This window comes from Pseudomonas sp. H1_G08, from assembly GCF_054681355.1.
Window position 1 is genome coordinate 2285251 of the sequence record NZ_CP162822.1, and the last position, 225390, is coordinate 2510640.

General features: G+C 60.2%; 212 protein-coding genes, 4 pseudogenes and 1 riboswitch (2 of these 217 cut by a window edge). Of the genes and pseudogenes, 115 read left to right on the plus strand and 101 right to left on the minus strand.

Features of this window, described 5'->3' with window-relative positions:
• The 5 genes from AB4N85_RS10270 to AB4N85_RS10290 form a co-directional block, all read left to right on the plus strand.
• Positions 1–60: the end of an aldehyde dehydrogenase gene (locus AB4N85_RS10270; RefSeq protein WP_252867748.1), read on the plus strand. 1422 nt of this gene lie to the left of the window's left edge; 60 of the gene's 1482 nt are visible here — the last part of the coding sequence; the start codon falls outside the window, past its left edge; its stop codon occupies positions 58–60.
• 12 nt (positions 61–72) lie between these two features.
• Positions 73–558 carry a flavin reductase family protein gene (locus AB4N85_RS10275; RefSeq protein ID WP_071172702.1) on the plus strand — a complete coding sequence of 162 codons (486 nt, stop codon included), beginning with the start codon at positions 73–75 and terminating at the stop codon, positions 556–558.
• Positions 559–689: 131 nt separating this feature from the next.
• Entirely contained in the window at positions 690–1079 is a 390-nt protein-coding gene (locus AB4N85_RS10280; RefSeq protein WP_027613073.1) for a carboxymuconolactone decarboxylase family protein, read from the plus strand.
• A gap of 57 nt (positions 1080–1136) precedes the next feature.
• A complete protein-coding gene (locus AB4N85_RS10285; protein ID WP_042606770.1) occupies positions 1137–1901 on the plus strand; it encodes a GntR family transcriptional regulator in 765 nt (254 codons plus the stop codon).
• Between the two features lies 1 nt (position 1902).
• Positions 1903–2466, plus strand: a complete 564-nt coding sequence (locus tag AB4N85_RS10290) for an NUDIX hydrolase (RefSeq protein WP_150635080.1) — start codon at positions 1903–1905, stop codon at positions 2464–2466.
• Between the two features lie 123 nt (positions 2467–2589).
• Here AB4N85_RS10290 and AB4N85_RS10295 read toward each other — a convergent pair whose 3' ends face one another.
• A complete protein-coding gene (locus tag AB4N85_RS10295; RefSeq protein WP_095180201.1) occupies positions 2590–2886 on the minus strand; it encodes a DUF1330 domain-containing protein in 297 nt (98 codons plus the stop codon).
• Positions 2887–2954: 68 nt separating this feature from the next.
• Here AB4N85_RS10295 and ribBA point away from each other — a divergent pair, with 68 nt between their 5' ends.
• The 5 genes from ribBA (at position 2955) to AB4N85_RS10320 (ending at position 8409) form a co-directional block, all read left to right on the plus strand.
• A complete protein-coding gene (ribBA, locus tag AB4N85_RS10300) occupies positions 2955–4064 on the plus strand; it encodes a bifunctional 3,4-dihydroxy-2-butanone-4-phosphate synthase/GTP cyclohydrolase II (RefSeq protein ID WP_016775017.1) in 1110 nt (369 codons plus the stop codon).
• 426 nt (positions 4065–4490) lie between these two features.
• A complete protein-coding gene (locus tag AB4N85_RS10305; RefSeq protein ID WP_252867749.1) occupies positions 4491–5516 on the plus strand; it encodes an ABC transporter substrate-binding protein in 1026 nt (341 codons plus the stop codon).
• The gene (locus tag AB4N85_RS10310; RefSeq protein ID WP_056789380.1) at positions 5513–6421 is read left to right on the plus strand and encodes an ABC transporter permease; all 909 of its coding nucleotides are present in this window, start codon (positions 5513–5515) and stop codon (positions 6419–6421) included. The genes AB4N85_RS10305 and AB4N85_RS10310 overlap by 4 nt, the downstream gene beginning before the upstream one ends.
• A 6-nt stretch (positions 6422–6427) precedes the next feature.
• Positions 6428–7237 (plus strand): ABC transporter permease, encoded by an 810-nt coding sequence (locus tag AB4N85_RS10315; protein WP_252867750.1) that lies wholly within the window; start codon positions 6428–6430, stop codon positions 7235–7237.
• A gap of 17 nt (positions 7238–7254) precedes the next feature.
• Positions 7255–8409 (plus strand): ABC transporter ATP-binding protein, encoded by a 1155-nt coding sequence (locus tag AB4N85_RS10320; protein ID WP_016775021.1) that lies wholly within the window; start codon positions 7255–7257, stop codon positions 8407–8409.
• A gap of 203 nt (positions 8410–8612) precedes the next feature.
• Here the strand turns inward: AB4N85_RS10320 and map are convergent, their stop codons facing one another.
• Both map and AB4N85_RS10330 read right to left on the minus strand, forming a co-directional pair.
• Positions 8613–9404 carry a type I methionyl aminopeptidase gene (gene map / locus AB4N85_RS10325; RefSeq protein WP_024013195.1) on the minus strand — a complete coding sequence of 264 codons (792 nt, stop codon included), beginning with the start codon at positions 9402–9404 and terminating at the stop codon, positions 8613–8615.
• On the minus strand, positions 9401–9628 hold the full coding sequence (locus tag AB4N85_RS10330) for a ParD-like family protein (RefSeq protein ID WP_007918027.1): 228 nt from the start codon (positions 9626–9628) through the stop codon (positions 9401–9403). Before AB4N85_RS10330 ends, map begins: the two co-directional genes overlap by 4 nt.
• Before the next feature lie 137 nt (positions 9629–9765).
• A riboswitch (cobalamin riboswitch) is annotated at positions 9766–9957 on the plus strand.
• Between the two features lie 140 nt (positions 9958–10097).
• Here AB4N85_RS10330 and AB4N85_RS10335 point away from each other — a divergent pair.
• Genes AB4N85_RS10335 through AB4N85_RS10345 form a run of 3 tightly spaced genes read left to right on the plus strand, consistent with a single transcriptional unit; the run spans position 10098 to position 12885 of the window.
• Positions 10098–11111, plus strand: a complete 1014-nt coding sequence (locus AB4N85_RS10335; protein ID WP_252867751.1) for an ABC transporter substrate-binding protein — start codon at positions 10098–10100, stop codon at positions 11109–11111.
• Positions 11108–12124 carry a FecCD family ABC transporter permease gene (locus tag AB4N85_RS10340; protein WP_460067946.1) on the plus strand — a complete coding sequence of 339 codons (1017 nt, stop codon included), beginning with the start codon at positions 11108–11110 and terminating at the stop codon, positions 12122–12124. The genes AB4N85_RS10335 and AB4N85_RS10340 overlap by 4 nt, the downstream gene beginning before the upstream one ends.
• Positions 12121–12885: an ABC transporter ATP-binding protein gene (locus tag AB4N85_RS10345; RefSeq protein WP_252867753.1), complete on the plus strand. Its 765-nt coding sequence runs from the start codon at positions 12121–12123 to the stop codon at positions 12883–12885. The genes AB4N85_RS10340 and AB4N85_RS10345 overlap by 4 nt, the downstream gene beginning before the upstream one ends.
• Before the next feature lie 210 nt (positions 12886–13095).
• Here AB4N85_RS10345 and metE read toward each other — a convergent pair whose 3' ends face one another.
• Positions 13096–15384, minus strand: coding sequence for a 5-methyltetrahydropteroyltriglutamate--homocysteine S-methyltransferase (metE, locus tag AB4N85_RS10350; protein ID WP_252867754.1), 2289 nt, complete (start codon positions 15382–15384; stop codon positions 13096–13098).
• A gap of 364 nt (positions 15385–15748) precedes the next feature.
• Between metE and AB4N85_RS10355 the strand changes: the two genes are divergently transcribed.
• From AB4N85_RS10355 to AB4N85_RS10365, 3 genes are all read left to right on the plus strand, one after another.
• Complete coding sequence (locus AB4N85_RS10355; protein WP_095180209.1) at positions 15749–17125, plus strand: pyridoxal-phosphate dependent enzyme; 1377 nt, start codon at positions 15749–15751, stop codon at positions 17123–17125.
• Positions 17122–18294 (plus strand): cystathionine gamma-synthase, encoded by a 1173-nt coding sequence (locus AB4N85_RS10360; RefSeq protein ID WP_076562462.1) that lies wholly within the window; start codon positions 17122–17124, stop codon positions 18292–18294. The genes AB4N85_RS10355 and AB4N85_RS10360 overlap by 4 nt, the downstream gene beginning before the upstream one ends.
• A 250-nt stretch (positions 18295–18544) precedes the next feature.
• On the plus strand, positions 18545–19231 hold the full coding sequence (locus tag AB4N85_RS10365; RefSeq protein WP_252867755.1) for a hypothetical protein: 687 nt from the start codon (positions 18545–18547) through the stop codon (positions 19229–19231).
• A gap of 50 nt (positions 19232–19281) precedes the next feature.
• Here the strand turns inward: AB4N85_RS10365 and AB4N85_RS10370 are convergent, their stop codons facing one another.
• Positions 19282–20910 (minus strand): ATP-binding response regulator, encoded by a 1629-nt coding sequence (locus AB4N85_RS10370; protein ID WP_460067951.1) that lies wholly within the window; start codon positions 20908–20910, stop codon positions 19282–19284.
• Between the two features lie 114 nt (positions 20911–21024).
• Here AB4N85_RS10370 and AB4N85_RS10375 point away from each other — a divergent pair, with 114 nt between their 5' ends.
• Positions 21025–21627: a response regulator transcription factor gene (locus AB4N85_RS10375; protein ID WP_315434748.1), complete on the plus strand. Its 603-nt coding sequence runs from the start codon at positions 21025–21027 to the stop codon at positions 21625–21627.
• Between the two features lie 6 nt (positions 21628–21633).
• Here AB4N85_RS10375 and AB4N85_RS10380 read toward each other — a convergent pair whose 3' ends face one another.
• Positions 21634–22632: a bile acid:sodium symporter family protein gene (locus AB4N85_RS10380; RefSeq protein ID WP_041480047.1), complete on the minus strand. Its 999-nt coding sequence runs from the start codon at positions 22630–22632 to the stop codon at positions 21634–21636.
• A gap of 82 nt (positions 22633–22714) precedes the next feature.
• Between AB4N85_RS10380 and AB4N85_RS10385 the strand changes: the two genes are divergently transcribed.
• Together AB4N85_RS10385 and AB4N85_RS10390 are read left to right on the plus strand one after the other, a co-directional pair.
• The gene (locus AB4N85_RS10385) at positions 22715–23503 is read left to right on the plus strand and encodes an AraC family transcriptional regulator (RefSeq protein ID WP_460068341.1); all 789 of its coding nucleotides are present in this window, start codon (positions 22715–22717) and stop codon (positions 23501–23503) included.
• A gap of 238 nt (positions 23504–23741) precedes the next feature.
• Positions 23742–24716, plus strand: coding sequence for a TerC family protein (locus AB4N85_RS10390; protein WP_258706820.1), 975 nt, complete (start codon positions 23742–23744; stop codon positions 24714–24716).
• Positions 24717–24839: 123 nt separating this feature from the next.
• Here the strand turns inward: AB4N85_RS10390 and AB4N85_RS10395 are convergent, their stop codons facing one another.
• Both AB4N85_RS10395 and AB4N85_RS10400 read right to left on the minus strand, forming a co-directional pair.
• Positions 24840–25940 (minus strand): polyamine ABC transporter substrate-binding protein, encoded by a 1101-nt coding sequence (locus AB4N85_RS10395; RefSeq protein ID WP_016775035.1) that lies wholly within the window; start codon positions 25938–25940, stop codon positions 24840–24842.
• A 249-nt stretch (positions 25941–26189) separates the two neighbouring features.
• Positions 26190–27596 (minus strand): purine-cytosine permease family protein, encoded by a 1407-nt coding sequence (locus tag AB4N85_RS10400; protein WP_016775036.1) that lies wholly within the window; start codon positions 27594–27596, stop codon positions 26190–26192.
• 323 nt (positions 27597–27919) lie between these two features.
• On the opposite strand from AB4N85_RS10400, the gene AB4N85_RS10405 reads away from it, so the two are divergent.
• Positions 27920–28405, plus strand: coding sequence for a flavin reductase family protein (locus AB4N85_RS10405; RefSeq protein ID WP_016775037.1), 486 nt, complete (start codon positions 27920–27922; stop codon positions 28403–28405).
• A gap of 140 nt (positions 28406–28545) precedes the next feature.
• On the opposite strand, the gene AB4N85_RS10410 is transcribed toward AB4N85_RS10405, so the two are convergent.
• Positions 28546–29313 (minus strand): methyl-accepting chemotaxis protein, encoded by a 768-nt coding sequence (locus tag AB4N85_RS10410; RefSeq protein ID WP_370593578.1) that lies wholly within the window; start codon positions 29311–29313, stop codon positions 28546–28548.
• Positions 29314–29451: 138 nt separating this feature from the next.
• Positions 29452–30492: pseudogene (locus AB4N85_RS10415) on the minus strand (cache domain-containing protein); the annotation flags it as partial.
• A 203-nt stretch (positions 30493–30695) separates the two neighbouring features.
• Here AB4N85_RS10415 and AB4N85_RS10420 point away from each other — a divergent pair.
• Positions 30696–31739 (plus strand): LLM class flavin-dependent oxidoreductase, encoded by a 1044-nt coding sequence (locus AB4N85_RS10420; RefSeq protein ID WP_101155121.1) that lies wholly within the window; start codon positions 30696–30698, stop codon positions 31737–31739.
• Between the two features lie 54 nt (positions 31740–31793).
• Here AB4N85_RS10420 and AB4N85_RS10425 read toward each other — a convergent pair whose 3' ends face one another.
• From AB4N85_RS10425 to AB4N85_RS10455, 7 genes and pseudogenes are all read right to left on the minus strand, one after another.
• On the minus strand, positions 31794–32306 hold the full coding sequence (locus AB4N85_RS10425; RefSeq protein WP_371857529.1) for a hypothetical protein: 513 nt from the start codon (positions 32304–32306) through the stop codon (positions 31794–31796).
• Between the two features lie 143 nt (positions 32307–32449).
• Positions 32450–32881 carry an Imm42 family immunity protein gene (locus tag AB4N85_RS10430; RefSeq protein ID WP_460067957.1) on the minus strand — a complete coding sequence of 144 codons (432 nt, stop codon included), beginning with the start codon at positions 32879–32881 and terminating at the stop codon, positions 32450–32452.
• 554 nt (positions 32882–33435) lie between these two features.
• A pseudogene (locus AB4N85_RS10435) lies at positions 33436–33711 on the minus strand (hypothetical protein); the annotation flags it as partial.
• Between the two features lie 478 nt (positions 33712–34189).
• Positions 34190–36460, minus strand: a pseudogene (locus AB4N85_RS10440) (DUF637 domain-containing protein); the annotation flags it as partial.
• A 127-nt stretch (positions 36461–36587) separates the two neighbouring features.
• Positions 36588–37070 carry a hypothetical protein gene (locus AB4N85_RS10445; RefSeq protein WP_252867762.1) on the minus strand — a complete coding sequence of 161 codons (483 nt, stop codon included), beginning with the start codon at positions 37068–37070 and terminating at the stop codon, positions 36588–36590.
• A gap of 133 nt (positions 37071–37203) precedes the next feature.
• Complete coding sequence (locus AB4N85_RS10450; RefSeq protein WP_224787207.1) at positions 37204–37821, minus strand: SMI1/KNR4 family protein; 618 nt, start codon at positions 37819–37821, stop codon at positions 37204–37206.
• 237 nt (positions 37822–38058) lie between these two features.
• Positions 38059–38328, minus strand: a complete 270-nt coding sequence (locus tag AB4N85_RS10455; protein ID WP_016775048.1) for a hypothetical protein — start codon at positions 38326–38328, stop codon at positions 38059–38061.
• 218 nt (positions 38329–38546) lie between these two features.
• On the opposite strand from AB4N85_RS10455, the gene AB4N85_RS10460 reads away from it, so the two are divergent.
• A complete protein-coding gene (locus tag AB4N85_RS10460) occupies positions 38547–38846 on the plus strand; it encodes a hypothetical protein (RefSeq protein ID WP_130927882.1) in 300 nt (99 codons plus the stop codon).
• Here AB4N85_RS10460 and AB4N85_RS10465 read toward each other — a convergent pair.
• From AB4N85_RS10465 to AB4N85_RS10475, 3 genes are read right to left on the minus strand one after another with little or no spacing between them, the layout of a single operon-like run.
• Positions 38827–39261 (minus strand): hypothetical protein, encoded by a 435-nt coding sequence (locus tag AB4N85_RS10465; protein WP_016775049.1) that lies wholly within the window; start codon positions 39259–39261, stop codon positions 38827–38829. The genes AB4N85_RS10460 and AB4N85_RS10465 overlap by 20 nt on opposite strands.
• The gene (locus tag AB4N85_RS10470) at positions 39261–47912 is read right to left on the minus strand and encodes a two-partner secretion domain-containing protein (protein WP_460067961.1); all 8652 of its coding nucleotides are present in this window, start codon (positions 47910–47912) and stop codon (positions 39261–39263) included. The genes AB4N85_RS10465 and AB4N85_RS10470 overlap by 1 nt, the downstream gene beginning before the upstream one ends.
• 25 nt (positions 47913–47937) lie before the next feature.
• A complete protein-coding gene (locus AB4N85_RS10475) occupies positions 47938–49644 on the minus strand; it encodes a ShlB/FhaC/HecB family hemolysin secretion/activation protein (protein ID WP_252867764.1) in 1707 nt (568 codons plus the stop codon).
• Between the two features lie 223 nt (positions 49645–49867).
• Here AB4N85_RS10475 and AB4N85_RS10480 point away from each other — a divergent pair, with 223 nt between their 5' ends.
• Together AB4N85_RS10480 and AB4N85_RS10485 are read left to right on the plus strand one after the other, a co-directional pair.
• Entirely contained in the window at positions 49868–50686 is an 819-nt protein-coding gene (locus AB4N85_RS10480) for an alpha/beta fold hydrolase (RefSeq protein WP_252867765.1), read from the plus strand.
• Positions 50687–50802: 116 nt separating this feature from the next.
• Positions 50803–51426: a glutathione S-transferase family protein gene (locus AB4N85_RS10485; RefSeq protein ID WP_122602723.1), complete on the plus strand. Its 624-nt coding sequence runs from the start codon at positions 50803–50805 to the stop codon at positions 51424–51426.
• Positions 51427–51438: 12 nt separating this feature from the next.
• On the opposite strand, the gene ptrR is transcribed toward AB4N85_RS10485, so the two are convergent.
• Complete coding sequence (gene ptrR, locus AB4N85_RS10490) at positions 51439–52317, minus strand: putrescine utilization regulator PtrR (protein ID WP_038862196.1); 879 nt, start codon at positions 52315–52317, stop codon at positions 51439–51441.
• 104 nt (positions 52318–52421) lie between these two features.
• Between ptrR and AB4N85_RS10495 the strand changes: the two genes are divergently transcribed.
• Complete coding sequence (locus AB4N85_RS10495; protein ID WP_252867766.1) at positions 52422–53813, plus strand: aldehyde dehydrogenase family protein; 1392 nt, start codon at positions 52422–52424, stop codon at positions 53811–53813.
• Positions 53814–54065: 252 nt separating this feature from the next.
• Here the strand turns inward: AB4N85_RS10495 and AB4N85_RS10500 are convergent, their stop codons facing one another.
• Positions 54066–55235, minus strand: coding sequence for a DUF1624 domain-containing protein (locus tag AB4N85_RS10500; protein ID WP_252867767.1), 1170 nt, complete (start codon positions 55233–55235; stop codon positions 54066–54068).
• Between the two features lie 182 nt (positions 55236–55417).
• Here AB4N85_RS10500 and AB4N85_RS10505 point away from each other — a divergent pair, with 182 nt between their 5' ends.
• Together AB4N85_RS10505 and AB4N85_RS10510 are read left to right on the plus strand one after the other, a co-directional pair.
• Entirely contained in the window at positions 55418–56014 is a 597-nt protein-coding gene (locus AB4N85_RS10505; RefSeq protein WP_041480769.1) for a paraquat-inducible protein A, read from the plus strand.
• Positions 56011–56697, plus strand: coding sequence for a paraquat-inducible protein A (locus AB4N85_RS10510; protein ID WP_252867768.1), 687 nt, complete (start codon positions 56011–56013; stop codon positions 56695–56697). The genes AB4N85_RS10505 and AB4N85_RS10510 overlap by 4 nt, the downstream gene beginning before the upstream one ends.
• Here the strand turns inward: AB4N85_RS10510 and ydiJ are convergent.
• Positions 56630–59656, minus strand: coding sequence for a D-2-hydroxyglutarate dehydrogenase YdiJ (gene ydiJ, locus AB4N85_RS10515; protein ID WP_252869557.1), 3027 nt, complete (start codon positions 59654–59656; stop codon positions 56630–56632). The genes AB4N85_RS10510 and ydiJ overlap by 68 nt on opposite strands.
• A gap of 157 nt (positions 59657–59813) precedes the next feature.
• Between ydiJ and AB4N85_RS10520 the strand changes: the two genes are divergently transcribed.
• A complete protein-coding gene (locus tag AB4N85_RS10520) occupies positions 59814–60698 on the plus strand; it encodes a LysR substrate-binding domain-containing protein (protein WP_150635058.1) in 885 nt (294 codons plus the stop codon).
• A gap of 102 nt (positions 60699–60800) precedes the next feature.
• Here the strand turns inward: AB4N85_RS10520 and AB4N85_RS10525 are convergent, their stop codons facing one another.
• The gene (locus tag AB4N85_RS10525) at positions 60801–62075 is read right to left on the minus strand and encodes a glucarate dehydratase family protein (protein WP_252867769.1); all 1275 of its coding nucleotides are present in this window, start codon (positions 62073–62075) and stop codon (positions 60801–60803) included.
• Positions 62076–62105: 30 nt separating this feature from the next.
• Positions 62106–63473 (minus strand): MFS transporter, encoded by a 1368-nt coding sequence (locus AB4N85_RS10530; RefSeq protein WP_252867770.1) that lies wholly within the window; start codon positions 63471–63473, stop codon positions 62106–62108.
• Positions 63474–63592: 119 nt separating this feature from the next.
• On the opposite strand from AB4N85_RS10530, the gene AB4N85_RS10535 reads away from it, so the two are divergent.
• Complete coding sequence (locus tag AB4N85_RS10535) at positions 63593–64492, plus strand: LysR family transcriptional regulator (protein WP_056789291.1); 900 nt, start codon at positions 63593–63595, stop codon at positions 64490–64492.
• A 140-nt stretch (positions 64493–64632) separates the two neighbouring features.
• Here AB4N85_RS10535 and AB4N85_RS10540 read toward each other — a convergent pair whose 3' ends face one another.
• Both AB4N85_RS10540 and AB4N85_RS10545 read right to left on the minus strand, forming a co-directional pair.
• Positions 64633–65238 carry a DUF6338 family protein gene (locus AB4N85_RS10540; protein WP_016775068.1) on the minus strand — a complete coding sequence of 202 codons (606 nt, stop codon included), beginning with the start codon at positions 65236–65238 and terminating at the stop codon, positions 64633–64635.
• A 186-nt stretch (positions 65239–65424) separates the two neighbouring features.
• Positions 65425–65760: a hypothetical protein gene (locus AB4N85_RS10545; protein ID WP_041480781.1), complete on the minus strand. Its 336-nt coding sequence runs from the start codon at positions 65758–65760 to the stop codon at positions 65425–65427.
• A gap of 184 nt (positions 65761–65944) precedes the next feature.
• Between AB4N85_RS10545 and AB4N85_RS10550 the strand changes: the two genes are divergently transcribed.
• Complete coding sequence (locus tag AB4N85_RS10550) at positions 65945–66184, plus strand: hypothetical protein (protein WP_041480783.1); 240 nt, start codon at positions 65945–65947, stop codon at positions 66182–66184.
• Positions 66185–66248: 64 nt separating this feature from the next.
• Here the strand turns inward: AB4N85_RS10550 and AB4N85_RS10555 are convergent, their stop codons facing one another.
• Positions 66249–66446, minus strand: a complete 198-nt coding sequence (locus AB4N85_RS10555; protein WP_252867771.1) for a DUF2188 domain-containing protein — start codon at positions 66444–66446, stop codon at positions 66249–66251.
• 218 nt (positions 66447–66664) lie between these two features.
• Here AB4N85_RS10555 and AB4N85_RS10560 point away from each other — a divergent pair, with 218 nt between their 5' ends.
• Positions 66665–67027, plus strand: a complete 363-nt coding sequence (locus AB4N85_RS10560) for an NUDIX hydrolase (protein ID WP_252869558.1) — start codon at positions 66665–66667, stop codon at positions 67025–67027.
• A gap of 3 nt (positions 67028–67030) precedes the next feature.
• Here the strand turns inward: AB4N85_RS10560 and AB4N85_RS10565 are convergent, their stop codons facing one another.
• Positions 67031–67273: a DUF1652 domain-containing protein gene (locus tag AB4N85_RS10565; RefSeq protein ID WP_016775073.1), complete on the minus strand. Its 243-nt coding sequence runs from the start codon at positions 67271–67273 to the stop codon at positions 67031–67033.
• 105 nt (positions 67274–67378) lie between these two features.
• Positions 67379–68278: a polysaccharide deacetylase family protein gene (locus AB4N85_RS10570; RefSeq protein WP_252867772.1), complete on the minus strand. Its 900-nt coding sequence runs from the start codon at positions 68276–68278 to the stop codon at positions 67379–67381.
• A 198-nt stretch (positions 68279–68476) separates the two neighbouring features.
• Between AB4N85_RS10570 and AB4N85_RS10575 the strand changes: the two genes are divergently transcribed.
• Positions 68477–69157: an SOS response-associated peptidase gene (locus tag AB4N85_RS10575; RefSeq protein WP_252867773.1), complete on the plus strand. Its 681-nt coding sequence runs from the start codon at positions 68477–68479 to the stop codon at positions 69155–69157.
• A gap of 263 nt (positions 69158–69420) precedes the next feature.
• Positions 69421–69693 (plus strand): hypothetical protein, encoded by a 273-nt coding sequence (locus tag AB4N85_RS10580; RefSeq protein ID WP_016775076.1) that lies wholly within the window; start codon positions 69421–69423, stop codon positions 69691–69693.
• Positions 69694–69737: 44 nt separating this feature from the next.
• Here the strand turns inward: AB4N85_RS10580 and AB4N85_RS10585 are convergent, their stop codons facing one another.
• The gene (locus tag AB4N85_RS10585; protein ID WP_164488351.1) at positions 69738–69881 is read right to left on the minus strand and encodes a hypothetical protein; all 144 of its coding nucleotides are present in this window, start codon (positions 69879–69881) and stop codon (positions 69738–69740) included.
• 129 nt (positions 69882–70010) lie between these two features.
• Here AB4N85_RS10585 and AB4N85_RS10590 point away from each other — a divergent pair, with 129 nt between their 5' ends.
• On the plus strand, positions 70011–70397 hold the full coding sequence (locus AB4N85_RS10590) for a DUF2784 domain-containing protein (protein ID WP_041480792.1): 387 nt from the start codon (positions 70011–70013) through the stop codon (positions 70395–70397).
• On the opposite strand, the gene AB4N85_RS10595 is transcribed toward AB4N85_RS10590, so the two are convergent.
• On the minus strand, positions 70394–70921 hold the full coding sequence (locus tag AB4N85_RS10595; protein WP_095180232.1) for a DUF3087 domain-containing protein: 528 nt from the start codon (positions 70919–70921) through the stop codon (positions 70394–70396). The two genes, AB4N85_RS10590 and AB4N85_RS10595, sit on opposite strands and share 4 nt — an antisense overlap.
• Positions 70922–71144: 223 nt before the next feature.
• Between AB4N85_RS10595 and ppnN the strand changes: the two genes are divergently transcribed.
• Positions 71145–72518 carry a nucleotide 5'-monophosphate nucleosidase PpnN gene (gene ppnN, locus AB4N85_RS10600; RefSeq protein ID WP_056789275.1) on the plus strand — a complete coding sequence of 458 codons (1374 nt, stop codon included), beginning with the start codon at positions 71145–71147 and terminating at the stop codon, positions 72516–72518.
• 202 nt (positions 72519–72720) lie between these two features.
• Here the strand turns inward: ppnN and AB4N85_RS10605 are convergent, their stop codons facing one another.
• Together AB4N85_RS10605 and AB4N85_RS10610 are read right to left on the minus strand one after the other, a co-directional pair.
• Positions 72721–74124 (minus strand): FAD/NAD(P)-binding protein, encoded by a 1404-nt coding sequence (locus tag AB4N85_RS10605; protein ID WP_252867774.1) that lies wholly within the window; start codon positions 74122–74124, stop codon positions 72721–72723.
• Positions 74125–74688, minus strand: a complete 564-nt coding sequence (locus AB4N85_RS10610) for a helix-turn-helix domain-containing protein (RefSeq protein WP_076562418.1) — start codon at positions 74686–74688, stop codon at positions 74125–74127.
• 85 nt (positions 74689–74773) lie between these two features.
• On the opposite strand from AB4N85_RS10610, the gene AB4N85_RS10615 reads away from it, so the two are divergent.
• From AB4N85_RS10615 to AB4N85_RS10645, 7 genes are all read left to right on the plus strand, one after another.
• Positions 74774–75709, plus strand: coding sequence for a DMT family transporter (locus tag AB4N85_RS10615; protein ID WP_252867775.1), 936 nt, complete (start codon positions 74774–74776; stop codon positions 75707–75709).
• Between the two features lie 170 nt (positions 75710–75879).
• On the plus strand, positions 75880–78798 hold the full coding sequence (locus AB4N85_RS10620; protein ID WP_305380967.1) for a monovalent cation/H+ antiporter subunit A: 2919 nt from the start codon (positions 75880–75882) through the stop codon (positions 78796–78798).
• On the plus strand, positions 78798–79142 hold the full coding sequence (locus AB4N85_RS10625; RefSeq protein WP_252867777.1) for a Na+/H+ antiporter subunit C: 345 nt from the start codon (positions 78798–78800) through the stop codon (positions 79140–79142). Before AB4N85_RS10620 ends, AB4N85_RS10625 begins: the two co-directional genes overlap by 1 nt.
• The gene (locus AB4N85_RS10630) at positions 79139–80818 is read left to right on the plus strand and encodes a monovalent cation/H+ antiporter subunit D (RefSeq protein WP_095180236.1); all 1680 of its coding nucleotides are present in this window, start codon (positions 79139–79141) and stop codon (positions 80816–80818) included. The genes AB4N85_RS10625 and AB4N85_RS10630 overlap by 4 nt, the downstream gene beginning before the upstream one ends.
• The gene (locus AB4N85_RS10635; RefSeq protein WP_252867778.1) at positions 80815–81303 is read left to right on the plus strand and encodes a Na+/H+ antiporter subunit E; all 489 of its coding nucleotides are present in this window, start codon (positions 80815–80817) and stop codon (positions 81301–81303) included. Before AB4N85_RS10630 ends, AB4N85_RS10635 begins: the two co-directional genes overlap by 4 nt.
• A complete protein-coding gene (locus tag AB4N85_RS10640) occupies positions 81300–81578 on the plus strand; it encodes a K+/H+ antiporter subunit F (RefSeq protein ID WP_041480807.1) in 279 nt (92 codons plus the stop codon). Before AB4N85_RS10635 ends, AB4N85_RS10640 begins: the two co-directional genes overlap by 4 nt.
• Positions 81575–81937 (plus strand): Na+/H+ antiporter subunit G, encoded by a 363-nt coding sequence (locus AB4N85_RS10645; protein ID WP_041480808.1) that lies wholly within the window; start codon positions 81575–81577, stop codon positions 81935–81937. The genes AB4N85_RS10640 and AB4N85_RS10645 overlap by 4 nt, the downstream gene beginning before the upstream one ends.
• Before the next feature lie 116 nt (positions 81938–82053).
• Here the strand turns inward: AB4N85_RS10645 and AB4N85_RS10650 are convergent, their stop codons facing one another.
• From AB4N85_RS10650 to AB4N85_RS10665, 4 genes are all read right to left on the minus strand, one after another.
• Entirely contained in the window at positions 82054–82494 is a 441-nt protein-coding gene (locus AB4N85_RS10650; RefSeq protein ID WP_150635046.1) for a DUF3995 domain-containing protein, read from the minus strand.
• A gap of 92 nt (positions 82495–82586) precedes the next feature.
• The gene (locus AB4N85_RS10655) at positions 82587–83603 is read right to left on the minus strand and encodes an ABC transporter substrate-binding protein (protein ID WP_252867779.1); all 1017 of its coding nucleotides are present in this window, start codon (positions 83601–83603) and stop codon (positions 82587–82589) included.
• Positions 83604–83728: 125 nt separating this feature from the next.
• A complete protein-coding gene (locus tag AB4N85_RS10660) occupies positions 83729–83926 on the minus strand; it encodes a hypothetical protein (RefSeq protein ID WP_076562405.1) in 198 nt (65 codons plus the stop codon).
• Positions 83923–84393 (minus strand): hypothetical protein, encoded by a 471-nt coding sequence (locus AB4N85_RS10665; protein ID WP_039763128.1) that lies wholly within the window; start codon positions 84391–84393, stop codon positions 83923–83925. The genes AB4N85_RS10660 and AB4N85_RS10665 overlap by 4 nt, the downstream gene beginning before the upstream one ends.
• Before the next feature lie 459 nt (positions 84394–84852).
• Between AB4N85_RS10665 and AB4N85_RS10670 the strand changes: the two genes are divergently transcribed.
• Together AB4N85_RS10670 and AB4N85_RS10675 are read left to right on the plus strand one after the other, a co-directional pair.
• On the plus strand, positions 84853–85065 hold the full coding sequence (locus AB4N85_RS10670; RefSeq protein ID WP_252869559.1) for a hypothetical protein: 213 nt from the start codon (positions 84853–84855) through the stop codon (positions 85063–85065).
• Between the two features lie 49 nt (positions 85066–85114).
• Positions 85115–85354, plus strand: coding sequence for a DUF2789 family protein (locus tag AB4N85_RS10675; RefSeq protein ID WP_252867780.1), 240 nt, complete (start codon positions 85115–85117; stop codon positions 85352–85354).
• A gap of 6 nt (positions 85355–85360) precedes the next feature.
• Here the strand turns inward: AB4N85_RS10675 and AB4N85_RS10680 are convergent, their stop codons facing one another.
• The 3 genes from AB4N85_RS10680 to AB4N85_RS10690 all read right to left on the minus strand — a co-directional run bounded on the left by AB4N85_RS10680 (position 85361) and on the right by AB4N85_RS10690 (position 87910).
• Complete coding sequence (locus AB4N85_RS10680; RefSeq protein WP_016775093.1) at positions 85361–85564, minus strand: hypothetical protein; 204 nt, start codon at positions 85562–85564, stop codon at positions 85361–85363.
• A 109-nt stretch (positions 85565–85673) separates the two neighbouring features.
• Positions 85674–87278 carry a methyl-accepting chemotaxis protein gene (locus AB4N85_RS10685; RefSeq protein WP_252867781.1) on the minus strand — a complete coding sequence of 535 codons (1605 nt, stop codon included), beginning with the start codon at positions 87276–87278 and terminating at the stop codon, positions 85674–85676.
• A gap of 227 nt (positions 87279–87505) precedes the next feature.
• Positions 87506–87910 carry a TraR/DksA family transcriptional regulator gene (locus tag AB4N85_RS10690; protein ID WP_016775095.1) on the minus strand — a complete coding sequence of 135 codons (405 nt, stop codon included), beginning with the start codon at positions 87908–87910 and terminating at the stop codon, positions 87506–87508.
• Between the two features lie 403 nt (positions 87911–88313).
• On the opposite strand from AB4N85_RS10690, the gene AB4N85_RS10695 reads away from it, so the two are divergent.
• The 3 genes from AB4N85_RS10695 (at position 88314) to AB4N85_RS10705 (ending at position 90995) form a co-directional block, all read left to right on the plus strand.
• Complete coding sequence (locus tag AB4N85_RS10695) at positions 88314–89222, plus strand: MurR/RpiR family transcriptional regulator (protein ID WP_236168658.1); 909 nt, start codon at positions 88314–88316, stop codon at positions 89220–89222.
• A gap of 61 nt (positions 89223–89283) precedes the next feature.
• The gene (locus AB4N85_RS10700) at positions 89284–89889 is read left to right on the plus strand and encodes a glutathione S-transferase (protein WP_252867782.1); all 606 of its coding nucleotides are present in this window, start codon (positions 89284–89286) and stop codon (positions 89887–89889) included.
• A gap of 2 nt (positions 89890–89891) precedes the next feature.
• Positions 89892–90995, plus strand: a complete 1104-nt coding sequence (locus AB4N85_RS10705; RefSeq protein ID WP_252867783.1) for a DNA alkylation repair protein — start codon at positions 89892–89894, stop codon at positions 90993–90995.
• 101 nt (positions 90996–91096) lie between these two features.
• On the opposite strand, the gene AB4N85_RS10710 is transcribed toward AB4N85_RS10705, so the two are convergent.
• On the minus strand, positions 91097–91576 hold the full coding sequence (locus AB4N85_RS10710) for a GNAT family N-acetyltransferase (protein WP_150635037.1): 480 nt from the start codon (positions 91574–91576) through the stop codon (positions 91097–91099).
• Positions 91577–91610: 34 nt separating this feature from the next.
• Complete coding sequence (locus tag AB4N85_RS10715; protein ID WP_252867784.1) at positions 91611–92522, minus strand: LysR family transcriptional regulator; 912 nt, start codon at positions 92520–92522, stop codon at positions 91611–91613.
• Between the two features lie 133 nt (positions 92523–92655).
• Between AB4N85_RS10715 and AB4N85_RS10720 the strand changes: the two genes are divergently transcribed.
• Together AB4N85_RS10720 and AB4N85_RS10725 are read left to right on the plus strand one after the other, a co-directional pair.
• A complete protein-coding gene (locus AB4N85_RS10720; protein WP_252876482.1) occupies positions 92656–94317 on the plus strand; it encodes a GMC family oxidoreductase in 1662 nt (553 codons plus the stop codon).
• 132 nt (positions 94318–94449) lie between these two features.
• On the plus strand, positions 94450–96072 hold the full coding sequence (locus AB4N85_RS10725; protein ID WP_024013261.1) for an MFS transporter: 1623 nt from the start codon (positions 94450–94452) through the stop codon (positions 96070–96072).
• Positions 96073–96125: 53 nt separating this feature from the next.
• Here AB4N85_RS10725 and AB4N85_RS10730 read toward each other — a convergent pair whose 3' ends face one another.
• Positions 96126–96488, minus strand: a complete 363-nt coding sequence (locus AB4N85_RS10730) for a DUF427 domain-containing protein (RefSeq protein ID WP_056789235.1) — start codon at positions 96486–96488, stop codon at positions 96126–96128.
• Between the two features lie 192 nt (positions 96489–96680).
• On the opposite strand from AB4N85_RS10730, the gene AB4N85_RS10735 reads away from it, so the two are divergent.
• Positions 96681–98624 carry a DNA topoisomerase III gene (locus tag AB4N85_RS10735; protein WP_460067991.1) on the plus strand — a complete coding sequence of 648 codons (1944 nt, stop codon included), beginning with the start codon at positions 96681–96683 and terminating at the stop codon, positions 98622–98624.
• Between the two features lie 542 nt (positions 98625–99166).
• Entirely contained in the window at positions 99167–99496 is a 330-nt protein-coding gene (locus tag AB4N85_RS10740) for a hypothetical protein (protein WP_252867787.1), read from the plus strand.
• Between the two features lie 253 nt (positions 99497–99749).
• Here the strand turns inward: AB4N85_RS10740 and cynR are convergent, their stop codons facing one another.
• The gene (gene cynR / locus AB4N85_RS10745; protein WP_252867788.1) at positions 99750–100637 is read right to left on the minus strand and encodes a transcriptional regulator CynR; all 888 of its coding nucleotides are present in this window, start codon (positions 100635–100637) and stop codon (positions 99750–99752) included.
• Positions 100638–100758: 121 nt separating this feature from the next.
• On the opposite strand from cynR, the gene cynS reads away from it, so the two are divergent.
• Together cynS and AB4N85_RS10755 are read left to right on the plus strand one after the other, a co-directional pair.
• Complete coding sequence (gene cynS, locus AB4N85_RS10750) at positions 100759–101226, plus strand: cyanase (protein ID WP_252867789.1); 468 nt, start codon at positions 100759–100761, stop codon at positions 101224–101226.
• A 58-nt stretch (positions 101227–101284) separates the two neighbouring features.
• Complete coding sequence (locus AB4N85_RS10755) at positions 101285–101944, plus strand: carbonic anhydrase (RefSeq protein WP_071172780.1); 660 nt, start codon at positions 101285–101287, stop codon at positions 101942–101944.
• Between the two features lie 48 nt (positions 101945–101992).
• Here the strand turns inward: AB4N85_RS10755 and AB4N85_RS10760 are convergent, their stop codons facing one another.
• Complete coding sequence (locus AB4N85_RS10760) at positions 101993–103495, minus strand: aldehyde dehydrogenase family protein (RefSeq protein WP_252867790.1); 1503 nt, start codon at positions 103493–103495, stop codon at positions 101993–101995.
• Between the two features lie 182 nt (positions 103496–103677).
• Positions 103678–104586: a glutaminase B gene (gene glsB / locus AB4N85_RS10765; protein WP_024013269.1), complete on the minus strand. Its 909-nt coding sequence runs from the start codon at positions 104584–104586 to the stop codon at positions 103678–103680.
• 139 nt (positions 104587–104725) lie between these two features.
• Here glsB and AB4N85_RS10770 point away from each other — a divergent pair, with 139 nt between their 5' ends.
• Positions 104726–105214: a GFA family protein gene (locus tag AB4N85_RS10770; RefSeq protein WP_095180247.1), complete on the plus strand. Its 489-nt coding sequence runs from the start codon at positions 104726–104728 to the stop codon at positions 105212–105214.
• A gap of 99 nt (positions 105215–105313) precedes the next feature.
• Here AB4N85_RS10770 and AB4N85_RS10775 read toward each other — a convergent pair whose 3' ends face one another.
• From AB4N85_RS10775 to AB4N85_RS10785, 3 genes are all read right to left on the minus strand, one after another.
• The gene (locus tag AB4N85_RS10775; RefSeq protein WP_252867791.1) at positions 105314–106600 is read right to left on the minus strand and encodes an ATP-binding protein; all 1287 of its coding nucleotides are present in this window, start codon (positions 106598–106600) and stop codon (positions 105314–105316) included.
• Positions 106601–107308 carry a winged helix-turn-helix domain-containing protein gene (locus AB4N85_RS10780; RefSeq protein ID WP_252867792.1) on the minus strand — a complete coding sequence of 236 codons (708 nt, stop codon included), beginning with the start codon at positions 107306–107308 and terminating at the stop codon, positions 106601–106603.
• 262 nt (positions 107309–107570) lie between these two features.
• Positions 107571–108179, minus strand: a complete 609-nt coding sequence (locus AB4N85_RS10785; RefSeq protein WP_056789213.1) for a MiaE family protein — start codon at positions 108177–108179, stop codon at positions 107571–107573.
• 160 nt (positions 108180–108339) lie between these two features.
• On the opposite strand from AB4N85_RS10785, the gene AB4N85_RS10790 reads away from it, so the two are divergent.
• The gene (locus tag AB4N85_RS10790; RefSeq protein ID WP_041480840.1) at positions 108340–109203 is read left to right on the plus strand and encodes a universal stress protein; all 864 of its coding nucleotides are present in this window, start codon (positions 108340–108342) and stop codon (positions 109201–109203) included.
• 86 nt (positions 109204–109289) lie between these two features.
• On the opposite strand, the gene AB4N85_RS10795 is transcribed toward AB4N85_RS10790, so the two are convergent.
• The gene (locus AB4N85_RS10795; protein WP_024013275.1) at positions 109290–109760 is read right to left on the minus strand and encodes a DUF1289 domain-containing protein; all 471 of its coding nucleotides are present in this window, start codon (positions 109758–109760) and stop codon (positions 109290–109292) included.
• 467 nt (positions 109761–110227) lie between these two features.
• On the opposite strand from AB4N85_RS10795, the gene acnB reads away from it, so the two are divergent.
• Positions 110228–112837, plus strand: coding sequence for a bifunctional aconitate hydratase 2/2-methylisocitrate dehydratase (gene acnB, locus AB4N85_RS10800; protein ID WP_150635890.1), 2610 nt, complete (start codon positions 110228–110230; stop codon positions 112835–112837).
• A 198-nt stretch (positions 112838–113035) separates the two neighbouring features.
• Here acnB and AB4N85_RS10805 read toward each other — a convergent pair whose 3' ends face one another.
• The 3 genes from AB4N85_RS10805 to AB4N85_RS10815 all read right to left on the minus strand — a co-directional run bounded on the left by AB4N85_RS10805 (position 113036) and on the right by AB4N85_RS10815 (position 114985).
• Positions 113036–114316 (minus strand): serine/threonine transporter, encoded by a 1281-nt coding sequence (locus tag AB4N85_RS10805; RefSeq protein WP_252867793.1) that lies wholly within the window; start codon positions 114314–114316, stop codon positions 113036–113038.
• Positions 114317–114570: 254 nt separating this feature from the next.
• Entirely contained in the window at positions 114571–114741 is a 171-nt protein-coding gene (locus AB4N85_RS10810) for a hypothetical protein (RefSeq protein ID WP_163032915.1), read from the minus strand.
• Positions 114742–114790: 49 nt separating this feature from the next.
• Positions 114791–114985: an FtsB/FtsL family cell division protein gene (locus AB4N85_RS10815; protein ID WP_252867794.1), complete on the minus strand. Its 195-nt coding sequence runs from the start codon at positions 114983–114985 to the stop codon at positions 114791–114793.
• Between the two features lie 248 nt (positions 114986–115233).
• Between AB4N85_RS10815 and AB4N85_RS10820 the strand changes: the two genes are divergently transcribed.
• The 4 genes from AB4N85_RS10820 (at position 115234) to AB4N85_RS10835 (ending at position 118777) form a co-directional block, all read left to right on the plus strand.
• A complete protein-coding gene (locus tag AB4N85_RS10820; RefSeq protein WP_252867795.1) occupies positions 115234–115617 on the plus strand; it encodes a tautomerase family protein in 384 nt (127 codons plus the stop codon).
• 155 nt (positions 115618–115772) lie between these two features.
• Positions 115773–116741, plus strand: a complete 969-nt coding sequence (locus AB4N85_RS10825) for a 2-hydroxyacid dehydrogenase (RefSeq protein ID WP_056789197.1) — start codon at positions 115773–115775, stop codon at positions 116739–116741.
• A gap of 163 nt (positions 116742–116904) precedes the next feature.
• Entirely contained in the window at positions 116905–117972 is a 1068-nt protein-coding gene (locus tag AB4N85_RS10830; RefSeq protein ID WP_252867796.1) for a phosphotransferase family protein, read from the plus strand.
• 37 nt (positions 117973–118009) lie between these two features.
• Positions 118010–118777: an SDR family oxidoreductase gene (locus AB4N85_RS10835; RefSeq protein WP_252867797.1), complete on the plus strand. Its 768-nt coding sequence runs from the start codon at positions 118010–118012 to the stop codon at positions 118775–118777.
• 1008 nt (positions 118778–119785) lie between these two features.
• Here the strand turns inward: AB4N85_RS10835 and AB4N85_RS10840 are convergent.
• From AB4N85_RS10840 to AB4N85_RS10855, 4 genes are all read right to left on the minus strand, one after another.
• Positions 119786–120043 (minus strand): DUF1652 domain-containing protein, encoded by a 258-nt coding sequence (locus AB4N85_RS10840; RefSeq protein ID WP_252867798.1) that lies wholly within the window; start codon positions 120041–120043, stop codon positions 119786–119788.
• Positions 120044–120183: 140 nt separating this feature from the next.
• Positions 120184–121680, minus strand: coding sequence for a helix-turn-helix transcriptional regulator (locus AB4N85_RS10845; protein ID WP_095180256.1), 1497 nt, complete (start codon positions 121678–121680; stop codon positions 120184–120186).
• 201 nt (positions 121681–121881) lie between these two features.
• A complete protein-coding gene (locus tag AB4N85_RS10850; RefSeq protein WP_252867799.1) occupies positions 121882–123165 on the minus strand; it encodes a Zn-dependent hydrolase in 1284 nt (427 codons plus the stop codon).
• A gap of 235 nt (positions 123166–123400) precedes the next feature.
• A complete protein-coding gene (locus AB4N85_RS10855) occupies positions 123401–124885 on the minus strand; it encodes an NCS1 family nucleobase:cation symporter-1 (RefSeq protein ID WP_252867800.1) in 1485 nt (494 codons plus the stop codon).
• A 624-nt stretch (positions 124886–125509) separates the two neighbouring features.
• On the opposite strand from AB4N85_RS10855, the gene hydA reads away from it, so the two are divergent.
• The 3 genes from hydA to preA all read left to right on the plus strand — a co-directional run bounded on the left by hydA (position 125510) and on the right by preA (position 129747).
• On the plus strand, positions 125510–126949 hold the full coding sequence (gene hydA / locus AB4N85_RS10860) for a dihydropyrimidinase (protein WP_252867801.1): 1440 nt from the start codon (positions 125510–125512) through the stop codon (positions 126947–126949).
• A gap of 155 nt (positions 126950–127104) precedes the next feature.
• Positions 127105–128472, plus strand: coding sequence for an NAD(P)-dependent oxidoreductase (locus AB4N85_RS10865; protein ID WP_460068011.1), 1368 nt, complete (start codon positions 127105–127107; stop codon positions 128470–128472).
• The gene (gene preA / locus AB4N85_RS10870) at positions 128473–129747 is read left to right on the plus strand and encodes an NAD-dependent dihydropyrimidine dehydrogenase subunit PreA (RefSeq protein WP_236168642.1); all 1275 of its coding nucleotides are present in this window, start codon (positions 128473–128475) and stop codon (positions 129745–129747) included.
• A 221-nt stretch (positions 129748–129968) separates the two neighbouring features.
• Here the strand turns inward: preA and AB4N85_RS10875 are convergent, their stop codons facing one another.
• A complete protein-coding gene (locus tag AB4N85_RS10875) occupies positions 129969–130589 on the minus strand; it encodes a TetR/AcrR family transcriptional regulator (RefSeq protein WP_130929674.1) in 621 nt (206 codons plus the stop codon).
• Between the two features lie 90 nt (positions 130590–130679).
• On the minus strand, positions 130680–131702 hold the full coding sequence (locus tag AB4N85_RS10880) for a hypothetical protein (RefSeq protein ID WP_130929675.1): 1023 nt from the start codon (positions 131700–131702) through the stop codon (positions 130680–130682).
• 280 nt (positions 131703–131982) lie between these two features.
• Here AB4N85_RS10880 and AB4N85_RS10885 point away from each other — a divergent pair, with 280 nt between their 5' ends.
• A complete protein-coding gene (locus tag AB4N85_RS10885; protein ID WP_236168640.1) occupies positions 131983–132264 on the plus strand; it encodes a hypothetical protein in 282 nt (93 codons plus the stop codon).
• Between the two features lie 51 nt (positions 132265–132315).
• Here AB4N85_RS10885 and AB4N85_RS10890 read toward each other — a convergent pair whose 3' ends face one another.
• Entirely contained in the window at positions 132316–132522 is a 207-nt protein-coding gene (locus AB4N85_RS10890; protein ID WP_016775135.1) for a hypothetical protein, read from the minus strand.
• A 244-nt stretch (positions 132523–132766) separates the two neighbouring features.
• Between AB4N85_RS10890 and AB4N85_RS10895 the strand changes: the two genes are divergently transcribed.
• From AB4N85_RS10895 to paoC, 4 genes are all read left to right on the plus strand, one after another.
• Entirely contained in the window at positions 132767–134521 is a 1755-nt protein-coding gene (locus tag AB4N85_RS10895) for an L-lactate permease (RefSeq protein ID WP_041480863.1), read from the plus strand.
• 270 nt (positions 134522–134791) lie between these two features.
• The gene (paoA, locus tag AB4N85_RS10900; protein WP_041480864.1) at positions 134792–135415 is read left to right on the plus strand and encodes an aldehyde dehydrogenase iron-sulfur subunit PaoA; all 624 of its coding nucleotides are present in this window, start codon (positions 134792–134794) and stop codon (positions 135413–135415) included.
• Positions 135412–136368, plus strand: a complete 957-nt coding sequence (locus tag AB4N85_RS10905; protein ID WP_460068018.1) for an FAD binding domain-containing protein — start codon at positions 135412–135414, stop codon at positions 136366–136368. Before paoA ends, AB4N85_RS10905 begins: the two co-directional genes overlap by 4 nt.
• Entirely contained in the window at positions 136365–138563 is a 2199-nt protein-coding gene (gene paoC, locus AB4N85_RS10910) for an aldehyde oxidoreductase molybdenum-binding subunit PaoC (RefSeq protein ID WP_460068020.1), read from the plus strand. The genes AB4N85_RS10905 and paoC overlap by 4 nt, the downstream gene beginning before the upstream one ends.
• 324 nt (positions 138564–138887) lie before the next feature.
• Here paoC and AB4N85_RS10915 read toward each other — a convergent pair whose 3' ends face one another.
• On the minus strand, positions 138888–139364 hold the full coding sequence (locus AB4N85_RS10915) for a (R)-mandelonitrile lyase (protein WP_150635016.1): 477 nt from the start codon (positions 139362–139364) through the stop codon (positions 138888–138890).
• Positions 139365–139460: 96 nt separating this feature from the next.
• On the opposite strand from AB4N85_RS10915, the gene AB4N85_RS10920 reads away from it, so the two are divergent.
• Positions 139461–140354 (plus strand): LysR family transcriptional regulator, encoded by an 894-nt coding sequence (locus tag AB4N85_RS10920; RefSeq protein WP_056789167.1) that lies wholly within the window; start codon positions 139461–139463, stop codon positions 140352–140354.
• A gap of 6 nt (positions 140355–140360) precedes the next feature.
• Here AB4N85_RS10920 and AB4N85_RS10925 read toward each other — a convergent pair whose 3' ends face one another.
• A complete protein-coding gene (locus tag AB4N85_RS10925; RefSeq protein ID WP_460068024.1) occupies positions 140361–141320 on the minus strand; it encodes an aldo/keto reductase in 960 nt (319 codons plus the stop codon).
• Between the two features lie 111 nt (positions 141321–141431).
• Between AB4N85_RS10925 and AB4N85_RS10930 the strand changes: the two genes are divergently transcribed.
• On the plus strand, positions 141432–142202 hold the full coding sequence (locus tag AB4N85_RS10930; RefSeq protein WP_460068026.1) for an alpha/beta hydrolase: 771 nt from the start codon (positions 141432–141434) through the stop codon (positions 142200–142202).
• Between the two features lie 133 nt (positions 142203–142335).
• On the opposite strand, the gene AB4N85_RS10935 is transcribed toward AB4N85_RS10930, so the two are convergent.
• Positions 142336–143145, minus strand: a complete 810-nt coding sequence (locus AB4N85_RS10935) for an OBAP family protein (RefSeq protein ID WP_435406327.1) — start codon at positions 143143–143145, stop codon at positions 142336–142338.
• 440 nt (positions 143146–143585) lie between these two features.
• On the opposite strand from AB4N85_RS10935, the gene AB4N85_RS10940 reads away from it, so the two are divergent.
• The gene (locus AB4N85_RS10940; protein WP_252867810.1) at positions 143586–144014 is read left to right on the plus strand and encodes a nuclear transport factor 2 family protein; all 429 of its coding nucleotides are present in this window, start codon (positions 143586–143588) and stop codon (positions 144012–144014) included.
• Between the two features lie 97 nt (positions 144015–144111).
• On the opposite strand, the gene mqo is transcribed toward AB4N85_RS10940, so the two are convergent.
• On the minus strand, positions 144112–145758 hold the full coding sequence (mqo, locus tag AB4N85_RS10945; protein WP_041480875.1) for a malate dehydrogenase (quinone): 1647 nt from the start codon (positions 145756–145758) through the stop codon (positions 144112–144114).
• Positions 145759–146287: 529 nt separating this feature from the next.
• Between mqo and AB4N85_RS10950 the strand changes: the two genes are divergently transcribed.
• On the plus strand, positions 146288–146719 hold the full coding sequence (locus tag AB4N85_RS10950; protein WP_071172808.1) for a nuclear transport factor 2 family protein: 432 nt from the start codon (positions 146288–146290) through the stop codon (positions 146717–146719).
• Between the two features lie 167 nt (positions 146720–146886).
• On the opposite strand, the gene AB4N85_RS10955 is transcribed toward AB4N85_RS10950, so the two are convergent.
• The gene (locus AB4N85_RS10955) at positions 146887–147750 is read right to left on the minus strand and encodes a methyl-accepting chemotaxis protein (RefSeq protein WP_435406355.1); all 864 of its coding nucleotides are present in this window, start codon (positions 147748–147750) and stop codon (positions 146887–146889) included.
• Positions 147745–148521, minus strand: a pseudogene (locus AB4N85_RS10960) (MCP four helix bundle domain-containing protein); the annotation flags it as partial. The pseudogene AB4N85_RS10960 and the gene AB4N85_RS10955, both read right to left, overlap by 6 nt.
• A 222-nt stretch (positions 148522–148743) precedes the next feature.
• Here AB4N85_RS10960 and sodC point away from each other — a divergent pair.
• From sodC to AB4N85_RS10975, 3 genes are all read left to right on the plus strand, one after another.
• Entirely contained in the window at positions 148744–149265 is a 522-nt protein-coding gene (gene sodC, locus AB4N85_RS10965; protein WP_042609346.1) for a superoxide dismutase family protein, read from the plus strand.
• A 125-nt stretch (positions 149266–149390) separates the two neighbouring features.
• Positions 149391–149705, plus strand: a complete 315-nt coding sequence (locus AB4N85_RS10970; RefSeq protein WP_024013308.1) for a DUF2388 domain-containing protein — start codon at positions 149391–149393, stop codon at positions 149703–149705.
• An 80-nt stretch (positions 149706–149785) separates the two neighbouring features.
• Complete coding sequence (locus AB4N85_RS10975; protein ID WP_071172813.1) at positions 149786–150187, plus strand: hypothetical protein; 402 nt, start codon at positions 149786–149788, stop codon at positions 150185–150187.
• Here AB4N85_RS10975 and ligD read toward each other — a convergent pair whose 3' ends face one another.
• Both ligD and AB4N85_RS10985 read right to left on the minus strand, forming a co-directional pair.
• On the minus strand, positions 150188–152803 hold the full coding sequence (gene ligD, locus AB4N85_RS10980; RefSeq protein ID WP_252867812.1) for a DNA ligase D: 2616 nt from the start codon (positions 152801–152803) through the stop codon (positions 150188–150190).
• A gap of 132 nt (positions 152804–152935) precedes the next feature.
• Positions 152936–153673, minus strand: coding sequence for a tellurite resistance TerB family protein (locus AB4N85_RS10985; protein ID WP_252867813.1), 738 nt, complete (start codon positions 153671–153673; stop codon positions 152936–152938).
• A 260-nt stretch (positions 153674–153933) separates the two neighbouring features.
• On the opposite strand from AB4N85_RS10985, the gene pcsA reads away from it, so the two are divergent.
• Positions 153934–154656 carry a phosphatidylcholine synthase gene (gene pcsA, locus AB4N85_RS10990; RefSeq protein ID WP_039762346.1) on the plus strand — a complete coding sequence of 241 codons (723 nt, stop codon included), beginning with the start codon at positions 153934–153936 and terminating at the stop codon, positions 154654–154656.
• Positions 154657–154789: 133 nt separating this feature from the next.
• On the opposite strand, the gene AB4N85_RS10995 is transcribed toward pcsA, so the two are convergent.
• Positions 154790–155602, minus strand: coding sequence for a class I SAM-dependent methyltransferase (locus AB4N85_RS10995; protein WP_252867814.1), 813 nt, complete (start codon positions 155600–155602; stop codon positions 154790–154792).
• A 230-nt stretch (positions 155603–155832) separates the two neighbouring features.
• Between AB4N85_RS10995 and AB4N85_RS11000 the strand changes: the two genes are divergently transcribed.
• Positions 155833–156294: a GNAT family N-acetyltransferase gene (locus AB4N85_RS11000; protein WP_150741077.1), complete on the plus strand. Its 462-nt coding sequence runs from the start codon at positions 155833–155835 to the stop codon at positions 156292–156294.
• A 17-nt stretch (positions 156295–156311) separates the two neighbouring features.
• Here the strand turns inward: AB4N85_RS11000 and AB4N85_RS11005 are convergent, their stop codons facing one another.
• From AB4N85_RS11005 to AB4N85_RS11015, 3 genes are all read right to left on the minus strand, one after another.
• On the minus strand, positions 156312–157523 hold the full coding sequence (locus tag AB4N85_RS11005; protein ID WP_258706861.1) for a cytochrome c biogenesis protein DipZ: 1212 nt from the start codon (positions 157521–157523) through the stop codon (positions 156312–156314).
• 90 nt (positions 157524–157613) lie between these two features.
• Positions 157614–157910 carry a hypothetical protein gene (locus AB4N85_RS11010; protein ID WP_252867816.1) on the minus strand — a complete coding sequence of 99 codons (297 nt, stop codon included), beginning with the start codon at positions 157908–157910 and terminating at the stop codon, positions 157614–157616.
• Positions 157911–157943: 33 nt separating this feature from the next.
• Positions 157944–158207 (minus strand): DUF2790 domain-containing protein, encoded by a 264-nt coding sequence (locus tag AB4N85_RS11015; protein WP_016775158.1) that lies wholly within the window; start codon positions 158205–158207, stop codon positions 157944–157946.
• Positions 158208–158504: 297 nt separating this feature from the next.
• Here AB4N85_RS11015 and AB4N85_RS11020 point away from each other — a divergent pair, with 297 nt between their 5' ends.
• From AB4N85_RS11020 to AB4N85_RS11035, 4 genes are all read left to right on the plus strand, one after another.
• Positions 158505–159245 (plus strand): response regulator, encoded by a 741-nt coding sequence (locus AB4N85_RS11020; protein WP_024013314.1) that lies wholly within the window; start codon positions 158505–158507, stop codon positions 159243–159245.
• On the plus strand, positions 159242–160552 hold the full coding sequence (locus AB4N85_RS11025) for an ATP-binding protein (protein WP_056789126.1): 1311 nt from the start codon (positions 159242–159244) through the stop codon (positions 160550–160552). The genes AB4N85_RS11020 and AB4N85_RS11025 overlap by 4 nt, the downstream gene beginning before the upstream one ends.
• Positions 160553–160702: 150 nt before the next feature.
• Entirely contained in the window at positions 160703–161749 is a 1047-nt protein-coding gene (locus tag AB4N85_RS11030) for a class I SAM-dependent methyltransferase (RefSeq protein WP_460068038.1), read from the plus strand.
• Between the two features lie 54 nt (positions 161750–161803).
• A complete protein-coding gene (locus tag AB4N85_RS11035; RefSeq protein ID WP_150741081.1) occupies positions 161804–162646 on the plus strand; it encodes an NAD-dependent protein deacetylase in 843 nt (280 codons plus the stop codon).
• A 150-nt stretch (positions 162647–162796) separates the two neighbouring features.
• Here the strand turns inward: AB4N85_RS11035 and AB4N85_RS11040 are convergent, their stop codons facing one another.
• Complete coding sequence (locus tag AB4N85_RS11040; RefSeq protein ID WP_252867817.1) at positions 162797–164413, minus strand: L,D-transpeptidase family protein; 1617 nt, start codon at positions 164411–164413, stop codon at positions 162797–162799.
• 152 nt (positions 164414–164565) lie between these two features.
• On the opposite strand from AB4N85_RS11040, the gene AB4N85_RS11045 reads away from it, so the two are divergent.
• Positions 164566–165279, plus strand: coding sequence for a murein L,D-transpeptidase catalytic domain family protein (locus AB4N85_RS11045; RefSeq protein WP_016775166.1), 714 nt, complete (start codon positions 164566–164568; stop codon positions 165277–165279).
• Here the strand turns inward: AB4N85_RS11045 and AB4N85_RS11050 are convergent.
• Positions 165276–165896 (minus strand): cell wall hydrolase, encoded by a 621-nt coding sequence (locus tag AB4N85_RS11050; RefSeq protein ID WP_150741083.1) that lies wholly within the window; start codon positions 165894–165896, stop codon positions 165276–165278. The genes AB4N85_RS11045 and AB4N85_RS11050 overlap by 4 nt on opposite strands.
• A gap of 197 nt (positions 165897–166093) precedes the next feature.
• Between AB4N85_RS11050 and AB4N85_RS11055 the strand changes: the two genes are divergently transcribed.
• The 5 genes from AB4N85_RS11055 to AB4N85_RS11075 all read left to right on the plus strand — a co-directional run bounded on the left by AB4N85_RS11055 (position 166094) and on the right by AB4N85_RS11075 (position 172359).
• On the plus strand, positions 166094–166945 hold the full coding sequence (locus tag AB4N85_RS11055; protein WP_016775168.1) for a CAP domain-containing protein: 852 nt from the start codon (positions 166094–166096) through the stop codon (positions 166943–166945).
• 119 nt (positions 166946–167064) lie between these two features.
• Positions 167065–168063, plus strand: a complete 999-nt coding sequence (gene moaA, locus AB4N85_RS11060) for a GTP 3',8-cyclase MoaA (protein ID WP_041480911.1) — start codon at positions 167065–167067, stop codon at positions 168061–168063.
• Positions 168064–168088: 25 nt separating this feature from the next.
• Complete coding sequence (locus AB4N85_RS11065; RefSeq protein ID WP_252867818.1) at positions 168089–168988, plus strand: bestrophin family protein; 900 nt, start codon at positions 168089–168091, stop codon at positions 168986–168988.
• Between the two features lie 574 nt (positions 168989–169562).
• Positions 169563–170927: a glutamine synthetase family protein gene (locus AB4N85_RS11070; RefSeq protein WP_252867819.1), complete on the plus strand. Its 1365-nt coding sequence runs from the start codon at positions 169563–169565 to the stop codon at positions 170925–170927.
• Positions 170928–171075: 148 nt separating this feature from the next.
• Positions 171076–172359 (plus strand): NAD(P)/FAD-dependent oxidoreductase, encoded by a 1284-nt coding sequence (locus AB4N85_RS11075; RefSeq protein WP_122881426.1) that lies wholly within the window; start codon positions 171076–171078, stop codon positions 172357–172359.
• Positions 172360–172471: 112 nt separating this feature from the next.
• On the opposite strand, the gene AB4N85_RS11080 is transcribed toward AB4N85_RS11075, so the two are convergent.
• From AB4N85_RS11080 to AB4N85_RS11090, 3 genes are all read right to left on the minus strand, one after another.
• Positions 172472–173257, minus strand: coding sequence for a DeoR/GlpR family DNA-binding transcription regulator (locus AB4N85_RS11080; protein ID WP_252867820.1), 786 nt, complete (start codon positions 173255–173257; stop codon positions 172472–172474).
• A gap of 186 nt (positions 173258–173443) precedes the next feature.
• Positions 173444–174499 (minus strand): AbrB family transcriptional regulator, encoded by a 1056-nt coding sequence (locus AB4N85_RS11085; protein WP_252867821.1) that lies wholly within the window; start codon positions 174497–174499, stop codon positions 173444–173446.
• Positions 174500–174646: 147 nt separating this feature from the next.
• A complete protein-coding gene (locus AB4N85_RS11090; protein WP_252867822.1) occupies positions 174647–175069 on the minus strand; it encodes an HD domain-containing protein in 423 nt (140 codons plus the stop codon).
• 158 nt (positions 175070–175227) lie between these two features.
• On the opposite strand from AB4N85_RS11090, the gene AB4N85_RS11095 reads away from it, so the two are divergent.
• Positions 175228–175659 (plus strand): hypothetical protein, encoded by a 432-nt coding sequence (locus AB4N85_RS11095; RefSeq protein WP_252867823.1) that lies wholly within the window; start codon positions 175228–175230, stop codon positions 175657–175659.
• A gap of 70 nt (positions 175660–175729) precedes the next feature.
• On the opposite strand, the gene AB4N85_RS11100 is transcribed toward AB4N85_RS11095, so the two are convergent.
• The 5 genes from AB4N85_RS11100 to AB4N85_RS11120 all read right to left on the minus strand — a co-directional run bounded on the left by AB4N85_RS11100 (position 175730) and on the right by AB4N85_RS11120 (position 181509).
• Positions 175730–176014: a hypothetical protein gene (locus tag AB4N85_RS11100; RefSeq protein WP_217849279.1), complete on the minus strand. Its 285-nt coding sequence runs from the start codon at positions 176012–176014 to the stop codon at positions 175730–175732.
• A 142-nt stretch (positions 176015–176156) separates the two neighbouring features.
• Entirely contained in the window at positions 176157–176705 is a 549-nt protein-coding gene (locus AB4N85_RS11105; protein ID WP_011333561.1) for a cupin domain-containing protein, read from the minus strand.
• A gap of 349 nt (positions 176706–177054) precedes the next feature.
• On the minus strand, positions 177055–178338 hold the full coding sequence (locus tag AB4N85_RS11110) for an NAD(P)/FAD-dependent oxidoreductase (protein ID WP_252867824.1): 1284 nt from the start codon (positions 178336–178338) through the stop codon (positions 177055–177057).
• Between the two features lie 49 nt (positions 178339–178387).
• The gene (locus AB4N85_RS11115) at positions 178388–179878 is read right to left on the minus strand and encodes an aldehyde dehydrogenase (protein ID WP_041480929.1); all 1491 of its coding nucleotides are present in this window, start codon (positions 179876–179878) and stop codon (positions 178388–178390) included.
• 254 nt (positions 179879–180132) lie between these two features.
• Positions 180133–181509 carry a glutamine synthetase family protein gene (locus AB4N85_RS11120; RefSeq protein WP_007918694.1) on the minus strand — a complete coding sequence of 459 codons (1377 nt, stop codon included), beginning with the start codon at positions 181507–181509 and terminating at the stop codon, positions 180133–180135.
• 282 nt (positions 181510–181791) lie between these two features.
• Here AB4N85_RS11120 and AB4N85_RS11125 point away from each other — a divergent pair, with 282 nt between their 5' ends.
• From AB4N85_RS11125 to AB4N85_RS11145, 5 genes are all read left to right on the plus strand, one after another.
• The gene (locus AB4N85_RS11125) at positions 181792–182553 is read left to right on the plus strand and encodes a gamma-glutamyl-gamma-aminobutyrate hydrolase family protein (RefSeq protein WP_252867825.1); all 762 of its coding nucleotides are present in this window, start codon (positions 181792–181794) and stop codon (positions 182551–182553) included.
• Between the two features lie 369 nt (positions 182554–182922).
• Positions 182923–184065 (plus strand): polyamine ABC transporter ATP-binding protein, encoded by a 1143-nt coding sequence (gene potA, locus AB4N85_RS11130; protein WP_042609314.1) that lies wholly within the window; start codon positions 182923–182925, stop codon positions 184063–184065.
• The gene (locus AB4N85_RS11135; protein WP_024013334.1) at positions 184062–184976 is read left to right on the plus strand and encodes an ABC transporter permease subunit; all 915 of its coding nucleotides are present in this window, start codon (positions 184062–184064) and stop codon (positions 184974–184976) included. The genes potA and AB4N85_RS11135 overlap by 4 nt, the downstream gene beginning before the upstream one ends.
• A complete protein-coding gene (locus AB4N85_RS11140; protein WP_056789082.1) occupies positions 184973–185845 on the plus strand; it encodes an ABC transporter permease subunit in 873 nt (290 codons plus the stop codon). Before AB4N85_RS11135 ends, AB4N85_RS11140 begins: the two co-directional genes overlap by 4 nt.
• A 195-nt stretch (positions 185846–186040) precedes the next feature.
• Positions 186041–187138 (plus strand): polyamine ABC transporter substrate-binding protein, encoded by a 1098-nt coding sequence (locus AB4N85_RS11145; RefSeq protein WP_095182000.1) that lies wholly within the window; start codon positions 186041–186043, stop codon positions 187136–187138.
• 258 nt (positions 187139–187396) lie between these two features.
• Here AB4N85_RS11145 and thpR read toward each other — a convergent pair whose 3' ends face one another.
• On the minus strand, positions 187397–187936 hold the full coding sequence (gene thpR, locus AB4N85_RS11150) for an RNA 2',3'-cyclic phosphodiesterase (RefSeq protein ID WP_252867826.1): 540 nt from the start codon (positions 187934–187936) through the stop codon (positions 187397–187399).
• Positions 187937–188043: 107 nt separating this feature from the next.
• Between thpR and AB4N85_RS11155 the strand changes: the two genes are divergently transcribed.
• The gene (locus tag AB4N85_RS11155) at positions 188044–188238 is read left to right on the plus strand and encodes a hypothetical protein (protein WP_024013337.1); all 195 of its coding nucleotides are present in this window, start codon (positions 188044–188046) and stop codon (positions 188236–188238) included.
• Positions 188239–188364: 126 nt separating this feature from the next.
• Here the strand turns inward: AB4N85_RS11155 and AB4N85_RS11160 are convergent, their stop codons facing one another.
• Both AB4N85_RS11160 and AB4N85_RS11165 read right to left on the minus strand, forming a co-directional pair.
• Entirely contained in the window at positions 188365–189507 is a 1143-nt protein-coding gene (locus AB4N85_RS11160) for an HlyD family secretion protein (protein WP_041480937.1), read from the minus strand.
• Positions 189504–191159, minus strand: a complete 1656-nt coding sequence (locus AB4N85_RS11165) for an MFS transporter (protein ID WP_056789076.1) — start codon at positions 191157–191159, stop codon at positions 189504–189506. Before AB4N85_RS11165 ends, AB4N85_RS11160 begins: the two co-directional genes overlap by 4 nt.
• 309 nt (positions 191160–191468) lie before the next feature.
• Between AB4N85_RS11165 and AB4N85_RS11170 the strand changes: the two genes are divergently transcribed.
• From AB4N85_RS11170 to AB4N85_RS11195, 6 genes are all read left to right on the plus strand, one after another.
• Complete coding sequence (locus AB4N85_RS11170) at positions 191469–192764, plus strand: OprD family porin (RefSeq protein WP_130899229.1); 1296 nt, start codon at positions 191469–191471, stop codon at positions 192762–192764.
• Between the two features lie 272 nt (positions 192765–193036).
• A complete protein-coding gene (locus AB4N85_RS11175) occupies positions 193037–193861 on the plus strand; it encodes an NAD-dependent epimerase/dehydratase family protein (RefSeq protein WP_252867827.1) in 825 nt (274 codons plus the stop codon).
• 43 nt (positions 193862–193904) lie between these two features.
• Positions 193905–194798: an SMP-30/gluconolactonase/LRE family protein gene (locus tag AB4N85_RS11180; protein WP_252867828.1), complete on the plus strand. Its 894-nt coding sequence runs from the start codon at positions 193905–193907 to the stop codon at positions 194796–194798.
• A 61-nt stretch (positions 194799–194859) separates the two neighbouring features.
• Positions 194860–195834 carry a TRAP transporter substrate-binding protein gene (locus AB4N85_RS11185; RefSeq protein ID WP_150634991.1) on the plus strand — a complete coding sequence of 325 codons (975 nt, stop codon included), beginning with the start codon at positions 194860–194862 and terminating at the stop codon, positions 195832–195834.
• Positions 195835–195909: 75 nt separating this feature from the next.
• Positions 195910–196437 (plus strand): TRAP transporter small permease, encoded by a 528-nt coding sequence (locus tag AB4N85_RS11190; protein WP_056789065.1) that lies wholly within the window; start codon positions 195910–195912, stop codon positions 196435–196437.
• Positions 196437–197717 carry a TRAP transporter large permease gene (locus tag AB4N85_RS11195; RefSeq protein WP_016775191.1) on the plus strand — a complete coding sequence of 427 codons (1281 nt, stop codon included), beginning with the start codon at positions 196437–196439 and terminating at the stop codon, positions 197715–197717. Before AB4N85_RS11190 ends, AB4N85_RS11195 begins: the two co-directional genes overlap by 1 nt.
• An 85-nt stretch (positions 197718–197802) precedes the next feature.
• Here AB4N85_RS11195 and AB4N85_RS11200 read toward each other — a convergent pair whose 3' ends face one another.
• The 3 genes from AB4N85_RS11200 to AB4N85_RS11210 all read right to left on the minus strand — a co-directional run bounded on the left by AB4N85_RS11200 (position 197803) and on the right by AB4N85_RS11210 (position 200368).
• Positions 197803–198603, minus strand: coding sequence for a sulfite exporter TauE/SafE family protein (locus AB4N85_RS11200; protein ID WP_150634990.1), 801 nt, complete (start codon positions 198601–198603; stop codon positions 197803–197805).
• Between the two features lie 10 nt (positions 198604–198613).
• Complete coding sequence (locus tag AB4N85_RS11205) at positions 198614–199858, minus strand: NAD(P)/FAD-dependent oxidoreductase (RefSeq protein WP_252867829.1); 1245 nt, start codon at positions 199856–199858, stop codon at positions 198614–198616.
• Positions 199859–200026: 168 nt separating this feature from the next.
• Positions 200027–200368: an ArsR/SmtB family transcription factor gene (locus tag AB4N85_RS11210; protein WP_016775194.1), complete on the minus strand. Its 342-nt coding sequence runs from the start codon at positions 200366–200368 to the stop codon at positions 200027–200029.
• A gap of 92 nt (positions 200369–200460) precedes the next feature.
• Here AB4N85_RS11210 and AB4N85_RS11215 point away from each other — a divergent pair, with 92 nt between their 5' ends.
• A complete protein-coding gene (locus tag AB4N85_RS11215; RefSeq protein WP_252867830.1) occupies positions 200461–201324 on the plus strand; it encodes an MBL fold metallo-hydrolase in 864 nt (287 codons plus the stop codon).
• Between the two features lie 192 nt (positions 201325–201516).
• Here AB4N85_RS11215 and bkdR read toward each other — a convergent pair whose 3' ends face one another.
• Positions 201517–202005 carry a Bkd operon transcriptional regulator BkdR gene (gene bkdR, locus AB4N85_RS11220; protein WP_041476986.1) on the minus strand — a complete coding sequence of 163 codons (489 nt, stop codon included), beginning with the start codon at positions 202003–202005 and terminating at the stop codon, positions 201517–201519.
• Between the two features lie 185 nt (positions 202006–202190).
• On the opposite strand from bkdR, the gene AB4N85_RS11225 reads away from it, so the two are divergent.
• The 5 genes from AB4N85_RS11225 to AB4N85_RS11245 all read left to right on the plus strand — a co-directional run bounded on the left by AB4N85_RS11225 (position 202191) and on the right by AB4N85_RS11245 (position 208377).
• Positions 202191–203426, plus strand: a complete 1236-nt coding sequence (locus tag AB4N85_RS11225; protein ID WP_095182010.1) for a 3-methyl-2-oxobutanoate dehydrogenase (2-methylpropanoyl-transferring) subunit alpha — start codon at positions 202191–202193, stop codon at positions 203424–203426.
• 1 nt (position 203427) lies between these two features.
• On the plus strand, positions 203428–204486 hold the full coding sequence (locus AB4N85_RS11230; protein ID WP_003224000.1) for an alpha-ketoacid dehydrogenase subunit beta: 1059 nt from the start codon (positions 203428–203430) through the stop codon (positions 204484–204486).
• The gene (locus AB4N85_RS11235) at positions 204487–205761 is read left to right on the plus strand and encodes a dihydrolipoamide acetyltransferase family protein (protein ID WP_056789044.1); all 1275 of its coding nucleotides are present in this window, start codon (positions 204487–204489) and stop codon (positions 205759–205761) included.
• 6 nt (positions 205762–205767) lie between these two features.
• On the plus strand, positions 205768–207141 hold the full coding sequence (lpdA, locus tag AB4N85_RS11240; protein ID WP_252867831.1) for a dihydrolipoyl dehydrogenase: 1374 nt from the start codon (positions 205768–205770) through the stop codon (positions 207139–207141).
• A gap of 216 nt (positions 207142–207357) precedes the next feature.
• Entirely contained in the window at positions 207358–208377 is a 1020-nt protein-coding gene (locus tag AB4N85_RS11245) for a branched-chain amino acid aminotransferase (RefSeq protein ID WP_016775201.1), read from the plus strand.
• Between the two features lie 185 nt (positions 208378–208562).
• Here AB4N85_RS11245 and AB4N85_RS11250 read toward each other — a convergent pair whose 3' ends face one another.
• From AB4N85_RS11250 to AB4N85_RS11265, 4 genes are all read right to left on the minus strand, one after another.
• Positions 208563–209465: a TIGR03915 family putative DNA repair protein gene (locus tag AB4N85_RS11250; protein ID WP_236168606.1), complete on the minus strand. Its 903-nt coding sequence runs from the start codon at positions 209463–209465 to the stop codon at positions 208563–208565.
• Positions 209462–210682: a putative DNA modification/repair radical SAM protein gene (locus AB4N85_RS11255; protein ID WP_024013352.1), complete on the minus strand. Its 1221-nt coding sequence runs from the start codon at positions 210680–210682 to the stop codon at positions 209462–209464. Before AB4N85_RS11255 ends, AB4N85_RS11250 begins: the two co-directional genes overlap by 4 nt.
• Before the next feature lie 167 nt (positions 210683–210849).
• Entirely contained in the window at positions 210850–212169 is a 1320-nt protein-coding gene (locus AB4N85_RS11260) for an Nramp family divalent metal transporter (RefSeq protein ID WP_460068056.1), read from the minus strand.
• Positions 212170–212249: 80 nt separating this feature from the next.
• Entirely contained in the window at positions 212250–212786 is a 537-nt protein-coding gene (locus AB4N85_RS11265; RefSeq protein WP_041476996.1) for a chalcone isomerase family protein, read from the minus strand.
• A 146-nt stretch (positions 212787–212932) separates the two neighbouring features.
• Between AB4N85_RS11265 and AB4N85_RS11270 the strand changes: the two genes are divergently transcribed.
• Positions 212933–213706, plus strand: coding sequence for a hypothetical protein (locus AB4N85_RS11270; RefSeq protein ID WP_252882245.1), 774 nt, complete (start codon positions 212933–212935; stop codon positions 213704–213706).
• A gap of 84 nt (positions 213707–213790) precedes the next feature.
• Positions 213791–214348: a DcrB/PsbP domain-containing protein gene (locus AB4N85_RS11275; RefSeq protein WP_460068059.1), complete on the plus strand. Its 558-nt coding sequence runs from the start codon at positions 213791–213793 to the stop codon at positions 214346–214348.
• Here the strand turns inward: AB4N85_RS11275 and AB4N85_RS11280 are convergent.
• From AB4N85_RS11280 to AB4N85_RS11295, 4 genes are all read right to left on the minus strand, one after another.
• Positions 214338–215054, minus strand: a complete 717-nt coding sequence (locus tag AB4N85_RS11280; protein WP_460068061.1) for an alpha/beta hydrolase — start codon at positions 215052–215054, stop codon at positions 214338–214340. The genes AB4N85_RS11275 and AB4N85_RS11280 overlap by 11 nt on opposite strands.
• Before the next feature lie 205 nt (positions 215055–215259).
• On the minus strand, positions 215260–216372 hold the full coding sequence (locus tag AB4N85_RS11285; RefSeq protein WP_217863078.1) for a succinylglutamate desuccinylase/aspartoacylase family protein: 1113 nt from the start codon (positions 216370–216372) through the stop codon (positions 215260–215262).
• Between the two features lie 199 nt (positions 216373–216571).
• Positions 216572–217351: an ABC transporter substrate-binding protein gene (locus tag AB4N85_RS11290; protein ID WP_095182017.1), complete on the minus strand. Its 780-nt coding sequence runs from the start codon at positions 217349–217351 to the stop codon at positions 216572–216574.
• Positions 217352–217682: 331 nt separating this feature from the next.
• Positions 217683–218111 (minus strand): rhodanese-like domain-containing protein, encoded by a 429-nt coding sequence (locus AB4N85_RS11295; protein ID WP_252867836.1) that lies wholly within the window; start codon positions 218109–218111, stop codon positions 217683–217685.
• Between the two features lie 101 nt (positions 218112–218212).
• Here AB4N85_RS11295 and ftrA point away from each other — a divergent pair, with 101 nt between their 5' ends.
• The 3 genes from ftrA to AB4N85_RS11310 all read left to right on the plus strand — a co-directional run bounded on the left by ftrA (position 218213) and on the right by AB4N85_RS11310 (position 220029).
• Entirely contained in the window at positions 218213–219202 is a 990-nt protein-coding gene (gene ftrA, locus AB4N85_RS11300; RefSeq protein WP_460068064.1) for a transcriptional regulator FtrA, read from the plus strand.
• Positions 219203–219393: 191 nt separating this feature from the next.
• Entirely contained in the window at positions 219394–219717 is a 324-nt protein-coding gene (locus tag AB4N85_RS11305) for a type II toxin-antitoxin system RelE/ParE family toxin (RefSeq protein ID WP_024013362.1), read from the plus strand.
• Positions 219718–219720: 3 nt separating this feature from the next.
• Complete coding sequence (locus tag AB4N85_RS11310) at positions 219721–220029, plus strand: helix-turn-helix domain-containing protein (protein ID WP_016775213.1); 309 nt, start codon at positions 219721–219723, stop codon at positions 220027–220029.
• Between the two features lie 133 nt (positions 220030–220162).
• Here the strand turns inward: AB4N85_RS11310 and AB4N85_RS11315 are convergent, their stop codons facing one another.
• Positions 220163–220501: an FKBP-type peptidyl-prolyl cis-trans isomerase gene (locus AB4N85_RS11315; protein ID WP_041477007.1), complete on the minus strand. Its 339-nt coding sequence runs from the start codon at positions 220499–220501 to the stop codon at positions 220163–220165.
• Between the two features lie 131 nt (positions 220502–220632).
• Here AB4N85_RS11315 and AB4N85_RS11320 point away from each other — a divergent pair, with 131 nt between their 5' ends.
• Positions 220633–221679, plus strand: a complete 1047-nt coding sequence (locus AB4N85_RS11320; protein WP_252884437.1) for a M4 family metallopeptidase — start codon at positions 220633–220635, stop codon at positions 221677–221679.
• A gap of 14 nt (positions 221680–221693) precedes the next feature.
• Complete coding sequence (locus AB4N85_RS11325; protein WP_041477010.1) at positions 221694–222005, plus strand: protealysin inhibitor emfourin; 312 nt, start codon at positions 221694–221696, stop codon at positions 222003–222005.
• Between the two features lie 21 nt (positions 222006–222026).
• Here the strand turns inward: AB4N85_RS11325 and AB4N85_RS11330 are convergent, their stop codons facing one another.
• Positions 222027–222335: an RcnB family protein gene (locus tag AB4N85_RS11330; protein ID WP_056789015.1), complete on the minus strand. Its 309-nt coding sequence runs from the start codon at positions 222333–222335 to the stop codon at positions 222027–222029.
• Positions 222336–223230: 895 nt separating this feature from the next.
• On the opposite strand from AB4N85_RS11330, the gene tcuC reads away from it, so the two are divergent.
• Positions 223231–224523 carry an MFS transporter gene (tcuC, locus tag AB4N85_RS11335; protein ID WP_016775219.1) on the plus strand — a complete coding sequence of 431 codons (1293 nt, stop codon included), beginning with the start codon at positions 223231–223233 and terminating at the stop codon, positions 224521–224523.
• Between the two features lie 12 nt (positions 224524–224535).
• Entirely contained in the window at positions 224536–225306 is a 771-nt protein-coding gene (locus tag AB4N85_RS11340; RefSeq protein ID WP_273528180.1) for a substrate-binding domain-containing protein, read from the plus strand.
• On the opposite strand, the gene AB4N85_RS11345 is transcribed toward AB4N85_RS11340, so the two are convergent.
• Positions 225296–225390, minus strand: partial view of a LysR family transcriptional regulator gene (locus tag AB4N85_RS11345; protein WP_016775221.1) — the end only. It continues 820 nt past the right edge of the window; 95 of the gene's 915 nt are visible here — the last part of the coding sequence; its start codon lies beyond the right edge, outside the window; the stop codon is at positions 225296–225298. The two genes, AB4N85_RS11340 and AB4N85_RS11345, sit on opposite strands and share 11 nt — an antisense overlap.

Below are 225390 nucleotides of genomic sequence, written 5' to 3' on the forward strand. Positions count from 1 at the left end.
AAAACGGTGTGGATCAACCTCTCCCAGGCGCCAATGCCTGATCCGTTTGTGATGCGCTAGGAGTCCTGCGAAATGATCGAACCCGGCATTTACAAAGACGTCATGAGCTCGTTCCCGTCCGGCGTCACGGTGGTCACCACCCTCGACCCGGACGGCGGCATCGTCGGCATCACCGCCAGCGCGTTCAGCGCGCTGTCGATCGACCCGGCGTTGGTGCTGTTCTGCCCCAACTACGCGTCCGACACCTACCCGGTGCTGCGCGACAGCAAGAAATTCGCCATCCATTTGCTCTCCGCCGAGCAGACCGCCGAAGCCTATGCATTCGCCGGCAAGGGCAAGGAAAAGGCCAAGGGCATCGAGTGGCACCTGAGCGACCTGGGCAACCCGATCCTGGCCAAGGCCACGGCGATCATCGAGTGTGAGTTGTGGCGTGAATACGACGGCGGCGATCACGCGATCATTGTCGGCGCAGTGAAGAACCTGATCCTGCCCGAGCAACCGGTGACGCCGATGATTTATCACAAAGGCAAGCTCGGCCCGTTGCCGACTCTGGCCTGAAGCGACAATGCAAAACCCTGTGGGAGCTGGCTTGCCAGCGATGAGGGCTTAACATTCAACATTGATGTTGGCTGATAGTCCGCTATCGCTGGCAAGCCAGCTCCCACAGGGATTGAGGTGAGGCAAAGAATATGAGTAACGAAAAGTACGAAAAGGGTCTGAAAATCCGCACTCAGGTGCTCGGCGAAGCCTACGTGCAACGCTCGATAGACAACGCCGACGATTTCACCCGTCCGCTGCAGGAAATGGTCACCGAATACTGCTGGGGCCATGTCTGGGGGCGTGAGGGTCTGTCGCTCAAGGAGCGCAGCATGATCAACCTGGCGATGATCTCGGCGCTCAACCGCCCGCATGAACTCAAGCTGCATGTGCGTGGCGCCTTGCGTAACGGCCTGAGTCGTGAGCAAATACGCGAAATTCTGCTTCAGGTCGGCATTTATTGCGGCGTTCCGGCGGCCGTGGACAGTTTCCGGCTGGCCCGTGAAGCCTTTGCCGAAGCCGACGCCGAGGCCTCCAGTTAACCCTCGGCTGTTTTGATGCCCGTCTGGCATGGACAGCCAAGCTCAAGAGCGGACCCCATGAAACGCCAGCCACTCGACGACAGCTTCAAGGTCAATCGCAACCCCGTTACCCTGCGCGAAATCGTGCTGGACAAACTGCGTAGCGCGATCATGAATTTCCAGCTCATGCCAGGCGATCGCCTGGTCGAACGCGACCTCTGTGATCGCCTCGGTGTCAGCCGCACTTCGGTGCGCGAAGCCTTGCGTCACCTTGAGTCCGAAGGCCTGGTGGAATTCGCCGACGCCAAAGGCCCGCGCGTGGCCATCATCACCCTCGCCGATGCCGTCGATATCTACGAATTGCGTTGTGTGCTCGAAGGCCTGATCGTCCAGCTGTTCACCCTGCGCGCCAAAGCCAAGGACATCAAAGCCCTGGAAAAAGCCCTTGATGACAACCGCAAAGCGTTGAAGGACGGCGAGCTGCAACAGGTGATCGACTCGGTGCAGGGCTTCTACGACGTGCTGCTCGAAGGCTCGGGCAACCATGTCGCCGCCACGCAATTGCGCCAGTTGCAGGCGCGCATCAGCTATCTGCGCGCGACCTCGGTCTCCCAGGAAAACCGACGCGGCGCGAGTAATCACGAGATGGAAAAAATGGTCGAGGCGATCAAGAGCGGCGATCCGCTGGCGGCGCATCAGGCGTGTGTCGATCACGTCCGCGCGGCGGCTGCCGTCGCTCTCGATTACCTCAAGCGCAAGCAGGAAGAAACCGGCGTCGCCGTCAAAGGCACTCCGGCGATCACCCTGCCGATCGCGCTGAAAGAACCCCGCATAGGTCAATGACATGTTCAGCCCGAGCTTTTGCCCGAAATGCGGTGGCCCTGACCTCGGTCAGCAGACGCCGCCGGGTGATACGCACGAGCGCCTGATGTGCCGCGGCTGCGGTTATATCCACTACGTCAATCCGAAGATCATTGCCGGCTGCATCATTGAGCAGGACGGCAAATACCTCCTGTGCCAACGGGCGATCCCCCCGCGCCCGGGCACCTGGACGCTGCCGGCCGGTTTCATGGAAAGCGGCGAAACCACCGAGCAGGCGGCGCTGCGCGAAGTCTGGGAAGAAAGCGGCGTGCGCGCGGAAATCGTCTCGCCGTATTCGATCTTCAGCGTGCCGAAGATCAGCGAGGTGTACATCATCTTCCGCGCCATCGCCCTGGAGATCACCGGGCAGTACGGACCGGAGACCATGGATTACAAGTTCTTCGCCCCTGAAGACATTCCTTGGGAGCAGATCTATTACCCGGCGATCCGGCAGATTCTCGAGCGCTATATCGAAGAGCGCCAGGCTGGGGTTTACGGGATTTACATGGGTAATGATGACAGCGGCAAGATCCATTTCATGCGCTGATCACCACCTATACCCCTGTGGGAGCGAGCCTGCTCGCGAAGGCGTCGTGTCAGTCGATACAAATGTTGAATGATCGAACGCATTCGCGAGCAGGCTCGCTCCCACATAGTTTGGTGGTGTGGCTCAGTTCGGGGCGATGCCTTCTACGATGATGATCTCCGCCCTCGCCCATTCTTCGCGGTAACTTTTCGCCTCCTGATACGCCGCCGAGCGATAGCACGCCACGGCCTGTTCGTAGCTCGCGAACTCGATGATCACGGTGCGCTGTGGCGTCTGCCGCCCTTCCAGCGCTTCACTGCGCCCGCCTCTGGCGAGAAACTTGCCGCCGAATGCGGCAATCGCCTGCGGGGTGCGCTGGGTGTATTGGCTGTAGTGCTCGGCATCGGCTATATCCACATGTGCAATCCAGTACGCCTTCATAGTGACCTCTTTGTTGATTTTGTATTATGGTATACCAATATATTTCCAACGAACCCTGAGAGTCCAGCATGGCCTTCAACAGCATCGAAGAAATCATCGAAGATTATCGACTCGGCAAAATGGTCCTGCTGGTCGATGACGAAGACCGCGAGAACGAAGGCGACCTGCTGCTGGCCGCCGACCGTTGCACGCCGGAGGCTATCAGCTTCATGGCCCGCGAAGCACGCGGGCTGATCTGCCTGACCCTCACCGACGAACATTGCCAGCGTCTGGGCCTGGAGCAAATGGTACCCGCCAATGGCAGCGTGTTCAGCACTGCATTTACCGTGTCGATCGAAGCGGCGGTCGGCGTGACCACCGGCATCTCCGCGGCGGATCGTGCCTGCACCGTGGCCGCCGCCGTCGCGCCGAATGCCCGTGCCGAAGACCTGGTGCAGCCCGGTCACATCTTCCCGTTGCGCGCCAAGGAAGGTGGCGTGCTGACCCGCGCCGGGCATACCGAGGCCGGTTGTGATCTGGCGCGTCTGGCCGGTTTCACCCCCGCCTCGGTGATTGTCGAAGTGATGAACGACGACGGCACCATGGCCCGCCGCCCGGATCTGGAGCAGTTCGCGCGCAAGCACGGGATCAAGATCGGCACCATCGCCGACCTGATCCACTATCGCCTGAGCACCGAGCACACCATCGAACGCATCGGCGAACGTGAGCTGCCGACGGTGCATGGCACGTTCCGTTTGATCACCTTCGAGGATCGCATCGAAGGCGGTGTGCACATGGCGATGGTCATGGGCGACCTGCGCCGTGAAGAACCGACGCTGGTGCGCGTGCATGTGATCGATCCGCTGCGCGATCTGGTCGGCGCCGAGTACAGCGGGCCGACGAACTGGACCCTCTGGGCAGCGTTGCAACGGGTCGCGGCGGAAGGTCATGGAGTTGTGGTGGTGCTGGCCAATCATGAATCGTCGCAGGCGTTGCTGGAGCGCGTGCCGCAGTTGACCCAGCCGCCACGGCAGTTCAGCCGTTCGCAATCGCGGATTTATTCCGAGGTCGGGACGGGGGCGCAGATTCTGCAGAATCTCGGGGTTGGCAAGCTGCGGCACCTCGGGCCACCGCTGAAGTATGCGGGGTTGACCGGGTATGACCTTGAGGTGGTTGAGAGCATCCCGTTCACTGAATGACGCCGCCCTCACCCCAGCCCTCTCTCAGAGGGAGAGGGAGCCGACCGCGTTGACCGGTCGCTATACATCGACCTGGGATACCGAGTCGAACTCAGCTTTGAGCAGCATACGGATCCACTCCTTTCCCATTACCGAATCGGGCTGGGTTTTGAACAGCATGAAGATCGGCTCCCTTTCCCCCTCTCCCCTTGGGAGAGGGCTGGGGTGAGGGGCTGGATCTCACATTCACAAAATATCTCAGGCCGAACGGCTCAAAAAAACCAACCGGCCAGATAACCGGTAAGGCAAAGTGCTTGCACAAAGTTTGGAATACCATAATATGATATTCCATAGACCGGACGACGTGAAAAAGCGTCCAGCTACTGCTCCCGACAGGCGGGCAACAACGCAAGGCCCGCTCAAAAACACAACAATGAGGGCGTGAACATGGTGTTGAACAAAGCTGCAACCGCGATCTTTTTCGCGGGACTGCTCAGCGTTACCGGCCAGGCTGCAATGGCTGCCGAAAGCGTGAATTTTGTCAGCTGGGGCGGTAGCACCCAGGATGCGCAGAAACAGGCCTGGGCCGATCCGTTCAGCAAGGCCAGCGGCATCACCGTCGTCCAGGACGGCCCCACCGACTACGGCAAACTCAAAGCCATGGTCGAAAGCAGCAACGTGCAGTGGGACGTGGTCGATGTCGAAGCCGATTTCGCCCTGCGCGCCGCTGCCGAAGGCCTGCTCGAACCCCTCGACTTCAAAGTGATCCAGCGCGACAGGATCGACCCGCGCTTCGTCAGCGATCACGGCGTCGGTTCGTTCTTCTTCTCCTTTGTCCTCGGCTACAACGAAGGCAAGCTCGGCGCCAACAAGCCGCAGGACTGGAGCGCGCTGTTCGACACCAAGACCTACCCGGGCAAGCGCGCCCTGTACAAATGGCCAAGCCCCGGCGTGCTCGAACTGGCGCTACTGGCCGACGGCGTTGCGGCTGACAAGCTCTACCCGCTGGATCTGGATCGCGCCTTCAAGAAACTCGACACCATCAAGAAAGACATCGTCTGGTGGGGCGGCGGCGCGCAGTCGCAGCAACTGCTGGCGTCCGGCGAAGCGAGCATGGGCCAGTTCTGGAACGGTCGGGTGCACGCCCTGCAGGAAGACGGCGCACCGGTCGGCGTGAGCTGGAAGCAGAACCTGGTCATGGCCGACATTCTGGTCATTCCCAAAGGCTCGAAAAACAAAGATGCGGCGATGAAGTTCCTCGCCAATGCCAGCAGCGCCAAAGGTCAGGCCGACTTCTCCAACCTGACCGCCTACGCGCCGGTCAACCTCGACAGTGTGGAGCGTCTGGATTCGACGCTGGCCCCCAACCTGCCGACGGCTTACGCCAAGGATCAGATCACCCTTGATTTCGCTTACTGGGCCAAGAACGGTCCGGCTATCGCGACACGGTGGAACGAATGGCTGGTCAAATGAAAATCGCGGCCACTGCGCCCCGTCCTTCCACTGCCACCGGGAGCGCCGCCGGCGCTGCCGGTTCGGCTTTCAAGCAACGCTGGCGCGGCGCCGGCAACCTCGTACCGGCGCTGCTGTTCCTCGGCCTGTTCTTTCTCGCGCCGTTGATTGGCCTGCTGTTGCGCGGTGTGCTGGAACCTGTGCCTGGTCTCGGCAACTACGAACAGTTGTTCGCCAACTCGGCCTATGCGCGAGTGCTGCTCAACACCTTTTCGGTGGCCGGGCTGGTGACGCTGTTCAGCCTGCTCTTGGGCTTTCCGCTGGCCTGGGCGATCACCCTGGTGCCGCGCGGCTGGGGGCGCTGGATCCTCAACATCGTGCTGCTGTCGATGTGGACCAGCCTGCTCGCCCGCACCTATTCGTGGCTGGTGTTGCTGCAAGCCTCGGGCGTAATCAACAAGACCTTGATGGCCATGGGCATCATCGATCAACCGCTGGAGATGGTGCACAACCTCACCGGCGTGGTGATCGGCATGAGCTACATCATGATCCCGTTCATCGTGCTGCCGTTGCAGGCGACCATGCAGGCCATCGACCCGATGATCCTGCAGGCCGGCTCGATCTGTGGCGCCAGTCCGTGGACCAACTTCTTCCGGGTGTTCCTGCCGCTGTGCCGGCCGGGTCTGGCGTCCGGCGGTTTGATGGTGTTCGTAATGTCGCTCGGTTACTACGTCACCCCGGCGCTGCTCGGCGGGGCGCAGAACATGATGCTGCCGGAGTTCATCATTCAGCAGGTGCAATCGTTCCTCAACTGGGGCCTGGCCAGTGCCGGCGCCGCGTTGCTGATCGCAATTACCCTGGTGCTGTTCTACTTCTACCTGAAGCTTCAACCGGAATCCCCGGTTGGCGCCAGTAACGCGAGGTAAGCCGACATGCTCCTGACCCCCAATGCCATGAGCCGGCGCATGCGTTTCGGCCTCTACGCTACGACTGGGCTGATCGGCCTGTTCCTGCTGTTGCCGATCGTGTTCATCGTGCTGCTGTCGTTCGGCTCCTCGCAGTGGCTGGTGTTCCCGCCACCGGGCTGGACGCTGAAATGGTACGGCCAGTTCTTCTCCAATCCCGACTGGGTGAACGCCGCCGCCGCCAGCCTAAAAGTTGCCGTGCTGACCACCATCTGCGCTGTGGCGCTCGGTTTGCCGACCGCGTTTGCGCTGGTGCGCGGACGCTTCCCCGGCCGCGAGATGCTCTACGGCCTGTTCACCCTGCCGATGATCGTGCCGCTGGTGATCATTGCCGTGGCGGTGTACGCGCTGTTTCTCAAGCTCGGCTACACCGGGACCATGTTGGCCTTCGTCGTCAGCCATGTGATCGTCGCGCTGCCATTCACCATCATCTCAATCATCAACTCGCTGAAGCTGTTCGATCAGTCGATTGAAGACGCGGCGGTGATCTGCGGTGCCTCGCGCTTGCAAGCGGTGTTCAAGGTGACGTTCCCGGCGATTCGTCCGGGCATGGTCGCCGGCGCCCTCTTCGCCTTCCTCGTTTCGTGGGACGAAGTGGTGCTCAGCGTGATGATGGCAAGCCCGACTCTGCAAACCCTTCCCGTGAAAATGTGGACCACCCTGCGCCAGGACCTGACCCCGGTGATCGCCGTCGCTTCGACGCTGCTGATCGGCCTGTCGGTATTGGTCATGGTGATCGCCGCCGCCCTGCGCCGGCGCAACGAAATCAGCGCCTGAGCGCCCAGGAGTACGACATGAGTGCCGTGATCAAAGACGCATCCCAGCAGAGCGACAAACCCCTGGTCAGCCTGCGCAACCTGAACAAGCACTACGGCGATTTCGCTGCCGTCGACAATATCTCGCTGGACATCAAGGACGGCGAATTCCTCACCTTCCTCGGCTCCAGCGGCTCGGGCAAAAGCACCACGCTGTCGATGCTCGCCGGTTTTGAAACACCGAGCAGCGGCGAGATCCTCGTCAACGGCCAGTCGCTGGTCAACGTGCCGCCGCACAAGCGCGACATCGGCATGGTCTTTCAGCGTTACTCGCTGTTCCCGCATCTGTCGGTACGCGACAACATCGCCTTCCCTCTGGCCATTCGCAAACTGGCTGCGGCCGAGCGCGAAAAGCGCGTCGATGCGATGCTCAAACTGGTGCAGCTCGAACAGTTCGCCCATCGCCGCCCTTCGCAACTGTCTGGCGGCCAGCAACAACGGGTTGCCATCGCCCGGGCGCTGGTTTACGAGCCGCGCATCCTGCTGATGGACGAACCATTGGGCGCGCTGGACAAGAAGCTGCGCGAGGACTTGCAGGATGAACTGCGCCAGCTGCACCGACGCCTGGGTATCACCATCGTGTACGTGACCCACGACCAGGAAGAAGCCATGCGTCTGTCGCAACGCATCGCGATTTTCAGCCACGGCAAAATCGTTGGTCTGGGCAGTGGTTACGACCTTTACCAGAATCCGCCGAATGCGTTTGTCGCGTCGTTCCTGGGTAATTCGAACTTCCTCAAGCTCAAGGCGCAAGGCAATGCAGCGGCGAGTTTCGAGGGCCAGTCGTTGTCGATTCGGCTGACGTCCGGGTTGCACACTGATCAGGATGTGCTGCTGATGGTGCGTCCGGAAAAGGCCTTGGCGCTGAGCACGCAGCAGGCGCTGGATGAGCCGCTGGCGGCGGGCTGGAATGAGGTGTCGGCGAACGTTGTGGAGGTGCTGTTTCTCGGTGAGAGCCAGACCTGCAGCGTGGTGACTGCGGGCGGGACGTCGATGACGGTGAAAGCGCTGTCGGCAGCGGGCATGCCACTCAAGGCCGGCGATCCGGTACGGGTGCGCTGGGCGACGGCGGATGCTTGTGTTTATACCGAGTGGACCGAGAGCGACTTGAACAAGGCTGCCGGTGCTCACTGATTGCGCTGAGTCAGTTGGATCTACCCCCTCACCCCAGCCCTCTCCCCCACGGGGGGCGAGGGGGAAAGGGAGCCGATCTTCATGCTGTTCAAAATGTAAGTTCGACTCGGTATCGCACGTCGGCGTATCTCGCAACAACACCTCGGTCAGTCCCCTCTCCCATTGGGAGAGGGCTAGGGTGAGGGCAAGCAGGCGACACGGTATTAGCCAATGGCCCGGTACCCTTCAATCTCATCCGGCCACGCCGTCAGCACTTCAAACCCGCTCTCCGTCACCGCGACCATATGCTCCCACTGCGCCGACAACGAGCCATCCTTGGTCAATACGGTCCAGCCATCCGGCATGTTCTTCACATGGCGTTTGCCGGCATTGAGCATCGGTTCCACGGTGAAAATCATCCCGGCCTTGAGCTTCAGCCCTTGATTGGGAAAGCCGTAATGCAGGATCTGCGGTTCGTCGTGATAGACCTTGCCGATACCGTGGCCGCAGTATTCGCGCACCACGCTGAAGCCCTCCGCCTCCGCCAGGCTCTGGATCGCATGACCGATATCGCCCAGCGTTGCGCCCGGCTTCACTGCACGGATGCCTGCGCACATCGCATCGTAAGTGGTCTTGATCAGGTGCTGCGCCTCGGGGCTTGCCTCACCCACGACATACATGCGACTGGTATCGCCGAACCAGCCATCCTTGATCACGGCGATGTCGAGATTGACGATGTCGCCATCCTTCAATGGCGTACCCGATGGAATGCCGTGACACACCACGTCGTTGACCGACGCGCAGACGGTTTTCGGAAAGCCGTGATAACCGACGTTGGCTGGCACCGCCTTCTGCACATTGACGATGTAATCGTTGCACAGTCGATCCAGCTCATCGGTGGTCACGCCAGCCTTCACATGCGGCACCAGCATTGCCAGCACTTCAGCGGCGAGTTTGCCGGCGGCGCGGGATTTTTCGATGTCGGCCGGGGTGTTGATCTTGATCTGGTTTCTCATGCGCTGACGGCTTCCTGAGTCAGTTGTTGCAGATCCAGCCCACCATTCTGTTCGGCGCGGATCAGCAGGCGGCAAATGGCGCTGTGGTCGAGATTGGGATGCAGCTCGGCGAGCATGCCGATGCGCATCCAGTGCTCAGCCTGCGCGTTGATCGAGCGGCTGAGGGCGTTGCTGGAGATACGCAGGTTCTCGTGCATGTCCTCTGAAATCTTTACGATGCCCATGTCTATATCCGATACGAAATGTATATGGATCGTATACTAGCCAAGCTTACCCTCGGATTGCAAACGCTCCGCCACGCAAACACGCACCCGTGCAGGAGCTGCCGAAGCAGATTCGGCTCCCCATCAGCGGCCTGATCGACTACCATGCCCGCGCCGGTTTCCACACGGAATTAATAGGGAATCCGAGGTGCTCCACGCATCAATCGGAACTGCCCCCGCAACTGTAGGTGCCGAGCCTGCTCCTCGACTGCCACTGGGTGAACCCCGGGAAGGCCGGAGCGTGGCGATGACGCATCAGTCAGGAGACCTGCCGGCACAGTGACTGACCAACCGGCGGGGTGTCCGGGAAGGACATCGTGCCGTGCGCATTTTCCCCGTGCCGGCCTTGCGTAGTTTCCACGACCGCGCCCGAGGTGTGTTTCCAAACCGTACCCGCCCGCTCCCGTACGGTTCCCCTGGAGACTGCCCCATGCTGCTGCCCCGCGTTGCCACCCTGCTCACCGCTCTGAGCCTTTGCCCCCTGGCGCAAGCGGCGCCGACTGCGTATCCGCTGACCGTCGAAAACTGTGGCAGCAGCCTGACCTTTCAACACGCGCCTGCGCGCACGGTGACCATTGGCCAGGCCGGCACGGAAATGCTCTACGCCTTGGGCCTGGGCGACAAAGTCGTCGGCACTTCGCTGTGGTTCAACGACGTGCTGGGCACATACAAAGCGCAGAACGACACGATCGAGCGCCTCGCCGACAACGAGCCGAGTTTCGAAGCGGTGATCGCTAAACGCCCGGAGCTGGTTGCCGTCGAGCTGGAATGGATGGTCGGCCCGCAAGGCGCGGTCGGCACTCGCGAGCAGTTCCATGAACTGAAGATTCCCACCTACCTGCTGCCCTCCGATTGCGAAGCCAAGGACAACCTCGTCGGTTCGGACGGGACGCGGCTGGCACCGTTTCGCATCGACAGCATCTACAAAAGCGTGAGCCAACTGGCGGCGATTTTTGACGTGCAGGCGCGTGGCGAACAGCTCAATGAGCAGCTCAAAGCCAGCCTCGCGCAGTCGATCGCCACCGCGAAAAAGCAGCAGCGCAAAGACGTCAGCGCCCTGGTGTGGTTCTCCAGCGCCGAGATGGACATCGAGCCTTTCGTGGCCGGGCACAAAGGCGTTCCCGATTTCATGCTCAGCACCCTCGGCGTGCGCAACGTCGTCGAGTCGGATGAAGAATGGCCAACGGTCGGCTGGGAAACCATCGCCAAGGCCAACCCGACGTTTCTGGTGATCGCGCGCATGGATCGTCGACGTTTCCCGGCGGACGACTATCAGAAGAAACTCGCCTTCCTGCGCAGTGATCCGGTGACGCGCAACATGGACGCGGTCAAGCACAACCGCATCATCATCCTTGACGCCATGGCCATGCAGGCCAGCCTGCGCACCTTCGACGGCCTCGCACAACTGGCCAGCGCGATCAACGGCTACGACCTGTCGCCATGAGCAGACGCCTGATCCGTTTGCTGCTGGTGCTGTTGACGCTGTCGGTCGCGCTGATCGGCGGCGTGGCGATTGGTGAGACTTCAATCGAGCCGAGCGTGGTGTTGCAGGCGCTGGCCAACAAGCTGTGGGGCGCCGGTTATGTGCTCGACCCGATCGACGAAGGTATCGTCTGGAACTATCGCCTGACCCGCGCGCTGGTCGCGGCGGCCTGCGGCGCCGGCCTGGCGACGTGCGGGGTGATCCTGCAATCGCTGCTGCGCAATCCGTTGGCCGATCCGTATCTGCTGGGTATTTCTGCTGGCGCCTCGACTGGCGCGGTGATGGTCGCCCTGCTTGGCGTCGGCGCCGGGGCGATTTCATTGTCGGTCGGTGCCTTTGCCGGCGCGGTGACGGCGTTCGTGCTGGTGATCCTGTTGGCGCGGGTCAGCGGCTCGGCCAGCGGCACCGGGCAGATCATTCTGGCCGGGATCGCCGGTTCGCAATTGTTCAATGCCCTCACCGCGTTTCTGATCACCCGCTCGGCAAGCTCCGAACAAGCGCGCGGGACCATGTTCTGGCTGCTCGGCAATCTCGGCGGCGTGCGCTGGCCGTCGGTGTGGCTGGCGGTGCCGGTGGCGGTGTTGGGGTTGGTTGTTTGTCTGTGGCATCGGCGGGCGCTGGATGCGTTCACCTTTGGTGCGGACTCGGCGGCGTCTCTCGGCATTCCAGTGCGACGTGTGCAGATTCTGTTGATTGGCTGCGCCGCGCTGGTGACGGCGGTGATGGTGTCGATTGTCGGCTCGATCGGCTTTGTCGGTCTGGTGATTCCCCATGCCGCGCGGTTGTTGCTCGGCACCGGCCATGCGCGTCTGTTGCCCGCCAGTGCGCTGGGCGGCGCGGTGTTTCTGATCGCCGCCGATGTGCTGTCGCGCACCCTGATCAAGGGTCAGGTGATCCCGGTCGGCGTGATCACTGCGCTGGTCGGCGCGCCAGTGTTCGCGCTGATTCTGGTGGGCCGGAGATCGGCGCGATGAACACGGTTCTGAGCTGTGCTGGGTTGAGCTTCAAGGTGCGCGGTGCCGAGTTGCTCAACGGTGTCAGCATCGACGTTCAGCGCGGCGAGACCCTGGGCATTGTCGGGCCGAACGGTTCGGGTAAATCCACGCTGCTCAAATTGCTGGCCGGCCTGCGCGAACCGAGCGCGGGCCATGTGCAGCTCGGCGGTCAGGCGCTGGGCAAAATGTCGCGGCGCAGCATCGCGCAGACGCTCGCGGTGGTTGAGCAACAGGCCGATACCGACGATGGCATTCGCGTGTTCGACGCGGTGGCGCTGGGGCGCACGCCGTGGTTGTCGGCGCTGCAACCGTGGTCGCCCGCCGATGACGCCATCGTCGAGCAAGCGCTGATTGACGTCGACGCCGTGCACCTGCGCAACCGCCTCTGGCGCAGCCTCTCCGGCGGGGAACGCCAACGCGTGCACATCGCCCGCGCACTGGCGCAGCGCCCGCAGATCCTGCTGCTCGACGAGCCGGCCAACCACCTCGACATCCAGCATCAGTTGAGCATTCTGCAAGTGGTGCGCGCACTGCCGGTGACCACGCTGATCGCTTTGCACGATCTCAATCAGGCGCTCAAATGTGATCGCCTGGCGGTGCTGGAGCGCGGGCGTCTGGTGGCACTGGGCGAGCCGCTGCAAGTGCTGACGCCGGAGCGGTTACAGACGACTTTCGGGGTCAGGGCGCACTATCTGACAGACCCGTTCGATGGTGCGCCGATATTGCGCTTCCTTGCCTGATGCATGGGTGGCTGACACACCGCTTTCGCGAGCAGGCTCGCTCCCACAAAGGATTTGTGTGTTGCCGTGAATGACGGGGAGAACGCGAATTCTGTGGGAGCGAGCCTGCTCGCGAAGGCGTCAGGTCATCCAACATTGATGTCGATTGACACACCGCTTTCGCGAGCAGGCTCGCTCCCACAGGGTTATGTATTCCCGGGCGGTAAAGGGTCAGGCCCACTCTTTGCGCAGTTGCCGCGCGGCGCTGACCATGTGCACCAGCGCCGCTTCGGTCTCTGGCCAGCCTCGGGTTTTCAACCCGCAATCGGGATTGACCCACAGGCGCTCCACCGGAATACGCTGCGCCGCTTTGCGCAGTAAGCCGACCATTTCCGTCACATCGGGAATCCGTGGCGAGTGAATGTCGTACACGCCGGGGCCGATGTCGTTCGGGTAGGCAAACGCTTCAAACGCTTCGAGCAGTTCCATGTCCGAACGCGAGGTTTCGATGGTGATGACATCGGCGTCCATCGCCGCGATCGACTCGATCACATCGTTGAACTCGCTGTAGCACATGTGCGTGTGGATCTGCGTTTCGTCGCGCACGCCGGAGGCGCACAGGCGGAACGCTTCGCTCGCCCAGTGCAGATACGCCGGCCACTGCGCCCGGCGTAACGGCAAGCCTTCACGGAACGCCGCTTCGTCGATCTGCACGATTTTGATTCCCGCCGCCTCCAGATCATTCACCTCGTCACGAATGGCCAGCGCCAGTTGTTGAGCCTGCACCTCGCGGCTGACGTCTTCGCGCGGGAACGACCACATCAGCATGGTCACCGGGCCGGTCAGCATGCCTTTCAAGACCTTGTCGGTGAGGCCTTGGGCGTAACGGATCCACTCGACCGTCATCGCCTGCGGGCGGCTGAGGTCGCCGAAAATCACCGCTGGCTTGACGCAGCGCGAACCATAGCTCTGCACCCAGCCAAAGCGGGTGAAGGCATAGCCGTCGAGCTGTTCGGCGAAGTATTCGACCATGTCGTTGCGCTCGGCCTCGCCGTGCACCAGCACATCCAGGCCGAGGCGCTCTTGAATTTCCACCGCGTGGCGAATCTCCGTGTGCATCGCATCGGTGTAATCGGCCGCGCTGAGCTTGCCTTGCTTGTAGGCCTGACGCGCCAGACGGATCGCCGCCGTTTGCGGAAACGAACCAATGGTGGTGGTCGGGAATAACGGCAGGTCGAGCTTGCCGCGCTGTTTGGCGATACGCTGGGCAAACGGCGATTGGCGTTGCGCATCCTTGGCAGTGATCGCCGCGACCCGCGCTTGTACCGCCGGTTTGTGAATACGCGGCGAGGCAGCGCGGCTGGTCTGCACCGAACGGCTTTGCGCGAGGGCACGCAGTACCTTCGGCGCTTCCGGTTCGCTGACCGCTTGAGCGAGCACGGCGACCTCTTCGCACTTCTGCACGGCGAACGCCAGCCAGCTTTTCAGTTCGGCATCGAGCTGGTCTTCGCGGCCCAGATCAACCGGGCTGTGCAGCAATGAACAGGACGGTGCTACCCACAAACGATCACCCAGACGCTCATGAGCATGGCGCAGCGTCGCCAGCGCGTTTTGCAGATCGCAGCGCCAGACGTTCCGACCGTTGACCACACCCAGCGACAGCACCTTATAAGCCGGCAGGCGATCCAGAATGGTCGGGTACTGATCCGGCGCGCGCACCAGATCGATGTGCAAGCCATCGACCGGCAGGTTCGCCGCCAGACCGAGATTTTCTTCCAGGCCACCGAAGTACGTGGCGAGCAGTTTTTTCAGCGGATCGCGCTGGATCTGGTTGTAGGCGCGCTCGAAGGCATTCTTCCAGTCCTGCGGCAGATCGAGCACCAGAATCGGCTCGTCGATCTGCACCCACTCCACACCCAACGCCGCCAGCCGCGCGAAGATCTGGCCGTACAGCGGCAGCAGGCGGTCAAGCAAATCGAGCTTGTCGAAGTCGACGCCTTTGGTTTTACCCAGCCACAGATAGGTCAGCGGACCGATGATCACCGGTTTGACGTTGTGCCCCAGCACACGGGCCTCTTCGGTTTCCTCAAACAACTGCTCCCAACCGAGCTGGAATTGCTGATCGGCGCTGAATTCCGGTACCAGGTAGTGATAGTTGGTGTCGAACCACTTGGTCATTTCCTGAGCGTGGCCTTCGCTGCAGCAACTATTGCTGACGCCTCGGGCCATGCTGAACAAGGTTTGCAGCGTAGCTTTGCCGTCATGCGGACGGAAACGTTCGGGGATCACGCCGAACATCAGCGAGTGGGTCAGCACTTGGTCGTACCAGGCGAAATCGCCAACCGGCAGCAAGTCGATGCCGGCGTTTTTCTGCAAGTCCCAATGGACCTTGCGCAGCTCACGCCCGACGTCACGCAGGCCCGCCTCGTTCAGTTCTCCTTTCCAGAACGCCTCTTGCGCTTTCTTCAGTTCGCGGTCGCGACCGATGCGCGGAAATCCCAGGGAATGGGCCAGTGCCATGACAAACAACTCCAGATGCTTATTCGATGGCAGGTATTGTCGGGAACCGGACTTGATGAAACAAACTCAATAAATTCTAGATCATCACAAGTTCTACTCATGCACAGGCACCCCGTAGAAGCTGTCGAAGGCTGGGATCTTCTGGCCGTAGGGACGCAGAGCGTCCAAGGCTGCATTCCCACGCGGAGCGTGGGAACGATCAGAACACGTCAGGGCAACATGCAAGTTTTCGTTCTATCGTTAGATCCAAATGGCTGGATTTTCCAAGGATTAGAGGTTGCGATAGGGGATGTCTGCGCCTAAGTTGCACGCGAGTCTTTTCCCCGCGATTGGAACGCGGTCAACACCATAAAGAGGTGAAGAAATGTCAAAGGAATCACGCCCTGCCGTGCTTGGGCTGATAGGCAATACTCCGCTGGTGCAGGTCACCCGCTTCGATACCGGACCGTGCACGCTGTTTCTCAAACTCGAATCGCAGAACCCTGGCGGCTCAATCAAGGACCGTATCGGTCTGGCGATGATCGACGCTGCGGAACGTGACGGTCGCCTGCAACCGGGCGGCACGATTGTCGAGGCCACTGCCGGCAATACCGGTCTGGGTCTGGCGCTGGTCGGTCGCGCCAAAGGCTATCGCGTAGTGCTGGTGGTACCGGACAAGATGTCCACCGAGAAAGTCCTGCACTTGAAGGCCATGGGCGCCGAAGTGCACATCACTCGTTCTGACGTCGGCAAGGGCCATCCCGAGTATTACCAGGACGTCGCCGCCCGCTTGGCCAAGGACATTCCCGGCGCGTTTTTCGCCGACCAATTCAACAATCCCGCCAACCCGCTGGCCCATGAATGCAGCACCGCGCCGGAAATCTGGGCGCAGACCGAACATGATCTGGACGCCATCGTCGTCGGCGTCGGTTCGGCCGGCACGTTGACCGGGTTGAGTCGCTTCTTCAAGCGCGTGCAGCCGGATCTGGAAATGGTCCTCGCCGATCCGATCGGCTCGGTGATGGCGCAATACAGCCGCGACGGCACCTTGCCGACGCCCGGTTCGTGGGCGGTCGAGGGTATCGGCGAAGACTTCATTCCGTCGATCACCGACCTCTCCAGCGTGCGTCACGCCTACTCGATCAGCGACGCGGAAAGCTTCGATCACGCGCGCCAGTTGCTCAAGGCCGAGGGCATTCTCGGCGGCTCATCGACCGGCACCCTGTTCGCTGCCGCGCTGCGTTATTGCCGCGAACAGACCGAGCCGAAACGCGTGGTCAGCTTCGTCTGCGACACCGGCACGCGGTACCTGTCGAAGGTCTACAACGACCAGTGGATGACCGATCAAGGCCTGTTGCAGCGCAAGGGCTACGGCGATCTGCGCGATTTGATTGCACGGCGTTTCGAAGACGGCCGGGTGATCAGCGTCGGCCCGGACGACACCCTGCTCACTGCGTTTCAGCGCATGCGTCTGGCGGATGTTTCGCAACTGCCGGTGCTGGTCGAAGGCAAGCAACTGGTGGGCGTGATCGACGAGTCCGACATCCTCCTCGGCGTCCACGAAGATGCCGCGCGCTTCAGCCAGTCGGTGTCCAGCGTGATGACCGACAAACTGCAAACCCTCGCCCCGGCTGCGACCCTGGCCGAGCTGGAAGCGGTGCTCAGCCGTGGCCTCGTCGCGATCATCGCCGACGCCTCCGGCTTCCACGGCCTGATCACCCGCACCGACATGCTCAACCAATTACGGAGATCCCTTGCATGAGTCAGCACGACGATAAATCCCAAGGCTTCGCCACCCGGGTGATCCACGCCGGGCAGGAGCCTGACCCGACCACCGGCGCGCTGATGCCGCCGATCTACGCCAACTCCACCTACCTGCAAGACAGCCCCGGCGTGCACAAGGGGTTCGACTACGGCCGCTCGCACAACCCGACGCGTTTCGCGCTGGAGCGCTGCGTTGCGGACCTCGAAGGCGGCACCCGAGCGTTTGCCTTCGCCTCAGGGCTGGCGGCGATTTCCACAGTATTGGAACTGCTCGACGCCGGCTCGCACATCGTCTCAGGCAATGACTTGTACGGCGGCACCTTCCGCCTGTTCGACAAGGTTCGCCAGCGCAGCGCCGGGCACCGTTTCAGCTTCGTCGACCTGACCGATCTGTCGGCGTTCGAAGCCTCGCTGCAGGACGACACGCGCATGGTCATGGTCGAAACCCCGACCAACCCGTTGCTGAGCCTGTCGGACCTGGCCGCCATTGCGCGCATCTGCCGCGCGCGCGGGATCATCTGCGTCGCCGACAACACCTTCGCCAGCCCGTACATCCAGCGCCCGCTGGAGCTGGGCTTCGACATCGTCCTGCACTCGACCACCAAATACCTCAACGGCCACTCCGACGTGATCGGCGGCATTGCCGTGGTCGGACAGAACGCCGAGCTGGCGGAAAAACTCGGTTTCCTGCAAAACGCCGTCGGCGCGATTTCCGGGCCGTTCGATGCATTCCTCACCCTGCGCGGGGTGAAGACTTTGGCGCTGCGCATGGAACGTCATTGCAGCAACGCCCTGGATCTGGCGCAGTGGCTGGAACAGCAACCGCAGGTCAAGCGCGTCTACTATCCGGGCCTTGAGTCGCACCCGCAGCACGAACTGGCCAAGCGGCAGATGCGCGGTTTTGGCGGGATGATTTCTGTTGATCTGAACAGCGACCTGGCCGGTGCGCGGCGCTTTCTGGAAAACGTGAAGATCTTTGCGTTGGCCGAAAGCCTCGGTGGCGTGGAAAGCTTGATCGAGCATCCGGCGATCATGACCCACGCGACGATTCCACCGGAGACGCGCGCCAAGCTTGGTATTGGCGATGGCTTGGTGCGGTTGTCGGTCGGAGTTGAAGACGTTGAAGACCTGCGCGCCGATCTGGCTCAGGCACTGGCAAGAATGTAAACAGCTCCACCCAAAGAAGCCCGCGCAATGCGGGCTTCGTCTTTTTTTGTCCGTCGATCTCCCCGCCGTGGCAGTTCCCGAGGCCGATCCTATACTCAATCGGCTCGATCAAAATTATCTCGACACCCGCACGCCGTTCGGTGTGCCCGTGCCTTTCGCCAACCAGGTAGAACCCAAGCCAGTGAGTCGTGGCGTCTGTATGCATCGCGCGCGATTGATCGCTGTTTGGCAACGGGTCGTGGAGAAAACCATGAAATACAAGTTGTTGTCAGGCGTGCTTCTTGCGGTAGCGGCCAGCGTTGTGGTGCCGAATGTCTTGGCGGCGCAACCGCAGGCGTTGGCTTCGGATGGGGCTGATCATGTTGGCGCCGGCGCAGTGGCTGCCGATGGCGCCGATCGTGTCGGTGCAGGCGCGGTGGCTGCCGATGGCGCTGATCGTGTCGGTGCCGGCGCGGTGGCTGCCGATGGCGCTGATCGTGTCGGTGCCGGCGCGGTGGCCGCCGATGGCGCTGATCGTGTCGGTGCCGGCGCGGTGGCTGCCGATGGCGCTGATCGTGTCGGCGCGGGCGCAGTGGCTGCCGATGGCGCTGATCGTGTCGGTGCCGGCGCGGTGGCTGCCGATGGTGCTGATCGCGTCGGCGCCGGCGCGGTGGCTGCCGATGGTGCTGATCGCGTCGGTGCCGGCGCGGTGGCCGCCGATGGCGCTGATCGTGTCGGTGCCGGCGCGGTGGCTGCCGATGGCGCTGATCGTGTCGGCGCAGGCGCGGTGGCTGCCGATGGCGCTGATCGTGTCGGTGCCGGAGCATTGGCAGCGGATGGGGCCGACCGCACCGGCGTCAACCGAGTGGCCTACTCCCGGGTCGGAGTCGGTTCTGATCGCGTGGCATCGGCGCTGATGACCGGCAGCTATTCCGACCAGTTCAACAGCCCACAATAATCGCCGCGAAATAACGGGCGAGCTCCTGAGCCGCCCGTTTACATTGGCCTTTACAGCATCTGTTCAACCGCTGCGCCTTGTCGATCACGCAGGGCGCGCAACGTCGCGCGTAACTCGGCCGGGCGCACAGGTTTCGACAGAATCGCAATCTGCCGGTCATGCAAGGCTGCCTGAATCTTCTCGACGTCGTGCCCGGTGATGATCATCGCCGGCACGGCCCAGCCGCGCTGCCTGCGCACTTCATCGATGCATTCGATACCCGTGGCATGGGTGCCGAGGTCATAGTCGGCAACGATGATGTCGCAGTCGGTGACCAGGCCTTCAGCCGACCACTCGCCCTGCACCACACAGCCCCAGCGTTCGAGCAACGCCGAAGTAGCCAGCAGCACGTTGCGGTCATCCTCGACCAGACACACCTTCAGCCCGGTCAACAAACCCACCTGCCGCGCTTCACTGCGAACCACCGGTGACTGCGGCGCCGCCACGATCGGCAACCCCGCAAGCGTCACAGCGGTGCCGCGTCCCAACCGTGAACGCAGAGCAACGTGCACATCGATCAGTTCACCCAGACGCTTGATGATCGACAGGCCCAGCCCCACGCCCTCGACATCTTTGTCGCGCACTTGCCGTACCCGATAAAACTCCTCGAAGACCTTGTGCAGATGCTCTTCAGCAATGCCGTTGCCACGGTCATGGATGACGATGGCCAGCCCTGCCCCACGTTTACGCACGCCGATCAGCACGGGACGTTGCGCGCCGTATTTGAAGCAGTTGGAGAGCACGTTCTGCACCATGGTCGCGAGCAGCGCCGGGTCGGTTCTGACCCAGTGGTTGCACGGTCGCAGCCGCAGCTCGACGCCTGCCCAACGGGCCGCTTCCTGGTGTTGGCGTATCAGATCCGCAAGCCATTCACCGAGATTCAGCGTTTGCATTTTCGCTTCGATCCGACCGTTATCGAGGGTGTAGAGGTCGAGAATCGAGCGGAACAATTGCGAGACGTTGAGCAGTGAGCGGTCGATGTTATCGACCAGCCGCCGCTCGTCATCGCCCAGGCGCGACTCTCGCAGACACGCGGTAAACAGTCCGATGGAATGAATTGGCTGACGCAAGTCATGACTGGCCTGCGCCAGAAACCGCGACTTTTCCAGATTAGCCGCCAGCGCTTCTTCCGACGCCTTGCGCGTGCGCTCAAGCAGCAAGTGCGCATAAAACGGAATCACCGTGCTGGTGATCAGCAGCATCAGCACCATGAACGGCTGCGCCTGCCAATACGGCGTCAGGCGATAGACCACCAGCAGCGCCACCAATGCAAGGCCGGTGGCGATTGCCAGATAGCGCGAGCCGTAGCGCATGCCGTTGCCGAGATTGACCCAGACCATCACCGCATACAACGGCAGCGCCGCTTCGCCGCCGATCACCAGTCCAAAACAGGTGCCGGTGTAATCGTGGACCATGGCAAAAATCCGCCGCGCCAGATAATGCCCGGGCCAACGCGCAATGGCTTGGCGGAACGTGATCGAAGCCAGCAGAAACAAGACAATGTAAGTGATGACCGGCAGGTAGGTATCGAAGCGATGGCCCGGCAGAAAACCCAGCACGACCATGTAAACCACCGCAATGGCAGCGATGATAATGCGCAGGTTGGCCTGGTCGAGTTCGGTATTTTTTTCGAACTTCATGGTAAACGTCCTTGTGCAGCAATCGTCAGTTTCGGAAGCAGCCTACAGGCAGCCTTCGCGTCCAGTGCTAAGGTGCAGGCCTTGAATCACGCCTGACCCAGGGAGGGTCGCGTCATGACGTGCCGGATCATCATAGCCGACGATCACCCGCTGTTTCGCGAGGCGATGCTGCGCACCGTGCAGCGCTTGCTGCCCGATGCCGATACCTGCGAGGCCGGCGACTTCGACGCGGTGCTCAAGCTGCTGCCACAGGGCGACGAGCCGGACACGCTGATGCTCGATCTGCGTTTTCCCGGGCTGACCTGCATCACCCAGCTCGCCGACTTGCGAAGACGATTGCCGCGCACCACGCTGATCGTGGTGTCGATGGTTGACGATCAGACGCTGATCAGTGAAGTCATGGCGGCGGGCATTGACGGTTTTATCGGCAAGAACATTGCGCCGGATGAAATTGGCCAGGCGATTCTGGCGATCCGTGAAGGTGAGGTGCTGGTGAAGTCGGCGCCGTCCGGCTTGTTGCCGCTGGAAACCGCGACGACGCTGACGCCGCGTCAGCAGGACGTGCTGCGGTTGATTGCGCAAGGCAAGACCAACAAGGAAATCGCCCGTGAACTGGATATTTCGCCGTTCACGGTGAGGATCCATGTGTCTTCGTTGTTGCGCACGCTGGACGTGCCGACGCGAGCGGCAGCGGCGGTCAAGTATTCGGGGCTGTGAACCCTTTTACGGATCAACCTGCGCCATCAGATCCGGCACCGACTCCGGCCGCTTGGCATAGCGCTGCGCCAGCACCGCGCAGACCATCAGTTGAATCTGATGGAACAGCATCAGCGGTAGAATCAGCACGCCGATGGTGCTGCCGGCAAAGAGTACCTGCGCCATCGGCACGCCGGTGGCCAGGCTCTTTTTCGAGCCGCAGAACAGGATGGTGATGCGGTCTTCCTGATTGAAGCCGAAGGCTTTGCTCAACAGAATTGATGCCACCAGAACCAACGTCAGCAGGATGCAGCAGACCACCACCAGGCCGAGCAACTCGAACAACGGAATCTGCTGCCAGATGCCTTCGTTGACCGCCTCGCTGAATGCGCCGTACACCACCAGCAGAATCGAGCCCTGATCAACGAATTTCAGCCAGTTCTTGTTGCGCCCTACCCACGCGCCGATCCAGCGGCGGGCGATCTGCCCGGCAATGAACGGCAGGAGCAATTGCACGCTGATCTTCACGATCGCATCGAGGGTCGAGCCGCCGTCGCCGTGGACGTTGAGCAGCAAAGTCACCAGCAGCGGCGTAAGAAAAATCCCGAACAGGCTGGACGCCGCCGCGCTGCAGATCGCCGCCGGAATATTGCCTCGCGCCAGCGAAGTGAACGCGATGGCCGACTGCACCGTAGCTGGCAACGCGCAAAGGTAGAGCATGCCCATGTACAGCTGATCGCCGATCAGCGGTGACAACAGCGGTTTCAGCGCCAGACCGAGAATCGGGAAGAGCACGAAGGTCAGGCCGAACACCAACAGATGCAGACGCCAGTGGCCAGCGCCGGCGATGATCGATTCGCGCGACAGCTTGGCGCCATGCAGGAAAAACAGCAGGGCGATGGCGATGTTGGTCAGCCAGCCGAAGCCGACCGCGACCTGGCCGCTGGCGGGCAGGAAGCTGGCCAGCAGAACCACGCCGATCAAAGTCAGGGTGAAGTTATCGGGCAGAAAACGTGGGCGCGTCATGAGATTCATCCGGGGGTTGCCAGTGCGTGCCGACGACTCTAACGTGACTGGCAATTACCGACTAACGCCGAAGAGCCGCAAGATGCCGCCTAAAGGACATAGCAAAAGCGTGCGCCGCAGTGTTCCCGGGTTGCCCAGCCTGCCGCGCCCCGTGTACGGACGCACCGAATCGCTGCCCAATCGCGCCCTCACCCGCCGCCACAGTCATCCGTGGGTGCAGTTGTCCTATGCGATTCAGGGCGTGCTCGAAGTGCAGACCAGCGCTGGCCGTTTCGTCGCGCCGCCGGAGCGTGCTGTATGGATTCCGGCGGGCGTGCCGCACCGGGTATTCAGCGCACCGCATACGGAAATGCGCAGCCTGTACATCGACAGCAGCGTCACCGGTTGGGCGGCCGAGCATTGCCATGTGCTCGGCGTCAGCGCGCTGCTCAGGGAATTGATTCGCGCCTTCAGTCAGGTCCCGGTGGAATACGACGAGAGCGGCCCTGACGGACGCTTGGCCCAGGTGATCCTTGATCAATTGGCCGACGCGCCGACCATCGATTTGATGCTGCCGCTGCCGCAAGACCCGCGCCTGAAGCAGATCTATCAGAGCCTGGAGCAACATCCGGAGCAGCAGACCACGCTGAGCCACTGGAGCGAAAAATTCGGTGTCACCGAAAAGACTCTGACACGGCTGTTTTTGCGCGACACCGGCCTGACCTTCCGCGCCTGGCGCCAGCGCCTGCGCTTGCTTGGTGCCCTGACCCCGCTGGAAAAAGGCGAGCGTGTGACCGACGTTGCACTGGCTTGTGGATACGACTCGACATCGGCGTTTATCGCCGCGTTTCGTCAGCAGTTCGGCGAAACGCCGGGAGAGTTTTTCCGCTGATACTTCGTTTTTGCCGAACTGTCAGTCAGAAATAAACGATTTTTCTTTGCTCCAGATCCGTCGCTAGCATGGCCCCGTCTGACTTTGATCGAGAAGAGAAGATGATCCCTGTGGGAGCGAGCCTGCTCGCGAACGCGGTGGGTCAGCAACCTCAACTTCACTGTTCCATCGTATTCGCGAGCAGGCTCGCTCCCACAGGGGATGTGCTTGCTGCAAATAAAAAGACAGGGAGCGTGCCATGCCTGCCACGAACATCAACATCGGCGAACCCTGGATGTGGGGCGCCTTCATCGTCTTCGTTCTGGCCATGCTGGCCCTGGACTTGTTTGTCTTCGGCGGGCGCAAGGCGCACCGGGTGTCGGTGCGGGAAGCGTCGGCCTGGGTGGTTGCCTGGTGCCTGTTGGCGCTGAGCTTCGCCGGATTGCTCTGGTGGTATCTGCATGGCGAATTCGGCGGTGAGATCGCCAGACAGAAAACCTTGGAATTTTTAACCGGTTATCTGATCGAGCAGTCGCTGTCGATCGACAACATGTTCATCTTCGTGATGATCTTCAGCTACTTCGCGGTGCCACCGGAATTGCAACGACGAGTGCTGCTGTACGGCGTGCTCGGCGCGATTGTCATGCGCGCGATAATGATTTTCGCTGGTGTGTGGCTGGTGTCGCAGTTCGAATGGCTGCTGTATGCCTTCGGTGTGTTCCTGATCATCACCGGGATCAAGATGCTGGTGTTCGCTGATCATCAACCGGATCTGGAAAAGAATCCGATATTGCGCTGGGTTCGCGGGCATATGCGCATCACCAGTGGCTTTCACGGCGAGAAGTTTTTCATCCTGCAGAACGGCGTGCGCTGGGCAACACCGATGTTCCTGGTGCTGGTGCTGATCGAGGCCAGCGACTTGATGTTCGCGGTCGACAGCATCCCGGCGATCTTCGCCGTCACCACCGACCCGTTCATTGTCTTCACTTCAAACATCTTCGCAATCATGGGCCTGCGCGCGCTGTACTTCCTGCTGGCGGACATGGCTGACCGTTTTCACCTGCTCAAGTATGGCTTGGCGATCGTGCTGGTGTTCATCGGCGGCAAGATGGTGCTGATGCCGTGGTTCCATATGCCGGTGGAATGGTCGCTGGCAATCGTCGGGTCGGTGATTCTGGGGTCGGTGCTGTTGAGTCTGGCGACCAGCCGCGAGGCAGAACGCCGCACCGAATGACACAACACAACCCACCTGTGGGAGCGAGCCTGCTCGCGAATACGCCGGATCATTCAACATAGGAGTTGAATGACACACCGCTTTCGCGAGCAGGCTCGCTCCCACATTTGAAGTGCGATGCTCTTATTTATCGGATTTGATACTGGTCCACACCCGCGTGCGCACCCGTTCCATTTTCTGCGGCAACGGTTGCACCACATACAGGGTTTTCAGCGCTTCGCTGGTCGGGGTCAGATTGGGGTTGTCGGTGATGTCCTTGTTGACCAGCGGCATCGAGTCCTTGTTGGCATTCGGGTAACCGAGGAAATCGCTGATCGGTGCGATCACTTTCGGGTCGAGCAAGTGGTTGAGGAATTCGTGGGCCTCGGCGACGTTCTTCGCGCTCTTCGGAATGGCGAACGTGTCGAACCAGATCGGCGCGCCCTCCTTCGGCAAACGCCAGTCGACCACCACGCCATTGCCCGCCTCTTTGGCGCGATTGCCGAATTGGTAGAAGCTGCCGGAATAACCGATCGCCACACAGATGTCGCCGTTGGCGATGTCGGTCATGTACTTGGCCGAGTTGAAGTAGGTCACGTACGGGCGAATCTTCATCATCAAGGCCTTGGCCTTTTCATAGTCCGCCGGGTTCTGGCTGTTCGGATCAAGGCCGAGGTAATGCAGGGCCAGCGGCAGGATCTCCGACGGCGAATCGAGCATCGCCACGCCACAGGCCTTGAGCTTTTCCATGTTCTCGGGCTTGAACACCAGATCCCAACTGTCCACCGGCGCGTTGTCGCCCAGGGCGGCCTTGACCTTCGCCGGGTTGAAGCCGATCAGCACGGTGCCGTACATGTATGGCACGCCGTACTGGTTGCCGGGGTCGTTGGCGTCGAGCAATTTGAGCAGGGCCGGATCCTGGTGCTGCCAGTTCGGCAGTTTCGACTTGTCGAGTTTCTGGAACACGCCGGCCTTGATCTGGGTTTCGATGAACTGATTGGACGGCACCACCAGGTCGTAACCGGAGTTGCCGGTGAGCAGTTTCGCTTCCAGGGATTCGTTGGTGTCGAAGGTGTCCCAGGTCACTTTGATCTTGCTTTGCTCGGCGAAGTCCTTGGGCACTGACGGCAGGATGTAATCCGCCCAGTTGTACACCCGCAGTTCGCGCTGCTCGGCCTGGACGGCGCTGGCCAGCAGCGTCAAGCCACACACGGTGGCGCCCAGAATGCGTTTGATCGTGACCATGGTTGTTTCCCCGAATGCGACGTGAGATCGATGGTTTTTATGTTCTGTACACGGCAGTGGCTGTAACGATAGCCAAGGGCAAAAAAGGTCGAGCCTGTTGTTATGGTTTCGATTCTTGCTGACAGCGTAGCGCGATGACAGTAGGCGGCAGGCCAAAAGGGGATCGATATGGCCAATTTGCTTGACCGCCGAGATACGCACACAAAAATGCCCGGCACTGGGCCGGGCATTGCTGTGTTGCCGTTGGGATCAGTCGGTATAGCCGAGCCTGGCCGCCCTGCTCTGCTGCGCCTGACCACGGGTTGCGAGGCAGTAATACAGCGGCACCGTTACCACCAGACCGACCAGCCAGGACAGGTCGGCACCTTCCACCAGATTGGCGTACGGCCCCACGTACAGCGATGTGTTGGCAAACGGCAGCTGCACGATGATGCCGATGAAATAGGCAATGATCGCGTGCAGGTTGAAGCGCCCGTAAATCCCGCCGTCAGCGCGGAAGATCGAGGCGATGTCGTAGTTACCGCGCTTGATCAGATAGAAATCGATCAGGTTGATCGACGCCCACGGCACCAGCACCAGCAACAACGCGAGAATCAGTCCGATGAATTCGGAAATGAAATCCGCCGAGGCACCGAGGGCGACCACGCAGCATCCGGCCAGGATCACGCTCGAGAGCACCACGCGCACCTTGATGCTCGGCGTCCACTGGCTGGCGAAGGTCTGAATCGAGGTGATGATCGACAACACCGCGCCATACAGATTCAGCGCGTTGTGGCTGATGATGTTGAGCAGAAACAGCACCATCAGAATCGGCCCCAGCCAGCCGGTGGACTGCTTGACCGCTGCCATCGCTTCAGTGCCTTCCGGCGTCGCCAGTACCGCCACCGCGCCAAAACTGAACGACAGAATCGTGCCCAGCGTCGCGCCCAAGTAAGTCGCCCAAAACGGTTTGGCGATACCGATGTCTGCTGGCAGATATCGCGAATAGTCGGAGACGTACGGCGAGAAGCTGATCTGCCAGATGATCCCCAGCGACACCGTCGCCAGCCAGCCGGAGAGATTGAAACTGCCGCGCGTCAGGAAGTCCGCCGGCAAGTCATGGGCGAAAATGTAGATGAATCCGGCGAGCAACGCGCCGCCCATCACCCAGGTGCCGATGCGGTTGAGGGTGTGGATGAAGTTGTAGCCGATCACACCGATCGCCGTAGCAGCCAGCGCGCCGATCAGAATGCTCAGCGGCGCCGGTACTGACGGCGCAATGCCGACAATGGATTTACCGGCCAGCACGATGTTGGAAATGAAGAAACCGATGTAGATGAGCGCCGCGAAGAACACGATCAGCAGTGCGCCGTAACGACCGAACTGACCGCGACTCTGGACCATTTGCGGAATGCCCATGCGCGGACCCTGCGCCGAGGCCAGCGCAATCACCACGCCGCCGATCATATGCCCCAGCGCAATCGCCAGCAGCCCCCAGAACAGATTCAGATGGAACACCTGAACCACCATGGCGCCGGTGACGATGGGCAGTGGCGCAATGTTGGTGCTGAACCAAAGAGTGAACAGATCGCGGGCCTTCCCGTGACGTTCCGCGAGTGGGACGTAATCGACCGTATGATTCTCGATCAACGGATCTTGCCGGGACATCTGGGACATATGCATGAACTCGAGTTTGTCTGTTTTTATCTTTGTATGAAGCCAAACCGGGAGGACTCTTGGGTCGCCCCTCAGATGCAGACCATATTATGGTATTCCAAACTTTGCACAAGCCTGATCCGCTGATTCTGTCGCTGTCTGATCCGCTATCCTCGCTGATCCCACCCCTGACCGGCTAGCTGAAAGCCCCGTAAACACTGAGTTTCCGACGAAAGCGGCACGTTTATCGGTTCACCAGAAAAGCTCTTGCAAGATATGTATTACGGTATACCATCAGACCTACAAACGATAATAACCGCGTCACACCACCCGAGGACCTCCCAATGATCGATGCTGCCATTTACAAACAAGTCATGGGCTCGTTCCCGTCCGGCGTCACCGTCATCACCACGCTGGACGACGACGGCCAGATCGTCGGCCTGACGGCCAGCGCGTTCAGCTCGTTGTCGATGGACCCGGCGCTGGTGCTGTTCTGCCCCAACTACAGCTCCGATTCCTATCCCGTGCTGATCAAGAACAAACGCTTTGCGATTCACCTGTTGTCCAGCGTGCAGCAAAGCGAGGCCTATGCCTTCGCGCGCAAAGGCAAGGACAAGGCGCAGGGCATCGAGTGGACTTTGAGCGAACTGGGCAACCCGATCCTCGCCAATGCGACGGCGGTGATCGAGTGCGAGTTGTGGCGTGAATACGAAGGTGGCGACCACGCGATCATGGTCGGCGCAGTGAAGAACCTGATCGTCCCCGAGCAGGTCGCCGGACCGCTGGTGTATTGCCACGGCAAGATGGGCGCGTTGCCGGTTGTGGCGTGATTTCACCAGATCTCGGATATCCCATGTGGGAGCGAGCCTGCTCGCGAATGCGATGTGTCAGTTGTTACATTTTTGACTGACCCGACGCCTTCGCGAGCAGGCTCGCTCCCACCGGTTTTGGTGTTGCCTGGGCGACCGTGTCAGGTCCTAAACCGGCTCACCAACTGATTCAACGTCTGCGACAACGCCGTCAGGTTCTGCGCATCCTGGCGAGTTGAATCCGCCAGGCTCGCCACCAACTGCGCATCGCCATGAATCTGGCTGATGTGCCGATTGATGTCTTCCGCCACTTGATGCTGTTCCTCCGCCGCTGTGGCGATCTGCGTGTTCATGTCGCGGATCACGTCGACCGATTCACGAATCAATTCAAAACTCGCCCGCGCCTCGTTGATCGACACCACGGTTTCCTGTGACACCTCGAGGCTGGCGTGCATCTGCTTGCCCATCTGGTGGGTGCGCCGCGCCAGATTGCCGAGCAGTGCGTCAATCTCACCGGTGGAGTCGGAAGTGCGTTTGGCCAGCGCGCGGACTTCATCGGCGACCACAGCAAAGCCCCTGCCCTGTTCACCGGCGCGCGCGGCTTCGATGGCGGCGTTGAGCGCGAGCAGATTGGTCTGCTCGGCAATCGAACGGATCGTGCCGAGGATGGACTGGATGTCGTTGCTGTCCTGTTCCAGTTGCTGCATCGACTCGGCACTGTGGCCGATCTCCTGGCTCAAGCGCCCGACGTTGCTCACCGCCGCATCGATCTGCTGCTGCCCGGTGTGTGCCTGACGCTGACCGTTGTCTGCCGAGTCGGCCGCCTGACTGCACGAGCGCGCAACCTCGTTGGAAGTGGCGACCATTTCGTGAAACGCCGTAGAAACCATGTCCACCGCCTCACGCTGACGCGAAGCGACGTCGGCCATTTCCGCCGAGACCTCGGTGGCGCTGCCGGAGCTGCTGTGAATCTGCCCGGCTGCCTGGCCGATACGCTGAATCAACGTACGAATCGCTTCGAGAAACTGGTTGAACCAGCCCGCCAGTTGCGCGGTTTCGTCCTGCCCACGGACTTCCAGTCGCGCAGTCAGATCGCCCTCGCCTTGCGCGATGCCTTCGAGACCACTGGCGACACCACGAATCGGCTTGACCATCAGTCCGGCAAACCACGCACCGGCCATCGCAAACAGCAACGCGCAAACTACAGCGATAGCGCCGATCAGCCAGGTCAAACGTGTCGCCCCGGCCATCACTTCGCTCGCCTTGACCAGCCCGACAAACCGCCAGCCCAACGCCTGCGACGGCCAGACCAGCGCCATGTAATCCTCGCCGGCCAATTGCACCTCGACCAGGCCTTTGCCCGCCTCGGCCAGTTGCTGATAACCGTCGCCGAGATCGCTGAGTTTCTTGAAGTTGTGCGCCGGATCACTCGGGTCGACCAGCACGGTGTTGTTGGCTTCCATCAGCATCAGATAACCGCTCTCACCGAGGCGGATCTGCTTGACCAGGTCGGTCAATTGCTTGAGCGACACATCGATGTTGACCACGCCGGCATTGCTGCCCAACTGGTTGTTGAAGCTGCGCACAGTGCTCACCAGCACCACGTCATCCGCCGCCCAGTAATAGGCCTCGGTGCGCAGGGTTTTGCCGGGATTGGCCATCGCGGTTTTGTACCAGGGCCGGGGGCGCGGATCGTAGTTGGCCAGTTGCGCATCGCCCGGCCAGAACAGGTAACCGCCCTGCTCGGTGCCGACAGATAGATAGGTGTAAGCCGGGTGCGCCTTGGCCAGACCGTCGAACAGCTTGAACAGCTGTTGATCCTGCGGCCCCAGCGGCACTTGCGCGGCGTCGCTGCTCAGGTAGCGTTTGAGGCTGGTATCGATACTCTGCAGTTGCGGATGCTCGGCGAGGTAAGCAACGTTCTGGCTGATGCCCTCGAAAAACAGCTGCATCGCGTTTTCCACCTGACGCACTTCGCGCCCGGTGCTGTCGGTAAAGGTGTCGCGCGCGCCCTCGCGGACATTGAGGATGATCAGCGCTGCCACCAGTAACACCGGCAGGCTGGCGATTACCGCAAACGCCAGAGTCAGTTTTTGTTTTATGTTCATTGCTTGCGCCTTCCTTGTTCGAAGTGTCGGTCAGAAATATTTTGCGGATACTCCGTATTATGGTATACCAATAATCAATCAACCGAACAGCCGTCCTCGAAGGCGTGCTTGAATGGTGAGAAGACTCGCGAGCGCGCAGCGTTCACGTCAGTTCGACAGGCCCGCACACGACCGGCCAATTACAAAAGACTCGAGGTAGCGTCATGAAATTTTCCCTGTTCGTACACATGGAACGCTGGGACGAAAGCGTCAGCCACCGCCAACTGTTCGAAGACCTGACCGAACTGACCCTGATGGCCGAGGCCGGCGGTTTCAGCACCGTGTGGATCGGCGAACACCACGCCATGGAATACACCATCTCCCCAAGCCCGATGCCGCTGCTGGCCTACCTCGCAGCGAAAACCACCACCATCCACCTCGGCGCCGGCACCATCATCGCGCCGTTCTGGCACCCGCTGCGCGTCGCCGGCGAATGCGCCCTGCTCGACGTGATCAGCAACGGCCGCATGGAAGTCGGTCTGGCGCGCGGCGCCTATCAAGTCGAATTCGACCGCATGGCCGGCGGCATGCCCGCCTCCAGCGGCGGCCAGGCCCTGCGCGAAATGGTCCCGGTGGTCCGCGCCCTGTGGCAAGGCGACTACGCCCACGACGGCGACATCTGGAAATTCCCCACCTCCACCAGCGTGCCGAAACCGATCCAGAAGCCCAACCCACCCATGTGGATCGCCGCCCGCGACCCCGACTCGCACAACTTCGCCGTCGCCAACGGCTGCAACGTGATGGTCACGCCATTGATGAAAGGCGACGAAGAAGTCCTCGACCTGAAGAACAAATTCCAGACTGCACTGGACAACAACCCAGACGTACCGCGCCCACAATTGATGGTGCTGCGCCACACCCACGTGCACACCGCCGACGACCCGGACGGCTGGCAAGTTGGCGCCAAAGCCATCTCACGTTTCTACCGCACGTTCGATGCCTGGTTCGGCAACAAGCAAACCCCGGTCAATGGCTTCCTCGCGCCGAGTCCGGAAGAGAAGTTTGCCGGACGTCCGGAGTTTGAACTGGAGAGCCTGCACAAGACCGCGATGATCGGCACGCCGGAAGAGATCATTCCGCGGATCAAGTATTACCAGGAACTGGGGGTGGATGAGTTCAGTTTCTGGTGTGACAACAGCTTGCCGCATGAAGAGAAGAAGAAATCGCTGGAGTTGTTTATCAAGCATGTGGTGCCGGCGTTTCGTTGATTACTCGGCGGACGGTCTCTGACCCACTAAAAGGCCCCGGACTTGTCCGGGGCTTTAGTTTTTAGAGATCACGGGAATGCGCTGGCCCGGCTGGGTGACATCGTAAACACGCTGCTCGCAACCCCGCCCAACAAACTGAAACTCCACCAGGTAGACCTTGCTTCGCTCCGGCGTAAAGGTACTGCTCAGCGGCCCGCAGCTATAAGTGTTGCCGGTGCCCATGCCGTTGGAACGCCCCGACACTTCGAAGGGTTCGTCGGCATTGGCTTGCGCTTCCAACTGAGGGAAGTGCTTGAACGTGGCGCTATTGGCCGCTTCGTTAAGCTTGGCGATCCAGCCGAATACCTTACCCCGCTCGGAATCGACCACAGTACCCATCACTTCCATTCGCCGATCAGGATCTGTAGCACGGCGAACCGAGCACTCGACAGGATATGTGTAGCCTGTCGATTTCATGATGACTTTGGCGTGTTGTGCATCTGGCGTTGCCGTTCTTTGCTGAAGTTGGACACCATCCTTCAATAGACTGGGGGAAGAGTCTCTGACGTTGGAATGGCAGCCTGCCATCAGGACAATAAAAAGCAGCAAAAGTCCGGCTTTAATCAACTCTTTCTTACCTTTTCAAAGAGTAGCGGCCAGATTCTTCGAGTTCAACAAACCTGCATCGCTACAACTACCACAAAACATCTACAACTCTTCAATACTTTCAATTACGCCAACCACTGCCCCCCGAGGCAGCAACGCCTCATGGACAAGGTTGCCAAAGTCCTTACTCCAGACCAGTCTGTCTGCATGCGCTGTTTTTTGAAAAAAATAAACAGACCGGCGTCTCCCAAAAAGGTGCACGTTATATCTTGCACGCCTTCTAAAATGGCGGACTCTCCTTTGAAGAAATAACGATGCGCGGAAGCAAATAATTCTTTTGCAGAAATCGCCGAATCGCCCTCCTCTACATTTTCGAACTCCATTTTTGCGTAGAAGTTCACGGCAGTTTTAAGCTCGACTACATCCACCACATCAAGGAGCCTTTCCCCACAAACAAACAACGAAAACAAGCCATTTGCCCAGAAACAACTTGAATCATTCCAATCCCTCACGACATCAAACTGAATTGAGAATATAAAAGGCTCACCGTAAATCACTTCAATCTTACTCCTAGCGTTTTTTGCACCGCCGCCGGTATATAACTAGCCGACAATTGGTTGCCGGCGTCACCCGTACTACCGTTCCAGTGAAACCCACCATTCGTCCCTTCAAATCGGTGGACGTTGCCATTTTGAAAACGGGGGACAGACCACGTTTTACTCCTCCATGTCGCATAGGGTATGGTCCTTGTTCTGCGCGGCCAGCAGGTTCAGGTCATTGCCGGTGTAGACGTCGTTGCCTGCGCAGATCTTACCCGCGATCAAAGTGATGTCACGGCCCGAGCTGGGTTTTACGTCGCCGCCAGCGATTAATTCAACAGCTTTTTAAACGGTGTGGTTGTACTGCTCATGGAGGCGTTTCTTGCCGTCCTCGCTATGGGTTTCGACGTTGTGCTTATCACCGGCCGAGGACATGTTGATGTCGCGCTTGGCCTCGGCGGTAAGGTTGCCGGTAGCTTCGGCGATGGCGACGACGCTGATGTCGCGACCGGCATCGAGCTTCAGGTCACCATCGCGTTATACGCTCGACGCGAATTGAAAGGTGATCTGTCCCCGTTTATCTCCAGGACAATGTTGCCTTTGGCAATCATCTGGGTCTGTCGCAGGGTTTCGTCGGTGTTGGCCCCGACCTTTGGCCGAGACCCACGCGGCGTTGTTATTGGTTTTGGTGTGACTCTCGTCATGCAGATCCTCCACCCCTTCGAAGGTGATGGCGCCGCCGCTGTCGAGGACGAAGCCCTTGTCGCTGTCGAGTTTGGCCACCGGTAATGCTGGTCGCCTTGGCTGATCAGCGACAGGTTGCCGCCGGTCTCGATTTCGCTGCCGACCATTCCCGAAAGAAGCCACACACCGCACTTCTAGATACGCTGAGCTTTCGACTGCCGAACCTGCCAACTCTTTAGTCAGAGGTAGATTCCAGCTCTTTCAAGCTCGCAGAAAAAAAACCTCATACCTTCTCGTATATTATCTGTGTCCTTTCTTAGAACCACGTTACTTTGCGAAGAGGCATTTAGAACAAAAGTATAAATATCGGACTTCCTTTCACCGTCGATTTTAAATATAAAGAATCCTTCGCATTTTTTTGCCACCAGCTCCATAATCTGAATGAAATCATCCAGATGCACACTATTCATATCTAAAAACCCAAAACGAGCAGCATATTTATCAGAAGGATCACAAGACATCAATCCAGACCTCTCAATGCGTTAGAAATATCTTTAACATCTGTTAATTTCCCTGTAGCAACCTTATCTACGACATTCCATATCACCTGCTTTGGCGGACCATCGACACCGTTTCTTATAATTAGCCGCTCCACAACCTCAACAGCCGTTCGTTTATTCCCATTATCAAACAGATGCCCCCCCTGCGATATCTCTTATAATTGCTGGCGTTTGCAATAGCCGTATCCACGCTTCGAAACGATATTGAACCATCAAATTTTGAATTGATGGCGTTTATTTCACCCGCGCTTAGTCCAAATTTGAAACCACCAAGTCCTGCTCCCGATGGAATGCTAGGTGACGAGAGTAGGCCTGGTGTCGAACCTAAGCCGGGAAGAGCTACGTCGTCTAAGGCTCCGATATCCGCCGCACCTTTTGCACCAACCAGAACCTCCTCGGTTTTGCCAACCAATTTGCTCCCAGCCCCGATCCCTCCAGTCAGAATCGTCCCAGCGATTTCCGCATGATCACCCAGCATCGTTTTATGGTGAGAGTTCAGCTCGTCCGTGTGGTTCGAGTCTTGGAAATCCTGAACAATCGCTCGCTCTTCAGCACTTAACCCGCCATTTGCATCGTAGTTTTCAAGCGCCAGCGTTCCCCCTTCAGCGGCGTTCGTCTGACCATTACACTGATCGAAACCCTCGCACTTGAACAGTTCGGATCCACTGGTTTTCGCGCTCAGTTTCGCATAGGTATCCTTCACTTTCTCTCGACAGGCTGCTGGATTTTCGCTCGCTCTACAGCCCTTCAACTCTGTGACGAGATCGTCTACTTGCTGGTGATTCAGGAAGTTGTACTGTGTCGCATTGTTGGCAACCCAAGAGGCGTTTTCCAATGACTCTTGATCAGTATTGCCCAGCGCAGTTGCGGAGAGCACCCCAACAATCTGCGACCCCATGAGCAACAACTCAGGATTGCCCTTGAACCATTTGTTCATCTCACCAACAAGCGCTTCATTCGCACCAGCCGCCAACGCGCCTGTCGCAAAATCCCCGCCGGTCATCTCCGACAACAGCCCACCCACCGCCGCATGAATGATGATTTTGCCCGCTGAGCCATCATCCAGAACGCCCTGCGTGAGATCGCCCACCATGTTGAAGCTGAACGCTGCGACGGTATTGAACAGAGCCGTCTTCAGAACGTCACCGGCACTTGCATCGCCGCCGACTGCCTTGGTGATCAGCGCGGAAGTGCCACCCTGGATGATTTGGCTTCCAGCGAATCTACCGACGCCCTCCCACGTGGCTAACGACGGGCCGAGCAACTTTCCGGTATTCGGATCGTATTTCATACCCGTCAGCTGGTTCAGGTATTCGGCCATCAATCCGGCTGTCACTCCGGAAATCACATAGCCCTTCAGTGCATCGGATGAAGTAACGTCCGCGAAAACCGCTCCAAGGTTTCTGCCGTTATTGATAAAACTGGTCGTGGCATTTGTGGCTGCACCTGTTGCCACAGCGGCGAGGCCTGCGGCCCAGGCTGTGCCCATGCTCGCGCTTAGCGAAGCGAACGCAGCAGGCCCGACAAAGGCAGCCATCACGATCGCAATAATCATCTGCGAAGCCGGGCCAAGCCCCGAGTTGCTGTATTTAAACGACTCGTGAATCTCCTTCACGCGCCGCCAATCAACATCTCCCCGAGCCTCCGCATCCTTCAACCACGCCAGTTGCGGATCAGCCTTGACCATCGCATCAATGGTCTGGCTGACGGACTCCTGACTCACATCCTTGATATCAATCTTCAGCCCATCGACCGCTTTCAGGACGATGTTGCCCTTGGCGATCATCTGCGTCTGGCGCAGGGTTTCGTCGGTGTTGCCGCGACCCTTGGCCGAGACCCATGCGGCGTTGTTGTTGGTTTTGGTATGGCTCTCGTCATGCAGATCCTTCACCCCTTCGAAGGTGATGGTGCCGCCGCTGTCGAGGAGGATGTCCTTGCCGCTGTCGAGTTTGGCCACCTGGTAATGCTGGTCGCCCAGGCTGACCAGAGACAGGTTGCCGCCGGTCTTGATTTCGCTGCCGACGTGGGTGACCTGGGTGACTTCGTCGCGCTGGAGTTTCAGGTTGCCGAAACCGCCCTTCTCCTTCATGTCATAGAGCGTGTGGTCCCTATTCTGCGCGGCCAGCAGATTGAGGTCGTTACCGGCGTAGACGTAGGCTTCATTGCCTGCGCTGATTTTGCTCGCGACCAGTGTGGTGTCACGGCCGGAACTGGTTTTTACGTCGCCGCCGGCGATGAACTCGGCGGCTTTCTGAACAGTGTGGTCGTCCTGTTCATGGACACGTTTCTTGCCGTCCTTGCTATGGGTTTCGACGTTGTATTCATCTCCGGCCGAGGACAAATAGATGTTGCGACGGCATCGAGCTGCAGGTCACCGCCGCTTTTACGCTCGACGCGAATTTGAAGGTGGCCTGTCCCCGTTTGTCTCTCGAAAGGTGGTCTTTCCCCATTTATCCGGTCCCCATTTATCCGCTTTTCTTTCAATCGTCGGGAATCTCGATATGAAACGAATCTGCATCAATTTTCAAAGACATCCATCCTGGCCCAGGCAAAACGCTTATTTCACCCTCAAGAAAATACTCACTTGCAGACTTATCGACTTTAGGCCCACTAATAAACTCCTCGACAAACTCATTACCTGAGGAACTCTTTCGATCGAGAGAATATTCATAGATAACTTTTCTCAACACACTCACACCCGAAAAGACCAGCCAGCAGTCACCCACATATTCATGCATTGCGTGCAAACCTTCACTCTTGCTCTCGTATTTGACCCATTCACCACCCTCGCTTCGAGCGTGTAACAAACCATTTACAAGACTCCATTCAACATACTCCACATCTCTAGCGGGATCGTAAATATAATGAACAGGAAAAATACTTTCGCCCTTAGGACACTCATCTTCATCACACTGTACGATCCGAGCGCCATCCGCCGCTGTTACCAACTTCGTCTTTTTCAAGGCTAGGCCTCTTTCGACATAAAGGCGAACTACTCCATTTTCGAGCTCAAAGCCTCCATATACGCAGTCAAATGTGACGAGGGAATCAAACATCGCTGAAACTATCATTTGTCTCCTGTCAGTCCAGACTGAATTAAACCTGAGTACCGTCTGGTAAATTTTTAATCTTATCGGCTATATCGGCTCTGAGCCGCATGCCTTCTACAGCATCGGCAACATATAAATTATCCAAGGAAAAATCACCACCCATTACAAAAGGCACTTTGGGCAGCAAACGCATCCCAGCACGAACTGGACCATTGCGCTTTTGCCACTGATGAGCCAACGGATAGCCTGTCAATACTTCATAGTCGTGCAGAACTACTTCAGCCCAGCTTTCAACATCCGCAGCCAAGTACTCTAACGAGCCAGTTTCCGGATCAAAAATGTAGATACTGCCATCCTTGATACAGAACTGCCCACCAAAGATATCTTCAGCAAAAAAGACACCATTATCGGCTAGACCTTTGTAGCTAGTGCGCCACAGGTCAGCATGATTCCAATCAGATATGCCCATTTCACTTTGGCTGGAGTTGCTTGGAAAAATATGCAGCGCGCCTTCAAAAGCATAGAAGCCATTGCGCTGACGCAGCACATTAAAAAGTTGTTCCGCCGAAGTCCCTGCCATGTTGCGTATTGGCCCAGACAGTTCTGGTTCACGCTCACTCAAGGACGAACTTGCAATCGATAACAACTTATCCAAATTATTCACAATCTAATCTATCACCTCTATTCTAACCTTCGTCCCGCTAGGCAACTCTCTGCATTGAGCGCCAATACAAGCGCCTGGTCAACGTGTCAGGCTTTCCTGCCCCGATGGCATCTTCAATATGTTGCGCCGACTCGGGGAAACGGGGACAGATCACGTTTTGGAATGCGTTTTAAACATGGTCTGTCCCCGTTTATCTGGGTGCTAGGCCGGTGTCAGATCACATCTAGTCCTCTACAATTAACAAGAGACATTCAAACCACAAGCAGAGATAAAATCACGTATCGGTATATCAAGAACGCTACTTTCTCCAGCGGAGAGTACATCTTGCAATGTGACGATGCCTTTTTCAAAGTCTAAAGAAACGTCAAAGCAATTAAACTCGAACGCCCTGAACAGAATGCTCTCTGAGCAAACCCGCTCATCAAAGGCGTTTTTCAAAATAGAGCGAACGCTGTCGTCCAACTCTTGGGCCACAAATCGTTCTATTATCGTGCCGCCACTGCTCATAACCATTCCTAACCAGTACGAGAACGCAGTCTGGATCACACCATCCCGAACATTTATTTTGATTGTCGAGATCGGAGCGCATCAGACGTTTGTTCCAATCACCTTACTTGGGAAAACGGCGGACAGACACGTTTTACTCCTTCATGTCGTAGAGGGTGCGGCCCTTGTTTTGCGCGGCCAGCAGGTTCAGATCATTACCGGCGTAGACGTAGGCTTCGTTGCCTGTGCAGATCTTCCCCGCGACCAGTGTGGTGTCGAGGTCCGGGCTGGTATTTGCGTCGCCGCTGGCGATGAATCAGCAGCTTCCTGAAAAGAGTGGTCGTCCTCTTCATGGACGCGTTTCTTGCCGTGCCTGCTGTGGATTTCGACGTTGTGTTCATCACCGGCCGAGACAGGGAGATATCGCGCTTGGCCTCGGCGGTAAGGTTGCCGGTAGCTTCGGCGATGGCGACAACGTTGATGTCGCGACCGGCATTGAGCTTCAGGTCGCCACCGCTTTTACGCTGGACGAGAATTGAAAGGTGGTCTGTCCCCGTTTATCTCCTCCATTTGTTGTGAATAACGCTTTTCTAATCTTTCAGCAGACCTTTGAACTCCATCGCGTTCATCTGGAAAGTAAGCAGAATAAACATCAGCTGCAATTTTCATCAGAGAAACGTAGTCAGCCACAGGTATGCTAGAAGTTAACGCTTCCCCCAAGAAGAAACTTACCTCATTGAATTCTTCTGGATCGTCCCAATCCTGATCAAGCGAGTAAAAAAAACCTTCAGCCACTGAGAACCCATGTCCCTGCGAAGCGTCGTAGATAAACGCAGGAAAATTAGTCCTCCCTCTTACGATAGAAGCCTCAATTAACTCGTAAAGACCCTCATAATCTGCGTCAGTTGAAGAAAATGATTCCTTGAGAACCTCTAACCAAACCAAATCAGCCATTATTTCGTCCTCGGCGGCATAGTAATAAATGAGTTTGTTATATCTCCAGTTTTGCTATCACGCGTCACTTGAAAGTAATAACCATCAACTTTGATACTGGCCTCCCTCATGGCTGGATTAGCTCTGAACAAAGAGCCAGCTTCGACTGCCGCCCTGCTCGACATATCAGCCACCTTGATATCTGACAGAATTTTCGAATCATAAGTTGTTTTGGTGGATTTGGACTTGTATCCACCGACCAACTCGCCCCGAGTGTTAGTTTTAGGCAACTGATAACTATACTCCACAAGGCCAGGATAACGGACATCCGTAGTTTTATTGGAGATTTTTGCCCCAGTTTTTTCAACCGACTCCAAGAAGGCATCGCTGTTATGAGCACCAGAAATCGTCCCCGCCTTACTATTACGCACGCCAATCTGGGTGTTATGACTAAGAACTTTCTCGCCAAAATCTTTCAAAAATGTAGAGGTTGCCTGACCTCCAACGGTGGCTGCCCCCTCTGAACCTATCGCTGCCGGCCTAACGACTGCCGCAATCTGCTCAGCCGTTAGCTTAGCCCCAGTTTTCGCTTCGATCTCCATCAAACCGCGGAGATCACTCAGTTCCTTGGCTGCGGCCCCACCTGCTGTGGCCCCTAACCCCACGGGAAGTGCCTCCGACATTCCTGCCTCAGCGGTCCAGATCGCGACTTCGTTCGCGCACAGCACTGGGTTTGCTGCACAAGTAGCTGCACCTCTCGTGGCCAACTGTCCAAGCAAACCAATCGCTTCCGGCGCAAGAGCAATAATTCCCGCTGCAGCCAACAATTTCACCGCATTAGCCGGATCCCCTTTCGGAAGGTGGTCGAGGACCGCTCGCGTCCTAGCGTTGGTCGAGTCGGCGATATTGCTATGAAGGAATTGATCTGTGATCCCCGAATCGTCATTTTCCCAAAGTTTATTTAATGCAAGAGAGCCTTCATCAATCTCAGCCTTGATCTGCGCGCAATCGCCGGTCGCCCAACAGTTATTGAGCCGCGCGGTGTTATCCGCATCACGCTTGGCAAACTCAGCTCGAACAGCATCACAGTTGTCTTTACACTCCTTAAGCGCTTTCTCGAGGTCTTTTACATCCTGGTGATTCAGGAAGTTGTACTGTGTCGCATTGTTGGCAACCCAAGAGGCGTTTTCCAATGACTCTTGATCAGTATTGCCCAGCGCAGTTGCGGAGAGCACCCCCACTATCTGCGACCCCATGAGCAACAACTCGGGATTGCCCTTGAACCATTTGTTCATCTCACCAACAAGCGCTTCATTCGCACCAGCCGCCAACGCGCCTGTCGCAAAATCCCCGCCGGTCATCTCCGACAACAGCCCACCCACCGCCGCATGAATGATGATTTTGCCCGCTGAGCCATCATCCAGAACGCCCTGCGTGAGATCGCCCACCATGTTGAAGCTGAACGCTGCGACGGTATTGAACAGAGCCGTCTTCAGAACGTCACCGGCGCTTGCATCGCCGCCGACTGCCTTGGTGATCAGCGCGGAAGTGCCACCCTGGATGATTTGGCTTCCAGCGAATCTACCGACGCCCTCCCACGTGGCTAACGACGGGCCGAGCAGCTTTCCGGTATTCGGATCGTATTTCATACCCGTCAGCTGGTTCAGGTATTCGGCCATCAATCCGGCTGTCACTCCGGAAATCACATAGCCCTTCAGTGCATCGGATGAAGTAACGTCCGCGAAAACCGCTCCAAGGTTTCCGCCGTTATTGATAAAACTGGTCGTGGCATTCGTGGCTGCACCTGTTGCCACAGCGGCGAGGCCTGCGGCCCAGGCTGTGCCCATGCTCGCGCTTAGCGAAGCGAACGCAGCAGGCCCGACAAAGGCAGCCATCACGATCGCAATAATCATCTGCGAAGCCGGGCCAAGCCCCGAGTTGCTGTATTTAAACGACTCGTGAATCTCCTTCACGCGCCGCCAATCAACATCTCCCCGAGCCTCCGCATCCTTCAACCACGCCAGTTGCGGATCAGCCTTGACCATCGCATCAATGGTCTGGCTGACGGACTCCTGACTCACATCCTTGATATCAATCTTCAGCCCATCGACCGCTTTCAGGACGATGTTGCCCTTGGCGATCATCTGCGTCTGGCGCAGGGTTTCGTCGGTGTTGCCGCGACCTTTCGCCGAGACCCACGCCGCGTTGTTGTTGGTTTTGGTATGGCTCTCGTCATGCAGATCCTTCACCCCTTCGAAGGTGATGGCGCCGCCGCTGTCGAGGAGGATGTCCTTGCCGCTGTCGAGTTTGGCCACCTGGTAATGCTGGTCGCCCAGGCTGACCAGAGACAGGTTGCCGCCGGTCTTGATTTCGCTGCCGACGTGGGTGACCTGGGTGACTTCGTCGCGCTGGAGTTTCAGGTTGCCGAAACCGCCCTTCTCCTTCATGTCGTAAAGGGTGTGGTCCTTGTTCTGCGCGGCCAGCAGATTGAGGTCGTTACCGGCGTAGACGTAGGCTTCATTGCCTGCGCTGATTTTGCTCGCGACCAGTGTGGTGTCACGCCCGGAACTGGTTTTTACGTCGCCGCCGGCAATGAACTCAGCTGCTTTCTGAACAGTGTGGTCATCCTGTTCATGGACACGTTTCTTGCCGTCCTTGCTATGGGTTTCGACGTTGTGTTCATCTCCGGCCGAGGACATGTTGATGTCGCGCTTGGCCTCGGCGGTGAGGTTGCCGGTGGCTTCGGCTGTGCTGGCGACGACGTTGATGTCGCGACCGGCATCGAGCTTCAGGTCGCCGCCGGTTTTCACTGTCGACGCGAGGTTTTCCACCGTGGTGGTAATGACTGAGCGATGGCCGCCATCGAACGATTCGTGGAGTTCGTCTTCGTCGCGTGTCGCCAACAGGTTGATGTCGCGCGCTGCACTCAGGCTGGCGTCACCGCCGCTGCTGATGGCAGACGCGTTGGTCAGATCCTGTCCGGACTTGATGGTCAGGCTGTCGCGGGCGCTGATGATGCTGCCGTCGTCGACGAGGGTGCGCATGCCGTTGCCATCACGCACCGCGATGGCGGTGCGATCGTTGACGATATCGCCCTTGAGTGTCGTCAGTTCGACCTGATTGCCACGGATTTCGCCGGCCAGTGCGTTGCGAATGCTGTCGGTGGCCATGAGTTTGATGCGCTCATCGGCTTCCACCAGACCGCCCTGATAGAGGCTGCCCTTGACGTCGACGGACACGTCGTTGCTGGCCTTCAATGTGCCGACGTTGACCAGATCGCTACCGGCCAGCATTTCCAGATCTCGGCCCTGAATCAGGCTGCCACCGCGCACGTTGCGCGACTCGGCCTGCGCCAGATACAACACCGGCACCAGCACTTTCTGGCCGTCGACGATGCGCTCTTCCATCCAGACAATGTCGTGGGTCAGCGCAGCGACCTGCGCCGAGGTCAGGCTGACGCCGACAGAGAGGTTCAGTTGGTTTTTGCTGGCGAGAGCGTTATCCATCAGATAACGAAATTGCTCGTAGTCGTTCTCCAGTCCACCGGCGAGAAAACGCTGGCCGGTCTGGGCCATGACGGCGTCGCTGATCAGCCGCGATTCATAGCGACCGTCACCGAGGCGACGCGCCGCTTCGTCGGCGCTGAAGTCGAGCTTGCCGAGCAGGTAGTCGGAGCTCATGAAGGCCGTCGTCTGGGTCAGCTCCGGATTGGTTTCGATCAGATAACGGCTCTGCGGATTCGTGCTTTGCACGAACATGCCGTACGGGCCTTTCGGCAACCGGAAGGTCGAGGAAGCCGTCGGGTCGACTGCGGCGAACGGCACACCTTTGAAGTCCACCGGTGTGAAGCTGATCTGCTTCACGCCATCGGCGTCGACATGCTCGATACGGGTAACGGATCTGGAGGTTTGGGCGACAGCGTCGGTGCTATGTTTGCCCAGGTTGATGTTGATGCCGCCGACCGCGTCAGTCTGGTCGCTGGCCAGAGAACCTGTCAGTTGACCATAAGTGTTGTCGTATAGCGTGCCGTTCTGGATGCTGTTGGTGACGTCGAGCTTGACCTTGCCGCCGGCCTGCATCACCGCAGCGTAAACGGCGTTGCCGTTTGCATTCCAGGTGGTGACGTCACTCATCAAAGAGAATCGCGAATCACTGGAGCGACTGATCAGTTCATCGAACCGCGCCTGATCGAAGTTGCCGGCCGCGGTAGCCGCGTTGAACGCCGGAACATCGACGAACTCCATCTTGTCCCAGAGGCTGTTGTCGATACGCCCTGGGGTGCCCCTTTTCACCACGCGCGTCCCCGAACGCGACTCCCCGCCCTGGTTCAGCAGGCTGTCAGCCGTCACGGTCAGGTCGCCGTTGGCGGCCAGCAGGCTGTAACGGTTTTCAACCTGGTTGGCGTGGATGGTGAAGTTCTTGCCTGCCACGAATCGCGCCGCGCGCGAGTCCTTGAGCACCTCGTCGTTGAATTGGGTAGTGATGGTGATGGTGCCGCGCTTCCAGCCATCACCACCATCGCAGTGCTGACCGCACACCCAGCTCAAACTGCCGGACGACTGACCGGAAGTCAGCTCGAACTCGGCTTTGGCATTTTCGAAGGAAACCGCGTTGATGTCGACGTCACCCTCGCCTTCGATGGTGCCCGACAAATTGCTGAACAACGCCGCGCGCGCGCCATCGACAGCGTCGAAGCTCATGTTGCCGCGGCTGTAAATATCGCCGTAATAGTTATTCAGGCTGTTGCCGTGCAGCTTCATCGTGCCGCCGCTGAACAGCAGCGTGTCGGCATCGTTGTAGAGACCGTTGGCGGCGGTGAATTCGAGATCGCCTTGGGCGCCGAGGGTACCTTTGTTATTGATCCGTGCCGCCGTCACCGTGAGGTTCTGGTTGGCGATCAGGCGACCGAGATTGTCCAGTGTGCCGCGCAAGGTCATCACGGTGTCGCCGCCGCTAACCAGTCGCCCGTCCTGCTGGATCACGTCGTTGGCGCTGATCGTGAGTTTCTGCTGCGCGGAGACTTTGCCGCTGTTGAGCAGATTGCCGCCGAGGGTCAGCGCCAGATCGCCGCCGCTGAGCAATTGTCCGGCATTGTTCAGGTTGGCCACGTTAAGGCTGAGCGCCGAAGCACTGGCGATCCGTTCGCCAGCATTGAGCGTCAGGTTCTGCGCACTGGTGTAGGTCAGCCCGCCGTTCAGTTGCCAGGTACCAACACCGTTGACCGAGCCGACATCCCATACACCATTGCCCAGCCCGGTGAGACTGCCCTGGTTGTTGGCCAGTTGGCTCACATCCAGGTCGAAAAGGCCCTGTGCCGCGTGGCGCACATTGCCGCTGAAGTTATTGATTTCGGCACCGGATAGCAGCAGGTCCTGACTGCCGATTTCGATCACGCCGCTCTGGTTGTTCAGATTTCCGGTCAGCTTGATCTGACTCGCAGCGCCACCGAGGGCGCGGAGCTGGCCGCCGGCGCTGTTATCCAAGCCGCTGGCAGTCAGCTTGAGGCTGTTCGCCGATTCGATCAGGCCGCCCTGATTGAGAACCTGCCCGACGGCTTCGAGCCCCAGCTGATTACCGCTGATCTCGCCGCTGGTGTTGTCCAGGCTGGTACCAGTGAAGATCACCTGATCCTTGCCGAACATTTTGCCGGCGCGGTTGGTCAGGCGCGTTACCGTCAACGTCAGGTCATCGATCAGGCTGGAAATCAGCCCGGCCTTGCCGCTGGCTGCACTGTTGTCGAGGTCGGCACTGGTGATGCTCACCGAGTCGGCTTGCAGCGTGCCGCCCTGGTTTTGCAAATTGCCGTTGTTCAGCGCCAGTTCGGCATGGCTGCCGTTGGCCAGAATCACACCTTGCTGGTTGAGCAGTGTTTTGCCAGTAATCTTCAGGCCGTCGCTGCCAGCGATGATCTGCCCGGCAGCGTTGTTGTTGATCCAGGCGCTATTGATGTCCAGGCGCTTGCCTTGCAGGGTGCCGCCCCGGTTATCCAGCGTGGTCAGTTGATCAAGGAGCAGGCGCTGTGCGCCAGCATCGACCAGACCGGTGACGTTGCTGAAAACTCCGGCAATGTTGAGGACGACATCGCCGCCATTACCGACGATGCCGCCCTTGTCGTTGTTGCCAAGTTGTTTGGCACTGATGTCGATAGCGTTGCCGAGCAGGACACCGGCGCTGTTGTCGATCTCGTCACCGTCGATGTGCAACTGACCTTCGCTCTGAATCCGGCCCTGTTGATTCAGCAGTTGCGACTGGCTTGGTGCAGTTTGCTTGAGGATCAACCGCGCGCCATCGGCACCTGCAGCCAACAACCCGTTGGCACGGTTATCAAGGCTGGCCGCGTGCAACTCCAGGCCGTCGGCGATCATCCGCCCGCCACGGTTGTCGACGTATCCGTCCTTGGCCACCACCAGCAATTGCCGGGCGGCGACTACACCGCCACGGTTATCGATAGAGCTGGCACGCAGTTCCACATCGCCTTTGATGGATTGCAGACGGCCCAATGCGTTGTTCAAGTGCTGCTGGACGAGGAGCGTCAGTTGCCCGGTTTCGGCGCTGAGCGTGCCGTCGTTGTTGCCGATCAGATTGCGCAGGTTTGCGTCGACGATGCCGCCCAAAAGTTGGCCGCTGGCGTTTTGCAGATCTTGCGCGGTCAGGCTCAGGCGATCGGTCCCCTGGATCAGGCCAAGGCTGTTATCCAGGTCTGCACTGGAAACCACGCTGTCATCGGACGAAATCGTGCCTTGCGTATTATCCAGCGTGCCGCGACTGGCCACCTCGAGGGTTTTGCCCGTCAGACTTGCGTTGCGGTTGTTGATGCTCTGCGCAGTGACGGTCAAGCGATCCGAAGTCTGGACCTTGCCGTCGTGGTTATCGAAATCCTGCATCAGCGTCAGATCAGCAGCACCGTTTTCCGCGCTGATCACACCCTTGGCGCTGTTATCAAGGCGAGTGGCCGTGACGTGAATGTCGTCGGCAGCCAGCGTCCCAGCCTGATTGAGCAACTCCCCTCCCGACAGTGCCAGTGTGGTTTTCGCCTGGATCTTGCCCGCGCCGTTATTCAGACGTTCGCGGGCGACAACCTTGGCCTCACCGTCGCTGGCGCCGATCAGGCCGCCGCTGTTGTCCAGTTGACGGGCGTCCACGTCGAGGCGACCGGCGATCACTTTGCCGCCGGTGTTTTTTACCTCCTGAGCATTGAGCTTGAGGCTGCCGCCGGCGATTTCGATACGACCCTGACGGTTGTCGATACTGTCGACCACCAGTGTTGCCGCTTGCCCATCGGCAAAGCGAATCAGGCCGCTGAGGTTGACGATGGCCGGCGCGCTCACGACCAGACGGGTTTCACCATAAACGCGTGCATTCACACCTTGGTTGACCAGGCGCGCCGCGTTCAGAGCGAGGTCTTGAGCCTGCACGGTACCGTTCTGGTTCTCGAACGTGTCGGCTGCGCTGGCGTGCAATGTGCGGCTGGCCAGAACGCTGCCACTGTTACTTACCGAAGCACTGTTGATCGACAGATGACCATTGGTGTTGCGGCTGTTGTCTGCGTTTACCCCGGCTTCAATCACACCGGTATTGGTCAGCCTGCCGCCGCTGCTCAGGCTGACGCTGTCACGGGCAGCGAGGCTTTGGCGATTGATCAGGTCTTCGGCGGTTTGTACGGTGACCTGCGTACCGGCATAAACCGCGCCCTGGGCATCGAGACTTTTGGCCTTTACATCGACGGCATTACCCGCCGTGACTTTAGCCAGGGTCAGCTGGCCATTGGCGTCGATCCGGATGTCACCGGCGCTGGCGGCAAGATCCCCCGCCAGCTTCACACCAACGCCCTGCTCGGTGCCGACCAGTTTGATTGCACCGGCATACATGCCGCCGAGCGCCGAGGAGTCGATGGCCAGTTGTGGTCTGGCGCTGCCGTCATCGGCACGGGCGGTGGCGCTGAGCGTGTCGGCGTTGACGTCGTTGCGGCCGGTGGTGATGTTCAGGTTTTTTGCGTGGATCTGTGCATTGATCTGCGCACTGCGGGTAATGATTTCGAAACTGTCGACGTTGCTCGCATCAAGACCGACGCCGTCAATCGAAACGCTTCCCTGATCGACCTGAAAGCGCTCCAGGCGACCGTTGTCGAGCACCGGTTTACCGGTGGTCAGCGTGACACGTGGCGTGTTGATGAAACCGCAACCGTTGCAACTGATGCCGTAAGGATTGGAAACGATCACCCGTGCCGATTGCCCTGCGACTTCGGTGTAGCCGCGCAACTGGCTCGGGCTGCCGCCATTGACTTCGTTGAGGATGGTTTGTGCCGCTGCGCCACGCAGGTTCGGGTTGCCGAGAATGATCCCGCCCAGTTGCGTCTGTTGCATGCGGTCGGTGGCGTTGTTGAGGATGACGCCTTGCGCACCGACGTTGTAATCGTGGAACTGGTTATGCGACAGGCCACTGCCATTGGGCGCTGCGATGTTGACGATTGGCACGCCATTGCCGGCGCGATCCAGACTGGTGCCGGGGGCACTGACAACGATGCCGTCCGCCTGCGCCCACACCGGTTGCCAGAACATGACGTTCGCCAGCAAAAAGGCCAGACCACGCTTGGGCATGCCGCAGAATTGCTCGCGCTTTTTTACGGCCGCAGAAGGTTGGCTGGCCAGGAAGGCCAGGTGGCGAATGTCCATATCAGAATCTCGAAGCGGGCAAAAATTAAATGAAGAAATCCAGGCGGAAATAGATCGGCGCTTCACGCTCGGTCAGCGCGTCGGGTCGTTCCAGGGAATGCGCGAAAGTCACGCTGGCGGCCACATGCTGACCACGGGCGAACAGCTCCAGCGAGTTGCTCGACATGCGCCCGTGCTGATCGCCGTTGTAGCGATCGCCGCGAATTACGCCCTGGTCGTATCCGAGGCTGGTGCCGTACTCGGCGAACACCGGTTGCAGCCATTCGGCAGTCACCGGGCGGCTCCAGCGCAGGTCGTTGCGCCAGTAACCACCGCTGTCGCCAGACAGCGATTGATCCTTGTAGCCACGGATCGACGCCGAGCCGCCGAGGCTCGTGCGTTGTGGGCTGAACAGCACATCTTCGCTGCGCTGGCCGGTCATCAGGCTGCTGAAGCTGAAGGATTCACCGAGCAATTTGAACGGCTGCAAATAGCTCAGCGTTGCGGTGTATTTGCGGTAGCGTGCGTCCGGCTCGCCAGGACCGGGATCGTGACTGCCCTGCGCATCGAAAGCGCCGATGCCCTCCTGCACGCCAGCATCGAAGTTGACGAACGCGCTGCCGACACGACGGCCGTGGTTGAAGCCGAATTGCGCTTCGCTGATGCGATTGCTGCTCAGTTTGAGCTTGCTGTCTTCGATGAAGTTGTTGGTGCGCAGGTACGAAAGTCCCGCACTGAGGGAGGTCTTGCTGACCGAGTCGCGATGGATCACGCGCTCGGCGCGCAACTGATGGTTTTCGCTGTCGCCGGTCTGCTTGAAGTTGTAACCGTTGGCGGCGATCTGCGAGCGGTACTCGCTCTGGCTGTAGGTGTAACTGAACGTCCACCAGCCCCACGGCAGACTGTAATTGAGCATGGCGTTGTTGGAGGTGTGCTGGTGATCGGTCATCGCATCGTGACCGCCGCGCAGGCTCAGTTGGTCGGCCAGACCCAGCGGGCTGTCCCAGTCGAACGACGTGCCCCACTGCTGCTCGCCGGTGCTGCGTTGGCCATCGTTGCTGCGCGACAGGCCGGCGCGCCAAGGTTTCTGCGGCGTGTTGGTGACGCGCACTTCACTGCCGCCGACATTCTGCCCCGGCGCCAGCTCCATTTTGGCCTGGTTGGCCGGCAGGCGATTGAGCTGGTCGACCATTTGCTCGATCTCGCGCAGGTTGACCAGTTCACCGCTTTTGCCGGGAAAGGCCATGGCCAGTTCGCGATCCGAGAGCCGGCTGTTTTCTGCGCCTTTCATGCCTTCGAGTTTGCCTTCGACCACCAATACTTTCAGGTGCCCGGCGGACAGATCCTGTTGCGGCAGATACGCACGACTGGTGACCAGACCTTTTTCGATGTAGTGATCGGTGATGACTTTGAGCAGCTCGTTGAGCTGCGGCACGCCGAGGCATTCGCCGATATAAGGCTTGAGCAGCCGCGTCTTCTCACGCTCCGAGAGGCTGTCGGCGCCCTTGAGCTCGATGTCCTTGATGGTGAAGCAGCGCGTATCGACGGGGGTTGTCGGTTGCGCCGGTTTGGCGTCTTTGCCGGGCAGATCCTTGAGTTCTTCGAGGCGCCGCTGCTGCTCTTCGAGCAAGCGGCTCTGACGTTCGCGGATCAGGTCGGTTTCACCAGGAGTGGGCGCGGCCCAGGCAGATTCAAGCGGAGAAAAGCAAAGCAGCGCCAGGCACAACCGCGCCGTGAAGGCGGGTGAAAACATGTTCGATCCCTCGACATAAAAAGTGACATCAAAATAGTGGCGCGATATTAGAGGGCCATCATTTTGACGTCAAACTTAAGTTTGTTCCGCTCATCGGGATTTGCCGCGCTTTCATATGGGTGAAACCAGCACCTGCGTACAAGTGGCGGGCGCTTTTTGCGCGGATAGTGGCCGTTGCCCATTCGGCATCTATTCTTGCCACACACGATCACAAGGAGTTTGCATGAGCACCTTCAAGACCCAAGACGGCACCGAGATCTATTACAAGGACTGGGGCAGCGGCAAGCCCGTGCTGTTCAGCCACGGCTGGCCGCTGGATGCCGACATGTGGGAATACCAGATGGAATACCTGAGCAGTCGCGGCTATCGCACGATCGCCTTCGACCGCCGTGGTTTCGGGCGCTCCGATCAACCATGGACCGGCTACGACTACGACACCTTCGCCGATGACATCGCTGGCCTGATCAACCATTTGGACCTGCGCGACGTGACCCTGGTCGGCTTCTCCATGGGTGGCGGCGACGTCAGCCGCTACATCGCCCGCCACGGCAGCGAGCGCGTTGCCGGCCTGGTATTGCTCGGTGCGGTCACGCCGCTGTTCGGCAAGAAAGGCGACTTCGCCGAGGGCGTCGACAAATCGGTATTCGACGGCATCAAGGCTGGCCTGCTGAAAGATCGCGCGCAGTTCATCGCTGATTTCAACGCGCCGTTCTACGGCACCAATCAGGGCCAGAAAGTCTCCGACGGCGTGCTCACGCAAACCCTGAACATCGCGCTGATGGCATCGCTCAAGGGCACCGTCGACTGCGTGACCGCGTTCTCGGAAACCGACTTCCGCCCGGACATGGCCAAGATCGACGTGCCGACCCTGGTGATCCATGGCGACGGCGACCAGATCGTGCCATTCGAAACCACCGGCAAGCAGGCCGCCGCACAAATCAAGGGCGCTGAGTTGAAGGTCTACGCGGGCGCGCCGCACGGGTTTGCCGTGACCCATGCGCAGGCGTTGAACGAGGATCTGCTGGCGTTCCTCAACCGGTAATTTCCGCTTGGCCCAAGCGGCCGGTAAATGCTGATCGACCAAGGCCCGCGCGATGCGGGCCTTGTGTTTTGCGCTATGGTATTTTCCTGCGTCCACCACTCGGAGACGGAAATCCCATGCTGCGAATACTCGGCAAAGCCTCATCGATCAACGTGCGCAAAGTGCTGTGGACCTGTGCCGAACTGGACATCCCGTTCGAGCGCGAAGACTGGGGTTCGGGCTTCCAGTCGCCGAACACGCCGGAGTTTCTCGCGCTCAACCCCTGCGCCATGGTGCCGGTGATCCAGGACGGCGATTTCACTCTCTGGGAATCCAACACAATCATTCGTTATCTGGCGACGCGTTACGGCGGTGCGCATTTGTATCCCGCTGAGCCTATTGCCCGGGCGCGGGTCGATCAGTGGATCGACTGGCAGGCCTCGGAGCTGAATCGCTCGTGGTCGTATCCGCTGATGGCGCTGGTGCGCAAGTCGCCGGATTATCAGGACGGCGATGCCCTGGCCGCCGGCTGCCGGGACTGGATGCGCAATATGGAAATCCTCGATCGCCAACTGGAGAAGACTGGCGCTTACGTCAGTGGCGAGCAGTTTTCCCTGGCGGATATCCCGATCGGGCTGTCAGTGAATCGCTGGTTCGAAACGCCGCTCGATCACGGTGACCTGGCTGCGGTGCGCGCCTATTACGATCGCTTGAATCAGCGCGACGGTTATCGTTTGTACGGGCGCAATGGCACGCCGTAAAGATGCGCTCGATCAGGCTTGCTCACGCACCACGCCCCGCTCTTCAAGCAAGCGCACGAACATGCTCAGACTGCGCGACACCGTGCCCCGGCGCCACACCAGCCAAGTGGTCAGATAGCGGAAGTCCGCCGTCAGCGGCCAGACGCTGACCGTCGCGCTGCCGGGCATGCTTTGCAGCATTTTGCGCGGCATCAGTGCCAGGCCGGCACCGGCGCTGACGCAGGCGAGCATGCCGTGGTAGGACTCCATTTCGAAGATCTTGCCCGGTACGGCAGCGTCAGTGCTGAACCATTTTTCGAAATGATGACGGTAGGAGCAGTTTGAGCGGAAGGCATAGATATTCTCGCCATTCACGTCCGCCGCACGTTCGACCGGTGAATGATTAAGCGGCGCGATGATGACCATTTCCTCCTCAAACGCTGGCACACCTTCCAGGGCCGGATGCAGCACTGGGCCGTCGACGAATGCCGCAGCCAGACGCCCGGACAGCACACCGTCGATCATCGTCCCCGATGGCCCGGTTGAAAGATCAAGGTCGACCTTCGGGTGCTGCTGGTTGTACGCCGCCAGCAGTTCGGGAATGCGCACCGCTGCGGTACTTTCCAGCGAGCCCAAGGGGAACGCGCCCTGGGGTTCTTCGCCTGCCACCGTAGCGCGGGCTTCCTGCACCAGATCGAGAATGCGCCGCGTGTATTCGAGAAAACTCCACCCGGCCGGTGACAGGCGCAATCGGCTTTTCTCACGGATGAACAGATCGACGCCGAGATCCTGCTCAAGCTGTTTGATCCGTGTGGTCAGGTTCGACGGCACGCGGTGGATCTGCGTGGCGGCGGCGCTGATGCTGCCGTGCTCGGCCACGGCCTTGAAGATTTCCAGTTGCACCAGATCCACAGTCATTCTCCAATCGTGAAGGAAACGCTCTGTATTATTCAGTTTCCAGAAAACTAACACCACCCTACTCTAGGCCCATCCGACGAACCTACAGGAAGACGTCAATGAGCCAGATTTCCGGCCAGACCCACGCCATCTCGATCAACCCTGCCACCGGCGAGCAGATCGGGCATTACGCGTTTGAATCCGCCGCTGCCCTTGATGCGGCACTGACTCGCGCTGCCTTTGCTTTTGGCAAGTGGAAGCGCAAGCCGCTGCAGGATCGTTCGCGTCTTTTGACCGCCCTCGCCGGCGCGCTGCGTGAAACCTCAGAAGCGATGGCAACCATGATCACCCGGGAAATGGGCAAGCCGATCGCCCAGGCCCGTGGCGAAATCGAGAAATGCGCCAAGCTCTGCGAGTGGTACGCGGAACACGGCCCGGCCATGCTCGACGCTGAGGCGACCCAGGTTGAAGGCGGCAAGGCGCGTATCGAGTACCGTCCGCTGGGGCCGATTCTGGCGGTGATGCCGTGGAATTTCCCGATCTGGCAAGTGCTGCGCGGCGCGGTGCCGACGCTGATCGCTGGCAACACTTACGTGCTCAAGCATGCGCCGAACGTGATGGGCAGCGCTTACCTGCTGCGCGATGCGTTTGTTCGCGCCGGTTTCCCCGAGGGCGTGTTTGAAGTGATCAACGTCACCCCGGAAGGCGTTTCCAGCGCCATCGCCGATTCGCGCATCGCCGCTGTGACGCTGACCGGCAGCGTACGCGCCGGCATGGCCATCGGCGCTCAGGCCGGTGCGGCGCTGAAGAAGTGTGTGCTGGAACTGGGGGGCTCCGATCCGTTCATCGTGCTCAACGATGCTGATCTGGATGAGGCGGTGCACGCGGCGGTGGTCGGTCGCTATCAGAATTCCGGCCAGGTCTGCGCGGCTGCCAAACGCCTGATCATCGAACAAGGCGTGGTCGAGGAATTCACCCGCAAGTTCGTCGAAGCTACACGCCAGTTGAAGATGGGCGATCCGCTCAACGCTGACACTTACATCGGGCCGATGGCGCGCTTCGATCTGCGTGATGAATTGGATCAGCAAGTGCGTGACACCCTTGAAGAAGGCGCGACGCTGCTGCTCGGCGGCAGCAAGGTTGAGGGTTCGGGCAACTACTATGAGCCGACGGTACTGGCCGATGTCACCGACCGCATGACTTCGTTCAAACAAGAACTGTTCGGCCCGGTCGCCTCGATCATCACCGCCCGCGATTGCGCACACGCCGTGGCCCTGGCCAACGACAGCGATTTCGGCCTGACCGCGACTATCTACACCGCGAACGTGGCGCTGGCTGAGCAACTGACCAGTGAACTGGAAACCGGCGGCGTGTTCATCAACGGCTACTCCGCCAGCGATCCGCGTGTGACCTTCGGCGGCGTGAAAAAAAGCGGCTTCGGTCGTGAGCTGTCGCACTTTGGCGTACGGGAATTCTGCAACGCGCAGACCGTGTGGCTGGATCGTAAATAAGCCTGGTGCTGTAAAACCTGTGGGAGCGAGCCTGCTCGCGAAAGCGGTGTATCAAGCGATGAAGATGCCGAATCCACCGGCGCCATCGCTGGCAAGCCAGCTCCCACAAATACTGCGGTGGAAACTGATACAGCAAACACCATAGAACCCTGTGGGAGCTGGCTTGCCAGCGATGGCGGTGCATCAGCCAGCATTTATACCGGCTGATTCACCGCTTTCGTGAGCAAGCTCACTCCCACAAGTCCACGCAATTTACAGATATTTCAACCAGCTGATGTCCCGCCGCCGCGCTTTCAATACAGAGAACCAGCGCACTGCCGGGAACAGCACCACGGCAAGAATCACTGCCGCCAGCCACACCGCCGTCACCGTCGAAAAGCCGAAATAGCTGCCCTGATTCAGGCCGAACAGCGCCACGCCGATCAGGTACAACACCTTCAACACATACAAGTGCAGCAGATAGAAAAACATCGGTGCCGAGCCGAACACCGTCAGCCAGCCAATCCAGCGGCGACTCTGCACGCGCTCAAAGGCGAGCAACAGCAACAGCCCCACGCTCACAGTCAGCGCGATGAACAGCAGCGACGGCGGATATTTGGTGATATTGAAAAAGCTCATCTGCGTCTGCACCAGCGAATCGTTGATCGCCCACGGTTTTTCGCCGTAGCCGTTAATCAAGCGCAGCACCATAAATCCCAGCAATCCAGCGACCCCGGCAATCAGCAAACGACGCTGACGCACCGCCGCGTCCATGCCCCGAGCAAACCACGGCCCCAGCGCATAGCCCAGGCCGATTACACCAATCCACGGCAGCAGCGGGTACGAGGTGCGCAGGCGCAGGGTGTCGCTGATCTCGATCCAGCCTCGATCATGCAGAATCGCCCAAGGCGCATGCAGCGCCGACTCGACCGGGAAATGCAGCGTATCAAGCAAGTTGTGCCCGGCGATGATCGCCAGGCTCAGCGTCAGCAGCACCGCACGTGGCAACCAGACCAGCAGCGCCAGCGCGATCATGCTCAGGCCGATCGCCCAGATCACTTGCAGGTAGATCACGCTGGGCGGCAACTGGAAGGTCCAGGCGAAGTTGACCAAGGTGAACTCCAGCGCCACGAGGAACAATCCGCGCTTGAACAGAAACGCGCTGACATCGGCTTTGCCGGCGTATTTTTCGCCGTAGAGCCATGCCGACAAACCGGTCAGCAAGACGAACACTGGCGCACACAGATGCGCCAGAGTGCGGCTGAAAAACAGCGCCGGCTCGGTGCTGGCGATGTCCATCGGATCGGAGACCTGGCGATGCAGCAGGAAGGTTTCGCGCAGGTGATCGAGCAGCATGAACAGGATCACCAGGCCTCGGAGCGCATCAATGGACAGCAGCCGGCCAGTCGTCAAGGGGGCAGAACGGGGAAGCACAGGGGTCATGGATCTTTCGCAATCGAGAGGGATAACACCGGACGGCCGCAACGCCGCCCGCAAATTCTCGTTACATTATAACATCTAAAAAGCAAAACCCAAACAAGTCAGGATCAAGGTTGCCCATCGGCCCCGGCCTTCTATAGTGAACAGGTCTGCCCTGCCGTCGCGGCCCTCCTCGAGCGTTGTCCATGGTCAACACCGAACACCTGATCATTTGCGAGCACTGTGATTGTGTGTACGAGAAAGTCGTGCTCGCCCAACACCAGAAAACCCTGTGCGTGCGCTGCGGTGGCGTGCTGCAGCGCTTCAACGGCCTGACCATCGAGCAGCGTCTGGCGCTGACGTTCACGGCGGCGATGCTGTGGCTGTTCGCCAATTTCTACCCGGTGATGAGCATCAGCCTCAAAGGCATGAAAAACAGCGCAACCCTTTGGGATTCGGTGCTTGCTCTGAGTCAGGGGCCGATTACGTTCATTGCAATGGTCGCGGCGATTGCGATCATCATCGCCCCGGCATTTCAGCTGGTGTTGCTGGTCTGGGTGTTGAGTTTTGCCCTCGGCCTGCGTCGGGCACCGGGATTCAACCTGTGCATGCGCTGGCTGGAAACCCTGCGCCCGTGGAGCATGCTCGAAGTGTGTCTGCTGGGGGCGATGGTCGCGGTGTTCAAACTCGCCGGACTGCTCGATGTACTGCCCGGGATCGGCCTGTTCGCCCTGGCGGTGCTGAGCCTGATGATGATCCGCATTGCCGGCCGGGACATTCGCGAACTGTGGGACATTTTATGAAGCGTCCACCGACCGCCAGCGAACTCAACCTGTGCCTGTGCCACAGCTGTGGCCTGGCCTGTGACATGACCGACGAGCCACACCAGTGCCCGCGCTGTGATGCGCCGTTGCACCGGCGCAAGACCAATTCGCTGGCGCGCACTTGGGCGTACATGCTCGCCGCGCTGGCGTTTTATGTTCCCGCCAATCTGCTGCCGGTGATGAATACGGTGATGCTTGGCAACGGTGCCGACAGCACGATCATGAGCGGCGTGCTGGAGTTCTGGGAAGCCGGGGCGTGGGATATTGCGCTGATCATTTTCATCGCCAGCATCGCGGTGCCGGGGGTCAAATTCGTCGCCCTGACCTTGCTGCTCGTCACCGTGCAGCGCAACAGCGACTGGGCGCGCAAGGAGCGTTCCAAGCTGTATCGCTTCGTCGAGCTGATCGGTTACTGGTCGATGCTCGATGTGCTGGTGGTCGCGCTGGTCGCAGCGCTGGTGAAATTCCAGGCGCTGGGCGATATCGAGCCACGACCGGGCATCCTGTTCTTCGGCCTGGTCGTGGTCTTCACCATGCTCGCGGCGATGAGTTTCGACCCGCGCCTGATTTGGGACAAGGACACCAGCGACACGGTCAGGGACGCAGCGTCTGGAGCAGCACCTGCAACGGATGGCGCAGCGCCTGATCCGACTGGCGCTTGACCTGGCTGCGGCAGGAATAGCCGGTCGCCAACGCCTCGCCCTGCTCCGCCGAAGCCTGCACCTGACGCGCCCACGATTGCTCATAAATGACTGCCGAGGTCTGGCGATTACGTGCTTCGTGGCCGTAAGTACCGGACATGCCGCAGCAACCGATGGCTTGTGTGGCCAGCTTCAGTCCGGCACGTTCGAAGACCTGTTCCCACTGGCGGGTCGCGGCCGGCGCGTTGGTTTTCTCCGTGCAATGGGCGAGCAGACGGAACGCTTTCGGCTGAGCATCAGGCGTCCGTTCTGGCATGACCTTGAGCAACCATTCCTGCACCAGCGCCACTTCAGGACATTCATTCAGGCCCGGTACTTTCAGGTATTCCTGGCGATAGACCAGAGTCATCGCCGGATCCAGCCCCAGCAAAAGCACCCCGGTCTGCGCCAGCGCCTGCAACTGCTCAGCATTACGCAAAGCCGCGCGATTGAACGCCGAGAGAAAGCCCTGCACATGCAGCGGTTTGCCATTGGCGCTGAACGGCGCCAGATACACCTGATAACCCAACCGCGAAATCAGCTCGACCAGATCAGCCAGCAGCGGCGCTTCGAAGTAGCGGGTGAAGGCGTCCTGCACGATAACCACGCTGCGTTCGCGTTGCTCTGGGGTCAGCGCCGACAGCGTTGCAACCGTTGCTGGCTGCACCTGCCAACGGCGCATCGCTGCGTGGAAATCGAAACGGCTGAGCAACGGCACATCGACCATGCCACCGATCCGCGCCAGTGCGCCACGCACCCAGCCAGCGCCCATCAGACCGTTGTACAGCGCCGGAATCCGCGCCATATAGGGAATGGTGTATTCCAGCGAGGCAATCAGGTAATCCCGTGCCGGCCGCAGATAACGACTGTGATACAGCTCGAGAAAACGCGAGCGGAATTCCGGCACGTTGACCTTGACCGGGCACTGCCCCGCGCAGGATTTGCAGGCCAGGCAACCGGCCATGGCGTCATACACTTCATGGGAGAAGTCCGCCGACGGATCGCGGCTGTTGCGCCAGCGCTGCCACAGCGAGCGGAAAAAAGCCGGTTTGCGAATCGCATCCGAGAGCACGTCGACGCCCGCCTCGCCCTGCAACCGCAGCCATTCACGAATCAGCGAAGCGCGGCCCTTGGGCGACTGCGCGCGTTCGCGGGTGGCTTTCCACGACGGGCACATGGCGTCATCGGGATCGAAGTTGTAGCAGGCGCCGTTGCCATTGCAGTGCATGGCCGCGCCGTAGCTTTGCCAGACTTTCTCGTCGATCTGCCGATCCAGCTCGCCGCGCAGGGTCACTTCGTCGATCTTCAGCAATGCCGCGCCGCCGTTGGCCGGCGTGGCGATTTTGCCAGGGTTGAACTGATTGAGCGGGTCGAACGCGGCTTTCAAGGCTTGCAGCGCCGGGTACAACTCGCCGAAGAATGCCGGCGCGTACTCCGAACGCAGGCCCTTTCCATGCTCGCCCCAGAGCAGGCCGCCGTAGCGCTGGGTCAACGCGGCGACGCCATCAGACACCGGGCGTACCAGCGCCGCTTGCTGCGGGTCTTTCATGTCGAGAATCGGCCGCACGTGCAGTACGCCGGCGTCAACATGGCCGAACATACCGTACTGCAAACCGTGGCTGTCGAGCAGCTCGCGCAGCTCGGCGATGTATTCGGCCAAATGCTGCGGCGGCACTGCGGTGTCTTCGACGAAAGGCTGCGGGCGGGCTTCGCCGGCGACGTTGCCGAGCAGGCCCACCGCCCGTTTGCGCATGCCATAGACCTTGTTCACCGCTGCCTGACCGATCGCCAGTGTATGTCCGAGGCGCTCCACGGTGCGGTCGCTTTGCAGATGTTCGAGGAACGCTTCGACGCGGCGCTGCAGGTCTTCGGGATCGTCACCGCAGAACTCGACCAGGTTGATGCCCAGAGTCGGTCGCTCAGGGTTTTCGGGAAAATATTCGGCAACGCCGTGCCAGACGATGTCCTGCATCGCCAGCAGCAAGACTTTCGAATCGACGGTTTCAATCGACAACGGCTTGAGCGCCATCAACGCCCGCGCATCGCGCAAGGCATCCATGAACCCGGCGTAGCGGATGTTGACCAGCATGGTGTGCTTGGGAATCGGCAGCACGTTGAGTCGCGCTTCGACAACGAAGCCCAGCGAGCCTTCAGCGCCACAGAGCACGCTGTTGAGGTTGAAGCGCTGATCGGCCTCGCGCAGATGCGCCAGGTCATAACCGGTCAGGCAGCGGTTGAGATCGGGAAAGCGTGCTTTGATCAGCTCGCCCTGTTCATCAATGATCTGCCGCGCACAACGATAGACTTCGCCGACGCGATCGTCGCGTGCGCACTGCGCTGCAAGCTCATCCTCCGCCAGCGGCAGACCGCGCAAACGCTCGCCGCCGCGCAGGATCATCTCCAGTTCCAGCACATGGTCGCGGGTTTTGCCGTAGGTGCAACTGCCCTGGCCACTGGCGTCGGTGTTGATCATGCCGCCGACCGTGGCGCGGTTCGAGGTCGACAGTTCCGGGGCGAAGAACAGCCCGGCGGATTTCAACGCGGCGTTGAGCTGATCCTTGACCACCCCGGCCTGCACCCGCACCCAGCGCTGTTCGACGTTGATCTCCAGAATGCGGTTCATGTGCCGCGACAGATCGACGACGATGCCATCCGTCAGCGATTGGCCGTTGGTGCCGGTGCCACCGCCACGCGGGGTGATCACCACTTTCTCGTACGCCGGTTCGGCAATCAGCCGTGCGACACGTGCCACATCGTCCGCATCCAGCGGAAACACAGCGGCTTGCGGCAGGCGCTGATAGATCGAGTTGTCGGTCGCGAGCACCACACGGCTGGCGTAATCGGCGCTGATTTCCCCGCGAAAACCGCTGATTTTCAGGGCGGCGAGGAATTGTTGGTAATCGCCGGTCAAGGCTTTGGCGGGCGACAGCTGGGCAATCATTGGTCGGGTTATCTCGGTCAAATCGGGCTGTGTGGCGGTGAACAGTTGTGCGCAAGGAATGATTGCGTCAGGCTCCGCCATCTGATTGCGCCCATGTTCATTGCTGGCCAGCCATGGAACAAGCGTAATTTCGACCCGCTATCGATGAGTTTTACGAATGAATCCGCGCACCCTCACACCGTCCATGTCGCTGCTGCTGGCTTTCGAGGCCGCCGCTCGTCATGAGAGTTACACCCGCGCCGCCCATGAACTGTCACTGACGCAGAGCGCGGTCAGCCGCCAGGTACAGATTCTCGAGAAGATGCTGGGCATGCGCTTGTTCAGCCGCGAAGGCCGGCAGGTGGTGCTGACCGATGTCGGTCGCATGTATCAGCGCGAACTCAGCGAAGCCCTCGGGCAGATTCGCAGCGCAACCTTGCAGGCAATGGCGTTTGGTTCGGGCATCCACAGCCTGCGCCTGGCGACGCTGCCGACCTTCGGCTCGAAATGGCTGCTTCCACGGCTTAAGGATTTCTACACGGCGCACCCGGGCATGACCGTGCACCTGCACTCGCGGATCGAAACCATCGACTTCGATACCAGCGAAATCGACGCCGCCATCTGCGTCGGCGGCGGAGAATGGCCAGGCCTGACCGCCCTGCCCCTGCACACCGAAGAACTGGTGGCCATTGCCAGCGCGCAGTTGTCGGCACCTGAACGCGACAAAGCTGAGCAGCACATTGCCGGGCAGTTATTGCTCAACGTCAGCAGCAATGCCCAGGCGTGGGCGGAATGGTTCAGCCATCATCAACTGCCGCATCGCAGCATGCGGATCGGACCGAGCTTTGAAATGACCTCGCACTTGATCCAGGCGGTACGCGCCAATATCGGTGTTGGCCTGGTGCCGCGAATTCTGGTCGAAGACGAATTGCTCAAGGGCGAATTGCTGCAACTGGGCGAGCCGATTACCAGCCGACGCAGCTATTACCTGGTGTACCCGCCGCGTAATGAGAATTTGCCTTCGTTGAAGGCGTTCAGGGATTGGCTGATTGATACCCTCTGAAGGATCGAGTCGCGGCCATTCGCGAGCAGGCTCGCTCCCACAGGGAAACGTATGTCAAGTGTGGGAGCGAGCCTGCTCGCGAAGAAGCCAGTCGCAACGAACTTAAAACCTCGGCTTGACCGCCCGCCAATCCGCCTTGTACCGCTGCATCTGCCGCACATCATCCCTCTGGCGAATCCCGCACGTCAGGTACTGGTCATGCAGCTTGGCCAGTTGCTCATGGTCCAGTTCCAGCCCCAACCCCGGCGCACGGCTGATCTTCACACAGCCATCGACAATCGGCAGCTTGCCGCCCTTGATCACTTCCTCGTCCGGCTCCTGCCACGGGTAGTGGGTGTCGCAGGCGTAATCCAGATTCGGCACCGCCGCCGCGACGTGCGCCATGGCCATCAGGCTGATGCCCAGGTGCGAGTTGGAATGCATCGACACGCCGAGGCCAAACACATCGCACATTTTCGCCAGCGTCTGCGTATCCCGCAGGCCACCCCAGTAATGGTGGTCGGCGAGGACGATTTGCACGCTGTTCTGCGCAACGCTGCGGCGGAACTCGTCGAAATCGGTGACGACCATATTGGTCGCCAAGGGCAGACCGGTGCGCTTGTGCAGTTCGGCCATGCCATCAAGGCCCGGGGTCGGGTCTTCGTAATACTGCAGATCATCGCCGAGCAGTTCGGCCATGCGAATCGCCGTCTCCAGCGACCAGTTGCCGTTCGGATCGATGCGAAGCGGAAATCCCGGAAAGGCTTTCTTCAGTGCCTTGATGCATGCCACCTCATGCTCCGGCGGCAAGGTGCCGGCCTTGAGCTTGATGCTCTTGAAACCGTACGCCTCGATCATCCGCGCTGCCTGCGCGACGATCTGTTGCTCGCTCAGCGCCTCGCCCCAGTTGTCCGGCTTGTAGGGGGACTCGATATGTTCGGCGTATTTGAAAAACAGGTAGGCGCTGAACGGCACTTCATCGCGGATCGCGCCGCCGAGCAGGTCCACCAGCGGCACGTTCAGGTAGTGCGCCTGCAAATCGAGAAACGCCACTTCGAATGCCGAGTAGGCATTGCTCACCGCTTTGCTGGCGTGGGAACCGGGGGCCAGTTCGGCACCAGCGACGCCGGCGGGTTTATTCGCCGCCACGGTGGCCTGCACGATCGCGCGCAATTGATTGAGGCTGAACGGATCGAGGCCGATCAACTGGCTCTGCAATTGTTGCTGGATCGCCAGCGCCGGGGCATCGCCGTAGCTTTCGCCGAGGCCGATGTAGCCGTTGTCACTTTCAATCTCGATGATCGAGCGCAGAGCAAAGGGTTCGTGGATGCCGCTGGCGTTGAGCAGTGGCGGATCGCGAAAGGCAATCGGGGTGACGCTGACACGGGTGATTTTCAAGATAACGCTCCTGACAGATCAACAATCGATTCAGTGGCTCGCAGCCGGACGAGCCGGCGCCACAGCGGCGGCTTCGTCACTTGGCTTTGCCGGGGTTTTACCTTTGGCGCCAGGCGCCGTGCGGGCGAAGAAGATCACCACGGCGGCGATCAGCGATGTCGCCGCCAGGCCATAGAGGCCGCCCTCGATGGAGCCGGTGGTTTGTTCGAGAATGCCGAACGCAGTCGGCGCGACGAAGCCGCCAAGGTTGCCGATGGAGTTGATCAGCGCGATCACCGCCGCAGCAATGCGCGCATCCAGATAGCTCTGCGGAATCGGCCAGAACAGCGCCGACGCCGCTTTGAAACCGATGGCGGCGAAGCAGATCGCGACAAAGGCAAACACCGGCCCGCCGGTGGTCGACATGAACATACCGATGGCGGCGATTACCAGGGTCAGCGCGACCCAGGCCTGCTGGAATTTCCACTTGCCGGCCAGCGCCGCGAAGCCGTACATGGCGACAATCGAAATGATCCACGGAATGGAGTTGAGCAGCCCGACCTGGAAATCACCGAGGTTGCCCATCTTCTTGATCATGCTCGGTAGCCAGAAGGTTGCGCCGTAGATGGTCAGGGCAATGGAAAAGTAGATGAAGCAGAACAGCGCGATCTGCCGGTCGGCCAACAGCTTGAACATCGACGGCTTGGCGACTTGTACCGCTTCGCGAGCGCGCTGCTCCTCGGCAATCGCCGCGACCAGCGCTTCACGCTCCTCCTCGCTCAGCCACTTGGCTTGGCGCGGGTGCGATTGCAGCCAGAACCAAACGAAAGCACACAGCACCACCGACGCTGCGCCTTCGATCAGAAACATCCACTGCCAGCCGTGCATGCCCAATCCGCTGATATGCAACAGCGCACCGGACACCGGGCCGGAAATGACCGAGGCAATCGCCGAGCCGCTAAGGAACACCGCCATGGTTTTGCCGCGCTCGGACGCTGGCAGCCATTGGGTGAAGTAGTAAATGATTCCCGGGAAGAACCCGGCCTCAGCCGCGCCAAGAATAAAGCGCAGTACGTAGAAACTGGTTTCGCCCTGAACAAAGGCCATGGCCATGGCCGCAGCGCCCCAGGTGAACATGATCCGGGTCAGCCAGACCCGCGCGCCGTAGCGCTGCAACAGCATGTTCGACGGCACTTCGAACAGCGCATAACCGATGAAAAACAGTCCGGCGCCAAGTCCATAAGCTGCTGCGCCAATACCCAGATCGGTCTCCAGATGACTGCGCACGAAACCGATATTGACCCGGTCGATGTAGTTGACGATGAACATCACAACGAACAGCGGCAGCACATGGCGTTTGACCTTGGCGGCGGCGCGGGCGAGCACCGTGATGTCCGGCGGACTCTGGAGGGTTTTCAAGGGGCGACTCCCGATCTTGTTTTTTTAGGGATGACTTGAAGCAATGAGCCGATCATGGACGTCGTGCATTGATCCCGTCTAATCTAAACAGGCATTCGATTGATACCTGGATTAGATCAATGTTCGAACTAACCCAACTGCGCTGCTTTACCACGGTCGCCACCGAACTCAACTTCCGCCGCGCCGCCGAGCGTCTGAACATGACGCAGCCGCCGCTGAGTCGGCAGATCCAGTTGCTGGAGCATCACCTTGGCGTCGAGCTGTTCACCCGCAGCACACGCAGCGTTGCGCTGACGGCGGCAGGCCGGGCATTTTTCGTTGAAGCGCAGAATCTGCTGGAGCGCGCCCAGCAAGCAGCGATCACCGCACGCCGGTTTGCCGAGGGCGATATTGGTTCGGTAAACATCGCGTTTGTCGGCAGCGCGGTGTATGAGTTTTTGCCCAAGGTGATCGCCGAAGCGCGACTTAAACAGCCCCAGGTGAAAATCGATCTGGCAGAGATGAACACCTATCAACAGCACGAGGCGTTGCGAGCTCGCCGTATCGACCTGGGCATCGCACGGGCGCCATTGCAGGAACCGGGCTATGCCACCGAATGCCTGGTGCGCGAACCATTTGTGCTGGCAGTGCCCAGCGGGCACAAGTTGGCAAACGCGACTGAAGTGTCTGTCGCCGATCTGGATAAACAACCGTTCCTGATGTACTCCCATGAAGCCTATCCGCCGTTCAACGAACTGTTGACCGGCACGCTACGCTCAGCGCGGGTGGCGCCGGATTACGTGCAGTGGCTGGGCTCGTCGCTGACGATTCTGGCGCTGGTCAACGCTGGCATGGGTCTGGCGCTGGTACCGCGTTGCGCTACCAGCGTGGTGTTCAGGAATGTGGTGTTTCGCGAGATCGATCTGGGCGAAGGGGTGCAAAGCGAACTGCATCTGATCTGGCGGGAGAACAATGACAACCCGGCGTTCGCGATGTTGCTGGAGGCGATTCGCCGGGCGGTGGTGCAGGGTTGGGGCTGAAAATTATTGTGGCAACCTGTATTTGAGCGGAGGCGGAGCGCTCGGGGCTTTGATCAACGGCTCCTCCAGCGGCTTGCCGTCAGGCCCTGTGAACAGGCGTTCGTATTGCTTTGGCATTGGTCGCGGTGCTCTTGCAGTCGTCATGATGAACCCTCTGATACCGGGCTGAATTCAACCCACTTAACTTGCGCGGAATCTATCAGCAAAATTTCGGCACCAAAAGGAGTCGACTTGCCATCGTCATTGACCCAACGTGGATTCTGCATCACGAACTGGCCGCAACTGGATTCGGACGGCCACTCGACAGGCCAGCCAAACACGCGCCTCTCGTCATGTAAATGCAGGGTTATGAACCGGTCGAATTGGGCAAAGGCGCAGAACCATTCACTGGGGAAAGAAGATTGTTTCGTGACGTTTCGCTTACGTAACCAGCCGTGCAATTTGTCACTCGTAGCCAGGTAACAGGCAAACAATCCCAGCATCAGCGAAAACACAAATGCCCAGAGCGTTTGCGCCCGATCATCCCAGTTTCCTAATGAAAAACCCTTCGAGCCAATCCACAAACAGAGGTTGCCCACCGCCAACACCGCGCCCTGAATCACAAAAGTAAATATCAGCGCCTGCACGATCTGGCCGAACGTATCCGGTCGCTTGAATGCCGTAAGTGAATAGAAGATCCAGGTCGATAGAAACCCGGGGATGAGGTACTGCAACAGCGGAATGATGTCCTTGACCAGATCATCCATGATCCGAGGCTCCTTTCAGTCATGCCGAACCCGTCACGGGCCGACATTCAAAGCCTAGTCCAGGATTCGGCAGCGCCTCTCGGCAACTGTCACAGACCATTGCGGCGCTTGCCCAGTGCCTCACCCCATGAAAAAAGGCAGACACCGAACTTCGGTGTCTGCCTTTTTTGAGATCCGGGCGCCCGGTTACAGGCAGTCACGCACCGATTGGCGCAGCGACCCGGACTTGGCCCACGGCGGCCCCTGGTAGAGAGACACTTTGCTGCCGTCCTTGTATTTGACGATATCGAGAATCTCATCCGCCGTGATAATGCTCGGCGCGGTAATCCGGTAGCCGTTGGAAATCGACGTCTGCGAAGTCTTGGCCACGTCTTTCTGCCACAACGGTAACAAACACGCAGCATATTCCTTGGGTGGCTTGTCACTGGTCTTGCTGAGGTTTGGCTCGCCCGGCACCAGCGACGCCGGTAACGAGCACCCCGTCAACAGAGCCAGTGCCAGACTGCCGATCCATACGCGCATGTTGTTTACCTGTGCGGAAAAAAGCTGAATGTACCGTTTAACTGCTTGCACATCCATCGTGGCAACCCGCCGTTACCGGCGTTTGGACAATTTTTCACATCGGTTCAGCCGGGCGTCAGATGACTTGGCCGCATCCGGGAAAATGCGACTACTCTTTTCTACCGAGAACGTTCAGGAGGTGATCATGCGGCTCAATGAATACGAACACGAACTTCAACGGGATTTGCAAAGCGTGGCGTCGGACCTGAGATGGTCGGCGGTCGATCTCAAGCGCATCGCTGAACAACTGCGTAAATCCGGCAACGAGGCAGACGCCCAGACCGTGTTGCGGTCGTGCGAAATCCTGCAAAGCGACGAAGAGAGATTGCAGATCTATGCCAAGGAGGTAAAAGCCCGGACCATCAGCCGAATCAAGGTGCACTGACAAGCGTTCCAAAGCCACAAATAAGAAGCCCCGGTCGAAACCGGGGCTCTTTCGTTATAACGCATCAACTGACGTTCTGGCTTTGCACCCGTTTGGGGCGTTGCTTGTAACCAGGAAGCGCCGCCGCATAGGCCATCGCTTCCTCCCTGCTGGTGAATGACGCCAACCGGTCGCCCTGGGTGCAGACCCGCCACGGGCCGCTGTTCACACTGAGCACATCGTAACCATTCATGTGCAGCTTGTTCAGCATTGGAATGCTCATAAGCACCTCCCTTTTGCCAACGGTGTTTTCGGTGTACGGGCTTACCTTACACCCGCTCCCCGCTGCGGTGTGAACCGGATTCACCCTGGCACCTGTCAATTCACTGGCACTTTTTGCTATGTAAATGGCTCCGAATCAAGAAGGAACCTTTAAAACCGCCTGCGGCTCGAATGTTGCAGTTTGATTACCGATTTATGACAAGCATCAACAGGGCAATCATGAAAGTACGCGCCACCGTCATTTGCGAACAGGATCGCCATATCCTCCTGGTCCGCAAACCCCGCCATCACTGGTCATTGCCCGGCGGCAAAGTCGAACCCGGGGAAACCCGTGCGGCGGCAGCCGTGCGCGAGTTGCAGGAGGAAACCGGGCTCAATGCTGATGAAGTCCTGTACTTGATGGATCTGCAGGCAGGCAGTACGCGACATCATGTTTATGAGGCTTCGGTGATCAATATCGACGAGGTGCGCCCTCAGAACGAAATCGTCGATTGCATCTGGCATCCACTTGATGCCGTGCACAATCTTGAAACCAATGACGCGACACGGCGCATCGTGCAGGCCTTTCAACGGCGTTTATAACGATCAGCCGGCGAACGCCCGGCGACCGGCGCTGATTTCCGTGCGCAACTCACCGATGAAATTGGAAATATCGCGAATCGTCACCAGATGTTCGGGAGAAACGCCGTCAAGCAACAACTCGACACGCCCACTGCCCGGCTCATACACCTTGATCCGCAACAGACCTTGTCCGGTCGGTGTGCAATCACACTTGAACGTGGGGAAGCCTGACTCGACGATCCGGCAAATATCGGCAATGGCAAGCATGGGCGGGCGCCTCGCAGGCGGAGAATCGATCCATCGATCATAGACCCACGGTCTGTTAATTGCCCGCTCGGGAATGCCAAGCCGATCACAACTCACTCACGTCATTCAATGCGCATCATGATCCCAGATCCAGTTCCACATACCGGGCAGATTCACCGGCTCAGCGCTTTGCTGAACCGTACGCGCCAACGCGGCTTTTTCCATTGCGGCCTGATTGTCGTAGAACGGCTTGTCGGCGAGTCTGACCCCGGTCGCCGCCGCACTTTCGAGCAGAATCTGCAGGTATTCGCGGGTGTGGCGCGCGGTGTAGCGATTGAGGTCATGGAACGTCACCACGACCGGAATCACCCCATCCACGGTCGGCAATTGACCCACCGCGATGCGCTCGCGCACTTCCGATAACTGCCGCAGCATGTTCGCCCGACGCCGAGGGCTGGCGTTGAAGCCCCAGATCTTGCCGTCGTTGGCACTCAGGTCCGTGAGCAAGACGTGCAAGCCGTGTTTTTGATAGGCCGCAAATGTGCGTTTGTCGTAATTCCAGAACGGTGGGCGCAACAGCCTGGGCGGCGCCCCGGTGATAGCGGCAATGTCAGCACTGCCATCGGTCAGCGACTGCTCCAGTTCTTGTGGATCAAGTGAGCGATGGTTGGTGTGCCAGTGGGTTGCAGTGTGAAAGGCGAGAATATGCCCCTCGGCGTGTTCACGACGCATCAGGCTGCGACCGATCTCGCTGTCGCCTGCCCTGGGTGCTCGGGTCTGCACGAAAAACACGGCTTTGATGTCTGCCTGCAGCGGATTGCTTTTGAGGCTGTCGAGCACCGTCGCCGTGGGATTCCACCATCCTGAAGCGCTGGGGCCATCGTCAAACGTCAGCAGAAAACGTACGGGGGCCTGAGCCTTCAGGCGCGTTTCGGTTTGCGTGGTCATTTCAATCGGCGCGGCGATGCAACCGGCCAGACCGAGCGCGATGAGCGCAACACAAAGAAGTTTGCATCCGGATGTCATGTCTTGCCCCGAGGCCGCGGCCGTGGTGTTGTCGAATGGCAAACCTCCCTCGCCTTTGTCCATCCCTGCGCGGCTATCCGCGAGCGCAGGTTGGATAAGGTACACAGGGTTTGGTTCCGGTGCTGGTTCCAGTGCGTCATCGGCCAGGCACGTCGGCATGTCCGACTAGACTCAAATTTCCTCAAGGAGATTTCAGCCATGTGCGGAAGACTCACGCAGTACCGTGGGATTCACGATTTCGTCGCGGTGCTCAGCATCCCCGATGCGTTGATCAATCACGTTGGCGATGCGCAGCTCAATCGCTACAACGCAGCGCCCACCACTGCGCTGGCGGTTCTGCACCAGCACGAACAGGCCATTCATGCCAACAATCTGCGCTGGGGCTGGCGGCCGCATTGGGCCAAGGATCGTGCCGCGCCCATCAACGCACGGGTGGAAAAAGTCGCCCACGGCGCGTTCTTCCGGGCGATCTGGCGGCAGCGGCTGATTGTGCCGGTCGACAACTGGTTTGAATGGGTTGATACCGGGGAAAAATCCCGCCAGCCCTGGTTGATTCGTCGGGCGAATCAGGCTCCGGTTTTCTGTGCTGGTATCGGCCAGTTTCCGGCACCGGGGGTTGCGCCGAGGGAGGACGACGGGTTCGTCATCATCACCGCTGACAGCCTGGGCGGCCTGCTCGATATTCACGACCGCCGCCCAGTGGTCTTCGATTCGGCACGAGCTATGGAATGGCTTGATCCGGCTACGCCGCTGGAACGCGCCGAGCAGATGCTGCTGTTTGAAGGCGAGCCCAGTGATGCCTTCGAATGGTACAAAGTCGGCAAAGCGGTCGGTAATACGCGTAATCAAGGTGCGCAATTGATAGAACGAGTCGACTAAATAATTACTTCACTGCTGCGTTAATCAAGCGAGCCCGTCACTGAATCCCGCGCGTTACAAAAAGTGATTCAACCGCGATACAACCCCCATAAAACAGCCGTTTGAGCGAATCAACCGCCTGTCAGACATTTCGACAGTCATACATACATTTCCCCGCGCTGCGGATAGCATGCGCGCCGCCTTTCCGATTGGTATACCAGTTGACCAAAGAGTCAAAGAAATCAGGAATCCATCAACAACTTTCAAGCCTTGCAGAGAAATAAGTGAGCGACGATTTTGCAATCAAACAGGTCAGCGGCCTGAAGTGTGTCCATCTGTCCAAGACAGAACGCCTGGAACTCGACTGTTTTATCGGCCATTACATCAAGACCCGAAACCTGCACAGCGTGCCCGATATCGAACGCACCCTGCGCAGCACCCTCGAGGGTTATCCCGGCCATCCGCCGGTGATGGTCAATGAGCTCAATGCGTGGATCGATCGAACGTTGGGGTACCGGGCGACCTACCCGGATTTCACGCAGCTGGCAGACCTCTGAAACGCGAAGAGCCCCGCTGCTGCGGGGCTCTTCGTATGCGTTGTTCAAGGTTTCAGCGGACGCTCCTGATCGCGGTCCGACAGCTCGCGGCTGTCATCATGCTTCCAGGTTTTTTCCTGCCTCTTCTGCTGCTCGATTTCTTCTTCCGTTGGCTCATCATCTTCCGCACGCGTTTGCTCAGTTGCCATGTGCACCTCACCTCAGAACAGTTGATGATCGTTAAAGGGTAGAACACTTTTGCGCGCCCAGATTCACCAACGCATTTTGTCCCGCGCGGCGTACCATAGCGTCATCTCCCCTTACGTCAGGAAGACGCCATGCTGTACCGAATCGCCGCCGACGGGCTGGTGCTGTTTCACTTGTGTTTCATCTTGTTCGTACTGTTCGGCGGGCTGCTGGTGCTGCGCTGGCCACGATTGATGTGGCTGCACCTGCCGGCGGCTGCCTGGGGCGTGGCGGTCGAGGTGCTGCACCTGACCTGTCCGTTGACCTACTGGGAAAACCTGATGCGCCACGCGGCCGGGCAGACCGAATACGCCGGCGGTTTCATTGAGCATTACATCTGGCCGATCATCTACCCGGCCGGTCTGACGCCACAGATTCAACTGGCACTTGGCAGCGTGGTGCTGGCGGTCAACCTGTTGGTGTACGCACGACTCCTGCGCTCGTGGAAACTGCGCCGCGCCCGGCGCATTCCGTTTTAACGCGAGGCCGGTTTCAACGTTTCCAGCCACTGCGGATCGAAGCGTGGCTGGTCAGGATCAAGGCCCAGCGCCTGCATCCGCGCCTTGTGCTGTGCGACTTCGTCACGCAGTTGTCCATGATCGCTGGAGTTGCCGTCCAGCTCATGCATCTGCAGCAGTCCCAAGTGGTAGAAACGCAACACCTTCATCGCCGTCGGATCGTTGTTCTGCGCCGCCGCTGTTACCTGATGCATCACATTGGTGATGCTCATCAGATTGCGCTTGAGGCGCCAGCTGTACACCGCCGGGGCCATCCAGGTCTGATGCCAGAAACGTCCGCGCAACAGCGCCGCCGTCAGCAGAAACGCCACAAATACCCCGCCCACGTTGAATCGCAGATTATCCCCATCGGGCTCGCCAAATACCGCCACCGCGACAGACGAAAACAGCATGGCCAGCAGCAGAAACAGCACGGCGATGATGATCGTGCTGCGGCGGGTCTGCTGACGAAAGGTAGCGGGGTCCATCGGCTGAATCTCGAACATCGAAAATGACTTCCTTGAGTGACAAAACGCGCAACGGAAAAAACTCGCCGGCGCATTATCGCATCGCACCGGGTTTTAGCTATGCTGGGGCTCCTTTTCATCTTTTCAGCGTCCAACGGGGACATGGCGGTATAGCGCAGATCGTGCCATCTTCATTCATGGATACACACTATTCGGATGCCATCCGCTGCGTTGTGGATGACATCGTTTTAAGGATCACTGCATGACCCAACGACACGTAATCAATGCCTCGGTCAGCCCGAAAGGCAGCTTGGAAACCCTTTCTCAACGTGAAGTCCAGCAACTGAGCGAAGCCGGATCCGGCAGCACTTATACCCTCTTCCGCCAGTGCGCCCTGGCCATCCTCAACACCGGCGCGCATGTCGACAATGCCAAGACCATCCTCGAAGCCTACAAGGACTTCGAAATCCGTATTCACCAGCAGGATCGCGGCGTACGCCTGGAGCTGCTGAACGCGCCGGCCGACGCGTTCGTCGACGGCGAGATGATCGCCAGCACCCGCGAAATGCTCTTCAGCGCCCTGCGCGACATCGTCTACACCGAGAACGAACTCGACAGCCAGCGCATCGACCTGAGCAATTCCCAAGGCATCAGCGATTACGTGTTCCACCTGCTGCGCAACGCGCGCACCCTGCGCCCGGGCGTCGAGCCGAAGATCGTGGTGTGCTGGGGCGGCCACTCGATCAATACCGAAGAATACAAATACACCAAGAAAGTCGGCCACGAACTGGGCCTGCGCAGCCTCGACATCTGCACTGGTTGCGGCCCTGGCGTGATGAAAGGTCCGATGAAGGGCGCGACCATTGCCCATGCCAAACAACGCATTCACGGCGGTCGCTACCTCGGCCTGACCGAGCCAGGCATCATCGCCGCCGAAGCGCCGAACCCGATCGTCAATGAGCTGGTGATCCTGCCGGACATCGAAAAACGTCTGGAAGCCTTCGTCCGTGTTGGCCACGGCATCATCATTTTCCCGGGCGGCGCCGGTACGGCCGAAGAGTTCCTGTACCTGCTCGGCATCCTGATGCACCCGGACAATGAAGGTCTGCCGTTCCCGGTGATCCTCACCGGGCCGAAGCATGCCGCGCCGTATCTGGAACAGCTGGATGCGTTTGTCATCGCGACCCTCGGCGAAGAAGCCAAACAGCATTACGAGATCATCATCGATGATCCGGCCGAAGTGGCGCGGCAGATGACTCAAGGCTTGAAAGCGGTGAAGCAGTTCCGCCGCGAGCGTAACGATGCGTTTCATTTCAACTGGCTGTTGAAGATCGATGAGGGCTTCCAGCGTCCGTTCGATCCGACCCACGAAAACATGGCCAACCTGAAACTGCACCGCGACCAGCCACCGCATGAACTGGCGGCCAATCTGCGTCGGGCGTTTTCCGGAATCGTCGCCGGTAACGTCAAGGACAAGGGCATTCGTCTGATCGAAGAGCACGGGCCGTATCAGATCCGTGGCGATGCGGCGATCATGCAGCCGCTTGATGCACTGCTCAAAGCCTTCGTCGCCCAGCACCGGATGAAACTTCCGGGTGGCGCGGCGTATGTGCCTTGCTACCGGGTCGTCGCATAATCTCAAGCCGTCACAAAAGCCCAATGTGGGAGCTGGCTTGCCAGCGATAGCGGTCTTTCATTCAACAGAGACGTTGAATCAGATGACGCTTTCGCGAGCAAGCTCGCTCCCACAGGATTTATGGTGTGCCGCAAATTGTAGTAACAACCTGAATCCCATTGTGGGAGCGAGCCTGCTCGCGAAGAGGCCCAAGAAAAACACATCAGTCTCTCAGGCTATCCACCAACCGCCGAGCCAACGCTTTAGCCTGCGCAGCGACGTCCGTCACTGCCGTACTCTCCCACCACATCCCGCGCAACGGCGGGCCCATGGCAAACAGCTGACTACTCACCCGCCCTTCGGCACCCACCACTGCGCCGTCCTTTGCCGAGATCCCCAGCGCCAACGGCCCCGGCCGCACCAGCCCCCGCGCCAGCAACTGCTGTGGCAACGGTCGTGCGACTCGCCGCCAGTCGTATTCAATACCGCTGGAGTTGATCAGCGCCGCACCACTTACAGTAGATGTTTCAGCCTCACCCCGAGGACGGATGCGAATGGTCACAGCATCGCCAGCGCCGGGCTCAATGCCCTTGAATGACGCGGCGTGAATGCGCAAGCGTCCTTCCTTGTGCAGCCGTTCGATTAACTCGGCACTCAGTGGCGGCGAACGATGGTGGTGACTCTCCCACCATGGCCGTACATGCCGTACGAATTGTCGACGCTGCACGTCAGTCGCCTGACTCCACAACCGCGCGATATGCGCGCGAACCGTATCCAGCGGCGCCTGCCAGTCGATGCCTTGGGCGATTGCGTCGCGACAATGTCGGCGCAATTCGCGCACCAACTGGCGTGGCGTGCGGATGCTGTGATCTGCTGCCAGAAAATCCACCCAGGCCGGCGGTTGACGGCGCACGTGCGGCAGCAGGCCATGCCGGGAGAATACCTCGATCGGCCCACGGTGCCCGGCCTGCTCCAGCGACACCACGGCATCGACCATGGTCAGACCGGAGCCGATGATCACCACGGTGGACTGCGGGTCGAGTTCGCGCATGGCCGCCACATCCCAGGGATCAAGCGCTGCGGCGTTAAGGCCACTGGATTGCGTCTGCGGCGTGCGAGCGGCGGGAAACATGCCGGTGGCCAGCACCGCCTGCGACCCACGCAAAATCCGGCCATCACTCAAGGTGAGCTGCGTTGAGCCGGAATCGCTTTGCAGGTCGACGGCTTCAGCACAAATATGTTCAACGGTCGAACCTTGCAGCGCGCCCACCGCCCGGGCCTCAGCCAGACGCTGTTGCACATAGACCCCGAACAGGCCGCGCGGCGGAAACAGCTCACTGACCGGCACATCCTGCTCGGCAGATTCCGGCCAGCCGCCGCCGGCAATATGCGCGGTCAGCCACTGCGTCAGATCATCAGGATTATCCGGATCGACGCTCATCCGCGCCGCGTTGCCGTTCAGCGTATGTCCCAACTCGACTGCGCTGTAAGCCTCACCACGTCCCAGTTCAGCGCGAGGCTCGATGATGAGAATCTTTCGTTGCCCCGGCAACCGGAGCAATTGCACTGCCAGCATCGTGCCGCTAAGGCCGCCGCCGATGATCAGAATGTCCGCAGGCTGCTCCATTCAGATCACCACATTACGCACGAACCGCGCAGCCACATCGCCATCGTTGCGGTAGGCATGCGGTTGATTGCTGGCGAACATGAAAAACTCTCCTTTGTTGATGTACTGCGGCTGATCCCCGAGCATCAGCGTCAGGCAACCCTCAAATACGTAGATCTGCTCGCTCCAGCCATCGGCGTCCGGTTGTGACGGATAAACTTCGCCCGGTTGCAGGCACCACTCCCATTGCTCGACTTCGCGGCTCGCGGTGGCTTTGGACAGTAGCACGGCCCTGCTGCCCGCAATCGTGCCAGCCCAGGCAACCTCGTTGATACGGCTCGGATCGCGCGCATCGTGCGCCTGGATCAGATCACTGAACGCAACGTCGAGCGCTTCGGCGACGCGATCAAGCGTGGTCAGGCTGACATTCTTTTCCCCCGCCTCGATCGCCACCAGCATCCGTCGGCTGACCCCGGACTTTTCCGCCAGTGCGGTCTGGCTCATATCCGCCGCATGCCGCAGGCGTCGAACGTTCTGGCTGACGTGTTGCAGGACGGAGGCTCGCTGAGTCGAATCTTTGTGCACTATATTGCTCACTCGGTGGGGTTGGGCAGTATACTGCGCAACGTTGGCGGCATTGTGCGGCCTCCCTTTTAATGTGCGCAAGGTCATGATGTCGCCAAACAATTCTGCGTCCCGAATCCGCTTTTCCCGCTTCAGCAAAGCCGAGTGCGTGCTGGTGCTGATCACCATGATCTGGGGCGGCACGTTTCTGATTGTGCAACATGCCATGACGGTCAGCGGCCCGATGTTTTTTGTCGGCCTGCGCTTTGCCGCCGCGGCGGCGATCGTGGCGATGTTCTCCTGGCGTCATCTGCGCGAACTGACCTTGTTCGAAGTCAAGGCAGGGTCGTTCATCGGTGTAGCGATCATGCTCGGTTACGGCCTGCAGACGGTCGGATTGCAAAGTATTCCGAGCAGTCAGTCGGCGTTCATTACCGCGCTGTATGTGCCGTTTGTGCCGCTGCTGCAATGGCTGGTACTTGGCCGTCGCCCAGGATTGATGCCGAGCATCGGTATCATGTTGGCGTTTACCGGGTTGATGCTGTTGTCGGGTCCTTCGGGGGCGGCGTTGAATTTCAGTCCGGGAGAAATTTCGACCTTGATCAGCGCCGTTGCGATTGCTGCTGAAATCATTTTGATCAGCACTTTCGCCGGGCAGGTTGATGTGCGGCGGGTGACGGTGGTGCAACTGGCGGTGACGGCGGTGTTGTCGTTCTTGCTGGTGGTCCCGACCGGTGAAGTGATTCCGGAATTTTCCTGGTTGTTGCTGGTGACCGCTTTGGGTCTGGGCGCAGCAAGTGCGGCGATTCAGGTGGCGATGAACTGGGCGCAGAAGAGTGTTTCGCCGACTCGGGCGACGTTGATCTATGCCGGTGAACCGGTGTGGGCCGGGATTGTCGGACGGATTGCCGGAGAGCGCTTGCCGGCGATTGCACTGGTGGGCGCCGGGCTGATTGTGGCGGCGGTGATTGTCAGTGAGTTGAAGACCAAGGGAAGGTCCACCGAGGCAGAAGCTGAGCTGGAGCGGGAAACGCAGGCGTGACCCGCAATCTTTTCTGGCTGCTCGCGAAAGCGCCGCACCATTGTTGCCCCTGAAACAACGCCAAACACAAAATTCCGGACTACTTTGTAGGATTCTGAGACATCCTCGCGTTTGGTGATCAGGGAGCTGGCACGTATGATGCTTCACAAACTTCCGCAGATTAGAAGCCTATGTCCCTGATAGTTCTACTGCTTCTGCCGTTCATCGGCAGCTGTCTGGCAGCGGTGCTGCCGCACAATGCGCGCAATGCCGAATCGCTGCTGGCGGGTCTGGTCGCTTTGATCGGCACCGTTCAGGTCGCGATGCTGTACCCGCAAATCGCCCACGGTGGCGTGATCCGCGAAGAATTCATGTGGTTGCCCAGCCTCGGGCTGAACTTCATTTTGCGCATGGACGGCTTCGCCTGGCTGTTCTCGATGCTGGTGCTCGGCATCGGCACACTTGTCTCCTTATATGCCCGTTATTACATGTCGCCGGACGATCCGGTGCCGCGCTTTTTCGCATTTTTTCTGGCGTTCATGGGCGCCATGCTCGGGCTGGTGATCTCCGGCAACCTGATTCAGATCGTGTTCTTCTGGGAGCTGACCAGCCTCTTCTCGTTCCTGCTGATCGGCTACTGGCACCACCGCGCCGATGCGCGGCGCGGGGCTTATATGGCGCTGATGGTCACCGGTGCCGGCGGGTTATGTCTGCTGGCGGGGGTCATGATTCTCGGCCATGTCGTCGGCAGCTATGACCTGGACAAGGTCCTGGCCGCCGGCGATCTGATTCGTGCACATGCCCTCTACCCTGTTCTTTTGCCACTCATCCTGATCGGCGCGCTGAGCAAAAGCGCGCAATTCCCGTTTCACTTCTGGCTGCCCCACGCGATGGCGGCACCGACGCCCGTCTCGGCCTATCTGCACTCGGCGACCATGGTCAAGGCCGGGGTTTTCCTTTTGGCACGTCTGTGGCCGTCGCTGTCCGGCAGTGAGGAATGGTTCTACATCGTCAGCGGAGCGGGCGCCTGTACACTGTTGCTTGGCGCGTACTGCGCGATGTTCCAGAACGATCTCAAAGGTTTGCTGGCCTATTCGACCATCAGCCATCTCGGTCTGATCACTTTGCTCCTGGGCCTCAATAGTTCACTGGCCGCAGTGGCAGCAGTTTTTCACATTCTCAACCACGCGACGTTCAAAGCTTCGCTGTTCATGGCCGCCGGCATCATCGACCACGAAAGCGGCACCCGTGATATCCGCAAGCTCAGCGGTCTGATCAAACTGATTCCCTATACGGCGACGCTGGCCATGGTCGCCAGTGCCTCAATGGCCGGCGTGCCGCTGCTCAACGGTTTCCTGTCGAAAGAAATGTTCTTCGCCGAAACCGTGTTCATCAACGCCACCGCGTGGGTCGAGACCAGTCTGCCAATCGTCGCGACCATCGCCGGCATGTTCAGCGTCGCCTACTCCCTGCGATTCACCGTCGACGTGTTCTTCGGCCCCACCGCCACTGACCTGCCACACACGCCGCACGAGCCGCCGCGCTGGATGCGCGCCCCGGTCGAGTTGCTGGTCTTCACCTGTCTGCTGGTGGGGATTTTCCCGGCGCAGATCGTCGGGCCATTACTCGCCGCTGCGGCACTGCCGGTGGTCGGTGGTGAGTTGCCGGAATACAGCCTGGCCATTTGGCACGGTTTGAACGCACCGATGATCATGAGCCTGATCGCCATGTCCGGCGGCATCATCCTCTATCTGCTGCTGCGCAAGCAGTTCAGGCTCGGCCATTTCAAGTATCCGCCGCTGGTGGGGCGCTTCAACGGCAAGCGTTTGTTCGAGCGCAGTCTGGTCGTGATGATGCGCATCGCCCGGCGCGTCGAGCGGCGCCTCGGCACCAAGCGTTTGCAGATGCAGCTGTTCCTGATGGTTTCGGCCGCCGTGCTCGCCGGTCTGATCCCGATGCTGCACAGCACGCTGACCTGGGGCGACCGGCCGAAAATTCCCGGTTCCATCGTCTTCGTGACCCTGTGGCTGCTGGCGATCACCTGTGCGCTTGGCGCCGCATGGCAGGCCAAATATCACCGTCTCGCTGCACTGACCATGGTCAGCGTCTGTGGCCTGATGACCTGCGTGACCTTTGTCTGGTTCTCGGCGCCGGATCTGGCGCTGACACAACTGGCGGTCGAAGTGGTGACCACGGTGTTGATCCTGCTTGGTCTGCGCTGGTTGCCGAGACGCATCGAAGAAGTCTCACCACTGCCAGGCAGCCTGCGCAAGGCGCGTATCCGTCGTCTGCGCGACTTGCTGCTGTCGATTGCGGTCGGTGCGGGGATGGCGCTGTTGTCCTACGCCATGCTCACCCGGCAGACGCCGAACCATATTTCCTCTTTCTACCTCAGTCGCGCCCTGCCCGAGGGCGGCGGCAGCAACGTCGTCAACGTGATGCTGGTGGACTTCCGTGGCTTCGACACCCTCGGTGAAATCACCGTGCTGGTCGCCGTGGCGCTCACCGTGTTCGCCCTGCTGCGCCGCTTCCGCCCGCCGAAGGAAAGCCTGCAATTGCCGGCGCAGCAACGTCTGCTGGCACCGGACGTGGTCACCGATCTGGTCAACCCGCGTTCGGCCAGCGACACCGCGCTCGGCTTCATGATGGTGCCGGCAGTGCTGGTGCGCCTGCTGCTGCCTGTCGCGCTGGTGGTGTCGTTTTACCTGTTCATGCGCGGGCACAATCAGCCGGGCGGCGGTTTTGTCGCCGGGCTGGTGATGTCGGTGGCCTTTATCCTGCAATACATGGTTGCCGGCACGCAGTGGGTCGAGGCGCAAATGAGCCTGCGTCCATTGCGCTGGATGGGCACCGGTCTGCTGTTCGCCACCGCCACCGGTCTCGGTGCGATGCTGGTCGGCTATCCGTTCCTCACCACTCACACCTGGCACATCAGCGTGCCGGTGCTGGGCGACATCCATATCGCCAGTGCGCTGTTCTTCGACATTGGCGTGTACGCCGTGGTGGTCGGGTCGACGCTGCTGATTCTCACCGCCCTCGCCCACCAATCGGTGCGCGGCCACAAGACGGCCTCGCTGCCCAAGTCAGTCGCCAGCAAAGGAGCCGTCTGATGGAAGAAGTCATCGCAATCGCCATCGGCATTCTCGCCGCGTCCGGGGTCTGGCTGGTCCTGCGCCCGCGTACCTTTCAGGTGGTCATGGGCCTGTGTCTGTTGTCGTATGCGGTCAACCTGTTCATTTTCAGCATGGGCAGCCTGTTCATCGGCAAGGAGCCGGTGATCAAGGACGGCGTGACCCAGGACTTGCTGCATTACACCGACCCGCTGCCCCAGGCGCTGGTGCTGACGGCGATCGTCATCAGCTTCGCCATGACCGCACTGTTCCTCGTCGTATTGCTCGCCTCGCGCGGCTTGACCGGCACCGACCATGTCGACGGCCGGGAGCCTAAAGAATGATGGCGATGACTCACCTGATCGCTGCACCGATCCTGCTGCCGCTGCTGACCGCCGCAATCATGCTGATGCTCGGCGAGAAACACCGGCCGCTGAAGGCGAAAATCAACCTGTTCTCCAGCCTCCTCGGCTTGTTCATTTCAGTGATGCTACTGCAATGGACGCAGACCACCGGGGTGCCCGGCTCCATCGGTGTGTACCTGCCGGGCAACTGGCAGGCACCGTTCGGCATCGTCCTGGTGGTTGATCGCCTGTCGGCACTGATGCTGGTGCTGACCGGCGTTATCGGCGTCAGTGCGTTGCTGTTTGCCATGGCCCGCTGGGACGGCGCCGGCTCAAGCTTTCACGCTCTGTTCCAGATCCAGCTGATGGGCCTGTATGGCGCGTTCCTGACGGCTGATCTGTTCAACCTGTTCGTATTCTTCGAAGTGTTGCTCGCCGCATCCTACGGCTTGTTGCTCCACGGCTCGGGCCGGGCGCGGGTGTCGTCGGGGTTGCATTACATTTCGATCAACCTGTTGGCATCGTCACTGTTTTTGATCGGCGCTGCATTGATCTACGGGGTGACCGGCACGCTGAACATGGCTGATCTGGCGATGAAGATTCCGCTGGTGCCGGAAGCCGATCGTGGCCTGCTGCATGCTGGCGCGGGGATTCTTGCGGTAGCGTTTCTGGCCAAGGCCGGGATGTGGCCGCTGAACTTCTGGCTGGTGCCGGCCTATTCCTCGGCCAGCGCGCCAGTGGCGGCGATGTTTGCGATCATGACCAAGGTCGGCGTCTACACCCTGCTGCGCCTGTGGACGCTGCTGTTTTCCGGTCAGGCCGGCGCCTCGGCATTCTTCGGCGGCGACTGGCTCATCTACGGCGGCATGGCGACCATGGCTTGCGCAGGGCTGGCGATTATCGCCGCGCAACGCCTGGAGCGCATGGCCAGCCTGAGCATTCTGGTGTCGGCGGGGATCCTGCTCTCGGCGATCGGCTTCGCCCAGCCGAACCTGATCGGCGCTGCGCTGTTCTATCTGGTCAGCTCGACCCTGGCGCTGAGCGCGCTGTTCCTCTTGGCCGAACTGATCGAGCGCTCGCGCTCGGCCAACGAAATTCCGCTGGAGGACGAAAGCGAACTGCTTCCGCGCCCGCAGGAATCGCTGCAACCGCCCAAGGGCATCAACCTCGACGACGAACAGAAAGCCGTGGTCGGTCAGGTCATCCCGTGGACCATGGCCTTTCTCGGTTTGAGCTTCATTGCCTGCGCGCTGTTGATTATCGGCATGCCACCGCTCTCCGGATTTATCGGCAAGCTCAGCCTGATCGGGGCATTGCTCAACCCGTCGGGACTTGGCACTGCGGCGCCGCTGCCTCCCGGCGCATGGGGATTGCTGGCCCTGTTGATCCTGACCGGTCTGGCCTCCCTCATGGCCTTCTCTCGCCTGGGTATCCAGCGCTTCTGGACGCCGGAGGAGCGCCCGTCACCACTGCTGCGCAAACTCGAATGCGCGCCGATTTTTCTGCTGCTCGGGCTGAGCATTGTTCTGACGTTCAAGGCTGAACCGCTGTTGCGCTACACCCAGGCTACGGCCGATGCGCTGAACAATCCGCAGCAATATGTGCTCGCAGTTCTCGGTACACGTGCGGTGCCGAGTCCGCAAGCCAGAGCTGACATGCTCGAGGTGCAGCCATGAATCGACTGTTTCCGGCTCCGTGGTTATCGCTGGCGCTGTGGGTCTTGTGGCTGACCCTGAACCTGTCCGTCAGCCCGGGCAATCTGCTGCTCGGTGCCGCGCTGGGCTTCGCCGCGCCGCTGATGATGCGCAAATTGCGGCCGAAACGTGCGCGCATTCGCAATCCGATGGCCGTGCTGCGCCTGTTTCTCCTGGTCGGTCGTGACGTGATCATGTCCAACCTGATCGTCGCCTGGGGCGTACTCAACGCCGGACGGCGCCCGCCCAGCTCATGCTTTATCAAGGTGCCGCTCGATCTGCGCGATGCTCATGGTCTGGCGGCACTGGCGATGATCTGCACCGTGGTGCCCGGCACCGTATGGTCGGAGCTGGCGCTGGACCGCAGCGTTCTGTTGCTGCACGTCTGGGACCTGCACGACGAGGCGCAGTTTATCGAGCACTTCAAAAGCACCTACGAGCGACCGTTGATGGAGATTTTCGAATGAGCCCGTTGCTGTCGAATGCGATTCTGCTCACGCTTTTTCTGTACTGCGTGGCGATGACGCTGACGCTGGTGCGTCTGTTCAAAGGTCCGTCAGCTCAGGATCGGGTACTGGCGCTGGATTACCTGTATATCGTCGCCATGCTGATGATGCTGACCCTGGGCATTCGCTACGCCAGTGATACCTACTTTGAAGCCGCGCTGCTGATCGCGCTGTTCGGCTTCGTCGGCTCGTTTGCCCTGGCGAAATTCCTGCTGCGTGGCGAGGTGATCGAATGAATGCCGAATTGTCTTTGTGGGTCGAGATTCCGGTGGCGGTCCTGCTGGTGCTCAGCGGCGTGTTTACCCTGCTGGGCGCAACCGGATTGCTGCGCATGAAGGATTACTTCCAGCGTATGCATCCGCCAGCGCTGGCGTCGACAATCGGTGCCTGGTGTGTGGCACTGGCGTCGATCATCTGCTTTTCAGCGCTGAAGTCCGGGCCAGTGGTGCATGCCTGGCTGATTCCGGTTCTGTTGGCCATCACCGTGCCAGTGACCACCCTGCTGCTGGCGCGGGCGGCGTTGTTCCGCAAGCGGATGGCCGGGGATGATGTGCCGGCTGAGGTGAGCAGTCGTCAGACTGAAAGTGGTAACTGATGATCATGTGGCGCCTGTGATGGCGCCATCGCTACACCAGAAATCCGCTCTCCCATGTGTGGGAGCGAGCCTGCTCGCGAAGCGGCCAGTCGGGGCGTCGCAAATTCCGGATCAGCTCAAACCCAAGCCACCGCCAACAACCCCGCCCCCAGCAGCGCACACAACGGCGAATACACCCAGGTATCGAGGCGCGCGAATCGCGAATCCTTCACTTCCTTGAAAAATCCGACCAGGTTCGAATCACCGATCGCTCGGGCGAACATCAACAACGCAATCGCGCTGATCACCCATTGCAGTGCCTTGTGCTGCACCGCCGGCACGCCCCAACCGACCCGCATGCAAACCAGCGCGGCAATTATCAGCAACGCAGCGGCGACTGCCAGCGTCAGCCAGCCTGAGGGCTTGAAGGCCGGGCGTACCGAGGCCACGAAGCCCGACACCGGCACCTGCGGCACCACCACCGCAGCCGCCCATTGCCCACCCAACGCCCAATACACGTGCATCAGGCCGATTGCCGCGAACACAGTCACCAGCCATTGAGCCAACACAAAGGTCATGGTTGAAATCCTTCAAAGGGATTTGAACAAACCATCCTAGTCGGATTTTTTGCCCCTGCACGACCGGTCGGCGGTGCGCTGCGTTGACCGCGTTATTTCAGATCAGCCGTCACCTTGTCAGCCACATCCTTGGGTAACCAGGCCTGCCACACGTCCGGATGCGCTTTCATGAACGCGACCGCCGCCTCACGAGGTGCGGTGTGCTTGTCACTCATATCCGCCAGTGCCTTGTTCAGCGGCTCGATGGGAAAATCGACCTTGCTGAAGAACTCGGCGATTTGCGGGTTCTGCTTTTGAAACGGCGTAGACACGCCAATCGACAGCTTCGATGCCAGCGAGCGGGTTGGTTTGGGATTGGGATTATCGGCGTCTGTCAGCGTCTTCCACGCCTCGGCATCGAACGGCGGCTCTTCCAGTTGCACCAGTTTGAATTTGCCAAGCAGTGGCGTCGGCGACCAGTAATAGAACAACACCGGTTTGCCGCGACGAATCGAAGAGCTGATCTCGGCATCCAGCGCAGCGCCGGAACCGCTGCGGAAGTTGGTGTAGTCGTCCTGCAAGCCATACGCCGTGAGCTTCTGCTTGTTGACCACTTCCGAAGTCCAGCCGATCGGGCTGTTGAGGAAACGCCCTTTGCCCGGGCTTTCCGGGTCTTTGAACACGTCCTTGTATTTCTTCAGATCAGTGACACTGCGCAGATCCGGCGCCAGCGGCTTGATGCCTTTGGCCGGATCGCCCTTGATCACGTACTCCGGCACCCACCAGCCTTCAGTGGCGCCTTTTACCGTATCGCCCAGGCCGACCACTTTGCCCTCGGCTTCGGCCTTGACCCAGACCGGACTGCGCCCGGCCCACTCCTCGCCAATCACCTGGATGTCATTGTTGGCCAGCGCGGTCTCAAGCGTGATGGTGGTCCCGGGCAAAGTGTCGGTCGGCAGGCCATAGCCTTTCTCGACGATAACCCGCAGCACCTCGGTAATCAGGCTGCCGCTTTCCCAGTTCAGGTCGGCAAAGTGCACCGGCGCCTGTGCCGCCTGCAGCGATTGCGCTGACGTCAGCAAACTAAAGGTGGCCACGCTGGCGGCCAATAACCGTCGAAATCCGTTCATGCATCGCACCTCGTGCTGTTCACAGCAATGGCAGTTGGCCTGACAGAAACGCAAGCCTCTGAATGACTCAGTCAACTGACTTTAGCCGAGGTTCCTGCTTTTTCCGGGGTCTGCTGCGCGCGGTGTTACGTTTCAGACTTTTCCTGCAGGCTTTGCAGCTCACGTCTGACCATGCTGGCGTATGCCGCCGGTTGCAATGCATAGAGCTGCGACGCTACCCAACTCAGCCAGGCACCTTGCAGTTCGGCCTTGCGGGCGAACAAGCGCTGAGCTTCTTCGCGTGCGCTGTCGAGATTTTGCGCATGGAAATCCGCGCGCTTCACTCGCTGGCCTTGAAGGTCACCAGCTCGCCCTTGCGCCATTTGGCGGCTTTGGCAGTGACGGCTTTGAGGGTTTTGGTCAAACCTTCCTGCAGCTGCTCATTGGCGGCGAACACGGTGACGACGCTATGGCCTTCCTTGAACAGGATCGCGTGACCGTCGGCCGTGCTGACAAAGGCGTAATCGCCCAGGCCGTAGACCGTCAGTTTGATGTCGCGAAAACGAATGTCCATCTTGCCGCCTTCACGGCTGGGCAAAACTGACGCGATGAAATGGTCGCCAACCTTGAGTTTGAGTCCCGGTTTGTCATCGACTACCAATGCACTTTCGGTGTCGATTTCGGCGATGTAAATGCCTTCGGCGTTTTGCTCGGTGATGTAAACAAAACGTGATTGGAATTGCTTGACCAGCTTTGCACGCAAATCACCCAGCACGAACAAAGCATGCATATCGAGGTTACTGACTGCCAAAGAAACATCCCCACATTTGAAAAACCGCGCAGCGAAAAACGCCCACGGCAAAGAAACGGCCAGGCCGATGAAAACTGCAAAAACATTCAAACACCCGAAGCGAGCAAAGCACTCTTGAATCGCGAGGTTCGTAGACTACTGGATTGTCATTAGTGAAACCTGCTCTGAAATCGCCAAAGCTTGAAGGAAAACGCCTCAAGTGCGACTAGAGCAATTCTGACTACGAACTTCAGGGAAATTTCTCACGAAAAAAAGCACTTTTCCGACATATCGCTGGCGAAAAATTGCTTTAGATAAGCCCGGTCGTCAACAGGTACTGGCGATTCTAGAGCAGCGATGCTCATTACGACTACCCGCAACGGCCGTTAAATCCCGGCCGACTGATGAAAAGGACTTCATATGTGCACTTTGACTCATTTTGCCACGTCGGCTGACGCGCGAATCACCCCATCTCTGACGATGAAGGTTGCCGACCTCGACAACCTTCCGACATCTTCTAACGATCATCGAACCCCGCACTTTCAAGTGGTGCCGGCAGGTATTGCGTTCTTTCACATCAAGGAGATATCCACGGGACGTGTCAGAGGTTTCCGCGGCAATCACAACGAAGCCTGCGCCCTTGCCCGCTCGCTTGAATCAAAAATCGAACTCCGCGCCAGCGCCTGCCTCTGATAAGGGAGTGAACGAACAAGCCGTACCGGCACCAATTCAGGAGTAGATGATGGAACTGCCAACCGAGCATAACCTGACCACCCTTTTCGAACAGCTGGGCCTACCGGCCGATGAAGCGTCGATCAATAATTTTGTCGAAGCCCACCCTTTGAAATCTGATATCAAATTGATCGATGCCGATTTCTGGACGCCCCAACAGGCGCAATTACTCAAAGAGTGGCTGCGTGCTGACGGTGAGGAAGCGATAACTGTCGATGAGCTGAACGTGCGCCTGCATCGCGGTAAATAAGGGCGATCAGTGCAGGCTGTCGCCGGGCTCGATGTTCAGTTGTTCGAGCCAGGCAGCCTTGCACTCCTCCGCTTCATCGCGACTGGCGAAGGCTGTGCCGCGTCGCTCCCCGTTGAGCAAAACCACCCAGCACACACTGCGCCCCATCGCGCGTAAACCGGCCGGAACGCCGCTGCCGATCATCACTGCCACATCCACCCTGCACTGCATGTGCCCTCCGAAATAATTAGCTACCTAACTAAGTCGCCAGATTAAAGCTTTCCTTCGAGAGGAAACAGCAACCGCCGTGCACAGACTCATTGCGTCAACGGTAATAATCTCAGTGTGGGTTCTCAGGTTTATAGCCCAGACGCAACCCGCCCCAGTGTCGGCCCTTGATCATGATCGGCACCGAAAGATCATGCATCAGCTCACCCGTATCGCGCGTGTAAGTCTGCAGCAAAACTGGTTGTTGATGGCTGCCGCAACGGATGCCCGTGCGGTCAGCGAATTTGCGTTTGGTGCGGTTATTTACCGTGTCGACCTGCACATCACCGGTCAACGGCTGGCTGAATGCCTGGTTATGCGTCGGCACATAACCCTGCTGCGTGCAGGCGATCGCGAAAACCAAACCTTCATGACGCGCTAACAGAGGCTCTTGAATCGCGGGCAAGACCTGATCTGTGTACTGATCAAACCTGGTCTGAAATTTGGCTGGTTCGGTACCCGGAATCGGCTGGTAGCTGCGATCGAACAAATCATCCAGGCTGATCCGCCCCTGCTCGACATCCGCCTCGAAGCGGGCTGCGATCAGGCTCGCACCTTCGCGCGCCAGGTCATAAATGCGCTGGTGATAGTCGTCCAGACCGACTTCGGCCAAGCGTTCGCTGATGGTTTCCGCCTGCCCTTCCATCTGCACCGCTGCCTCGGCGAGGCGGCGGGTCTGCTGATCGCTGATCGCCAGATCGCTACGCATTTGCTCAATCGCGCTGAACAGCGCATCAAGCTGCTCGCGATTGGTTTGCGCGCCACGGGCGATTTCGCTGACCTGGGTTTCCACTCCGGCGGCAAGTCGCGCGATATTCTCCAGATGCTGACCGGTGTGCTCGACCTGTTCGACGCCAGTATGCAGATCACTCGACAACTCGCGAATCTGCGCCACCACTTGCGCGGTGCGCTGCTGAATGTCTGCAACCATCTCACCGACTTCGCCCGTGGCCGCCGCCGTCCGTGCCGCCAATCCGCGTACTTCATCGGCGACCACGGCGAAACCGCGACCATGTTCGCCCGCCCTGGCCGCTTCAATAGCTGCGTTCAAGGCCAGCAGATTGGTCTGGCTGGCGATCGACTGAATCACCAGCGTCACCCGCTGAATGTCGTCGCTGCGCACACTCAGGGCCTCGATCAGCTCGCGACTGGCGTTGGCGCGTTGACTGAGTTGCTGCATGCGCGAAATCGAGTCGAGCAGTTCGCTGCGCCCCGCCGCGCTGCTGTGATGCGCTTCGCTGGCGGCGTCCAGCGCGTCGCGACTGAGCTGTGAAGTCGCCTGTTCGGTGGCGATCATCACTTCGGCGTTGCTGACGATCTGCGCCGCCGCGTCGAGTTGCGATTCAAGTTTGCTGGCTAGCGCTTTGACCGAAAACGCCACGCCGGCGGCAGACAGTGCGTTGTGACTGGTGGTGTAGGAGAGATCGCGAGTCAGTGCGGACAATGCGCTCGCACTATCGACCGGGACAGCAGCTGGAACGTTGCGCGAACGCAGGCGCGGCAGCCAGACAATCAGCACCGCCAGCGGCATGCCGAGGTAAAGCGACCATTCGGCCAGAGCCATGCCGGCCAGCAACAGCATCAGAGCGATGCTTTGCAGGGTCGGCGCGATCCAGCGGTTTTTCGGCAAAAGCACTGGTGCAGGCAGCGCCGCAACCAGAGATCCATCTCTCGTCATCTTGATCACCCCACGTTTGTTCTCATTGTTGTGACTGCATTAAACGCCACTACAACGCCATTATCCATGGTCCGTTAGTCGTGAGGTCTGTGGCAGGTCAAGGGAACGACGGGGAAATATCGCAGACGAGCAAAAACAAAGATCGCAGCCTCGCGCAACTCCGTGTAGAGCTGCCGAAGGCTGCGATCTTTTCAAGGCGCCCCTGTTGAAAGGGTCACCCCACAGAATCAGGCCTGACGCTGGTGCTTGTCGATCTGCTCGTGACGCTCTTGAGCTTCGATGCAGTACTTGGTGGTCGGGCTGATCAGCAGACGCTTCAGGCCAATGGCCTCGCCGCTGTCGTCGCACCAGCCAAAGCTGTCGTCCTTGATGCGCTCAAGAGCTTGTTCCAACTGCGGCAGCATGCGCTGGTCGCGATCGATCGCGTTGACCAGCCAGGTGCGCTCTTCTTCAACCGAAGCCGCGTCCGCCGGGTCAGCCGGGGTGTCCAGGCTTTCGATGGCGATACGGTTTTGCTCAATGCGCTCGTGGGTTTCGACTTTCATGTTCTGCAACAGCTCAGTGAAGAAAGCGTGTTGCTCTGCATTCATGTAGTCATCTGCCGGCATAGCCAGCAACTTGTCCTTTGTCATTGATATCTCTATAAAAAAACGTGCATTAAGGCGAATAAGGGAGCGTTTCGGCGAACCGTGTCGGCCGTCGAAAAGGCATCGTTTTATTGCAAACGCCACCCGGCACTCAATTTACGAGGGGCGGCAGTCTAAGGCCCGATCAAGGCCTCAGCAACTGTAAATACAGGGAATTTGTCCGACAGGACCAGGAAACTGCTCTGACACAGGCTTCACACGGCCATCGGAGTGCGTTTATAGCAAGAAATTCACTCCAGCGGCTGTATATAGAAGACAAACGGCTAACCATGCCGCCATCGACAGCGGAAATTATTCTCGCAAGGTGCATCGTTTCAGCCCGGCAGAGCCCGCGCAGCCCTTCTATGATCAGGCTTACCGCGTGATCAACCCGCCCGAAGGATGTCCTATGCCCCGCCCCGATCTGCCGGCCGCCGACGAACTTTCGCTCGCCAGCCCCCCGATCACTGCCGAGCGTCTGCTGCAAACGATTAGCGACGAATATGACGCCCTTCCGCGTCAGCTTAAACGCATCGCCAGTTACATTAGCCAGCAGAGCGAGCGAATCATGGTCGACCGCATCAGCGACATCGCTCGTGAATGCGAGGTGCATCCGTCCGCCATCGTGCGTTTTTCGCAGCGCTTCGGGTTCAGCGGCTTCAGCGAAATGCAGGCGCTGTTCCGCCAGGCCTGGACGCACAAGGCCACGCCGGCGCAGAACTATCAAAAACGCATCCGCAGCCTGATCGCCAACAAATCGCAGACCGCCAACAGCGGCGAGCTTGTCCGCGAGTGCATCGACGCAACGCTATCGGGCATCGAACGTTTGGGCCGCGAACTGGATGGGGCTGCGTTCGACAAAGCTGTCGATCTCATCGTCAATGCCGACGACATCTATGTGGTCGGGGTCCGCCGTTCGTTCGCCGTCGCCGATTATCTGGTTTACAACCTGCAGCACACCCAGAAGCGCATTCATCTCGTCTCCGGCATCGGCGGCAGCTATCGCGAGCAAATGCGCAGCGTGCGCGCCAACGACCTGGTCATCGCCATCAGTTTTGTGCCCTACGCCAAGGAAACCCAGCACTGCCTGCGATTCGCACAACAGCAAGACGCCAATACCCTGATCATCACCGACAGCCCTCTGTCGCCACTGGCGAAACTTGCCAATAGCGTGTTGCTGGTCAATGAAGGCAGTGCGCTGGCCTTTCGTTCGCTAAGCGCGACACTGTGTTTATGTCAGGCGCTGTTTGTGGCGGTGGCCTATCGGCTGGAACTGAATGTCGATGAGATTCACGAACAACCCGGATTCGACGACTGACAATTGTCTCAGGCTCGGCTAGGTTATGCGTTCCCACCGGTTCGACTTGAAGGAACGCGTCATGAAACTGATCGGCATGCTCGACTCCCCTTACGTACGCCGCGTAGCAATCTCCGCCAAATGCCTGGGGATTGACCTCGAACACGAGTCGGTCTCGGTGTTCCGCCACTTCGAGCAATTCCAGCAGATCAACCCGGTGGTCAAGGCGCCCACGCTGATCCTCGACGACGGCGTGGTCCTGATGGACTCGACCCTCATCCTCGACTACCTCGAAGCCAGTTCCGGCAAGAGCCTGCTGCCCAGCGATCTCACACAACGCGCCCACGCCCTGCGTCTGATCGGCCTCAGCCTCGCCGCTTGCGAAAAAGCCGTGCAGCTGTATTACGAACGCAACTTGCGCCCGGCCGACATTCAGTATCAACCTTGGGTTGAACGCGTTGAAGGCCAACTCGCCGCCGCGTTTACCGCCCTGGAAAAAGAACTTGAGCAAATTGACTTGCCGGTCGACGGCTCCCTCTCCCAGACCGGCATAAGCCTGGCGGTTGCCTGGAGCTTCACCAACCTCGTCGTGCCCGATCAGGTCGACTCCGCGCGCTATGCACGCATCGCCGAATACACCGCCTACGCAGAAGGCACCGACGCGTTCATCAGCACACCGATGACCTGACCATGAGCACGACCGACACCGCCGCCCCGGCGTTAAAGGAAATCTTCAACGCCGAGCGCTTGCAGCACATCGCTGACGAAATGAGCGCGGTGTACCCGGCATTCAAGGCCAAGGCGTTTCTCAAACACGCCCAGGACGGACTCGCTGAATTATCAGTGATGCAACGCATGGCGCGTGTCAGCGAAAGCCTGCACGCCGTGCTGCCGCTGGACTACGAAGATTCCCTCGAAGTGCTGTTCGAACTCGCGCCGCGTCTGAACAGCGGTTTCGTCAGCATGTGCCTGCCGCACTACGTCGCGAGCTATGGCGGGCACGCCTTCGATACCTCCATGGAAGCCCTGAAATACTTCACCACTTTCGGCTCCTCCGAATTCGCCATCCGTTACTTTCTGCGCAGCGACCTCGAGCGCTCGCTGGAACGAATGCATGACTGGACCCGCGAAGAAAACCATCACGTCCGCCGACTAGCCAGCGAAGGCAGCCGCCCTCGCCTGCCGTGGTCCTTTCGGTTGGAAGCGGTACAAGCGGATCCGCTGCTGGCCGCCGGGATACTGAATCGGTTGAAGGCGGATGAGAGCTTGTACGTGCGCAAGTCCGTGGCGAATCATTTGAATGATGTGACGAAAGTGCATCCGGAGTGGGTGTTGGACACGATTGAAGGTTGGTCGCTGGATAACAAGCACACCGCCTGGATTGCCAAGCATGCGCTGCGCAGCTTGATCAAACAGGGCAACGTGCGCGCGCTGACGGTGATTGGCGCGGGGGCGAAGGCTGAGGTTGAGTTGTCGGATGCCCGGGTTGAGCCGGCGGTGGTGAGGTTGGGGGAAGCGATTACGTTGTCGTTTGTGGTGAAGTCGACGGTGGCGCATGAACAGCGGCTGGTGATCGACTATGCGATTGAGTATGTGAAGGCGAATGGCGGGGTTTCGAGGAAGGTATTCAAGTTGAAGACGGTGGAATTGCCGGGGTTTGGGGTGGCGCTTGTGCAGCGCAGACAGGTCATCAAGGATTTCACGACACGCAAGCATTTTGCCGGCCGGCATGGAGTGCAGGTGATGATTAACGGAAAGGTGGTGGGTAGTGCAGGGTTTGAGGTTTTGATTTGAGAAATGAGTCATTGATTGGTCTTGAAGACCGGTCGCGAATCAGTGCACTGGCAGCCGTGCATCGATAATGAGCGCGGCAGCACAATGGACGAACTCCCGCCTCAGTAGTTACCAACTTCCGTATGGGACGCCGAATTAAGCCCTGAGGGAGCACCTGTTGTCACAAGCACTTTCAACAGCGTATGGCGACTCCACGGGCCGCAGTACTCAGGCACGTGCGCGATCAATCGGTATCCGCAGCGGGTGTACCAACGGGCGACGTCGTCATCCAGTGTTTCGATCAACGCATCTACGCATGCTCTTTCAACCGCTAATGCCTCAAGCTTGTGCAACACCTGAGTACCCAGCCTGGTTCCACGCCATTGCGCGTTGATCCACAGGTAATTGACAAACAGACGCCTGAATTCGGTTCTACCGGAAGCGCCGCCGATTAGTGCCCCGTTCTCCATCAGCGAACAGGCGATGGCCTCAGCTTGTCGGCCGCGAGCCTCGGACAAGGCTCGGCCATGCTGTAAGACGCCGTCACTGATGGCCTTCATGGTGTCCGGGTTGATGTCGCGAACGGTAAGCCATTCCCTCATTGCTGCTCTCCATTGCTAAAAGTCCTTGGCGCTTTCAAGCAAAAGAGGAGCCAACCTGAGATCTTCCCAGCAACAACCCCTGCTCTGCCTCACACAACCCCACCACATAATCCCAGACCACCCGCAGCCGCACCGATTTGTGCAACTCCCGCCGCGTGCTGATCCAGTAGCTGCGTTCGATGCTTTCATCCGGCAGCAGCGCCACCAGATCCGGGTCGGACGCGGCCATGTAACACGGCAGCACGGCGATGCCCAACCCCGAGCGCGCCGCTTCCTGCTGGGCGATGACGCTGGTGCTGTGAAACACCACGCGCGGGCTGCGGCAGAAGCTGTTGAGGAACATCAGTTCCTGACTGAACAGCAGATCGTCGACGTAACCGATCCACGCATGTCGGCCCAGGTCCTCGCGGCTATGCAGCGGTGGCGCTTTGTCGAGGTAGGTTTGGCTGGCGTACAACGCGAGTCGATAGTCAGTGAGCTTGCGCGTGACCAGCATGTCGGCGGATGGCCGTTCGAGGTGGATGCTGATCTCCGCTTCACGGTTGAGGATGCTGACGAAGCGCGGCACGGCGACCAGTTCCACTTCCAGCCCGGGATAGCGCTCGAACAGACCGATCATGCGACTGGCGAGGAATTTGATGCCAAGGCCTTCGGTGACGCCGACGCGGATCTTGCCCAGCGGCGCGGTGGACTGGGTGATTTCTTCCTGCGCCAGCAGCGCGACGTTTTCCATCGCTTCGGCGTGCTTGAGCAGCGCTTCCCCCGCCGGGGTCATTTCATAGCCCTGGGCGTGCTGGACGAACAGCGCAGTGCCGAGGCTTTTCTCGATCGATTCAATATGCCGCGCCACTGTCGCGTGGGTGGTGTTGAGCCGGCGCGCGGCAGTGAGCAGGCGGCCGCTGCGTTGCAGCTCGAGAAAAAAGCGCAGGTCGTTCCAGTCGAACATGGCGGGTCCTTGTCGGCTATCGTCGTTGCACGCTGTTTGAAAACGCACAGCGGCTGCGCAAAAACTAACATTCTTTTAACGAAAGCTAACAACTAGAGTGTCCGACAATAAAAACAAAAAGCGAGGTCAGGGCATGCAGACGTCCCTGGATGAATTCGACTACATCGTGGTCGGCGCCGGCCCCGCCGGTTGCTTGCTGGCCAACCGGCTCTCTGCGGATCCACAGCAGCGGGTGTTGCTGCTCGAAGCCGGCGGACGCGACAACTACGCCTGGATTCACATTCCTGTGGGTTACCTGTTCTGCATCGGTAATCCGCGCACCGACTGGTGCTTCAAAACCGAACAACAACCCGGCCTCAACGGCCGCGCGCTGAGTTATCCGCGCGGCAAGGTGCTGGGCGGCTGTTCGTCGATCAACGGCATGATCTACATGCGCGGCCAGGCCGGCGATTATGACGGATGGGCGGCCGCAGGCAATCCAGGCTGGGCCTGGAAGGATGTGCTGCCGCTGTTCAAACAGAGCGAAAACCACTTTGCCGGCGGCGCCGAGTTTCATGGCGATCAGGGTGAATGGCGGGTCGAACAGCAGCGCCTGTCGTGGCCGATTCTGGATGCCTTTCGCAGCGCCGCCGAGCAAAGCGGCATCGCCAGCATCAATGACTTCAACCAGGGCGACAACGAGGGCTGCGGTTACTTTCAGGTCAACCAGAAAGCCGGGGTACGCTGGAACGCGGCCAAGGCCTTTTTGAAACCACTGCGCAGTCGGGCGAACCTGACTGTGCTGACCGGCGTCGAGGTTGATCGTGTGTTGCTGGAGAACGGCCGCGCGGCGAAAGTCAGCGCGCAGCATGAAGGTCAGATCAAACAGTTCAAGGCGCGCAAGGAGATTGTTTTGTGCGCCGGTTCAGTCGGCTCGCCGAGCATTCTGCAGCGCTCCGGCATCGGTCCGCGGCCGCTGCTCGAACGCGTAGGGATAGGCGTGATTCATGAGCTGCCGGGGGTCGGCGGCAACCTGCAGGATCACCTGCAACTGCGGCTGATCTACAAGCTGGAAAACGCCCGTACGCTGAACCAGATCGCCGGCAGCGTGTGGGGCAAGATGGGCATGGGCCTGCGTTATCTGTATGACCGTAGCGGGCCGTTGTCGATGGCGCCGAGTCAGTTGGGCGCATTCGCCCGCTCCGGTCCCGAGCAAACCTCGGCGAACCTGCAATATCACGTGCAACCGCTGTCGCTGGAGCGCTTTGGTGAGCCGCTGCACAGCTTCCCGGCGTTCACCGCCTCGGTGTGCGACCTGCGCCCACAGAGCCGTGGACGCATCGAGATTCGCTCGGCCGATCCGCAAGCAGCGCCGCTGATCCAGCCCGATTACCTCAGCCATCCAGAAGATCTGCGCGTCGCCGCCGATGCGATTCGCCTGACCCGGCGCATCGTCAGCGCCCCTGCCCTGCAAGCGTTCAAACCGGTCGAATACCTGCCCGGCGACAGCTTGCAAAGCGAAGAACAATTGCATGAAGCGGCGGCGAAGATCGGCACGACGATTTTCCATCCTGTCGGCACCTGCCGCATGGGCAATGACGGTGACGCGGTGGTCGATGCGCAATTGCGCGTGCATGGTGTGCCGGGTCTGCGCGTTGCCGATGCGTCGATCATGCCGCGCATCACCTCGGGCAACACCTGTTCGCCTACGCTGATGATTGCCGAGAAGGCGGCACAACTGATTTTGTCCAGACCTGTAGATATTTCCCCTGTGGGAGCGAGCCTGCTCGCGAATGCGGTAGCTCACTCAGCCTAGGAGTTGACTGGCAAAAAGCTTTCGCGAGCAGGCTCGCTCCCACAGCAATCATCACCAGACTCAGGCATCGCGCATTACCGGACACGCAACACCAGTGGAACAACAAAAACAATCACTGTGAGGGATACCGATATGTCAGAACACGTTCAGCCGCTGGACGCTGCGGGCAGCGCCGAGACCAGCAACGCCACGCAGAAAGTCATCTTCGCTTCATCACTCGGGACGGTGTTCGAGTGGTATGACTTCTTCCTCTACGGCGCCCTCGCGGCGGTGATCAGCAAGCAGTTTTTTGCCGGGGTCAATGACACCACGGCGTTCATCTTCGCGCTCATGGCGTTCGCCGCCGGCTTCATCGTACGGCCGTTCGGTGCGTTGGTATTCGGCCGTCTGGGTGACATGATCGGGCGCAAATACACCTTTCTGGCGACGATCATTCTGATGGGCGTGGCGACGTTCTGCGTCGGCCTGCTGCCGACCTACGCCAGCATCGGCATCGCCGCGCCGATCATTCTGGTGGTGCTGCGCATGCTTCAGGGCCTGGCGCTCGGTGGCGAATACGGCGGTGCGGCCACCTACGTGGCCGAACATGCGCCTATCGGCAAACGCGGCTTTCACACCAGCTGGATTCAATCCACCGCTACCCTCGGCCTGTTGCTCTCGCTGCTGGTAGTGCTCGGTTGCCGCTACTTCACCGGCGACCAGTTTGAAGTCTGGGGCTGGCGCATTCCGTTCCTGCTGTCGATCGTCCTGCTGGGTATTTCCACCTGGATTCGCCTGAGCCTGCACGAGTCGCCGGCCTACCTGAAAATGAAGGAAGAAGGCAAAACCTCGAAGGCGCCGATCCGCGAATCCTTCGGCAAATGGGAAAACCTCAAAGTCGTGCTGATCGCGCTGTTCAGCATCAACGCCGGGCAAGCGGTGACCTTTTACGCTGCGCAGTTCTATGTGCTGTTCTTCCTCACCCAGTTCCTGAAAATGGACCCGGCGGTGGCCAACAGCCTGTTGATCATCAGCGTGGTGATCGGCGCGCCATTCTTCATCTTTTTCGGCTGGCTGTCGGACAAGGTCGGGCGCAAACCGGTGCTGATGCTCGGTCTGTTGCTGGCGACCGCGCTGTACTTCCCGATCTTCAAATCCCTGGCCCACTACGCCAACCCGGCGATCGATCAGGCCAGCCGTCAGGCACCGATCACCGTCCTCGCCGATCCCGCCACTTGCACGTTCCAGTTCGATCCGGTGGGTAAGGCCAAATTCGACAGCCCGTGCGACAAGGTCAAGACCTTCCTGGTCAAGCAAGGCCTGCCCTACTCCAGCGTCGCTGCACCTGCGGGCAGCGCTGTGCAAGTGAGTGTCGGCGACGTGAAGCTGGATGGTTTCGATGAGGCGGCACTGCGCGGCGCGATCACCCTCGCCGGCTACCCGCAACAAGCCGATATGCAGCAGATCAACAAACCGATGATCGTCGCCCTGATCGTCGCGCTGATCATCATCTCGGCCATGTGCTACGGCCCGCTGGCCGCGTTGATGGTCGAACTGTTCCCGACCCGCATTCGCTACACCTCTATGTCGCTGCCCTATCACATCGGCAACGGCTGGTTCGGCGGATTCCTGCCCACCGTGTCGTTTGCGCTGGTGGTGTACACCGGGGATATTTTCTACGGGCTGTGGTATCCGGTGCTGATCACCGGGGTGAGCCTGGTGGTGGGGATGATCTGTCTGCGTGAGACGAAGAATATCGATCTCGATAAAAACTGAAAAACCCGCTGACAACAATGGCGAGGGAAGCGATTCTCTCGCCATTTTTTGCTTCAGGCGTCCGCTTTGATCACTTCGAATTTCACCTGGTCCGGATAAAACGCCACATAGTTGCGGATCGGTTCAACCGAGATCTTGGGTTTTTCGTAAGTCCACACCGCATTGGCGCCCTCATGCCCCGGCACTTGCAGGCTGAAGTAATTGGCGTCGCCCTTGTACGGGCAATAGCTGGTGTGGTCGGTGCGGGCGAAGTATTTTTCGTCGATGTCTTCGCGCGGGATGTAGTACACCGGCGGATAGTTGGCTTCGTTGAGGATCATCGCGTGAGAGGACGCGGCGACCTGGATGCCGTGGAACTTCACCAGCAGACAGCCGGCAAGTTGTTCCAGGCTGATCACGGGACTGGGGCTTTTCATGAGGTTCTCCTGAGCACAGCGAAGAGACCGGTTCAGGTATAGCTGATGGTTGCGCAGCTCGACTGGATTACGGCCGAACGGCTAAACCTCCTGCAACGCTTTTATCTGTATATCCATACAGATAAAAGTTGCTCCCGCCGCGAACTCCCGCCATCCTGTGCCCTCTCCACACACTAACCAGCGATGGTAGCTATGCGGCTGTACCTCTGTGAAAAACCTTCCCAGGCCAAAGACATTGCGGCCGTACTCGGCGCCAAGCGTCGCGGCGACGGCTGCTGGTTGGGGACGGACGTCACAGTGACCTGGTGCATCGGCCATTTGCTTGAAACCGCGCCGCCGGACGCCTACGACGCGCGCTACAAACGCTGGGTGCTGGCCGATCTGCCGATCATTCCGGACAAGTGGAAAATGACCGTCAAGCCGCGCACTGCCAGCCAGTACAAAGCGGTAAAGCGCCTGCTCGGCGATGCCAGCGAACTGATCATCGCCACCGATGCCGACCGTGAGGGCGAGATGATCGCCCGGGAACTGGTCGAGCACTGCCGCTATCGCGGGCCGATCCGCCGCTTGTGGCTGTCGGCACTGGACGAGGCATCGATTCGCAAGGCGCTGGCAGCGCTGAAACCGGGCGCAGAGACGTTCAGCCTGTATCACTCGGCGCTGGGCCGTTCGCGGGCGGACTGGTTGATCGGCATGAACATGAGTCGACTGTTCACCTTGCTGGGCCGGCAGTCGGGTTATCAGGGCGTGTTGCCGGTAGGACGAGTACAAACGCCCACCCTGCGACTGGTGGTCGACCGCGACCGCAGCATCGCCGATTTCGTCCCCGTACCGTTCTGGGCAATCGACGTGGATTTGCTGCACAACGGAACGGCGTTTACCGCGCAATGGCGCGCGCCGTCGGACATTTGTGATGATCAGGATCGCTGCCTTAATCAGCCGTTGGCGCAACAAGCGGCGGCGGCGATCAGCAGTGCTGACAGCGCACGGGTGATCAAGCTGAAGACCGAGCGCATGCGCGAAGTGGCGCCGCTGCCCTTCGATCTTGGCACCTTGCAGGAAGTCTGCTCGAAAAAGCTTGGCCTTGGCGCGCAGGAAACCCTCGACATCGCCCAGGCCCTTTACGAAACCTACAAAGTCATCACCTATCCGCGCAGTGATTGCGGCTTTCTGCCGTTGAGCCAACACAGTGAGGCGCCATCGATCCTCACAGCGTTGCGCCAGGCCGATCCGAGCCTTGAAGCCTTGCAGGGTTATCTCGAACCGCAAAGGCGCTCGCGGGCGTGGAATGACGCCAAGGTCAGCGCTCACCACGGCATCATTCCCACCATCGCCGCGAAGAATCTTGAACGCCTGAGCGGCAAGCATCGTGCGGTGTACACACTGATTCGCGCGCGCTACCTGGCGCAGTTCCTGCCCAATCACGAATACGATCGCACCCAGGCCGATTTCGATTGCAACGGGCAGGCCCTGCGCGCGGTGGGCAAGCAGATCATCGAAGCGGGCTGGAAGCGCGCATTGCCCGAAGCACTGGCACCGGCCAGGGGCCGCGAAGCACCAGCACCGCAAACCTTGCCGACCCTCAGCCAAGGCGTCGAATGCGCTGTATCGAAAGTGAATCTCAAGCATCTGTGGACGCAGCCACCAAAACCCTACACCGAAGGCGATCTGATCAAGGCGATGAAAAACGTCGCCAAACTGGTCGAGGATCCGCTGCTCAAACAGAAACTCAAGGACACCACCGGCATCGGCACCGAAGCTACCCGTGCATCGATCATCCAAGGGCTGCTGGATCGCGGTTATCTGGTCAAGAACGGCAAGGCGCTGGCGGCGACACCTGCCGCGTTCAGCCTGATCGACGCAGTGCCTCGCGCGATCGCCGACCCTGGCACCACGGCGATCTGGGAACAGGCCCTGGACATGGTGCAGAGCGGCGAGATGAGTCTGGAAGAATTCGTGACCAAACAGGCCGCGTGGATGAGCAAGCAGGTCACCCGCTGCTCCGCCCTCAGCCTGACCATCAGCGGCCCGCCGCCTGCCGGCAAAGCCGCAGCGCCGTGGAAAAAAAAGCGCAAGTCGACTGCCAGCAAAACCGCCGGTACGCGCAAACGCACGGCGCGTCCGACGACTCGCTGAATCCCTCGCGGTTCCCTTCTCGACGTTGTCGAAACGGATCTTTTCTCATTCCAAAACAGCTTTGTCCGACAATATGTAGTGCTTGAAAATAATCACTACAAAACCGTTGACGGCGTCGTTTTGCTTTTGCATGATGAAGACGTTCCCCGATCGGGAGCACTGGTAACACGCTTGAGCAAACTCGTCTGACCGCCGAGTTGTTTTTTCCGGATACACGCTGCCCACAAGGCAGATTGAAGAAGCTGACCTGGCCTGAACGTCCAGTACAAGGACGAGAAGCGCTGGCGAAAATTCTCAAGACGCTTGTGGCCGACACTGGATTGTCGTCAAGGAGCCTCCCGGTTTTCGCTGCTTCTCCTCGTTGTGACGCTATTGCGTAGCAGTTATTCAACACGACTACATGCAACAGATGCACGACCCCGTACTTCACACGGGCGAACGCTGACGTCCTGGTTTCGGTGCCAGGGATCAACTAACCGATGGGCTACCTGTATTAGCGAATCAACTTTGAAAGATCACCAGACTGGTCAAGGGGCATAACAATGAATCTGAACAATCAACCCACCATCGAAGAACTGGCTCGTATGTTCGCGGCGCAGAAAGACAACCACGACAGCCATATTCTCTGGATCAGCAAGTCGGGGCAGGTGCACATCGACTGCCTGTCGCCCCACGCTGGCGAAGAAGAATTCGACCGCAACCACCAGAACCTGCTGGCCCGCCTGAAGATGTACCGCCGCGGCCACGGTTATGTCGGCAAGAAGGCTGCGGCCGACAAGGACTTCATTGGGAACGTGCTGCAAACGCTGAAACAGGCGTGGGATTCGATGCAGAACAAAAATGAAGTTCGGGTGATTGATCGGTTTTATTGAGTTGTAGATTATTTGACTAAGGGCCTGCTTCCGATTGGGAGCAGGCCCTTTGTTGTTCTTTTGAGTTATGCGGCGTGAGTGCCCCCGTCGCCCCTCACCCCAGCCCTCTCCCGAGGGAGAGGGAGCCGACCGAGTTGCCTCAGCTCAACCGTAGACCTGAATGACCGTGGCGATTATGAGTCAACGAAGCTCGTTCAGGTCGGCGTAACTTGACCAAACACCTCGGTCAGTCCCCTCTCCCGCTGGGAGAGGGTTAGGGTGAGGGGCTTTTCATGCCGAGCACCAGTTCCACAAACGCCAACGCCGCCGCGCTGTGATAATTATTCCTGCGCCGCAACAACGCCGCTCCCCGCTGCGGCGCCTCCCCTTCAACACGCAAGCGGCGCAACGCGCGGTCTTCGCTGGCAATCGCCTCGGGCAGCATGGTCGCCAGCGGCGCATGCCGCACCACTTCCAGCAGCGTACTCACCGAATTCACTTCAATCCGCACCTGCGGCGTAATCCCCTGCTCACGGAAATACTCATCCACCAATAACCGCGTAATGAAGCCCGGCGCCAGCAAGGCGAAATCCAGTGAAGCCAATTCCGTCGGCGTCAACACCGAAGGGCTGTCATAGAGCGGATGCCCAGGCCCGACCATGATCCCCAGCGTCTCGGTAAACGCCGGTAAGCATTCGATATCGGCATTGCGCACCGGCGTAAACGCGATCGCGACATCCAGCGAATCATCCGCCAGCCCTGCCTCGATGTCGTCCATCGACAGTTCGAATATTTCCAGATGAATCCCGGGAAACCGCGCCCTGTAATCACGCACCAACGGCCCGACCAGATACGCCATGAACGTCGGTGTCATCGCCAGGCGTAGCGTGCCGCGGGACAAGTCCTTCACGTCGTGCAAGGCGCGCTGCCCGGCCTCCAGCTCCACCAGCACGCGCCGTGCGCATTCAATGTAAGCCGCGCCTGCATCCGTCGGCTTCACCGTGCGTGAGGCGCGATCGAACAGGCTCACGCCGAGGGTCTCTTCCAGTTGCCGGATCTGTTGCGACAGGGTCGGCTGCGACACGTGCAGCGCTTCGGCGGCGCGGGTGAAGCCACCGTGATCGGCAACGGCGAGCAAATAACGCAAATGTCGCAACAGCATGAGGACACCATCTATAGGCAGGGCTTATGCGAAGCATTGTATATCGGTCTTGGACGCTATGAATCGACCGGCGCAACATTGTCTCCACACAAGCAAGCCAACCCCTGAAAGGAGTGACACCATGCAACAGTCCCACGCCTACAACGACAACAGCCTGGCTCTGACCACCCGCGTTGTCGACGCCAAGGCGAAAAAAGATCTGTCGTGGCAGGATCTCGCTGACGGCACCGGCCTCAGCCTGGCTTATGTCACCGCCGCCCTGCTCGGCCAGCATCCTCTGCCGGAAAATGCTGCTCAAGTGGTCGGCGACAAGCTTGATCTGAGCGCCGATGACGTCGCCGCTCTGCAGATCATTCCTTTGCGCGGCAGCCTCAGCGGCGTGCCGACCGATCCGACCATCTACCGTTTTTACGAAATGATCCAGATCTACGGCACCACGCTGAAAGCGCTGGTTCATGAACAGTTCGGTGACGGCATCATCAGTGCGATCAACTTCAAACTGGACATCAAGAAAGTCGAAGACCCGGAAGGCGGCTCCCGCGCCGTGGTGACGCTCGACGGCAAGTTCCTGCCGCTGCGCCCGTTCTAATGCGCCCGGCCCGCATCCTGCGTGCGGGCCATCTCATTTCTGCCACGAGGACACGCCCATGAAAGCCCTGATCGACGGCTTCCTGAAATTCCAGAACGAAGCCTTCCCGCAACGCAGCGAGCTGTTCAAACATCTGGCCACGACTCAGCAACCCGGCACGCTGTTCATCACCTGCTCCGACAGCCGCGTGGTGCCTGAGCTACTGACCCAGCAAGAGCCCGGCGAACTGTTCGTAATCCGTAACGCCGGCAATATCGTGCCCTCCTACAGCCCGCATCCGGGCGGGGTCTCGGCGACGGTGGAGTATGCAGTGGCGGTACTGGGGGTGACCGATATCGTGATTTGCGGCCACTCCGATTGCGGCGCAATGACGGCAATTGCCCAGTGCAAATGCATGGATCACCTGCCCGCCGTCAGCGGCTGGCTGCAGCATGCCGAGTCGGCGAAGGTAATGAACGAAGCGCGCGTGCATGGCAGCGACGCGGCGAAATTGAGCTCGATGGTGCGCGAGAACGTGATCGCGCAACTGGCGAATATCCAGACCCACCCGAGCGTTCGCCTGGCCCAGGAGCAAGGGCGGCTGAATCTGCATGGCTGGGTGTATGACATCGAGACCGGTTCGATCGACGCACTCTCTTCCGATCGTCGCACCTTTGTGCCGCTGGCCGAGCAACCTGAGACTTGCGCGATCAGCGCGCAAGCCAGCCACGCTGCCTGACTCCCCACAGTGATCGTTCCCACGCTCTGCGTGGGAACGATCAACAGATCAGCGTTTCACCCTGAGATCAACCTGAGTCATCCGGCTACGCACGGTAAACACGCCATCCCCGGAAAGAATCGCACTGCGCGCAAACAGGCGCCCGCTCTCCCAGTTCGAAAGACCCAGCTCAGGCTTGTTCAACGCGTACTGACCATCGACCCAACGGGTGATGCCGTTGCCTACGAACGGCGCATTCACTGCGTTGTAGAAACGTTCCTGAACCGCCGCCGCCTCGCTGATCAACGACACGGTGAATTGCGGGCTGTAGCGGTTGAAGAGCGCAATCGCCTGATCCAGATCGTCGACAATCATCAGGCTGACTTCCGGGGTTTCTTCCCATTCCCACTCGCGGCCCAGCTCCGACTCGGGCAAAGACTCGGCCAGCGCTTCGGTCTGGTAACCCTCGGCGCGATAAACCTCGACTGTTGCGTTCTGCCATTCGCTTGGCAGGCAACTTTCACTGCCCGCGACGATGTGCAATTTGCAGCCTTGGCCGCGCGCAGTACCGGCGTCTTTCAAGGCATCGAGGAACAGCGGCACCAGCTCATCGGCGCGTTCGCGCTGAATCAGGCAGACGTTCAGGGTATTGCAGACCTTGCGGTCCAGCGAGTTGCGCACCACTGCCGCGAAGCGAGTGGCGTCGGCGTCACGGTCGGCGATCAGCCACGCGCCGCCGGTGCCGTGCAGGCTGACGGCAGTGCCGGCCTGCTGAGCAATGCTGCCCAACTGACTGACCGCACGGCCCGAGCCGCGCGCCACCGCCAGCGACAGACGCCGATCGGCGAACATCGCCCAACCGGCAGCATGATTGACACTTTCGACCAACGACACTGCGCCAACCGGCAAGCCGGCTTCGGCCAGTGCTGGATTCAGCGCGTGAGTGACGATGGCTTGCGCAGTGCCCAACGCATCGCTGCCGATGCGCAGCACAGCCGTATTACCGGTGCGCAACACCCCGGCGGCGTCGGCAAATACGTTGGGCCGGCCTTCGAAGACAAACGCGACGATGCCCAGCGGCGAGACCACTTGCTCAACCTTCCAGCCATCGTGCTCGACACTGCTGATCACTTTGCCCCGGGTCGGTGACGCATCACGCCAGGCGCGCAGCCCGGCGATCATGTCGCGGCGCATGCGTTCATCAGCGAGCAAGCGTGTGGTCGAGCGACCGCGCGCCTTCGCCCGCTCGATGTCGGCGCGGTTGGCGGCTTCGATCTGCGTCCAGCATTCAGGACTTTCCAGGCGCTGAGCAAACAGATCGAAGAACCGGCTGATGGCTTCATCGGACACCGCCGACAACGCGGTGAATGCCGCAGCCGCACGCTCGATTGCCACCGAGGCGGCCTGTTGATCGGCCACGGGGATCAGCAACAACTCGCCACTGACCTGCTCGACCAGCAAATGGTCACCGGGCTGAAACCGCGCGGCCAGCTCGGGGCTGACCACGGTGACGCGGTTACCAGCGAAAGGGATCGGCGTGCCAGCGACTAGACGTTCGAGCGCAAGAGACATGAAGCGGATTCACCATGCAGAGGGCGGCCGGAAAATGTATAGAACACGATCCTGCAAAGCAACACTGCACCCTGTGGGAGCGAGCCTGCTCGCGAAAGCGTCCGATCAGACGACATCGATGCTGAATGTGCCGACCTCTTCGCGAGCAGGCTCGCTCCCACAATGGAAATACTGGTGTGTCTTCAGAACACCGACCAGCCAATCCTTGAGCTCAGCAACTCCAGCGCCGCCATCCCCGCCAGCGAGTTGCCGGCCGCATTCAACTCCGGCGACCACACGCACACGCTGAACTGCCCCGGCACCACCGCAACGATACCGCCGCCGACCCCGCTCTTGCCCGGCAGGCCGACGCGATAAGCGAAGTTGCCCGCCTCGTCATACAGACCGCTGGTGGCCATGATCGAGTTGACCTGCTGGGTCTGGCGGCGCGTCAGGATCTGCTCGCCGCTGTGCTTGCAGAACCCGTCATTGGCCAGAAAGCAGAACGCCCGGGCCAGATCGATGCAGTTCATGCGCAGCGCGCAGTGGCTGAAATAGCTGCGCAACACCGCTTCGACATCGTTGTGAAAGTTGCCGAACGACTGCATCAGATAGGCCATCGCGGCATTGCGCGCGCGGTGCTGGTATTCGGAGTCGGCGACCTTGCCGTCGATCATGATTTGCGGGTTGCCCGACAGACGCCGGACGAAGTCGCGCATCGACAGTGTCGGCGCGGCGAAGCGCGACTGGTTGATGTCGCAGATCACCAGCGCACCGGCATTGATGAACGGATTGCGCGGGCGGCCGCGCTCGAATTCCAGTTGCACCAGCGAGTTGAACGGCTGGCCGGACGGCTCGTGGCCGAGCCGTTCCCAGATCGCTTCGCCGGAATGATCGATGGCCTGCACCAGGCTGAACACCTTGGAAATACTCTGCACCGAGAACGGCGTTTCAGCGTCGCCGGCGCAATACATTTCGCCATCGTTACTGTACACGGCGATGCCCAACTGGTTGGCCGGCACCGTGCCGAGGGCGGGAATATAGTCAGCAACTTTGCCCTGCCCGATCAGGGGCCGGACGGCGTCAAGGATCTCGTTCAACAGCGCTTGCATGCCGGGTTCCGAAAGTCTCGCCCCATGGGATCGCGGGGACACTGGGGCTAGACGCTGCGCCCGCCGGTCGCATCACACCGGCAAGCATCCAGCAGAATGTTCTAGGCTGAACCGGACCATTCAGACACAGGAGAGCACCATGCACCTCGAAGGCTCCTGCCATTGCGGCGAAGTCACGTTCAGCCTCGACAGCGCCCATCCTTATCCCTATCAACGCTGCTACTGCTCAATCTGCCGCAAGACCCAGGGCGGCGGCGGTTATGCGATCAACCTTGGCGGCGACGCGACCACTCTCAAGGTTCGCGGACGCAAAAACATCAGCGTCTACCACGCCAAAATGAAAGCCGACGGCGACAAGCGCGCCCATCGCAGCAGCGCCGAACGCCACTTCTGCTCGCTGTGCGGCAGCGGCCTGTGGCTGTTCAGCCCGGAGTGGCCAGAGCTGATTCACCCATTCGCCTCGGCGATCGACACGCCACTGCCGGTGCCGCCGGAACACACGCACCTGATGCTTGGCTCGAAAGCGCCGTGGGTCGAGGTGGAGGCGAAGCCGAAGGATCAGCAGTTTGATGAATATCCTGAAGAATCGATCGCCCAGTGGCATGAGCGACTCGGTGTAACTCGCTGAACACCGCGCCCTTCGCGAGCAGGCTCGCTCCCACATTTGGAATGCGATCCCCTGTGGGAGCGAGCCTGCTCGCGAAGGGACCGGGTCACGCAATATCAATCAATCCAGATGCGCCCAGGTCATCCTGAACAACGCCCCGCCCCACACCGATTCGCCAACCTCAACCTGCCCGCCATGGGACTGCGACACCCGCCGCACCAGCGCCAGGCCCAGTCCGAAACCACCGGTGCGCCGATCACGGCTGGCATCCAGTCGGGAAAACGGTTCGAAGATTTTTTCCCGTCCCTCCAGCGGCACACCCGGCCCGTCATCGCTGACCCGCACTTCATAGTCATTGCCGTTGCGCAGCAGCGACACCTCGACGCGCTGCTCGGCGTAGCGAATGGCATTGCGTAAAAGGTTGATCACCGCCCGCGCCATGAAGCGCGGTTCGATGCTTACAGTGTCGACCTGGCAATCGGTGATCGACAGCTGCACGCCCACTGCTTCGGCCTCAAGCGCCACACTGCCGACGACGCTGTCGAGCCAGTCGGCCGCATGAATATTCTCCCGTTTGATCACTGTCGCGCCGTGCTCGAGGCTGGCGTAGGTCAGCAATTCCGAGACCATCTCCTCCAGCTCACCGAGGTCGGCGTACATGTCGGCGATCAGCTCGCGATTCTGGCTCGCGTCGGGTTGCTGTTTGAGCTGATCAAGTTCGAACGAAAGCCGCGCGATTGGTGTGCGCAGTTCGTGAGACACGGCGTTGGTCAGCTCGCGCTGATTGGCAATCAGCCCCTCGATGCGCGCCGCCATCAGATTGAAGTGCTCGGCCAGATCGCGGATGTTCGAGCGCCGCGACAACTGGATGCGCACCGACAGATCGTTGTCGCCGAAACGCTCGGCCGCCAGCCGCAGCTTTTCCAGGTCGCGCCAGTGCGGGCGCACCCAGAAAAACAGAACGATGCCGATCAACACCGCGAGCATCATGTACGCCGCGGTGATGTAGAACGGCATCAGGCTCGGCTCTGGCGGCAGCTTGATGCTGAGCAACTGCGAGCCACCATCGATGTTGCTGATGAACTGCGTGTAATCGTCGCGGATCACCAACAGGTTCCGCGCGAGCTCGGCTTTTTCCTGCGGTGTGAGGGCCAGTTGATCGGCCTCGACCAGACTCAGCGACAGACCGTAATGCGCACGCAATGAATCGAGTTTCTGTTCACGCTCGGCGCCCTGGCGGCCTTGCAGATGATCGACCAGCGACCACGCCTGACCGCGCACGGCTTCACGGTTGTAATCCTGCGTCTGGCTGTCGAGCAACGCGTTGAAGGTGTGTTCGACCGTCTGCAACGCCAGCACCAGACCCACTGTCATCACCAGAAACAGCCCGAGGAACAAACGCAGCATCTACAACTCCCACGCGAACGGATTGAACAGATAGCCCTTGCCCCACACGGTCTTGATGCACACCGGCTCGCGAGGGTTGTCCTTGAGCTTGTTGCGCAACTTGCTGATGTAGACGTCGACGCTGCGATTGAGGCCGTCGAAAGCGATGCCGCGCATGCGATTGAGAATGTCATCGCGGGAAAGAATCTTGCCCGCCGCGCTGGCGAGCAACCAGAGCAATTCGAACTCCATGGTGGTCAGCTCGATCAGCTCACCGGTCAGGCGCACTTCCCGGCAACTGCGGTCGATGCTCAATTGCCCGAACTCAAGGAAACTGACGACGCTGGTGTCCGGCGTCTGCCGCCGTTGCAGCGCCCGCAGCCGCGCGAGCAATACCGGCGGCTTGATCGGTTTGATCACGTAATCGTCAGCGCCGGACTCCAGACCGAGGATGTGATCGAGGTCGTCTTCCTTGGCGGTGAGGATCACGATCGGCGTGTCCGAGACACTGCGAATTTCCCGACAGACCTGCAAACCGCTCTGCCCCGGCAACATCAGGTCGAGCACCAGCACTTTCGGCTTGAATTCCAGGAATGCAGCCATGGCGAGATCGCCGCGAGGCACCGTGCGCACCTCGTAGCCGTGTTGTTCAAGAAAGTGTGCGATCAGTGCGGCGAGACGCTCATCGTCTTCGACCAGCAGGACTTTGCCAAAACCCAGGTTATCCATAACGATCGTTGCCAAGCCAAACGTGGAAGGGCCGATATTATGCTGGCATTCATCAAACAGGCGATGACGGCAGACAGCAAAAACCGGCCACTTGGGCCGGTTTTCGGTGATGTTTCATACTTTTAAGATTTTTTTACAATCCGACAATGATGTCCGATTGAATTGCGGACCTCTGTAGGAGCTGCCGAAGGCTGCGAACTTTTGATTTTCGATTTGTAAAAACAAGATCAAAAGATCGCAGCCTGCGGCAGCTCCTACCCGATCATGCGGCGACCGGCACGCCGCTGTGGAAGCGGAACTCCTCGTCCGGCGATTCGATCAGTTCCTGCTCGGCCACACGGACGCGCTCGATCACCTGCGCGACATCCTTGGCATCACCATACTGATAGGCCAGTTTCAGATAACCCTGAAAATGCCGCGCCTCGCTTTTCAGCAAACCGAAATAGAACTTGCCCAGTTCTTCGTCCAGATGCGGCACCAGTGCTTCGAAGCGTTCACAGCTGCGCGCTTCGATGAAGGCACCAACCACCAGCGTATCCACCAGTTTCACCGGTTCGTGGCTGCGCACCACTTTGCGCAGGCCCGAGGCGTAACGGCCGGCGTGCAGCTGACGCAGCTCGATCTTGCGCCGTTTCATGATGCGCATGACCTGCTCGTGGTGCACCAGTTCTTCCCGGGCCAGGCGTGACATCATGTTGATCAGGTCGACATGGGCGTGGTACTTGGCAATCAGGCTCAGCGCCGTGCTGGCGGCCTTGAACTCACAGTTCTTGTGATCGATCAGCAGGGTTTCCTGATCGGCCAGTGCCGCCTGGACCCAGGCGTCGGGCGTGCGGCAGCCAAGGAATTCGTGGATTTCGGGAAGGATCATGGGGCTCACGGTAAAAAGGTGTTCGAGCGAAGGGCGCCGATTATACCGGCCTGCCCGCAGACCACCAGCGGCGGCTGTTGATATGCATCAAGTCGCAGACGTTCGGGTAGCAACTATAGTTGTGCAACGCCGTGCCTTTTCTTTGCTGGAGACTCCGCTCATGCAAGCCATTCGCAGCATTCTGGTGGTCATCGAACCTGAACATGCAGAAAGCCTGGCGCTCAAACGCGCCAAGCTGATCGCCGGTGTTACCCAGGCCCATCTGCATTTACTGGTGTGCGACAAGAAGCATGACCATGCCGGCCTGCTCAGCGTGCTCAAGGCTGCATTGCTCGCCGAAGGGTACAGCGTGACCACCGAACAGGCGTGGAACGAGAGCCTGCACGAAACCATCATCGATGTGCAGCAGGCCGAGGGTTGCGGCCTGGTGATCAAACAGCACTTCCCCGACAGCTCGCTGAAAAAAGCCCTGCTGACCCCGGCCGACTGGAAGCTGCTGCGCCACTGCCCTACCCCGGTGCTGCTGGTGAAAACCGCCGGTTCGTGGAAGGACAAAGTGATTCTGGCTGCGGTCGATGTAGGCAATGCCGACGGTGAGCACCGGCATTTGCACAGCACCATCATCGATCATGGCTACGACATCGCCAGTCTGGCCAAGGCGCATCTGCACGTGATCACCGCGCATCCGTCGCCGATGCTCTCGGCGGCAGACCCGACGTTTCAGCTCAAATCGACCATAGAAGCCAAATACCGCGAGCAGTGCCGGGCGTTTCAGGCGGAGTTCGATGTCGATGACGAGCACCTGCACATTGAGGAAGGCCCGGCGGATGTGTTGATCCCGTTCATGGCGCACAAGCTCCAGGCGGCAGTAACGGTAATTGGCACGGTGGCGCGCAGTGGTTTGTCAGGTGCGTTGATCGGCAATACGGCGGAAGCGGTGCTGGATACGCTCGAAAGCGATGTGCTGGTGCTCAAGCCGCAGGAGGTTGAGGATCATCTGGTGGAACTGGCCGTGAAACATTAAGAGCAAAAGATCGCAGCCTTCGGCAGCTCCTACAGGTAGAACGCATTCCCATGTAGGAGCTGCCGAAGGCTGCGATCTTTTGCTTTTCAGGCGCCAAAGGCGTCTTTGAGAAAGCCGGGGGCGATGTAGCGCTGATAATGCGCTTCCGACAGCAGGAAGAATTCCCGATCAATGGCATCGCGCAGTTCCGGCAGGTTCCAGTCGCGGAATTCCGGCAGCAACACCATCCCGTACGCCTCGAGATTAATGATCACCCGCGCCCCCCGGGCGATCAGCTGATAGGCCCAGCAATATTCCGACTGATGCGGTACGAAGCGGATCTTGCGCTGTTCGAGCTGCTCGCGCAGGCGCGCCGGATCGAAGATCTCGACTTTGCTCGCCATCACTTGTGACAGCAATTGCTCCAGACGCAGCCACACCGCGCGCTTTTCCTCCTCGTTGTATCCGTTCCAATGGATCACTTCGTGATGGAAACGCTTGCAGCCACGGCACACCAGGTCACCGTAAACGGTGGAGCAGAGGCCGACGCAGGGGGTCTTGATGGTCTGATTGGGCATAAATGGGCAGAACACTGAAACGCGGAACAGGCCGGCATGTTAGCCCTTTGTCGGGCATTGATCACCCCTCAAACAGCAAGGTCTCGCCGGCGTCGCAGGTTTGCTCCGGCCACGCTGATTGCCACGAAAGTCCAATAGAGCGCGACTTACCTTTAAATTTTTTTTGCCGTAGAATCAGCCAGCCTTTTAAGGCGCCAATGTCCGTTAGAAGCTGTTTTCAAAGCGTCACGAGCACAGTCGTTCCTTCAGAGCGGTGTTGGCGAAGGGTTTTTCCAGCGGGGAAAAGCCCAACGCCAACCCTCATCAGCTCCCCGTTCTGCAGGCGTAAAACTTTGAAAGCAGCTTCTGTAAGGAATTGCCGGTAATTCTGGCCGAACGACCCACAACGTCGTGAGGCGCATGAGTACGGCAATTTCGGGATGAGCGTCCCGGACACCCATTTGGGACCACTGATGAGGGTAATAACTGTGCTTGAAGCCTACCGCAAACATATCGAAGAGCGTGCAGCCCTGGGTATCGTTCCCCAGCCGCTTAACGCCGAACAAACAGCAGGCCTGATCGAGCTGCTGAAGAACCCTCCGGCTGGCGAAGAAGCTTTCCTCGTTGACCTGATCACCAATCGCGTACCGCCTGGAGTGGACGAAGCCGCCTACGTCAAGGCCGGTTTCCTGTCTGCCCTGGCCAAAGGCGAAGCCACCTCCCCTCTGCTGGACAAGAAACGCGCTGTAGAACTGCTCGGCACCATGCAGGGCGGCTACAACATCGTCACCCTCGTTGAACTGCTGGACGACGCCGAGCTGGCGCCAGTCGCCGCCGAAGAACTCAAGCACACCCTGCTGATGTTCGACGCCTTCCACGACGTCGCCGAAAAAGCCAAGAACGGCAACGCTCACGCCAAGGCCGTGCTGCAATCCTGGGCTGACGGCGAGTGGTTCAAGAAGCGCCCGGTGCTGGCCGACAAGATCAGCCTGCGCGTATTCAAGGTCACCGGCGAAACCAACACCGACGACCTCTCCCCTGCGCCAGACGCCTGGTCGCGTCCTGATATCCCGCTGCACGCCCTGGCCATGCTGAAAATGGCCCGTGACGGCATCGTTCCGGACGAGCAAGGCAAGACCGGCCCGATGAAGCAGATCGAAGAAATGCGCGGCCAGGGCTTCCCGATCGCCTACGTCGGTGACGTGGTCGGTACCGGTTCCTCGCGTAAATCGGCCACCAACTCGGTGCTGTGGTTCTTCGGCGACGACATCCCGTACGTGCCGAACAAGCGCGCTGGCGGTTTCTGCTTCGGCAGCAAGATCGCTCCGATCTTCTACAACACCATGGAAGATGCCGGCGCCCTGCCGATCGAGTTCGACGTGTCGAACATGAACATGGGCGACGTGATCGATCTGTACCCGCACGCTGGCAAAGTCTGCAAGCACGGTACCGACGAAGTCATCACCACTTTCGAAATGAAAACCCCGGTGCTGCTGGACGAAGTCCGTGCCGGCGGTCGTATCCCGCTGATCATCGGCCGTGGCCTGACCGAGAAGGCTCGCGCCGAATTGGGTCTGCCGCCGTTCGACCTGTTCAAGAAGCCGGAAGCTCCGGCTGAAAGCACCAAGGGTTTCACCCTGGCGCAGAAAATGGTCGGCAAGGCTTGCGGTCTGGCAGAAGGCCAAGGCGTGCGTCCTGGCACCTACTGCGAACCGAAGATGACCACCGTGGGTTCTCAGGACACCACCGGTCCCATGACCCGTGACGAACTGAAAGACCTGGCGTGCCTGGGCTTCTCCGCTGATCTGGTGATGCAGTCGTTCTGCCACACCGCGGCTTATCCAAAGCCGATCGACGTGACCACCCACCACACCCTGCCTGACTTCATCATGACCCGCGGCGGCGTTTCCCTGCGTCCGGGCGACGGCATCATCCACTCGTGGCTGAACCGCATGCTGCTGCCGGACACCGTCGGTACCGGTGGTGACTCGCACACCCGTTTCCCGATGGGCATCTCGTTCCCGGCCGGTTCCGGTCTGGTCGCGTTCGCCGCTGCCACTGGCGTCATGCCGCTGGACATGCCGGAATCGATCCTGGTGCGCTTCAAAGGCAAGATGAAACCTGGCATCACCCTGCGTGACCTGGTTCATGCCATTCCGTACTTCGCTATCCAGAACGGTCTGCTGACCGTCGAGAAGAAAGGCAAGAAAAACGCCTTCTCCGGCCGCATCCTGGAAATCGAAGGTCTGGAAGGTCTGACCCTGGAGCAGGCGTTCGAACTGTCCGACGCCTCGGCCGAACGTTCGGCTGCCGGTTGCACCATCAAGCTGTCGAAAGAGTCGATCACCGAGTACCTGCAGTCCAACATCACTCTGCTGCGCTGGATGATCGGCGAAGGCTACGGCGATGCGCGTACCCTGGAACGTCGTGCTCAAGCGATGGAAGCCTGGATCGCCAATCCTGAGCTGATGGAAGCCGATGCCGACGCCGAATACGCCGAAGTCATCGAAATCGATCTGGCCGAGATCAACGAGCCTGTGCTCTGCGCGCCGAACGATCCGGACGACGCCCGTCTGCTGTCCAGCGTTGCTGGCGAGAAGATCGACGAAGTGTTCATCGGTTCGTGCATGACCAACATCGGTCACTTCCGCGCTGCCGGTAAACTGCTGGATCAGGTCAAGGGTCAGCTGCCAACCCGTCTGTGGCTGTCGCCGCCGACCAAGATGGACGCTCACCAACTGACCGAAGAAGGCTACTACGGCATCTACGGCAAGGCTGGCGCTCGCATGGAAATGCCAGGCTGCTCGCTGTGCATGGGTAACCAGGCACGCGTTGAGCCGAACAGCACCGTGGTCTCGACGTCGACCCGTAACTTCCCGAACCGTCTGGGCGACGGCGCGAACGTCTACCTGGCCTCGGCCGAGCTGGCGTCCGTTGCTTCGATCCTGGGTCGCCTGCCGACCGTCGAGGAGTACATGGAATACGCTGGCAAGATCGACAGCATGGCGGCCGATGTCTACCGCTACCTGTCCTTCGACCAGATCGCCGAGTTCCGTGAAGCTGCTGCGAACGCCAAGATCCCGGTCGTTCAAGCCTAACGCTGCAAGGCCATAAAAAACGCCGCCCATCGTGAGATGAGCGGCGTTTTTTTATGCCTGCCGGGCAAGCATTATGATCGTTCCCACGCTCCGCGTTGGAACGCAGCCCCGGACGCTCTGCGTCCCCAAGCGTGACGCAGAGCGTCACAAGAGGCATTCCCACGCAGAGCGTGGGAACGATCATTCATCAGTGACAGGTCAGACAGCCAGCTTGTAAACCAGCGCCGAAATCGCCACCAGTCCCACCGCGGTAACAAACACGTTCGACGCCTGACCGCGATAGCGCGCCATCGCTGGCACCTTGCGAATCGCGTACATCGGCATCAGGAACAGAATCGCCGCAATCACCGGCCCACCGACGGTTTCGATCATGCCCAGGATGCTCGGATCAAGCGTTGCGACGATCCAGCAGATCACCAGCATGAACGCCGCCACGATGCGATCCAGCGCTTTGGCGCCCGGACGCCTGCCGCTCTTGACGATCAGGCCCTTGAGGCCTTCGCTGGCCCCGATGTAATGACCGAGGAACGACTTGGAGATCGCCACAAACGCAATCAACGGCGCCGCAAACTCGATGGTCGGGTTGCTGAAGTGGTTGGCCAGGTACGACAGGATCGACAGATTCTGCTCTTTTGCCTCAGCCAGTTGCTCTGGCGACAGGGTCAGCACGCAACTGAATACGAAGAACAGCACCAAAATGACCATCAATGCATGAGCGCGCGCGAGGATCTGCGAGCTGCGCTCGTCGGCGTGCACACCGTAACGACGCTTCTGGTCCATCGCGAACGCCGAGATGATCGGCGAATGGTTGAACGAGAACACCATCACCGTAATCGCCAGCCATAGCGTGTGCAGCAGCGCTGACGGCGCCGGCACTTGCGAGGCGGTGGCGAGGATGCCGCCGTTCCAGTGCGGAATCAGGTACACGGCAAGGAACAGCAGCGCAACGATGAACGGATAGACCATCAGGCTCATAGCCTTGACGATCGCCTGCTCACCGCAACGAACCACGGCCAGCAGGCCGAGAATCAGCACGAACGAGAGCAGCGCGCGCGGTGGCGGCGTGATGTGCAGTTGGTGTTCGAGGAAACTGGCGACCGTGTTGGTCAGGCCGACGCTGTAGATCAGCAGGATCGGGAAGATGGCCAAAAAGTACAGCAGCGTGATCAAGGCACCGGCCTTGATACCGAAATGCTGCTCGACCACTTCGGTAATATCGGCACCTTCGCGACCGGACAGGACAAAACGGGTCAGGCCACGGTGAGCGTAAAACGTCATCGGGAATGCCAAAAGCGCGAGGATCACCAGCGGCCAGAAGCCACCCAATCCTGCGTTGATCGGCAAAAACAGGGTGCCGGCGCCAATGGCCGTCCCAAACAGTCCCAGCATCCAGGTGGTGTCCTGGCGATTCCAGCTCGAAAGTTCAGCGGGTGCTGCTGCGTCGAAGCGCTTTTCGAGGCTATTGGCCTGATCATTCATCCGGTCGGATCTCCGCATTCCGGTCACTTGCCACTCGGTCAGGACGCGTCGGAAAAAACCGACAGACATGCTCCGGCCGAAACAGGGGCGCGATTCTCCGTGATAAATCAATGCAAGCAAAGACTTAGCTGAGGAATGGTTGTGCGGAGCAGATCCAAGGATGGTCGTTTATAGAAAAAACAAGGTCGTTTATGGATACGTCGGATGCCGCAAACGGATACGTTTTGCACCCACCCATGCGTCATCGAATGCGCCTAGAGCGATATGCCGAGCATGAAACCCAATAAAACGCAGTACAGCCCGAAGCCGAAAAGCAACCAGAGCTTGCCATTTTCGCGCTTGTCTCTATTGCGCACCGCTTCGTCATATTCTGCGAACTCTCGCTCAATTTGCTCCAGTCGTGCCTTACGGTCATATGTGCTCATACTGATTAACCTTTGAATAATGCGCCTGACGGTCGTGAAGCATGAAGACTCACAACTTGAAGAAAAACCCTGCCACTGCGGTGATTGCAGTCAAGACTCCACCAAACACTGCAATTGGATAGAGCTTCGTCTCCCTTGATAACTTTTTCTCTTCAGCCTGAAGCTTTTTCCATTCACCCACGAGTTTCCTTGATTCGTTTTCCAGCCTGTCTAGCTCCAGATTTTCGCGATCGTTATGGAACATTTGCCCTCCTTGGCTGCTGGCGGATCGGTGTCAGCATTTGCATGCACATCGACGGCTATCGTCATGCCCTTATCATCAAACTGTTCCATTCACGCTGACCAGCAGACGCATCTGCCATCCCCGTAGGCAAAATCCGCGATTCACGTAAGCCTCCTCATACGAGTGGTCCGCAATATTCCAGACCAATTACCTGCCAGAACCCTGCCCTTGATCTAGCGTGTGAGAAGCCATAACCCAAGGAGCCTCCCATGCCACTGGTCCGCGTCGACATCCAGCAAAACCCAGACCCCACTTTCGCCAGGCGCATCGGCGAACAGATCTACGCCGCCCTGCGCACCTGTATCGATGTGCCCGAGCACGACAACTTCCAGATTCTCAACGAGCACGACGGCCAGCACTTCGTGTACAACCCGCAATACCTCGGCATCCAGCGCAGCGACGACGTGGTGTTCATCCAGATCACCATCAGCGAAGGGCGCAGCGTGGAAAAGAAACAATTGCTGTTCAAAACCATTGCCGAGAGCCTGCATGCGCAACTGGGTATTCGCCTGGAGGATGTGTTCATCAATCTGCTGGAGGTAAAGAAAGAGAACTGGTCGTTTGGCAACGGCATTGCGCAATACGTCAGCTGATTCGCAGCGTCCATGCCTGCGTGCTTGCTTGTTCCACGAACCCGTCCAGAATCAAAGCACCACTGCGCGAATGCAACGATTGCCAAGCCGCTGCGGATTCAGCACTCTGAGTCGACTTTCGCGACCCACCCGCCGCCAATCACAGGAGCCGCGCAATGCCCGCAACCGTTCTGGTACTGGTTGAAACGATCAATGACTATCTGCCGATTCTTGAGCATCAGGGATTCCACCTGATCCTCGCACCAACGCCAGCCGAACGTGCGCAAGCCATCGCCACCCATGGCAGCCGCATTGATGCCGTGCTCACTCGCGGCCCACTGGGCCTGACTGCGCAAGAGATCAGCGCCCTGCCCGCCCTGAAAATCATCACGGTGATCGGCGCCGGTTACGAACAGGTCGATCTGCAAGCGGCCAGTGACCGTGGGATCACCGTCACCAATGGCGCCGGAGTCAACGCCTCGTCAGTGGCCGATCATGCGATGGCGTTGCTGCTGGCATTGGTCCGCGACATCCCGCGCTGCGATGCAGCCGTGCGCCGCGGTGAATGGCCGAAAATCATGCGCCCGTCGCTGGCCGGCAAGCGTCTGGGCATCCTCGGGCTGGGCGCCGTGGGCATGGCAATTGCCAAACGTGCGGAGCTGGGTTTCGACATGCAGATCAGCTACCACAACCGCCAGGTGCGCAGCGAAGTCGCTTATGCGTTCTGCTCGACACCCACCGATCTTGCGCGAGCCTCGGACTTCCTGGTCGTTGCCACGCCCGGCGGCATTGGTACGCAACATCTGGTGACGCGAGCAGTGCTCGATGCGCTCGGCCCCAAGGGTTTTATCGTCAACATCGCCCGCGCCAGCGTTATCGCAACGGCAGACCTGATCACCGCACTTGAGCAACGTCGTATCGCCGGCGCTGCACTGGACGTGTTCGATCACGAACCGGAAGTGCCTGATGCCCTGAAACACCTCAGCAACGTTGTGCTAACCCCACACGTCGCCGGGTTGTCCCCTGAAGCCACCCAAGGCACCGTTGAACTGGTGGGGAAAAACCTGATGGCGTTTTTCTCCGGGCAACCGGTGCTGACTCCCGTCGCCTTGCCGCCCAAGTTGAACAACCAGCGCGTGCATTAACGCGCGTGGCATCGTCGAACCGCGCCGATCTTTGCCCCATTCTCAAAGTTGATTATCCAGCAACACGCTAACCTATAAGACCGACCCGCGCTTGTGAGCACCCGAGCGCGCCATTAGATTAGCCAATGATGTCTGGCCTCCAAAATAAGCAGAAGGGATAAGCATGGCGCTTACTGACCAGTCCACCCGGATCCGCGCGGGCGAAGAACTCGATGCCAGCCTGATCGATCCGTACCTCAAGGCGCACATTCCCGGCCTGACCGGCACGCCGCAGATCAGCCAGTTTCCTGGCGGCGCGTCGAACCTGACCTACCTGCTGGAATACCCCGAGCAAGAATTCGTTCTGCGCCGTCCGCCGTTTGGCCACAAAGCCAAATCCGCCCACGACATGGGCCGTGAGTTCCGCATTCTCAACCAACTGCGCGAGGGCTTTCCGTATTGCCCGAAGGCCTACGTGCATTGCACCGACGAAGCCGTTATCGGCGCCGAGTTCTATGTGATGGAACGGGTCAAGGGCATCATCCTGCGCGCTGAGTTGCCGCCGGAGTTGGGCCTCGATTCGGCGAAAACCGAAGCGCTGTGCAAAAGCTTCATCGACCGATTCGTCGAACTGCATCGGGTCGATTACAACGCCTGCGGCCTCGGCGATCTGGGCAAGCCTGAAGGCTACGTCGCCCGGCAGATCAAGGGCTGGAGCGAGCGTTACGAAAAAGCCCTGACCCCGGACGCGCCGCACTGGGAAGCGGTCAAAGCCTGGCTCAACGACAAGATGCCGGCCGACCACCCGACGTCGAGCATCGTCCACAACGACTACCGCTTCGACAACGTCATTCTCGACCCGGCCAATCCGATGCAAATTATCGGCGTGCTCGACTGGGAACTGACCACCCTCGGCGACCCGCTGATGGATCTGGGCAACACCCTCGCCTACTGGATCGAAGCCGGCGACCCGGCACCGGTGCAACTGATGCGCCGCCAGCCAAGCCACGCGCCGGGCATGCTGACCCGCCGCGAATTCGTCGACTACTACGCCGAGCGCTCGGGCATCCGCATCGACAATTTCGATTTCTACTACACCTACGGCCTGTTCCGCCTGGCCGGCATCGTGCAGCAGATCTACTACCGCTTCTACCATGGCCAGACACAGGACAAACGCTTCGCGCAGTTCATTCACATGAACAAACTGCTGGAGCAGATGAGCCTGCAGGTCATTCAGAAATCCAGCCTCTGATCCGGGCCAATAACAAGACTTTCAACAAGGGAAACCCATGTCCAAGACTCAGTTGTTCGACCTCGACGGCAAAATCGCTTTCGTCTCCGGCGCCAGCCGTGGCATCGGTGAAGCCATCGCCAAACTGCTGGCCCAGCAAGGCGCCCACGTGATCGTCTCGAGCCGCAAGCTCGAAGGCTGCCAACACGTCGCCGACGCCATCATCGCCGCCGGCGGCAAGGCGACAGCCGTGGCCTGCCACATCGGTGAGATGGAGCAGATCAGCCAGGTCTTCGCCGGGATCAAGGAACAATTCGGCCGCCTCGACATCCTGGTCAACAACGCCGCGACCAACCCGCAATTCTGCAACGTGCTCGACACCGATCTGGGGGCGTTCCAGAAGACTGTCGATGTGAACATTCGCGGCTACTTCTTCATGTCGGTCGAAGCCGGCAAGCTCATGCGCGAAAACGGTGGCGGCAGCATCATCAACGTCGCGTCGATCAACGGCATCTCGCCGGGAATCTTCCAAGGCATCTATTCGGTAACCAAAGCGGCGGTCATCAACATGACCAAAGTCTTCGCCAAGGAATGCGCGCAATTCGGCATCCGCTGCAACGCCCTGCTCCCCGGCCTGACCGACACCAAATTCGCCTCGGCGCTGGTCAAGAACGACGCGATTCTGAAACAGGCACTGACCCAGATCCCGCTCAAACGCGTAGCCGATCCAAGCGAAATGGCCGGCACGGTGCTGTACCTGGCCAGCGATGCGTCGAGCTACACCACTGGCGTGGCGCTGAATGTGGATGGCGGATTCCTGTCCTGATATCCAAGGCAAATTGCTAACCCGTGTGGGAGCGAGCAGGCTCGCTCCCACAGGGGCGGTGCCGAAATCCAGAACTCCTGCATCCGCGGGATTGCCCGGCTTATTGGGTTATGCAACGCGTAGTGGTGATGTGACGCGTCACCTGCCCATCCACATACACATCCCCGGCAACCTCAGTATTTTCCAGCACCTCACACCGACGTTCCGGCGGTGGCGGCGGCGCGACAGGCGCAGGGGGTGGAGGACTGGCACAACCGGCCAACAAAACTGCAAGAAAAACCAACGGCAATACGCGTTTCCCAGGATTATTCATAGGACGACCCGCGGTAAAGAGAGACAAACTCCCGCAACCCAACCGGCCACGGAAGACCTGACCACTCATTCTTTATAGCTGAGCGCCTTGTTAGCGCCAGTGGATTGGGGTGATTGGGTGGGATTGGCTGTCGGTTTTGCGGGGATTGTCCGGCAGAGGGCTGGATTGGGATGATGGTTGTCGGCGAGGGCCTCATCGCGAGCAGGCTCACTCCCACAGGTTTGATCGAGTGAGTTCAGTAACAACCAGGTCGGCTGTCAGGCCGCCTTCGCGAGCAGGCTCGCTCCCACAGAAAATCAAAATCAAAAGATCGCAGCCTTCGGCAGCTCCTACACACGATGAGCGTTAGCTCGAGTACCGCTTTTGATCTTGGAGCCCGTCGGCAGGCTGAGTGGAGGGATTGATCCGGGCGTGGGAGCGCAGCGACCGTACGACGCAGTCGTACACAGCGAGTGTAGGTGCAGCGAAGCAAACCGGAGCCGCTGCGCCAGGATCGATCCCGCAGCGAAGGAACCCCGAGCCTAAGCGAGCGGGCCGAACGTCAGGGCGAAGACCTTTTGGTTCCTTTTGGGGCGTTTGCCAAAAGGGACTCGCCGTAAGGGCGAAACCGCCAGCCGCAACACCCAAAAAAACGGATATACACCCAAAATCCCCAGAGCATGGCCGGCCCAAAGGCCGCCAAGACCAAAGCGCGCTTAAGCCAAATCCGGATCCCGCGAAGAACGCAAGGAATTGCTCTCAAGCTCATACCTCAACTCATCCACCAACGCCTCAACCGCCCCGGGCGTACGCAGCGCAGCCAAATCCAGCCCACTGATCACCAGATCTACCTGCCCTGAATCCCGGTGATACAACTTGACCGTCAGCGAATGATCACCATCCACCGAACACTCACAAGCCAGCGGCGCAAAACTGTGCTCGAGCCGAGCGCGCAACTGCGCAAGATTCATCATTGACGTTGTTCCTATGACTGTTTCAAAAGGGGCACGATCGCAGGCCCGAAATGGCCCACACCGCACCCCACCAGCCTAAGAACACAACGCCTTGGCCAATACATGAATTTGCACCCTTGTAATTAGTGCATTTGCACCCCTCAGCGCTGGCCCTTGGTGCCCCACTCTCCCGAAAACAAACCGCGCTCGCGAGCCCAGACGATCGCCTCGCTGCGGCTATGCACATCAATTTTCGAGTACACGGTGGCCACATGATTGCGCACGGTATTGGGCGCCAGCTTCAACCGCGCAGCGATCTCCTTGTCTGCCAGACCTTCACAGATCAAGCCCAGGACATCGCGCTCACGGGCCGTCAGGTCAGTGAATGAGGCACTGGGCAGCTGCGGCGAGTTGATCTTCTTCACGTTGGCCAGCTTCTCGATCAGCGTTCGGCTGAACCACGACGCATCCTTCATCACCTCTTCAATCGCCGCGACCAGCTCAAGCTCAGTGCGCTTGCGCTCGGTCATGTCCATCAACACCAGCAGATAGCAGGACGTATCATGGATATTGACCGTGTCAGCCGAGACCGCACACTCCAGCAACTCCTCGTCCTTCTTGCGCACGGGCACGTCGACCCGATCGACCCGACCGTTCTTCGCCAGCGCCGACAGCAGGCGCGTGCGCGCGCTGTCATCGTGGATGAAGCTCAGCTGCGTCACGGTTTTGCCGAGTACGTCATCGCTGTCATAGGCCAGGGTATCGAGGAACGCCTGATTGACGTCGATGACCTCCTGCTTGTCAGCGGTGCAGATCAAAATTGGTACCGGAGTCAGACGAAAAGCCTTGGCAAAGCGCTCCTCGCTCTGACGCAAGGCCACTTCGACCCGGCGCCGAGGCTCCATGTCGACGAAGGAGAACAGCATGCAATTCTCGTCATTGAGCAGCAGCGGCTGACCGGCAACGATCACCTGTTTACTGCCACCGTCCGGGAGGCGCAGTTCTGCCTGCATCTGCGGAATGGTCGCGACATCGCGCAAGCGCTGGACAGCCAGATCGCGCTGATCCGCCTGCTCGAAGATATCGATTTCGTAAGCCGAAGTGCCGATCACCTGATCGCGGGTATAGCCGGTCATTTCTAGAAAGCCCGGGTTGACCTTGATGTAGCGCAAATCGCTGAGACGACAGATCACTGCCGGTGCAGGGTTGGCATTGAAGGTTTTTTCGAAACGCAGCTCAGCGTTGGCCCAATCGGTGACGTCGCTCATGATCAGCACCAGCGACTCGGGCTGGCCGACGCGGTCGGTCAGGACCATGCTGCGCACGCTGTGCACCCAGACCCGCTCCGGGTCGTCCACGGACGAAACTTCGATCAGCACATCATTGAACGCCTCGCAGCGGGCGACGCGGCTGATCGGGTAGTTGTCCGGCGGCAAGACATGATTATTGCGATAGCGCAGCGTGAAGCGTCTGGCGTACTCGTCGGCGTTACTGCCCAGATCACCGATGGTGCTGACACCGTGCATGGTCAGCGCCGCTTCGTTGGCCCAGAGAATGCTTTTGTCGAGTTCCAGCAGAATCACCCCGTCCGACAGCCCGGCAATGATCTGCTGCAACTGGCGACGGTTGGTTTCGGTGGTCAGGACTTCCTGGCTCATTGGATCTCCACACTGTGATGCGGCTAGGTGAAGAGTACGACCGCGGCGGCTCGGGATCGTGCCACAACCCCAAAATCGCCAAAAAACCCCTGTGGGAGCGAGCCTGCTCGCGAATGCGCTGGGTCAGACAGACCATTCGGTGACTGACCCGGCGCATTCGCGAGCACGCTCGCTCCCACAGGTTTACTGGGTGTGTTTACCTTAGGCGGCACGCTCGCTGGCCGCCACCATCGCCGACGCCGCGAGCATTGCCCTTAGCAACACCGCACACCCCGCCGCGAGATCATCCGGTGCGGCATTCTCGATTTCGTTGTGACTGATCCCGCCCTCGCATGGCACAAAAATCATTCCCGCCGGGCCGAGCTCGGCGAGGAAAATCGCGTCATGCCCGGCGCCACTGACGATATCCATGTGCGACAGACCCAGCCCTTTCGCTGCGCCGCGCACCGCTTCCACGCAGCCTTTTTCGAAGTACAGCGGCGGGAAGTCGGCGGTCGGGGTCAATTCGTAAGTAAGGCCGTGCGCTTCGCAGGTCGCCTCGATCACTTGTTTCACTTCGGCAATCATCGAATCCAGCCGCGCCGGCTCCAGGTGGCGAAAATCCAGAGTCATGCGCACTTCGCCGGGAATCACGTTGCGCGAGCCGGGATAGGCTTGCAGGCAGCCGACCGTGCCACAGGCGTGGGGCTGATGGCCGAGGGCGGCGCGGTTGACGGCGCCGACGATCACCGAGGCACCGACCAAGGCGTCCTTGCGCAGGTGCATCGGCGTCGGGCCGGCGTGGGCTTCGACGCCGCGCAATTTCAGGTCGAACCACTTCTGCCCGAGCGCGCCGAGTACCACGCCGATGGTTTTCTCTTCATCTTCAAGGATCGGGCCTTGCTCGATGTGCGCTTCGAAATACGCGCCAACCGCGTGCCCGCTAACCTTGCGCGGGCCGGCGTAGCCGATCGCATTCAGTGCTTCGCCGACGGTGACGCCGTCGGCATCGACCTTGGCGAGGGTTTCTTCGAGGGTGAATTTCTCGGCGAAGACCCCTGAGCCCATCATGCACGGGGCAAAGCGTGAGCCCTCTTCGTTGGTCCAGACCACCACTTCCAGCGGCGCTTCGGTTTCCACGCCGAGGTCGTTGAGGGTGCGCAGCACTTCGACGCCGGCGAGCACGCCGAAGCAGCCGTCGAACTTGCCGCCGGTGGGCTGGGTGTCGATGTGGCTGCCGGTCATGACCGGCGGCAGGTTCGGGTTGCGCCCGGCACGCCGGGCGAAAATGTTGCCGACGGCATCGACCGTGACGTTGCAACCGGCGTCCTTGCACCACTGCACGAACAGGTCGCGCGCCTGGCGGTCGAGGTCGGTCAGGGCCAGGCGACAGACGCCGCCCTTGACCGTGGCGCCGAGTTTCGCCAGTTCCATGAGCGAGGCCCAGAGGCGATCACGGTTGATGTGCTGATGGGTGGATTGCAGAACGTCGACGGCTGCGTTCATGGGGATCTCCTCAATGCTGATGCCGATAGTGCCCATGCTCTGCGTGGGCATTCATCCATGGACGCTCTGCGTCCGCTGTTGGGACGCGGAGCGTCCCGGGCTGCGTTCCCACGCAGAGCGTGGGAACGATCAGTTTCGGCGGTGTATGGAGCATCGCCTTCGCGAGCAGGCTCGCTCCCACAGTGAGAATGCATTTCCAATGTGGGAGCGAGCCTGCTCGCGAAAAGGCCCTTGCTCACACCGCTGTTTTCACGGCAGAAGGCTGCGCCCGCATCACGCACAACCCGTAATAAATAATTCCGCCCAACGCCGAGCCGGTGAACCAGCCATAGCTGTAGAACCAGCTGAACGCGTCGCTGCCCAGCGACAGCAGAGTCAGCGCCACCGGCACGCCAAAGGCGAGAAAACCGGCCCAGTTCCACGCCGGATACACGTCATCGCGGTACAGCCCGGCGAGGTCCAGTCGCTGTTTCTTGATCAGGAAATAATCCACCACCATGATCCCGGCGATCGGCCCGAGCAGGCTCGAGTAGCCCAGCAGCCAGTTTGAGTACACGGTTTCCAGGCTGATGTCGGAAACGATCAGGCCAAGCTTTTTCAGCAGTTCATGGCCCATCAGCACCAGCCCGACCAGACCGGTGAGCAACACCGCTTTGGTGCGGTTGATCACCTTCGGCGCGATGTTCTGAAAGTCATTGGTCGGCGAGACGATATTGGCGGCGGTGTTGGTCGACAGTGTGGCAACGATGATCAGCGCCATGGCCACAGCGACCCACACCGGGCTCTGGATATGCCCGATCAGCGTGACCGGATCGGACACGGTGACGCCGACCAGTTTCACCGATGCGGCGGTCATCACCACCCCTAGCGCGGCGAACAGGAACATGGTCAGCGGCAGGCCGAAAATCTGCCCGAGGATCTGATCCTTCTGGCTCTTGGCGTAGCGACTGAAGTCGGGAATGTTCAGCGACAGCGTGGCCCAGAACCCGACCATTGCCGTCAGCCCTGCCGCGAAATAACTGACCACGCTGGCGCCTTCCGGACGCTTGGGCGGGATCGCCAGCAACTCAGTCATCGACACATTGGGCATCGCCCACACCAGCAGGCCGATGCCCACTGCAACCAGCAGCGGCGCGGACAGGGTCTCCAGCCATTTGATCGACTCGGCGCCGCGAATCACCACCCACAGATTCAGCGCCCAGAACACCATGAAACCGATCACCTCGCCGGTGCCGCCGAGGGATTTCCAGCCCTCGAACACCGATCCGAGAAACAGGTGAATCGCCAGTCCGCCGAACATGGTCTGGATACCGAACCAGCCACACGCCACCAGCGCGCGGATCAGGCACGGCACGTTGGAGCCGAGAATGCCGAACGACGAGCGCAGCAGCACCGGAAACGGAATGCCGTACTTGGTGCCCGGGAAGGCGTTGAGGGTCAGTGGAATCAACACAATGACGTTGGCAAACAGAATCGCCAGCAGCGCTTCGCCGACGCTCAAGCCGAAATACGCGGTGAGCACGCCGCCGAGGGTGTAGGTCGGCACGCAAATCGACATCCCGACCCACAGCGCGGTGATGTGCCATTTGTTCCAGGTGCGTTCGCGCACCTTGGTCGGTGCCATGTCGTGGTTGTAACGGGGGCTGTCGAGGACGTCGTTGCCGGCTTCGAGCTCGAACAAGCCGTCGCGCTCGGTCACTTGTGATCTGGTCTGTTGCATGGCCGCTCCACTGTTCTTCTGATTATTTTTTGCTCATCAGGCGGCGAGCGCATACGGCGCCAGCCGGACGATGGCCGGAGGAACTGACAACTTTCACGCACCGGCCATGGTGTCAGCGGCGGCATCAATAAACGTGCCGGGTCTGGCGCTGAACGCTTGGGCGGTGCACTGCACGCTTTGCAACTTTCTGATATTCATCAGTTTTAATTGAATATTCGCTGAGTCCGGGAAAACTTGTCTGAACGCTCAGGCTAAACGTCGGGCAAGTTGTCCGAAGTGTCAGGACTCAAACTGGTGCACTGCATTTATTTTTGTCGGTGAACCCGCAACCGCAGCACAACTTCAAGCGGCTGATTTCACATAGGAAATCTTGCTCATATTTCCATCCTGTCAAGTGCGTCAAAATGGTGAGCGCCCTACCCATTTTGGTGATTTCTCGTTTTTATCTTTATTTATCAATAGCTTGAAACAGCTATAAGCTTATAAAAAATATTCTTGATCATTCTTGAAATCGCGACTAGTTTCTATTCCTGACAGCGATGACAGGAATACGAACTGCGCCGCTGTACTTCAATAAAACATTTAGAACCGGCACAAGTCGGTCATGCCTGCGAGGAATCCGGAATGTCTCTGTTGATCCGTGGCGCCACCGTTGTTACCCATGATGAAAGTTACCGCGCCGACGTCTATTGCGCTGACGGCGTGATCAAAGCCATTGGTGAAAACCTCGACATTCCCGCCGGCGCCGAAGTGCTCGACGGCAGTGGCCAATACCTGATGCCCGGCGGCATCGATCCGCATACGCATATGCAACTGCCGTTCATGGGCACCGTTGCCAGCGAAGATTTCTACAGCGGCACCGCTGCCGGTCTGGCCGGCGGCACTACCTCGATCATTGACTTCGTCATTCCCAATCCGCAGCAATCGCTGATGGAAGCGTTTCATCAGTGGCGCGGCTGGGCGCAAAAGTCTGCGTCGGACTATGGCTTCCACGTCGCGATCACTTGGTGGAGCGAGCAGGTGCGCGAGGAAATGGCCGAGCTGGTCAGCCACCACGGCATCAACAGCTTCAAGCACTTCATGGCCTACAAGAACGCGATCATGGCCGCCGACGATACCTTGGTGGCGAGTTTCGAGCGCTGTCTGGAACTTGGTGCGGTGCCGACCGTGCACGCGGAAAATGGCGAGCTTGTCTATCACCTGCAACGCAAGTTGATGGCTCAGGGCATTACCGGGCCGGAAGCGCATCCGCTGTCGCGACCTTCGCAGGTCGAAGGTGAAGCCGCGAGCCGGGCGATCCGTATCGCCGAAACCATCGGCACGCCGTTGTATCTGGTGCACGTTTCCACCAAGGAAGCCCTCGACGAAATCACCTACGCACGCAGCAAGGGCCAGCCGGTTTACGGCGAGGTGCTGGCCGGGCACTTGCTGCTCGACGACAGCGTCTATCAACACCCGGACTGGCAGACCGCTGCCGGCTACGTGATGAGCCCGCCGTTTCGTCCGCGCGGCCATCAGGAGGCGCTGTGGCACGGGCTGCAGAACGGCAATCTGCACACCACCGCCACCGACCACTGCTGTTTCTGCGCCGAGCAGAAAGCTGCCGGGCGCGACGACTTCAGCAAGATTCCCAACGGCACCGCCGGTATCGAAGACCGCATGGCAGTGTTGTGGGATGAAGGCGTCAACTCCGGGCGATTGTCGATGCAGGATTTCGTCGCGCTGACCTCCACCAACACTGCGAAGATTTTCAATCTTTATCCGCGCAAAGGTGCGATCCGCATTGGCGCCGATGCCGATCTGGTGCTGTGGGATCCGCAAGGCACACGGACCATTTCCGCCAAGACCCACCATCAGCAGGTGGACTTCAACATCTTCGAAGGCAAGACCGTGCGCGGTGTGCCGAGCCACACCGTCAGCCAGGGCCGCGTGGTCTGGGCCGACGGCGACCTGCGCGCCGAACGCGGCGCCGGACGCTACATCGAACGGCCGGCCTACCCGGCGGTGTTTGATTTGTTGAGCAAGCGGGCGGAGTTGCACAAGCCGACTGCCGTTAAACGCTGACAGCCAGGCCTTCGGCCTTCGCGAGCAGGCTCGCTCCCACAGGTGAGCGCATAGCAAATGTGGGAGCGAGCCTGCTCGCGAAGAGGCCCTCCCTGACGCCATAAAACCACTGCCCACCAGAGGCAGCACCTCAATTAGCCATGAGGCCATGAACCGTGATCGAGACCCTGAACCACCTCCCCCACCCGCACGAAAGCGCGGCCGCCCTCGCCGGTCATTTCACTGATCTGGCGCCGCCGCTCAATGCCCGTCAGGCGCATCTGGAAGCCTCGCGCTGCCTGTATTGCTACGACGCGCCTTGCGTCAATGCGTGCCCCAGCGAAATCGATATCCCGTCGTTCATCCGCAACATCCATCAAGACAACGTCCAAGGCGCGGCGCAGAAAATCCTGTCGGCAAACATCCTCGGCGGCAGTTGCGCGCGGGTCTGTCCGACGGAAATCCTCTGCCAGCAAGCCTGCGTGCGCAACAACGCGCAGGAATGCGCGCCGGTGCTGATTGGTCTGCTGCAACGTTACGCCGTGGACAATGCGCATTTCGCTGAACACCCGTTCCAGCGCGCCCCGGCCACGGGCAAACGTATCGCCGTGGTCGGCGCCGGGCCGGCCGGGTTGTCCTGCGCCCATCGCAGCGCGATGCACGGGCATGATGTGGTGATTTTCGAAGCACGGGAAAAGGCCGGCGGGCTCAACGAGTACGGCATCGCCAAGTACAAACTGGTCGATGACTACGCGCAGAAGGAGCTGGATTTCCTTCTGCAGATTGGCGGGATAGAAATCCGCCACGGCCAGAAACTCGGTGCAAACCTGACCCTGAGCGATCTGCATCAGCAGTTTGACGCGGTATTCCTCGGCCTCGGCCTGAATGCCAGCAGGCAACTCGGTCTGGCCCACGAAGACGCGCCGGGCCTGCTCGCCGCCACCGATTACATCCGCGAACTGCGCCAGGCCGATGACCTCACGCAGTTGCCCTTGGCCGAACGCTGCATCGTTCTCGGCGCCGGCAACACCGCGATCGACATGGCCGTACAGATGGCCCGCCTCGGCGCGCGCGACGTCAATCTGGTGTATCGCCGTGGTGCGGCAGACATGGGCGCAACCCACCATGAGCAGGACATCGCCAAAGCCAACCAGGTGCGGTTGATGACGTGGGCGCAGCCGGAGCAAGTGTTGCTCGATGATCAGGGCCGCGTGCGCGGCATGCGTTTCGCCCGCACCGATCTGGTTGAAGGGCGTCTGCAAACCACCGGAGAAACCTTTGAGCTGGCTGCCGATGCGATCTTCAAAGCGATCGGCCAGAGCTTCGATGACAGCGTTCTCAGCGATCCGTTGGCGCGCGAACTCAAGCGTCAGGGCGAACGCATCGAGGTCGATGAACACCTGCGCACCAGCGTCCCCGGCGTGTATGCCGGCGGCGACTGCACCAGCCTCGATCAGGACCTCACCGTGCAAGCAGTGCAGCACGGCAAACGCGCCGCCGAGGCGATCAACGCTCAACTGATGCTCAACGTGGAGGCTGCGTAAATGGCCGATCTCTCGATAGTCTTCGCCGGTATCAAAGCGCCCAACCCGTTCTGGCTGGCCTCCGCGCCGCCCACCGACAAGGCCTACAACGTGGTCCGCGCCTTCGAAGCGGGCTGGGGTGGCGTGGTCTGGAAAACCCTGGGTGAGGATCCGGCGGCGGTCAACGTTTCCTCGCGTTATTCGGCGCATTACGGTGCCAATCGCGAAGTGCTGGGCATCAACAACATTGAACTGATCACCGACCGCTCGCTGGAAATCAACCTGCGCGAAATCACCCAGGTGAAGAAGGACTGGCCGGATCGCGCGCTGATCGTGTCGCTGATGGTGCCGTGTGTCGAGGAGTCGTGGAAACACATCTTGCCGCTGGTCGAAGCCACCGGCGCCGACGGCATCGAACTCAACTTCGGCTGCCCCCACGGCATGCCCGAACGCGGCATGGGCGCGGCGGTCGGCCAGGTGCCGGAGTACGTCGAGCAGGTGACACGCTGGTGCAAGACGTACTGCTCGCTGCCGGTGATCGTCAAACTCACCCCGAACATCACCGACATCCGCGTCGCTGCCCGGGCGGCGCATCGTGGAGGCGCGGATGCGGTGTCGCTGATCAACACGATCAACTCGATCACCAGCGTCGACCTGGACCACATGGTCGCCCTGCCCACCGTCGGCAGCAAAAGCACCCACGGCGGTTATTGCGGTTCGGCGGTCAAGCCGATTGCGCTGAACATGGTCGCGGAAATCGCCCGTGATCCGCAGACCCAGGGCTTGCCGATCTGCGGCATCGGCGGCATCGGCAGCTGGCGCGACGCGGCGGAGTTCATGGCGCTGGGCAGCGGCGCGGTGCAGGTGTGCACGGCGGCGATGCTGCATGGTTTCCGCATTGTCGAAGAGATGAAGGACGGCTTGTCGCGGTGGATGGACAGCCAGGGTTACGCCAATATCGCCGAGTTTTCCGGGCGCGCCGTGGGCAACACCACGGATTGGAAGTACCTCGATATCAACTACCAGGTGATCGCGAAGATCGACCAAGAGGCGTGCATCGGTTGCGGGCGTTGCCACATTGCTTGCGAAGACACGTCACACCAGGCGATCGGCAGTTCGAAACAGGCCGACGGTACGCATAAATATGAAGTGATCGATGAGGAATGTGTGGGCTGCAATCTGTGCCAGATCACCTGCCCCGTGGCCGACTGCATCGAGATGGTGCCGATGGACACGGGCAAGCCGTTTCTGGACTGGAATCATGATCCGCGCAATCCCTATCACGTCGCGGTTTAATTGATCGTTCCCACGCTCCTGCGTGGGAATGCAGCCCGGGACGCTCTGCGTCCCATTGGAACGCGGAGCGTCCCTGGAAGCATTCCCACGCGGAGCGTGGGACCGATCAAATCCATAATCGACACGGTCTTTCAGGTCGATGTACCTCTCAATACACCTCGGTCGGCCCCCTCTCCCTCTGGGAGAGGGCTGGGGTGAGGGTAAGCCCTTGATGGTGCTCTTCAAGGCTCCAGCCCGATCCCGCGCAAAATCACAGCTGTCACGGTCTGCACCGCACGCTCGAACTGCATATCCGACAACGGCTGGTGATCATTGAGAATATTCACCTGATGATCAAAGTCGGCGTAGTGCTGGGTCGACGCCCAGATCATGTACAGCAAACCCGACGGCTCCACCGGCAGGATCCGCTTGTCCTCGACCCACTGGCGAATCTTCGCCTCCTTCATCTTCGCCCAGTCATACAGGCTCGCATCCAGCGCTTCGCCCAGGGTCGGCGCGCCGTGGATGATCTCGTTGGCCCAGACTTTCGAGCCATAGGGCCGGCTGCGCGAATGATTCATCTTGGCGCGGATGTAACTGCTCAGCACCACGCGCGGGTCGTCGAACATCTCGAAGCACAGCGCGTCCTGCTTCCACACTTCCAGCAGATCGAACAGCACTGCGCTGTACAGCTCGCTCTTGGTGCTGAAGTAGTAATGCAGATTGGAACGCGGCAACTGCACTTCGGCAGCGATGTCCGCCATGGCGGTGCTGCCGAAGCCTTTTTCGGCGAAAACCTTTTCCGCCGCCAGCAGGATTTTCTCGACGTTACTGCGGCGAATCTCGATCTTGTGATTGCCCATGTGGGCTCCCTGACAACAGCGTTGCGCAAGACTAGCATCCGCTCTGATCCGGGCGCGACCGCCGCCAACAAAACTTCACAGGTGCAGGCGCTATGGCACAGCGCTCACACCGATAGGCGTTGGTTCACTCACGCCCAAATTGCCTTCGACCTGCCCGGCCATGTGCAACGTGCCGGCCATTACCCCCGTGGTCGGATTTTGCAGCAGCTTCTGCCAGGCCTTGTCGAAGGTGTTGCCCAGGCTGCTGCGAATCAGCGCTTCACTGTCGGGGCGGTCGTTGGCCTGGATGATTGCGCGTATGCCGGCCACGCCGACCGAAATCATCGCCCCGGCCAGTTTCCCGGCTGCTGCCGCCACCGCACTGGCGGCGCCGCGCGGGGCCATTTCGGCTTCGATGCGCTGGCTGGCGCGCTTGGCCACCGGGGCCATGGCTGCTTCGGTGGAAGAGATGCCCTTGGCGCCGCCGTCGGTGTGGATCTTATCGATCAGCGCGGCGTACGCCGGGAGGGTGTTCAGCGGCTCGGTGCTGATGACTTTGAACAGCGAAGCATCCCGCGCCGGCGGCGGGCCGAGGGCGATGGCCGGGATCTTCTGCAAACGCCCGTTGAGCTGCGCCATCGGCACACCGTGACGCTGGGCGATGAGCGGCATCTGCTGCGCCATCAACTGCGCGTAGAACGCCGTGGCCTGCGCCAGGATCGCATCCGGATCGATCTCCACTGCTACCGGCGCGAGGACTTTTTCCTGATATTGCTCAAGCAGATACGCCGCCAGCCGTTTCGCCGAAGCATCCTGCTCACCGCCGGCGCTGATCGTGTACCAACTGACCTTCATCGACAGCCATTCCTGGGTCCAGTAGCTGCTGAACCAAGGGATGAAATTTTCTTCAGTTTGCTGATAGACCCGAGTGCGCCAATGTTCCATCGAGCCACGGGCGAACAGCTTGACCTGCTCGGTGGCCTGTTGCGATGCGCTGAGGATCTCGCGGTCGATCTGCTGCCAGGTTTGCGCCGACACCACCACCGCCTGCGGCGCGCTCACCGGCGCCCGAGCCGAGGAGGCGCAGCCGGCCAGCAGAAACAGTGCGGCGACGACCAGCGCGCGTGGGTTCACGGTGGTGGTGTCCTTTGGCTTGGGGAGGTGCAGGTTTGAGTATAGGCAGGTCAGTCGATTCCGATGCTGAAGGTTCCGGCCTCTTCGCGAGCAGGCTCGCTCCCACATTTGAAATGTGTTGCACCTGTGGGAGCGAGCCTGCTCGCGAAGGCGCCATCAGCAGCACCGCAAACCTCAACCATCACCACCATCGATATCCACCATCGCCACGATTGCCTTCCGCCCTCCCATGATGAAAGGCACGATTGACTCATCCGAAACACAACGAGGCGTTCACATCATGATCCACACCCAAGTCACCCTCTCCGTGAGTTTCCCGGTGTTCGGCAGCAACTACTACCAACAGCACGTCGTGCCGCGCAAGGCGCAGACACTGGTGTTCAACGAAGATTTCGACGATCTGCTGATGCCCGCCGCCAGCAATCATTTCAGCAATGAAGTGGTCGGCCTCAACGATCAGTTCCGTTTTCTGAGCGACATACTCGCCACCCATCTGCTCGATCACGAGGCCCCGGTGCCTGCGCGATCCCGCGTCCAGGCGAACGCTCGTTTTTTCAACTGAAGGCTGATGCACAGAGGGAGTTCCTTTAACGGGAACGCCCTCTGCTTTCAATCAGTCATCATCGCGATCACGGTGATAACGACGGCCATCGCGGCGGTCGTCATCGCGGTCGTCCCAACGCCGGTCATGGTCGTAATAGCGGCCGTGGTCGCGGTCGTAGTGCCGGCCATGCCGGTGGTCATCATCAAAATCCGCAATACAGCCGCTCAGCAATACGGCGGCGGTCACAGTGAGCAGCATCGTTGTCGCTTGCTTCATTCAACACTTCCCTAAAACCCAAGGTCTTGACGACGGAAATCGCCACGCTGCCCGCGTCTTCGGGACGCAGTGCGCGCAGCCGCAGATACGACCGGGCAAAAGCACGTTGATTCAGTGGCCACTATCGACCGTTGGTCGGCCCGTTCGCCATGCCCGAACGGCGGCGGAATGCCACCTATACTGCTTGCAACCAACCCCCATGCAATGGATCTGCGCCCTCAATAACAATAAGCAGAGGTGGACCATGGTCTGGCAGCAAATCTACGACCCGTTCGGCAACCCGGTGCTCTCCACGCTGATGGCCGCGGTGCCGGTGGTGGTGATGCTCGCGGCGCTGGCGTTCTTTCACGTCAAGGCACATCTGGCAGCCTTGCTGGCGCTCGCGTCCGCCCTGCTGATCTCGATCTTCGCCTTCGACATGCCAGCGGGCATGGCCGGCTCGGCCGCGCTGTTCGGCGCGGCGAATGGCTTGCTGCCGATCGGCTGGATCGTCCTCAACATCATCTTTCTGCATCGCCTGACCACCGAAAACGGTTCGTTCAAAGTGCTGCAGGATTCCCTCGCGCGCATCACCGATGACCGACGTTTGCAGTTGCTGCTGATCGCCTTCTGTTTCGGTGCGTTCTTCGAAGGCGCGGCAGGCTTTGGCACGCCGGTGGCGGTGACCGGTGCGATTCTGATCGGCCTGGGTTTTTCGCCATTGGCCGCATCCGGCCTAGCGCTGATCGCCAACACTGCACCCGTTGCTTTCGGTGCGCTGGGCACACCGATCATCACCTTGGCCAAAGTCACCGGGCTGGATGAGATGGAGCTGTCGATGATGGTCGGGCGGCAGTTGCCGTTCTTCTCGGTGCTGGTGCCGTTCTGGTTGATCTGGGCGTTTGCCGGGTGGCGCAAGATGCTCGAGGTGTGGCCGGCGATTCTGGTGGCCGGGGTGAGTTTCGCCATCCCGCAATTTCTCGTGTCCAACTACCACGGGCCGATGCTGGTGGACGTCATCGCTGCGCTGATTTCCATGGCCTGTCTGACGCTGTTCCTCAAGGTGTGGAAACCGGCGACGATCCATACCTCGGCGGCGCTGTCCGGGCGCGTCGACAACTCCAAGGTCGACGAAGAAACAGTCACCGCCAGCGCCGCGTTCAGCGATCAGGCGCGCCCGGCAGTGATGCGTGCGTGGATGCCGTGGATCATTCTCACGGTGTTCGTGTTTGCCTGGGGCACGCAGGGTTTCAAGAACATGTTCGATACGCGCCCGGTGATCGACCCGGTCACGCAGTCGGTCAAGCTCGACCCGCAAGGCAAACCGGTACGCGAGGCCAATCCGATCTTCGCCCCGGCGGTGACCTTCACCGGTCTGCATCTGCAAATAGAAAAAGTACCGCCGGTTGTCGCAGCGCCGAAAGCCGAGGAAGCGATTTACAAGTTCACCTGGCTGACCGCGACCGGCAGCGGGATCTTGCTGGCGGCGATCGTTGGCGGCTTGCTGATGGGTTATTCGATCCCGCAATTGATCAAGCAGTACCTGCGCACATTGTGGGTGGTGCGGTTTTCGCTGATCACGATTGCGGCGATGCTCGCGCTGGGCTTCCTCACCCGCTATTCGGGACTGGATGCGACCATGGGCCTGGCGTTTGCGGCGACGGGGATTTTCTACCCGATGTTCGGCACGCTGCTCGGCTGGCTGGGGGTGGCGCTGACTGGTTCCGATACCGCGTCAAACGTGCTGTTTGGCGGATTGCAACGGGTAACGTCGGAACAGCTGGGTATCAGCCCGGTGCTGATGGCGGCAGCGAACAGTTCCGGTGGGGTGATGGGCAAAATGGTCGACGCGCAGTCGATCGTCGTCGCCTCCACCGCGACCCGTTGGTATGGGCATGAGGGCGAGATCCTGCGTTACGTGTTCTTCCACTCGATCGTGCTGGCGATCCTGGTCGGCGGGCTGGTGACGTTGCAGGCGTATGTCGCACCGTTTACCTCGATGGTGGTGGGTGGGCCATAACTGCAAAACACAACTCCACTGTGGGAGCGAGCCTGCTCGCGAAGAGGTCGGCACATCCAGCAGCGGCTGGGTCTGACCCGACGCTTTCGCGAGCAGGCTCGCTCCCACAGGCCAATTGATGAGTTCAGCACATAACTCTTTAGCGCAAATCCGACAAAACCTTTTCCCTCCCGCTGCGGTCACTCCTTTTACGAGACTGGCATGCATGCCGGCGCGCCCGTTTGGGCCTTTTGCAATCCTGCCGCCCGATGAGAGACAAGGAATCGAACCATGCCGATTTCCCGACGCAACTTCATGATCCTCGGCGCCGTAACCGCGACGGCGTTCGCTATGCCCCCCTTTATCAGCCTCAAGGCCTACGCGGCCAGTCTGGAGCAACCGGCCATGAGTCAAGTTACCCTGCAAGTCAACGGTAAACCGCAAACCCTCGAAGTCGACACCCGCACTACCCTGCTCGACGCCCTGCGCGAACACCTGCACCTGACCGGCACCAAGAAAGGCTGCGATCACGGCCAGTGCGGCGCCTGCACGGTGATCGCCGACGGTCGGCGGATCAACTCCTGCCTGACCCTGGCGGTGATGCACGACGGCAGTGAGGTGACCACCATCGAAGGCCTCGGCATGCCGGACAAGCTGCACCCGATGCAGGCCGCCTTCATCAAGCACGACGGTTACCAGTGCGGCTATTGCACCCCTGGGCAGATCTGCTCGGCGGTCGCTGTGCTCAAAGAAATCCGCGACGGCATTCCCAGCCACGTCAGCCCGAGCCTGACCGAGCCGCCGAAGCTGATCGCCGCCGAACTGCAAGAGCGAATGAGCGGCAATATCTGCCGCTGTGGCGCTTACTCGAACATCATCGAAGCCATCACTGAAGTCGCGGAGGTGCCGGCATGAGAGCCTTCAATTACAGCCGCGCCGACTCACCTGCCGCAGCCGCTTCCCAGGCTGCGCAAGTCGAGGGCGCCAAGTTCATCGCCGGCGGCACCAACCTGCTTGACCTGATGAAACTCGACATCGAAACCCCGGTGCACCTGATCGATATCAACCACCTCGGCCTGGACCAGATCGAAGCAACACCCGAAGGCGGACTGCGCATCGGCGCGCTGGTGCGCAACACCGATTTGGCCGCCGACGCGCGCGTGCGCAAGGACTACGCCCTGCTCTCCCGCGCCTTGCTCGCCGGGGCTTCCGGGCAGTTGCGCAACATGGCGACCACCGCCGGCAACCTGCTGCAACGCACCCGCTGCCCGTACTTCTACGACACCCACCAGGCGTGCAACAAACGCAATCCGGGCAGCGGCTGCGCGGCGATCGGCGGGGTCACCCGGCAGTTGGGGATCATCGGCGTCAGCGACGCTTGCATCGCCACCCACCCGAGCGACATGGCCATCGCCATGCGCGCGCTGGATGCGCAGATCGAAACGGTCAAGCCTGACGGCAGCACGCGCAGCATTGCCATGGCCGATTTCCATCAGTTGCCGGGCAGCACGCCGCACATCGAAACCAGCCTCACGCCCGGCGAATTCATTACCGCCGTGACCCTGCCGGCGCCGGTTGGCGGCACGCACATTTATCACAAGGTGCGGGATCGCTCGTCTTACGCGTTTGCCCTGGTCTCGGTCGGTCTGATCCTGCAAAAGGACGGCACCGGCCGCGTCGCCGTCGGCGGCATTGCGCCGAAACCGTGGCGGGTCGAAGCCGCTGAAGCGTTGCTGCCCAAGGGTGCCAAAGCAGTCAGCGAACGCCTGCTTGAAGGCGCGACGCCCACCGATGACAACCAATTCAAACTGACACTGGTCGAGCGCACGCTGGCTTCGGTGTTGGCGCAAGCGAGGGAAACCGCATGAAATTCGACACGCCCGCCACCACCAATCCCATCGACCGCCTGAAGGTCGTCGGCCAGCCCACTGAGCGCGTCGAAGGCCCGCTGAAAACCAGCGGCCAGGCCACTTACGCCTACGAACAACATGAAGCGGCGGCCAATCAGGCCTACGGCTTCATGGTCGATTCGGCGATCGCCAAAGGCCGGATCAAAGCCATTCATCTGGGCGAGGCCAAAGCGGCGCCCGGCGTGCTGGCGATCGTTACTGCCGAGAACGCCGGCAAGCTCGACAAGGGTGATTACAACGCTGCGCATCTGCTCGCTGGTCCCGAAGTGCAGCATTACCAGCAAGCCGTTGCATTGGTGGTTGCCGAGACCTTCGAACAGGCGCGCGCCGCCGCGCAATTGGTCAGGGTCGATTACGAGACCAGCGAAGGCAAGTTCGATCTGGCCAGCGTCAAAGACCTCGGCGTCGAGCCGAAAGACGAGTTGCCCGACGTCAATCACGGCGACTTCGACAAGGCCTTCACCGCCGCGCCGGTGCAGTTCGATCAGACCTACACCACGCCAGACCAGTCCCACGCGATGATGGAACCGCACGCCACACTGGCCGCGTGGAAAGGCGATCAACTGACCGTGTGGACGTCGAACCAGATGGTCGCCTGGAGTGTCGGTGACATTGCGAAAACCCTCGGCCTGCCGAAGGAAAAAGTCCGCTTGATCTCGCCGTACATCGGCGGTGGTTTCGGCGGCAAGCTGTTTATTCGCGCCGACGTAATCCTCGCCGCTCTCGGCGCGCGCATGGCGGGGCGGCCGGTGAAAGTCGCCCTCGCCCGCCCGCAGATGGCCAACAACACTACCCATCGCCCGGCTACGATTCAGCGCATCCGCATGGGCGCAACGGCGGACGGCAAGCTGACCGCCATCGCCCATGAAGGCTGGTCAGGCAACCTTGCTGACGGCAAGGTCGAACTGGCCGCGCAACCGAGCCAGTTGCTCTATGCCGCAGAAAACCGCCGCGTCAGCATGCGCCTCGCCCCGCTCGACCTGCCTGAAGGCAACGCCATGCGCGCGCCGGGTGAAGCGCCGGGGCTGATGGTGCTGGAAATTGCCATGGACGAAATGGCCGAACAGCTGAAGATGGACCCGGTGCTGTTCCGCATCGCTAACGACACTCAAGTCGACCCGGTGAAAACCGAGCGGCCGTTCTCCCAGCGTCAACTGGTCAAATGCCTGCAGATCGGCGCGGAGAAATTCGGCTGGGATCAGCGCAAGGCGCAACCGGGCAGCCGTCGTGAAGGCCGTTGGCTGATCGGCATGGGCGTGGCGGCGGCGTTTCGCAACAACCTGCTGGTCAAGTCCGGAGCCCGTGTGCGCCTGGAGCGTGGCGGCAAAGTCGTTGTCGAAACCGACATGACCGATATCGGCACCGGCAGCTACACGATCATCGCGCAGACCGCTGCCGAGATGATGGGCGTTGGTCTCGATGATGTAGTCGTGCGTCTGGGTGATTCGGACTTCCCGGTTTCGGCTGGTTCTGGCGGTCAGTTTGGTGGGAACTGCTCGACCTCCGGCGTCTATGCCGCCTGTGTGAAACTGCGTGAAGCGGTGGCGCAGAAGCTGGGACTGGCGGCGGATCAGGCGGAGTTCGCCGATGGTCAGGTGCGCGTCGGCGGCAAAAGCCTGCCGCTGCGCAACGCGGCTGAAGGCGGCGCACTGGTCGGCGAGGACAGCATCGAGTTCGGTGATCTGGCCGAGAAGTATCAGCAATCGACCTTCGGCGCGCATTTCGTCGAAGTCGCCGTCGATGCTGCCACTGGCGAAGTTCGCGTACGGCGCATGTTGGCGGTGTGCGCTGCGGGGCGGATCCTCAACCCGACGTCGGCGCGCAGTCAGGTCATCGGCGCGATGACCATGGGCGTCGGCGCGGCATTGATGGAAGAACTGGCGGTGGACAAGCGCCTGGGCTTTTTCGTCAACCATGACCTCGCCGGGTATGAGGTGCCGGTGCACGCCGACATACCGCATCAGGAAGTGATCTTCCTCGAAGAAACCGACCCGATTTCATCGCCGATGAAGGCCAAAGGCGTGGGTGAACTGGGGATTTGCGGCGTGAGTGCGGCGGTGGCGAATGCGATCTACAACGCCACTGGCGCGAGGGTGCGGGAGTATCCGATTACGCTGGACAAGATTCTTGATTCGTTGCCGGAGATGATCTGAAGCGAAAAGCCCCTCACCCTAGCCCTCTCCCAAAGGGAGAGGGGACCGATCCGGGTATATTCAGGATGTGCAGCGACGTGAAAGTCTTTCTGTGTATCCATAATCGCAACGGCAAGTTCAGGTCGATGCACATCGCAAGACACCTCGGTCGGCTCCCACTCCCCCGGGAGACGCCTGGGGTGAGTCGCATGCTGTTAGCGCACCTGCATGGGGTGCTAGGGGTCGAGTGGATTCACCACCACGTTTGCAGAATGCCGAACGTCTCGAGCATCCCCCAATCGGCTCCCTCTCCCTCGGGAGAGGGCTGGGGTGAGGGGAACGGTTTCACTCGGTCTTCGGATATTGCTCATCACCGACCTGCTCCATCCAGTCCACCACCTTGCCATCCAGCACTTCGGCAATCGCGATATGACTCATCGCCGTCGTCGGTGCTGCGCCGTGCCAATGCTTGGCGCCCGGAGCAATCCACACGGTATCGCCCGGCCGGATTTCCCGCACTGGCTGCCCCCACTCCTGCACAAACCCTGCCCCCGAGGTGACGATCAATGTCTGCCCCAGCGGATGGGTATGCCACGCCGTTCGCGCGCCAGGCTCAAACGTTACGGTCGCGCCACTGACCCGCGCCTCGTCGGTACCTTTGAACGGCGCATCCACCCGCACCGTGCCGGTAAACCAGTCAGCCGGGCCTTTGGCCGACGGTTGCGAGCCATTCGGTGTGACCGTGACACGGGGATTTTCGGTGGCCTGCACCTCGCCAGCCAGCAGCGAGAGCGTCAGTGCAGAAGCAGCAATCGGGTTCATGGCATTTCCTCCAATAGATGATGCAACCACTGTAGCGATCCGCACTCTTTGGATAATCGACTAGAATCCGAAAAAACTTATGCAGGACGATCATCAATGCTCCGGGAAAACGCCACCGACCTGCTCGCCTTTCTCGCCGTCGCCCGTGAGCGCAGTTTCACCAAGGCCGCAGCCAAACTCGGCGTGTCGCAATCGGCGCTCAGCCACACCATTCGCAGTCTCGAGGCGCGACTCGGCCTGCGCCTGCTGACCCGCACCACGCGCAGCGTGTCGCCGACCGAGGCCGGCGAACACTTGCTGCAAACCATCGGCCCGCGCTTCGACGAAATCGAAGTGGAACTGGCCGCCCTGAGCAACCTGCGCGAAACCCCGGCGGGAAAGATCCGCATCAGCGCCACCGACCATTCGCTGAACTGGATCCTGCGTCCGGTGTTGCAGGATTTCCTGCCGCAGTACCCGGATGTGTCCGTCGAGGTTTGCTGTGACTATGGCTTCGTCGACATCGCCGGCCAAGGCTTCGATGCCGGTGTGCGCCTGGGCGAAGACGTCGCCCAAGGCATGATCGCCACCCGTATCGGTCCGGACATGCGCATGGCGGTGGTCGGCTCACCCGCCTACTTCGCCCGGCGCCCTGCGCCGCAAACCCCGCGCGACCTGACCGACCACGCCTGTAACAACCTGCGCCTGCCAACCAATGGCGGACTGTATTCGTGGGAGTTCGAAAAGGATGGTGAAAGCCTCAAAGTGCGCGTCTCCGGCCAGGTCACCCTGAATGGCGTGTACCCATTGCTCGACGCCGCGCTGGACGGTTTCGGTTTGAGCTACATCCCGGAAAACGTCGTTGCGCCGTTTCTGGCGGACGGTCGCCTGGTCCAGGTGCTGGGAGACTGGTGCCCGGCATTTTCCGGTTATCACCTGTACTACCCGAGCCGACGCCAGGCAGCGCCGGCGTTTGCGTTGTTGCTGGAGGCGTTGCGCTATCGCGGTTGACCCGGCTCAGCCCAGCAACGCAATCAACTGATGCCGCTGCGCATCGGTCAGCATCGGCCCAAAACCGGCTCCGGCGTTGTCAGCCATGTAGCGCGGATTGCTGGTCCCCGGAATCACACAGGTCACCGCCGGGTGCGCCAGGAGAAATTTCAGTGCCAGTTTCGGCCAGCTGTTGACCTGTACATCCGAGACCCAGGCCGGCAGCGGCTTGCCTTTGAGCCGGGCGAGCAGATCACCGCCGCCAAACGGCCGATTACAAATCACTGCCACGCCACGCTCGCGGCACAGCGGCAGGATGCGTTTCTCGACCGCGCGATCATCGAGGGCGTAGTTGATCTGCAGAAAATCCAGCCTTTCGGCTTTCAGCACGGCCTCGACCTCGTCATAGGCCGACGAGGTGTAATGGGTGATGCCGATGTAGCGAATCCGCCCCTGCTCCTGCCATTCGCGCAGGGTCGGCAAGTGGGTTTGCCAGTCGAGCAGGTTGTGAATCTGCATCAGGTCGATGCGCTCGGTTTGCAGCAGACTGAAGGACTGCTCCATCTGCGCGATGCCCTCCTTGCGCCCGCGCGTCCACACCTTGGTGGCGAGAAACGCCGGTGAGCGCGGTTCGTGGATCGACAGCAGTTCACCGGTGGTCTGCTCGGCGCGGCCATACATGGGCGAGCTGTCGATCAGCGTGCCGCCCTTTCTGAACAGCGCTTCGAGGACGGCGGGCAACTGCCGGTAAACCGGATCGCCCGGCGCGACGTCGAAACCGCGATAGGTGCCCAACCCGACCATGGGCAGTGCCTCGGAGCTGGAAGGGATGGCGCGGGTCTGCATGGTCTGGTCTCCTGCCGTGTGCGGCGCAGTGGCGGTCGGCGCTACGCTGCTGGCCAACGCCCGATCAATGGTGAACAGCGCCGCAGCCTGGGCAGCCAGGGTGAGCAAGCGGCGGCGGGAATAACCCTCAGTGTGGCGCATGCGTGTCCTCCTGCTGCGCGGATCTGTTGCATGGTGTGTGCGCAGGCTGTCAGGCGCAGGCGCTGAACTACACTGCCACAGCCAACCTCTCACCCCGTTAAAAGTAGCCGAATGTCCCGAACCCTGATGTCACTCGTCGTTTTCATCGTTGCCGTGTACCTGGTGCTGTGCGCCGCGCTGTTCGTGTTTCAGCGCTCGCTGATCTGGTTTCCCCAGCCTGCCGCCGTGGTTGCAGCGGATTCGCGATTGAAACTGTCGATGCCGGATGCCGAGGTCTGGGTGACTGACCGAGAGCGCAGCGGAACGCGGGCGCTGATCTATTTCGGCGGCAATGCCGAGGACGTCTCGCGAAATCTGCCGGAATTCGCCGAGGCGTTTCCCGACTACGCGCTGTATTTCCTGCATTACCGGGGCTTTGGTGGCAGCACCGGCTCGCCATCGGAAGCCGCGATTGCCGAAGATGCGCTGGCGCTGTTCGATCAGGTCTATGCCAGCCACCCGCAGATTGCAGTCATCGGACGCAGCCTCGGTTCGGGGGTGGCGGTGCGCCTGGCCAGTCAGCGGCCGGTGCAGAATCTGATCCTGGTGACGCCGTTCAACAGCCTCGAGGAAATCGCCGAACGGCAATACCCGTGGATGCCGGTGAAGTGGTTGCTCAAGGATCGTTTCGAATCAGGCAAATACGCGGCGCATATTCGCGCACCGACGTTGCTCTTGGCGGCCAGTGATGACGAAGTGATTGGGCGCAGCAGTACGCAGCGGCTGTTCGAGCGTTTTCCTGCGGGCGTGGCGACGCTGAAGGTGGTGCCGGACTCGGGGCATAACTCGATTTCCGAGCGCGAGCAATATTTGCAGTGGATTGTGGATGTGTTGAATCGCTGAAGGATGTAGCGATCAGACGGACGCCATCGCGAGCAGGCTCACTCCTACAGGGGGAACGCATTTCAAATGTAGGAGTGAGCCTGCTCGCGATGACGCCGGTACAGACAACACCATTTCCAGCTACTGTCCAAAGCTAAGGCTGACTGCCGCTCCGGGCATTTTCATCGCCAGAGGTAGCCGGGCGCGGCATGACGTGTTGATGGCCGGTCGGATCGTTGAGCTGGATGACATTACCCTTCTGCCACGCATCAGCCCCCGTTGCGACAGGCGCCGGTTTGATCCCGGCGCGAGCGGTCTTCTTCTCGGCACTGTCGATGCCCAGGCGCTGATCGCGCTGGCGGACCATTTGTGCATCGGCCTGACCGTCAGCGGTAAAGCCCATCATCAACTGTGGCACGCCCAGCGGCAGTTGCTTGTCCTGATCGGTGTGCCAAGTGTGCCAAGTCTTGCCATAAGTATTGGCGAGTTTTTCCATCAGTCGCTTTTCCGCCACTTGCGGGATGCCCGGCGCGACCAACTGGCCGGAAGTCACTTCGTGGGCATGGCTGTGCCACAAGGCTTTTTCTTTTGCCGGCAATTGCGTAAACAGACGCTGACTGATGATGTATTCCACGCCCATCAACTTCGCTTCAGCCGTGTTGCCGTCGTAGATCACGCACTGGAACACTTCCTCATTGAGCGCCGAGCAGTAATGGTGCGCTTCCATCTGCGCGCCGGGATGACCGTTGTAAAAATGAAAGCCATCAAGGTACATGTTCAACGCGCGGATCGGCGGTTTGTCCTGCAACCACTGCGCGCCGACTTCGAGCATTTCAGTATCGGAGGCCTTGGCCTGACCCGGTGTCTGCACCGGTGACTCGGTGTTGCTCATCGCGCAGCCAGTCAGCGCGGCGACCATCAAACCAATGGGAACCCAACGTCCCTGCGAGGTTGTCGTACGCATGTTTCACTCCTCGAACTTCAGTAACGGGCGCATGCTGGCCCTGTTCTGCAACTGAAAGCAGGAGAACGGCGGAGTTCGAAAAAATGCGCGCGGATCAGACTGGGGAGATCGTCGCCAGCACGCCGATCAGAATGGTCAAGGTCAGAAAACCGCCGAGAAAAATTGCCATCTTGTACATGTCGCGCTCCTTGATGCGGGGTGTGCGGTGCACCGGACGCTTCGGAATGAGGTCGGAGGGTGATTGGCCGCACTGCCGGGGCATTCTGAGCCTGTGGCTGTACTGAATACAGAGGCAGATGAAACAGAAAAATACGGATCAGATGCGCATCTGATCCGCTTCGGGCATGAAGCGGTATTCAGGCTGAGACTTGGGGATTCACTTTCGGCGCGGTTGATCTACAGTCATTGCCGACCGACAACAATAAAAAACCGGAGTGACCATGCCCGACCTCGCCTTGCAGCCCAACGTCGCCGCGTCCCTTGAGCGCTGGCACGAGATGATCCGCAGCGGCAATCTCAAAGCCCTGCCTGAACTGCTCGATCCGCAAGCTGTGTTCCGCTCGCCCATGGCGCACACGCCCTACCCCGGCGCGCCGGTGGTGGCGATGATCCTCAACACCGTGTTTGAAGTCTTCGAAGATTTCGCCTATCACCGCGAATTGGCGACGGCGGATGGCCTGAATGTGATTCTCGAATTCAGCGCCAGGGTCGGCAGCAAGGAACTCAAAGGCATCGACATGATTCGCTTCGATGAACACGGCATGATCGTCGAATTCGAAGTGATGGTGCGGCCGCTGAGCGGGTTGCAAGCACTGGGCGAAGAAATGGGTCGGCGCCTGGGGGCCTACCTGGCGAACGCGAAAGCCTGACCCTACCGAATGCACTCGTCAGCTCCTACAGGTCCGGCGTATAAAAAAACCCACTGACCGTCGCCGGTTCAGTGGGTTTTGTGTGTCAGGGTTCTGGTTACAGAGCCATGTCACGTGCAGCGTTTTCCTTCGGCGCTACGGCTTTGTCAGCCGCAGGTGCCGCCGGAGCAGCTACCTGACCGATCGCTGGAGGCGTCGGCAGTTCGAGGATTTTCGCGGTGTAAGCCCACTCAGCAGCCACTTTGGCCGGATCGCTGTTCAGCTGGGTGCCGTAGCTCGGCACGATCTGGTGCAGCTTGGTCTGCCACTCAGGGGTTGCGACTTTGTCTTTGAAGACTTTCTGCAGCACGCTCAGCATGATCGGTGCAGCAGTCGACGCGCCTGGCGATGCGCCCAGCAGGCCAGCGATCGAGCCGTCTTGCGAAGCAACGATCTCGGTGCCCAGTTTCAGCACGCCGCCAGCGGCTTCATCACGCTTGATGATTTGCACGCGCTGGCCGGCTTGCCACAGGCGCCAGTCTTCGGCTTTGGCGTTCGGGAAGTATTCCTTCAGCGCGTTCAGACGGTCTTCATCCGACAGCATCAACTGACCGGCAAGGTACTCGACCAGCGGGTATTCCTTGATGCCGACCTTGGTCATTGGCCAGATGTTGTGGGTGGTGGTACTGGTCAGCAGGTCGAAGTACGAACCTTCCTTGAGGAACTTGGTGCTGAAGGTCGCGAACGGGCCAAACAGAATGACGCGCTTGCCGTCCAGGACACGGGTGTCCAGGTGCGGAACGGACATCGGTGGCGCGCCAACCGAAGCCTTGCCGTAGGCCTTGGCCAGGTGCTGCTCGGCAATCGTCGGGTTCTCGGTCACCAGGAACGAGCCGCCAACCGGGAAGCCTGCGTATTCCTTGGCTTCAGGAATGCCCGACTTCTGCAGCAGGTGCAGAGCACCGCCGCCAGCGCCGATGAACACGAACTTGGCGTCGGTTTCGGTCTTGGTACCGTCCTTGAGGTTTTTGTAGCTCACACGCCAGGTGCCATCGGCGTTCTTGGTGATGTCTTCAACTTCGCTCGACAGTTTCAGATCGAAGTTGGGTTTGGTTTGCAGGTGAGCGGCGAACTGGCGGGTGATTTCGCCGAAGTTCATGTCCGTACCCAGCGGGCTCCAGGTGGCCGCGATTTTCTGGTTCGGGTCACGCCCTTCCATCATCAGCGGTACCCACTTCTTGATCACAGCCGGATCTTCGGAATACTGCATGCCAGCGAACAGCGGGCTCGCCTGCAGCGCTTCGTAGCGCTTTTTCAGGAACTTGATGTTGTCATCGCCCCACACGAAGCTCATGTGCGGAGTGGTGTTGATGAACGAACGAGGGTTCTTCAGCACGCCCTGCTGAACCTGCCACGCCCAGAACTGACGGGAAACCTGAAACGCTTCGTTGATCTCGACAGCTTTCGGGATCGTCACGTTGCCCTTGTCGTCTTCCGGGGTGTAGTTCAGCTCGGCGAGGGCGGAGTGACCGGTACCGGCGTTGTTCCAGCCGTTGGAGCTTTCCAGGGCGACGCCATCGAGGCGCTCGACCATTTCCATCGACCAGGTCGGTTCCAGCTCATTGATCCACACACCCAGGGTGGTGCTCATGATGCCGCCGCCGATCAGCAGGACATCAACTTTCTTGGCTTCGGCAGCATTGGCAGACGACATCCCCATCGCCAAAGCCAGACCGAGCAAGGCTGTGTTCACTTTCTTAAACATCTGTTGCACCTATGATAAAACGCCTTCCGCCCGTCGTTGTTATCAGTCTGCGTTGCGCTTTGCTGACGCTCAGGCTGGCGTCGCGCAATCCGGCACACTTCAATATTGACGGGTGGGCACACAAGGCCGACATGTGGCATCGACCTCAGTTAATGTCCCTTCTGAACTGACTTCTTATCGTTATTGGCTTCAGCTGCTTGAGCGACAGGGATCCCGTCGGCCCGCCCGAAAGGCCAGCCAACCGAATTAAGTCAAAGCAAATTTGGCGCGGAGAATATCACGTCAGGGCGAACCCGCGCGTCTGTTCCCGACTTGAAAGTCTTTTTCCGCTCAGAGACTTATCGGCCATCGGCAACCAAACATGACTGCGATTAGGCATTGGCCTGCAAAGTTTTTTGCGCGATACGCATCGCAACTTGATAAATCAGCGCCAACGGCTCGTTGTTCATGCAGAAAATAACCTGCTAAGTTGTATGATGACTGACGAACAAAGCCAGTCATCCCAACCCAATAACAACAAGGAAACAACATGACCAAATCCCGCCTACTCATCGGTTTCTTCTGCGCCTTCAGCGCCTGCGCCATGGCCGCCCCTGCCCCGGCGGAAAGAGAAGTCGCCCAAGCAGTTGATCACCTGACTCAGGCGATGCTGCATAAAGACATCGCCGAGTTGAACGCTCTGACCGCGCCGAACCTGACCTACGGCCACTCCAGCGGCAAGATTCAGGACAAGCAGGAATTCATCGCCGACATCGAAACCGGCCGCAGCGCATTCAAGACCCTGGAGATGCAGAAGCAGACCATCACGATGTCCGGCGATACCGCATTGGTGCGCCACCACTTCTCCGCCCAGGCGTTGAAGGGGACTGAGGTGATTCCGACCGAGATCGAAAATTTCCAGATCTGGCAGAAACAGGGTGGGAAATGGTTGTTGGTGGGACGACAGGCGTTCAGGTTTTGATTAAGGGCACATAGGCCTGATTCAGTGTTGCCCGAGCTGGCCTCATCGCGGGCAAGCCCGCTCCCACAGTGGATGATGGTGTACACACCGTTGCATTCACAACATCAGACCCTGTGGGAGCTGGCTTGCCAGCGATAAGGCCGTGATAGACACCAGTCCTACCGCTATCACAACCGAAACCGATCCACCGACTGCGCCAACTGTCCCGCCAGATTCGATAATTCATCGGTAGTCGTCGCCGTCTGCCCGATCACCCGGCTATTGCCCTCGCTCATCCCCGCAATCATTTCCACCTGATGGGCGATTTCGTTGCTGGCCATACTCTGTTCGCCAATCGTGCGGGTGATGTCGTTGACCAGTTGCGTGGTGTTCAGCGTGGCGTCGAGGATTTCCCGAATTGCCCGCTCAACCTCCGCTGTTACCGCCATGCCTTTGTCGACCTGCGCCACACCGGCCTCCATGCTGTTGACCGCCTCGCGCGTGCTGCTCTGGATGCGCGCGACCATTGCGGCAATTTCCTGGGTCGAGGCGCTGGTGCGTGCGGCCAGACTGCGCACTTCATCGGCGACCACGGCAAAGCCACGGCCCTGCTCACCAGCCCGCGCCGCCTCGATCGCGGCGTTGAGGGCCAGCAGGTTGGTCTGGTCGGCGATGCTCTTGATCACCTGAATGATGTTGAAGATCGCCTCGGATTCCTGATCCAGCGTGCGAATCACCTGCGCCGACTGCTGTGCCGAGCGGGCGATGTCGTCCATGTCGCTGACCACTTGATGAATCACCCCGCCGCCCTCCTTCGCTAGAGTTTCCGCCTGATTGGCCATGCTCAGGGCACGTTCGGCGTGGCGGGTGATTTCCTCGATGCTGGCGGTCATCTGGCTGGCGGCGGCCGCCATGGTCCCGGCGGCAACGCTTTGCTGCTGGCTGCTGTCGGCGACCTGATGGCAGCCCTGACTGAGCTGCTCGCTCATGCCGCTGACACCGTGGGCGTTGCGCCGGACCACGTCGATCATGTTGCGCAAGTCACGTTGCATGGTCGCCAATGTGCGGATCAGCACACTGGCTTCGTCCTTGCCGGCGGGTTCGACAATCGGTTCGCTGAGATTGCCATGGGCAATGCTTTCAGCGATGCGGCTGGCGGATTTGAGCGGCCCCATGATACTCAGGATCACCCAGCGCCCCTGAATCAGCAGCAGCAACAGACTGGCGATCAGCACCACACCAAGGGCCAGATTGGCATTGCTAATGGCCGCTTCGGTGCCTTCGCTGGTTTGCCGAGTGTTGCTTTCAATCAATTCGCTGAGCGTCGCCATTTGCTCTTCGAGCTGGCTGAACGCGGCATTGAACGTGCCGAGCTGCTGCTGGGCGGCATTCGGCTTGTCCAGCGCCACGCCGACGATCTGCTCGGCGGATTTGATGTAGGTGTCGAGGCTCGGCTTGATCTGCTCCAGCGCCGTGCGCAACTGCGGGTTGATCGGCAGCTTCAGGTTGTCATCCAGCACTTCACGAAAATGCCCTGCGTGCTCGGCCAGCGAATCGCGCACTTCTGTGGCGGTGGCGGTGCTCTTGCCCAGGCCGACCAGCATCGCCGAATAGACATCGGCGCGCAGGGCGTCGTGCATCATGTCCGCTTCCATGTGATTGCGCAGCGCGCTCATGCTCACCGTGTTATCGCCGACCGCCGTGGCCATCCGCAGGTTGCCGACGTAACTGACCAGGCTCACGATCAGCGCCGTCAGCAGGCTGGTCGCAATCAGCAACACCAAACGCAGTTTGATCGACACCGTGGAATCTCCCGTGGGCACGCTGGATTGCGCTTGTCGGATTTCAGTTAAGCCTATGTGCAGGGAACTGCCGACACAGAGCGTATCGGCTGATGTCAGGGGCGACTTGAATCCGGCAAAACTTTTCAAGCGTGAACCCGGTCACACCTTGCAGCGCCGATGGATAACGCCTTCATCGCTGGTTAACAACGACAGGCTATGAATCCATCGCTTCGAACACTCATGCAGCTGAAGGAAACGCTTATGAAACGCGCACTGTGGTTTGGTCTGCTCGGCACGTTGGCAATCGGCACCGCACAGGCAGCAACGGAGAAAGTCGCAATCAATCTGGTCAGCGCCGACGGCGCGCCGCAGGCGATCGGCTCTGTCACTGTCAGCGAAACGCCGTACGGCCTGCTGTTCACACCCGAGCTGAAATCATTGCCGGCCGGCATCCACGGTTTTCATGTCCATGAAAACGGCAGCTGCGAAGCGGGCACGAAGGATGGCGTGAAAGGCGCGGCACTGGCCGCTGGCGGACACTTCGATCCGGCGAAAACCGGCAAGCATCTCGGCCCTTACGCCGACGGGCATCTGGGTGATCTGCCAGCGGTGTATGTGACGGCTGACGGGGTCGCCAACTATCCGGTGCTGGCACCGCGCCTTAAGAAGATTTCCGAGATCAAGGGCCACGCCCTGATGATTCACGCCGGCGGCGATAACCATTCCGACATGCCCAAGCCACTGGGCGGTGGCGGCGATCGCATGGCCTGTGGGGTTATCTGAACCGACTGAGCGGTGAAAACGCTGACTCACGGCTTTTCACCGCTCACGGAACTCCCGCGCGCCGTTCACCTCTGACGTTATGTAGTCCCTTCCCTTTTTGCTTAGCGCTTGTGGAGGAACACGTCATGCGCAAGTTAGTCCTGATTTCTTCTTTAATGCTTTGCCTGCCGGTCGGTTCGGCGCTGGCCCGCGTTGACGCAGGTGACGTCGCCACCTCGGCAGGTGTCTCCGCGTCGCTGTACTCGACCTTCAAGGACGACAAAATGGTGATTCCGGCCCGTGACGACGTGTCTGCGTTCGTTGCAAGCGGCGGGGCCATTCGTGGGGTTTATCTTGAGTCGGTACTGCAACAGGTGCGCCAGGCAAACCCTGGCTTGAACGCCAGTGATGAAGACCTGGCAAACGCCATTCTGGTGCACTACGAAGGCGTGCAGCAGTAGTCACGAGGGACGCAGCGGCCGATGGACGGCCGCTGAGTGCGCATAGGCAAACATGTCCGACGGCCTCTATGATGGAGGCCATGACGACGACCGTGCCCTTGCGCTCACCCTGCCCTCCCGGCGCCTGCATCTGCGGGCGCGATCCGTTGCTGGAAACCCCCGGCGCCGATCTGCGCATCCTGCGCCTGACTCGCGCTGAGGAAAAAATTCTTCTGGCGCGCCTGGAACAACTCAAAGACCTCGCCGACCTCAAACGCCTGCAACAGCGTATGTACGAGCAACTCGGCATCCGTGTCGACGTCGCCCCCGGCTTCAATGAAGTGCGCACCATGCGCGGCATTGCCATTCAGATCGACGAGCTGCCAGGCTTGTGTCGCAAGACTCGCGCGGCAATCCCGGCGGCGATTCGCAAGGGCCTGGAAAACCACCCGCAAATCGCCTTCGAACTGCTCAACGCCCACGACTTGCTGCGCGACACCTGATCACGATTTCATGCCGACGCGTTTGCGCATCTCGGCGGTGATGGTCTGACGGGTTTTCTTCATGTCCGCCCAAGGTTCATCGCCGACTTCGGTCAGACGCTCGTGAACGTTGTAGATGTTCCAGTGATTACCACCCTTGATTTCAGCGACCTCCTCTCGGTACAGCGGCACCGACACCGGCATGCCTTCCCGCGCCCGGGCGGCGTAGGCGCAAATGGTGGTGGCACCGAGGCCGTTGCGCAGGTAATCGATGAAGATCCGCCCGACGCGGTTTTTCGGCCCGGACACCGCTGAAATCCGGTCCGGCAGCAACTTGGCCATGTGGCTGACGATGGCGTGGCTGAAGTCCTTCACTTCGTCCCAGCCATGCTTGCGCGTCAACGGCACCACCAGGTGAATACCTTTGCCGCCGCTGGTTTTCAGGAAGGCTTTGAGGCCCAGCTCATCGAGCACAGTCAGGGTCAGCGCGGTGGCTTCAACCATGCTTTTCCATGGCAGCGCAGGATCCGGGTCGAGGTCGAGAACGAAGCGATCGGGCTTGTCCAGATCCACCTTCGTCGCGTTCCAAGTGTGCAGTTCGACGGTGCTCATCTGCACCGCACCGACCAGCGCTTCGGGATTGTTGATCATCATCACTGGCTGGCCGGTGACGTCCTTGTCCAGAGCAGTGATACCGGGAATGGCCAGGCGTTCGGCGTTCTTCTGGAAAAACAGTTCGCCGGCGATGCCGTCCGGTGCACGCACTAAGGCCACGGGACGATCCTTAAGTTGCGGCAGGATGTGTTCGGCAACGCTGGCGTAATACTGCGCCAGTTGCATCTTGGTTGTGCCGCTGACCGCATCGATCACTCGATCGGGGTGAGTGATGCGTACCTTGCCGCCGGCCAGACCTGCTTGCGAAGGGGCGGTTTCGTCTTTTTTGCTGGCGGCGGTTTTCTTTGCCGGCTGCTTGTCGGCGGTTTTGGTCTTTTCGGTTTTTTCGGACTTGGCAGCTTTCACAGGCTTCGCTCGCTCCTCGGTAATGTCCTTGGCCGGTTTGTCATCGCGCAAACCATGGAACACGGCATGACGCACCGAGCCGTCCTTGGTCATCTCGGCGAACGCCACCTCCGCCAGCAGTTTGGGTTTGAGCCAGTGCACGCCTTTGGCCTCGAAACCGCTGGGCGGATTGACCACTGCGGCGGCTTTGGTCTGCAACGGCTTAAGTTGGGCGAGGATGCTTTTCAACGTGGTTTCGTTGAACCCGGTGCCGACCTTGCCGGCGTAGCGCAACTCGCCACTGTCAGCGTCGTGCAGGCCGAGCAGCAAGGCACCGAAGGCACTGCGCGCGCCTTTCGGATCGGTGTAGCCGACGATGACGAATTCCTGGCGATGCTTGCATTTGAGCTTGATCCAGTCACCGCTGCGCCGCGATACATAAGGCGAGCCGAGCCGCTTGCCGATCAGACCTTCCATCTGCATCTGGCAGGCGCTGTTGAGCAGCGCATCCGGGGTTTCTTCGAAGGCTTCGGAGAAGCGCAGCGTTGACGATTCTTTCTGCGCGCCGAGGATGGTGCTCAGCGCGGCGCGGCGTTCTTCGACCGGCACGTCGCGCAGGTCGACGCCATTCAGATACGGCACGTCGAACAGGTAATAAACAATGTTGCCGCTGCGCCCGGCATCGAAGGCATTCTGCAGCGCCTGAAAATCCGGCACGCCTTGCTCGTTGGCCACGACCATTTCGCCATCGAGCCAGGCCGATTCCAGACCCAGCGCCGCCAGCGCTTTGGCCTGCTGCGGCAGTTTGTGCGTCCAGTCATGGCCGTTGCGGGTGAACAGCTGCACCTCATCGTGATCGATCCGCGCCATGATCCGGTAGCCGTCAAACTTGATCTCGTAGCTCCACTGCCCTTCGGGCGCGCTGTCGACCAGCGTCGCCAGTTCCGGCTTGATCAGCGCTGGGAGCTTGCCCTTGCGCGCGCCGGTAAGCTGCCCGGACGCCTGCTTGCGCGGCTTGGCCGGGGCCTTTTTCACCGGTTTGGCTTTATCGGCAGCAGCCGCCGATTTGCCGACAATCGTGCGCTCGCTGAGCACGCTGTCGGGCTCGGCGACCAATACGTCGAAATCATCCTGCGGGCGCGCGGCGTTGTCCTGATGCTTGATCAGGAACCATTGTTCTTTCTTGCCCGGCATGTGCGTGCGCACCAGATTCCACACGCCGCCGAGCTTCTCGCCTTGCAACTCAAACTTGAGCCGGCCCTTGGCATAGGCCTTGTGCGGATCTTCCAGCGGAATCCACACGCCGCGATCCCAGACGATCACATCACCGGCACCGTAATGCCCCTCGGGAATGCTGCCTTCGAACGTCGCGTAATCGAGCGGATGATCCTCAACATGAATCGCCAGACGCTTGACCGACGGGTCCAGCGACGGCCCCTTCGGCACCGCCCAGCTTTTCAGCGCGCCATCGAGTTCCAGGCGAAAGTCGTAATGCAGGTGCGAAGCATCGTGCTTCTGGATGCAGAACTGCAAAGCATGATCCTTGGCCGACTTACGACCCGAGCGCTTGACTGCGGCCGGTTCCGACGTCGCGGAAAAATCACGCATGCGGTTGTAATCGTCGAGGTTCCTGTTCATGAGCACACCGATGGCAGACGGGTTCTGTTATGCAGAAGAGCGACACGGCGGCGGAAAAATTCAATCGAGGTAAAAAAGCCTCGGACGGATGGAACGGCCGGGGCTGGCAGTGTCAGGGATTTTTACAGCGGGTCAGGCTTGCCCTTTCGCCTGCTGTTCCAGATGCACCTGCAAGTCGGGATCGATGTTCAAGGCGGCGGCCAGCTCATCGAGATAGCTGCGTTCGGCGTCCTGTTGATCGTCTACCAGCATGACGCTGGCCAGGTACATTTCGGCGGCTACGGCCGGATCGCCGTTAGCGGATTGCGCCACTTCGCGGGCATCCAGCGGCTTGGCGACTTCGGCGTCGAACCATTGCTGCAACTGCGGGTCGGCGGTGTGTTTGCCGATTTCGCTGCTGATGAGATGCTTTTCTGCGTCGTCGATGCGGCCGTCAGCCTTGGCGGCGGCGATAAGGGCGCGCAGTACCGCGTGGCTGTGGGTTTCGATTTGCGGGCCGGCGAGCAGGTCGGCGGTTTGTGGCAGCTCCTGCGGCGCGGTGCTGGCCTGGCTGCGTTGCCAGGCTTGATACGCTTGGTAAGCCATCATGCCCAGCGATGCGAGCGCCGCGTAACTGGTCCCGCCGGTACGGCTTCTGCTACCGCCACCGAGGGCGCTTCCCAAGCCACCGCCGCCGAGCAAGCCACCGAGCAAACCACCCAGGCCGCCGAGGCCACCCGAAGCAGCCGCGCCACCCGCTCCGGACTGACTGCCGCCGCCCAACAGTCCACCAAGTAAACCGCCCAGGCCGTCAACGGCCGAAGCTCCGCGTTGTTGTCCCGCCGAGGCCTGGCCTCGCAGCAGTTGTTCAAGCAAATCGCTGGTGTTCATGACGTTATCCTCCGAGGCCACGGCCCGATCGCGTCAGGCAACGATAGACCGACGCAGCCATAGCGCCAGCACCGTTGGGCTGACGCCCGATCACCATCGAATCGCCACGCGAGAAAATTTTCGCCAGCCAGCTAAGATTCAGGGGTGGTGAACCTTATCCCGGCTAAACCGGTCGATAGCTGCAACCCGACCCGGTTTGCCGACGCCCTTTCTGATGATGGGCGATAACCGGCTTGCTTCACTTTCTGGAGAACACCCCCGTGATATCCACCGTACACATCGCCAGGCTGAAAGCATGGGGCGCCCATGGTTTTACCGCGACCGGCGTGGTCACCGCCTTCCTCGCCACACTCGCCCTGCTGGAAAACCAGCCGATCCATTGCCTGATGTGGCTGGGCGTTGCGCTGATCGTCGACGGCCTGGACGGCGCACTGGCGCGCAAGGTCAATGTGCAATCGGTGCTGCCGAGTTTCGACGGTTCGATCCTCGATCTGGTCATCGATTACCTGACTTATGTATTCATCCCGGCACTGTTTATCTACCGCTACATTCCCCTGCCCGATTACACCCTGTTGCTGACGGTGTCGGTGATTCTGGTGTCGTCGCTGTTCTGCTTCTGCAACGTCAACATGAAGAGCAAGGACAACTATTTTGTCGGCTTCCCGGCGGCCTGGAACGTGGTAGCGCTGTGCCTGTACATCATTGGCCCGGGGCCGTGGATTACCTTTCTCACCGTGATCGGGCTGGCGCTGCTGACGGTGACGCGGATGAAGTTCCTGCACCCGTTTCGCGTGCGTCGTTTCATGCCAATCAATATTGCGGTGACGGCGATCTGGCTGTTGTGCAGCCTGTCACTGGTGCTCAATCACCCGGTGATCAACCCGCTGGTGATGGGCTTGTGGTTGCTGATGTCGGCTTATTTCCTGGGGATCTGCATCTGGCGCACGGCGCTGGAGTGGTTTGATCGCGGCCATTTGAAATAAGCACATTCCCTGTGGGAGCGAGCCTGCTCGCGAATGCGGTCGTTCCATCAACATCAAGGTTGGCTGGCACACCGCTTTCGCGAGCAGGCTCGCTCCCACAGAGATCTTCATCGATCAGGAGATCCGATGGGGACTAGCGCTTGGTAATCACCACCTCCAGATACTCACTCGGCACCACCAGCGACGCCTCCCCCGCCCGATTCGAGCGATTGAGCAACTCGGTCAGATCATCCTCCAACGCCTGTCCGGCCTCCGCCGACAACACTGCAAAAGCCTTGTGCACCGGCCCATACCAGTGCCGAAAGATATCAATGAAATGCGCCGCCGAGCGGTAGCGGAAATTGAAATGGCTGCGGGTCACGCGCACGACAAAATCGCGGTCATCGAAATGCTTGTGCAGCCACGCATCCGAGCCCCAGTTCGATGGAGGCTGTGCAACCGCTGGCGGTGGCAGATGCTGGCCGAGAGTCTTGAACATCTGGCCGACGAAGCCCTCCGGCGTCCAGTTCGCCATACCGATCCGTCCGCCGCGACGACAGACCCGCCCCAGTTCAGCAGCGGCGGTGACCTGGTCAGGCGCGAACATCACGCCGAACGTCGACAACACGGCGTCGTAGCTTTCATCGGGAAAAGGCAAAGCCTCGGCATCGGCCACCTGAAAAATCACCTCCAGATGTTCGGCCCGGGCGCGATCCTGACCACGCTCCAGCAGTGCCGCCACATAATCGGTCGAGGTCACCACACAACCGCGCCGCGCCGCTGCCAGGGTTGCATTGCCGTTGCCGGCAGCGACATCCAACACCTGTTCATCACAGCGCAGATCGCAAGCCTCGGCGAGGTTTTCCCCAACGATTTGCAAGGTGGTGCCGATCACGGCGTAGTCGCCACTGGCCCAAGCGACTTTCTGACGTTCCTTCAGGGCAGTGAGATCAAGCGGGGTACTCATGACAGCGAGCTCCGTGGCAGAGAGAATGCACAGTCGGCGGCGCAGACTGTGCTTGGTTACTATCGCGCCGAGGCTGCACGGCGTCCCTGTCAATCGTCCGCCAGCCCCATAAACCCGGCACTTTGCCGATGAGTGGCGCAAATCTGTCAAGCACCTGATACACCTTGCGCATTGTCAGCGTCGCGGGATTGGTTTCTGATGCGGGCTCGCCCACGCAAAGGACTCGACCGATGTCACTGCACCTCGACTGGCTCGCCGCGCACATGCAACACAGCGATCGCTACGCGGCGTGGATTCACCAACAATTCCACTACGAATACGCCGACCAGCCCCTGGCTCAATGGCAGCGCGAATTTGCCGAGGGCCAAAGCAATGGCGAATGGTCGTGCCTGATTGCCATGGACGGTGAACGCCTGCTCGGTGGTGCCGCACTGGCCCGCAACGACTTGACCGATCGCGCCGATCTCGGCCCATGGCTCGCCTGCGTATTCGTTGACCCCGAGGCGCGCGGGCGAGGCTTGGCGGAGCAGCTGATTGAAGGGATTTGCGAGGCAGCAAAGCAGCGTGGGGTGTCGCGGTTGTACTTGCACACGCAAGACAAACACGACTACTACGGTAAACGCGGCTGGCAGCTATTGGAGGGTTTCCAGGCGTGGGAAAAACAACAATGGCTCATGGTCCGCGACCTGTGAGCCATTGGTTTTTTTGATCAGGCTGCCGGAGCTTTCGCCTCTTCCAGCAACTGCTTGATCATCTGCTCCTGCTCCGCATAGCGACCTTCGCCAAAGTGGCTGTAACGCATCTGGCCCTTGGCGTCGATCAGGTAATGCGCCGGCCAGTACTGATTGTCGAAGTTGCGCCAGATTGCGTAGTCGTTGTCGATCGCCACCGGGTAGGTGATACCGAGTTTTTTCACCTGATCCTTGACGTTGTTGATGATGCGCTCGTAGCCATACTCGGGTGTGTGCACGCCGATCACCACCAAGCCGTCCTTCTCGTATTTCTTCGCCCAGTCTTTGACGTACGGCAGGGTGTGCTGGCAGTTGATGCAGTCGTAGGTCCAGAAGTCCACCAGCACCACTTTGCCGCGCAGGGATTCGGCGCTGAGCTGCGGTGAATTGAGCCACTGCACAGCGCCCGACAGCGACGGCATCGCGCCCCGCGCCTCGTCCATCATCGAATCGGCGCGGACCTTGCTGACAAAGTAGTCGACCACTTTCGGCACGTTTTCCAGGACGTTTTTCTCGACGCTGGCCACGCCTTCGGAAGAGGTATTGGCGAGCAGAGCCTTGTCGGCGCCCGTGGAAATCACCGCAACTGTAGCAAGCACCGCAACCCCGGCACCACGACGCAACCAGCCGCTGAACGGGATCGACGGTTTCAGCCGATTGACCAGACCGCGCCCGGCGAAGATCAACGTGCCCAGCGACAAGGCACTGCCGACGCCGTAAGCCAGCAGCAACAGGCTGGTCTGGGCATTGGCGCCTTGCAACATTGCGCCGGTCAGAATCACCCCAAGGATCGGCCCGGCACAGGGCGCCCACAACAGGCCGGTGGCGACGCCGAGCATGATCGAACCCATCGGTCCGGCTCTTTTACGGGTGTCCTGATCGAGACGATTGCCCAGGGCGACGAAGGGCCTGGTCAGCCAGTCACCGACGCGGGCCGAGATCAGCGACAAGGCGAACAGCGCCATGACCAACAAGGCAACGTGGCGGCCGGTGTTGCTGGCCTGAATCACCCACTCGCTGCTGACCACGGCAAGGCTGGAGATCAGCGCAAAGGTCAGCGCCATGCCAGCGAGAGTCAGGAGGATCGAGGAGCGGGTACGGTTGGCGCCAGCGAACAGAAACGGCACCACCGGCAGGATGCACGGACTGAGAACGGTCAGCAGACCGCCGAGAAATGCGATGAGGTACATAACGGGGTCACCTTGAATGTGGGGGGCTGGGCACGCAACCGGGCAGCGAGGGAAACGCCCCTCGCTAGCCTGCTTTATCTACGCCGTGGCTCATGCGGTCTGGCCGTCCAGCAGCTGCCCTTGAGGCGTGCGACTGGCACCGTTTTCCGCGACCAGTTGGCCTTGCGGCGTGCGGCTGGAACCATCAGCAGCAACCATCTGGCCTTGCGGTGTACGGCTGGAACCATCAGCGGCGATCAGTGCATCGCTGCCCTCCTTCGCGACCGTGGTCAGCTGGAAGCAGGTGCTGCTGGCGCAGCTGCTCTGCTCCAAGGCACTGTTGGCGTGGGCGGCGGCACCGGTGAAGGCGAAGGCTGCTGCGGTCAAAAAGCGCGAGACGTTGTTCATGGCAAAACTCCTTGCAGAAAAAGTAGGGATGACTCAGTTCTGGTTGTTGCAGCCGTCAGCGAATTTGCTGTAATCCAGCTCGCGGGTTTTGCCGGCGGAATCGAGGTAGGTCATGCGCGCCTCGGTGATGCCGCAGGTCACGGAAGTGTCTTCAGTCATCGACAGCACTTTCTGGATATCCAGATGGGTGCCGTAGGTGTAGGTTTGCCGGCTGACGTCAGCTTCGGCGTGGGCCGACAGGGTGCAGATGTTCAGAGCGGCGAACAGGCAGGCGGCGAATACGGATTTATTGTTCATGGTGTAGTCCTCAAGGCTTCAGTGGGTTTGAGCCGAGGCGGTCTGTGTGTGCCTCGATGGAGCCTATTTGAGGCCTTCGAGGTATCGCGTCTGTGTCAGGAAAGGACGAGAATCACTCGTTGTGTATCCATGCAGTGTGTAGATACAGAGCGATACAAAACCCCGAAAAAATCGTGATTTTGCGTCGGTGTGTATCCGCCGCTGCGGCAGATACACTGCAATACAAAGGCAGGCAGGCGTGCGGTCTACGGCGCTATAGACTGCACGGCATTCCCCCTTTGACAGAGGCTTGAACCGATGGAACATGTCGATCACATTCTCATCGTCGACGACGACCGCGAGATCCGTGAACTGGTAGGCAACTACCTGAAGAAGAACGGCCTGCGCACGACAGTGGTCGCCGATGGCCGACAGATGCGCAGCTTTCTTGATGCCAACACTGTCGACCTGATCGTGCTCGACATCATGATGCCCGGCGACGATGGCCTGCAGTTGTGCCGCGAATTGCGTGTAGGCAAACACAAGGCCACGCCGGTGCTGATGCTCACCGCGCGCAACGATGAGACCGACCGCATCATCGGTCTGGAAATGGGCGCCGACGATTACCTGAGCAAACCTTTCGCCGCCCGCGAGCTGCTGGCGCGGATCAACGCCGTGTTGCGCCGCACGCGCATGTTGCCGCCGAACCTGGTGGTCACCGAAGCCGGTCGCCTGCTGGCCTTCGGTCGTTGGCAGCTGGACACCTCGGCCCGGCACCTGCTCGACAGCGACGGCACCATGGTTGCCCTCAGCGGTGCCGAATACCGCTTGCTGCGGGTGTTCCTCGACCACCCGCAACGGGTGCTCAGCCGCGATCAACTGCTCAACCTGACCCAGGGCCGCGAGGCCGATCTGTTCGACCGTTCCATTGATCTGCTGGTCAGTCGCCTGCGTCAACGCCTGCTGGACGATGCTCGCGAGCCGGCTTATATCAAGACCGTGCGCAGTGAAGGTTATGTGTTCTCGCTGCCGGTCGAACTGCTTGGGGCTTCGGCATGAAACTCAAGCTGCAATGGCCGCGCACTCTCGCCTCGCGCCTGTCGCTGATTTTCCTGATCGGACTGATTCTGGCGCAGGGCCTGTCGTTCGGCGCGCAGTATTACGAGCGTTACCAGAGCGCGAAAAGCACCATGCTCGGCAACCTCGAAACCGACGTCTCGACTTCGATGGCGATCCTCGATCGCCTGCCCGCCGCCGAACGCGAGGCCTGGCTGCCGCGACTGGCCCGGCGCAATTACGGCTACCTGCTCAACGAGGGCGAACCGGGCATGCCGGTGACCTCGGCTGAAAAGTCCGTCGCGATCGCCTCGATTACGGCGGCCATCGGCGACACTTATCCCATCGTGTTTACCGAAGTTCCCGGCGGTCCGAGACAACACTTCCAGGGCCACCTGCGCCTGAGCGACGGCAGCCCGGTGACCATCGATATCCGTCCGGCGATGGTGCCGCTGTCACCGTGGTTGCCGGTGGTGCTGCTGGGCCAACTGGCATTGCTGATCCTCTGCACCTGGCTCGCCGTGCGCATCGCCATTCGCCCCCTCACCCGCCTCGCCAATGCGGTGGAAACCCTCGACCCCAACGCCCATCCGATCAAACTCGACGAGCAAGGGCCGACCGAAGTGGTCCACGCCGCGCGGGCGTTCAACGCCATGCAAACGCGCATCGCCGCCTACCTGAAAGAACGCATGCAACTGCTCGCGGCGATTTCCCACGACCTGCAAACGCCGATCACCCGGATGAAATTGCGCGCAGAGTTCATGGACGACTCGGTCGAAAAAGACAAACTGAGCAGCGATCTCGGCGAAATCGAGCATCTGGTGCGCGAAGGCGTGGCCTACGCCCGCAGCGTTCACGGCGCCACCGAAGAGAGCCGGCGTACTGATCTCGACTCGTTCCTCGACAGCCTGGTCTTCGACTATCAGGACATGGGCAAGGACGTGCAGCTCGGCGGCAAGAGCAAGGCGGTAATCGAAACCCGCCCGCAGGCCCTGCGCCGGGTCCTGGTGAACCTGACCGACAACGCCCTGAAATTCGCCGGCGCCGCGCAATTGCAGGTCGAAGCGCAGGGCAACAGCCTGTCGGTGAAAGTCCTCGATCGCGGCCCGGGCATCGCCGAGGCCGAACTGGCGCAAGTAATGGAACCGTTCTATCGCGTGGAAAATTCGCGCAACCGCGACACCGGCGGCACCGGTCTCGGGCTGGCGATCGCCCAGCAATTGGCGATGGCGCTGGGAGGCTCGCTGCTGTTGAGCAATCGTGAAGGTGGCGGGTTGTGCGCTGAACTGAAGTTGCCGCTGCCACGCTGAGAAAAACACCGGCTAGACTCATTCATTACCCAGTCGAGGGGGCCGCAGGACGTCTGCTGTGCCCTGCCCCAATCCGTGACCACCGCCCGGTGGCGCCTGCCTCGACATTCAACGCCGCCGGACGGTGATCCTGTTTCAGGAGCACACGTGATGAATGAGGCGAAGCTCAACGAATTCATGGGCAAACTGGTCAACGACATGGGCGGCGCGGCGATGCTGGCCAATGTCATCGTCGGCGAAGAACTCGGCCTGTACCGGGCAATGGCCGACAGCCAACCGATCAGCCCCGAAGCCCTAGCTGCGGAAACCACCTGCAATCCGCGCCTGGTACGCGAATGGCTCAGCGCCCATGCCGCGTCCGGTTACATGGAACACTCTGACGGTCAGTTTCGTTTGCCCGAAGAGCAGGCCTTGGCGCTGGCGGTGGAGGAATCCCCCGTGTACGTCGCCGGCGGTCTCGGCGTGGTGGCGTCGTTTTTCCATGACAAGGACAAACTGGTCAAGGCCATGCGCGGCAATGGCGCCTTGTCTTGGGGCGATCACCATCCTTGCATGTTCAGCGGCACTGAACGCTTCTTCCGCCCCGGGTACAAAGGTCACCTGATTGCCGAATGGCTTCCGGCCCTGGACGGTGTGGTGGCCAAACTCGAACGCGGCGCCAAGGTTGCCGACATCGGCTGCGGTCACGGCGCCTCGACGGTGATCATGGCCCAGGCGTTTCCCAAATCGCAATTTGTCGGCTTCGACTTCCACGCGCCGTCAGTCACCGTGGCCACGCAACGGGCCGAAGAAGGCGGCGTGGGCAATCGCGCCAGATTCTTCGAGGGCACGGCGAAAAACTATCCCGGCGGCGACTACGATCTGATCTGCTTTTTCGACTGCCTGCACGACATGGGCGACCCGGTCGGCGCCGCTCGCCACGCTTATGAGTCGCTGAAAGACGATGGCACGGTGTTGCTGGTCGAACCGTTCGCCAACGACAAACTGGACGATAATCTCAACGCGGTCGGGCGCCTGTTCTACGCCGCCTCGACGTTTATCTGCACGCCCAATTCGCTGTCCCAGGAAGTCGGCCTGGGGCTCGGTGCGCAGGCTGGGGAAATGCGCCTGCGCAAAGTTTTTGTCGAGGCCGGGTTCAAGCAGTTCCGTCGCGCCACGCAGACACCGTTCAACCTGATACTGGAGGCGCGCAAGTAACCCGAGCGGATCGCATGCTAACCTGCGGGCACTGCCCATTCTGGAGTGCTGAGCATGCTCGATAGCCCGATCCGCGAACATCTCGATACGCTGTTGCAGGCCATGGCCGACGATAAATTCCTGATATTGACCGGCGCCGGCATCAGCACGCCGTCGGGCATTCCGGACTATCGCGACAGTGACGGCGTGCGTCGCGGGCGGCAGCCGATGATGTATCAGGAATTTCTCGCCGCCCCAGAATCACGCCGGCGCTACTGGGCGCGGGCCATGCTCGGCTGGCCGCGCGTCCGTCAGGCCCGACCGAACGCGGCGCATGAGGCGCTGGCGACGTTGCAGCAGCGCGGCCGGATCAGCGATTTGATCACGCAGAATGTCGATACCTTGCACGATCAGGCCGGCAGCCAGGATGTGATCGAGCTGCATGGCAGTCTGCATCGGGTGCTGTGCCTGGATTGCGGGCAACGCAGCGAGCGCGATGCGATCCAGCAGCAGATGGAGGCACAGAATCCCTACCTGAGTGGTGTTGATGCGGTGCAGGCGCCGGATGGCGATACCTTGCTCGACCCGGCATTTGAAGCGCGCTTCCGGGTACCGCAGTGCCCGCATTGCGCGGGTGAGCGGATGAAACCCGATGTGGTGTTCTTCGGCGAGAACGTGGCGCCGACGACAGCGGCACGCGCGCTGGCCGCCGCCGAGAATGCGGCGGGGTTGCTGGTGGTGGGATCGTCGCTGATGGCGTATTCGGCGTTTCGCTTGTGTCGGGTGATTGCCGAGCATGGCAAGCCGTTGATGGCGATCAATCTGGGCAAGACCCGGGCGGATGATCTGCTCGATTTGAAGATTGAAGGCTCGTGTGAGGAGCTTTTGCCGTGGTTGGTGGAGGAGCTGGGGCGGTGAGATTTTGAGTAATGGGTTCGGCTTGAAATCGGCCCCTCACCCTAGCCCTCTCCCGAGGGAGAGGGGACTGACCGAGGTGTTTGTACGGGATTCGTCGACCCGAAATCACTCATCGAACTCAGATCTTTGACTGCCGTGCTGGTGCCGGACTCAATGCGCCCGATCCAGCCCCGCCAGCAATGCGCTGTCGTGGCTGTAGATATCCGGCGCATAACGCACCTGGCCGCTGCTGTCGACTTGCGCCGTCCAGTAAGTCATCAGGATCGGCACTGGCGCCGACAGGCGAAATTCATGGGTGCTACCGCTTGCCAGCAAAGTCTCGGTGCGAGCTTTTTCCGCCGGGGACAGCAGCAGATCGCGCAGTTGCAGCGGGTGCTCGACGCGCACGCAACCGGAGCTGAACGCCCGTGGGCCTTTTTCAAACAGCGCCTTGCTCGGCGTGTCGTGCAGGTACACCGAGAACGGGTTGGGGAAACGGATGACCATTTGCCCCAGCGGATTGCGCGGGCCGGCGTCCTGGCGCAGGAGGATGTTGCCGGGGTTGTCCCAGTCGATATCCGCCGCCGCCAGAGGCTGGCCGTTGGCGTCGAGCACTTGCAGATTCTGGCGGCTGAGGAAGGTCTGGTCCTTGCGGATTTCCGGCAGCTTGTCTTCCTTCCAGATGGTCGGCGGCACCGTCCAGGTCGGGTTCAGCGTCAGGCGGGTGACGCGGGATTTGAGCAGCGGTGTCTGTCGTTCGGCGCGGCCGACCTGGGTGCGGGTCTGCCACACCGGTTGACCGCCCTGATACAGCGTCAGCTCAGCGGCCGCGACATTGACCACCAGACCACTGGGCTCCATGTCCTGGGCCATCCAGCGGAAACGTTCGAGATTGACGCGCAGCTGATCGCGGCGGGTCAGCGGGCTGATGTTCAGCTCGGCAATGGTGCCCGGCCCGACCACGCCGTCAGCCTGCAACGAATGGCTGGCCTGAAAGTGCTTCACTGCCTCCACCAGCACGTCATCGTAGGCGTTGTCCGGCGGCACCAGTGCGTGTGGCAGATAGCCTTCGCTGTACAGACGACGGGCCAGTTCCGGCACGCGCGGGTCTTCCATCGCCGGGCGCAGCAACGGGCCGCTGCCGACCGGCTGCCATTGCGGCAAGGCTTGCAAGCGTTGCGCGGCATACAGCTGACGCAGGCTCTGATATTGCGGCAGATGCGGACGCGCCAGGTTGAACGCCGCAGCAATATCGTTCATGCCCGGCACGGCAATGCTGAGCAATTGCGCCTGACGATCGGTCGGCGGGCCGTCGACACGCCACAGCGGTTCGAAATGCGACTGCAACAGACGGCCGTAATGCAGATCCTGCAAGGCCTGCAGATAGTTGCGGCTGATGTCGATGTCGGCACACAACTCGCCATCCTGCGGCGGTGTCGTCGCGACCGCATAGCGATTCGGATTTAGCCCGTCGTCGGCCAGCAGCTGCAATTGCGCGCGCAATGCCGGCAAGCGTGCGGACTCACTTGCCCACACCGGCATCCAGTCCTGCTGCTCATAAAACGCCTGCAACTGGCTCAGCGCCGGGCCATTGAGCCGCGGTGCAATGGCCGGGCACGACTGCGCCAGGCTGATCAAAACTGCCTGCAACGGGCTGCGCGGCTCGACCGGCAATTGCGTTTCAGGCGTCGGCAGGGTTTCGAGCGGGGGCAGCGGCTCATCGGCGCAAGCGACAAACGGCGCAGCGAGCAAACAAATGCTCAAGTAGCATGCGTACTTTTTGAACAACTGCTTTACTCCAATCCATGGCCGTCCAGATGACGGTCAACCTTACATCAGGTGCGCTGAACAGTCAGGCTCGAACCGCGAGCCTGCGGGTATTGACTGGGAGTCAGGAGCCAAAGTGCCGTTTATGTAGCAAGTTGAGGACACTTTATAAAATGTTGACGTTTTTGCGCCGACTTCTGTTGAGCACCGCGACCCTTGTCGCTGTGACCAGCCCAGTATTTGCCGCCGGCAAGCCATCGCCGGTTCTCTACAACAGCCTCGCCCACGCCGCGCCGGAACTCAATCCCCAAGCGCTCAAAGGTGCATTGAACGCCATGCAATGCGCGGTCAACAACGGCGCGAAACCCTCGCGACATCTGGCGATCATCGATTATTCGCAACCGTCCACCGAACGCCGCCTGTGGATCTTCGACCTGAGCAAAAAGAAGCTGGTGCTGCGTGATCTGGTTGCCCACGGTTCCAACTCCGGGGAAAACTTCGCCACGCAGTTTTCCAATCGCGAAGGCAGTTATCAGTCCAGCCTCGGCCTGTTCCGCACTCAGGAAAGCTACGAAGGTACTCACGGCTACTCGCTGCGCATGGACGGTCTGGAGCCCGGTTTCAATGATCTGGCCCGTGATCGCGCGATCGTGATTCATGCTGCCAGTTACGTGAACCCGCTGTGGAGCAAGCGTCAGGGGCGTATCGGCCGCAGTCAGGGTTGCCCCGCCGTGCGGCCGCAGATCGCCAAACAGGTGATCGATCGCCTGAAGAACGGCCAGTTCATGTTTTCCTGGTATCCGGATCAACGCTGGTTGCAGAAGTCACCGTATCTGAACTGCCAGCCGCAACAGGTGGCGAGCATTCTCAACACCCACGCCAGTTAACGCGCGTCGCCGCCGGCGGGTTTGTAGAAGAGGAACCTGCCGGTCTGCGCCGTGTTGCGATAGGCCTTGGCCCAACTCGGGTGCACGCCGCGATCATGAAAATACAGGGCACCGCGCGTGCGGTCCTTGAGCTGACGGTTCAACGCCTTGCCGGCGATTTCCTTGGCCAGCGCGTATTCGGCGTCTTCCTTGACCTGATCGGGCCTGCCATCGCACCACCAGGAAAACTGGCAATTGCCGCTTTCCGAACCTTGCTTGACCACCGCGCATACCGTGTCGGGAAAGCCGTCATGGCCGAGGCGATTCATCACCACACTGGCGACGGCTTCCATTTCCGGGGTGTCCTTGCCCTTGGCTTCCCAGTAAATGCTGCGCGCCAGACAGGTCAGCGGATCGTCCAGCGGCGCGGCACCGGCCGGGTCTACCGCCTGAGCTTCGGTCGGGGTGATCGCCTCGGATTTCGGCGCCGGAGCAGCGCTGACTTTATCCGCCGCTTTCTCCTCCAGCACCTCGGCTTTCTGTTCGGCCTTGGCCTCGATCGGCGCCTGCGCCCCGGCCCATGCCGCGCCGGTCAAAAAGATCCACAACAAACCGCCCGCCAAGCATTTCGATCCCATGTCGATTCTTCCGTCAGCGCCCGCCCGGGGCAAGATGTTACGTCGGTGAGACGCCCGGTTTGCGGGGTCTTCGCAGAGTGTAGCGAGCAAATGCGCGGCCACACCAGCGCAGAAAAAATCCGCCGCAAAGAAAAACACATTCACTCACCGGGGGCCTTTCGCGCATCATGGGCGCATTCAGCTCAAGGGGGATTTCCATGCGCTTCATGCCGTCCGTTTTGCGTAGTGCCGCATTGTCGCTGGGCGTGGTGTTCGCCACCTCGGCGCTGGCCGCCGATGAACTGCAATTGATCGAGTCGATCAACAGCTATCGCAGCCAGCCCCAGCGTTGCGGCACGCAGGCGTCAAACGAGTTGCCACCGCTGTCGGCCGATCCACGGCTGCGCCTGCCGGCCAGTGGCGCGGTCGATCTGCAGCAGGCCATGACCAGCGCCCACTACCCGATGGTCAACGTGCAGGCGATTACCCTCAACGGCCCGCGCGATGCGGCGTCAGCAATGAAGGCGATTCAGGAAAGCTTCTGTCAGGTGGTGCTTGATCCGCAGTTTGTCGATATCGGTGTCAACCGCGTTGACCGCGACTGGCGCATCGTTCTCGCGCGGCCGCTGCTGACAGCGAAGCTCGGCGATGCACAAAGCGAAGGGCAAAAGCTGCTGGCGCAACTCAATACCGCGCGCAGCCAGGCGCGCCAGTGCGGCGGCCAGTCCTTCGCGGCGGCAGCACCGCTGGCGTGGAACGCCACGCTGGGCACGGTCGCTCAGGACCACAGCCGCGACATGGCCAACAACAATTACCTCGACCACAAGGACCGCGACGGCCGCACGCCGGGCGACCGCGCCGAACTGTCCGGTTACAGCGGACAACTGGTCGGTGAAAACATCGCCGCCGGGCAAGACACCGTCGGCAAGGTCGTTGACGGCTGGCTCGCCAGCCCAGGCCATTGCGCCAATCTGATGAATCCGCAATATCAGGAACTGGGCGCCGCTTACGCGACCGATCCGAAAAGCAACGCCGGCATTTACTGGACGGCAATGTTTGGCGCACCGTAAGGCATCATCGACGCCGTCAATCACTCGGTCAGCCAGAGTGATTGGACGGCGTGGCGAGCGCAGCCTACCCTGCGCGATCTGCGCCCGCTGACGGCGCTCCACATCCACGAGGCGAGCCCATGACACAGCGTGAATTGATCGATGGTCACAACCGCCGCGTGGATTATCTGCGTCTGTCGGTGACCGACCGCTGCGATTTTCGCTGCGTCTATTGCATGGCCGAGGACATGCAGTTCCTGCCGCGCCAGCAGATCCTCACCCTCGAAGAGCTGTTCCAGGTGGCGCAAAGTTTCGTCGCCCTCGGCACGCGCAAGATCCGCCTCACGGGTGGCGAGCCGCTGATCCGCCCCGGCGTCGTGCAACTCTGCGAACAGATCGCCGCCCTGCCCGGCCTGCGCGAGCTGTGCCTGACCACCAACGGCTCGCAATTGGGCCGACTGGCCAGGCCGCTGTTCGACGCCGGGGTCAAGCGCCTCAACATCAGCCTCGACAGCCTCGATCCGCAGCGCTTCAAAGAGCTGACCCGTACCGGCGATCTGGCGCAGGTCATCGACGGCATCGATGCCGCCCGTGCCGCCGGTTTCACCCGCACCAAACTCAATTGCGTGGTGATGCAGGGCCGCAACGATCACGAGATCAACGATCTGGTCAGTTTCGCCATCGAGCGTGATCTGGATATTTCCTTCATCGAAGAGATGCCGCTGGGCGCGATCGCCGAACACAGCCGCGCCGAGTCCTTCTACTCCAGCGCGCAAGTGCGCGAACGCATTGCCGAACGCTTCACCCTGATCGACTCGACCGAATCGACGCAAGGGCCGTCGCGCTACTGGCGCGTGGCCGAGGCGCCGAACATTCGCCTGGGCTTCATTTCGCCGCACAGCCACAACTTCTGCGGTACCTGCAACCGCGTGCGCCTGACCGTCGAAGGTCGCTTGCTGCTGTGTCTGGGCAACGAGCATTCGATGGACCTCAAAGCCGTCTTGCGCGCCCATCCCGGCCACCCGGAACGCCTGGAAAACGCGATCATCGAGGCGATGAAACTCAAGCCGTATCGACACAATTTCGAAGTCAACGACGACGTACAAGTGGTGCGTTTCATGAACATGACCGGCGGTTGAAACGCCGCGCAACCGGGACCGCGAGATGATCGTCAGACCGAGACCCAATCAGTTCGCCGTGCTGTTCACCCTCCGAGGCTCGATCGCCAAACGCATCGCCGTGCGCACCTTGATGCTGACACTGCTGGCGGCGGCGATTGTGCTGATCGAACTACTGGTGCCGAGCTACTTCGCCCAGATCAATTCGACACCGTTCACCCTGCTCGGCCTGTCGCTGTCGATTTTCCTGAGCTTTCGCAACAACGCTTGTTACGACCGATGGTACGAGGGGCGCAAGGCCTGGGGCGAGGTGCTGTTGCGGGTGCGCGCGGTGATGCGCGAAACCCAAGGCATCGATGACACGCGCCTGCGTGGACAACTGTTGCGCAACCTGTGCGGTTTCGCCCACGCGCTGAATGCAAGGCTGCGTGGAGACAGCGAGGAGCAGGCCAGTGCCGACTGGGTCAGCCCACCGATCGATGGGGCTGCGCCGGATCACTGCGGACAGATCCTTCATCAGCTCGGGCGCCAGTGCTCAGCGCTGGAAACGGCCGGTGTGCTGTCGCCATGGCGTTATCAATTGCTGGCCAATCACCTGACCTGTCTGAGCCAGGCCCAGGCCGTGTGCGACCGGATCAAGAACACGCCACTGCCCTTCCCTTACACCCTGCTGCTGCACCGCACCATCTACCTGTTTTGCTTGCTGCTGCCCTTCGCCATGGCGCAATCGCTGGGATGGTTGACGCCGCTGTTCACGGCAATTGTCAGCTACACCTTTTTCGGCTTTGACGCGATTGCCGATGAACTCGAAGATCCGTTCGGGCGCGATGAAAACGATCTGCCGACCGATGCACTGGTGCGCACCCTGGAGCGCGATGTGTTGTACGAACTGGGCGTCTCGCCATTGCCCCCCGCGCCGGAGCCGGACGACTACGTGCTGCGCTGAATGGCTCAGCGGCAAACAACGAGATGGCCCGGCGCGTCCGCTCGGGACCGAGGTGCGGCCATTCGCGAGCAGGCTCGCTCCCACAGTTGAAATGCATTCTCCTGTGGGAGCGAGCCTGCTCGCGAAAAAGGCAACTCGGTCAATCAGACCAAACGCCGGAAAGCCCCACCGACGAATCTTCCGTTTACACGCGCGTAAATTCCCCCTTACTATCCGGGCACACCGGTCGCCGGGCCTGCCCAGCCGCCGACGCTTTCCGCCAACGGAAACACGCGTTATGAGTACGTCACCACAACAACCCCAAAGGTTGCACGTCTCTGCTGTACGCGCCCTCTGCAACAGGGGCCGCGTATGAACCGCATCGTCAATCTGCCCATGGCCCTGCGCCGCTCCAAGCTGCGTCACTCCGCACGCCCGCCGGATATCGCCGCTCCCGTCTGATCGCGTGAGCTGAAACCGCGACAGTCAATTTCCCGATTTTCCTGATATCCCTGCCGGGACACTTACGCCTTTTTGTCGCGTCGTGTCCGGCCGAATCTGCGCGCCTGTGCGGCGCCATCGTGAGTGATTTGCCATGAAATTCGCAGCCATCGAAGACGCACGCCTGTTCCTCGAACAGAACCCCGATATCGACATGATCGAATTGTTCATCCTCGACGCCAACGGCGTGCCGCGCGGCAAGCTGTTGCATCGCGAAGAACTGCTCGCCGTGTACGAAAGCGGCCGACCGCTACCGAGCACCATCCTTGGCCTGACCGTACAAGGCGAGGACGTCGAGAACTCCGGACTGGTCTGGGATGTGGGCGACATCGACTGCCGCGCCTATCCGCTGCAAGGCAGTCTGGTGCGCCTGCCGTGGCGACAGATTCCGACCGCCGCCGTACAGGTCAGCATGCACCCGAGCGAGGGCCTGCCGGCGAGCATCGCTGACCCTCGGCACCTGCTGATCAAGGTGATCGACGGACTGAAGGCCGAGGGTTTCCACCCGATCATGGCCTGCGAGCTGGAGTTCTATCTGCTCGATGCCAAACGCGACCACAACGGCCGCCCGCAACCGGCGCTGGACGCCGACGGCGGGCGACCGCGACACACGCAAGTCTACGGTTTGCGCGAGCTGGAACAGATCGAGCCGTTCCTCGCCGACCTCTACAGCGCGTGCAAACTGCACGGCATTCCGGCGCGCACGGCGATCTCCGAATACGCGCCGGGTCAGGTCGAAATCACCCTCGAACATGGCGACGCACTGGAGGCGATGGATCAGGCGGTACGCTACAAACGTCTGGTCAAAGGCGTAGCGCACAAGCACGGCATGCAGGCGACGTTCATGGCCAAGCCGTTCGATGATCTGGCCGGCACCGGCATGCACATGCACGTCAGCCTCGCCGATGCCGAGGGGCGTAATCTGTTCGCCTCTGAAGACCCGGCCGGCACGCCGCTGTTGCGCACGGCGATCGGCGGCATGCTCGCCTCGCTGCTTGATTCGCTGCTGCTGTTCTGCCCCAACGCCAACTCTTACCGGCGTTTCCAGGCCAACAGCTATGCGCCACTGGCGCCGACCTGGGGCGTCGACAACCGCACGGTCAGCCTGCGCGTACCCGGTGGCCCGGCCCCTACGCGACACATCGAACACCGCATCTGCGGCGCCGACGCCAACCCGTATCTGGCAGCGGCGGCGATCCTCGCCGGCATTCATCGTGGCATTCGTGAAGAGCTGGATCCGGGGGCACCGGTCGAGGGCAATGGTTATGCCCAGGCGAAAGAACTGCTGCCGACCGATTGGCTGACGTCGTTGCAGGCGCTGGAAAATTCCACGTGGGCACGAGAGGCATTGGGGCAGGAATTTCTTGGTGTGTATCTGGCGGTGAAGCGTGCCGAGTATCGGCAGTTCATGGCTGAAGTGGGTGAGCAGGATTGGCGGTGGTACCTGACCGAAGCCTGATTCCTTACCACCAAACCCTGTGGGAGCTGGCTTGCCAGCGATGAGGCCGGCACATTCACCATCGACGGTGACTGACAGTTCGCTATCGCTGGCAAGCCAGCTCCCACAGGAATTGCACTTCGATTTCAAAATTTGTGTGGACCCTGACATGACCATTCGCTGCAATTCCTACTACACCGCCACCCTCAACCACGACACCGATTACCCGACCCTGCAAGGCCGGCACAAAGTCGATGTGGTGATCATCGGCGGCGGTTTCACTGGCGTCGCCACTGCCGTCGAGCTGGCGGAAAAAGGCCTGAAAGTCGCCATCGTCGAAAGCCACAAGATCGGCTGGGGCGCCACCGGGCGCAATGGCGGGCAAGTCACCGGCAGCCTGTCCGGCGACGGTGCGATGCGCAAACAGATGCGCGCGAAACTGGGCGATGACGTGGACGATTTCATCTGGCACCTGCGCTGGCGCGGGCATGAAATCATCCGCGAGCGCGTCGAGAAATATGCGATCCAGTGCGACCTCAAACACGGCCATTTGCACGCGGCGTACAAGCCGAGCCACATGGTCGATCTGCGCAAGGATTACGACGAAGCCGTGCGCCGAGGTCTGGGCGATGAGGTGAGCCTGCTCGACCGCAGCCAGGTTCGCGACCTGCTGCAAAGCGAGCTCTACCACGGCGCAATCAAGAACACCCGCAACATGCATCTGCACCCGCTTAACCTGTGCATTGGCGAAGCACGCGCAGCCGAAAGCCTGGGCGCGCTGATCTTCGAAAACAGTGAAGTGCTGGAGATCATTCACGGCGACACACCTGGCGTGCGCACCGCTCACGGTCAGATCGACGCCAATCAGGTGATGCTCGCCGGTGACGTCTATCACAAGCTCGAACCGGGCCAGCTCAAGGGCAAGATCTTCCCGGCCATGGGCGGCATCGTCACCACTGCGCCGCTCGGTGATCTGGCGCAACAGATCAACCCCGAAGACCTCGCCGTGTACGACTGCCGCTTCGTCCTCGATTACTACCGGCTCACCGCCGACGGCCGTTTGCTGTTCGGCGGCGGCGCCAACTACAGCGGCAAGGATTCGCGCGACATCGCTGCGGAACTGCGCCCGTGTATCGAACGCACGTTCCCGGCGCTAAAAGGTGTGGCGATTGATTACCAGTGGAGCTGCGCGATGGGCATCGTCATCAACCGCATCCCGCAACTGGGCAAGCTCTCTGACAACGTCTGGTATTGCCAGGGCTACTCGGGACACGGCATCGCCACCACGCACATCATGGGCGAGATCATGAGCCGGGCGATCACCGGGCAGATGGAACAGTTCGACACCTTCGCCGCGTGCCAGCACATCCGCGTGCCAATGGGCGACCTGCTAGGCAATCCGTTGCTGGCGGCGGGGATGTGGTATTACCAGATGCTCGAGCGGTTGCGCTGAATTCACTGGCCCTATCGCGAGCAGGCTCGCTCCCACATTGGATTTGTGCACGACACAACACCCTGTGGGAGCGAGCCTGCTCGCGAAGAGGCCCTCAAACCCCACACAAAATTCAATCCGGCAACTGCTCCACCACAATCCCCAACCGCCGATAATCCTCGACATTCCCCGACCCGGGATGCCGCTCGGTAATCAACCTATGCAGGCGCGTGCACGGCGCGACCACAAACGGCTCCACCGCACCCAGCTTGTCTGCCGTAGTCACTGCAATCACCCGCGCTGCACTGTCTAGCATCGCCTGTTTGATCGGCACTTCATCGAAATGCAGCGAGGTAATCCCGACCTCGGGATGAATCGCACACACCCCGGTAATCGCCAGATCCGCCTTGATTCCGGCCAACAGTCGCAGCGCTTCCTGACCACTGGCCGACATCGAATGCGGATTCAATTCACCACCCGCCAGAATCACTTTCACACCTTTATATTCGGACAAGGCAATCGCCGTCAGTGGGGAAGCGGTCACGGCGGTGATGCGGATGTTGGCGGGTAGCGCGCGCGCCACCTGCAAGGTGGTCGAGCCGGAATCGAACAGCACAATCTGCCCGTCCTCGATGTGCTGCGCCGCCAATTGCGCCAGGCGCACCTTGACCTCGTCGGTCTCATCCAGACGCGTGAAGTAATCCTTGCCCGAGTCCTTCGGTCGCGGCAACGCCCCGCCATGCACGCGCTGCACCAGCCCGGCGTTGTCCAGTTCGGCAAGGTCGCGGCGGATAGTATCTTCGGACACCGCGAAATGCTGGCTCAGCTCGGAAGCCATGACCTTGCCGTCACGTTCGAGAAGCAAAAGGATTTTCTGCCGACGCAGGGACGGCAATTCAGCGATGGAGTGATCGTGCATGGTTGTGCCTGTTTGTGCTTGTAGTTGCAGGTTTCAGCGACACTAGCGAAAGTCTCGGGCAAATACAAACGCAGCGGCTATCAATGCTTTCGATCATTGGAATCAACACGGCGAATTTTTTCTTTGCGTTGCGCCTGTTCACAATGGCCCCACTCTCAAAAGCTCAGGATGAACAGCCCATGAATCTCAATTTCGCCTTCGCCTGCATGATCGTCGTGTCGTTCGCGATTGCCTTGGGCCACGCCTGACCTGCACCAACAACGCCGGGGCAAAATGCAGCAGCACCATCCGGCTCAGATGATGCGTCAGGATAAACACCACATTCAGCCCGCCGCCAAACGCGACAATCGCAATCGTCTCGATCGCGCCCGGCATGTACGCCAGCCAAAGGGACAGCGGATCACCGCCCAGCCAGCGCGCAGCCACCTCGGCAAACACCGCTGCAACGACGATCATCAAACCCACCGAGACCAACGCCGTGCGCCCATGCCGCGCCAGCTCTGCGATGCCGAGTCCCTGAAAACGTGAGCCGATGCGCACGCCGAGAATCAGTGCGGCCAGGTTCAGGCTCCACTCCGGCATGTGAAAACCGTGCAGCCATCCCGACTTCACAAATACAGCGGTTATGAGAATCGCGGTAAGCATGAATGGTGCCGGGACGCCGACCAGCAACAACAGGCGGCCGAGCAATACGCTCAAAGCGATGACTGAGCACGCGGTCAGCGCCATGCCTGTGGTCAACGGATCGCTGGCCACTTCAGCCACCGCTGCTTGCCCGGGAATGAGCAAACTCACCAGTACGGTGATCAACAGCAGCCGCATCAGATGCACGATGATGACTTTGCTCGAAGCCTTTTCCGACTCAAGCAAATCGAACACTGCGGCCAATGCGCCGGGATACACCGCCAGCAGTGCATTGGTGCGATTCCATCCGGCACCGCGTGTCAGCCACCATCCGGCGAGTGCAATTTGTACGGTCAGGCAGATCAGCAACACGCCAAGGCTGGGCAGCATCGTCGTCGCCGTTTCGCTGTCCCATGCTTCGAACATCAGCCCGGTGGCGATGCCCAGCGTGACCTGGATGTAGCCCAAGCCATAAGGAGTTGCCGGGGCGATGCCGGTTTTGCTGGCAAACAACGCGGTAACGACAATCGAGCCCAGCAGCAAGCCGTGGGGTACGCCTTCAAACTGCAACAACGCGCCAAAACCAGCCGCAATCAACAAGCACACAATGGATTTCATGGTTCGCCTTCCTGGCTATTTATCTGACACACCACCATTCCACTTGTGGGAGCGAGCCTGCTCGCGAAAGCGTCCTGCCAGTCACAGATAAATAACTGATCTATCGCCTTCGCGAGCAGGCTCGCTCCCACAAGAATCCAATACGTCTTACATACGCAAGCGTGCAATCGCCCGCCGATATTTCTCGATCCGCTCCAGATCCTCCCAACTCGGCGAGGCGATCCGCGAGATATCGCTGTTCTCTTCCAGATCCGCCAGCTTCACCACCCGGCCGATCGGGTTTTGCGCGGCGCGGTCGACAAAATCCTCGTAGGACTCACCGGACACTTTGGTCACCGCCGCAATCGCCGCCAGCACCTCTTCGCTGAATCCTTCCCCGCGCAAATCATCCAGACTCACCCCACAATCCTCGACCACATCGTGCAGCACAGCGACGATGCGTTCTTCCAGCGTATTCATGCGCAACATGACTTTCAGCGGATGCAGAATGTACGGCGCCCCGCCCTTGTCCACCTGCCCGGTGTGGGCCGTGGCGGCAATGGCGATAGCGCGTTCGAGGGTTTGGGCCATGGGAATCGAATCCTGCGCTGTATGTTTCTGATTGTTGCGCAGTGTACGCGAAGATCGCTCAGCGCAAACCGATTGAACCTTGCCCGCCCTCGCCACCTCGAAACCAGACAAGCGCCAAATCACCGATCAGACGCGGCGCCATTGGAGAGGAATTGCCGATGAAAACCCGACTGCTGCTCCTGATCGCCACGTTTGCCATCATCCCCACCTGTGTCATGGCCGAAGGCTGCGACGTGCAGACCCGCTCCTCCAGCGCCTCGGTGCCAGCGGTGGAAACCCACAGCTGCTACGAGTACGAAGGCATGCCCGTGGACTCCATCAACTGGTCCTGCAGCAACGAAAGCAAGGACACCCTCAACGCCACCAAGAAAAAAGTCGATCGCTGCGATGACCACTACCAGGCCACCTGCACCGCCCGCCTCACCCAGGAATCCCTCGCCAACCCGCACTCGACCAGCAAAGACAAAAGCGCCAAACCGCTGAACATGCCCGACAACGCCAAAGTCACCACGTATTACTACAACGGTGAGCACTTGGCGCAGGCGAAGATTGATTGCGAAAACAGTGGCGGGAACTGGAAGGCTAAATAGTCTCGGTTATCGAGGATTGCCTGACAGAGAGCCCGGCTTGATGCCGGGCTTGCTGCATCTGCAAACAGCTTCAACCTTCACCTGCACCGCTGCTCGTGCCGCTGTCGTTCGATTGCTTCGAACCACTGGGCTTGGAACCCGAAGGTGTAGAGCCGTCATTGTTGGTGGTGTTGCCCTGCGTGCCTTTGGGCACGGTGGCGCCATTGGAATGAATGTCTTCCGGCGCACTCGGATTGGTTTGGCTATTGCCGTCGTTAGCGGTGGGTGCCGGGGTATCGCTGGCGGCTGTTGCATAGAGCGAAGTGGCGGATAACAGCGTGGCCAAGGTGAATGCTGCGAGACTGGATTTATGCATGTCGGCGGTTCCTCTGCGGGGGTGAGTTATGCATTGGAAGCGCGTGCGCGGGGAAAATGCGGAAGGGGTGACGAATGGCAGGAACAAACAACCCGACACCCCCTAAAAGATGCCGGGTCAACAAACAATATGCGTTATCCGATCAGAAATTCGCCGGCGTATTCGCACTGATAATCTCAGCCTCATCCGCGCCGATATTGCGAAACTTATGCGGCAACGTCGTCGGAAAGTAATAACCATCCCCCGCACTCAACACACTCACCTGCCCGTCCACGGTCAGTTCTACCGTGCCGCGCGTGACCAGTCCGCACTCTTCGCCTTCGGCATGCACGATCGGTTCTTCGCCGGAGCTGGCGCCGGGGGCATATTGTTCGCGGAGCAGGCGCATCTGCCGGCTAGGGACGGAGGCGCCGATGAGCAGCAGGCGCAGGCCGTGGCGGCCGAGGTCGGGTTGTTCGTTGGCGCGGAACACGTATTGGTGTTCGCGCGGGGGCTGGTCGAAGGTGAAGAAGTCGGCCAGGGACATCGGTATGCCTTCGAGCAGCTTTTTCAGCGAGCTGACGGAGGGGCTGACGCGGTTCTGTTCGATCAGCGAGATGGTCGCGTTGGTCACGCCGCTACGCCGGGCGAGCTCGCGCTGGGAGAGTTTGTAGCTTTCGCGTACTAGTTTGAGTCGAGAACCCGTATCCATGACAGCCTTATGTTGAGGTACTTAAGGGTAATGGGGGTGGGTGGCGGGTGACGCGCAGGTCGCGCGGATCACGTTGCTCCCGTGTCCCGGAACCGTGAAAGGCGGCTATTAAATCACGTTTGCCGGCGTTGCTCAGCAGGTTCGATGGATGGTGATCGAAATGAGCTGGCTGGCGATTATTGCGGACAAATAAAAAACTTGTGGGAGCTGGCTTGCCAGCGATTGGATGGCACATTCAACATCCCTTTTGCTGAAAGACCGCAATCGCTGGCAAGCCAGCTCCCACAGGTTTTGTGTGCTGTGTAGGGAAAAACCGGCGGGGTCTTTCGGACCGCCGCCGGGAGGTAAGTCAGACGCCGAAACGGTCGCGCAGGGAGTAGTAGACGGCGCCAAGCGCGGTAAGCGGTGCGGAGAACGTGCGACCGCCGAGCATCGGCATGTGCGGCAAGGAGGCAAAGGCGTTGAAGCGTTCGGCGTCGCCGCGGATCATTTCCGAGATCAGTTTGCCGGCCAGGTGCGAGCAGGTGACGCCGTGGCCGCTGTAGCCCTGCATGTAGTAGGCATTCTTTTCGATGCGGCCGAATTGCGGCATGCGCGACATGGTCAGCAGGAAGTTGCCGGTCCAGCGGTAGTCGATCTTCACGTCCTTGAGCTGCGGGAAGGTCTTGAGGATCTTCGGCCGGATCAGTTGTTCGATATCGTCCGGCTCCCGCGCGCCATACACCACACCACCACCGTAAAGCAGGCGGTTGTCAGCGGTGAGGCGGTAGTAATCCAGCAGGTAGTTGCAGTCTTCGACGCAATAGTTGCTGGTGATCAGGCTGCGCGCCTGCTGCTCGGTCAGCGGTTCGGTGACGACGATCTGCGAACCACACGGCATGCTTTTCGCGGTGACGCGATTGTCGAGGCCTTGCGGCAGATAAGCGTTGCCGGCGATTAGCAAATATTTGGCGCGGACCAGACCTTTGGCGGTGCGCACGCTGATCGGCTCGCCGTAGGTGATTTCCACCGCCGCCGATTGCTCGTAGATTTTGCCGCCCAAACGCACGATGGCGGCGGCCTCCCCTAGCGCCAGATTCAATGGATGAACGTGGCCACCCTGCATGTCCAGCAAGCCGCCAACGTAAGCGTCGGAGCCGACTTCGCGACGAATGTCCGCTGCATCCAGCATCTTCAGATTGCGGTTGCCGTAGCGTTCCCAATTGCGTTTCTGCTCTGCCAGGCCATTGAGTTGTTTCTTGTTCATCGCCGCGAAAATACCGCCCGGGCGGTAGTCGCACTTGATGTCGTAATCCTTGATGCGCGAACGGATGATGTCGGCGCCTTCGAAGATCATGCTGCCAAGGATTTCTGCGGTCTTGTCACCGTAACGCTCTTCGATGACATCGACGTCGCGGCTATAGGAATTGACCAGTTGCCCGCCGTTGCGCCCGCTGGCGCCGTAGCCGACTTTCGCCGCTTCCAGCACCGTGACTTTGTAGCCGGCCTCGCTGAGGAACAGTGCCGAGGACAGGCCCGTGTAGCCGGCGCCGATGATGCAGACGTCGCAGTCCAGCGCTTCTTCGAGAACCGGGAAGTCGATGACTTCGTTGCGGGTGGCGGCGTAGTAGCTGTTTACGTGTTGCTGTTTCATAGGTTTCTCCGAGGGCCGCCAATCAGGGGCGGCCGCCGCTGTAAAAGAGTCAGAGCTTGATCCAGGTCGCTTTCAGTTCGGTGTACTTGTCGAACGCGTGCAGCGATTTGTCGCGACCGTTGCCCGATTGTTTGAAGCCACCGAATGGCGCAGTCATGTCGCCGCCGTCGTACTGGTTGACCCAGACGCTGCCGGCGCGCAGGCCGCGGGCGAAGGTGTGCGCCTTGCTCAGGTTGCTGGTCCACACCCCGGCGGCGAGGCCGAAGATGCTGTCGTTGGCGATCTGCAGGGCTTCTTCGGCAGTGTCGAAGGTGATCAGCGACAGCACCGGGCCGAAGATTTCTTCTTGGGCGATAGTCATCGCATTGGTCACGCCGTCGAAAATCGCTGGCTGCACGTAGAGGCCGCCGGTTTCTTCGAGGGTGCGTTGGCCGCCGGCAATCAACTCGGCGCCCTGCTCGCGGCCGATGCTGATGTAGCGCAGCACGTTGTCCAGTTGACGCTGGTCGACCACGGCGCCGACGGTGGTCGCCGGATCAAGCGCGTGCCCCGGTTTCCACGCTTGCAGCGCTTCCACCAGCAGCGGAATGAACTGCTCGCGAATCGAGCGCTCGACCAGCAGACGCGAGCCGGCAGTGCAGACTTCGCCCTGGTTGAAGGCGATGGCACTGGCTGCTGCCTGGGCTGCCGCGCGCAGGTCCGGTGCGTCGGCGAACACCACGTTCGGGCTCTTGCCGCCGGCCTCGAGCCAGACGCGTTTCATGTTGCTCTGGCCGGCATAGATCATCAGCTGCTTGGCGATCGCCGTGGAGCCGGTGAAGGCCAGCACGTCGACGTCCATGTGCAACGCCAGCGCCTTGCCGACGGTGTGGCCGTAGCCCGGCAGCACGTTGAACACGCCCTTCGGAATACCCGCCTCCAGCGCCAGTTGCGCGATGCGGATAGCGGTCAGCGGTGATTTTTCCGAAGGCTTGAGGATGAACGAATTACCCGCCGCCAGCGCCGGGGCGAACTTCCAGCTGGCCATGATCAGCGGAAAATTCCATGGCACGATGGCGGCGACCACACCCGAGGGCTCACGGGTGACGAGGCCAAGTTGGTCGTGCGGCGTGGCGGCGACTTCGTCGTAGATCTTGTCGATGGCCTCGGCGCTCCAGCGGATCGCGTTGGCGGTCGCCGGGATGTCGATGCTCATCGAATCGCTGATCGGTTTGCCCATGTCGAGGGTTTCCAGCAGTGCCAGTTCTTCCTGGTGTTGCAGGATCAGATCGGCGAAGCGGATCAGGACGCGCTTGCGCTCGGCCGGGGCTTTTTTCGCCCAGATGCCGGAGTTGAACGACTGGCGCGCGGCTTCGACGGCCAGGTTGGCGTCGGCTTCATCGGTGCTGGCGACGGCGGCAAGAAAGCGGCCGTCGACCGGGCTCAGGCATTCGAAGGTGTCGCCACTGATTGCCGGGCGATATTCACCGTTAATGAAGGCGCGGGATTCGATGGACAGAGACTGGAAGCGTTGTTCCCAGTCGTTGCGGGTTGTGGTCATTGTTTTGAGCTCGACAAGGGGGAATTTGGGGGTTGGTCTGGTTGCTTTGTCTGGCCGGGAATCGCTGCCCTCACCCTAGCCCTCTCCCAGAGGGAGAGGGGACCGATCGGGGGATGCCTGGTAACTGCGCCGACCTGAAAAATCTTTGCCGAATCCATCATCGACTGGATCGTTCAGGTCGCCGGATATCTCCAGACGACGCGGTCAGTCCCCTCTCCCTCCGGGAGAGGGTTAGGGTGAGGGGCTTTTGATCTTCAGACCGTATGCAGATACCAGTTGTACTCAAGGTCAGAAATCGAGTTCTCGAACTCGGCCAGCTCGCTTTCCTTGCACGCGACGAATACGTCGATGTACATCGGGTCGATGTAGCGCGCCATGACTTCGCTGTCGTCGAGTTCGCGCAAGGCGTCGCGCAGGTTGTTCGGCAGGCTCTGCTCGTTCTGCTCGTAGCTATTACCTTCGACCGGCGCGCCGGGCTCGATCTGGTTGGTCAGGCCGTGGTGGATGCCGGCCAGCACCGACGCCATCAGCAGGTACGGGTTGGCATCGGCACCGGCGACGCGGTGTTCGATGCGCACGGCGTCCGCTGAACCGGTCGGCACGCGCACGGCCACGGTGCGGTTGTCGATGCCCCAGCTCGGCGAGTTCGGCACATAGAACTGTGCGCCGAAACGGCGATACGAGTTGACGTTCGGGCAGAGGAACGCCATTTGCGCCGGCAGGGTCTCGAGCACACCGCCGATCGCGTGACGCAGTGCGGCGTTCTGCTCGGGATCCTCGCTGGCGAAGATGTTGTTGCCTTCTTTGTCCAGAATCGAAATGTGCACGTGCAAACCATTGCCGGCCTGGCCCGGATAAGGCTTGGCCATGAAAGTCGTGTCCATCTCGTGGTCGTAGGCGATGTTCTTCACCAGACGCTTGAGCAGGACCGCGTAATCGCACGCCTTGATCGGGTCGGAGACGTGATGCAGGTTGACTTCGAACTGCGCCGGGGCGCTTTCCTTGACGATCGCATCAGCGGGAATGCCCTGCTCTTTCGCGCCTTCAAGGATGTCTTGCAGGCAATCGACGTATTCGTCGAGATCGTCGATCAGGTAAACCTGGGTCGACACCGGACGCTTACCGGATACCGGTGAACGTGGCGATTGCGGACGGCCATTCACGTTGTCCTGGTCGATCAGGTAGAACTCGAGTTCGAACGCCGCGCAGATGGTCAGGCCGAGGTCGTCGAATTTGCGCACAACGTTGGCCAGTACTTCACGCGGGTCGGCGAAGAACGGCTGACCTTCGATCTCGTGCATGGTCATCAGCAGTTGAGCGGTCGGGCGTTTTTGCCACGGCTCGATGCTCAGGGTGCCGGGGATCGGGTAGCAGATGCGATCGGCATCGCCGATATCCAGGCCCAGGCCGGTGCTTTCCACCGTCGAGCCGTTGATGTCCAGCGCAAAGAGCGACGCCGGCAGGTTGATGCCTTTTTCGTACACCTTATGAAGACTGGTGCGTTCGATGCGCTTGCCGCGCACCACACCGTTCATATCCGCAATCAGAAGGTCGACGTACAAAACCTCAGGATATTTCTTAAGGAATGCGTTGGCTTCGTTGAGTTGAACGGTACGCAGAGGGACCGACATGATGCACCTATTTAGCTGTTAATTATTATGTTCACCACCGTGTTGCGCAGCCAGTCAATCCGAAAGGCAAAGTGAAGTCAATAGCGAACACCCTGCCCTGCAGCCTTTATTTTTCGGGCTTTTCTTAACACTCTCGTGCCATATCCGCCGGAAAACCCCGGTAAACCTGAGCGATTTGATGAACGGCGTTTAGAATTTTTTACATGGCAGTTGTTAATTAAAATCAACGAGGCTAAGCTCCGGAAAAGCTCGTTCAAGTGACAGACTTCGAGGTGAATAAAAATGGCATTCAAGCCATTGATCGGCGTTACTGCGTGCGTCAAACAGATTGGCCTGCACCCCTATCACATCAGCGGCGACAAGTACCTACGTGCTGTCAGCGTTGGCGCTCAAGGGTTGCCAGTGGTCATCCCTTCCCTCGGCAATCTGACTGAGATCGAAGACCTGCTCGGTCAACTCGACGGTCTGTTGCTCACCGGCTCACCCTCGAACGTGGAGCCCTTCCACTATCAAGGCGCGGCCAGTGCGCCCGGCACGGATCACGATCCGGCCCGTGACGCCACCACCCTTCCTTTATTGCGTGCAGCCATCGCGGCGGGCGTTCCGGTGCTCGGCATCTGCCGTGGCTTCCAGGAAATGAACGTGGCCTTCGGCGGCAGCCTGCATCAGAAGGTGCACGAGTTGCCCGGCATGCTCGACCACCGTGAAGCCGACAGCCCGGATGTGGCCGTGCAATACGCACCGGCCCATGCGGTCAGTTTGATCGCTGGCGGTGTGTTCGAAGCGCTGGAGCTGCCCGACGAATTTCAGGTCAATTCGATTCACAGCCAAGGCATCGACCGCCTCGCCCCCGGTCTGCGTGCTGAAGCCGTGGCACCGGACGGTTTGATCGAAGCGATCTCGGTCGAGCACAGCCCGACTTTCGCCCTCGGCGTGCAATGGCACCCGGAATGGCAAGTGCTGGACAACCCGAACTACCTGAAGATTTTCCAGGCGTTCGGCGCAGCGTGCCGGCAACGGGCGGCGAAGCGCAACCAACGCTGACTCAACCCAAGAATCCATAACGATTTACTGCCCCCACGGACGTCGGGTGTGCCTGCGCACATCCGTCATTCGTGAACAGCGACACCCGTAATAACAACAAGTACGACCCAGGCAGCCAGGACGGCGGCGCCGAACAAGCCGGATCGGTACGGACAAAGGCTACTCAGGTCAACGCATATCCCCTGTGGGAGCGAGCCTGCTCGCGAAAGCGGTGTATCAGCAAACGATGATGTCGACTGACACTCCGTATTCGCGAGCAGGCTCGCTCCCACAGGTTCTGCGCCAGCTGACGGGCATTCCGGACCGCTCCGCAATCCACTTAAGCCCGGCCACATTGGCCAGGCACACGACACCTGTTGGGAGTTTCACATGGCAAACGCCTCCAGCACTTACCGCAAGGCACTCGAAGGTCATCAGCAACCGAAAAAGGTGTTGGTGAAAGTCGATCGTGTCACCAAGAAGTTCGACGAAACCGTGGCCGTGGACGATGTGTCCCTGGAGATCCATCAGGGCGAAATCTTCGCGCTGCTGGGCGGTTCCGGTTCGGGCAAATCGACTCTGCTGCGCATGCTCGCCGGTTTCGAGCGGCCGACCGAGGGGCGGATTCTGCTCGATGGCGTGGACATCACCGACATGCCGCCGTACGAGCGGCCGATCAACATGATGTTCCAGTCCTACGCGCTGTTCCCGCACATGACCGTGGCGCAGAACATCGCCTTCGGCCTCAAGCAGGACCGTTTGCCTGCCAGCGAAATCGATGCCCGCGTCGAAGAAATGCTGCGTCTGGTGCACATGACCCAATACGCCAAGCGCCGCCCGCACCAGTTGTCCGGCGGCCAGCGTCAGCGCGTGGCCCTCGCCCGCTCGTTGGCCAAACGGCCGAAACTGTTGCTGCTCGACGAGCCGATGGGCGCGCTGGATAAAAAGCTGCGCTCGCAGATGCAACTGGAGCTGGTGGAGATCATCGAGCGCGTCGGCGTGACCTGCGTCATGGTCACCCACGACCAGGAAGAAGCCATGACCATGGCCCAGCGCATCGCGATCATGCACCTGGGCTGGATCGCGCAGATCGGCAGCCCGGTGGACATTTACGAAGCGCCGGTCAGCCGCATGGTCTGCGAATTCATCGGCAACGTGAACGCCTTCGACGGCACTGTGGTGGAAGATCTCGAAGGCCACGCCATCATTCACAGCCCCGACTTGCAGCAGAAGATCTATGTCGGTCACGGCGTCAGCACGTCGGTGCAGGACAAATCGATCACCTACGCCATCCGCCCGGAGAAAATGCTCGTCAGCACCTCCCAACCGGAGTTCCGCTACAACTGGTCCGAAGGCAAGGTCCACGACATCGCCTACCTCGGCGGCCATTCGGTGTTCTACGTCGAGCTGCCCGGCGGCAAGATCGTCCAGTCGTTCATGGCCAATGCCGAGCGGCGTGGCGCGCGGCCGACCTGGGACGACAAAGTCTACGTCTGGTGGGAAGACGACAGCGGCGTGGTGCTGCGCTCATGAGAACTTTCAATCAGCAATTCTTGCGCCTGGTGCCCAGCGGACGAAAACTGGTGATCGGCATTCCGTTCATCTGGCTGTTCCTGTTCTTCATGCTGCCGTTCTTTCTGGTGATGAAGATCAGCTTCTCGGAAGCCGCGCTGTCGATCCCGCCGTACTCGGAGATCTACACCTTCGCCGAACAGAAATTCCAGCTGCTGCTGAACATCGGCAACTACACCCTGCTCGGCGAAGACGAGCTGTACCTGTCGGCGTACCTCGGCTCGCTGAAGGTCGCGGCACTGAGCACGCTGATGTGCCTGGTGATCGGTTTCCCGATGGCTTACGCGATCACCAAGACCGGCAAGGAAACGCAAAACGTCCTGCTGCTGTTGATCATGATGCCGACCTGGACGGCGATCCTGATCCGCGTGTATGCGTGGATGGGCATCCTCAGCAACAACGGGTTGCTCAACGGATTTCTGATGTGGACCGGACTCACTGACCACCCGATCGAGATCCTCAACACCAACACTGCCGTCTATATCGGTGTGGTTTACGCCTATCTGCCGTTCATGGTTCTGCCGCTCTACGCCAACCTCGTCAAGCACGACAACAGCCTGCTGGAAGCCGCGCAGGATCTGGGCTCGAGTAACTTCAACAACTTCTGGAAGATCACCGTGCCGCTGGCCAAGAACGGCATCATCGCGGGCTGCATGTTGGTGTTCATTCCAGTGGTCGGCGAGTTCGTGATTCCGGAACTACTGGGTGGCCCGGAGACGCTGATGATCGGTCGCGTGCTGTGGCAGGAGTTCTTCAATAACCGCGACTGGCCGGTGGCTTCCGCGCTGGCGGTGGTGATGCTGTTGATCCTGATTGTGCCGATTCTGCTGTTCAACCGCAGCCAGGCCAAAGAGATGGAGGCACGGGGATGAAACGCTTCAACTTTTCCAAGTTCATGCTGATCTTCGGCTTGATGTTCATTTATCTGCCGATGCTGATTCTGGTGATCTACTCGTTCAACGCCTCGAAACTGGTGACGGTGTGGGGTGGCTGGTCAGTGAAGTGGTATGTCGGCCTGCTCGACAACACGCAACTGATGGGCTCGGTGCTGCGCTCGCTGGAGATCGCCTGCTACACCGCGATTGCCGCTGTGGCACTGGGGACGCTGGCGGCGTTCGTGCTGACGCGGGTGACGCGCTTCAAGGGCCGCACGCTGTTCGGCGGCCTGGTGACCGCGCCGTTGGTGATGCCGGAAGTGATCACCGGTCTGTCGCTGTTGCTGCTGTTCGTGGCGATGGCGCAACTGATCGGCTGGCCGCAGGAGCGCGGCATCGTCACCATCTGGATCGCCCACACCACGTTTTGTGCAGCCTATGTCGCGGTGGTAGTCTCCGCGCGCCTTCGCGAGCTGGATCTGTCGATCGAAGAAGCGGCGATGGACCTCGGCGCCAAACCATTCAAAGTGTTTTTCCTCATCACCATTCCCATGATCGCGCCGTCGCTGGCGGCGGGCGGGATGATGTCGTTTGCCTTGTCGCTGGACGATCTGGTGCTGGCGAGTTTCGTTTCCGGGCCGGGCTCGACGACGCTGCCGATGGAAGTGTTCTCGGCGGTGCGTCTGGGTGTGAAACCCGAGATCAACGCCGTGGCCAGCCTGATTCTGCTGGCGGTGTCGCTGGTGACTTTCCTGGTCTGGTATTTCGGCCGCAAGGCAGAGGCCAACCGCAAACGGGCGATTCAGGAAGCGATGGATCAGACCGCGAACGAGTCGTGGCAGCAACCGGCAACGGCGACTGCCTGAGCAACACCGATTAACAACTGTGGCGAGGGGATTTATCCCCGTTGGGCTGCGAAGCGGCCCCTGCAGTTCTACCTGAAGACTCCGTATTCAGGTTTTGCGACTGCTACGCAGCCGAGCGGGGATAAATCCCCTCGCCACAAGGTTCAAGTGCACCGAGCTTTTGTGTTTTTGAATAAGAAGAAGGGAGTTGTACCGATGAAAATGTTTGGCAGGACTCTGCTGACACTGTCCTTAATGGGCGCAATGGTCATGGGCGCCCAGGCCAACGACAAGGTGCTGCGTGTTTACAACTGGTCCGATTACATCGCGCCGGACACCGTGAAAAAGTTCGAAGACGAGACCGGCATTCGCGTGACCTACGACGTCTTCGACAGCAACGAAACTCTGGAAGCGCGCCTGCTCGCGGGCAAATCCGGCTATGACATCGTCGTGCCGTCGAACAGTTTTCTGGCCAAGCAGATCAAAGCCGGCGTCTACCAGCCGCTGGACAAATCGAAGCTGCCGAACTGGAAGAATCTCAACCCGGTGCTGCTGAAAAACGCCGCCGCCAGTGATCCGGACAATGCCCATGCCTTTCCGTACATGTGGGGCTCGATCGGCATCGGTTTCAACCCGGCGAAGGTCAAGGAAGTGCTCGGCGCCAACGCCCCGACCAACTCCTGGGACTTGCTGTTCAAACCGGAGAACGCGGAAAAACTCAAAGCCTGTGGCATCAGTTTCCTCGATTCGCCAACCGAAATGCTCCCGGCCGCCCTGCACTACCTGGGCTATCCGGTGAACGACAAGGACAAGGCGCACATCGCCGAAGCCGAAGCGCTGTTCATGAAAATCCGCCCTTACGTGGCGTACTTCCATTCCTCGAAGTACATCTCCGATCTGGCTAACGGCAACATCTGCGTGGCGGTCGGTTACTCCGGCGACGTCCTGCAGGCCAAGGCCCGCGCGGTGGAATCGGGCAACAACGTGGTGATCGACTACAGCATTCCCAAGGAAGGCGCCGGCAGCTTCTACGACATGGTCGCCATCCCCCGTGATGCGGCGAACGTCGACAATGCCTACCTGTTCATGGACTTCCTGATGCGCCCGGACATCATCGCCGAAGTCACCAACAGCATCGGCTACAGCAACGCCAACGCAGCGGCCACGCCATTGGTGGACGAAGCGATCCGCAACGAACCGGGCTCGTATCCGTCGCAAGCGGTGATGGCGACATTGTATGCAGTGCCGGATCAGCCAATTGCCACGCAGCGGATCATGACGCGCGGCTGGACGCGGGTGAAGCTCGGTAAATAAAAACACCAGTCAACACTGATAAACCCTGTGGGAGCTGGCTTGCCAGCGATGGCGGTGGGTCAGACAACGATGACGCTAGACGCGCTGGCCCCATCGCTGGCAAGCCAGCTCCCACAGGTTTTCGATCGAATTCGGACATTGCCAGATTTCCGTTCACGCAGCGCCTTACCACCGCTGCACCCTGCTCTGAACGGCCTCACCCGGCTCCCTCGGCTCGGGTGAATTTGCAGGCGCCTTCGGGCGCCTTTTTTTGTCCGTTCAGATCAGCGGCCAGTCCTGCAAAACCCGATAGCGACCCTTGTGCGATTCGAACAGAGCGAAGCGTTCAGCACGCAGAAAGAACTCCGGCGGCGTGCGCGATTCCGGCTCCGGCGCGCGGTACTCCCGCGCCAGTGTCAGGTGCGGGCGGAACTCGTGGGTGGGCTCGTCAAAACCGAACGGCAGCATCGCCTGCTCCAGCGCGTAGACCAGGCGCAACAACGCGGGCGGCGCCTGTTCCGGTGCCAGCGATAGCACACCGGGGCGATGCCAGACCTGCAAGCGATCCAGCGCAATACGCAACGTTTCGCCGGGAATACGCACACTGCCCGCTGCTTCACAGACGCCATGAATCTGCGCCAGCGGCACCGCTCCAAGAAACAGCAGAGTCAGATGAAAGTTATCCGCCGGCACCGGTTTGCCGCTGCGCAGGCCCAGCTCCGCGCGCCACTGGGCGATTGCCTTGCGCTGCGCCGGCGGGCAATCCAGGGCGAAGAACAGCCGCTTTGCAGGTTCATCCTTGCGCACCCCATCAATCATTGCCCTGCCCCCTTGTTCGTCATGATCACGCCGATTCTACACAGCCTGTGCTGACGACTCGCGACAGGAAGCTATAGTTCAGGGATTGCCATCAACCGGAGGCTGCCATGCGCGAGATCCTCAGCAAAGAACCCTGGTGGGCCCGGCCACCACATCCCGGACAGGACGAAAGTGAACTGGAATGGGGCTGGCTGGTGCATTACAGCGAAGGCGAACCGCGCTTCGAATTCGTCCGCGAACGGCCCAGCGACGAGCAGATTCGCAACCGCAAAAGTTGCCGGGTCACCCCCTCGCCCGAATGAATAGAGCCCCGTGAGCACTAATCCTGTGGGAGCGAGCCTGCTCGCGAAAGCGGTGTGTCAGATAAAGAAATGTTACTGATACGACGCTTTCGCGAGCAGGCTCGCTCCCACAGGGTTATGCATTGATCAGTGGGGTTGGGTGTCGCCGGCGGCGGTGTCGATGCTGACAACAACTGACATCCCCGGCCGCAAGCGTTCTGCTTCCTGCTGATCGGGATCGATAGTGATGCGCACCGGCACCCGCTGGGCGATCTTGACGAAGTTGCCGGTGGCGTTGTCGGCCTGCAGCAAGGCAAATTCCGAGCCGGTGCCCGGCGAAATATGCTGCACATGGCCGGTGAATCTGCGGTGGTTCAAGGCGTCGACGGTGAAGCGCACCGGTTGCCCGACACGTACGTTGGCCATCTGGGTTTCCTTCATGTTGGCGATCACCCACTTCTGGTCCGGGACCAACGCCATCAGCTGCGCGCCGGAGTTGACGTAGGCCCCCAAGCGCACGCCGATCTGCCCGAGCTGGCCGTCGCGCGGGGCGACAATTCGCGTGTTCGACAGATCGATGCGCGCCAGTTGCACCGCTGCTTCGGCACTGGCCACGGCGGCTTCCAGCGAGCCGCGATTGACGATCACCGTTTGCAGATCCTGCCGGGCGATTTCCAGATTGGCCTTGGCCTGCGCCACAGAAGCCGTGCTCTGCGCGTTGGCAGCAAGGGTCACGTCGAACTCGCGTTTGGACACCGAGCCGTCGCGCACCAGTTCCTGATTACGCCGCAGATCGGCCTCGCTCTTGCGCAACTGCGCCTGGCTGTCGGCCAACACTGCCTGGCGCAATTTGATCGTCGCTTCAGCGCTGTTGCGTTGCTGCACGACGTTGGCCAGCCCGGCCTTCTGCACCGCCAGTTGTGCCAGGGACTGGTCGAGGCGTTGCTGATAAATGCGGTCGTCCAGACGCACCAGCAGGTCCCCGGCCTTGACGTACTGGAAGTCCTGCACCGGCACCTCGAACACATAGCCGCTGAGCTGCGGGCCGATGATCGTCACCTGCCCGCGCACCAAGGCGTTTTCGGTGGTTTCGACCGCACTGCTGAACGGCGGCAGTTGCCACGCATACAGCACGATCAGGACACCGACGATGGCGATTGCGGCAAAGCCCAGCGAAGAAATGATCCGCACCCGCAGCGAACGCGGCGCGGTATTGGGTGACGATGGCGGCGCCTCACCTTCAGGCGTGGCGGCAATGGCATTGGTGGTTGTGGTGGTCGGTTCGGTCATGAAGAAGTGGCACCGCTGGGTGGTACGGAAGGTGTCGGCTCAATGGCTTTGGTGGTGCTCATCAGCCACAACGCGCGAATCGAAAGCCAGATCATGGTCAGGACGGCAATGACCGCGATCAGCATGAAGACATCGTTATAGGCCAGCACGTTCGCTTCGCGTGTCGCCGCATTGGCGAGACTGCGCATGCCGGCCAGATTGCGCAGGCTCGGGTCGGCGAGCAAACCGCCGTAGGCCGAACCGCCGCTCTGCACGCGCGCCGCCACCAACGGATCGGACATCACCAGATGATCGACGATGTGGCTGGAGTGGTACTTCTCCCGCACGATCTGAAAGGTGCCAAGCAACGCCGCGCCGAGCAGCCCGCCGAGGTTGTTGCAGATCCCGAACAGCACGGAAAAACTCACCAGGTTGCGCGGATTGGTCAGCACGTTGCGCGTGCCGAAGACCATGGTCGGGCCGAGAAAAAACGTACTGCCGAATGCCAGCAGGAACTGGCTGAAGTAGAGATTTTGCGGGCGGGTCAGGTTGTTGGAAAAACTGTCCATCACCGAACCGGTGGCCATCAGCGCCAGCGAGATGATCAACGGCATCAGCAAGTGTTTGGGGTCGATGGTCAACGCGCTGGTGGCAAGCCCGGCGATACTGCCGATCAGCATCACCACGTACAGACTGTGCAACTGCTCATAGCCCATGTTGAGGTTCTGCATGAAACCGACCGCGCCGGTGGATTGCTCCGAGGTGACCATGCGAATCAGGGTCACCGCCAGCGCCAGGCGAATCATCGTTCCGCTGCCCAGCCAGCGGGTCATCAACATCGGGTTGCTGCGATTGTGCTCAATGGCCAGGCCCATAATGATCAGCGCGATCGAACAGGCCAGCGCCACGCCGATCCAGTCCGCCTCCAGCCACCAGTCGATGCGCCCCAGCGACAGCACCGCGCACAACAACGCCACACCGGTGGCGAGAATGGCGAAGGTCAGGAAGTCGAGTTTTTCGAAGGTCTTGAAGCGGTCACCGGGCGGCAGCTTCAGCAGCAACACACAGCCGAGTGACAGCAGGGCCATGCCCAATTCGAACAGGTACAGACCGCGCCATTCGGCGATCTGCAACAGGTCTTCGGAAAACAGCCGCGCCAGCGGTAACGCCAGTTGCGACGTGCCGAGGCCGAGTACCAACGCTTTGAGCCGCCACTTCGCCGGGAACGCCTGCACCATGTAATACAGACCCAGCGAGCTCAGCGCCGCACCGACCATGCCGTGGGCAGCCCGCACCGCCACTGCCGAGTTGAGATCGTTGACGAACAAATGGCCGAAGGTCACCAGCGCATACAGCACCAGAAACACTTCGGTGAACGCGCGCAAGCCGAATTGCTGGCGAAACTTCACCAGCAGCAGGTTCATCGACACGTTGGTCATCACATACGCCGCCGGCAACCAGGCCATTTCCGCCGTGGTCGCGCCGAGCGAGCCTTGCAGGTAAGGCAGGTTGGCAACCACCAGCGAGTTGCCTAATCCACCGGTCACCGCCACCAGCACGCCAACCGCCGCGTACGCCAGGCGCTTGGGCGTGGAGTGCAGCGGTGTCGACGGAGAACCGGGCAGGCTGGGCTTTTCGTGGGGTTGCCAGTTGCGCGGGGCGTATTTATCCATGGAGCGGCCTGGTGCTGGGGGTGAGGGAAGTTTGCCGCAATTTCACGGGCAACACACGACTCGACAGACACCAAGGAACCCTGTGGGAGCGAGCCTGCTCGCGAAAGCGCTGTGTCAGTCGACAACTTCATTGATTGAAAGTCCGCATTCGCGAGCAGGCTCGCTCCCACATGGGTTCGGCGTCGCACGGGAGGTCATCGTATAACTTCCAGTTGACAATCCCTGAAAATCTGGGAAATATCCGCATCGATGTTGTACGACGACGTATGACAAATAATAAAAACAACAAACGATTCAGGGAGCGTCACAGTGAGCCCACTCGCCCGCAATTCCGTCCGCCCTTCACGTTTTGCCCATTTCAAACCGCGTTCGACCCTGAGCCTGATCGGTTGCAGCAGCCTCGCTCTGGCCTTGCCGATGAGCGCTGATGCCGAAGGCTTTCTCGACGACAGCAAAGCCACGCTGAACCTGCGCAACGCCTACTTCAACCGCAACTTCGTCAACCCGGCCTATCCGCAGGGCAAGGCTGAAGAGTGGACACAGAGCTTCATTCTCGACGCCAAATCCGGCTTCACCCAAGGCACCGTCGGCTTCGGCCTCGATGTGCTCGGGCTGTACTCGCAAAAGCTCGATGGCGGCAAAGGCACTGGCGGCACGCAACTGTTGCCGATTCATGATGACGGTCGCCCGGCCGACAATTTCGGTCGCCTCGGCGTGGCGCTGAAAGCCAAAGTCTCGAAGACCGAATTGAAAGTCGGTGAATGGATGCCGGTGCTGCCGATCCTGCGCTCCGACGACGGCCGCTCCCTGCCGCAGACCTTTCGCGGTGGCCAAATCACGTCCACTGAAATCAACGGCCTGACCGTGTACGGCGGCCAGTTCCGTGGCAACAGCCCGCGCAACGACGCGAGCATGGAAGACATGTCGATGAACGGCCGCGGTGCATTCACCTCCGATCGCTTCAACTTCGGCGGCGGCGAATACACCTTCAACGAAAAACGCACCATGGTCGGCGTGTGGTACGCCGAGCTCACCGACATCTATCAGCAGCAGTATTTCAACCTCAGCCACAGCCAGCCGATGGGCGACTGGACGCTGGGCGCCAACCTCGGTTTCTTCACCGGCAAGGAAGACGGCAGCGCTCAGGCCGGCGACCTCGACAACAAGACCGCGTTCGCCCTGCTCTCGGCGAAATATGGTGGCAACACCTTCTACGTCGGCCTGCAGAAACTCACCGGCGACGATGCCTGGATGCGCGTCAACGGCACCAGCGGCGGCACCCTGGCCAACGACAGTTACAACGCCAGTTATGACAACGCCAAAGAGCGCTCCTGGCAGGTGCGTCACGACTACAACTTCGTTGCGCTGGGCGTGCCTGGCCTGACCCTGATGAACCGCTATATCAGCGGCGATAACGTACACACCGCCACCACCAACGACGGCAAGGAATGGGGCCGCGAATCGGAACTGGCCTACACCGTGCAGAGCGGCCCGCTGAAGAACCTCAACGTGAAATGGCGCAACGCGACCATTCGCCGGGACTTCAGCACCAACGAATTTGACGAGAACCGGATTTTTATCAGCTATCCGATTTCGTTGTTGTAAGGGTTGGCGGTTTGCCCTGTGGGAGCGAGCGTGCTCGCGAAAACGCCGGACCAGTCGACTTGTTCTGACTGGCACAACGCCTTCGCGAGCAGGCTCGCTCCCACAAGGGGATTGCATTGCAAGTCGGGTATAGGGTGTTGAGAAAATGAATCGCCCCTTCCGTCATCTACACCAAAAGTCGCGTTGACAAGATCCCGAAACCCTACCGATACTTCAGCGCAGTCATACGACAACCTACAACAAACCTAATAACAATGTGTTCAGGGATTGCCATGACGTCTACCTCTACCCCCCGCGCTCCTTTCAACCGCCTGCTGCTGACCGGTGCCGCCGGAGGCCTGGGCAAAGTCCTGCGCGAACGCCTGCGCCCTTACGCCAAGGTGCTGCGCCTGTCCGACATTGCAGCACTCGCCCCGGCCGTCGATGACCACGAAGAAGTCGTGCTCTGCGACCTCGCCGACAAGCAAGCCGTGCATCAACTGGTCGAAGGGGTCGATGCGATCCTGCATTTCGGCGGCGTCTCGGTCGAGCGCCCGTTCGAAGAAATCCTCGGCGCCAACATCTGTGGCGTTTTCCACATTTACGAAGCGGCACGCAAGCACGGTGTGAAGCGGGTGATCTTCGCCAGCTCCAACCACGTCATCGGTTTCTACAAACAGGACGAGAAACTCGACGCCATATCTCCACGCCGCCCCGACGGTTACTACGGCTTGTCCAAGTCCTACGGCGAAGACATGGCCAGTTTCTACTTCGATCGCTACGGTATCGAAACCGTCAGCATCCGCATCGGCTCCTCGTTCCCCGAACCGCAGAACCGCCGGATGATGCACACCTGGCTGAGCTTCGACGATCTCACGCAACTGCTCGAACGCTCGCTGTACACCCCAAATGTCGGCCACACCGTGGTCTACGGCATGTCCGCCAACAAAGACGTCTGGTGGGACAACCGCTACGCCAGCCACCTCGGTTTCGAAGCCAAGGACACCTCGGAAGTGTTCCGCGACAAGGTCGAAGCGCAACCGATGCCAGCCGACGATGATCCGGCGCGGATCTATCAGGGCGGCGCCTTCGTCGCAGCAGGCCCGTTCGGCGACTGACCGTTCGACTTGATCCCCTCCAATAAAAACCATGGGAATGAGTATGCAAGCCGAATTGATCGTCGACGCCCGCAACGCGGTCGGTGAAAGCCCGGTCTGGGTGCCGCAGGAAAACGCCCTGTACTGGGTCGATATTCCCAACGGCGGGCTGCAACGCTGGAGTGCTGACACCGGGCACGTCGCCTCGTGGAAAGCCCCGCAAATGCTCGCCTGCATCAGCCGCCACCGCAGTGGCGGCTGGGTCGCCGGCATGGAAAGCGGTTTCTATCGCCTGCACCCGCACAGCGACGGCAGCCTCGACAGCGAATTGCTCGCCACCGTCGGGCACAGCCGCGCGGACATGCGCCTCAACGACGGTCGCTGTGATCGTCAAGGGCGTTTCTGGGCGGGCAGCATGGTGCTGAACATGGGCCTGAACGCGCCTGAAGGCCGGCTCTATCGCTACAGCGCCGGGCAGACGGGCGTGATCGAAGCGCAACTGGATGGCTTCATCGTACCCAACGGCCTCGCTTTCAGCCCTGACGGCAAGACCATGTACCTGTCGGATTCGCACCCCGATGTGCAACTGATCTGGGCCTTCGATTACGACACCGAGACCGGCACGCCATCGAATCGCCGAATCTTCGTCGACATGAATCACTTCCCCGGCCGCCCCGATGGCGCTGCCGTGGATGCCGAAGGCTGCTACTGGATCTGCGCCAACGACGCCGGCCTGATTCACCGCTTCGCCCCGGACGGTCGTCTGGATTTTTCACTGGAAGTACCGGTGAAGAAACCGACCATGTGTGCCTTCGGCGGCAGCAACCTGGACACCTTGTTTGTCGCCTCGATTCGCCCCGGCGATGACCACGACCCGCAATCCCTGGCCGGCGGCGTGTTCGCCCTGAAGCCAGGCGTCAAGGGCCTCGCCGAACCGCAATTCAACGATTTGCTTTAAACCCTCTGCTGCACCGCTGCGCCTTGAACACAAAAATAACAAGACTGGAGACTCACCCCCCATGAACTTCAAACGCACCTTGCTCGCCGCTGCACTCCCGCTGATGTTCACCTTTGCTGGTGGCGCTCAGGCAGATATGAAACTCAAATTCGCTGATATTCATCCAGACGGTTACCCAACTGTGGTGGCCGAAAAGAGCATGGGCAAAACGCTTGAAAAGGAAACCAACGGCGAGCTGACCTTCCAGTACTTCCCGGGCGGAGTGCTCGGTTCCGAGAAGGAAGTCATCGAGCAGATGCAAGTCGGCGCGATACAGATGTCCCGGGTCAGCCTGGGTATCGTCGGCCCCGTGGTGCCGGATGTGAACGTGTTCAACATGCCGTTCATTTTCCGCGACCAGCAACACATGCGTAACGTCATCGATGGCCCGGTGGGCGATGAGATTCTCGACAAGATCACCAACTCCGAATTCAAATTGGTGGCCCTGGCGTGGATGGACGGCGGCACGCGCAACATCTACACCAAGAAACCGGTGCGCAAGCTCGAAGACCTCAAGGGCATGAAAATCCGCGTACAAGGCAACCCGATGTTCATCGACATGATGAACGCCATGGGCGGTAACGGCATCGCCATGGACACCGGCGAAATCTTCAGCGCCCTGCAAACCGGCGTGATCGACGGCGCGGAAAACAACCCGCCGACCCTGCTCGAACACAACCACTTCCAGAACGCCAAGTTCTACAGCCTGACCGGTCACCTGATCCTGCCAGAGCCGATCGTGATGTCGAAAATCACCTGGGAAAGACTCACTCCGGATCAACAGAAGATGGTGAAAACGGCGGCCAAAGCTGCCCAGGCTGAAGAACGCGTGTTGTGGGACAAGAAGTCCGCCGCCAGTGAAGAAAAACTCAAGGCAGCCGGCGTCGAGTTCATCACCGTTGACAAGAAACCCTTCTACGACGCCACCGCTCCGGTACGTGAAAAGTACGGTGCGAAGTACGCAGATCTGATCAAAAAGATCGAAGCCGTTCAGTAACACCTCCCGCTCCGTACTCATGAAAAAGGCCCGGCGCGCCAGCGGTTCAGGCGCGCCCGGTTACGGTGGAACCCGATGAAGAATCTGCTGCTGCGTATCAACGACAAGATCTACATGACGTGCATCTGGGTCGCCGGCCTTTCCGTCCTGGCGATTTCCCTGATGATTCCCTGGGGCGTCTTCGCCCGCTACGTGCTCGGCACCGGTTCGAGCTGGCCAGAGCCGACGGCGATCCTGCTGATGATGGTGTTCACCTTCATCGGCGCCGCCGCCAGTTACCGCGCCGGTGCGCACATGGCCGTGGCCATGCTCACCGACCGCATGCCACCGCAGCTGAAATCCGCAGCAGCGATTTTTTCGCAACTGCTGATGGCGGCAATCTGCATCTTCATGACCATCTGGGGCACCAAGCTGTGCATCTCCACCTGGAACCAGTTCATGGCCGCCCTGCCCGATCTGCGCGTTGGCGTAACGTATTTGCCGATCCCCGTGGGCGGCCTGCTGACGCTGATTTTTGTTCTGGAAAAACTCTTGCTCGGTGACCAGAGCAAACGGCGGGTCGTGCAGTTCGACCTGGTTGAAGAAAGTGAAGGTGCCGCTTAATGGACGCTCTGATTCTGCTGGGCAGTTTTATCGTATTGATCCTGATCGGCATGCCGGTCGCCTACGCGTTGGGCGCCGCTGCGCTGATCGGCGCATGGTGGATCGACATCCCGTTCCAGGCGGTGATGATCCAGGTCGCCTCGGGGGTGAACAAATTCTCGCTGCTGGCCATTCCGTTCTTCGTCCTCGCCGGTGCGATCATGGCCGAGGGCGGCATGTCACGGCGGTTGGTGGCGTGTGCCGGGGTACTGGTGGGATTCGTCCGCGGTGGCCTGTCGCTGGTCAACATCGTTGCCTCGACGTTCTTCGGCGCGATCTCCGGTTCTTCGGTGGCCGACACCGCGTCGGTAGGCTCGGTGCTGATCCCGGAAATGGAACGCAAGGGTTATCCGCGCGACTTCTCCACCGCTGTGACCGTCAGCGGTTCGGTGCAAGCCCTGCTGACGCCGCCAAGCCATAACTCGGTGCTCTACTCGCTGGCCGCTGGCGGTACGGTGTCGATCGCTTCGCTGTTCATGGCCGGCATCGTCCCGGGCCTGCTGATGAGCGCCTGCCTGATGGTGCTGTGCCTGATCTTCGCGAAAAAGCGCAACTACCCCAAGGGCGAAGTGATTCCGATGCGCCAGGCGCTGAAGATCGTCGGCGAAGCCCTGTGGGGCATGATGGCGATGGTGATCATCCTCGGCGGCATTCTCTCGGGTATTTTCACCGCCACTGAATCGGCGGCCATCGCGGTGCTGTGGTCATTCTTCGTGACCATGTTCATCTACCGCGACTACAAATGGAGCGAACTGCCCAAGCTGATGCACCGCACGGTGCGCACCATCTCCATTGTGATGATCCTGATCGGTTTCGCCGCCAGCTTCGGCTACATCATGACCCTGATGCAGATCCCGGCGAAGATCACCACGCTGTTCCTGACCCTGTCGGACAACCGCTACGTGATCCTGATGTGCATCAACGTGATGTTGCTGCTGTTGGGCACGGTGATGGACATGGCGCCGCTGATCCTGATCCTCACGCCGATCCTGATGCCAGTGATCATGGGCATCGGTGTCGATCCGGTGCAGTTCGGCATGATCATGCTGGTCAACCTGGGGATCGGATTGATAACACCGCCGGTGGGCGCTGTGCTCTTCGTCGGCTCGGCGGTGGGCAAGGTCAGTATCGAAAGCACCGTAAAAGCGCTGCTGCCGTTCTATGGCGTGCTGTTCCTGGTGCTGCTGCTGGTGACCTACGTTCCAGCGATTTCGCTGTGGCTGCCGCACCTGGTGTTGTAACCCGCTGAAAAGATCGCAGCTCCTGCAGGAATCGCATTCCCCTGTAGGAGCTGTCGAGTGCAACGAGGCTGCGATCTGTTGATCTTCACGCCCGCACCAACATGTACCCCGCCACCACCAGACAGACACTGGCAAACCCCACCTGCAACGCCCGCGCCGGCACCTGCGCGCACAGCCTGCGACCGACGATCATGCCAACGATGCTGGCGACAATGAACGCCGCACCCTGGCTGTCAATGCGCACACCCGCATGAAACGCGCCGATCACCCCGATCGCGGAAATCAGACTGATCACCATCAACGACGTCGCAACGATGCCGCGCATCTGCACATCGGTCAGTTGCTTGAACGCCGGCACGATCAGAAAGCCGCCGCCGACGCCGAGTAAACCCGAAACCACGCCGGTAATCGCGCCCAGTGCAGCCAGAGTGGCGGTGCATTTGGCGGTCCAGTCGAAGCGCCCGGTCTGCTCGTTGAGCATGCAGTTTTTCTGGCCCCAACTGGCGTGGCCGTGATCGCTCGGCCCCGCTTGCTGACGGTCCTTTCTGAACATTCGCCAGGCGACCAGGACCATCAGTAGGCTGAACAGAATCATCAGAATCTTTTCCGGCAACTGATGCGCGAAGTAGATCCCCAGCGGCGAAAACACTGCGCCCAACGCGGCGATCAACAGCGCCGCGCGGTAACGCACCAGGCCATGGCGCAAACCATCGATCGCCCCGACCGCTGCCGCGCTGCCGACCGCAAACAAGGCCACCGGCGCCGCTTGCGTCATCGTCCAGCCGAGCCCGAGCACCAGCGCCGGCACCGCGAGAATCCCGCCGCCCGCGCCGGTCAGGCCGAGGACCAAACCCATCACCACGCCAAACAGACTTGCCAGCAACATAGGAGTTTTCTCAGTCGACCCTGGACAGACGCGTCAGCCACTCGCGGCCCTTGAGCATGCCGTGCCAGTAGAACCACGGCAGCAGCGTCGCCTTCAGCCACCATGCCGAACGGCGGGCCACGGTCGGGTCCAGCGGGAAGGTCGGCAGCAGTTTGCCGCCATAGCCGAACTCGGCGAGGATCACCTTGCCCTTCTCGACCGTCAGCGGGCAGGAACCGTAGCCGTCGTACTTGAGCGGCAGCAGCTGTTGTTTGCGCGCGGCCAGCAGGTTTTGCGCAACGACGACAACCTGCTTGCGCACCGCTGCGGCAGTTTTCGCATTGCTGGTGCCGCAGATATCGCCCAGTGCGAACACGTCGGGATAACGCGGATGCTGCAGGCTGTGCGGATCGACCTCGCACCAACCGCCGGCATCGGCCAGCGCACTTTGTGCGATGAAATCCGGCGCGACTTGTGGCGGCACGACGTGCAGCAGATCGAAGGTTTTCGCGACCCGGCTGACATTGCCATCGGCGTCCTTGACGTCAAACCAGGCGGTTTTCGCCGGGCCGTCGACTTTGACCAGATTCGAGTTGAACGCCAGTTGCGCGTCGTACTGTTCGATGTACTTCATCAACGGCCGCACGAAGGTCGGCACGCCAAACAGCGCAGCGCCAGCGAGATTGAATTCAACGTTAATGTCTTTCAGCACGGCGGATTTGCGCCAGTGATCGCAAGACAGGTACAGGGCTTTTTGCGGCGCGCCGGCGCATTTGATCGGCATCGCCGGCTGGGTGAACAGCGCCCGGCCATCGCGCAGTTTCTGCACTTGATCCCAGGTGTACTGGGCGTGTTGATAGCTGTAGTTGGAGGTGACGCCGTGCTGGCCGAGGCTTTCCTGCAAGCCTTCGATTTTCTCCCAGGCCAGGCGCAGACCGGGGCAGACGATCAGGTTTTGATAGCTGACGGTGCGCTGGTCGTCGAGGGTGAGTTGGCGGCTTTGCGGGTCGATGGCACTGACACTGGCCTGAATCCACGTCGCCTGACGCGGCATGACTTTGCTCATCGGCCTGACCGTGTCCTTCACGTCAAACGCGCCACCGCCGACCAGCGTCCACGCCGGTTGATAGTAGTGCTGTGAACTCGGTTCGATCACGGTGACTTTAAGCTGCGGGTCACGCTTGAGCAGGCTGGCGACAAAACCGATGCCGGCCGTGCCACCGCCGATGACCACGATGTCCGCACTGATGGATAGGCCCCAGTGTTGATCGTTCATTGCTTGTTCCTTTTGCTGCACGCAAGGATTTGTTCGGGTCAAACCAAAGAACCTGTGGGAGCTGGCTTGCCAGCGATAGCGGTGTGTCAGTCACATAAATGTTCGCTGATAAGTCCTCATCGCTGGCAAGCCAGCTCCCACAGGGTAAGTAAGTGTTAGGGCTGGCATTTATGGCTGTTCCCAGCTCTTGAGTACCGCTCCGCAATACAGCCCCGAGAGGGTTTTCATCACCTGGATCACTTCGTGACTGGCCAGGCCATAGAAAATGTATTTGCCTTCGCGGCGGGTCGCGACCAGGCCTTCATCGCGCAAGATGCCCAGTTGTTGGGACAGCGTCGGCTGGCGTACGCCGGTCATTTTTTCCAGTTCGCCGACGTTGCGTTCGCCCTGGGTCAGTTGACAGAGGATCAACAGGCGATCCTCATTGGCCAGGGCTTTGAGCAACGCGCAGGCTTTGGACGCCGAGGCGCGCAGCTGGGCGACTTCACATTCGGTCAGACTGGATTGCATTTGCACGAGGCCTTGAAGGTCACTTAAGCTGCGAACATTATGTTTTTACATAAAGTGTTGCAACCCGAAATTACCCAGCACAGGTTTTCGCCATGCCCGCTCTGATTGAAGCGTTCCTCGACCCCGCCTCCTCGACCTACAGCTACGTGGTCTACGAAGCCGACGGCGGCCAGTGCGCGATCGTCGACCCGGTGCTCGATTACGACGGCGCTGCCGGGCGCACCGGCACCGCGCAAGCGGACAAGATCATCGCCTTCGTCCGAGCGCATCGCTTGCAGGTGCAATGGCTGCTGGAAACCCACGCCCACGCCGATCACCTCTCCGCCGCGCCGTACCTGCGTCGAGAACTGGGCGGCAAGATCGCCATCGGTGAATCGATCAGCAAAGTGCAGAATGTGTTCAAGGCGCTGTTCAATCTGGAGCCGGAATTTTGCGTCGATGGCTCGCAGTTCGAACACCTGTTCGCGCCGAACGAGTCATTCATGATCGGCAACCTCAAGGCCACCGCCCTGCACGTCCCCGGCCATACGCCAGCGGACATGGCCTACCTGGTCGACGGCGAGCAGATCCTCGTCGGCGACACGCTGTTCATGCCCGACGTTGGCACCGCGCGCTGTGATTTCCCCGGTGGCAATGCGCAGCACTTGTTCAAGTCGATCCAGAAGCTGTTGGCGTTTCCGGCCAGCGTGAAGCTTTACGTTTGCCACGATTACCCGCCCGAGGGCCGCGCCTCGCAGTGCCAGACCACTGTCGGCGAACAGCGCAAAAGCAATATTCATGTGCATGACGGGATCGATGAAGCGGCGTTCGTCGAGATGCGCACGACACGTGACGCTGGGTTAGGCATGCCGACGTTGCTGCTGCCGGCGATTCAGGTGAACGTGCGGGCGGGGAATCTGCCGGCGCCTGAGGACAATGGCGTGGTGTACCTGAAGATTCCGCTCAACAAACTCTGACCCCTAGTCAGGCGCCCTAAGTCTGATCGTTCCCACGCTCTGCGTGGGAATGCATCCCGTGACGCTCTGCGTCACTTCTTAAGGCGGAACGCGGAGCGTCCCTGGCGGCATTCCCACGCGGAGCGTGGGAACGATCGGCGTCGGCGGGTCGGGTCGGGTCGGGTCGGGTCGGGTCGGGTGCATCAGGTCAGGTTATGCGCCCAGGGTCAAACCGTTCGCAGGCAACGGCAACGCGGTCTTATAACGCACCTGCTTCAGCGCAAAGCTCGATCGGATGTTCGCCACCCCCGGCACCTTGGTCAGAAAATCCATCATGAAGCGTTCCAGCGACTGAATGCTCGGCACCAGCACACGGATCAGATAATCCGGGTCGCCGGCCATCAGATAGCACTCCATCACCTCCGGCCGATCAGAAATCGCCTCCTCGAAGTGCTGCAGCGCTTCCTCCACCTGCTTTTCCAGGCTGACGTGAATGAACACATTCACATGCAGCCCCAGCAGATCGGCATCCAGCAGCGTGACCTGCTCGCGAATCAGACCCAATTCTTCCATGGCCTTGACCCGGTTGAAGCATGGCGTCGGCGACAGGTTCACCGAACGGGCGAGGTCGGCGTTGGTGATCCGCGCATTCTCCTGAAGGCTGTTGAGAATGCCGATGTCGGTACGGTCCAGTTTGCGCATGAGACAAAACCACCTGTTTTTTATGTTTATGGAGAATTTCTATCTGCAAATGGTCGCCAGCGCAACGAAACACAGAGAAATATTCTTCATGGCCACGCCTATGATTGTTGTAGGACAAGATTTCCCCCACCCGGGAATGACTGCCAGCTCACTACAAGAAATTCACAAGATCGAGCGTAGAAGCCATGACTCAAGCGTATGAACCGCTGCGCCTGCACGTCCCTGAACCCTCGGGCCGTCCCGGCTGCAAAACCGATTTTTCCTACCTGCATCTGACCGATGCCGGTACGGTGCGCAAACCTCCTGTCGATGTAGAACCTGCCGATACCGCCGACCTCGCCCGTGGCCTGATTCGCGTGCTCGACGATCAGGGCAACGCCCTCGGCCCGTGGGCCGAAAACGTGCCGGTCGAGATCCTGCGCAAAGGCATGCGCGCGATGCTCAAGACGCGCATCTACGACAACCGCATGGTCGTCGCCCAGCGGCAGAAAAAGATGTCGTTCTACATGCAGAGCCTTGGCGAAGAAGCCATCGGCAGCGCCCAGGCATTGGCGCTGAACATCGATGACATGTGCTTCCCGACCTATCGCCAGCAAAGCATCCTCATGGCCCGCGATGTACCGCTGGTCGACCTGATCTGCCAGTTGCTGTCCAACGAGCGCGATCCGCTCAAGGGCCGCCAGTTGCCGATCATGTACTCGGTCAAGGACGCTGGCTTCTTCACCATTTCCGGCAACCTCGCCACCCAATTCATTCAGGGCGTCGGCTGGGGCATGGCCTCGGCGATCAAGGGCGATACGAAAATCGCCTCGGCGTGGATCGGTGACGGCGCCACCGCCGAATCGGACTTCCACACCGCCCTCACCTTCGCCCACGTTTATCGCGCGCCGGTGATCCTCAACGTGGTCAACAACCAGTGGGCGATTTCCACCTTCCAGGCCATCGCCGGCGGTGAAGCCACGACTTTCGCCGGACGCGGCGTCGGTTGCGGCATCGCCTCGCTGCGTGTCGACGGCAACGATTTCTATGCGGTCTACGCCGCTTCCGCCTGGGCTGCCGAACGCGCCCGCCGCAACCTCGGCCCGACCATGATCGAATGGGTCACTTACCGCGCCGGCCCGCACTCGACCTCCGACGACCCATCGAAATACCGCCCTGCCGATGACTGGAGCCACTTCCCGCTCGGCGATCCGATCGCGCGTCTGAAACAGCACCTGATCAAGGTCGGTCACTGGTCGGAGGAAGAGCACACCGCCGTCAGCGCTGAACTCGAGGCCGAAGTGATTGCTGCGCAGAAACAGGCCGAACAGTACGGCACCCTCGCCGGCGGTCAGATTCCAAGCGCCGCGACCATGTTCGAAGACGTCTACAAAGAGATGCCGGAGCACTTGAAGCGCCAGCGTCAGCAGTTGGGGATCTGACATGAACGATCACAACAACAATATTCAGTTGGAAACCGCCATGACCACGACCACCATGACCATGATCCAGGCCCTGCGCTCGGCCATGGATGTGATGCTTGAGCGTGATGACAACGTCGTCGTCTTCGGTCAGGACGTCGGCTACTTCGGCGGCGTGTTCCGCTGCACCGAAGGCCTGCAGACCAAGTACGGCACCTCGCGGGTGTTCGACGCACCGATCTCGGAAAGCGGCATTGTCGGCGTCGCCGTCGGCATGGGCGCCTACGGTTTGCGTCCGGTCGCCGAAATCCAGTTCGCCGACTACGTCTACCCCGCCTCCGACCAGATCATTTCCGAAGCGGCGCGTCTGCGTTATCGCTCGGCCGGCGAGTTCACCGCACCGATGACCCTGCGCATGCCTTGCGGCGGCGGCATCTACGGCGGCCAGACGCACAGCCAGAGTATCGAGGCGATGTTCACTCAGGTCTGCGGTCTGCGTACGGTGATGCCGTCCAACCCGTACGACGCCAAAGGTTTGCTGATCGCCTCCATCGAAAACGATGACCCGGTGATCTTCCTTGAACCGAAACGCCTGTACAACGGCCCGTTCGATGGCCATCACGACCGCCCGGTAACCCCGTGGTCGAAACACCCGCAAGCCCAGGTGCCGGACGGTTACTACACCGTGCCGCTGGACGTTGCCGCGATCACTCGCCCGGGCAAGGACGTGACCGTGCTGACCTACGGCACCACCGTCTACGTCTCGCAAGTCGCTGCCGAAGAATCCGGCGTCGATGCCGAAGTCATCGACCTGCGCAGCCTGTGGCCGCTGGACCTGGAAACCATCGTCAAGTCGGTGAAGAAAACCGGCCGCTGCGTGGTGGTACACGAAGCCACCCGCACCTGCGGTTTCGGCGCCGAGCTGGTATCGCTGGTGCAAGAGCACTGCTTCCATCACCTGGAAGCGCCGATCGAACGCGTCACCGGTTGGGACACTCCCTACCCGCACGCGCAGGAGTGGGCGTATTTCCCAGGGCCGTCCCGCGTGGGCGCGGCGTTGAAACGGGTCATGGAGGTCTGAATGGGCACGCACGTTATCAAGATGCCGGACATCGGCGAAGGCATCGCAGAAGTAGAACTGTCGCAGTGGCACGTCAAGGTTGGCGATCTGGTGGTTGAAGACCAGGTGCTGGCGGATGTCATGACCGACAAGGCGATGGTCGATATTCCGTCGCCGGTACACGGGAAAGTGATTGCGCTCGGTGGTCAGCCGGGTGAAGTGATGGCGGTCGGCAGTGTGCTGATCAGCATCGAGGTTGAAGGTGCCGGCAACCTTAAAGAGTCCGCCGCACCCGCGCCGGTCAAAGAAGCACCGGTTGCGCCGAAAGTTGAGACCGCTGTTGAAAGCAAGCCCGCCGCAGCCGCCGCACCACGTCCGGCTGCCGTTTGCCAGGGTCCGATGGTCGCTCGCGAAGCGGATGAACGCCCGCTAGCCTCGCCAGCCGTGCGCAAACATGCGCTGGATCTGGGCATTCAATTGCGCTTGGTGCGCGGTTCCGGCCCGGCCGGTCGCGTGTTGCACGAAGACCTTGAAGCCTATCTGGCGCAAGGTCAGTCGAATGCTTCGGCGCCGGCCGCTGCCGCTTATGCCCAGCGCCACGACGAAGAACAGATTCAAGTGATCGGCATGCGCCGCAAGATCGCCCAGCGCATGCAGGATGCCACTCAGCGTGCCGCGCACTTCAGTTATGTCGAGGAAATCGACGTCACCGCAATCGAAGAACTGCGCGCGCATCTGAATGAAAAACATGGCGCCAGCCGTGGCAAGTTGACCTTGTTGCCGTTCCTCGTTCGCGCGCTGGTTGTCGCCCTGCGCGACTTCCCGCAGATGAACGCCCGTTACGATGACGAAGCGCAAGTCATCACCCGCCTCGGTGCGGTGCATGTCGGCGTCGCCACGCAAAGCGATGTCGGCCTGATGGTGCCCGTGGTGCGTCACGCCGAAGCGCGCAGCCTGTGGGACAGCGCCGCGGAAATTTCGCGTTTGGCCAACGCCGCGCGCAATGGCAAGGCCAGCCGTGATGAGCTGTCCGGTTCGACCATTACTCTGACCAGCCTCGGCGCATTGGGCGGCATTGTCAGCACGCCGGTGCTGAACCTGCCGGAAGTGGCCATTGTCGGCGTGAACAAAATTGTCGAGCGGCCAATGGTGGTCAAAGGCCAAGTGGTGATCCGCAAGATGATGAACCTCTCCAGCTCCTTCGATCACCGCGTGGTCGACGGCATGGACGCGGCGCTCTTCATTCAGGCCATTCGTGGCTTGCTCGAACAACCCGCTACCTTGTTTGTGGAGTAAGCCCGAATGCAATCTCTGAACACCACGCTGCTGATTATCGGCGGCGGCCCCGGCGGTTACGTGACCGCGATCCGCGCCGGGCAATTGGGTATTCCGACCATTTTGGTCGAAGGCCAGTCGTTGGGCGGCACCTGCCTGAATATCGGCTGCATTCCGTCGAAAGCGCTGATTCATGTGGCTGAGCAGTTTCACCAGACGCAACATCACAGCCAGCATTCGGCGCTGGGCATCAACGTTGCCGCGCCGACTCTGGATATCAGCAAAAGCGTCGAGTGGAAGGACGGCATCGTTGATCGCCTGACCACTGGCGTCGCCGCGCTGCTGAAGAAAAACAAGGTTCAGGTCATCAATGGCTGGGCGAAAGTCATCGACGGCAAAACCGTGGAAGTCGGCGATACCCGCATCCAGTGCGAGCACTTGGTACTGGCCACCGGTTCGACCAGCGTCAACCTGCCGATCCTGCCGATTGGCGGGCCGATCACCTCCTCCACCGAAGCGCTGGCGCCAACGGCTGTGCCGAAGCGTCTGGTGGTGGTCGGCGGTGGTTACATCGGCCTGGAGCTGGGCATCGCTTATCGCAAGCTCGGCGCCGAGGTCAGCGTGGTCGAAGCACAGGACCGCATCCTGCCGGCCTATGACGCGGAGCTGACACAACCGGTCCACGACGCGCTGAAGCAGCTGGGCGTGAAACTGTACCTCAAGCACAGCGTGCTCGGTTTCGACGGCACGTTGCAGGTGCGCGATCCCGAAGGCGAAACCCTCAATCTGGAAACCGATCAGGTACTGGTTGCCGTCGGCCGCAAACCCAATACGCAGGGATTTAATCTCGAAGCGCTGAATCTGGACATGAACGGTTCGGCGATCAGGATCGACAGCCGTTGCCAGACCAGCATGCGCAACGTCTACGCCATTGGCGATGTGAGCGGCGAACCGATGCTGGCCCACCGCGCCATGGCCCAGGGCGAGATGGTTGCCGAGCTGATCAGTGGCAAGAGCCGTGAGTTCAACCCGACCGCCATCGCCGCCGTGTGCTTTACCGACCCGGAACTGGTGGTGGTCGGCACAACCCCGGACGAGGCCAAGGCTGCGGGGCTGGACTGCATAGTTTCCAGCTTCCCGTTCGCCGCCAACGGCCGGGCGATGACCCTGGAATCGAAAAGCGGCTTCGTGCGCGTGGTCGCACGTCGCGACAATCATCTGATTGTCGGTTGGCAAGCGGTGGGCGTTGGGGTTTCCGAACTGTCGACGGCTTTTGCGCAGAGCCTGGAAATGGGCGCGCGACTGGAAGACATCGGCGGCACCATTCATGCGCACCCAACCTTGGGCGAAGCGGTGCAGGAAGCGGCGTTGCGGGCGCTGGGGCATGCGCTGCATCTGTAGGCCCCTTCGCGAGCAGGCTCGCTCCCACACTTGAAATGCATTCCCCCTGTGGGAGCGAGCCTGCTCGCGAATTCTTGAGGGCAACACTATTTATCTGAGTGTCATCCGATAGTCCGGGCTGCGAAACCGCTCAAGAATGAAGTATTGTTGTGCCCATCCAAAAAAACGTCAGAAGCCTTGAACCGTTTCGGCGGTTGTTCAGTGATAGAGGGTGTCATGGGTAACGAAAGCATCAATTGGGACAAGCTGGGTTTTGACTACATCAAGACCGACAAGCGCTATCTGTCGTACTTTCGCGATGGCGAGTGGGACAAAGGCACCCTGACCGAAGATAACGTCCTGCACATCAGCGAAGGCTCCACCGCCCTTCACTATGGTCAGCAGTGCTTCGAAGGCATGAAGGCCTATCGCTGCAAGGACGGCTCGATCAACCTGTTCCGCCCGGACCAGAACGCCCTGCGCATGCAACGCAGCTGCGCGCGTCTGCTGATGCCGACGGTCGATACCGAGCAGTTCATCGAAGCCTGCAAAGCCGTGGTTCGCGCCAACGAGCGTTTCATCCCGCCGTACGGCACTGGCGGCGCGCTGTACCTGCGCCCGTTCGTGATCGGTGTCGGTGACAACATCGGCGTACGCACCGCGCCCGAATTCATTTTCTCGATCTTCTGCATCCCGGTCGGCGCCTACTTCAAGGGTGGCCTGACCCCGCACAACTTCCAGATCTCCAGCTACGACCGCGCGGCCCCGCAAGGCACCGGTGCGGCCAAGGTCGGTGGCAACTACGCCGCCAGCCTGATGCCGGGCTCGAAAGCCAAGAAAGCCAACTTCGCCGACGCGATCTACCTCGATCCGATGACCCACACCAAGATCGAGGAAGTCGGTTCGGCCAACTTCTTCGGGATCACCCACGACAACAAGTTCGTCACCCCGAACTCGCCATCGGTCCTGCCAGGCATCACCCGCCTGTCGCTGATCGAACTGGCCAAATCGCGTCTGGGCCTGGAAGTGGTTGAAGGCGACGTGCTGATCGACAAGCTGTCGGACTTCAAGGAAGCCGGTGCCTGCGGTACCGCTGCGGTGATCACGCCGATTGGCGGCATCAGCTACAACGACCACCTGCATGTGTTCCATAGCGAAACCGAGGTAGGCCCGGTAACCCAGCAGCTCTACAAAGAGCTGACTGGCGTGCAGACCGGCGACATCGAAGCGCCAGCGGGCTGGATCGTCAAGGTTTGATCTGACGACTGCTGATGCTCAAAAGCCCTCCACCGAGTGATTGGTGGGGGGCTTTTTTGTAGGGCTGGGCTCTGGTGTCGTATTGAAGAACGTCACCCCCTCACCCCAGCCCTCTCCCCCAAGGGGGCGAGGGGGAAAGGGAGCCGACTTGTGTGCTTTTCAAAAATCGCGTTCACCTCGGCCATTCAGGTCGATGGAGTTCGCAAGAACACCTCGGTCGGCTCCCTCTCCCTCCGGGAGAGGGCTGGGGTGAGGGTTTGCTTTTGATTTTTGGAGGCAATGCGCTTGCCCGTCCGATCCGAAATCCCGCTCGCCTGCCCATTCTGTTGCTTGCCCATCCGCGCCTGGGTGATCAATCCCGGTATCAACTCACCCTCCGGCAGATTCTTCCAGAACCGCACCGGCAGATGTCCTTGCATGACCTTCGGGTTCAACCGCGCCGGGTTGAAGATGTGGCTGTAGTAGGTCAACCACAAATCGCCGTGGGGATCGTCGACGTTCTGCGCCAGTTGCTGCCACTCAATCGGGCACTGCCGCTCGTGAATCAATTGCTCACCGTCGTAATAAACGCCGTCACGCGGAGTGGCGATCAACCAGCGATGCTGGCCCATGCGCCCGATAAAGTGCTCGCTGGCGCTGTGCAGAATGTCATGGGCCGGCTCGTGCCACGCCACGTATTGTGGACCGGGCAGATCCTTCGACCGCTCGATGAAACGCACGAATGCATGCAGATGATGGGCCTCGCGGCTGACCTGCTTGATGCGCCGCTGCAATTCGCTGCCGAGCTTGTCGCCCGCCATCATCGCCGTGCGGTCGCCGTGACTGACGCGCCAGAGCACTTCATACAACAGGCTCCAGCGTTGCTCGCCGCGATAGCGCGCCGCTTGTTCGAGGGTGTCGAGCAGCGCTCGGGGAATACGCGCCTGAAACGGCCCCTGCCCTTCGGGCACGTGCTCATCACTGGCAAACAGATCGCCCACCCCTTCCGCCGCCCAGCTCACCAGACTCGGATCGATTTCATGGCTGAGCAACCAGCGCGCCTGCTGACGCCATGTGTCGAACAGGTCATCGCAATCAAGACTGATCATCCCCACAACCCCATCTGCTGCGGCATCGGTCGGTCGCGCAATTGCTGATAGAGCATGTGGCTGGTGACTTCCGCCTGTTGCGGGTGGTAATCGCTGGTGATGATGAAAGGCTTCGCCTTGGCCAGCACGCAGCGCATCCGCGCCACGTCTTCGTAACGGATGCGGCGCTGGCGACGCAACTCGACCAGGCGCTCGGTGGTGCGCAAGCCGATGCCGGGGATGCGCGCGATCAACGTCGCGTCGGCACGGTTCAGGTCCAGCGGAAACACTTCGCGATTTTCCAGCGCCCAGGCCAGCTTCGGGTCGATATCGAGCGCCAGATTACCCGGGCCTTTGAGCAGTTCGTCAGCGCTGTAGCCGTAGCTGCGCAGGAGGAAATCAGCCTGATACAAACGGTGCTCGCGCATCAGCGGCGGCGCGGCGAGCGGTACGCTTTTCGGGCTGTCGGGGATCGGGCTGAACGCCGAGTAATAGACCCGGCGCAAACGGAAGTTGCCGTACAGCGACTGGGCGCTGTGGAGGATGGTGCTGTCGTCGGTGTCATCGGCACCGACGATCAACTGCGTGCTTTGCCCGGCCGGGGCGAATTTCGCCGAGCGCGGCTCGTTCAACACTGTTTGCACGCCGGTGTAGATGGTGTTCATCGCTTGCTTGATCGAGGTGATGTCCTTCTCCGGCGCCAGCGTCTGCAGACTGGCATCGGTGGGCAGTTCGATGTTGACGCTGAGGCGGTCGGCATAACGCCCGGCCTCCTCGATCAAGGCCGGATCGGCTTCCGGAATGGTCTTCAAATGGATGTAGCCGCGAAATTCGTGCTCTTCACGGAGCAACTTCGCCACCCGCACCAGTTGCTCCATGGTGTAGTCCGCCGAGCGAATGATCCCGGAGCTGAGAAACAGGCCGCTGACGCAGTTGCGCCGGTAGAAATCCATGGTCAGCGTCACGACTTCTTCCGGGGTGAAGCGCGCACGCGGCACATCGCTGGAACGGCGGTTGACGCAGTACTGGCAATCGTAAAGGCAGAAATTGGTCAGCAGGATTTTCAGCAACGACACACAGCGCCCGTCCGGCGTGTAGCTGTGACAGATGCCCATGCCATCCGTCGAACCGAGCCCGCTCTTGCCCTCGGAGCTGCGCTTGGGCGCACCACTGCTGGCGCAGGAGGCGTCGTACTTGGCGGCGTCGGCGAGGATGCTGAGCTTGTCGATGATTTGCATGGCGCGGGCTCTTTACTGTGTGCATATACAGTATAGGCTCGCCCGCCGCGAAACAAGTTGATGGATGACCCCTCGTCGGCTGAATCACCTGAATTGCCATCACCCGCGCAACCAGTGGGAGCGAGCCTGCTCGCGAAGAGGCCCTGCCAGTCACCGCAACTCAGTGATCAAAACGCCCACTGCAATATCAACCAGCTGTTCGCCCCGCTGATCAACACAAACAGCCCCCAGGCCAGCACCCGCGTGGGCCAGCGATTCACAAACGGCCCCATCAGCCGTTTGTCGTTGGTCATGCGAATCAGCGGGTACAAGGCAAACGGCAGTTGCAGGCTGAGCACGACCTGGCTCAACACCAGCAACTTGCCGATCGCGTTATCGCCCATGAGCCAGACGCCGATGAACGCCGGAATCAGCGCCAGCCCGCGGGTGATCAAACGCCGCTGCCAGCACGGGATGCGCAGGTTCAGATAGCCTTCCATGATGACCTGCCCGGCGATGGTCCCGGTGAAGGTCGAACTCTGCCCCGACGCGAGCAGCGCCACGCCGAACAACACACTGGCCAGCGCACCGCCCACCAGCGGATCGAGCAGATGATAAGCGTCCTGAATGTCGACCACATCGGTGTGTCCGGACTGGTGAAACGCCGCCGCCGCGAGAATCAGGATCGCAGCGTTGACCAGCAGCGCCAGGGCCAGCGAACCAATGGTGTCGATACGCGCCAGTTTCACCGCGTCCTGCTTGCTCGCCAGGTCCTTGCCGATCATCCGCGTCTGCACGATCGAGGTGTGCAGGTAAAGGTTATGCGGCATTACTGTGGCGCCGAGGATGCCAATGGCCAGATACAGCGGCGCGGCATCGCCGATGGCCGCCAGCGAAGGTTTGAAGCCCAGCGCCACGTCTGGCCAGTACGGTTTGATCAACAACAACTCGACGAAGAAACACACGCCGATGGTCGCGACCAGCACCAGCATGATCGCTTCGAGACGACGGAATCCCCGGTTCTGCAGGGCCAGCACCAGCAGCGTGTCGAAAGCCGTCAGAGCGATGCCGAAGGTCAGCGAGCAACCGAGCAGCAAGTGAAATGCGAGAGCGCAGCCAAGCACTTCGGCGAGGTCGGTGGCGATGATCGAGATCTCCGCCAGTATCCATTGCAGGCGCGCGGTCGGCGTGCTGTAGCGCTCGCGGGACAGCTGCGCCAGATCGCGCCCGGTGGCGATGCCCAACCGCGAGCACAGGCACTGCACCACCATACCGGCCAGACTGGCCAGCAACACGACGAACAACAGGTTGTAGCCAAAACGCGAACCGGCCTCGATCGCGGTCGCCCAGTTGCCCGGGTCCATGTAGCCGATCGACACCAGCAAACCGGGACCGGCGAAACGCAGCACACGTTTGAAGAACGAGGCAGTCGGATCAACCGCAACACTGCCAGCCACTTCCGGCGGGCAAAACGGCGCGGTGGCGATTTTGGGCAGACTGAATTTCACGCACACATCCAGAAACAAAAACGGGAGCCCGGCAGCTTAGTCGTTTCGCCTGATGCCTTGAAGCGCAAAGATCACTGAACCTATGGGTTCACCCCCAACAACTGCTCGCGCAACTCGGGACTGCGTGTTCGCGGATCCAGCCAGATATCGAAAAACGCCTTGGCAAACTGTGGGTCCTCAATCTCATGCTGCAGCTTCTGGCCGACAAAAAACCGCGCGCCCTGCCCCGGCAGATACACGCCGGTAATCCGCGTGCCGGCCTGAACGTCGACAAACGATTGCTGCATCTGCTTCTGCCAGCCGGCCAATTGCGCTGAAGTGACCCGGGGACCGGCCAGGCGTTTGATCTCATCGACGCTGGTGCTGACCAGATCGTCTCGCGAGATGTTGCGCCGGTAGATCAGCTCCAGGGCAAACGGCTGGCCGTCCGCCAGAGGCCGCGCGGCACTCCACAAGCGCGCGCTGTAAACATCGAAGCCGAACACGCTGAAATCGCCACTGCCGATGATTTGCGCCCCTGGCACTGCGTCCTGCCAATTGGCCCACGTCGGCGTCAGCAACAGTGCCCATAAACCGATGCCACAACAGCCACGTACGAGCTTGGGTGTTCTGTTCATCGCCGTATCGTCTCCGCTGCATTCTGATGATCAAAGCATAGCCGGATTCGCGCCTGAATTTTTGTATACAAAAATTGCGAACATAGGCAGCAATCTTCAATCGGCAGTGCTAACGTGGCTCATCCTGACCCGATTGAGACACCCGCGTGCTGATCCTGAAATTGCTGCTGATTCCCGGTTTTCTCCTGCTGATTTCCCTGGCGGGCAAACGTTGGGGGCCGAGCGTGGCCGGGTGGCTGTCGGGATTGCCGGTGGTGGTCGGGCCGATTCTGTTTTTTCTGGCGATCGAACAAGGGCCGCAGTTTGCCGCGCAATCAGCGGTCGCGGCGCTGTCGGCAATGTTCGCGATGATCGCTTTCTGCATCACCTATGCGCAGGTGGCGCAGCGGGCGAACTGGCCGTGGGCGTTGACCATTTCACTGGCGGTGTGGGCCGCGCTGGCGGCAGTCTTGTCGGTGATCCCGGCGTCCTTGCCGTTCTCGGTGATTGCGGCAGCGGTGGCACTGCTCGCTTCGCCTTATCTGTTCCCTGAGGTGCATCCAGTATTGAACGGGCCAGCACCGAAGTCGGACAAACTGATCTGGCGGATGATCGCCGGTGCGGCGCTGACGCTGGTGGTGACGATGCTCGCCAGCACCGTCGGCGAACGCTGGAGCGGCCTTCTCGCGGTGTTCCCGGTGCTTGGCAGCGTCATGGCGGTGTTCTCGCAACAAACCCGCGGCCCTGCGTTTACCGCTGCGTTATTGCGCGCAACGGCAACCGGCATGTATTCGTTCTCGGCGTTCTGCCTGGTGTCGGCCTTGACGCTGCCGACCATGGGCCTCAGCGGCTTCGCAGTGGGAGTGGCAGTGTCGGTGGCCATGCTCGGGGTGACCCGGCGGCTGCTGGCTCGGCCAAGGGCCAAGGCGCAAGCACAATAACCGCCTGGACGAATCGCGCTGGAACGCCCGGCACGCTCCGTGGGATGATCGCCCGCCTCGCGCGACCATTCACCGGAGATTCACATGTCATTGTTGAGCAAAAAAGCCGTCGTCCTGATGCTGGCGGCCATCGCTGGTTTCGCCGCGATCAACGCGCAGGCCGCCAAGGAAAAAGTCAAAACCGAGAAGGTCTCGCTGCTCGACGGCAAGTTTGCCTTTGTCCTGCCCAAAGGCTTTGTCGCCGACCCGCTGCCCGCCAGCCCGAGCGGTGCCAAGGGCACGATGTACACCAACCAGACCACCAAGACCGTGGTCATCGCCGCCGAAAACCAGATTCCCGCAGGGCAGAACGTCAAGGACAACGACGGTGAGTTTCTCGACGGCAGCGTGTCGAGTTTCATCGACGATCAGCGCAAGGCCCTGCCGGACTTCAACAAGCTCAGCGAGAAAAGCCTGACCCAGAAAGGCACCGGCCTGGGGCTGCGTCAGGTTGACAGCACCGCCACTCAGGGCGGTGGCCAAACCCTGAACACGACGCTGCTGGCCGGCTCGGGGACGAAGATGGCGCTGGTGCAGGTGATTTCCCGCGCCAGCGACAAGAAAGCTCACGATGCCTTGATCAAAGCCATCGTCAAGGATTGAGCCGCTGCAACCAGCCATTCAGATCGCTCAATTCGGCCGCACTGATGCTGTGGCCGACGCCCGGATAAGCGTGAAACTCGGGCTTGTAATCGAGTTTCTGCAATAGCGCGTTGGCCTCGGTGCCGTGACGGTAAGGCACCGGATCATCAGCGGTGCCGTGGCCGATAAAAATGCTCAGCGGCAGCGGCGCTTGCCCAGGCTTGAGTTCGGCTTTGAGCACCGGCAACAAGCGCCCGCTCAACGCGGCAAACCCGCCCACGACCGCTGGCGCGCGCAGGCCCACTTCGTAGCTCATCATCGCGCCCTGGCTGAAGCCGATCAGGTACACCTTGTCCGGCGCGGCGTGATATTTCTTCGCCGCCTGGGCGATAAAGTCGCGCAGCTTCTGGCCGCTGACCTTCAGATCATCGGTCTCGCCGTTGTAGGCGCCTTCACCTTTCTTGCGAAACCACTGGAAACGTCCTTCACCCAACGTCATCGGCGCGCGCACGGAAAGGTAGTTGTACTGCGCCGGCAGCTGAAATTTCATGCCGATCAGATCGGCCTCGTTACTGCCGTAACCGTGCAGGAAAATCACCAGCGGACGTGGTTCAGCGTCGGCGTGGACCTGTTCGAGGTATTTGAGCGGCAAGTCGGATTGCAGGGTGGTTTGCGCGTGGACGGCGGTGGATGCGAGCAGGGTCAGCAGGGCGAACAATTTCAGCATTGCAGCGTTCCTTCACAGAGTGTCGGGTTCGCGGGGAGCCTAACATTCTCGGCTGAGGATCCAAATTTTGTGGAGTGGCTGATGCCGCTATCGCTGGCAAGCCAGCTCCCACAAGAATTACGGCGTCTACAAAATCTGGGATCAACCGCAACCCTGTGGGAGCTGGCTTGCCAGCGATGGGGTCAGCAAATTCAGCGAAGAGCCATCAGTCGTTGGTGAGCTTCCCGGTTCTAAAAGGCACCCGCCCCGCCACTTTCGCCTGCCAGATCCCCGGCTCGGTATAACGCCCGCGATCAATCGCGAACAGCACCCCGCTGGTGCCGGCGCGCACGGTGGTCACGCGATCCTGCAACGGGTCAACAACCTCGAACAGCGCATCGCCCTGCTCTACCCACTCGCCGGCATTGCGCAAGAAACTGACCACGCCATGGTGCGGGGCGAACAGGTATTCGGTGCCTTCAAACGGCAGACCTTCACAACATTCGCTCGGCGCCGCCGGCCATTCCCCGCTGATGAAACCCTGCTCGGCGAGAAAGCCCAGAATCGCTTCGCAGTTGGCCTGAGCCTGATCGACGCGGGTGTCGCCCATGCTGCCCAGCTCAAGCGTCGTCGCCAGATTCGCCGCCGGAATCGCCGCGTCCGGGAATGCTTTGGCCAGACGCAACCATGGCGTCGAGCAGGACTCATCGAACGAGCTGCCACCGGAGTCCTCGCAGAGCAATGCCACGCCCGCCTTCAGCCGCGCCGCCAGCGATTGCCACTGCGGCCAGTGTTGCGGCAGCGCATAGAGGTGAATCGCAGCGTCGAAGTCGCAGTGCAAGTCGAGGGTGATGTCGGCGTCGCAGGCGTGGCGCAGCAACAAGCGGTGCAAGGCTTCCAGTTGCGATGCCGGCGCCGGCAATTCTTCGAAGACCTGAGCCATGGCCTGGCGGATCAGCGCGACGTTGGCCTCGGCATCCGCGCCCAGACGCTCGCCCACCAGCGCAGCGACCGGGGCGCTGAGTTCGACGAATGCGCGGTTGAAATTCTTGCCGCTGCCCAATTCGAAGCGGCCCATGTGATTGCCTTGCAGATGCTGATCCAGGCCGATCGGATTGGCCACCGGCACCAGTTCGATAACGCCCTGCAAACGGCCCTGCCGCTCCAGTTCGTTCAAGCGCAGCTTGAGTTCCCACGCGGTACGCATGCCCGGCAGTTCATCGGCGTGCAGGCTGGCCTGGATATACACCTTGCGGCTGCCGGCGCCGTAGCGGAACACGCTGAGGGAGCGCTCGCTGCCCAAATGGCTCCAGGGCAGAACGTGGTCGATGCGTTGCATGAAAAACTCCTGATTAGCTGGATTACGCAAATCCCTGTGGGAGCGAGCCTGCTCGCGAATGCGTTAGGTCAGACGATGACGATGTCGAATGTCAGACCGCTTTCGCGAGCAGGCTCGCTCCCACAGAGAATTTCCATCAATAAAAAAACATAAAAAAAGTGGCCACCGCGCAAACGGGGCCACTTTTTTTCACGGCGTATTAATGGCCGTACACGTCAAAGTCGAAGTACTTGTCCTGGACTTTCTTGTACTCGCCATTGGCGCGGATTTCGGTGATGGCTTTGTTGAATTGCTCAGCCAGTGCGGTATCGCCCTTGCGCACGGCAATGCCAGCGCCGCCGCCGAAGTATTTGGCGTCTTCGTAGGTCGGGCCGACGAATTCGAAGCCTTTGCCGGCGTCGGTTTTCAGGAAACCATCGCTGAGGTTGACCGAGTCAGCGAGCATCGCGTCGATACGCCCGGAAACCATGTCGAGGTTGGCTTCCTGCTGCGAGCCGTAGCGCACCAGTTCGATCCCGGCCGGAACCAGCACTTCGGTCGCATAGCGGTCATGGGTACTGGCACGCAGCACGCCGACTTTCTTGCCCTTGAGTTCGGTCAGCGGGTCTTTGACGCCCGAGCCTTCCTTCATCACGAAGCGTGCCGGGGTGTGGTAGTACTTGATGGTGAAGTCGACGTTCTTCTTGCGATCGTCAGTGATGGTCATCGACGACAGGATCGCGTCGATCTTCTTCACTTTCAGCGCCGGGATAAGGCCATCGAACTCTTGCTCGACCCACGTGCATTTAACTTTCATCTGCGTGCACAGTGCGTCACCGATGTCCACGTCAAAACCAGTGAGTTTGCCGTCAGCGGTTTTCATCGAGAATGGCGGGTACCCGGCTTCGATACCGATGCGGATCGGCTTGGCGTCTTCGGCCACAGCGGTCAGGGACAACATCGACAGTGCCAGGGCACCGAACATCACTAGCTTTTTCATTTATTACTCCCGTGCGGAGGCTTTTATTGGCAGCTTTCGAGTCAGCGTTCGGTCATGGCGTTCTAACGGCAAAAACCGAAGTGGCCGGCAGTCTATGGCGGCGCGCACGGAGGCAATTGTTTTTAAGCGACAAATACTTACAGAACATCGGCGATCACTTTGACGAGAGTAAACGCGTGCGCCGTGTTGGTGCGAAGGATGTAGGACAAGACTGTTTTCAGAGCAAGAAACGCCGATCCTCCCGTAGAGCTGCCGGAGGCTGCGATCTTTTGATCTTGTTTTTTGAGATCAAGATCAAAGGATCGCAGCCTCCGGCAGCTCCTACAGAACGTCAGCATTCGCAGGCGACAGGTGTATTGGCGACTGAGGCCGCGCTCAGTTCGAAACCTTCATCGAGCCATCCGGTGACGCCGCCGATCATCTCTTTCACCGGATAACCCAACGCCGCGAGCTTCACCGCAGCCTTGTTCGCCCCATTGCAATGCGGCCCGGCGCAATAGACCACGAACAACGTGCTTTTCGGGTAATCGGCCAAGCGATCCGCCGTGAGCAAGCGTGTCGGAATATTGATCGCGCTGGGTACATGGCCGCGCTCGAACGCCAATGGGCCGCGCACATCCACCAGAACGAAGTCGACCTCACCGGCCTCTTGGCTACTGAACACGTCGGAACAATCGGTTTCGAAGGTCAGACGATTGCTGAAATGCATCAGGGCAATCGCCGAAGGTGCGGCGGGGATTTCGCGAACCAGGCTGGTCATGTTGTGTTGCTCCTTTGTCTGTGGGGGATGAACAGACTTTATCGAGACGGCGCTTGCCGCTACAGTGGCGCGCAAGACACCGACCGGGAGTTTTCCGCCAAATGCTCACTCAGCCCAATCTGGTTGCCATTCTGGCCTACGATGGCCTCTGCACATTCGAGTTCGGCATTGCCGTGGAGATCTTCGGCCTGGCCCGACCAGAGTTCGATTTCCCTTGGTACGAGCATGCGATTGCCGCAGTCGATCCAGGCCCGATGCGCGCCATGGGTGGCATTCAGGTGCTGGCCGATGGTGGCCTGGAATTGCTCGCCGAAGCGCGCACTATCGTCATTCCGGGCTGGCGCGACCGCAACGCCTCGGTACCGCCTGCGCTGATCGACGCGTTGCGTCAGGCCCATGACCGAGGCGCGCGGTTGCTGTCGATCTGCTCCGGGGTGTTCGTCCTTGCAGCCAGCGGCCTGCTCGACGGCCACCGCGCCACCACTCACTGGCGCTATACCAGCGAACTGGCGCAACGCTTCCCGGCCATCGAGGTCGATCCGGACGTGCTCTACGTCGACGCGGGCCAACTGATCACCTCCGCCGGAAGCGCCGCCGGCATCGACGCCTGCCTGCATCTGGTGACACGTGACTTCGGCACGCAGGTCGCCAACGCCGTCGCGCGGCGACTGGTCATGTCGCCACAACGCACCGGCGGCCAGGCCCAGTTCATCCCCACCCCGGTCAGCCCGACGCCCCGCAGCGACCTGTCGCGCGTCATGCAATGGGCCCGCGAACGCCTGCACGAACCACTGGAAGTGCGCGACCTGGCCAGTGAAGCGGCAATGAGCGAGCGCACGTTTCTGCGGCGCTTCACCGAAGCCAGCGGGCAAACGCCCAAGGCGTGGCTGCAACATGAACGCTTGGCGCGAGCGCGGGAGCTGCTCGAGAGCACCCATCAACACACCGAGCAGATCGCGCAGCGCTGCGGCTATCGCTCGGTGGAGAGTTTTCGTGTGGCGTTCCGCAGCGTGGTGGGCGTACCGCCGTCGGTTTATAGGGAGCGGTTTGGGCGAAGCAACAAGCTTTCGCTCCATCCCGCAGCGTTTTAAGCGCTGACGTTGACGGCGAGGCCGGCAGAAACGCTCACGGTGAAAATTGTGAAACGGAAAATGCGGCTTGCTTTATATTGATTCTGATATAGCCTGAAAATCAAACGGGCACTGGCATTTCTTGCAATAAAACTCACCGTCGCCGCTTACGTTCAGCTATTACGCTTTTCCTTTTGACACAGGACAAGCCGATGCCGAAACACAAGGATGTGGTGTTCGTGGGAAGCGCGTTGAAAGATCTCAAAGCGTTCCCGGTTGATGCCCGAAGAGCGGCGGGGTTTCAGCTGGACCTGTTGCAACAGGGTGATGCCCCACTCGATTGGCGCCCTATGAAAACCGTAGGACGCGGTGTTAACGAAATCAGGATCACCGAGGACTCAGGGGCGTTTCGCGTGTTTTATGTAGTCAATCGACCTGAAGCAATCTATGTGCTTCACGCCATGCACAAAACCACACGTAAAACGGAAATTAGAGACATCGAACTGGCCCGGGCCAGATATCAGGAAATAGGTTAAGCCATGAAGGAACATCAAGACTCATCCCAACGATTTTCCAGTGTATGGGATGCATTGGAGGACACGCCTCAGGAAGCTGCCAACATGCGTCTGCGAGCCAAGCTCATGCGTTCGCTTTGCGAGACCATTCGAGCGTGGGAGCTCCCTCAAAAGGACGCGGCACAGAGATTGGGAATCTCGCAGCCACGCCTCAATGATGTACTCAACGGGAAAATCGACAAATTCTCGCTCGATGCATTGGTCAACCTGTCAGCTGCTGCAAGGCTGGAGGTGGACATTTGCTTTCCGTCAGGCCCGTTGCAATGGGCCTGACGCTGGCTTTGCCTGACAATGTCCACCCTGCATCCGAGTGGGGGAAATCGAGGGAGTTGAATAGCATTCAACTTCGCAGCTAACCATCGACATCATCCAGCTGCACAGACACTCCGCTGGATGATTCCCCCCTTCAATCCTCCCGCGTCAAAACCTCCAGCAACTCAATCTCAAACACCAGATTCGAATTCGGCGGGATCTTGCCCATGGTCCGCTCGCCGTACCCCAGATGCGCCGGCACCAGCAACTTGCGTTTGCCGCCGACTTGCATGCCCATCAGGCCCTGATCCCAGCCTTTGATTACGCGGCCAGTGCCGATCACGCACTGAAACGGTTTGCCTCGGCTCCAGGACGAGTCGAATTCAGTGCCGTCTTCCAGCCAGCCGGTGTATTGGGTGGTGATCAGCGCGCCTTTCACCGCGGCTTTGCCGTCGCCCGGTTGCAGGTCGATGATTTGCAGTTCGTCTGTCATGTCGTTGGCTCTTGAGATGTTCGCAGGCGGCGTTTTTCGCAGAATCCGGCGTCGATGGCAATCCATGGAACCGAAAACACGCCTAGCCGCTCACATGTGTATCGACATCGTATGACGACAAGGATGCTTAGATGACCGACTCTCGATTGCTGCGCAGTTTCATCCCGCCCTACATCCTCAACCGCATCATCGCCCACGGTTCCGAGCCGCAGCGCAACGCCGCGATGCAGACGCTCAATCATGTGCGCAGCCTGCTGCCCAACCCCGGCCGTCCTTCGCAGCCGCCGGCGCGGGCGATTCTGCCGGAGGCGAGCAAGCCTGGTCTGGCACGGCGCAGCGTGCATGATGCGCAGAACAAAATGCTCTTGCCGGGCATGCCGGTGCGTCTCGAGGGCCAGCCGGCGTCCGGGGATCCGGCGGTCGATGAGGCGTACGATGCGCTGGGCGCCAGCTATGATTTCTTCTGGAAAGTGCTCGGTCGCGACTCGATCGACAATCAGGGATTCGCGCTGATCGGCAGCGTGCATTATGGCCAGGGCTACGAAAACGCATTCTGGAACGGCGCGCAGATGGTCTTCGGTGACGGCGATGGCGAAATCTTCCAGCGCTTCACCCGCTCGCTAGACGTCATCGGCCATGAACTGGCCCACGGCGTCACCGAAAGCGAAGCCGGGCTGATTTATGCCAACCAGTCCGGCGCGTTGAACGAGTCGCTGTCAGACGTGTTCGGCGTATTGACCAAGCAGTACACCCTCGGCGAGACCGCCGAGCAGGCAGACTGGTTGATCGGCGCCGACCTGCTGATGCCACAGATCCAAGGCAAGGGCCTGCGCTCGATGTCGCACCCCGGCACGGCATACGATGACCCGATGCTGGGCAAGGATCCGCAACCGGATCACATGCGCAAGTTCGTCATCACCAGCGAAGACAATGGCGGCGTGCACATCAACTCCGGCATTCCCAACCGCGCGTTTTACTTGGCAGCGCGAGCGTTTGGCGGCTTCGCTTGGGAAAAGGCCGGACACATCTGGTACGACACGCTGTGTGATGACCGTTTGAAACAGGACGCAACGTTCGACGCGTTCGCGAAACTGACGATCGACCATGCTGGCCAGCGCTTCGGCGCCGAAGCAGCCGACACGGTGCAGCAAGCCTGGGCACAGGTCGGTATCGAATAATCTGAGGAGACCGTATGAAAACGCTACCCGAGCTGGATAAAGATTCCGTTTTGCGCGTATCTCGCCAGGGTGGCGTTGCAGCGATTCACAGCCTGAGCCGCCCACGGGAAATCGAATTCGCGCAATGCGACATCAGTCAGCGTTCGAGAATATGCTCGGTGCTTGAGGGTTGCCTGCCACTGGACAGCAGCGAATCCGGCCGTGGGGATCAGCGCTTCTATCAGATTGAGGTGCGCTACCCGTCAGGAGAAATGGTGTTGAAGGTGCCAGAGGATCGGGCGCCTGGGGAGCTGGTGCAGCTTTGGGACAAGGGGGAGCTTCTGTAAACGCTCCCCCCGATGTTCAGGCTATTTCTCGACGGGATGCATCTCGACAATCGTGCCATTGGTGATCATCACCATCACGTACTTGTCATTGATCTGCACCCACTGCGCCTGCTCGATCGGTGCTTTCAGACCTTTGGCTTTCCAGTTCTTCAGCGCCTTGTCTTCGCGCTGGTACATTTCCGGTGCGCGGTCGTTGACCTTCAGTTGGCGATCGCTGGTCGGCGATTGCACGGCGGGTTCGCTGGAGGTTTGCGCCGCTTGAACAACGGGCGTGATCCCGGCAATACCGGCAACAAGGGCCAGGCTGGCGATTAGGGTTTTGCTGTTCATCGGTGAACCTCTTTCAGATGGGTAGTACCTGAACTCCGACTGCGTGGCGCGGGAAACATTCCTTGTTTTTTGCCGGATGCGGCCGTTAGAAGGCTTTGTCCATCAGACCGCCATCGCTGGCAAGCCAGCTCCCACAGGGATTGGTATTACAGCGCAATTATTGTCCAGAGCTCCGGTCCTCTCCTACAAAACCAAGCAAAGCAAAGCAAGATCAAAAGATCGCAGCCTTCGGCAGCTCCTACAGTTGGATCGCGTGAATTCGATGGAGACGGGTTCACCTGCAGGCCGTCGTCGCGATCAGGCTCGCCCCCACCAGAAAAGCAAAGCAGCGCAGCTGCCCGCGGCGAAGCCGCCCCACTCAACAATGAGCGCAAGCTCGAGTGCTTTTGATCCTGCTTTTGATCCACCGGCGACGTCGGAAGGCTGAGTGGAGGGATTGATCCGGGGGTGGGAGCGCAGCGACCGTCTGGCGCAGCCAGACACAGCGGAAGGAGGTGCAGCGAAGCAAACCGTAGCCGCTGCGCCCGGATCGATCCCGCAGCGAAGGAACCCCGAGCCCGCGAGGGGCCGAACGTGGGAGCAAGCCTTTTGGGTTACCTTTTCGGCGTTTGGAAAAGGTGACTCGCCGTAAGGGCGAAACCTTAAGCAGCCGTTACCGCAGCAACGGATATGTACCCGGTCGACCGAAACAAATCATCACTTGACCAGGCGCCTTCGCGAGCAGGCTTGCTCCCACAAATGCGCCAAACACCGAAACCATTGATCCGCCCCACGCATCAATCCATGCCAACAATGCAATTAACAGATTGTTACATCTGCGCCACCATCCACCTCAATAAAAACCGTGCGCCGCCTCTCCGTAGCGCACGTCATAAAAGCGGTGGAGTACTTTTCAATGACAGCCTCAATCCCAACCAACGGCTCGCGGGCCGGTGCCATCTTCCGGGTGACCTCGGGCAACTTCCTCGAACAGTTCGACTTCTTTCTGTTCGGCTTCTACGCCACGCAGATCGCGGCGGTGTTCTTCCCGGCGAGCAGCGAGTTCGCCTCCCTGATGATGACGTTCGCGGTATTCGGCGCCGGTTTCCTGATGCGGCCGCTGGGCGCCATCGTGCTCGGCGCGTACATCGATGACGTCGGCCGGCGCAAAGGTCTGATCGTCACCCTGTCGATCATGGCCAGCGGCACGATATTGATCGTGCTGGTGCCCGGCTACGAAACCATTGGCCTGTTCGCCCCGGCGCTGGTGTTGATCGGGCGGCTGCTGCAAGGCTTCTCGGCCGGTGCGGAATTGGGCGGTGTCTCGGTGTATCTGTCCGAAATCGCTACGCCGGGCCGCAAAGGGTTTTTCACCGCTTGGCAGTCGGCCAGCCAGCAAGTGGCGATCATCGTAGCGGCTGCGCTGGGCTACGGTCTGAACCAGTGGATGGAGCCGCAAGCCGTGGCCGCCTGGGGCTGGCGCATTCCGTTTTTCGTCGGCTGCATGATCGTCCCGTTCATCTTCTTCCTGCGCCGCAACCTGGCGGAAACCGAAGAGTTCGCCGCGCGCAAACACCGTCCAAGCATGCGCGAAGTGTTCCGCACCCTCGGCCAGAACTGGGGCGTGGTACTCGGCGGAATGTTGATGGTCGCGCTGACCACCACCGCGTTCTACCTGATCACCGTCTACGCGCCAACTTTCGGCAAAACCGTGCTGCACCTGAGCACTTCCGACGCGTTGCTGGTAACGCTGCTGGTGGGCGTGTCGAACTTCTTCTGGCTGCCGATTGGCGGCGCGTTGTCCGACCGTATCGGCCGTCGCCCAGTGCTGATAGGCATGGCCCTGCTGGCGCTGGCCACGACTTATCCGGCGCTGTCGTTCCTGGTGCAGGCGCCGAGCTTCACCAACATGCTGCTGTCGCTGCTGTGGTTGTCCTTCATTTACGGCTTGTACAACGGCGCGATGATTCCGGCGCTGACCGAAATCATGCCGGTTGAAGTGCGCGTCGCCGGTTTCTCCCTGGCTTACAGCCTGGCCACCGCGATCTTCGGCGGTTTCACCCCGGCGATGTCGACTTTCCTGATCCAGTACACCGGCGACAAAGCCGCGCCAGGTTACTGGATGAGCATCGGTGCCCTGTGCGCGCTGTGCGCCACGCTTTATCTGTACCGCCGTGCCGGTGGTCGTCTGCAACCTGTCGCGGCCTGAGGAAAACTCGCCATGAAAAAACTCTTTACTGTCACCGCCCTGCTCGCCGGTCTCGCCCTCAACTTCGCGGCCCAGGCCGAAGAACTGAGCGTGATGACCTCCGGTGGTTTCACTGCCGCCTACAAGATCCTCGGGCCGAAATTCGCCGCCGCAACGGGCAACACGCTCACCACCAGCCTCGGCCCGTCGATGGGCAAGGCGCCGGAAGCGATTCCCAATCGTCTGGCACGCGGTGAGCACGCCGACGTGGTGATCATGGTCGGTTACGCCCTCGATGAGCTGATCAAACAAGGCAAGGTCGACCCGGCCTCCCGCGTTGAACTGGCGGATTCGCGGATCGGTATGGTAGTGCGTGAAGGCGCGGCGAAACCGGACATCAGCAGCGTCGATGGCCTGAAGAAAACCCTGCTCGACGCACAGTCAGTGGCCTACTCCGACAGCGCCAGCGGCGTGTACATCGAGCAGCAGTTGTTCAAGAAACTAGGCATCGAAGACCAGTTGAAACCGAAGGCGAAAATGATTGCCAGGATCCCGGTCGGCTCGGTGGTTGCCACTGGCGACTATCAGTTGGGCTTCCAGCAGGTCAGCGAATTGCTGCCCGTGCCGGGCGTAAGCTTCGTCGCGAAGATTCCGGAATCGGTGCAGTCGGTGACGCGTTTTGCCGCTGGCATTCCGGTCAAGGCCGAGCATCCGCAAGAGGCCAAAGCCCTGCTCGCCTACCTCGCTGCACCGGCCGCTCAGGCTGACGTACAGGCCACCGGGCTGGATTCGGTCAAGCGTTGATCGTTGGCGGCTGGACGCGCATCTCCACGACCAGCCGCTCCAGTTCCAGTGCCGCCGGGGTCAACGTGCGATCCCGGCGCTTGA

What these genes read in the sequence shown, in the direction of transcription:
- AB4N85_RS11090 (WP_252867822.1), bottom strand. Translation starts at nt 175,069, where the DNA reads ATGGCCCAAACCCTCGAACGCGCTATCGCCATTGCCGCCACGGCCCAC.
- AB4N85_RS10670 (WP_252869559.1), top strand. Translation starts at nt 84,853, where the DNA reads ATGAAGGTTGCCGACCTCGACAACCTTCCGACATCTTCTAACGATCAT.
- AB4N85_RS10735 (WP_460067991.1), top strand. Translation starts at nt 96,681, where the DNA reads ATGCGGCTGTACCTCTGTGAAAAACCTTCCCAGGCCAAAGACATTGCG.
- AB4N85_RS10950 (WP_071172808.1), top strand. Translation starts at nt 146,288, where the DNA reads ATGACCAAATCCCGCCTACTCATCGGTTTCTTCTGCGCCTTCAGCGCC.
- AB4N85_RS10605 (WP_252867774.1), bottom strand. Translation starts at nt 74,124, where the DNA reads ATGGAGCAGCCTGCGGACATTCTGATCATCGGCGGCGGCCTTAGCGGC.
- AB4N85_RS10365 (WP_252867755.1), top strand. Translation starts at nt 18,545, where the DNA reads ATGAAATACAAGTTGTTGTCAGGCGTGCTTCTTGCGGTAGCGGCCAGC.
- ydiJ (WP_252869557.1), bottom strand. Translation starts at nt 59,656, where the DNA reads ATGATTGCCCAGCTGTCGCCCGCCAAAGCCTTGACCGGCGATTACCAA.
- AB4N85_RS10510 (WP_252867768.1), top strand. Translation starts at nt 56,011, where the DNA reads ATGAAGCGTCCACCGACCGCCAGCGAACTCAACCTGTGCCTGTGCCAC.
- AB4N85_RS10705 (WP_252867783.1), top strand. Translation starts at nt 89,892, where the DNA reads ATGAGCACGACCGACACCGCCGCCCCGGCGTTAAAGGAAATCTTCAAC.
- AB4N85_RS10885 (WP_236168640.1), top strand. Translation starts at nt 131,983, where the DNA reads ATGATCCACACCCAAGTCACCCTCTCCGTGAGTTTCCCGGTGTTCGGC.
- ppnN (WP_056789275.1), top strand. Translation starts at nt 71,145, where the DNA reads ATGACCCAACGACACGTAATCAATGCCTCGGTCAGCCCGAAAGGCAGC.
- AB4N85_RS11310 (WP_016775213.1), top strand. Translation starts at nt 219,721, where the DNA reads ATGAAGGAACATCAAGACTCATCCCAACGATTTTCCAGTGTATGGGAT.
- AB4N85_RS10975 (WP_071172813.1), top strand. Translation starts at nt 149,786, where the DNA reads ATGACGACGACCGTGCCCTTGCGCTCACCCTGCCCTCCCGGCGCCTGC.
- AB4N85_RS10740 (WP_252867787.1), top strand. Translation starts at nt 99,167, where the DNA reads ATGAATCTGAACAATCAACCCACCATCGAAGAACTGGCTCGTATGTTC.
- AB4N85_RS10805 (WP_252867793.1), bottom strand. Translation starts at nt 114,316, where the DNA reads ATGAATGATCAGGCCAATAGCCTCGAAAAGCGCTTCGACGCAGCAGCA.
- AB4N85_RS10940 (WP_252867810.1), top strand. Translation starts at nt 143,586, where the DNA reads ATGCCCGACCTCGCCTTGCAGCCCAACGTCGCCGCGTCCCTTGAGCGC.
- AB4N85_RS10685 (WP_252867781.1), bottom strand. Translation starts at nt 87,278, where the DNA reads ATGACGAGAGATGGATCTCTGGTTGCGGCGCTGCCTGCACCAGTGCTT.
- AB4N85_RS11235 (WP_056789044.1), top strand. Translation starts at nt 204,487, where the DNA reads ATGGGCACGCACGTTATCAAGATGCCGGACATCGGCGAAGGCATCGCA.
- AB4N85_RS10540 (WP_016775068.1), bottom strand. Translation starts at nt 65,238, where the DNA reads ATGGATGATCTGGTCAAGGACATCATTCCGCTGTTGCAGTACCTCATC.
- map (WP_024013195.1), bottom strand. Translation starts at nt 9,404, where the DNA reads ATGAGAAACCAGATCAAGATCAACACCCCGGCCGACATCGAAAAATCC.
- AB4N85_RS10620 (WP_305380967.1), top strand. Translation starts at nt 75,880, where the DNA reads ATGTCCCTGATAGTTCTACTGCTTCTGCCGTTCATCGGCAGCTGTCTG.
- bkdR (WP_041476986.1), bottom strand. Translation starts at nt 202,005, where the DNA reads ATGCGCAAACTGGACCGTACCGACATCGGCATTCTCAACAGCCTTCAG.
- AB4N85_RS10405 (WP_016775037.1), top strand. Translation starts at nt 27,920, where the DNA reads ATGATCGATGCTGCCATTTACAAACAAGTCATGGGCTCGTTCCCGTCC.
- AB4N85_RS10710 (WP_150635037.1), bottom strand. Translation starts at nt 91,576, where the DNA reads ATGAGGGAATGGCTTACCGTTCGCGACATCAACCCGGACACCATGAAG.
- AB4N85_RS11200 (WP_150634990.1), bottom strand. Translation starts at nt 198,603, where the DNA reads ATGTTGCTGGCAAGTCTGTTTGGCGTGGTGATGGGTTTGGTCCTCGGC.
- AB4N85_RS10875 (WP_130929674.1), bottom strand. Translation starts at nt 130,589, where the DNA reads ATGGGCAATCACAAGATCGAGATTCGCCGCAGTAACGTCGAGAAAATC.
- AB4N85_RS10555 (WP_252867771.1), bottom strand. Translation starts at nt 66,446, where the DNA reads ATGAGCATTCCAATGCTGAACAAGCTGCACATGAATGGTTACGATGTG.
- AB4N85_RS10360 (WP_076562462.1), top strand. Translation starts at nt 17,122, where the DNA reads ATGAGTCAGCACGACGATAAATCCCAAGGCTTCGCCACCCGGGTGATC.
- AB4N85_RS11005 (WP_258706861.1), bottom strand. Translation starts at nt 157,523, where the DNA reads ATGTACCTCATCGCATTTCTCGGCGGTCTGCTGACCGTTCTCAGTCCG.
- AB4N85_RS10590 (WP_041480792.1), top strand. Translation starts at nt 70,011, where the DNA reads ATGCTGTACCGAATCGCCGCCGACGGGCTGGTGCTGTTTCACTTGTGT.
- AB4N85_RS11145 (WP_095182000.1), top strand. Translation starts at nt 186,041, where the DNA reads ATGAAAATGTTTGGCAGGACTCTGCTGACACTGTCCTTAATGGGCGCA.
- AB4N85_RS10925 (WP_460068024.1), bottom strand. Translation starts at nt 141,320, where the DNA reads ATGCGCCACACTGAGGGTTATTCCCGCCGCCGCTTGCTCACCCTGGCT.
- AB4N85_RS10845 (WP_095180256.1), bottom strand. Translation starts at nt 121,680, where the DNA reads ATGAGCCAGGAAGTCCTGACCACCGAAACCAACCGTCGCCAGTTGCAG.
- AB4N85_RS10640 (WP_041480807.1), top strand. Translation starts at nt 81,300, where the DNA reads ATGAGCCCGTTGCTGTCGAATGCGATTCTGCTCACGCTTTTTCTGTAC.
- AB4N85_RS10650 (WP_150635046.1), bottom strand. Translation starts at nt 82,494, where the DNA reads ATGACCTTTGTGTTGGCTCAATGGCTGGTGACTGTGTTCGCGGCAATC.
- AB4N85_RS11190 (WP_056789065.1), top strand. Translation starts at nt 195,910, where the DNA reads ATGAAGAATCTGCTGCTGCGTATCAACGACAAGATCTACATGACGTGC.
- AB4N85_RS11250 (WP_236168606.1), bottom strand. Translation starts at nt 209,465, where the DNA reads ATGATCAGTCTTGATTGCGATGACCTGTTCGACACATGGCGTCAGCAG.
- ribBA (WP_016775017.1), top strand. Translation starts at nt 2,955, where the DNA reads ATGGCCTTCAACAGCATCGAAGAAATCATCGAAGATTATCGACTCGGC.
- lpdA (WP_252867831.1), top strand. Translation starts at nt 205,768, where the DNA reads ATGCAATCTCTGAACACCACGCTGCTGATTATCGGCGGCGGCCCCGGC.
- sodC (WP_042609346.1), top strand. Translation starts at nt 148,744, where the DNA reads ATGAAACGCGCACTGTGGTTTGGTCTGCTCGGCACGTTGGCAATCGGC.
- AB4N85_RS10930 (WP_460068026.1), top strand. Translation starts at nt 141,432, where the DNA reads ATGTCCCGAACCCTGATGTCACTCGTCGTTTTCATCGTTGCCGTGTAC.
- AB4N85_RS10915 (WP_150635016.1), bottom strand. Translation starts at nt 139,364, where the DNA reads ATGAACCCGATTGCTGCTTCTGCACTGACGCTCTCGCTGCTGGCTGGC.
- AB4N85_RS10690 (WP_016775095.1), bottom strand. Translation starts at nt 87,910, where the DNA reads ATGACAAAGGACAAGTTGCTGGCTATGCCGGCAGATGACTACATGAAT.
- AB4N85_RS11165 (WP_056789076.1), bottom strand. Translation starts at nt 191,159, where the DNA reads ATGGATAAATACGCCCCGCGCAACTGGCAACCCCACGAAAAGCCCAGC.
- AB4N85_RS11195 (WP_016775191.1), top strand. Translation starts at nt 196,437, where the DNA reads ATGGACGCTCTGATTCTGCTGGGCAGTTTTATCGTATTGATCCTGATC.
- AB4N85_RS11015 (WP_016775158.1), bottom strand. Translation starts at nt 158,207, where the DNA reads ATGAACAATAAATCCGTATTCGCCGCCTGCCTGTTCGCCGCTCTGAAC.
- AB4N85_RS11305 (WP_024013362.1), top strand. Translation starts at nt 219,394, where the DNA reads ATGCCGAAACACAAGGATGTGGTGTTCGTGGGAAGCGCGTTGAAAGAT.
- AB4N85_RS10890 (WP_016775135.1), bottom strand. Translation starts at nt 132,522, where the DNA reads ATGAAGCAAGCGACAACGATGCTGCTCACTGTGACCGCCGCCGTATTG.
- AB4N85_RS10700 (WP_252867782.1), top strand. Translation starts at nt 89,284, where the DNA reads ATGAAACTGATCGGCATGCTCGACTCCCCTTACGTACGCCGCGTAGCA.
- thpR (WP_252867826.1), bottom strand. Translation starts at nt 187,936, where the DNA reads ATGATTGATGGGGTGCGCAAGGATGAACCTGCAAAGCGGCTGTTCTTC.
- AB4N85_RS10560 (WP_252869558.1), top strand. Translation starts at nt 66,665, where the DNA reads ATGAAAGTACGCGCCACCGTCATTTGCGAACAGGATCGCCATATCCTC.
- AB4N85_RS11160 (WP_041480937.1), bottom strand. Translation starts at nt 189,507, where the DNA reads ATGACCGAACCGACCACCACAACCACCAATGCCATTGCCGCCACGCCT.
- AB4N85_RS10905 (WP_460068018.1), top strand. Translation starts at nt 135,412, where the DNA reads ATGAGAGCCTTCAATTACAGCCGCGCCGACTCACCTGCCGCAGCCGCT.
- AB4N85_RS10970 (WP_024013308.1), top strand. Translation starts at nt 149,391, where the DNA reads ATGCGCAAGTTAGTCCTGATTTCTTCTTTAATGCTTTGCCTGCCGGTC.
- AB4N85_RS10310 (WP_056789380.1), top strand. Translation starts at nt 5,513, where the DNA reads ATGAAAATCGCGGCCACTGCGCCCCGTCCTTCCACTGCCACCGGGAGC.
- AB4N85_RS10780 (WP_252867792.1), bottom strand. Translation starts at nt 107,308, where the DNA reads ATGGATAACCTGGGTTTTGGCAAAGTCCTGCTGGTCGAAGACGATGAG.
- AB4N85_RS11035 (WP_150741081.1), top strand. Translation starts at nt 161,804, where the DNA reads ATGCTCGATAGCCCGATCCGCGAACATCTCGATACGCTGTTGCAGGCC.
- AB4N85_RS10725 (WP_024013261.1), top strand. Translation starts at nt 94,450, where the DNA reads ATGTCAGAACACGTTCAGCCGCTGGACGCTGCGGGCAGCGCCGAGACC.
- AB4N85_RS10475 (WP_252867764.1), bottom strand. Translation starts at nt 49,644, where the DNA reads ATGTTTTCACCCGCCTTCACGGCGCGGTTGTGCCTGGCGCTGCTTTGC.
- AB4N85_RS10585 (WP_164488351.1), bottom strand. Translation starts at nt 69,881, where the DNA reads ATGGCAACTGAGCAAACGCGTGCGGAAGATGATGAGCCAACGGAAGAA.
- AB4N85_RS10355 (WP_095180209.1), top strand. Translation starts at nt 15,749, where the DNA reads ATGTCAAAGGAATCACGCCCTGCCGTGCTTGGGCTGATAGGCAATACT.
- tcuC (WP_016775219.1), top strand. Translation starts at nt 223,231, where the DNA reads ATGACAGCCTCAATCCCAACCAACGGCTCGCGGGCCGGTGCCATCTTC.
- AB4N85_RS10380 (WP_041480047.1), bottom strand. Translation starts at nt 22,632, where the DNA reads ATGACGCGCCCACGTTTTCTGCCCGATAACTTCACCCTGACTTTGATC.
- AB4N85_RS10680 (WP_016775093.1), bottom strand. Translation starts at nt 85,564, where the DNA reads ATGCAGTGCAGGGTGGATGTGGCAGTGATGATCGGCAGCGGCGTTCCG.
- AB4N85_RS10795 (WP_024013275.1), bottom strand. Translation starts at nt 109,760, where the DNA reads ATGCCCAATCAGACCATCAAGACCCCCTGCGTCGGCCTCTGCTCCACC.
- ftrA (WP_460068064.1), top strand. Translation starts at nt 218,213, where the DNA reads ATGCTCACTCAGCCCAATCTGGTTGCCATTCTGGCCTACGATGGCCTC.
- AB4N85_RS10385 (WP_460068341.1), top strand. Translation starts at nt 22,715, where the DNA reads ATGCCGCCTAAAGGACATAGCAAAAGCGTGCGCCGCAGTGTTCCCGGG.
- AB4N85_RS10485 (WP_122602723.1), top strand. Translation starts at nt 50,803, where the DNA reads ATGCTGCGAATACTCGGCAAAGCCTCATCGATCAACGTGCGCAAAGTG.
- AB4N85_RS11230 (WP_003224000.1), top strand. Translation starts at nt 203,428, where the DNA reads ATGAACGATCACAACAACAATATTCAGTTGGAAACCGCCATGACCACG.
- AB4N85_RS11045 (WP_016775166.1), top strand. Translation starts at nt 164,566, where the DNA reads ATGTTGACGTTTTTGCGCCGACTTCTGTTGAGCACCGCGACCCTTGTC.
- AB4N85_RS10565 (WP_016775073.1), bottom strand. Translation starts at nt 67,273, where the DNA reads ATGCTTGCCATTGCCGATATTTGCCGGATCGTCGAGTCAGGCTTCCCC.
- mqo (WP_041480875.1), bottom strand. Translation starts at nt 145,758, where the DNA reads ATGTTTAAGAAAGTGAACACAGCCTTGCTCGGTCTGGCTTTGGCGATG.
- AB4N85_RS11225 (WP_095182010.1), top strand. Translation starts at nt 202,191, where the DNA reads ATGACTCAAGCGTATGAACCGCTGCGCCTGCACGTCCCTGAACCCTCG.
- AB4N85_RS10770 (WP_095180247.1), top strand. Translation starts at nt 104,726, where the DNA reads ATGCACCTCGAAGGCTCCTGCCATTGCGGCGAAGTCACGTTCAGCCTC.
- AB4N85_RS11320 (WP_252884437.1), top strand. Translation starts at nt 220,633, where the DNA reads ATGACCGACTCTCGATTGCTGCGCAGTTTCATCCCGCCCTACATCCTC.
- AB4N85_RS10520 (WP_150635058.1), top strand. Translation starts at nt 59,814, where the DNA reads ATGAATCCGCGCACCCTCACACCGTCCATGTCGCTGCTGCTGGCTTTC.
- AB4N85_RS10920 (WP_056789167.1), top strand. Translation starts at nt 139,461, where the DNA reads ATGCTCCGGGAAAACGCCACCGACCTGCTCGCCTTTCTCGCCGTCGCC.
- AB4N85_RS10755 (WP_071172780.1), top strand. Translation starts at nt 101,285, where the DNA reads ATGAAAGCCCTGATCGACGGCTTCCTGAAATTCCAGAACGAAGCCTTC.
- AB4N85_RS11185 (WP_150634991.1), top strand. Translation starts at nt 194,860, where the DNA reads ATGAACTTCAAACGCACCTTGCTCGCCGCTGCACTCCCGCTGATGTTC.
- AB4N85_RS10390 (WP_258706820.1), top strand. Translation starts at nt 23,742, where the DNA reads ATGCCTGCCACGAACATCAACATCGGCGAACCCTGGATGTGGGGCGCC.
- AB4N85_RS11175 (WP_252867827.1), top strand. Translation starts at nt 193,037, where the DNA reads ATGACGTCTACCTCTACCCCCCGCGCTCCTTTCAACCGCCTGCTGCTG.
- AB4N85_RS11115 (WP_041480929.1), bottom strand. Translation starts at nt 179,878, where the DNA reads ATGACCACAACCCGCAACGACTGGGAACAACGCTTCCAGTCTCTGTCC.
- AB4N85_RS10635 (WP_252867778.1), top strand. Translation starts at nt 80,815, where the DNA reads ATGAATCGACTGTTTCCGGCTCCGTGGTTATCGCTGGCGCTGTGGGTC.
- paoA (WP_041480864.1), top strand. Translation starts at nt 134,792, where the DNA reads ATGCCGATTTCCCGACGCAACTTCATGATCCTCGGCGCCGTAACCGCG.
- AB4N85_RS11255 (WP_024013352.1), bottom strand. Translation starts at nt 210,682, where the DNA reads ATGCAAATCATCGACAAGCTCAGCATCCTCGCCGACGCCGCCAAGTAC.
- AB4N85_RS10370 (WP_460067951.1), bottom strand. Translation starts at nt 20,910, where the DNA reads ATGAAGTTCGAAAAAAATACCGAACTCGACCAGGCCAACCTGCGCATT.
- AB4N85_RS10895 (WP_041480863.1), top strand. Translation starts at nt 132,767, where the DNA reads ATGGTCTGGCAGCAAATCTACGACCCGTTCGGCAACCCGGTGCTCTCC.
- AB4N85_RS10850 (WP_252867799.1), bottom strand. Translation starts at nt 123,165, where the DNA reads ATGAACGCAGCCGTCGACGTTCTGCAATCCACCCATCAGCACATCAAC.
- AB4N85_RS10695 (WP_236168658.1), top strand. Translation starts at nt 88,314, where the DNA reads ATGCCCCGCCCCGATCTGCCGGCCGCCGACGAACTTTCGCTCGCCAGC.
- AB4N85_RS10295 (WP_095180201.1), bottom strand. Translation starts at nt 2,886, where the DNA reads ATGAAGGCGTACTGGATTGCACATGTGGATATAGCCGATGCCGAGCAC.
- AB4N85_RS10275 (WP_071172702.1), top strand. Translation starts at nt 73, where the DNA reads ATGATCGAACCCGGCATTTACAAAGACGTCATGAGCTCGTTCCCGTCC.
- AB4N85_RS11080 (WP_252867820.1), bottom strand. Translation starts at nt 173,257, where the DNA reads ATGCACGATCACTCCATCGCTGAATTGCCGTCCCTGCGTCGGCAGAAA.
- AB4N85_RS10985 (WP_252867813.1), bottom strand. Translation starts at nt 153,673, where the DNA reads ATGAACACCAGCGATTTGCTTGAACAACTGCTGCGAGGCCAGGCCTCG.
- AB4N85_RS10330 (WP_007918027.1), bottom strand. Translation starts at nt 9,628, where the DNA reads ATGGGCATCGTAAAGATTTCAGAGGACATGCACGAGAACCTGCGTATC.
- potA (WP_042609314.1), top strand. Translation starts at nt 182,923, where the DNA reads ATGGCAAACGCCTCCAGCACTTACCGCAAGGCACTCGAAGGTCATCAG.
- AB4N85_RS10315 (WP_252867750.1), top strand. Translation starts at nt 6,428, where the DNA reads ATGCTCCTGACCCCCAATGCCATGAGCCGGCGCATGCGTTTCGGCCTC.
- AB4N85_RS11100 (WP_217849279.1), bottom strand. Translation starts at nt 176,014, where the DNA reads ATGCATAAATCCAGTCTCGCAGCATTCACCTTGGCCACGCTGTTATCC.
- AB4N85_RS10400 (WP_016775036.1), bottom strand. Translation starts at nt 27,596, where the DNA reads ATGTCCCAGATGTCCCGGCAAGATCCGTTGATCGAGAATCATACGGTC.
- AB4N85_RS10825 (WP_056789197.1), top strand. Translation starts at nt 115,773, where the DNA reads ATGCCCGCAACCGTTCTGGTACTGGTTGAAACGATCAATGACTATCTG.
- AB4N85_RS11205 (WP_252867829.1), bottom strand. Translation starts at nt 199,858, where the DNA reads ATGAACGATCAACACTGGGGCCTATCCATCAGTGCGGACATCGTGGTC.
- AB4N85_RS10790 (WP_041480840.1), top strand. Translation starts at nt 108,340, where the DNA reads ATGCAAGCCATTCGCAGCATTCTGGTGGTCATCGAACCTGAACATGCA.
- AB4N85_RS10335 (WP_252867751.1), top strand. Translation starts at nt 10,098, where the DNA reads ATGCTGCTGCCCCGCGTTGCCACCCTGCTCACCGCTCTGAGCCTTTGC.
- AB4N85_RS11325 (WP_041477010.1), top strand. Translation starts at nt 221,694, where the DNA reads ATGAAAACGCTACCCGAGCTGGATAAAGATTCCGTTTTGCGCGTATCT.
- AB4N85_RS10420 (WP_101155121.1), top strand. Translation starts at nt 30,696, where the DNA reads ATGAAATTTTCCCTGTTCGTACACATGGAACGCTGGGACGAAAGCGTC.
- AB4N85_RS10340 (WP_460067946.1), top strand. Translation starts at nt 11,108, where the DNA reads ATGAGCAGACGCCTGATCCGTTTGCTGCTGGTGCTGTTGACGCTGTCG.
- AB4N85_RS10835 (WP_252867797.1), top strand. Translation starts at nt 118,010, where the DNA reads ATGTCCAAGACTCAGTTGTTCGACCTCGACGGCAAAATCGCTTTCGTC.
- AB4N85_RS11340 (WP_273528180.1), top strand. Translation starts at nt 224,536, where the DNA reads ATGAAAAAACTCTTTACTGTCACCGCCCTGCTCGCCGGTCTCGCCCTC.
- AB4N85_RS10570 (WP_252867772.1), bottom strand. Translation starts at nt 68,278, where the DNA reads ATGACATCCGGATGCAAACTTCTTTGTGTTGCGCTCATCGCGCTCGGT.
- AB4N85_RS10410 (WP_370593578.1), bottom strand. Translation starts at nt 29,313, where the DNA reads ATGGCCGACGTCGCTTCGCGTCAGCGTGAGGCGGTGGACATGGTTTCT.
- AB4N85_RS11110 (WP_252867824.1), bottom strand. Translation starts at nt 178,338, where the DNA reads ATGAAACAGCAACACGTAAACAGCTACTACGCCGCCACCCGCAACGAA.
- AB4N85_RS11125 (WP_252867825.1), top strand. Translation starts at nt 181,792, where the DNA reads ATGGCATTCAAGCCATTGATCGGCGTTACTGCGTGCGTCAAACAGATT.
- AB4N85_RS10470 (WP_460067961.1), bottom strand. Translation starts at nt 47,912, where the DNA reads ATGGACATTCGCCACCTGGCCTTCCTGGCCAGCCAACCTTCTGCGGCC.
- AB4N85_RS11010 (WP_252867816.1), bottom strand. Translation starts at nt 157,910, where the DNA reads ATGAACAACGTCTCGCGCTTTTTGACCGCAGCAGCCTTCGCCTTCACC.
- AB4N85_RS11275 (WP_460068059.1), top strand. Translation starts at nt 213,791, where the DNA reads ATGTCATTGTTGAGCAAAAAAGCCGTCGTCCTGATGCTGGCGGCCATC.
- AB4N85_RS11290 (WP_095182017.1), bottom strand. Translation starts at nt 217,351, where the DNA reads ATGAAAAAGCTAGTGATGTTCGGTGCCCTGGCACTGTCGATGTTGTCC.
- AB4N85_RS10595 (WP_095180232.1), bottom strand. Translation starts at nt 70,921, where the DNA reads ATGTTCGAGATTCAGCCGATGGACCCCGCTACCTTTCGTCAGCAGACC.
- AB4N85_RS11070 (WP_252867819.1), top strand. Translation starts at nt 169,563, where the DNA reads ATGAAATTCGCAGCCATCGAAGACGCACGCCTGTTCCTCGAACAGAAC.
- AB4N85_RS10955 (WP_435406355.1), bottom strand. Translation starts at nt 147,750, where the DNA reads ATGCAACGTGACTTGCGCAACATGATCGACGTGGTCCGGCGCAACGCC.
- AB4N85_RS10855 (WP_252867800.1), bottom strand. Translation starts at nt 124,885, where the DNA reads ATGCAACAGACCAGATCACAAGTGACCGAGCGCGACGGCTTGTTCGAG.
- AB4N85_RS11000 (WP_150741077.1), top strand. Translation starts at nt 155,833, where the DNA reads ATGTCACTGCACCTCGACTGGCTCGCCGCGCACATGCAACACAGCGAT.
- AB4N85_RS11020 (WP_024013314.1), top strand. Translation starts at nt 158,505, where the DNA reads ATGGAACATGTCGATCACATTCTCATCGTCGACGACGACCGCGAGATC.
- AB4N85_RS10995 (WP_252867814.1), bottom strand. Translation starts at nt 155,602, where the DNA reads ATGAGTACCCCGCTTGATCTCACTGCCCTGAAGGAACGTCAGAAAGTC.
- preA (WP_236168642.1), top strand. Translation starts at nt 128,473, where the DNA reads ATGGCCGATCTCTCGATAGTCTTCGCCGGTATCAAAGCGCCCAACCCG.
- AB4N85_RS10785 (WP_056789213.1), bottom strand. Translation starts at nt 108,179, where the DNA reads ATGATCCTTCCCGAAATCCACGAATTCCTTGGCTGCCGCACGCCCGAC.
- glsB (WP_024013269.1), bottom strand. Translation starts at nt 104,586, where the DNA reads ATGCAAGCGCTGTTGAACGAGATCCTTGACGCCGTCCGGCCCCTGATC.
- AB4N85_RS11280 (WP_460068061.1), bottom strand. Translation starts at nt 215,054, where the DNA reads ATGCTGAAATTGTTCGCCCTGCTGACCCTGCTCGCATCCACCGCCGTC.
- AB4N85_RS11050 (WP_150741083.1), bottom strand. Translation starts at nt 165,896, where the DNA reads ATGGGATCGAAATGCTTGGCGGGCGGTTTGTTGTGGATCTTTTTGACC.
- AB4N85_RS11155 (WP_024013337.1), top strand. Translation starts at nt 188,044, where the DNA reads ATGCGCGAGATCCTCAGCAAAGAACCCTGGTGGGCCCGGCCACCACAT.
- AB4N85_RS10675 (WP_252867780.1), top strand. Translation starts at nt 85,115, where the DNA reads ATGGAACTGCCAACCGAGCATAACCTGACCACCCTTTTCGAACAGCTG.
- AB4N85_RS11245 (WP_016775201.1), top strand. Translation starts at nt 207,358, where the DNA reads ATGGGTAACGAAAGCATCAATTGGGACAAGCTGGGTTTTGACTACATC.
- AB4N85_RS10545 (WP_041480781.1), bottom strand. Translation starts at nt 65,760, where the DNA reads ATGCGCGTATGGATCGGCAGTCTGGCACTGGCTCTGTTGACGGGGTGC.
- AB4N85_RS11180 (WP_252867828.1), top strand. Translation starts at nt 193,905, where the DNA reads ATGCAAGCCGAATTGATCGTCGACGCCCGCAACGCGGTCGGTGAAAGC.
- AB4N85_RS10280 (WP_027613073.1), top strand. Translation starts at nt 690, where the DNA reads ATGAGTAACGAAAAGTACGAAAAGGGTCTGAAAATCCGCACTCAGGTG.
- AB4N85_RS10630 (WP_095180236.1), top strand. Translation starts at nt 79,139, where the DNA reads ATGATGGCGATGACTCACCTGATCGCTGCACCGATCCTGCTGCCGCTG.
- AB4N85_RS10730 (WP_056789235.1), bottom strand. Translation starts at nt 96,488, where the DNA reads ATGAAAAGCCCCAGTCCCGTGATCAGCCTGGAACAACTTGCCGGCTGT.
- AB4N85_RS11055 (WP_016775168.1), top strand. Translation starts at nt 166,094, where the DNA reads ATGCGCTTCATGCCGTCCGTTTTGCGTAGTGCCGCATTGTCGCTGGGC.
- AB4N85_RS10305 (WP_252867749.1), top strand. Translation starts at nt 4,491, where the DNA reads ATGGTGTTGAACAAAGCTGCAACCGCGATCTTTTTCGCGGGACTGCTC.
- AB4N85_RS10715 (WP_252867784.1), bottom strand. Translation starts at nt 92,522, where the DNA reads ATGTTCGACTGGAACGACCTGCGCTTTTTTCTCGAGCTGCAACGCAGC.
- AB4N85_RS11215 (WP_252867830.1), top strand. Translation starts at nt 200,461, where the DNA reads ATGCCCGCTCTGATTGAAGCGTTCCTCGACCCCGCCTCCTCGACCTAC.
- AB4N85_RS10760 (WP_252867790.1), bottom strand. Translation starts at nt 103,495, where the DNA reads ATGTCTCTTGCGCTCGAACGTCTAGTCGCTGGCACGCCGATCCCTTTC.
- AB4N85_RS10550 (WP_041480783.1), top strand. Translation starts at nt 65,945, where the DNA reads ATGCGGCTCAATGAATACGAACACGAACTTCAACGGGATTTGCAAAGC.
- AB4N85_RS11330 (WP_056789015.1), bottom strand. Translation starts at nt 222,335, where the DNA reads ATGAACAGCAAAACCCTAATCGCCAGCCTGGCCCTTGTTGCCGGTATT.
- AB4N85_RS10455 (WP_016775048.1), bottom strand. Translation starts at nt 38,328, where the DNA reads ATGAGCAGTGGCGGCACGATAATAGAACGATTTGTGGCCCAAGAGTTG.
- ligD (WP_252867812.1), bottom strand. Translation starts at nt 152,803, where the DNA reads ATGAACAGGAACCTCGACGATTACAACCGCATGCGTGATTTTTCCGCG.
- AB4N85_RS10320 (WP_016775021.1), top strand. Translation starts at nt 7,255, where the DNA reads ATGAGTGCCGTGATCAAAGACGCATCCCAGCAGAGCGACAAACCCCTG.
- moaA (WP_041480911.1), top strand. Translation starts at nt 167,065, where the DNA reads ATGACACAGCGTGAATTGATCGATGGTCACAACCGCCGCGTGGATTAT.
- AB4N85_RS10720 (WP_252876482.1), top strand. Translation starts at nt 92,656, where the DNA reads ATGCAGACGTCCCTGGATGAATTCGACTACATCGTGGTCGGCGCCGGC.
- AB4N85_RS11085 (WP_252867821.1), bottom strand. Translation starts at nt 174,499, where the DNA reads ATGAAATCCATTGTGTGCTTGTTGATTGCGGCTGGTTTTGGCGCGTTG.
- AB4N85_RS10830 (WP_252867796.1), top strand. Translation starts at nt 116,905, where the DNA reads ATGGCGCTTACTGACCAGTCCACCCGGATCCGCGCGGGCGAAGAACTC.
- AB4N85_RS11075 (WP_122881426.1), top strand. Translation starts at nt 171,076, where the DNA reads ATGACCATTCGCTGCAATTCCTACTACACCGCCACCCTCAACCACGAC.
- AB4N85_RS10815 (WP_252867794.1), bottom strand. Translation starts at nt 114,985, where the DNA reads ATGTTCCATAACGATCGCGAAAATCTGGAGCTAGACAGGCTGGAAAAC.
- AB4N85_RS10285 (WP_042606770.1), top strand. Translation starts at nt 1,137, where the DNA reads ATGAAACGCCAGCCACTCGACGACAGCTTCAAGGTCAATCGCAACCCC.
- AB4N85_RS11030 (WP_460068038.1), top strand. Translation starts at nt 160,703, where the DNA reads ATGAATGAGGCGAAGCTCAACGAATTCATGGGCAAACTGGTCAACGAC.
- AB4N85_RS10465 (WP_016775049.1), bottom strand. Translation starts at nt 39,261, where the DNA reads ATGGCTGATTTGGTTTGGTTAGAGGTTCTCAAGGAATCATTTTCTTCA.
- AB4N85_RS10625 (WP_252867777.1), top strand. Translation starts at nt 78,798, where the DNA reads ATGGAAGAAGTCATCGCAATCGCCATCGGCATTCTCGCCGCGTCCGGG.
- AB4N85_RS10480 (WP_252867765.1), top strand. Translation starts at nt 49,868, where the DNA reads ATGAGCACCTTCAAGACCCAAGACGGCACCGAGATCTATTACAAGGAC.
- paoC (WP_460068020.1), top strand. Translation starts at nt 136,365, where the DNA reads ATGAAATTCGACACGCCCGCCACCACCAATCCCATCGACCGCCTGAAG.
- AB4N85_RS10810 (WP_163032915.1), bottom strand. Translation starts at nt 114,741, where the DNA reads ATGAGCACATATGACCGTAAGGCACGACTGGAGCAAATTGAGCGAGAG.
- AB4N85_RS10375 (WP_315434748.1), top strand. Translation starts at nt 21,025, where the DNA reads ATGACGTGCCGGATCATCATAGCCGACGATCACCCGCTGTTTCGCGAG.
- AB4N85_RS10345 (WP_252867753.1), top strand. Translation starts at nt 12,121, where the DNA reads ATGAACACGGTTCTGAGCTGTGCTGGGTTGAGCTTCAAGGTGCGCGGT.
- AB4N85_RS10505 (WP_041480769.1), top strand. Translation starts at nt 55,418, where the DNA reads ATGGTCAACACCGAACACCTGATCATTTGCGAGCACTGTGATTGTGTG.
- AB4N85_RS11025 (WP_056789126.1), top strand. Translation starts at nt 159,242, where the DNA reads ATGAAACTCAAGCTGCAATGGCCGCGCACTCTCGCCTCGCGCCTGTCG.
- AB4N85_RS10935 (WP_435406327.1), bottom strand. Translation starts at nt 143,145, where the DNA reads ATGCGTACGACAACCTCGCAGGGACGTTGGGTTCCCATTGGTTTGATG.
- metE (WP_252867754.1), bottom strand. Translation starts at nt 15,384, where the DNA reads ATGGCACTGGCCCATTCCCTGGGATTTCCGCGCATCGGTCGCGACCGC.
- AB4N85_RS11285 (WP_217863078.1), bottom strand. Translation starts at nt 216,372, where the DNA reads ATGCAACGCATCGACCACGTTCTGCCCTGGAGCCATTTGGGCAGCGAG.
- AB4N85_RS11095 (WP_252867823.1), top strand. Translation starts at nt 175,228, where the DNA reads ATGAAAACCCGACTGCTGCTCCTGATCGCCACGTTTGCCATCATCCCC.
- AB4N85_RS10840 (WP_252867798.1), bottom strand. Translation starts at nt 120,043, where the DNA reads ATGATGAATCTTGCGCAGTTGCGCGCTCGGCTCGAGCACAGTTTTGCG.
- AB4N85_RS11265 (WP_041476996.1), bottom strand. Translation starts at nt 212,786, where the DNA reads ATGAACAGAACACCCAAGCTCGTACGTGGCTGTTGTGGCATCGGTTTA.
- AB4N85_RS11120 (WP_007918694.1), bottom strand. Translation starts at nt 181,509, where the DNA reads ATGTCGGTCCCTCTGCGTACCGTTCAACTCAACGAAGCCAACGCATTC.
- AB4N85_RS11135 (WP_024013334.1), top strand. Translation starts at nt 184,062, where the DNA reads ATGAGAACTTTCAATCAGCAATTCTTGCGCCTGGTGCCCAGCGGACGA.
- AB4N85_RS10615 (WP_252867775.1), top strand. Translation starts at nt 74,774, where the DNA reads ATGATGTCGCCAAACAATTCTGCGTCCCGAATCCGCTTTTCCCGCTTC.
- AB4N85_RS10820 (WP_252867795.1), top strand. Translation starts at nt 115,234, where the DNA reads ATGCCACTGGTCCGCGTCGACATCCAGCAAAACCCAGACCCCACTTTC.
- AB4N85_RS10495 (WP_252867766.1), top strand. Translation starts at nt 52,422, where the DNA reads ATGAGCCAGATTTCCGGCCAGACCCACGCCATCTCGATCAACCCTGCC.
- AB4N85_RS10395 (WP_016775035.1), bottom strand. Translation starts at nt 25,940, where the DNA reads ATGGTCACGATCAAACGCATTCTGGGCGCCACCGTGTGTGGCTTGACG.
- AB4N85_RS10655 (WP_252867779.1), bottom strand. Translation starts at nt 83,603, where the DNA reads ATGAACGGATTTCGACGGTTATTGGCCGCCAGCGTGGCCACCTTTAGT.
- AB4N85_RS10535 (WP_056789291.1), top strand. Translation starts at nt 63,593, where the DNA reads ATGTTCGAACTAACCCAACTGCGCTGCTTTACCACGGTCGCCACCGAA.
- cynS (WP_252867789.1), top strand. Translation starts at nt 100,759, where the DNA reads ATGCAACAGTCCCACGCCTACAACGACAACAGCCTGGCTCTGACCACC.
- AB4N85_RS10575 (WP_252867773.1), top strand. Translation starts at nt 68,477, where the DNA reads ATGTGCGGAAGACTCACGCAGTACCGTGGGATTCACGATTTCGTCGCG.
- AB4N85_RS11210 (WP_016775194.1), bottom strand. Translation starts at nt 200,368, where the DNA reads ATGCAATCCAGTCTGACCGAATGTGAAGTCGCCCAGCTGCGCGCCTCG.
- AB4N85_RS11140 (WP_056789082.1), top strand. Translation starts at nt 184,973, where the DNA reads ATGAAACGCTTCAACTTTTCCAAGTTCATGCTGATCTTCGGCTTGATG.
- AB4N85_RS11065 (WP_252867818.1), top strand. Translation starts at nt 168,089, where the DNA reads ATGATCGTCAGACCGAGACCCAATCAGTTCGCCGTGCTGTTCACCCTC.
- AB4N85_RS11295 (WP_252867836.1), bottom strand. Translation starts at nt 218,111, where the DNA reads ATGACCAGCCTGGTTCGCGAAATCCCCGCCGCACCTTCGGCGATTGCC.
- AB4N85_RS10500 (WP_252867767.1), bottom strand. Translation starts at nt 55,235, where the DNA reads ATGACCCCTGTGCTTCCCCGTTCTGCCCCCTTGACGACTGGCCGGCTG.
- AB4N85_RS10775 (WP_252867791.1), bottom strand. Translation starts at nt 106,600, where the DNA reads ATGCTGCGTTTGTTCCTCGGGCTGTTTCTGGTGATGACAGTGGGTCTG.
- AB4N85_RS11315 (WP_041477007.1), bottom strand. Translation starts at nt 220,501, where the DNA reads ATGACAGACGAACTGCAAATCATCGACCTGCAACCGGGCGACGGCAAA.
- hydA (WP_252867801.1), top strand. Translation starts at nt 125,510, where the DNA reads ATGTCTCTGTTGATCCGTGGCGCCACCGTTGTTACCCATGATGAAAGT.
- AB4N85_RS10425 (WP_371857529.1), bottom strand. Translation starts at nt 32,306, where the DNA reads ATGGCAGGCTGCCATTCCAACGTCAGAGACTCTTCCCCCAGTCTATTG.
- AB4N85_RS11105 (WP_011333561.1), bottom strand. Translation starts at nt 176,705, where the DNA reads ATGGATACGGGTTCTCGACTCAAACTAGTACGCGAAAGCTACAAACTC.
- AB4N85_RS10645 (WP_041480808.1), top strand. Translation starts at nt 81,575, where the DNA reads ATGAATGCCGAATTGTCTTTGTGGGTCGAGATTCCGGTGGCGGTCCTG.
- cynR (WP_252867788.1), bottom strand. Translation starts at nt 100,637, where the DNA reads ATGCTGTTGCGACATTTGCGTTATTTGCTCGCCGTTGCCGATCACGGT.
- AB4N85_RS10290 (WP_150635080.1), top strand. Translation starts at nt 1,903, where the DNA reads ATGTTCAGCCCGAGCTTTTGCCCGAAATGCGGTGGCCCTGACCTCGGT.